The 230686-nt window shown below is 44.8% G+C and carries 204 protein-coding genes, 2 tRNA genes, 1 rRNA gene, 3 pseudogenes and 1 other annotated feature (2 of these 211 cut by a window edge); of the genes and pseudogenes, 36 read left to right on the top strand and 174 right to left on the bottom strand.

Annotated features, from left to right (window positions below; genetic code table 11):
• Positions 1-106 carry the 3' portion of a hypothetical protein gene (locus CCC17_RS08515; protein WP_021652824.1) on the top strand. 95 nt of this gene lie to the left of the window's left edge, so the window shows 106 of its 201 coding nt (coding positions 96-201); its start codon lies off the left edge, out of view; the stop codon is at positions 104-106.
• A 26-nt stretch (positions 107-132) separates the two neighbouring features.
• Positions 133-1296 carry a hypothetical protein gene (locus CCC17_RS08510; protein ID WP_129975090.1) on the top strand — a complete coding sequence of 388 codons (1164 nt, stop codon included), beginning with the start codon at positions 133-135 and terminating at the stop codon, positions 1294-1296.
• Here CCC17_RS08510 and CCC17_RS08505 read toward each other — a convergent pair.
• A complete protein-coding gene (locus CCC17_RS08505) occupies positions 1266-2156 on the bottom strand; it encodes an amidohydrolase family protein (RefSeq protein WP_287082930.1) in 891 nt (296 codons plus the stop codon). The two genes, CCC17_RS08510 and CCC17_RS08505, sit on opposite strands and share 31 nt — an antisense overlap.
• A 5-nt stretch (positions 2157-2161) precedes the next feature.
• Entirely contained in the window at positions 2162-3322 is a 1161-nt protein-coding gene (locus CCC17_RS08500) for an alanyl-tRNA editing protein (protein WP_129975095.1), read from the bottom strand.
• A gap of 141 nt (positions 3323-3463) precedes the next feature.
• Between CCC17_RS08500 and CCC17_RS08495 the strand changes: the two genes are divergently transcribed.
• From CCC17_RS08495 to CCC17_RS08485, 3 genes are read left to right on the top strand one after another with little or no spacing between them, the layout of a single operon-like run.
• Positions 3464-3997, top strand: a complete 534-nt coding sequence (locus CCC17_RS08495; protein WP_287082928.1) for an RNA polymerase sigma factor — start codon at positions 3464-3466, stop codon at positions 3995-3997.
• Positions 3998-4492, top strand: coding sequence for a hypothetical protein (locus tag CCC17_RS08490; RefSeq protein WP_022427141.1), 495 nt, complete (start codon positions 3998-4000; stop codon positions 4490-4492).
• Between the two features lie 4 nt (positions 4493-4496).
• Positions 4497-5177, top strand: a complete 681-nt coding sequence (locus CCC17_RS08485) for a hypothetical protein (RefSeq protein ID WP_161209136.1) — start codon at positions 4497-4499, stop codon at positions 5175-5177.
• 60 nt (positions 5178-5237) lie between these two features.
• On the opposite strand, the gene atpC is transcribed toward CCC17_RS08485, so the two are convergent.
• The 28 genes and pseudogenes from atpC to CCC17_RS08345 all read right to left on the bottom strand — a co-directional run bounded on the left by atpC (position 5238) and on the right by CCC17_RS08345 (position 34312).
• Entirely contained in the window at positions 5238-5645 is a 408-nt protein-coding gene (atpC, locus tag CCC17_RS08480) for an ATP synthase F1 subunit epsilon (RefSeq protein WP_015525582.1), read from the bottom strand.
• A gap of 9 nt (positions 5646-5654) precedes the next feature.
• A complete protein-coding gene (gene atpD / locus CCC17_RS08475) occupies positions 5655-7052 on the bottom strand; it encodes a F0F1 ATP synthase subunit beta (protein ID WP_015525581.1) in 1398 nt (465 codons plus the stop codon).
• A gap of 5 nt (positions 7053-7057) precedes the next feature.
• A complete protein-coding gene (gene atpG, locus CCC17_RS08470) occupies positions 7058-7948 on the bottom strand; it encodes an ATP synthase F1 subunit gamma (RefSeq protein ID WP_161209138.1) in 891 nt (296 codons plus the stop codon).
• A gap of 8 nt (positions 7949-7956) precedes the next feature.
• Positions 7957-9465 carry a F0F1 ATP synthase subunit alpha gene (gene atpA, locus CCC17_RS08465; protein ID WP_021652816.1) on the bottom strand — a complete coding sequence of 503 codons (1509 nt, stop codon included), beginning with the start codon at positions 9463-9465 and terminating at the stop codon, positions 7957-7959.
• A 7-nt stretch (positions 9466-9472) separates the two neighbouring features.
• The gene (gene atpH, locus CCC17_RS08460; RefSeq protein ID WP_015525579.1) at positions 9473-9976 is read right to left on the bottom strand and encodes an ATP synthase F1 subunit delta; all 504 of its coding nucleotides are present in this window, start codon (positions 9974-9976) and stop codon (positions 9473-9475) included.
• Positions 9957-10457 (bottom strand): F0F1 ATP synthase subunit B, encoded by a 501-nt coding sequence (gene atpF, locus CCC17_RS08455; RefSeq protein ID WP_022427145.1) that lies wholly within the window; start codon positions 10455-10457, stop codon positions 9957-9959. The genes atpH and atpF overlap by 20 nt, the downstream gene beginning before the upstream one ends.
• Before the next feature lie 50 nt (positions 10458-10507).
• A complete protein-coding gene (atpE, locus tag CCC17_RS08450) occupies positions 10508-10726 on the bottom strand; it encodes an ATP synthase F0 subunit C (protein ID WP_021652814.1) in 219 nt (72 codons plus the stop codon).
• Positions 10727-10788: 62 nt separating this feature from the next.
• Positions 10789-11454: a F0F1 ATP synthase subunit A gene (locus CCC17_RS08445; RefSeq protein WP_084449196.1), complete on the bottom strand. Its 666-nt coding sequence runs from the start codon at positions 11452-11454 to the stop codon at positions 10789-10791.
• Between the two features lie 203 nt (positions 11455-11657).
• A complete protein-coding gene (locus tag CCC17_RS08440) occupies positions 11658-12626 on the bottom strand; it encodes a biotin--[acetyl-CoA-carboxylase] ligase (protein ID WP_287082927.1) in 969 nt (322 codons plus the stop codon).
• Between the two features lie 276 nt (positions 12627-12902).
• Positions 12903-13889: a helix-turn-helix transcriptional regulator gene (locus CCC17_RS08435; protein WP_015525576.1), complete on the bottom strand. Its 987-nt coding sequence runs from the start codon at positions 13887-13889 to the stop codon at positions 12903-12905.
• An 18-nt stretch (positions 13890-13907) separates the two neighbouring features.
• A complete protein-coding gene (locus CCC17_RS08430) occupies positions 13908-14162 on the bottom strand; it encodes a hypothetical protein (RefSeq protein ID WP_059086214.1) in 255 nt (84 codons plus the stop codon).
• A 254-nt stretch (positions 14163-14416) separates the two neighbouring features.
• Complete coding sequence (locus CCC17_RS08425; RefSeq protein WP_110102746.1) at positions 14417-15109, bottom strand: LrgB family protein; 693 nt, start codon at positions 15107-15109, stop codon at positions 14417-14419.
• A complete protein-coding gene (locus CCC17_RS08420) occupies positions 15106-15468 on the bottom strand; it encodes a CidA/LrgA family protein (protein WP_015525571.1) in 363 nt (120 codons plus the stop codon). Before CCC17_RS08420 ends, CCC17_RS08425 begins: the two co-directional genes overlap by 4 nt.
• A gap of 272 nt (positions 15469-15740) precedes the next feature.
• Entirely contained in the window at positions 15741-16208 is a 468-nt protein-coding gene (locus tag CCC17_RS08415) for a metallophosphoesterase family protein (RefSeq protein WP_022427149.1), read from the bottom strand.
• A gap of 189 nt (positions 16209-16397) precedes the next feature.
• A pseudogene (locus CCC17_RS08410) lies at positions 16398-17585 on the bottom strand (endonuclease Q family protein); the annotation flags it as partial.
• A 188-nt stretch (positions 17586-17773) separates the two neighbouring features.
• On the bottom strand, positions 17774-19114 hold the full coding sequence (locus CCC17_RS08405; RefSeq protein WP_243164923.1) for an MBL fold metallo-hydrolase: 1341 nt from the start codon (positions 19112-19114) through the stop codon (positions 17774-17776).
• Positions 19115-19198: 84 nt separating this feature from the next.
• Positions 19199-19693: a GNAT family N-acetyltransferase gene (locus CCC17_RS08400; RefSeq protein ID WP_118368486.1), complete on the bottom strand. Its 495-nt coding sequence runs from the start codon at positions 19691-19693 to the stop codon at positions 19199-19201.
• 158 nt (positions 19694-19851) lie between these two features.
• Complete coding sequence (locus CCC17_RS08395; RefSeq protein WP_118368487.1) at positions 19852-20616, bottom strand: ABC transporter ATP-binding protein; 765 nt, start codon at positions 20614-20616, stop codon at positions 19852-19854.
• Complete coding sequence (locus tag CCC17_RS08390) at positions 20616-21419, bottom strand: ABC transporter ATP-binding protein (RefSeq protein ID WP_287082925.1); 804 nt, start codon at positions 21417-21419, stop codon at positions 20616-20618. Before CCC17_RS08390 ends, CCC17_RS08395 begins: the two co-directional genes overlap by 1 nt.
• A gap of 10 nt (positions 21420-21429) precedes the next feature.
• The gene (locus CCC17_RS08385) at positions 21430-22986 is read right to left on the bottom strand and encodes an ABC transporter substrate-binding protein (protein ID WP_287082924.1); all 1557 of its coding nucleotides are present in this window, start codon (positions 22984-22986) and stop codon (positions 21430-21432) included.
• 46 nt (positions 22987-23032) lie between these two features.
• Entirely contained in the window at positions 23033-23902 is an 870-nt protein-coding gene (gene nikC, locus CCC17_RS08380) for a nickel transporter permease (RefSeq protein WP_287082923.1), read from the bottom strand.
• Positions 23899-24843 (bottom strand): nickel ABC transporter permease, encoded by a 945-nt coding sequence (nikB, locus tag CCC17_RS08375; RefSeq protein ID WP_118062337.1) that lies wholly within the window; start codon positions 24841-24843, stop codon positions 23899-23901. The genes nikC and nikB overlap by 4 nt, the downstream gene beginning before the upstream one ends.
• 132 nt (positions 24844-24975) lie before the next feature.
• Positions 24976-26925 carry a dipeptide ABC transporter ATP-binding protein gene (locus CCC17_RS08370; RefSeq protein WP_287082921.1) on the bottom strand — a complete coding sequence of 650 codons (1950 nt, stop codon included), beginning with the start codon at positions 26923-26925 and terminating at the stop codon, positions 24976-24978.
• A 25-nt stretch (positions 26926-26950) separates the two neighbouring features.
• On the bottom strand, positions 26951-28537 hold the full coding sequence (locus CCC17_RS08365) for an ABC transporter substrate-binding protein (protein WP_173758419.1): 1587 nt from the start codon (positions 28535-28537) through the stop codon (positions 26951-26953).
• 91 nt (positions 28538-28628) lie between these two features.
• Positions 28629-29546 (bottom strand): ABC transporter permease, encoded by a 918-nt coding sequence (locus CCC17_RS08360; protein WP_147603207.1) that lies wholly within the window; start codon positions 29544-29546, stop codon positions 28629-28631.
• Positions 29540-30532, bottom strand: a complete 993-nt coding sequence (locus CCC17_RS08355; RefSeq protein ID WP_178016227.1) for an ABC transporter permease — start codon at positions 30530-30532, stop codon at positions 29540-29542. Before CCC17_RS08355 ends, CCC17_RS08360 begins: the two co-directional genes overlap by 7 nt.
• A gap of 416 nt (positions 30533-30948) precedes the next feature.
• Positions 30949-31866 (bottom strand): LysR family transcriptional regulator, encoded by a 918-nt coding sequence (locus CCC17_RS08350; protein WP_129975116.1) that lies wholly within the window; start codon positions 31864-31866, stop codon positions 30949-30951.
• Between the two features lie 4 nt (positions 31867-31870).
• Complete coding sequence (locus CCC17_RS08345) at positions 31871-34312, bottom strand: methyltransferase domain-containing protein (protein WP_173761414.1); 2442 nt, start codon at positions 34310-34312, stop codon at positions 31871-31873.
• Between the two features lie 256 nt (positions 34313-34568).
• Here CCC17_RS08345 and CCC17_RS08340 point away from each other — a divergent pair, with 256 nt between their 5' ends.
• Together CCC17_RS08340 and CCC17_RS08335 are read left to right on the top strand one after the other, a co-directional pair.
• Positions 34569-35204, top strand: coding sequence for an endonuclease III domain-containing protein (locus CCC17_RS08340; RefSeq protein WP_022427162.1), 636 nt, complete (start codon positions 34569-34571; stop codon positions 35202-35204).
• 47 nt (positions 35205-35251) lie between these two features.
• A complete protein-coding gene (locus tag CCC17_RS08335) occupies positions 35252-35785 on the top strand; it encodes a DUF3877 family protein (protein ID WP_161209162.1) in 534 nt (177 codons plus the stop codon).
• Between the two features lie 142 nt (positions 35786-35927).
• Here CCC17_RS08335 and CCC17_RS08330 read toward each other — a convergent pair whose 3' ends face one another.
• From CCC17_RS08330 to CCC17_RS08310, 5 genes are all read right to left on the bottom strand, one after another.
• Entirely contained in the window at positions 35928-37739 is a 1812-nt protein-coding gene (locus CCC17_RS08330) for a DUF6320 domain-containing protein (RefSeq protein ID WP_059086220.1), read from the bottom strand.
• Positions 37705-38994: an alpha/beta hydrolase gene (locus CCC17_RS08325; protein ID WP_330383264.1), complete on the bottom strand. Its 1290-nt coding sequence runs from the start codon at positions 38992-38994 to the stop codon at positions 37705-37707. Before CCC17_RS08325 ends, CCC17_RS08330 begins: the two co-directional genes overlap by 35 nt.
• A 19-nt stretch (positions 38995-39013) precedes the next feature.
• Entirely contained in the window at positions 39014-39820 is an 807-nt protein-coding gene (locus CCC17_RS08320) for a DNA-3-methyladenine glycosylase family protein (protein WP_021652785.1), read from the bottom strand.
• Positions 39817-40353, bottom strand: a complete 537-nt coding sequence (locus tag CCC17_RS08315) for an AraC family transcriptional regulator (protein WP_287082919.1) — start codon at positions 40351-40353, stop codon at positions 39817-39819. The genes CCC17_RS08320 and CCC17_RS08315 overlap by 4 nt, the downstream gene beginning before the upstream one ends.
• Before the next feature lie 294 nt (positions 40354-40647).
• Complete coding sequence (locus CCC17_RS08310) at positions 40648-41091, bottom strand: HD domain-containing protein (RefSeq protein WP_015525548.1); 444 nt, start codon at positions 41089-41091, stop codon at positions 40648-40650.
• A 465-nt stretch (positions 41092-41556) separates the two neighbouring features.
• Between CCC17_RS08310 and CCC17_RS08305 the strand changes: the two genes are divergently transcribed.
• Complete coding sequence (locus tag CCC17_RS08305; protein WP_015525547.1) at positions 41557-41835, top strand: type II toxin-antitoxin system HicB family antitoxin; 279 nt, start codon at positions 41557-41559, stop codon at positions 41833-41835.
• Between the two features lie 141 nt (positions 41836-41976).
• Here the strand turns inward: CCC17_RS08305 and CCC17_RS08300 are convergent, their stop codons facing one another.
• From CCC17_RS08300 to CCC17_RS08235, 14 genes are all read right to left on the bottom strand, one after another.
• A complete protein-coding gene (locus tag CCC17_RS08300) occupies positions 41977-42417 on the bottom strand; it encodes a MarR family winged helix-turn-helix transcriptional regulator (RefSeq protein ID WP_022427168.1) in 441 nt (146 codons plus the stop codon).
• Between the two features lie 135 nt (positions 42418-42552).
• A complete protein-coding gene (locus CCC17_RS08295) occupies positions 42553-44307 on the bottom strand; it encodes an acetyl-CoA carboxylase carboxyl transferase subunit (RefSeq protein WP_059086224.1) in 1755 nt (584 codons plus the stop codon).
• Positions 44297-45661 (bottom strand): acetyl-CoA carboxylase biotin carboxylase subunit, encoded by a 1365-nt coding sequence (locus CCC17_RS08290; protein ID WP_015525545.1) that lies wholly within the window; start codon positions 45659-45661, stop codon positions 44297-44299. Before CCC17_RS08290 ends, CCC17_RS08295 begins: the two co-directional genes overlap by 11 nt.
• A gap of 9 nt (positions 45662-45670) precedes the next feature.
• Entirely contained in the window at positions 45671-46099 is a 429-nt protein-coding gene (fabZ, locus tag CCC17_RS08285) for a 3-hydroxyacyl-ACP dehydratase FabZ (protein ID WP_015525544.1), read from the bottom strand.
• A gap of 57 nt (positions 46100-46156) precedes the next feature.
• A complete protein-coding gene (gene accB / locus CCC17_RS08280; RefSeq protein ID WP_287082917.1) occupies positions 46157-46732 on the bottom strand; it encodes an acetyl-CoA carboxylase biotin carboxyl carrier protein in 576 nt (191 codons plus the stop codon).
• Positions 46733-46736: 4 nt separating this feature from the next.
• Entirely contained in the window at positions 46737-47978 is a 1242-nt protein-coding gene (gene fabF, locus CCC17_RS08275) for a beta-ketoacyl-ACP synthase II (protein ID WP_173754027.1), read from the bottom strand.
• Positions 47979-48010: 32 nt separating this feature from the next.
• Positions 48011-48751 carry a 3-oxoacyl-[acyl-carrier-protein] reductase gene (gene fabG, locus CCC17_RS08270; RefSeq protein WP_118514116.1) on the bottom strand — a complete coding sequence of 247 codons (741 nt, stop codon included), beginning with the start codon at positions 48749-48751 and terminating at the stop codon, positions 48011-48013.
• A gap of 116 nt (positions 48752-48867) precedes the next feature.
• Entirely contained in the window at positions 48868-49788 is a 921-nt protein-coding gene (fabD, locus tag CCC17_RS08265) for an ACP S-malonyltransferase (RefSeq protein WP_287082915.1), read from the bottom strand.
• Positions 49789-49791: 3 nt separating this feature from the next.
• Complete coding sequence (gene fabK, locus CCC17_RS08260) at positions 49792-50736, bottom strand: enoyl-[acyl-carrier-protein] reductase FabK (RefSeq protein WP_287082913.1); 945 nt, start codon at positions 50734-50736, stop codon at positions 49792-49794.
• A 121-nt stretch (positions 50737-50857) separates the two neighbouring features.
• Positions 50858-51823 (bottom strand): beta-ketoacyl-ACP synthase III, encoded by a 966-nt coding sequence (locus CCC17_RS08255; protein ID WP_287082911.1) that lies wholly within the window; start codon positions 51821-51823, stop codon positions 50858-50860.
• 277 nt (positions 51824-52100) lie between these two features.
• On the bottom strand, positions 52101-52373 hold the full coding sequence (locus tag CCC17_RS08250; protein WP_287082909.1) for a DUF1294 domain-containing protein: 273 nt from the start codon (positions 52371-52373) through the stop codon (positions 52101-52103).
• A gap of 56 nt (positions 52374-52429) precedes the next feature.
• Entirely contained in the window at positions 52430-52996 is a 567-nt protein-coding gene (locus CCC17_RS08245) for a class I SAM-dependent methyltransferase (RefSeq protein ID WP_287082907.1), read from the bottom strand.
• Positions 52997-53019: 23 nt separating this feature from the next.
• Positions 53020-53511: a GNAT family N-acetyltransferase gene (locus CCC17_RS08240; protein ID WP_173758492.1), complete on the bottom strand. Its 492-nt coding sequence runs from the start codon at positions 53509-53511 to the stop codon at positions 53020-53022.
• Positions 53512-53525: 14 nt separating this feature from the next.
• Positions 53526-54164: a Crp/Fnr family transcriptional regulator gene (locus CCC17_RS08235; protein WP_182434015.1), complete on the bottom strand. Its 639-nt coding sequence runs from the start codon at positions 54162-54164 to the stop codon at positions 53526-53528.
• A gap of 290 nt (positions 54165-54454) precedes the next feature.
• Between CCC17_RS08235 and CCC17_RS08230 the strand changes: the two genes are divergently transcribed.
• The gene (locus CCC17_RS08230; RefSeq protein WP_118607873.1) at positions 54455-56248 is read left to right on the top strand and encodes a flavin reductase; all 1794 of its coding nucleotides are present in this window, start codon (positions 54455-54457) and stop codon (positions 56246-56248) included.
• 222 nt (positions 56249-56470) lie between these two features.
• Here CCC17_RS08230 and CCC17_RS08225 read toward each other — a convergent pair whose 3' ends face one another.
• Positions 56471-57601 carry a glycerate kinase family protein gene (locus CCC17_RS08225; RefSeq protein WP_287082906.1) on the bottom strand — a complete coding sequence of 377 codons (1131 nt, stop codon included), beginning with the start codon at positions 57599-57601 and terminating at the stop codon, positions 56471-56473.
• 201 nt (positions 57602-57802) lie between these two features.
• Here CCC17_RS08225 and CCC17_RS15060 point away from each other — a divergent pair, with 201 nt between their 5' ends.
• On the top strand, positions 57803-57955 hold the full coding sequence (locus CCC17_RS15060; RefSeq protein ID WP_255363779.1) for a helix-turn-helix domain-containing protein: 153 nt from the start codon (positions 57803-57805) through the stop codon (positions 57953-57955).
• A 13-nt stretch (positions 57956-57968) separates the two neighbouring features.
• Here CCC17_RS15060 and CCC17_RS08215 read toward each other — a convergent pair whose 3' ends face one another.
• Positions 57969-58241, bottom strand: a complete 273-nt coding sequence (locus CCC17_RS08215) for an acylphosphatase (protein WP_015525529.1) — start codon at positions 58239-58241, stop codon at positions 57969-57971.
• Positions 58242-58490: 249 nt separating this feature from the next.
• On the opposite strand from CCC17_RS08215, the gene CCC17_RS08210 reads away from it, so the two are divergent.
• Complete coding sequence (locus tag CCC17_RS08210) at positions 58491-59009, top strand: nitroreductase family protein (protein ID WP_015525528.1); 519 nt, start codon at positions 58491-58493, stop codon at positions 59007-59009.
• A gap of 184 nt (positions 59010-59193) precedes the next feature.
• Here CCC17_RS08210 and CCC17_RS08205 read toward each other — a convergent pair whose 3' ends face one another.
• A complete protein-coding gene (locus tag CCC17_RS08205; RefSeq protein WP_015525527.1) occupies positions 59194-60105 on the bottom strand; it encodes a LysR family transcriptional regulator in 912 nt (303 codons plus the stop codon).
• Positions 60106-60182: 77 nt separating this feature from the next.
• Positions 60183-61136, bottom strand: coding sequence for an SH3 domain-containing protein (locus CCC17_RS08200; protein WP_059086225.1), 954 nt, complete (start codon positions 61134-61136; stop codon positions 60183-60185).
• A 365-nt stretch (positions 61137-61501) separates the two neighbouring features.
• Between CCC17_RS08200 and CCC17_RS08195 the strand changes: the two genes are divergently transcribed.
• On the top strand, positions 61502-62593 hold the full coding sequence (locus CCC17_RS08195; RefSeq protein WP_059086226.1) for a DnaJ C-terminal domain-containing protein: 1092 nt from the start codon (positions 61502-61504) through the stop codon (positions 62591-62593).
• A 91-nt stretch (positions 62594-62684) separates the two neighbouring features.
• Here CCC17_RS08195 and CCC17_RS08190 read toward each other — a convergent pair whose 3' ends face one another.
• Positions 62685-63776: a PTS transporter subunit IIC gene (locus CCC17_RS08190; protein WP_015525523.1), complete on the bottom strand. Its 1092-nt coding sequence runs from the start codon at positions 63774-63776 to the stop codon at positions 62685-62687.
• Positions 63777-63825: 49 nt separating this feature from the next.
• Entirely contained in the window at positions 63826-64950 is a 1125-nt protein-coding gene (locus CCC17_RS08185; RefSeq protein ID WP_161209174.1) for an aldo/keto reductase, read from the bottom strand.
• Positions 64951-65284: 334 nt separating this feature from the next.
• On the opposite strand from CCC17_RS08185, the gene CCC17_RS08180 reads away from it, so the two are divergent.
• Positions 65285-66154 carry an AraC family transcriptional regulator gene (locus CCC17_RS08180; RefSeq protein ID WP_015525520.1) on the top strand — a complete coding sequence of 290 codons (870 nt, stop codon included), beginning with the start codon at positions 65285-65287 and terminating at the stop codon, positions 66152-66154.
• 15 nt (positions 66155-66169) lie between these two features.
• Here the strand turns inward: CCC17_RS08180 and CCC17_RS08175 are convergent, their stop codons facing one another.
• Complete coding sequence (locus tag CCC17_RS08175; protein WP_161209176.1) at positions 66170-67804, bottom strand: glycoside hydrolase family 36 protein; 1635 nt, start codon at positions 67802-67804, stop codon at positions 66170-66172.
• A gap of 513 nt (positions 67805-68317) precedes the next feature.
• Between CCC17_RS08175 and CCC17_RS08170 the strand changes: the two genes are divergently transcribed.
• Positions 68318-68770: an Hsp20/alpha crystallin family protein gene (locus CCC17_RS08170; RefSeq protein ID WP_015525518.1), complete on the top strand. Its 453-nt coding sequence runs from the start codon at positions 68318-68320 to the stop codon at positions 68768-68770.
• A gap of 368 nt (positions 68771-69138) precedes the next feature.
• Entirely contained in the window at positions 69139-69783 is a 645-nt protein-coding gene (locus CCC17_RS08165) for an orotate phosphoribosyltransferase (protein ID WP_015525517.1), read from the top strand.
• 69 nt (positions 69784-69852) lie between these two features.
• Here the strand turns inward: CCC17_RS08165 and CCC17_RS08160 are convergent, their stop codons facing one another.
• Positions 69853-70854 (bottom strand): hypothetical protein, encoded by a 1002-nt coding sequence (locus CCC17_RS08160; protein ID WP_092073574.1) that lies wholly within the window; start codon positions 70852-70854, stop codon positions 69853-69855.
• Positions 70855-71674: 820 nt separating this feature from the next.
• Between CCC17_RS08160 and CCC17_RS08155 the strand changes: the two genes are divergently transcribed.
• A complete protein-coding gene (locus CCC17_RS08155; RefSeq protein ID WP_059086232.1) occupies positions 71675-72889 on the top strand; it encodes a DUF4317 domain-containing protein in 1215 nt (404 codons plus the stop codon).
• A 10-nt stretch (positions 72890-72899) separates the two neighbouring features.
• On the top strand, positions 72900-73697 hold the full coding sequence (locus CCC17_RS08150) for a Cof-type HAD-IIB family hydrolase (protein ID WP_015525514.1): 798 nt from the start codon (positions 72900-72902) through the stop codon (positions 73695-73697).
• 106 nt (positions 73698-73803) lie between these two features.
• Here the strand turns inward: CCC17_RS08150 and CCC17_RS08145 are convergent, their stop codons facing one another.
• The 53 genes from CCC17_RS08145 to CCC17_RS07885 all read right to left on the bottom strand — a co-directional run bounded on the left by CCC17_RS08145 (position 73804) and on the right by CCC17_RS07885 (position 134413).
• Positions 73804-75063 (bottom strand): hypothetical protein, encoded by a 1260-nt coding sequence (locus CCC17_RS08145; protein ID WP_015525513.1) that lies wholly within the window; start codon positions 75061-75063, stop codon positions 73804-73806.
• A 213-nt stretch (positions 75064-75276) separates the two neighbouring features.
• Positions 75277-78603 (bottom strand): transcription-repair coupling factor, encoded by a 3327-nt coding sequence (gene mfd / locus CCC17_RS08140; protein WP_287082904.1) that lies wholly within the window; start codon positions 78601-78603, stop codon positions 75277-75279.
• 7 nt (positions 78604-78610) lie between these two features.
• Entirely contained in the window at positions 78611-79189 is a 579-nt protein-coding gene (gene pth, locus CCC17_RS08135; RefSeq protein ID WP_015525511.1) for an aminoacyl-tRNA hydrolase, read from the bottom strand.
• A gap of 78 nt (positions 79190-79267) precedes the next feature.
• Positions 79268-80218, bottom strand: a complete 951-nt coding sequence (locus CCC17_RS08130) for a TIGR03943 family putative permease subunit (RefSeq protein ID WP_021651300.1) — start codon at positions 80216-80218, stop codon at positions 79268-79270.
• Positions 80219-80340: 122 nt separating this feature from the next.
• Positions 80341-81483: a CobW family GTP-binding protein gene (locus tag CCC17_RS08125; protein ID WP_015525509.1), complete on the bottom strand. Its 1143-nt coding sequence runs from the start codon at positions 81481-81483 to the stop codon at positions 80341-80343.
• A 212-nt stretch (positions 81484-81695) separates the two neighbouring features.
• The gene (locus CCC17_RS08120) at positions 81696-81929 is read right to left on the bottom strand and encodes a hypothetical protein (protein ID WP_015525508.1); all 234 of its coding nucleotides are present in this window, start codon (positions 81927-81929) and stop codon (positions 81696-81698) included.
• A 136-nt stretch (positions 81930-82065) separates the two neighbouring features.
• Positions 82066-83178: a DUF3878 family protein gene (locus CCC17_RS08115; protein ID WP_287082902.1), complete on the bottom strand. Its 1113-nt coding sequence runs from the start codon at positions 83176-83178 to the stop codon at positions 82066-82068.
• Entirely contained in the window at positions 83162-84094 is a 933-nt protein-coding gene (locus tag CCC17_RS08110; RefSeq protein WP_278635690.1) for a GTP-binding protein, read from the bottom strand. Before CCC17_RS08110 ends, CCC17_RS08115 begins: the two co-directional genes overlap by 17 nt.
• A 225-nt stretch (positions 84095-84319) precedes the next feature.
• On the bottom strand, positions 84320-87652 hold the full coding sequence (locus CCC17_RS08105; RefSeq protein WP_287082901.1) for a TRAP transporter large permease subunit: 3333 nt from the start codon (positions 87650-87652) through the stop codon (positions 84320-84322).
• Entirely contained in the window at positions 87653-88156 is a 504-nt protein-coding gene (locus CCC17_RS08100; protein ID WP_015525504.1) for a TRAP transporter small permease, read from the bottom strand.
• 84 nt (positions 88157-88240) lie between these two features.
• Positions 88241-88487, bottom strand: a binding site (T-box leader).
• Positions 88488-88573: 86 nt separating this feature from the next.
• Positions 88574-89971, bottom strand: coding sequence for an alanine/glycine:cation symporter family protein (locus tag CCC17_RS08095; RefSeq protein WP_110102704.1), 1398 nt, complete (start codon positions 89969-89971; stop codon positions 88574-88576).
• A gap of 201 nt (positions 89972-90172) precedes the next feature.
• Complete coding sequence (locus tag CCC17_RS08090) at positions 90173-91201, bottom strand: alpha/beta fold hydrolase (protein WP_015525502.1); 1029 nt, start codon at positions 91199-91201, stop codon at positions 90173-90175.
• Positions 91202-91413: 212 nt separating this feature from the next.
• Positions 91414-91950, bottom strand: a complete 537-nt coding sequence (locus CCC17_RS08085; protein WP_186582219.1) for a nitroreductase family protein — start codon at positions 91948-91950, stop codon at positions 91414-91416.
• Between the two features lie 231 nt (positions 91951-92181).
• Entirely contained in the window at positions 92182-93114 is a 933-nt protein-coding gene (locus tag CCC17_RS08080; RefSeq protein WP_173723020.1) for a DMT family transporter, read from the bottom strand.
• A gap of 4 nt (positions 93115-93118) precedes the next feature.
• Entirely contained in the window at positions 93119-94210 is a 1092-nt protein-coding gene (locus CCC17_RS08075; protein WP_287082900.1) for a hypothetical protein, read from the bottom strand.
• A complete protein-coding gene (locus CCC17_RS08070; protein WP_044962204.1) occupies positions 94191-94925 on the bottom strand; it encodes a class I SAM-dependent methyltransferase in 735 nt (244 codons plus the stop codon). The genes CCC17_RS08075 and CCC17_RS08070 overlap by 20 nt, the downstream gene beginning before the upstream one ends.
• Positions 94926-95093: 168 nt before the next feature.
• On the bottom strand, positions 95094-95771 hold the full coding sequence (locus tag CCC17_RS08065) for a hypothetical protein (RefSeq protein WP_015525498.1): 678 nt from the start codon (positions 95769-95771) through the stop codon (positions 95094-95096).
• Complete coding sequence (locus tag CCC17_RS08060; RefSeq protein ID WP_330577303.1) at positions 95768-96214, bottom strand: hypothetical protein; 447 nt, start codon at positions 96212-96214, stop codon at positions 95768-95770. Before CCC17_RS08060 ends, CCC17_RS08065 begins: the two co-directional genes overlap by 4 nt.
• Before the next feature lies 1 nt (position 96215).
• Positions 96216-96638 (bottom strand): MarR family winged helix-turn-helix transcriptional regulator, encoded by a 423-nt coding sequence (locus tag CCC17_RS08055; protein WP_015525496.1) that lies wholly within the window; start codon positions 96636-96638, stop codon positions 96216-96218.
• 170 nt (positions 96639-96808) lie between these two features.
• A complete protein-coding gene (locus tag CCC17_RS08050; RefSeq protein ID WP_015525495.1) occupies positions 96809-98782 on the bottom strand; it encodes a bifunctional metallophosphatase/5'-nucleotidase in 1974 nt (657 codons plus the stop codon).
• Positions 98783-98819: 37 nt separating this feature from the next.
• Positions 98820-99233 (bottom strand): EamA family transporter, encoded by a 414-nt coding sequence (locus CCC17_RS08045; RefSeq protein WP_015525494.1) that lies wholly within the window; start codon positions 99231-99233, stop codon positions 98820-98822.
• 60 nt (positions 99234-99293) lie between these two features.
• Positions 99294-100508: an AI-2E family transporter gene (locus tag CCC17_RS08040; protein WP_287082899.1), complete on the bottom strand. Its 1215-nt coding sequence runs from the start codon at positions 100506-100508 to the stop codon at positions 99294-99296.
• A gap of 2 nt (positions 100509-100510) precedes the next feature.
• Entirely contained in the window at positions 100511-103129 is a 2619-nt protein-coding gene (locus tag CCC17_RS08035) for a cation-translocating P-type ATPase (protein ID WP_287082898.1), read from the bottom strand.
• 373 nt (positions 103130-103502) lie between these two features.
• Entirely contained in the window at positions 103503-105038 is a 1536-nt protein-coding gene (locus tag CCC17_RS08030) for an APC family permease (protein ID WP_118368510.1), read from the bottom strand.
• Positions 105039-105065: 27 nt separating this feature from the next.
• On the bottom strand, positions 105066-105401 hold the full coding sequence (locus tag CCC17_RS08025) for a P-II family nitrogen regulator (protein WP_015525489.1): 336 nt from the start codon (positions 105399-105401) through the stop codon (positions 105066-105068).
• Between the two features lie 113 nt (positions 105402-105514).
• Positions 105515-106642: an iron-containing alcohol dehydrogenase family protein gene (locus CCC17_RS08020; RefSeq protein WP_287082896.1), complete on the bottom strand. Its 1128-nt coding sequence runs from the start codon at positions 106640-106642 to the stop codon at positions 105515-105517.
• 18 nt (positions 106643-106660) lie between these two features.
• Positions 106661-107998, bottom strand: a complete 1338-nt coding sequence (locus tag CCC17_RS08015) for an aminotransferase class III-fold pyridoxal phosphate-dependent enzyme (RefSeq protein WP_015525486.1) — start codon at positions 107996-107998, stop codon at positions 106661-106663.
• A gap of 241 nt (positions 107999-108239) precedes the next feature.
• Positions 108240-109433, bottom strand: coding sequence for a PucR family transcriptional regulator (locus CCC17_RS08010; protein WP_287082894.1), 1194 nt, complete (start codon positions 109431-109433; stop codon positions 108240-108242).
• A gap of 44 nt (positions 109434-109477) precedes the next feature.
• Positions 109478-110188 (bottom strand): sulfite exporter TauE/SafE family protein, encoded by a 711-nt coding sequence (locus tag CCC17_RS08005; protein ID WP_287082893.1) that lies wholly within the window; start codon positions 110186-110188, stop codon positions 109478-109480.
• 208 nt (positions 110189-110396) lie between these two features.
• Positions 110397-111170: a NifB/NifX family molybdenum-iron cluster-binding protein gene (locus CCC17_RS08000; RefSeq protein ID WP_287082892.1), complete on the bottom strand. Its 774-nt coding sequence runs from the start codon at positions 111168-111170 to the stop codon at positions 110397-110399.
• 243 nt (positions 111171-111413) lie between these two features.
• Positions 111414-111641 carry a glycoside hydrolase family 113 gene (locus tag CCC17_RS07995; protein ID WP_287082890.1) on the bottom strand — a complete coding sequence of 76 codons (228 nt, stop codon included), beginning with the start codon at positions 111639-111641 and terminating at the stop codon, positions 111414-111416.
• Positions 111642-111869: 228 nt separating this feature from the next.
• On the bottom strand, positions 111870-112877 hold the full coding sequence (locus CCC17_RS07990) for a hypothetical protein (protein ID WP_178834025.1): 1008 nt from the start codon (positions 112875-112877) through the stop codon (positions 111870-111872).
• 30 nt (positions 112878-112907) lie between these two features.
• Positions 112908-114248, bottom strand: coding sequence for a UvrD-helicase domain-containing protein (locus CCC17_RS07985; protein ID WP_178834028.1), 1341 nt, complete (start codon positions 114246-114248; stop codon positions 112908-112910).
• A gap of 1 nt (position 114249) precedes the next feature.
• Positions 114250-116016: an ATP-dependent nuclease gene (locus CCC17_RS07980; protein WP_178834031.1), complete on the bottom strand. Its 1767-nt coding sequence runs from the start codon at positions 116014-116016 to the stop codon at positions 114250-114252.
• Positions 116017-116067: 51 nt separating this feature from the next.
• Positions 116068-116745 carry a hypothetical protein gene (locus tag CCC17_RS07975; protein ID WP_287082889.1) on the bottom strand — a complete coding sequence of 226 codons (678 nt, stop codon included), beginning with the start codon at positions 116743-116745 and terminating at the stop codon, positions 116068-116070.
• Position 116746: 1 nt separating this feature from the next.
• The gene (locus tag CCC17_RS07970) at positions 116747-117148 is read right to left on the bottom strand and encodes an ATPase (protein WP_173761263.1); all 402 of its coding nucleotides are present in this window, start codon (positions 117146-117148) and stop codon (positions 116747-116749) included.
• Positions 117138-117590, bottom strand: coding sequence for a DUF4869 domain-containing protein (locus tag CCC17_RS07965; protein WP_287082887.1), 453 nt, complete (start codon positions 117588-117590; stop codon positions 117138-117140). Before CCC17_RS07965 ends, CCC17_RS07970 begins: the two co-directional genes overlap by 11 nt.
• A gap of 53 nt (positions 117591-117643) precedes the next feature.
• On the bottom strand, positions 117644-120394 hold the full coding sequence (locus CCC17_RS07960; protein WP_178836486.1) for an ATP-dependent DNA helicase: 2751 nt from the start codon (positions 120392-120394) through the stop codon (positions 117644-117646).
• Between the two features lie 30 nt (positions 120395-120424).
• Positions 120425-123859 carry a type I restriction endonuclease subunit R gene (locus tag CCC17_RS07955; RefSeq protein WP_287082886.1) on the bottom strand — a complete coding sequence of 1145 codons (3435 nt, stop codon included), beginning with the start codon at positions 123857-123859 and terminating at the stop codon, positions 120425-120427.
• 3 nt (positions 123860-123862) lie between these two features.
• Positions 123863-124993: a restriction endonuclease subunit S gene (locus CCC17_RS07950; protein WP_287082884.1), complete on the bottom strand. Its 1131-nt coding sequence runs from the start codon at positions 124991-124993 to the stop codon at positions 123863-123865.
• Complete coding sequence (locus tag CCC17_RS07945; RefSeq protein ID WP_287082883.1) at positions 124980-126557, bottom strand: class I SAM-dependent DNA methyltransferase; 1578 nt, start codon at positions 126555-126557, stop codon at positions 124980-124982. The genes CCC17_RS07950 and CCC17_RS07945 overlap by 14 nt, the downstream gene beginning before the upstream one ends.
• A gap of 35 nt (positions 126558-126592) precedes the next feature.
• Entirely contained in the window at positions 126593-126814 is a 222-nt protein-coding gene (locus CCC17_RS07940) for a helix-turn-helix domain-containing protein (RefSeq protein WP_015525478.1), read from the bottom strand.
• Positions 126815-126987: 173 nt separating this feature from the next.
• A complete protein-coding gene (locus tag CCC17_RS07935) occupies positions 126988-127116 on the bottom strand; it encodes a hypothetical protein (protein WP_287082881.1) in 129 nt (42 codons plus the stop codon).
• A gap of 733 nt (positions 127117-127849) precedes the next feature.
• Entirely contained in the window at positions 127850-128413 is a 564-nt protein-coding gene (locus CCC17_RS07930; RefSeq protein WP_173864182.1) for an HD domain-containing protein, read from the bottom strand.
• A gap of 14 nt (positions 128414-128427) precedes the next feature.
• Positions 128428-128862 carry an NUDIX hydrolase gene (locus CCC17_RS07925; protein WP_287082879.1) on the bottom strand — a complete coding sequence of 145 codons (435 nt, stop codon included), beginning with the start codon at positions 128860-128862 and terminating at the stop codon, positions 128428-128430.
• A gap of 133 nt (positions 128863-128995) precedes the next feature.
• Entirely contained in the window at positions 128996-129373 is a 378-nt protein-coding gene (locus CCC17_RS07920) for a TnpV protein (protein ID WP_287082877.1), read from the bottom strand.
• A 17-nt stretch (positions 129374-129390) separates the two neighbouring features.
• Positions 129391-130821, bottom strand: coding sequence for a MobA/MobL family protein (locus CCC17_RS07915; protein ID WP_287082875.1), 1431 nt, complete (start codon positions 130819-130821; stop codon positions 129391-129393).
• Positions 130822-131008: 187 nt separating this feature from the next.
• Positions 131009-131269 carry a hypothetical protein gene (locus CCC17_RS07910; protein WP_287082873.1) on the bottom strand — a complete coding sequence of 87 codons (261 nt, stop codon included), beginning with the start codon at positions 131267-131269 and terminating at the stop codon, positions 131009-131011.
• Between the two features lie 76 nt (positions 131270-131345).
• A complete protein-coding gene (locus CCC17_RS07905) occupies positions 131346-131579 on the bottom strand; it encodes a complexin-2 (RefSeq protein ID WP_287082871.1) in 234 nt (77 codons plus the stop codon).
• A 97-nt stretch (positions 131580-131676) separates the two neighbouring features.
• Positions 131677-132819, bottom strand: coding sequence for a helicase RepA family protein (locus CCC17_RS07900; RefSeq protein WP_287082870.1), 1143 nt, complete (start codon positions 132817-132819; stop codon positions 131677-131679).
• The gene (locus tag CCC17_RS07895; protein WP_287082868.1) at positions 132809-133144 is read right to left on the bottom strand and encodes a plasmid mobilization protein; all 336 of its coding nucleotides are present in this window, start codon (positions 133142-133144) and stop codon (positions 132809-132811) included. The genes CCC17_RS07900 and CCC17_RS07895 overlap by 11 nt, the downstream gene beginning before the upstream one ends.
• Entirely contained in the window at positions 133134-134225 is a 1092-nt protein-coding gene (locus tag CCC17_RS07890; RefSeq protein WP_287082867.1) for a site-specific integrase, read from the bottom strand. The genes CCC17_RS07895 and CCC17_RS07890 overlap by 11 nt, the downstream gene beginning before the upstream one ends.
• Complete coding sequence (locus tag CCC17_RS07885; protein ID WP_024739120.1) at positions 134225-134413, bottom strand: transcriptional regulator; 189 nt, start codon at positions 134411-134413, stop codon at positions 134225-134227. The genes CCC17_RS07890 and CCC17_RS07885 overlap by 1 nt, the downstream gene beginning before the upstream one ends.
• Positions 134414-134593: 180 nt before the next feature.
• On the opposite strand from CCC17_RS07885, the gene CCC17_RS07880 reads away from it, so the two are divergent.
• The gene (locus tag CCC17_RS07880; RefSeq protein WP_287082866.1) at positions 134594-135127 is read left to right on the top strand and encodes a helix-turn-helix domain-containing protein; all 534 of its coding nucleotides are present in this window, start codon (positions 134594-134596) and stop codon (positions 135125-135127) included.
• Between the two features lie 221 nt (positions 135128-135348).
• Here CCC17_RS07880 and guaA read toward each other — a convergent pair whose 3' ends face one another.
• The 5 genes from guaA to trmB form a co-directional block, all read right to left on the bottom strand.
• Positions 135349-136926 carry a glutamine-hydrolyzing GMP synthase gene (gene guaA, locus CCC17_RS07875; protein ID WP_021652384.1) on the bottom strand — a complete coding sequence of 526 codons (1578 nt, stop codon included), beginning with the start codon at positions 136924-136926 and terminating at the stop codon, positions 135349-135351.
• A 100-nt stretch (positions 136927-137026) separates the two neighbouring features.
• Complete coding sequence (locus CCC17_RS07870; RefSeq protein ID WP_015525397.1) at positions 137027-138589, bottom strand: alanine/glycine:cation symporter family protein; 1563 nt, start codon at positions 138587-138589, stop codon at positions 137027-137029.
• Positions 138590-139403: 814 nt separating this feature from the next.
• Positions 139404-139476: transfer RNA gene (locus CCC17_RS07865), tRNA-Lys, on the bottom strand.
• A gap of 483 nt (positions 139477-139959) precedes the next feature.
• Entirely contained in the window at positions 139960-141288 is a 1329-nt protein-coding gene (locus tag CCC17_RS07860; protein WP_287082865.1) for an MATE family efflux transporter, read from the bottom strand.
• A 10-nt stretch (positions 141289-141298) separates the two neighbouring features.
• Positions 141299-141955 carry a tRNA (guanosine(46)-N7)-methyltransferase TrmB gene (gene trmB, locus CCC17_RS07855; RefSeq protein WP_287082864.1) on the bottom strand — a complete coding sequence of 219 codons (657 nt, stop codon included), beginning with the start codon at positions 141953-141955 and terminating at the stop codon, positions 141299-141301.
• A gap of 668 nt (positions 141956-142623) precedes the next feature.
• Between trmB and CCC17_RS07850 the strand changes: the two genes are divergently transcribed.
• From CCC17_RS07850 to CCC17_RS07805, 10 genes are all read left to right on the top strand, one after another.
• Positions 142624-142944: a hypothetical protein gene (locus CCC17_RS07850; protein ID WP_118752348.1), complete on the top strand. Its 321-nt coding sequence runs from the start codon at positions 142624-142626 to the stop codon at positions 142942-142944.
• Between the two features lie 19 nt (positions 142945-142963).
• Entirely contained in the window at positions 142964-144007 is a 1044-nt protein-coding gene (locus CCC17_RS07845; RefSeq protein ID WP_021653135.1) for a V0D/AC39 family V-type ATPase subunit, read from the top strand.
• A gap of 18 nt (positions 144008-144025) precedes the next feature.
• A complete protein-coding gene (locus CCC17_RS07840) occupies positions 144026-145966 on the top strand; it encodes a V-type ATP synthase subunit I (protein ID WP_287082863.1) in 1941 nt (646 codons plus the stop codon).
• 67 nt (positions 145967-146033) lie between these two features.
• Entirely contained in the window at positions 146034-146465 is a 432-nt protein-coding gene (locus CCC17_RS07835; RefSeq protein ID WP_118515353.1) for an ATP synthase subunit C, read from the top strand.
• Between the two features lies 1 nt (position 146466).
• A complete protein-coding gene (locus CCC17_RS07830; RefSeq protein ID WP_021653137.1) occupies positions 146467-146775 on the top strand; it encodes a V-type ATP synthase subunit F in 309 nt (102 codons plus the stop codon).
• A gap of 12 nt (positions 146776-146787) precedes the next feature.
• Positions 146788-147375 carry a V-type ATP synthase subunit E gene (locus CCC17_RS07825; RefSeq protein ID WP_118515355.1) on the top strand — a complete coding sequence of 196 codons (588 nt, stop codon included), beginning with the start codon at positions 146788-146790 and terminating at the stop codon, positions 147373-147375.
• Positions 147368-149137: a V-type ATP synthase subunit A gene (locus tag CCC17_RS07820; RefSeq protein WP_287082861.1), complete on the top strand. Its 1770-nt coding sequence runs from the start codon at positions 147368-147370 to the stop codon at positions 149135-149137. The genes CCC17_RS07825 and CCC17_RS07820 overlap by 8 nt, the downstream gene beginning before the upstream one ends.
• Before the next feature lie 15 nt (positions 149138-149152).
• Positions 149153-150535, top strand: coding sequence for a V-type ATP synthase subunit B (locus tag CCC17_RS07815; RefSeq protein ID WP_173754092.1), 1383 nt, complete (start codon positions 149153-149155; stop codon positions 150533-150535).
• Positions 150536-150547: 12 nt separating this feature from the next.
• Positions 150548-151171, top strand: a complete 624-nt coding sequence (locus tag CCC17_RS07810) for a V-type ATP synthase subunit D (protein ID WP_287082859.1) — start codon at positions 150548-150550, stop codon at positions 151169-151171.
• 830 nt (positions 151172-152001) lie between these two features.
• Complete coding sequence (locus CCC17_RS07805) at positions 152002-153333, top strand: MATE family efflux transporter (protein ID WP_287082858.1); 1332 nt, start codon at positions 152002-152004, stop codon at positions 153331-153333.
• 237 nt (positions 153334-153570) lie between these two features.
• Here the strand turns inward: CCC17_RS07805 and nagB are convergent, their stop codons facing one another.
• Complete coding sequence (gene nagB, locus CCC17_RS07800) at positions 153571-154314, bottom strand: glucosamine-6-phosphate deaminase (RefSeq protein WP_015525385.1); 744 nt, start codon at positions 154312-154314, stop codon at positions 153571-153573.
• Between the two features lie 347 nt (positions 154315-154661).
• Here nagB and CCC17_RS07795 point away from each other — a divergent pair, with 347 nt between their 5' ends.
• Both CCC17_RS07795 and CCC17_RS07790 read left to right on the top strand, forming a co-directional pair.
• A complete protein-coding gene (locus CCC17_RS07795; RefSeq protein ID WP_278655189.1) occupies positions 154662-155726 on the top strand; it encodes a LacI family DNA-binding transcriptional regulator in 1065 nt (354 codons plus the stop codon).
• Positions 155727-155729: 3 nt separating this feature from the next.
• Complete coding sequence (locus CCC17_RS07790; protein ID WP_092072607.1) at positions 155730-156746, top strand: LacI family DNA-binding transcriptional regulator; 1017 nt, start codon at positions 155730-155732, stop codon at positions 156744-156746.
• 185 nt (positions 156747-156931) lie between these two features.
• Here the strand turns inward: CCC17_RS07790 and CCC17_RS07785 are convergent, their stop codons facing one another.
• From CCC17_RS07785 to trxB, 11 genes and pseudogenes are all read right to left on the bottom strand, one after another.
• On the bottom strand, positions 156932-159415 hold the full coding sequence (locus CCC17_RS07785; RefSeq protein ID WP_092072605.1) for a transglutaminase domain-containing protein: 2484 nt from the start codon (positions 159413-159415) through the stop codon (positions 156932-156934).
• Positions 159415-160161 (bottom strand): copper homeostasis protein CutC, encoded by a 747-nt coding sequence (locus tag CCC17_RS07780; protein WP_015525380.1) that lies wholly within the window; start codon positions 160159-160161, stop codon positions 159415-159417. Before CCC17_RS07780 ends, CCC17_RS07785 begins: the two co-directional genes overlap by 1 nt.
• 28 nt (positions 160162-160189) lie before the next feature.
• Entirely contained in the window at positions 160190-160951 is a 762-nt protein-coding gene (locus tag CCC17_RS07775) for a DeoR/GlpR family DNA-binding transcription regulator (RefSeq protein WP_015525379.1), read from the bottom strand.
• A gap of 890 nt (positions 160952-161841) precedes the next feature.
• Positions 161842-162699, bottom strand: coding sequence for a YitT family protein (locus CCC17_RS07770; RefSeq protein WP_147603140.1), 858 nt, complete (start codon positions 162697-162699; stop codon positions 161842-161844).
• 177 nt (positions 162700-162876) lie between these two features.
• Positions 162877-163719, bottom strand: coding sequence for a Cof-type HAD-IIB family hydrolase (locus CCC17_RS07765; protein ID WP_195273769.1), 843 nt, complete (start codon positions 163717-163719; stop codon positions 162877-162879).
• A gap of 157 nt (positions 163720-163876) precedes the next feature.
• On the bottom strand, positions 163877-165556 hold the full coding sequence (locus CCC17_RS07760) for a glycoside hydrolase family 13 protein (protein WP_059086276.1): 1680 nt from the start codon (positions 165554-165556) through the stop codon (positions 163877-163879).
• 191 nt (positions 165557-165747) lie between these two features.
• A complete protein-coding gene (locus tag CCC17_RS07755; RefSeq protein ID WP_287082857.1) occupies positions 165748-166578 on the bottom strand; it encodes a PTS system mannose/fructose/sorbose family transporter subunit IID in 831 nt (276 codons plus the stop codon).
• A complete protein-coding gene (locus tag CCC17_RS07750; RefSeq protein ID WP_287082856.1) occupies positions 166575-167390 on the bottom strand; it encodes a PTS mannose/fructose/sorbose/N-acetylgalactosamine transporter subunit IIC in 816 nt (271 codons plus the stop codon). The genes CCC17_RS07755 and CCC17_RS07750 overlap by 4 nt, the downstream gene beginning before the upstream one ends.
• A 104-nt stretch (positions 167391-167494) precedes the next feature.
• Complete coding sequence (locus CCC17_RS07745; RefSeq protein ID WP_287082854.1) at positions 167495-168526, bottom strand: PTS mannose/fructose/sorbose transporter subunit IIAB; 1032 nt, start codon at positions 168524-168526, stop codon at positions 167495-167497.
• A gap of 434 nt (positions 168527-168960) precedes the next feature.
• Positions 168961-169998 (bottom strand): LacI family DNA-binding transcriptional regulator, encoded by a 1038-nt coding sequence (locus tag CCC17_RS07740; RefSeq protein ID WP_270427410.1) that lies wholly within the window; start codon positions 169996-169998, stop codon positions 168961-168963.
• Positions 169985-170922 (bottom strand): annotated as a pseudogene (gene trxB, locus CCC17_RS07735) (thioredoxin-disulfide reductase). The gene CCC17_RS07740 and the pseudogene trxB overlap by 14 nt, the downstream one beginning before the upstream one ends.
• A gap of 168 nt (positions 170923-171090) precedes the next feature.
• On the opposite strand from trxB, the gene CCC17_RS07730 reads away from it, so the two are divergent.
• Positions 171091-172863, top strand: a complete 1773-nt coding sequence (locus CCC17_RS07730) for a DUF885 domain-containing protein (protein ID WP_287082852.1) — start codon at positions 171091-171093, stop codon at positions 172861-172863.
• A 10-nt stretch (positions 172864-172873) separates the two neighbouring features.
• On the opposite strand, the gene CCC17_RS07725 is transcribed toward CCC17_RS07730, so the two are convergent.
• Positions 172874-173155 carry a hypothetical protein gene (locus tag CCC17_RS07725; protein WP_015525365.1) on the bottom strand — a complete coding sequence of 94 codons (282 nt, stop codon included), beginning with the start codon at positions 173153-173155 and terminating at the stop codon, positions 172874-172876.
• A gap of 5 nt (positions 173156-173160) precedes the next feature.
• Complete coding sequence (locus CCC17_RS07720; protein ID WP_227945569.1) at positions 173161-173574, bottom strand: acyl-CoA thioesterase; 414 nt, start codon at positions 173572-173574, stop codon at positions 173161-173163.
• Positions 173575-174689: 1115 nt separating this feature from the next.
• On the opposite strand from CCC17_RS07720, the gene CCC17_RS07715 reads away from it, so the two are divergent.
• Positions 174690-176246, top strand: coding sequence for a CapA family protein (locus CCC17_RS07715; protein WP_287082851.1), 1557 nt, complete (start codon positions 174690-174692; stop codon positions 176244-176246).
• A gap of 149 nt (positions 176247-176395) precedes the next feature.
• Here the strand turns inward: CCC17_RS07715 and glgB are convergent, their stop codons facing one another.
• The 6 genes from glgB to CCC17_RS07685 form a co-directional block, all read right to left on the bottom strand.
• On the bottom strand, positions 176396-178282 hold the full coding sequence (gene glgB, locus CCC17_RS07710) for a 1,4-alpha-glucan branching protein GlgB (protein ID WP_287082850.1): 1887 nt from the start codon (positions 178280-178282) through the stop codon (positions 176396-176398).
• 211 nt (positions 178283-178493) lie between these two features.
• A complete protein-coding gene (locus tag CCC17_RS07705; RefSeq protein ID WP_287082849.1) occupies positions 178494-179900 on the bottom strand; it encodes a polysaccharide deacetylase family protein in 1407 nt (468 codons plus the stop codon).
• Between the two features lie 227 nt (positions 179901-180127).
• Positions 180128-181483, bottom strand: a complete 1356-nt coding sequence (gene tig, locus CCC17_RS07700) for a trigger factor (protein WP_278655177.1) — start codon at positions 181481-181483, stop codon at positions 180128-180130.
• A 78-nt stretch (positions 181484-181561) separates the two neighbouring features.
• The gene (locus CCC17_RS07695; RefSeq protein WP_287082848.1) at positions 181562-183061 is read right to left on the bottom strand and encodes a polysaccharide deacetylase family protein; all 1500 of its coding nucleotides are present in this window, start codon (positions 183059-183061) and stop codon (positions 181562-181564) included.
• Positions 183062-183114: 53 nt separating this feature from the next.
• A complete protein-coding gene (locus tag CCC17_RS07690) occupies positions 183115-184599 on the bottom strand; it encodes a polysaccharide deacetylase family protein (protein WP_330383021.1) in 1485 nt (494 codons plus the stop codon).
• Positions 184550-184753 carry a hypothetical protein gene (locus tag CCC17_RS07685; protein WP_021653069.1) on the bottom strand — a complete coding sequence of 68 codons (204 nt, stop codon included), beginning with the start codon at positions 184751-184753 and terminating at the stop codon, positions 184550-184552. Before CCC17_RS07685 ends, CCC17_RS07690 begins: the two co-directional genes overlap by 50 nt.
• A 94-nt stretch (positions 184754-184847) precedes the next feature.
• On the opposite strand from CCC17_RS07685, the gene CCC17_RS07680 reads away from it, so the two are divergent.
• Positions 184848-185288 carry a type IV pilin gene (locus CCC17_RS07680; RefSeq protein WP_059086292.1) on the top strand — a complete coding sequence of 147 codons (441 nt, stop codon included), beginning with the start codon at positions 184848-184850 and terminating at the stop codon, positions 185286-185288.
• Between the two features lie 86 nt (positions 185289-185374).
• Here CCC17_RS07680 and CCC17_RS07675 read toward each other — a convergent pair whose 3' ends face one another.
• From CCC17_RS07675 to CCC17_RS07625, 12 genes and pseudogenes are all read right to left on the bottom strand, one after another.
• Positions 185375-186340, bottom strand: a complete 966-nt coding sequence (locus CCC17_RS07675; RefSeq protein WP_173717587.1) for an IS3 family transposase — start codon at positions 186338-186340, stop codon at positions 185375-185377.
• Complete coding sequence (locus tag CCC17_RS14835) at positions 186337-186654, bottom strand: helix-turn-helix domain-containing protein (protein WP_330577302.1); 318 nt, start codon at positions 186652-186654, stop codon at positions 186337-186339. The genes CCC17_RS07675 and CCC17_RS14835 overlap by 4 nt, the downstream gene beginning before the upstream one ends.
• Positions 186655-186699: 45 nt before the next feature.
• A pseudogene (locus CCC17_RS15055) lies at positions 186700-186843 on the bottom strand (transposase); the annotation flags it as partial.
• Positions 186844-186915: 72 nt separating this feature from the next.
• A complete protein-coding gene (locus tag CCC17_RS07665) occupies positions 186916-187362 on the bottom strand; it encodes a DUF1934 domain-containing protein (protein ID WP_021653071.1) in 447 nt (148 codons plus the stop codon).
• Positions 187363-187394: 32 nt separating this feature from the next.
• The gene (gene murI / locus CCC17_RS07660) at positions 187395-188216 is read right to left on the bottom strand and encodes a glutamate racemase (protein WP_021653072.1); all 822 of its coding nucleotides are present in this window, start codon (positions 188214-188216) and stop codon (positions 187395-187397) included.
• Positions 188217-188272: 56 nt separating this feature from the next.
• The gene (locus CCC17_RS07655) at positions 188273-188512 is read right to left on the bottom strand and encodes a hypothetical protein (protein ID WP_118515840.1); all 240 of its coding nucleotides are present in this window, start codon (positions 188510-188512) and stop codon (positions 188273-188275) included.
• 105 nt (positions 188513-188617) lie between these two features.
• On the bottom strand, positions 188618-190303 hold the full coding sequence (locus tag CCC17_RS07650; protein WP_287082847.1) for a GerAB/ArcD/ProY family transporter: 1686 nt from the start codon (positions 190301-190303) through the stop codon (positions 188618-188620).
• Positions 190304-190308: 5 nt separating this feature from the next.
• Positions 190309-191805, bottom strand: a complete 1497-nt coding sequence (locus tag CCC17_RS07645; protein WP_287082846.1) for a spore germination protein — start codon at positions 191803-191805, stop codon at positions 190309-190311.
• A 135-nt stretch (positions 191806-191940) separates the two neighbouring features.
• Positions 191941-192642: a GntR family transcriptional regulator gene (locus tag CCC17_RS07640; RefSeq protein ID WP_022427303.1), complete on the bottom strand. Its 702-nt coding sequence runs from the start codon at positions 192640-192642 to the stop codon at positions 191941-191943.
• The gene (gene ispE / locus CCC17_RS07635; RefSeq protein ID WP_110104074.1) at positions 192632-193513 is read right to left on the bottom strand and encodes a 4-(cytidine 5'-diphospho)-2-C-methyl-D-erythritol kinase; all 882 of its coding nucleotides are present in this window, start codon (positions 193511-193513) and stop codon (positions 192632-192634) included. The genes CCC17_RS07640 and ispE overlap by 11 nt, the downstream gene beginning before the upstream one ends.
• A 90-nt stretch (positions 193514-193603) precedes the next feature.
• Entirely contained in the window at positions 193604-195172 is a 1569-nt protein-coding gene (locus tag CCC17_RS07630) for a DUF3794 and LysM peptidoglycan-binding domain-containing protein (protein ID WP_173723148.1), read from the bottom strand.
• 3 nt (positions 195173-195175) lie between these two features.
• Entirely contained in the window at positions 195176-195631 is a 456-nt protein-coding gene (locus CCC17_RS07625) for a protease complex subunit PrcB family protein (RefSeq protein ID WP_227574310.1), read from the bottom strand.
• 215 nt (positions 195632-195846) lie between these two features.
• Here CCC17_RS07625 and CCC17_RS07620 point away from each other — a divergent pair, with 215 nt between their 5' ends.
• Positions 195847-196587, top strand: coding sequence for a lysophospholipid acyltransferase family protein (locus tag CCC17_RS07620; RefSeq protein WP_015525341.1), 741 nt, complete (start codon positions 195847-195849; stop codon positions 196585-196587).
• A gap of 55 nt (positions 196588-196642) precedes the next feature.
• On the opposite strand, the gene pflA is transcribed toward CCC17_RS07620, so the two are convergent.
• The 6 genes from pflA to CCC17_RS07590 form a co-directional block, all read right to left on the bottom strand.
• Positions 196643-197392 carry a pyruvate formate-lyase-activating protein gene (gene pflA, locus CCC17_RS07615; protein ID WP_015525340.1) on the bottom strand — a complete coding sequence of 250 codons (750 nt, stop codon included), beginning with the start codon at positions 197390-197392 and terminating at the stop codon, positions 196643-196645.
• A gap of 8 nt (positions 197393-197400) precedes the next feature.
• Positions 197401-199674: a formate C-acetyltransferase gene (pflB, locus tag CCC17_RS07610; protein ID WP_092073058.1), complete on the bottom strand. Its 2274-nt coding sequence runs from the start codon at positions 199672-199674 to the stop codon at positions 197401-197403.
• 1063 nt (positions 199675-200737) lie between these two features.
• Positions 200738-201460, bottom strand: coding sequence for an amino acid ABC transporter ATP-binding protein (locus tag CCC17_RS07605; RefSeq protein WP_021651269.1), 723 nt, complete (start codon positions 201458-201460; stop codon positions 200738-200740).
• Entirely contained in the window at positions 201453-202955 is a 1503-nt protein-coding gene (locus CCC17_RS07600) for an ABC transporter permease subunit (RefSeq protein ID WP_092073601.1), read from the bottom strand. Before CCC17_RS07600 ends, CCC17_RS07605 begins: the two co-directional genes overlap by 8 nt.
• Before the next feature lie 15 nt (positions 202956-202970).
• Positions 202971-203828, bottom strand: coding sequence for a PfkB family carbohydrate kinase (locus CCC17_RS07595; RefSeq protein WP_114001933.1), 858 nt, complete (start codon positions 203826-203828; stop codon positions 202971-202973).
• 37 nt (positions 203829-203865) lie between these two features.
• A complete protein-coding gene (locus CCC17_RS07590) occupies positions 203866-204834 on the bottom strand; it encodes an SIS domain-containing protein (RefSeq protein ID WP_015525336.1) in 969 nt (322 codons plus the stop codon).
• A gap of 291 nt (positions 204835-205125) precedes the next feature.
• On the opposite strand from CCC17_RS07590, the gene CCC17_RS07585 reads away from it, so the two are divergent.
• Entirely contained in the window at positions 205126-205848 is a 723-nt protein-coding gene (locus CCC17_RS07585; RefSeq protein WP_287082845.1) for a GntR family transcriptional regulator, read from the top strand.
• Between the two features lie 146 nt (positions 205849-205994).
• Here the strand turns inward: CCC17_RS07585 and CCC17_RS07580 are convergent, their stop codons facing one another.
• The 18 genes from CCC17_RS07580 to CCC17_RS07495 all read right to left on the bottom strand — a co-directional run bounded on the left by CCC17_RS07580 (position 205995) and on the right by CCC17_RS07495 (position 225467).
• On the bottom strand, positions 205995-206990 hold the full coding sequence (locus CCC17_RS07580) for a D-alanyl-D-alanine carboxypeptidase family protein (RefSeq protein ID WP_330389498.1): 996 nt from the start codon (positions 206988-206990) through the stop codon (positions 205995-205997).
• Between the two features lie 244 nt (positions 206991-207234).
• A complete protein-coding gene (gene rplA, locus CCC17_RS07575) occupies positions 207235-207930 on the bottom strand; it encodes a 50S ribosomal protein L1 (RefSeq protein WP_015525334.1) in 696 nt (231 codons plus the stop codon).
• A 95-nt stretch (positions 207931-208025) separates the two neighbouring features.
• A complete protein-coding gene (rplK, locus tag CCC17_RS07570; protein ID WP_015525333.1) occupies positions 208026-208451 on the bottom strand; it encodes a 50S ribosomal protein L11 in 426 nt (141 codons plus the stop codon).
• 68 nt (positions 208452-208519) lie between these two features.
• A complete protein-coding gene (nusG, locus tag CCC17_RS07565; RefSeq protein ID WP_015525332.1) occupies positions 208520-209041 on the bottom strand; it encodes a transcription termination/antitermination protein NusG in 522 nt (173 codons plus the stop codon).
• A 15-nt stretch (positions 209042-209056) separates the two neighbouring features.
• Positions 209057-209263 carry a preprotein translocase subunit SecE gene (secE, locus tag CCC17_RS07560; RefSeq protein ID WP_021651261.1) on the bottom strand — a complete coding sequence of 69 codons (207 nt, stop codon included), beginning with the start codon at positions 209261-209263 and terminating at the stop codon, positions 209057-209059.
• Positions 209264-209288: 25 nt separating this feature from the next.
• A complete protein-coding gene (rpmG, locus tag CCC17_RS07555; protein WP_044961412.1) occupies positions 209289-209438 on the bottom strand; it encodes a 50S ribosomal protein L33 in 150 nt (49 codons plus the stop codon).
• Positions 209439-209764: 326 nt separating this feature from the next.
• Complete coding sequence (locus CCC17_RS07550; RefSeq protein WP_015525329.1) at positions 209765-210502, bottom strand: SDR family NAD(P)-dependent oxidoreductase; 738 nt, start codon at positions 210500-210502, stop codon at positions 209765-209767.
• Between the two features lies 1 nt (position 210503).
• The gene (locus CCC17_RS07545; RefSeq protein WP_287082844.1) at positions 210504-212321 is read right to left on the bottom strand and encodes a thiamine pyrophosphate-binding protein; all 1818 of its coding nucleotides are present in this window, start codon (positions 212319-212321) and stop codon (positions 210504-210506) included.
• Entirely contained in the window at positions 212314-213468 is a 1155-nt protein-coding gene (locus CCC17_RS07540; RefSeq protein ID WP_021651257.1) for a LicD family protein, read from the bottom strand. The genes CCC17_RS07545 and CCC17_RS07540 overlap by 8 nt, the downstream gene beginning before the upstream one ends.
• Before the next feature lie 31 nt (positions 213469-213499).
• On the bottom strand, positions 213500-215779 hold the full coding sequence (locus CCC17_RS07535; RefSeq protein ID WP_015525327.1) for a LicD family protein: 2280 nt from the start codon (positions 215777-215779) through the stop codon (positions 213500-213502).
• Between the two features lie 3 nt (positions 215780-215782).
• Positions 215783-217084 carry an adenylyltransferase/cytidyltransferase family protein gene (locus tag CCC17_RS07530; RefSeq protein ID WP_015525326.1) on the bottom strand — a complete coding sequence of 434 codons (1302 nt, stop codon included), beginning with the start codon at positions 217082-217084 and terminating at the stop codon, positions 215783-215785.
• 7 nt (positions 217085-217091) lie between these two features.
• Entirely contained in the window at positions 217092-218456 is a 1365-nt protein-coding gene (locus CCC17_RS07525; RefSeq protein WP_015525325.1) for an acyltransferase family protein, read from the bottom strand.
• A 114-nt stretch (positions 218457-218570) separates the two neighbouring features.
• Positions 218571-219314 carry a glycosyltransferase family 2 protein gene (locus CCC17_RS07520; protein WP_173759068.1) on the bottom strand — a complete coding sequence of 248 codons (744 nt, stop codon included), beginning with the start codon at positions 219312-219314 and terminating at the stop codon, positions 218571-218573.
• Positions 219315-219396: 82 nt separating this feature from the next.
• Positions 219397-220773 carry a sugar transferase gene (locus CCC17_RS07515; protein ID WP_022427091.1) on the bottom strand — a complete coding sequence of 459 codons (1377 nt, stop codon included), beginning with the start codon at positions 220771-220773 and terminating at the stop codon, positions 219397-219399.
• 212 nt (positions 220774-220985) lie between these two features.
• Complete coding sequence (locus CCC17_RS07510; protein ID WP_287082842.1) at positions 220986-222347, bottom strand: ABC transporter substrate-binding protein; 1362 nt, start codon at positions 222345-222347, stop codon at positions 220986-220988.
• 141 nt (positions 222348-222488) lie between these two features.
• A complete protein-coding gene (locus CCC17_RS07505) occupies positions 222489-223406 on the bottom strand; it encodes a carbohydrate ABC transporter permease (RefSeq protein ID WP_287082841.1) in 918 nt (305 codons plus the stop codon).
• On the bottom strand, positions 223406-224269 hold the full coding sequence (locus CCC17_RS07500) for a carbohydrate ABC transporter permease (protein ID WP_287082839.1): 864 nt from the start codon (positions 224267-224269) through the stop codon (positions 223406-223408). Before CCC17_RS07500 ends, CCC17_RS07505 begins: the two co-directional genes overlap by 1 nt.
• A gap of 79 nt (positions 224270-224348) precedes the next feature.
• Positions 224349-225467 carry an ABC transporter ATP-binding protein gene (locus CCC17_RS07495; protein ID WP_287082838.1) on the bottom strand — a complete coding sequence of 373 codons (1119 nt, stop codon included), beginning with the start codon at positions 225465-225467 and terminating at the stop codon, positions 224349-224351.
• A gap of 648 nt (positions 225468-226115) precedes the next feature.
• Here CCC17_RS07495 and CCC17_RS07490 point away from each other — a divergent pair.
• On the top strand, positions 226116-226709 hold the full coding sequence (locus CCC17_RS07490; RefSeq protein ID WP_161209943.1) for a 50S ribosomal protein L25: 594 nt from the start codon (positions 226116-226118) through the stop codon (positions 226707-226709).
• Between the two features lie 379 nt (positions 226710-227088).
• Here CCC17_RS07490 and CCC17_RS07485 read toward each other — a convergent pair whose 3' ends face one another.
• The 3 genes from CCC17_RS07485 to CCC17_RS07475 form a co-directional block, all read right to left on the bottom strand.
• A complete protein-coding gene (locus tag CCC17_RS07485; RefSeq protein ID WP_287082836.1) occupies positions 227089-227883 on the bottom strand; it encodes a hypothetical protein in 795 nt (264 codons plus the stop codon).
• Positions 227884-228204: 321 nt separating this feature from the next.
• Positions 228205-228275: transfer RNA gene (locus tag CCC17_RS07480), tRNA-Trp, on the bottom strand.
• Between the two features lie 117 nt (positions 228276-228392).
• Positions 228393-230686 (bottom strand): 23S ribosomal RNA (locus tag CCC17_RS07475); it runs 594 nt beyond the window's last position.

Below are 230686 nucleotides of genomic sequence, written 5' to 3'. Positions count from 1 at the left end.
GATCAACCATGGAATCGACAGCCGTGAGCAATGGGATTCTTTCCGCCAGATCTTTGACTTTATACCGGCGTCGGAAACCCATGATCTTACAGATAAACAGGACTGACCGTTATCCCGGGTCGGAGGACACAAATGAAAAAACTGTCTGCTGCATGTATGATTCTCGGCCTTTCCCTTTTTGCGGGAGGCTGCAGCAATGATCAGATCGATGATCATATTATTTCTCTTCAGGATAAAATTTCAGACGTTACTGCTTCAGATTCCACAGAACAGGAAGATCAGGAGCCTTCCACGGAAGAACGTGTTTATATAGATGAGCTTACCGGCACACTGCTGGATTTTGACGGTACACATCTGACGATTTCCAGCAATGGAGAAACCTATGTATTTGATGTTTCCCAGACAAGGCTTGAATGCAAATACGGCGTTGTATCCAGTGATCAGGTCAGTGTGATCTACCAGGGACAGCTTTCCGGAACGGATATCAGCACCATTTCCCCCATCAAAATAACCGACAAATATCATAATGAAACTCCTCTGGAGGACCGCACTTTAAAGGGCAAAGTGAAATCACTCACCTCCAATGCCCTTGTGATAGTTACAGAAAAGGGAAATACCGTAACCTTCCCTGTCACCGGTGTCAGACAATACTACAAAAAAGGCATCAAGGCCGGCAAGTGGGTCTATGTCCATTTTCGCGGTAAATTCATCAACGAAACACTCGTGGATGACAAACAGTATGACGGCAGTTTCACAAAAGTGATCAGTGTCTCCGATACGGATCCACTGAAAGTACCTGCAGCAACTCCTACGCCTTCCCCTGAACCAAAGAAAAAAGAACAGCATCTCCGTGCAAAGATCGTAAGTGTCAGCACCAGCACAATGACTGTCATCCCGCAGGCCACAGGATCGGAACTGACAGTTTCACTTTCCTCCGCCCCTGTATATTTCAAAGGAGGAATGGCTCCGGGATCTTATGTAAACATTATCTATACCGGTAAATTTAATGGTGAATCCACCAGCGGCATGAAGATCCGTGGAATCACCGGGGAGGATCCGGACATACTTTCAGTACGCAACATTACTTCTACTGTAACCGGCACGATCCTGGGCACAACCGCCAATACCGTGCTGCTCCAGACATACGACGGCGTAAAGATCCTCTGCAGCCGTGAAAACGTTCCGGACCTTTCCTCAAGCGGAATGGAAGAAGGTGCCGATCTCCGGGTTACTTTCAACCCTGCGAAATCACGCACCTCCAATATTTATACCTGTATTAAATTCGAAGACCCGTGACGGAAGATGGTACGGATCCTTTTTTCTCCATCTTCCATCCAGCTTCGTACTGCCTGCGTATCACCCAGTATATCAAAAAAAGCTCTGCTTTCATCCTGTACACCCTGGCCGTGAAGAACCTGATATGCACCGGCATCGCTTCCTACTGCCACATGAACCTTCTTTTCAAAAGCTTTCTTCAGATTCTGCTCGCCTGTCTTTATAATAGATGCAAGGATCGTATCTTCAAATCTGCCGCAGCCTTTAAGATTCCGCACAGTTACAAGTGTCGGAACCCACACGCTTTCGCTGTCTGCCAGCATGGAAATCGTCTCATCATCCATATAGTTCCCATGCTCAATACTGTCAACACCAGCCTCCACTGCTGCCTGTACGCCATAGCATCCATTTGTATGGCTCATCACGGCAAATCCCTCTTCATGAGCAATATGTACCATTTCTTTCACATCCGTTGCTGAAAGCGGCGTTCCCGTAATTTTCCCGTGATCTGCAAAATCCAGAAGCCCTGTAGTCATGATCTTGATAAAATCCGCACCTTCAGCGGCAGCTTCCAGAACTCTTCTGTGATATTCCTTCATGTCTGAAAAGCTTTTTCCAACGATCTTCCCGTAATGACCCTCTTTATAAATGGCAAAAACCGGTGTGCGATAGTCAATTTCATATTCCGGGGCCAGTCTGGCAGCCCGTTTTGACACACCGTAATGATCTCCTCCGTCTCTCACAAAACGGATTCCTCTTTTCCGGTATTCCTCAAAATGAGCACGGATCAGTGTATCCCGGGGCCCGTTTTTCTGTGTCTCAACGGCTTTCCGGTAATCATAGCCATTGAGAAATATATGTGCATGACATTCCCCAAACATTTTCATCACTGTTCAAAAAAGTTTCGGATCTCTTTCTCAGATGCCTGCACCGATCCCTGTACAAAGAACGGCTTTCCGCCTCCGCGTCCGTTTAATTTCGCATTCATCTCTTTTGTAAACTGACGGAGATCGCCATCTTTTTCACCTATTGCATACTTGTAGCTTCCGTCTGCATTTCCGGAAAAAACCGCACAGCAGCCCTGGCAGGTCTGTGTCACGGCGTCTGCAAGCTTCCGCACACTGTCTGCATCCATTCCATCCATAAAGATGAGAACGCTTCCGCTTCCTGCATAACGCTCTGCCTCTTTCCGGCACATGTCGTCTACCAGCTGCCCAACCTGTCCTTTCAGTCGGAAATTCTCTTCCTGAAGGCGTTCCACTGCCTGCGCAGTCTTATCCATTTTTGCGGAAAGCTTTACAGAAATCTGGTGGTTCTGGTCATTGACCATGTTCAGATAATCCAGCACACGTTTTCCGCAGATCATCTCAATACGGACACCTTCACGAAATTTTTCCACGGAAAGAAGTTTCACCATTCCGATCTCTCCGGTATGTGTCACATGAGTTCCGCAGCATGCACAGATATCCACCCCTGGAAATTCTACGATCCGCACCTGACCGGTGAGCTCTTTTTTGCTTCGATAATCGATCTTTTCCAGTTCCTCAGCTGTAGGATATATGATCTTTATCTGCGTATCTTCCCATATCTTTTGGTTTGTTTTCCGCTCGATCTCAGCAAGCTGCGCCTCATCCAACGGGCCATTCAGATCTATGGTAATGGTATCGCTTCCCATATGAAAGCCTACATTATCATATCCGTAAGCCTCATGGATCAGTCCGCTCACCATATGCTCACCGGAATGCTGCTGCATCAGATCAAATCTTCTTGCCCAATCGATGCGTCCCTGTACTTCTGTTCCGGCTTCCATCGGCTGATCTGTATAATGAAGAAGTTCTCCCTCCTTTTCATGCACTTCCTTTACTTTCACATCGTTGAGATATCCGGTATCGCTTGGCTGTCCACCGCCCTCCGGGTAAAAAGCGCTCTCATCCAGAATGATATGAAAACCTTTTTTTGCTTCTCTGCACTCCAGGACTTTGGCTGTAAATTCTTTTTTATATACATCTTCATAATATAAACGTTTCGTCTCTGTCATTTGTCTCATCCTTTCTGCATCTCTGCTTTGACGACTTATAGTATAGACCAAATTTTCTCTCCCCGCTATATAAAAACGGCATTTATCCAATGATTTACATATTTTTCTATAAAAGCTGAAGGCTTTCCTTCAGGTTCCGCGTTATAATAAATGAAGCGGGAAGAGAAGGGAGCTGATTGCATTACACGGGAAGAATATCTGGAATATCTGATACATACATACCAAAACTTAATATTTTCCATTTGTCTGAAATCGGTGGGCAATCCCTTTGACGCCGAGGATCTGACACAGGATGTTTTTCTTTCCGCCTACAAAAATCTCTCCCGTTTTGATGGCACCTACGAAAAAGCCTGGCTCAGCAAGATCGCAGTCAGAAAATGTCTGGATCATCTGAAAGCAGCCGGCAGACGTACCATTCCCACAGAGGACACCTATTTTGAACAGCTCCATGATAAAGAGTTTTCCCCGGAGGAGGCATTTCTGGACAAAGATTTCAAGGATCGGATCCGGCATTTATGTACAGCGCTGAAAAGCCCCTACAGGGAGGTTGCCCTTGAGCATTTCTGCGAAGAAAAAACCGCCGCAGAAATTGCAAAAGCGCAGAATAAAAATATCAAAACAGTCCAGACGCAGATCTACCGGTCCAGATCTATGCTGAAAGCACTGCTGGAAAGGAGTGATTAGATGCACATACCACAAGATGAATTACAGAAATTCCAGGACGGAACCATGAATACGGATGAAATGATCCATTTTCTGGAGCATATGGAGCAATGTGACTTCTGTCTGGATGAACTTCTTCAGAATGAGGATGCCGCTTCTGAGTATGCTCCATCCTATCTGCAGGATGAAATTCTGAAAAAAGCAGCTTCTCCGGAAGTTCAGGCTTCCAGAAAAATACATGAAACTGCTTATTGGATGAAGCTTCTCTGTGCAGGCTTACGGACTGCCGTAGGCATGGGTGTTGCGCTGATCATGCTTTTTTCTGTATCTCAGACAGATTTTACGGCTCTTCATCCTTCACCGGAAACAAAAGTTAAGATTTCTTCATCCCTTGACATTGGTTCCGGCCTAAACCAGCTTTCCATGCAGGTAGGTTCCCAGCTCAGTGAACATTCTCAGAAGATCAGTAATAATCTGAACGATCTTACGAATAAAATTATAAACGGAGGCAAGTAAATTTATGAAAAAACAAAAACATGGTTTCTGGGTATTTATCTTTTCCCTGATCCCCGGTGCCGGGGAAATGTACATGGGATTTAAAAAACAGGGACTTAGCATTATGCTGCTATTCTGGGGATCGATCGCACTGGCATCCATAACCGGTCTTGGATGGCTGGCCATGTTTCTCCCGGTGATATGGTTCTATAGTTTTTTTAATGTCCATAATCTGAAATCCCTGTCAGAAGAAGAATTCTACTCTGTAGAGGATAATTACATTCTTCACATGGATCAGTTTTCCGGTGATATGGGAAAATTCTTACAAAAGCATCAGAGTGCAGTTGCATGGGTTCTGATCCTGTTTGGTATCTGCATCCTGTGGAGTCGTTTCACAAGTCTTCTGTACTTCATTGTACCGAATAATATGGCCGACTATGTATACAATATCTGCAACAGCCTTCCGCAGATCGTCATTGCTACAGGTATCATTGCTGCAGGTATTTATCTTCTTACTCAGCAGAAAAAGAAACTGAAACAGGAAACCGAAACAAAAGATGAACATTACTGGGAACCCTATCGTCCATATCAGCAGCTGACAGAAAAGCCTGTTCATACTTCTGATAACTCAGACAAAGATACAGCTTCTGAAGCTTCTTCCATTGCTGATCCGGAAAATACCGATTCTAATTCATCCACAAAATAACAGAGAAAAAAAGATCCACTGTCAGTTTCCTGACAATGGATCTTTTTATATGATTTAAATTTACTGCTTATGTGTTACCTTAAGACGTGTCATCGCTCTCGCAAGTGCCATCTGGTTCATATGATACTCCTGGATGCTCTGTTTCTGACGAAGCTGCTCTTCTGCACGTTCCTTTGCTTCCTGAGCACGGCGGATATCAATCTCGTCCGGACTCTCTACGCTGAGGCAGAACAGCTTGGCACGGTTATTGATCATCTCAACAAATCCGCTGCTCACAGCAAACACATACTCATTACCGTCAGCATCCTCAAAACGCATCTCACCGGGAATGATGGCAGCTACAACATTCGCATGATGGGCAAGAAATCCCTGCTCACCATCCACTGCCGGGATAATAAGCTTCTGAGCACGTCCTGCATAAGCCAGTTTATTGCTGGCATATATTTCCAGGCCAAATGTCTCACTCATAGCTGCTCCTTACTGCCGGTTCTCCTCGGCTTTTGCTTTTGCAATTACATCATCAATGGTTCCAACATTAAAGAATGCGTTCTCCGGATAATCATCCATCTCGCCGTCAATGATCGCCTTAAATCCGCGGATCGTCTCTTTCAGAGGTACATATTTACCTTTGATACCGGTGAAGTTCTCAGCTACATGGAACGGCTGGGAAAGGAACTTCTGGATCTTTCTTGCACGGAATACTGTCTGCTTGTCTTCCTCTGAGAGCTCCTCCATACCAAGAATAGCAATGATGTCCTGAAGTTCTTTATATTTCTGAAGGATTTCCTGTACTCTACGTGCAACCTCGTAATGTTCCTCACCGACAATATCTGCCTCCAGGATACGGGAAGTAGACTCAAGCGGATCTACGGCCGGATAAATACCCTGCTCAACGATCTTACGGGAAAGAACGGTTGTTGCATCCAGATGGGCAAATGTTGTTGCCGGAGCCGGGTCAGTTAAGTCATCGGCCGGTACATATACTGCCTGTACAGATGTAACAGAACCTTCCTTGGTAGATGCGATCCTCTCCTGAAGCTCACCCATCTCAGTTGCCAGTGTAGGCTGATATCCTACTGCGGACGGCATACGTCCAAGCAGAGCGGAAACCTCAGATCCTGCCTGTACAAAACGGAAGATATTATCAATGAAAAGAAGTACATCTCTGTGCTCCTGATCACGGAAATACTCTGCCATGGTAAGTCCTGTCTCAGCAACACGCATACGTGCTCCAGGCGGCTCGTTCATCTGTCCGAACACTAAGGCTGTCTTTTCAAGAACACCGGATTCCTTCATCTCTGTCCAAAGGTCATTACCCTCACGGGAACGCTCACCGACACCGGTGAAAATAGAATATCCACCATGCTCGGTAGCGATATTCTGGATCAGCTCCTGGATAAGGACTGTCTTACCAACACCGGCACCACCGAACAGACCGATCTTACCACCTTTTGCATATGGAGCAAGAAGGTCGATAACCTTGATACCTGTTTCCAGGATCTCAACTGCCGGTTTCTGCTCTTCAAATGAAGGCGGATCACGATGGATGACCCAATGCTCTTCACCGTCCAGGGAATCACCGCCATCTACGGTATCTCCAAGAACGTTGAACAGACGACCAAGTGTTTTATCTCCAACCGGAACCTTGATACCGCTTCCGGTAGCTGTTACTTCTCTGTCTCGCTGCAGGCCCTCGCTGGCTCCCAGCATGATGCAGCGTACGATATTATTTCCAAGGTGCTGGGACACCTCCATAACGCATCTCTTACCGTTGTTCTCGACTTCAAGGGCATCCTTGATATCCGGAAGCTGTCCGTCTTCAAAAACAACGTCTACAACAGGTCCCATAACCTGTACGATCTTACCTTTATTCATAGTCATCACTTCCTTTTTTGTGCTTTAGCACCGCTGATAACCTCAGTGATCTCCTGGGTGATCGCAGCCTGACGTGCACGATTATACTGAATGGAAAGATCCTTCAGCATCGCCTTTGCACTATCTGTAGAGGACTGCATTGCTGTCATTCTCGCACTGTTCTCACTGGCATATGCCTCTACAAGACATCCATAGATCACACCTGTAAGGTAGTTGGGGATCATAGTATCCAGAAGCACATCTGCAGACGGAGATAACACGATCTCCTCCTGATAAATATCTGCCGGGATCTGACCCAACTTAAAATCAGCCTTTTTCAGCGGTAAAAGCTGCATATTCACATTTTCCATTGCCATCGCATTCAGCATCTGTGTATAGACAATGTGAATTTCATCCAGCTCTCTTTCAAGAAATGCCCGTACGATCTCTTCCGTGATAAGGCGTGCTCTGTGCATAGTCGGCTTCTGCACGGTATAATGAAAACCGCCGTCCATATCCACATCTCTCTTGCCGAAATACTGACGCCCTACCATACCAAGGACATACAGCTTGTGATGTCCCGGTACCTCTTCCATGAAATCTTCTGTCATTTTCTGTACATTATGATTGTATGCACCAGCCATACCTTTATCACCTGTAATGACAATGGTACCTACCTTTCTTTCATCCTTCGGAACAAGATGACGCTCACTGAAGAAAGGATGCTGGATGTCCGGCATATGACGGAGGATCCTGGCAATGGCAGCCTGCATATTATAGAAATATGGTTCCGTGTCCTGCAGGATCTTCTTGGCCTTCTGCATCTTGGAAGAAGAAATCATGTACATCGCATTGGTGATCTTCATGGTGTCCTGAATGCTTTTCATACGAGTCTGTATTTCTTTTGCATTTGCCATATCAACACCTACCTGCTCTTATCTCTGAATTCTTCTGCCGCCTTTACGATTTTCTCTACAAGCTCATCAGAGAGCTGCTTTGTAGTCTCGATCTCTTTGCCGATCTCAGGATATACATTATCAAAGTACTCCAGAAGATCCTTCTGATATTTCTTGATCTCTTTCTTTTCTACATCTACCATCAGCTTGTGAGTCGCAACGCAGAGAGTAATTACCTGCTGATGAAGACTTAACGGGCTGCAGAGCGGCTGTTTCAGAAGCTCCATCAGACAGCTTCCGTATTTCAGCTGTGCAGTTGTAGCCTCATCCAGATCTGAACTGAACTGGGTGAACACTTCCATCTCTCTGTACTGTGCCAGGTCGATACGTACACTACCGGAAGCTTTCTTCATAGCCTTGGTCTGTGCAGCACCACCAACACGGGATACGGAAAGACCAACATTGACTGCCGGACGCATACCTGAGAAGAACAGATCACTTTCCAGGAAGATCTGACCATCTGTGATAGAAATTACGTTTGTAGGAATGTATGCAGATACATCACCGGCCTGTGTCTCGATGATCGGAAGTGCCGTAATGGATCCGCCGCCTGCCTCTTCACTCAGACGGCTGGAACGCTCCAGAAGTCTGGAATGAAGATAGAATACGTCACCAGGATATGCCTCACGTCCCGGAGAACGCTCAAGCAGAAGTGACAATGCACGATATGCCACTGCATGCTTGGAAAGATCATCATATACGATCAGTACGTCTTTACCCTGATACATGAAATACTCTGCAAGAGCAGTACCAGCATAAGGAGCAATATACTGAAGCGGTGCACAGTCGCTGGCTGTTGCGGAGAATACGGTTGTATACTCCATTGCACCGTATTTTTCAAGATTGGAAACTACCTTTGCAACGGTAGAAGCTTTCTGTCCGATGGCAACATAGATACAGATCACATCCTTACCTTTCTGGTTGATGATCGTATCGGTTGCGATGGATGTTTTACCTGTCTGTCTGTCGCCGATGATCAGCTCTCGCTGTCCACGGCCGATCGGGAACATGGAATCAATGGAAAGGATTCCTGTTTCCAGAGGTACAGTTACAGACTTACGGTCGATGATTCCAGGAGCCGGGTTCTCGATCGGGCGGTATTCCTCTGCCTGGATCTCTCCCTTTCCATCAATAGGCTCACCAAGTGCGTTCACGATTCTTCCGATAAATTTATCCCCTACCGGAATACCTGCCTGCTTGCCAGTTCTGGCAACTTTGGTGCCTTCCTTGATTCCTGTATCCTTTCCGAAAAGAATACATCCCATGCTGTTGGCACGGACATCCTGTACCATACCTTTCAGACCATTCTCGAAGGTCACGACCTCACCGTACATGGCATGATCGATGCCATAAACAGTTGCGATACCATCTCCCACGGAGATGACAGTGCCTACTTCCTGGTCCTTGCTGATTTCGTCATAGTTCTTTATTTCTTCCTTGAGAATCGAAATGATTTCATCTGGATTTATTGCACCCAATTCAATTTCACCTCCGGGTTAATTTCTGTTTCAGTTTCTTATAACGTCCGATGAGGCTCCAGTCGTACTCACGATCTCCTGCCCTGAGAACAAATCCACCTACAAGGCTTTTATCCTCTGTAAGGGTAAGTTCCACTTCTCTGGCAGAAAACTGGCTACGGAGAAACTCCTTCATCTTATTTTCCTGCTCTTCGGCAGGACGTGTTACATAAAGAAGCTCTGCCTTGAGAATTCCTTTCTGTTCCCGGCTGTAAGCATCATAAGCTTCAAGGATCTCTCCGATTCTGTCAATCTTCTGATACTTACACGTTACTTTAAGAAAACTCTTCATTTCCTGCGGAAAAACCCGCTCTATTACCTGTTCTTTTTCTTTGAGGGAAACAAGTGGATTTTCAAGCATCTTACCTATCTCAGGTGTATTCTTAAAAATCCTTCCTGTTTCGCAGATTGCCTCCCCCGGGACAGAAAGACCGTATAATGCTTTTGCATAATTAATGGACGTCTCTGTCATGAGGATCACCTGCTCCTTCTAAAAACTGGTCATATAGGGACATATCCTGTGCTTCGTCGTTCTTTTTTCCCATGATTCTGGATGCTGCATCCATTGCCAGCTCAGCCACTTTGCCTTCCATCGCTTTCATAGCAGCTTCCTGCTCAGTGCTGATATCTCTTCTTGCTTTCTCAAGAATCTGACCAGCCTGATCATTAGCTCTCTTCACGATGCTGTCTGCCTGTACTTTTGCCTCGTCCTTAGCCTGCTCTACAATACTGAAGGATTCCTCCTTCGCAGATTTCAGTGCATCCTCATACTGTCCTTTCAGCTGGTTTGCTTCAGTGGTTGTCTTCTCTGCTGAAGCAAACTGCTCATCGATCATAGCTTTTCTCTTCTCCATAACACCAATGATCGGGCCGAAAAGGAACTTCTTCATTAAAAGATAAAGAACGATCAGGTTTATAATAGTAAAGACAAGGTTGATATCAATTTTAATCACCTGGTCCACCTGCCTCTCTTAATCCTGAATTAGTATCTCGTCTTTACCTATTAGCCAAGCATGATGATGATCAGAAGACCGATTACGAAACCGTAAATAGCTGTTGCCTCTGCAAGAGCACATCCAAGAAGAAGTGCTTTACTGATCTTGCTCTCTGCCTCTGGCTGTCTTGCGATAGCTTCTACTGCTTTAGATGTTGCAAGACCGATACCAATACCTGCTCCAATACCTGTAAGAACTGCGATAGCTGCACCAATTGCGATTAACATAGTTTTTTCCTCCTGTAAAATACAATTTTTTCATTTTTAGATCAAGCGGATCTTCCGCTTCACTACTCAATTGCTTCCTTAATGAACAAGGATGTTAAGAATACAAATACATACGCCTGTATGAATCCGTCGAAGAAATCAAAATACAGGCTGAATGGTATGGGAAGAATGGCCGGACAAACAAACTCCAGCAGCTTCATAACTACGAAGCTTCCCAGAACATTACCGAACAACCGCATGCAGAGAGATGTAGGTCTGATCGCTATTTCCAGAATGTTGATCGGAAGCATGATCGGAACCGGCTCCGCAAAGCTTTTCAGGAAACCCTTCAGTCCCCTTTTATGAAAGCCTGCATACTCGATCAGAATAATGCTCATCAGCGCCAGCGCAATGGTAACATTCATGTCCTTCGTTGGTGGTGTAAAACCAAATACGCCTGCGATATTGGCTATTCCGATGTAAATTACGGTTGACATCAAATAAGGCACATACTGTTTGCCTTCTTCTCCAAGGATACCCATGAAGAAATCCTGAAGAAAACTTACCCCGGTCTCCAGAAGCAGCTGCTTCTTACCCGGATTTTCCACACTGAGATTCCGAACTAAGATCAGAGACAGAATCACAAGAACCGCCATGATGACCCATGTGACTACCACGCATTCTGCAATTGGTATTCCACCAAACGCCGGAATGGTAAAGGCTGTCTTACTGTTTAGTTCTTCTGCCAGTGTACTTGATAAATCTCCCGTTTTTCTCCCTCCTTTTCTCTTGGCGCTGATCGTATCTTTTTATAATTGGTATGACCACGCCTTGTAGTTGACTTTATTTTACTCCGCATTTCCAGAATGTCAATATTATTTTTGCCTGTTTTGTACAAAAAAGAATCTGTTTTTTATACAAAATATACAATTCATTTCAATTAACCTTGATCCTACTTCCTGCGTACAGATACTTCTCCATAAGAAAGCAGGGTTTCTGAACCATCCTGTTCTCTCACAAGAAGCCTTCCATCTGGTGCTATGGATTCTGCATAAGCTTCCCTTGTACACTGTCCGTCTGTGATCACGATCATGTTTCCAGGAATGATATTATTTTCTGTATATTCTCTGGAAAGTCCCGGAGTCTCCACTTCCATGAGAAGCTGATTGACGATCTCCGCCACAAGAATACTGCAGTTTATATGCTCTGCGTCATTCCTGTTTTCAAATAATGCTCCAGCCGTTTCCTGTATATCTTCAGGAAACCCATCTTCCGGCATATACAGATTCAAACCAATTCCTACAACTGCAAACTCAATGTTCCCGCTTTCAAAGTCTGTAACAGCCTCTGTCAGTATCCCACACACTTTCTTATTATGAAAATACAGATCATTGACCCATTTGATCCCAAGGTCGATCCCGCAGATTTTCTTCACTGCACGGCACACTGCAGTTGCCGCCGCTGTAGTGATCAGGAGTCCTTCCTTCAGAGTTCGGTCAGGTCTTAGAACGATACTCATATAAAGTCCTGCATTTTCAGGAGAATAAAAACTTCGGCCTCTTCGGCCTCTTCCGCTTTTCTGTCTGCGCGCCAGTATCAGTGCACCATGACCTGCTTCTCCTGAAAATGCAGCCTCCTTGGCTGCCCGGTTTGTAGAATCCAGTTCTCTGTATATTTTTACAGGGACATCCGGATGATCGAGGTAAAGCCGTATTCCTTCTTCCGATAAACGGCTGCCTCCTCGAAGCACATAGCCTTTGTTTGGTCCAGCTTCTATGGTATATCCCTCTTCACGAAGGGATTTCACAGCTTTCCAGATGGCTGCCCGTGTGCAGTTTAGTTCTGCTGCTGCCGCCTCTCCGGATATCAGTTCGTTCTCGTGCTGCTCCAGAAGCTTCAGCATTCTTGCTTTTACAGTCATATCTTCACCGTCCGTATTCTGCCTGAAATGGCAAAATTTATTCCCTCCTAAGAGTCGAAAGCATTATAGCACTTAAACATCGCGATGTCTATTATCTTTTTTACATATGCTATCTATATTATTTTTATATTTCAGATACAGCTATTATATGATTTTTCTCATTTTTGTCTGTTTTCATTTATTTTTTTATATATTATTTCTGTTGAAAACCTGCAGACTCAGGAGTGAATTTTCCTGAATCTTTATTATATACAGATTTTCTTTATCATATATTTATCATTTGTAATTAGAAAGACTTTTCTCAAGAAATTCCCGGTACTTATCGCGAACCTCATCCGGTGACGCGATCACCGCATCCGGGCCAAGACTGGCTATCCAGCCAAAGAACTGGTCACTGATATTTACACGAACCAGTGTTTTGAAATGTTCAGGATCCTTCCTGTGTATCATAATATCTCTGCCAAACCGATCCAGCACCACCCCGACCAAGCGGTTATGTGCTTCCAGACATATGGTTACTTCTCTGCCGCCAAACATCCCGAAGGTCCTGGATGTCAGCTCCCCTATATCATAATTCTCAAAAAATTCTCTGCCGCGTCGCACCTCCTTCTCTATACGGATCTGCTGGAGCTTATCTACCTGATACTGCTTAACCCTTCCACACTTCTCGTCGTAAGTGATCAGATAATATTCCTCATTCTGCCATACAAGTCCCCAGGGACTGACCGAATATCGTTCTCCCTCATTCTCCGGACGCAGCTTCTTCTCCACAGTCCATTCACAATATTGAAAAGAAATCTGCCTGTCCTCAGTTAATGCACGCTGGATCATATCAATACTGTAATACACATTCTCGTTTATAGTCCGGATACGGTTCTCTGCAAATCCCTGTCGCCGCAGCTGTCTGGACTCATAAACACTGGCAAGGCTCTCCAGCTTCCTGATCAGCTGTCGGGATTTCCCATTGGTGATACATCTGGAGGACTGTACTGCATCCACCAGAAGTCTCAGCTCCGGAAGCTCAAATTCCCGACTGGCAAGATAAAAACCGGCCGGGTGCTCCCGCCGGTTCAGGATATCCATTCCAAAATTCCGCAGGGTTTCAATATCATCATAGACAGTCTTACGCTCTGCACTGATCCCCAGACTATTCAGATAGGCGATCAGCTCCTTCACAGACATCGGATGCTCTTCGTCCGTCTGCTCCAGAAAAATGCGCATCAGATATAAAATTTTAATCTTCTGGTTAAAGACCCTTGGCATCCTTTCTCCTCCGTTCTGCTACTTGTCTGTCAGTGATGCTACCACTGCAAAATATAATACCATGAATGACAATACAACAGCAACGATATCTGCTCCGCGGAAATCAAAATTAAACAGCATCGCCCCGCCAAGCATGATCTCCATTGTAAGAAGTGCGCCCAGTACCATTGCCATTCCTGAGGAAAGCTTCTGTCTGCCGCAATGTCCGTTCTCAGCTTCCACATATCTTCCTTCTGCCAATACTGCCTTCCTGCTGCTCTCTGTATTCCACATAAGATCCATCCTCCCTGTCCTATGTTCGTCTCACGATTTATCGAACATATTTTCCAAACATATTTTCTGTATGTTTGCATTATAGCTCATTTTTAGTCCAATAAAACGGTACAAATATGGTTTTTCCGAACATTTGTTTATTTTATACAAAAATATGTTCGTCTTTAAGATCCACAAAAAAAGCCTGCCGTAAACGACAGACTTGTAAAATGTAACACTTTGAAAGGGCATTTGAAATCCTATGATATCTGCTTTTACATCATTCCCGCAAACACAGACGCACCTATAACCGTAAGCAATCCGGCTACGGCAATGGCAAGGCTGCTCATGGCTCCTTCTACCGGGCCAAGCTCCATGGCTTTGGCTGTTCCGATAGCATGGGCAGATGTTCCAAGTCCAAGACCTCTTGCAATCGGCTCCTCGATCTTTGCGATCTTGTAGACAACCTCTGCGATCATATTTCCCAGAACTCCTGTGATGATGATCACAGCAACGGTGATGGTCACGATACCGCCAAGCTCCTCGGAAACACCCATTCCGATAGCAGTTGTGATAGACTTCGGAAGCATGGTGACATATTCCTGATGATCAAAGCCAAACAATTTCGCCATAAGCAGAATGCTGCAAAGCCCGGCCAGCGTTCCGGAAAAGATCCCGGCAGCCACTGCCTTGAGATTTTTTTTCAGCAGATGGATCTGCTCATAAAGGGGCACTGCCAGACAGACTGTTGCCGGGGTCAGCAGATAGCTGATATATTTTCCACCTTCATTATAATCATCATAATCAATATGGAAGATCAAAAGAACACCAATAACACAGATGATCGAGATCAAAAGCGGATTAAAGATCGCCATTTTAAACTTCTTTTTCAGGATCAGACCGATCTCATAGGCGATCAGACTTATCATTGCTCCGAAAAATGCGGAGTTTTTTATGAATTCCATCATTTTTCAGTTCCTCTCTTTCCCATACGGATCACTCCCTGTGTTACTTTTCCTGTTACGACCATTACGATCACCGTGCTGATAAACGTCATGATGAGAACCGGTACACAGATCGGTTTCAGAGTACTCCAGGCTGTGATCAGTCCCGCACCAGCCGGCACAAACATCACCGGCATGATCTCAACCAGAAAATCTGCCGCACCTTTGACCTGATCCAGCTTCAGAATACCTGTGAGCAAAGCCACCAGCATAATGATCAATCCATAGACACTGGCCGGTACCGGAAGTGGAAGAAAGGTTTTCAGTAATTCTCCAATGACGGAAATCAACAGGATGATGCTGAACTGTTGCACATGCTTCATGTTGCATCCCTCCTGATTCATGTAAAGCGCATATTCACATTTTGCTTTACTGCATACTCATGAACGCAGCTGCGTTCAAAGTCTGCGCTCAAACGAATTTTTCAAAAGTGGTAAGACCACTTTTGTTTTAAACGTTTTTTTATTATACGCTACAAATCCAAAATTACAAGGATTGTATCCAATAAAATACAAAAAATCCTTTTATGCATCAGCGTATTCCAGTAATCTACAGAAACAGCTCTGCATAAAAGGATCTATAAACAGGGTTATGATCATTTCCTGGAATTTTCCGCCAAAATGATTTTTTCCACCTGATATTTGCCATCCTCCACAGTCATCACCGCCATGGTAACCTCTCCGCCAAAGCGGCTTCTTCCACAGCTTCCCGGATTCAGCCACAGTCTGCCATCGATCATCTTCTCAAAATATTTGTGAGTATGCCCGAAGATGACCACCTGTGTGTCCCCCAGCTCCCACGCAACGTCTTTTTTGTTATGAACCATAAAAAATTTTACGCCGCCAATGGTAAAGCTTAGACTGGTGCGGAGATTTTCCGCCCAGTCTTTATCATTATTTCCACGGACCACATAGAGATTCCCCATGGAACGCAGTACATCCAGGATCTCATCTTTATTGACATCTCCGGCATGAAGAATGTATTTGCAGTCTTTTAAGATTTCCAGTACCTCCGGCCGCAAAAGACCGTGAGTGTCTGATATAATGCCGATTTTTTCTTTCATGATCTCTATCCTGCTCCAATCCTTTATCATTATCGCCTTTTACCTTTTGCAGCTCACGCTATGACCGGCAATACTCTTCACAATACATAAATATTTAACAGCTGCTTCTTTTCACACCATTTCAGAAATTTTCTTAATTGGATCAAGCCGATATTCGCAATCCCGCAGAGGACTTACCTGCTTCGCTTAAAACAATTCTATTTTTCCATATTCTCCGTCAGATCCCGGTTTCCGCAACACTTCTCCTGCACGGAGCCGCCGGATGCCTTCCGCCAGAACTTCTCCGCCGGCTTTTCGGATATCTTCCGGCGGAACCTCTCTCAATATGGTAAATTCTGCACCTAGTTTCTCAAGCAGAGCCTCGTACTGTCCCTGAACTTTTTTGCTTGCCGTGGAAAATCCCACGCAGGCGGAGATCACCTCTGGCAGCGGCATCAGGCTTTCATATGGGCGGCCGCTTTCCGGCATGGCCGCTGAACTCTCGTCACGGTCAGATAACTGCAGGATCCGGTGATCCACACCCATGGTCAGTTTCTTTCCGCACACCGGACAGATACCATTATACTTTTCTGCCTCTCTCGGGCTCAGGCAGACGCCGCATTTCCGGTGTCCGTCATAATGATACTTTCCCTCTTCCGGAAAAAATTCGATGGTGCCCGTAAGTCCTTCTCCCTTCTGCACCGCATTCCACAAGCCCCGGTAGGAAAGCTCAATATCCAGAAGATCTGCTTCCCGTCCAAGTTTTGACGGGGAATGTGCATCAGAGTGTGATACCAGCTGATATCCATCCAGCGCCGAAATCTGCCAGTTCATCACTGGATCTGAGGACAGTCCGGTTTCCAGTGCATGAATGTACGGAGTCAGATCCTCAAAGCACTCTTCTATGGTATCAAAACCGGACTTTGCCCCAAACAGGGAAAAATGTGGCGTCCAGATATGCGCCGGAATATACATGCCTTCCTCACTGACTTCCAGCATGATCTCCAGAAGATCATGACAGGGCAGGCCAAGGATAGGACGTCCGTCTGAATGGATATTTCCGATCTTTTCCAGCCTTGCGGCAAAAGCATCTGCCTCATTGAATCCCGGAAGCAGGATCAAGCTGTGCACCTTCCTGGTTTTTCCGCCTTTTTTATAGATGGAACTGATCTCACCGGACAATACAAATCTGGGTGCTTTTTCAGGATAGCGTGACGCCTCCGGCAAAACATATTCATCTTTCAGCCGGAACAGTCCCTGTTCTGCAGGGATCAGCTTCGCCTTCAACTCCTGCCGCCAGATGGGATGTGTCATATCTCCGGTTCCAAGGAGTGTAATCCCTTTTTTCCGCGCCCAGAGATCCAGCATCTCCGGCGTGCCATCTTTGCTGGTTGCCATGGAATATCTGGAATGTATGTGCAGGTCTGCGATCTGTTTCAAAACTTTTCCTCCTGTATCTCTTTTCCTCTGTCCACATGTACATCCTGTCTTTTTAACAAAAACGCAGACAAAGAAATTACCGTCTTCTTTGTCTGCATGAATGACCGGATCGTATATAACTCAACAGAAATCCATCTGTAACATGATCAGATATCTTTATAATACGATGGTGATATCACATCATACTCCCTGCAGGAGCATCCGTTCTCATAGCTGTCACAGCAGTCACAGTTGGAACAATACATATGCGCGTCATTAATATAAAATAAACCGCCATACTGCATGGAAGTGCGCTGATTCTTGGATTTCTTCTTGCTGTTGTCGTAGTAGGCTCCGTTGGGGATCATCATATTCTCCGGGGAGAAGCTGCTGAAATCAAAGAAATGGGATTCCGTACCATGATGTGGTACCTTGATACACCAGTAATGCTCATGAAGCGGAATCCTCCCATCATAGTTTTCTGCGATCATCCTCATGTACTGTGGCTGTACATCTCCGGTAAACAGAAGATTCAGCTCTCCGTCGCCAGTATTCTGAAATGCCAGACTGATCTTGTGGCGGAACTGACGCAGAAAATGCCCCTGTTTTTCCGCACTTTCCAGAAGTGCCTGAAATTCTTCGGTTGCCTGTAATTCACGGAATTTCTTTTCCAGCTTTTCCGGTTTAAGGCGACGTGCTCTCTCTTTTTCGGCTTCTTCCGGAACCTCTGCTGTATCCTCAGCTGCTGCGCCTGTATCTTCCATTATAAGCTCCAGCTTCTCCTGCGTATATCCTTCGTTTTCCCCACCAGGCTCTGTCTGTCCTGTCAAAGAGCGCTCGGATTCCTCTGTATCCTCTTCCACCAAAGATGCCTCAGACAGTGGAGCAGATTTCTGCTCTGCTTCCGGCATCTCCTCTGTCATGGACAGGAACAGCTGACGTACCTCCTCCGCAATGTTCACAAGCTCGGTCATTGCATTTTCATGATTCTCGATCAGGGAATTAAATACGCCCTCCGTTTCCCGGCTGACTTCCCTGAGATCCGGCCAGAGCGCTGTATATTTTCCCTCAAACTCTGAGCCTCTGGATAAAAGGTCGATCTTTACCCTTCTGGCGCAAAGAGCTTCTGCAAGGGCAAAAAGGCTGACACGTCTTCCGGGAAGGCTGGCCTTTTTTGTCACATCCGCAAGGAGCAGAAGCGCCAGTGTGTATTTCATTTCCGGACTGGAAAATACATCCGGAAGATAGATCTTTTCAAATTCGTAGGCATCTCTTCGGTAACGCATCATATAAAGCAATCCGGAAACATGGTCCGGATGAAAATGTGTCAGAAGCAGATTTTTTTTGCGGATAGTGGTAAGATCTGAGATGATCACATCAAAAACCTCTCTCCGTGGCCGCCCTTCGATCTTGCTGTTGGCTGCCCCGAAATCCACAAGCAGGCTGCTTTTTCTGTCACGGATACAGAAACAGTCTCCGAACCCCACATTGTACATTCGTATTCTCATTTATTTTTCCTCTGGTTTCTTATTCAGCTGACCTTCGTTTTTGCAGCTGACTCTTCTTTTTTCTTCTGTTACTGTCTTCATTTCTCAGAACCAGATCTGCATATCATACCAGGTTGCTCCGCCATGACAGGAATCTGCCACACCCAGCTTCTTCAGTCCGTGGCTCTCATAGAATGGGATCATATGCTCCTTGCAGGTAAGGATCAGAGCTTTTTTTCCGCGCTCTTTCGCAAGCTCCTTGAAATATTCCACAAGCTCTCCGGCGATCCCCTGATGACGGTATTCCGGGATCACATTCAGTCCGAATACCGTCTGGATGTCCCCGTCCTTTCTGTGAAGCGTGATATCATGATAAAATTCATCCGGGAGTACTGGTTTATCTGTGGTTCCTCCGTTGATAAAGCCTACGATCTGCTCATCCTTTACTGCTACAACGAAATTCTCCGGGAATGCTCCCATACGCTTCACAACTTCCTCATGACTTGCTGCCTCCGCAGGTGGAAAACAGATTGCCTCGATCTCTGCCAGACGATCCGCCTCACCGGGATCTGCCAGTCTGATCTGTAAATTTTCTGCCATTTTTCGTGGTCTCCTCTATATTTATTCCGTTTTCATCCGGTTTCGATTCTTTTTTAATTATATCGGGTGAGGGAAAATGCGTCAACGTGTAACCTGCAAAAAAGCCCTCAGTCTTCACACTACTGAGGGCTTCGTTCTTTTGTTTTTATCTGTCATTATCACAGCACTGACCGGATCAGCTGCTCCGTATACTCTGTCTTCGGATGCTCAATGATCTCTTCCGGTGTCCCTTCCTCTTCCACATGTCCGTCATGCATCACGATCACCCGGTCGCAGAACAGCTGGACAAGGGCCAGGTCATGGCAGATAAAAAGAAAGGACAGCTGGTTTTCTTTTTTTAACTTCTGAAGCAGCTCCATGATCTGTTTCTGCACAGTCACATCCAGGGCGCTGGTTGCTTCATCACAGATCAGCACTCTGGGTTCCACAGCCAAAGCTCTGGCAATAGCCGCTCTCTGGCACTCTCCTCCGCTGACCTGATGGGGATACCGATCTGCATATTCCGGAGTCAGTCCGCAGGTAAGCAGAAGCTTTTCCACACGGTTCCTGGTTTCCTTCTTACTTATCCCCATATTCCGGAGACTTTCCCCGATTCCGTCCCCAAGAGTGCATCTGGGGTCAAAGGATTCTGCCGGTGTCTGAAAAATCATCTGCATTTCCCGGTAGATTTCCCGGAGATTTTTTCCCCTTGCATGTGTGATATCCTTTTCCATGAGAAAAATCTCTCCGGCGGTGGGTTCTGTCAGATGTGTGATCATCTTCGCCACAGTGCTTTTTCCTGAGCCGGATTCCCCTACGATTCCTAATACTTCCCCCGTTTTCAGAGAAAAGCTTATGTCTTCTACAGCCGTGAAGGATTTTTTACCGGTGGTGAAGCTTTTTTTCAAATGATGTACTTCCAGAATGTTTTTATTTTCTGTCATCATCTGCCTCCATTTCCGGTACCTGTACGTTTCAGACGAGGTACCGAACTCATAAGCTCTTTTGTATAGGGATCCTCCGGATCTGTCAGAACCTGAGCTGTTTTTCCGTATTCCCTCACCTTTCCGTTTTTCAGTACCAGAACCTTATCTGCCATTTTTTCCACCACACCGATGTTGTGTGTGACAACGATCATGGCTGTTCCGTATTCCTTACGCATCAGCAGCATTTCCTCAACTACCTGTTTCTGTATGGTTACATCCAGGGCACTGGTAGGCTCATCTGCCAGAAGAAGTGACGGATTCTGCAGCATGGAAATACAGATTCCCACACGCTGATTCATACCGCCGGACAATTCAAATGGGTAGCTTTGCAAAACACGTTCCTCATCCTTGAGGCCAATCTTAGCCATCATCCGGACGGCGCGCTCCGCACACTCTTTACGACTGATCCTTTCATGCTCCCGCATACTCTCATAAATCTGATCGCCCACGGTGCGGATGGGACAAAGGGCTGCCCCTGAATCCTGAAAGATCATGGCAATCTCCGGTCCCAGAAGTGTGCGGAGTTCTTTTTCCTGCATGTCCACTATATTTTTTCCTTTGTACCAGATATCGCCTTCTGTCACCATGCCTTCGTTTCCCAGAAGTCCCATAACTGCCTTGATGATGGTACTTTTTCCGCTTCCGGATTCGCCTACCACTCCCAGGATCTCTCCTTTATTCAGTTCCAGATTTATATCCTGTACAACTATTTCTCCATTATAGCAGATCGTTACATGTTCCATTTTTAATAATGGTGTCATTTCAAATCTCCTACTTCACTTCCAGATCCGCCGTGATCTCATAATAATCACATGGATGAGCAGTCAGCCCTGATACATTTGACTTTGACACAAGTCCCATATTCAGATGAGAAACAAAGAAATACGCATCATCATCCAGAATGGTCTGCTGTGCTTCCACAGCAAGCTTACCTCTCTCATCTGTATCAAAGGTCTCATGCAGCTTCGCTACGATATCATCAACATCCGAATTGCTGTATTTGCCATAATTTTTGGCAGCGTCAGATACAACTGTACTTGTGAAGAAATATTCCGGATCACCGGTAGGTGCAGTTGTAAGTGAGCTTACATATACATCAAATTCTCCGTTCTTCGCATACGTCGCATGATCTGCTGTATTGTTAACATTGACCTCAATTCCGATGTCCTTTAAAGTGGACTGTGCATATTCTGCAAGCTTAGGCTGTTCCAGACGGGTTGGATAGGTCAGCCATGTGATGGACAGCTTCTTTCCGTCCTTATCTGCATAGCCATCTCCATCCGTATCTGTCCATCCGGATTCTTCCAGAAGCTTTTTCGCCTCTTCCGGATCATAGGACGGTGCCTTTACTGCATCGTTTCCATAGGAAAAGCTGCTTGGGAAGGCTCCCACTGCCGGAACACCTCGTCCCTCCATGATCACACTGCAGAAGCCGTCCTTATCGATTCCCATCTCAATGGCTTTTCTCACATTCTGATCCTGCATCAGCTCGGATTCCATATTAAATTGTCCGAAGAAACAACGGCTTGTTGCTACAGAGCTGATCTGATAGTCCGGATTTCCGTCAAAAAGTGCATAGTTATCATACTGAAGTCCATAGGTTCCCTGTATATCGCCTGTCTGCAATGCCGCTGTCAGAGCACTTCCGTCTGAGAAGGATTTTACGATAACGTTGTCTACCTTTACATCTCCGCCCCAGTAATCCTCATTTTTTACCAGCTTAATCTCTGTTGGAGATACCTCTGTTGCAACATAAGGGCCTGTTCCTGCCACATTTGCAGAGCCGCCCTCTCCCTGTACGCCATAATCCATATCAATGATGGCACCATACGGGTCACCGAGATAATTGATCAGTGCCGGACATGGTTCGGAAGTATGGATCGTTACTGTCATTCCATCTGCTTCGATCTTATCGATCTTCATATCGTAAGGTGCACGGTCATGGTTTGCGATCAGATCTTCCAGACATTCCTTTACCGCTTCTCCGTCCATGGTTCTTCCGCTGGAAAATTTCACACCATCACGAAGGGTGATCTTTACTGTATTATCGTCTGTAAATTCATAGTCTGTAGCAAGCCATGGCTCTACCTCCATGTTGTCATTGTACTTAAACAGTGTTTCTCCTACGCCATAACGAAGACAGCTCCATCCGGAATAATTGTCGTGAGGGTTTAATCCTGCATCTCCCATTTCTTCACTATATCCGGTAGTTCCGTAAACAAATGTAGTTCCTTCTCTCTTTTCTTTGCTTTTTGCCGCTGCCGGAACTCCTGTCATGCTCATGACCATTGCCGCTGCAAGCACTGCTGCCAGAATCTTTTTCTTCATAATCTCCGCTCTCACTTTCTCTATTATGTTTATTTATAAGTGCCTGTTATCCTCTTCTCCTGTTTCGTTCCTTCGGATCCATATAATCCCGGATCGTATCTCCCAGAAGATTAAAGATCATTACTGTAATAAAAATCGCCATTCCCGGCGCAAGTACCATCCACGGTGAAATCTGCAGCATACTTCTTCCATCGTTGATCATACTTCCCCATTCTGCCATTGGAGGCTTTACCCCAAGCCCGAGAAAGGAAAGTCCTGCCAGCTCCATCATCATGGTTCCGATATCAAGAACTGACGTAACAAGGATGGGGCCTGCGATATTGGGAAGGATATGTTTGAGCAGAAGCTTTCCTGTACTGCTTCCGGAAAGCTTCGCCGCCATAAGATATGCAGAGTCCTTCTGAGTCAGAGTAAGCCCTCTGGCAAGTCTCGCAAACTTCGGCCAGCTGATCACTGTCAGGGCAATGATCGCATTCTGGATACCGCCTCCCAGAACACCTGCTACTGCCAGGGCAAATACCAGTCCCGGAAAAGCCAGGAACAGATCGGAGATACGCATCAGAACAGTATCGGCTTTGCCGCCCTTCCAGCCACAGAAAACACCAATAGCCGTTCCTGCCACAGTGATCACCGCAACCAGGAGCAGCGTTGCATAAATACTGGTCGTACTTCCTATGATCACACGGGAAAGCATATCTCTTCCATAACGGTCTGTCCCGAGCAGATGCTCCGGTCCCGGCGGTTTCTGGGCAAGTGCCAGATCCTGGGCATAAGGATCATAAGGGCAGAGATATTTTGCAAATGCCGCTACAAACAGAAGCAATACTGTGAGCACAAGAAAAAAGACAAGCTTTGCTTTTGTATGATTTTTCCGGATCTTCTGCTTCCGGACTGTGATATTATTTTTTCCACTCATGCTCTGTCACCTCCAAGTCGTACTCTCGGATCCAGATAGTGGTAAATAATATCTGTCACCAGATTTACCAGAACATAAATAACCGCCATCCAGGCCACATAAGCCTGGATGATCGGATAGTCACGCATGGTGATCGCATCTACCGCCAGTTTTCCGACACCATCCCACATAAAGATATTTTCTACAATGGCAGTTCCTCCCAGAAGATTGCCGATGGACAGAGCCAGCAGTGTGATGATCGTCAGCATGGAAGCCTTCATTACACTCTTCCAGATGATCACACGACTGCGGATCCCTCTTGCACGGGCTCCGGTCACATAATCCTTATTCAGTTCTTCCAAAACCGTGGCACGCACCTGTCTGGTATATTTTGCAGCCATGGAGATCGCCAGTGTCAGTGTCGGCAGAATGATACTCTGTCCGAGATCTGTATTTGTGACTACCGGTAAAACGCCCAGCCTGATGGACAGAAAATACATCAGGACCATGGCAGCAAAAAAATTCGGCATGGAATTGCCGATAAAGCTTAAAAATCTTATCAGATAATCTACCCATTTGTTGTGCTTTACTGCTGACAGGATTCCCAACGGGATCGCAAGAACAATTGTAAGAAGGATCGATGACAGAGTCAGCATCATCGTTGCCGGAAGCTTTGAAATAAAGGTTTCATAGACATCTCTGTGAGACACATAGCTCTCTCCCATATCTCCGGTTACCATTCCCGCAAACCAGGCAGCATATTGTACAAGGAATGGTTTATCAAGGCCATATTCTGCCTTCGCCTTATCAATGACCTCCTGAGATACTGCAGAGCCTGCATTTTCATACATATAAGTTACTGCATCTCCGCCAGCAAGCCGCATCATGGCAAAAGAAAGAAATGTGATCCCGATCAGGACCGGGATCAGCTGCAGCAACCGTTTTATTATATATTTTCCCATATTTTCCTCTCCGCACTTTGTTTCTCAGTATTTCGAATAACAAAAGTTTAACAACACGGCTGTTCTGCCACAACCCCGGCGGGGGGATTTTACATATTCCATTTTGTCATGCATATGTATTCCATTATGCTCTTATATTCTCACACAGTGACATGCGGATAATTCTTTCCAGCCCTCTCCAAGAGACTGTGGCTCTTCATACTCGATCAGCCTCCGTTTTCTCTCTTCCAGCGGATCCGGGATATGGATCGCAGAAAGCAGGGACTGTGTATAAGGATGCTGCGGATTTTCAAAAAGCTCTTTTGTAGGTGCCATTTCTACCAGCTTTCCGTTTTTCATCACACCGGTTGTATCACTTAAAAAACGTACCATGGACAGATCATGGGCAATAAAAAGAAAAGAAAATCTTTTTTCCTGCTGAAGCTTTTTAAAAAGCATGACAATCTGTGCCTGGATAGAAATGTCCAACGATGCGATCGGTTCATCTGCAATGATAAGACGTGGTTCCATGAGAAGGCTTCTTCCTATGGCAACTCTCTGTCTCTGTCCGCCGGAAAGCTCTCCCGGCTTTTTCGCCAGAATGCTTTCATCCAGTCCTGTCTCCTTCAGAATTTCCCGAAGCCTGTTCTCCAACATTTCTCTGTCACGGATCCTACGGCTGATCTTTACAGGCTCCAGCATGATCTGCCGTATGCTCATTCGGGGATTCAGTGCTGCGCCCGAATCCTGAAAGATCATCTGGATCTCCGTCTGCATTTTCTTCCGCATTCCGAAAGGATCCTTTTTATCCGGCACTCTTGCTCCCTGATAAAAGATCTCCCCGCCAGTAGGCCGGTAGATTCCTGCAAGCGTTCTGGCTGTCGTGGATTTTCCGCAGCCGGTCTCTCCCACCAGTGCCATGATCTCACCTTCCCGGATACGGAAGGAAACATCATCCACTGCATGGATCGTATAATCGGAACGGATACGGAAATGCTGCTTCAGATTTCTGGCTTCGATCAGTACAGGCGCCTGTTTCTGTTCTGTTTTCTGTAAAAATGACATTTCCTTTTTATCCGGTTTCTGTTTACGGCCGCTGTTTTCCTGTAATCTTTCCTTCAAAATGGAAGGCTTTTCTATTTTCGGAGCTCTTTCATCCAGAAGCCATGTGGCTGCATAATGCGTATCACTGACCTTAAACATCGGAGGAGTCTGTTCATAATCGATTGCTAGTGCCTGGGGATTCCGAACGGCAAACGCATCTCCCGGCGGAGGATCCAAAAGAGAGGGCGGCATTCCGGGGATCGGATTCAGCTCCCCTTTTTCACCTGCAAATACAGGCAGAGAAGACAGAAGTCCCCAGGTATAAGGATGCCGGGGATCATAATAAACATCTTCCGCTGTCCCGATCTCAATGATCTTTCCTGCATACATAACTGCAACTCTGTCTGCGATCCTTGCAACAGCTCCCAGATCATGAGATATGAACACAATACTGATCCCTGTTTTTTCTCTCAGCTCAAGAAGCAGATCCAGAATCCTTGCTTCCACGGTTGCATCCAATGCTGTAGTCGCCTCATCGGCAAATAATATTTCCGGATCACAGGCCAGTGCAATAGCCAGCACACAACGCTGACGCATTCCTCCGGAAAAAAAATGAGGCTGCAGGCCATAGCGCTGTTCTGCATCCGGAATCCCTACCAGCTTCAGCATTTCCACAGCTCTTTTTTTCGCCTCATCCCTGGATACTTTCTGATTTTTGATAATAGCCTCTGTGATCTGTTTGCCAACCGGGATCGTCGGATTCAGCGTCAGCATAGGGTCCTGGAACACCATGCTTACCTTGCTTCCGCACAGCTTTTCCATTTTTTTTCTTTTATAGGCTGTGATATTCTCTCCGCAGAGACTGATCTCTCCGCTTTTTACATGTGCATTCGGTGGCAGAAGCTTCATCACACTACGGCACATAACGGTTTTTCCACATCCGGACTCACCTACGATACAAAGTATCTCTCCTTTTTTTACCGTGAGATCAACATTCCGAACGGCCTGTACCTCGCCGTCCGGTGTGTCAAAGCTTACCGAATAGTTTTTTAATTCCAAAACGGTTTCCTGCATGATCTTTTCCTTATTTTGTAATGGTCCAGTCTTCAATATTCCACATAACACCTACGGAATGATGTCCCAGAACACGTGTGGTATCCAGTCCGTCAAGTCCGGAAACGCCTACATAATCTCCCTGAAGATAAGCAACCAGAAGGATTCCAGGTGCCTTGGCATATGCCTTTTCGAATTCACTATATGCTTCTTTTCTGGCTTCCTCAGTCTCACCGTGACGGCCTTCCTCAAGATATTTATCCACATCTGCATTGGAATAATGCATGTTGTTTCCACTTGCGTCGGTTACAAAGTTTACATATGCCATATCCGGGTCAAACTGTGTTGAATAGCCGGCAAGAAATCCATTGTATCCTGCATCCCAGTCAAATTTGGTAACAAGCTTTACTTCCATTTCCACACCAGCCTGCTTCAGCATATCAGACATGACATTGGCAATATCCACACGCTCTTCTTCGTAATCACGTACCTGGATGGTAAAGTGGAATTTCTGTCCGTTTCTCTCATAGATCCCATCATCACCTTTTTTCCATCCCAGCTCTTCCATCTTCTTTGCAAAGGTATCCAGATCATAGGAGTAGATATTGGCTTCCTTATCTGTTCCGAGAGGGTTTCTCTGGATCGGGCTGTATGCCGGCTCTCCCTGTCCTGCAAGAACACCTGCAATAATGGAATCCTTATCCAGCGCATAATTCAGAACGCCGATGGAATCTCCGTTTTCCTTCCAGAAATCTGTGCTCATATCCATGGCCGCTCCACGGTAATCTGCTGTGGTGAACTCCCAGTAATTATATCCGTCCTTATCCTTGAACTGAGAAGCATAGTTGGAATTCAGCCATGCAAGATCCGCCTCGCCGGACTGGAGCATGGTTGCCTTTGTAGTCTCATCCGATACTGTACGGTATACAACGGTTTCAATATTCGGAACCTTTCCGTAATAATCTTCATTTCGTTTCAGTGTGATCATTCCGCCGGTAGCATCCCAGTCTTCAAATTTATAACGGCCTGTTCCCACCGGATTCTGGTTAAAGGATGTGGTATTCACGTCCTCTCCTTCCAGAAGATGCTCAGGAAGGATTCCCATGGTAAAGTAATCCAGCATGGCAGCATCATATTGATCCAGTGTAAAGATCACAGTCTGATCATCCGGTGCCTCAATGCTTGTAATGTCCTGATAGTTGCTGGTGATGCTGGCTCCCAGGGTTTCATCCTCTGTAAGCTCCTTATAGGTGTATACAACATCCTCTGCATTGAAATCTTCTCCATCATGCCACTTAACACCATCTCGAAGTTTAAAAGTATAGGTATTGGTATCCTTGTCAAAGGTATAACTCTCTGCAAGATCCTCTACCGGCTTTCCATTGGCATCATATTTCATCAGTCCTGAAAAAATAAGATCCGGAAGTTCATCATGGTTATTCAGAAGGGGATTAATTGTACTTTCTGACTCACCTGCATATACCAGAGTTTTGTTTTCTTCTGCCGCAGCTACGGTTACCGCACTGCCTGCAGCTGCTCCTGTACATGCTGCGGTCACTGCTGCCAGTGTTATCGCCGCATATTTTCTTCCATAGTTGATTCCTGTTCTCTTTTTCATTCTGTTTTCCTCATCTTTCCTTATTTTCAAACCGGTTATCTACACTTCGGAATGCTTCATCACGGTTTGTATTCAAATATTTTTGACTGCATCAGAGATTGCTGTAATGGTTATTTACCTCACTTCTCACAAAGCTACCCATACTGGTAATGCACATTAAAGTAATGACCAGAAAAACTCCCGGGATCACGATCACCCACCAGGTATTCATGATCAGTGCTTTATTTGCCAGTGAGAGCATACTTCCCCAGGAGACTACATCTGCCGGAAGCCCGAGGCCAAGGAAGCTTAATGTAGATTCCATGGTAATACAGCTGCTTATCGAAGAGATCACCACAAACATGATCGCCGAAACAAAATTCGGGATCAGATGGTGATACATCACATATCCAAAACTTCCTCCGCAAAGTCTTGCATACATCACATAATCACTGTTCCTTATCTGCCGCACTTCACTTCTTACAATACGTGCCAGTGCAAACCACCCGGTAATACCGATGATCACAGATATGCTGATCACATCATCGGCCTGAAGGACCGCAGACAGGATCAGGATCAGCAGAAGGGTCGGAATACTTCCGCACATTTCCGTAAACCGCATCAGAACCGAATCCACCTTTGGACCTGCTGTTCCACTGATGCATCCGTAGGTAACACCGATCACAGTAATAATCGCAGCACCCAGAAGTCCGATCACCAGAGAAACCCTTCCGCCATACCAGATCAGTGAATAAATATCTCTTCCAAGCGAATCCGTTCCAAAGATAAACTCCTTTCCTGGCGGTGTATTCAGATTCTGGAGATAAAAACCTGAGGGATCATGATTTGCAACAACATTTGCAAATACACAGCCCAAAACGATCAGAAAAAGCAGGAACATGGAAAATACCGGTTTCCCCTTCAGCTTTTCCTGAAATGTTTTTTTTCGTTTTTCAGATTCATGCTGCTTCCACCCGGCGCCAACTACCTGAAAAAGCTCAGCTTCTGAAAGCTTCCGGTCAGCTACCATACCCTCACCTCCGAATCCTTCATTCTTGGATCGATCTCTTCATTGACAGTCTGTGCAACAAAGCTGCTTAAAAATACGATAAATCCCGTGATCAGCACATCGATCATCAGCAGGTTATAATCATGATATTTTGCAGATTCCACTGCAAGATTTCCAATTCCCGCATAATTGAAAACAGCTTCCACAGTTACAGTCCCACCGGTTACATGGGGTACCGAAACTGCCATGATACTCACGATCGTCGGCATTACATTTCGAAGACAATGCTTCCACAGGATCTTTCTTTTGGAAAGTCCCTTGGATCTGGCAAGAAGTACATAATCCTTCCGCACCTCATCCAGGAATTTGTTACGTATCATATATGCGTAATACCAGAGATGGCTGAAGATCATTACTACCAGCGGAAGGATCATATGCTTCATACGATTGCCGATACTATCTGCCATTCCTACATCATAGGCACCGCTGCTTGGGAACCATCCAAGATTTACACTGAAGATCAGGATCAGTACCACACCAAGCCAGAAAGCCGGCACATAATAGGTTGCTGTTCCGATCTTGCAAATCAGCCGGTCGATCCACTGATCCTCATGGAGCGTACAGAATATGGCGATCAGAACTGCCAGTATAAAGATCACAATATAAGCAATTCCTCCCAGCACCAGAGTATTTCCGATCAGCGGTTTGATCACATTCATAACCGGCTGCCTGTATTTCAGCGACAATCCGAAATCACCATGGACTACATTGGTAAACCACCTTACATACTGTACCCCGATCCCCTGATCCAGTCCTAGTCTCGTTCTGGCCGCAGCCACTTCCTCGCTGGTCATCATTTCCAGGGAATCTCCGTAAAAGGACTGCAGGGGATCTCCCGGTGCCAGTCTCGCCAGCCAGAACACCACCACAGACAGCAGAAACATAACCACAGCAAGCAGAAGGATCCGCTTCAGGATCCGGATGACGAGTTTATTTTCTTTGTTCATAATTTTCCTTTCCCACTGCCCTTTACAGTTCAGACAGACATTCGCATTCCGCTCTGCTGCATGCTCATGAACACAAATCGTGGAACGATTTGTGTTCATATTTCAAAAGCAGTTATGGCATCCAAAACCATAACTGCTTTTGAAAGGGTCGTGTTATTATTCGACAAAACATTTGTATGCACAAATAGGAGTGCGCGGAGGTTATGTGCATCACAGTGTTTTTATATTCAGCACGCGGAGTGTGCTGCTGATATTATTTTATCATTTAACAGTTTTCGGACAACCCCGGTACGGGGATATTGGACAGTCGGGTTTGGCATGGATGTGTATTCCATATAAAAAACGGGACTTTTCTGTATCAGGAACCTGTGTCCCGTGCAGAAAAATCCCGTCTGGTCTTTTGCTTTATTCTTTTATCACTTCCCGGAAATCTGAAGTCTTTCCTTCACGAATCCCAGAAAATCCTTTCCCTGTTCACTGAGCTCTTCACCTCTCCGGCAAATGCACCCGTAAACAAGTTTCTGGCCTTCTCCCGGAAATGTATATTTCACGGAGGAATATCCCGGATCACGGCCGGAAAGATCCGCACCACTGATATTACACAACTCTCCGGACCCAAGAAGACGTTCCACGATATAATCACTGTTTGTTACGACTACGGTCTCTGCCTCCACTGCGGAATGACCGTTTTCCTCTACAAGGTTCCGGTAATTATCCGGGGAAAATTCATCGGGAAATCTCTGGATCAGCCTGAGCTGGGACATATTAAAATCTCCCTCATCTGCTGTATCTGCTTTCCCTTTCCCGGTATAAATATTTACCTCGGTTTCCGTCAGCAGCTCAAATTCCAGGTAATTTCGGGAAAGAAAATACTGGAATGCTGCCAGCTGATTCTGCATCACATAGGCGAATCCCATATCATCCTGTCTGCCTTTCACACGTTTTATGATCTCATGGGTATCTGCTGCGTAAACCTGATAATGAAGATCATCGCACTTATGTGCTTCATAATACGTTACGAAGATATCCGCAAACCAGGAGCTGGGATGAAAGCATACACACAGGCTGCTTTTTGCAAGTGGCTGTGCCTGCATTTCCAGCTCATCTATATTTTCCAGAATCCTCTGCACATGGATATATGCACGCTCTCCTTCCAGTGTCAGCTCTATGCCCTTTGCATGACGGACAAACAGCTGGGTACGCATATCATCTTCCATGGAACGGATTACCTTGCTTACATTTGACTGCGTGGTAAAAAGCAGCTCTGCAGCCTGGCTGAAGGAGCCTGTTTTGGCACAGGCTGCAAAATATTGTATCTGTTTTATATTGAGCATGATCCTACCTCTGTTTCTTTGCAAAGATCAAAAACATCGGGGTCGGATTGTAAAACTCGTCTTTTTCTGTATAAATACGTTTGCTGATACCAAGGTCAAAGGAAAATTCTTCCACACCTATACGGCTCAGCGTTTCCAGATCCCATGCCGGACGCAGAAAAGAACTGATGGGCAGCTGCCGCTTGATATCCTCGCATTCCTGCATCAGCTCATCCTGGATCTGATGATGGGCATGATTCTCCGGAAGATCCGCAGTGTCCGCAAAGTCTGCTGCTCCGTAGTTTGCATCCAGATTGATCATCACTCCGCCTGGTTTCAGCACGCGGAACCATTCCTGATAAGCGTGTTCTGCATCCGGCAGTGTCCAGGTAAGGTTTCGGGATACGATTACGTCAAATTCCTCATCCGGGAAATCCGGGTTTTCCGCATCCATGACTGCAAACTGACAGTCTGCTTTTTCTTCCTCCGCCAGCTCCTTTGCATGAGTGATCATATCCGGTGTCAGATCGATCCCGGTTACCTGATGGCCTTCCTTTGCAAGAAGAATGGTAAAAAATCCGGTTCCGCAACCTACATCCAGGATTCGGAGATTCTTTTTCTCAGGCAGATACTTCTTAAGCTCAGTCATCCAGCGGCCTGCAAGTGCACTGTGAAGCTCTGCTCTTCTCTGTTCCAGAAAGCTGTCGCTGCGCCTGGTCCAGTACTGGGCGATCCTTGTTTTCCGCTCGTCTTTTTCTCTTACGATATTTCCGTAGGTGATCACAGGGCCGCCTTCCACAACCTGAAGACTGGATACCTGATAAAGGATCACACCATCCATGTCTGCACGACAGATTTCCTGTACATTTCCCTCATAATCACGGATCTCGCCAAGATACTCATCCTGATGAACAATATCGCCTGGTTTCTTCACCGGGTACCAGAGACCGTTGACACTGGCGCACTGATAACGCACATCATCCATTTTCAGCGGATAGTACGTACTGTGGGAACGGATTCCGTTATAGGCTCCGATGCTGCAGAGGATATTTCTTACATCTCTTCGCATGGAATCCACTTCCTCCCGTTCCCAGGTTCCCATACAGCCGCGTTCCAGAAGGACCGCCGGAATATGGAAGGTACTTGCCGCATAATTGTAGGCGCCGCCTGTACTCACATTTGACTGTACCATATATGGGACATCAACCTGCTCTGCCATTTTTCGGGAAGCTTCCACGATCTCTGGCTTTGCCACGCCTGCAAAATATACATACGGAGTCAGCTCCTCATAATCATCACCGCCGTGAAGATCGATATAATAATCTGCCTTCCGGATCAGGGATTCTGTGATGGCCGCTGCCAGTCGTTCCATTTTTGTGCCATCTTTTCTGCCAGGGAAAACACGGTTCAGATTTTTTCCGTCTTCCCAGCTGATGCTGCCTGCACGCTTCTCAAAGTCTTCCCGGTTCAGTACCTTTACCAGAACCAGCTGGCCCTTTACCTTTTCCGGTTTCAGCCGCTTCGACAGCTCGATCAGAGTCTGGATCCCTACATACTCTCCTGCATGAAGACCTGCTGTGACGAGAACGGTTTTTCCAGGATCTTTTCCACGGATGATGGTTGCAGGAAGGACAAATTCTCCATCTCCGAGCTCAAGAAAGCCTTCTGTTTTTTCTCCTGCCGCAACCGGAAGATTCAGGAAATGATCCGGCTTTACACCAGTTACCATAAACATTGGTGTGGACTGATAATTTAATCTCTCCTCCTCACTCCAGACCGTTTTCCATATTTCTGTGTCTGTGCGAATCCCAAGAAGTCCTGCTTCTCTGAGAGTTTTTACATCCCACTGGGGACGACTGATCTTTGACAGCGGTACCTGGAGGGCAATCCGCTCCATGCGCTCAATATCCGTACAGAGATAGTGATCATCCAGGCTGTTGTTTTCCACATTTTTCCGGTCGTTTTCGTAGGCCTTACGCTGCTCTTCCTCATAAAGATAACCGTACCAGTTGGCATCAAAATTCAGAAGTCTTCCTCCTACCTTCAGTACACGGACCCACTCTCTGTAAGCAACATCAGGATGCTCCAGATTCCAGGTAAGATTTCGGGAAATGACCACGTCAAAGGTATTATCCTCAAAATCCAGCTTCTGTGCATCCATCCTCAAAAAGCGGATATTCCGGCAAAGGTCTCCTGCATTTTCCTTTGCCTTTTCCAGCATTCCTTCCGTATAATCCACTGCATCTACATGATATCCGGCTTCTGCCAGGATCACAGGAAAAAATCCGGGGCCTGTTCCGATATCCAGGATACGGATCTCTTCCTTGGGTTTGTCCGGAAACTGACTGGTCAGCACCTTAAGCCATGCGTTTTTCTGCGTTCCTGCAAGCTCTTTATGATTCACTTCGGAGTACCCTTCTGTACGGGTGCTCCAGTAAGATTCGATTTCATCGAGAAGTTTTTCCACGTTGATTCCTCCGCACTTTTCTATTCACGTGAGGGAGATCAGGTCCCTCACAGGTCACGTTTAATGTACCAAATTGTCAGGGTATTAACAAGCCCCTGGGGGGGATTCCCAAAATTGCTCTGCTGATAAAATTCCCAAATGCCACACACTGCTTCTGTACTCCTGTCCACCTTGTAATTCTCCGAATGCTGTGGTATCATCCTGGCTGTAGTAATTCAGTAATATAACCGAAATTGAAAGGATGGTTCATATACAAATGACAACACAGGAACTGGCCTATGAAGTTATCAGCCGTTTAAAAAAGGAATATCCGGATGCAGACTGTACACTGGATTATGATGATGCCTGGAAGCTTCTTGTAAGTGTCCGTCTGGCAGCTCAGTGCACCGATGCCCGGGTCAATGTAGTTGTTCAGGATCTCTATGCAAAATACCCAGATGTGGCAGCCCTGGCAGCAGCAGAGCCGGAAGCGATCGAAGCCATTGTACGTCCCTGCGGCCTTGGAAAAAGCAAAGCCCGGGACATCAGCGCCTGTATGCGCATTCTCCACGAACAGTATCACGACAAGGTGCCGGAAGACTTTAACGCGCTTCTGAAACTTCCCGGTGTGGGCCGAAAAAGCGCAAACCTAATCATGGGTGACGTATTCGGCAAGCCCGCCATTGTAACAGATACTCACTGTATCCGCCTTTCCAACCGCATCGGCCTTGTCCATGACATGAAGGATCCAAAAAAGGTGGAAATGGCTCTCTGGAAGATCATCCCTCCGGAAGAAGGCAATGATCTCTGCCACCGTCTTGTCAATCATGGAAGAGAAGTCTGTACAGCGCGGACAAAGCCTTACTGTGACCGCTGCTGTCTCAATGATATCTGCGAAAAAAATGGGATCTGAATGTATGCAGTTCAATAAACCTTCAGACCCCGGAAAGGAAAAACATAATGAATTTCAAAAAACTGGAAAATAATCTCCTGGATATGATCCAGGAACAACAGGTAAAGATCGGATACATGAGCGGAGTTACCCGTTTTTATTATCCGCTGCAGTCTCTGAACCGCCTTCTTGGCACAGAGCTTACGGAAGAAGAAATGCAGCATGCAATGGAAGAATTCTCAGATCATGCCTGTGACCGTCTTGGAAAAGTAACGGCTTCTTCCAAAAACGGGCGTTTCTGCATCACCCTGCCGCCTCAGGCCTCGGACTACGTTCACGAAAACCGGAAGCCGAGTGAATTTCTGGTACGCTTTATAGGCACGGTTGCCCGTCATGGCTGTACTCTGGATGAAGTGATGGACGTTTTTCATGCTTATTCCGACCATGTACACATGGAAAAAACAACCGGAACCGGATTTGATTATCTTGTATATTTCGAAGACGGGATTCCGGATGACTACCGGTATTGTCTGTCCCTGGAGGGTGAGCATATGATCTATCATAAGTTCACACCTGAGGACTATGAGGACTTCGGATTCTGATCTCCGAACACCGGGCAAGTTTTCCCCTCTGCTTATTGCTTTTCGCAGCTCTGCAGGGAACTTCCTTTATTTGCTAAACAACCGCCGGTCTGCAGACAGATCTTCAAAAAGTCCTCTGCAGATCGACGGTTGTTTTTATTTTCTATGCACGGAATTTCTTCTGCATCTCCCGCACCATATCTTTCCTCTTAAACAGGAACAGCCATACCAGCATCAGAAAGCTGACGCATATACAGATCAGCGACGGATACAGCACCGTTACCACACCGGCAGCCAGCAGGATCACAGGGATCACTCCTCCGAAAGCTCCTGCTTCCAGAAGATAGATCATATATTCCGCCACCTCCAGCTTCTGTACCGCAGTGATCACCCACATGGAGCAGATCACAGCAAGCGAAGCCAGAGGAAGCAGATAATCCACAGACCAGCCACGCCAACCGGTAAACACATCCCAAAGCACTCCTGCAACAGCTGCGATCACCAGCTGCCACATCTCATTCTTCAGAAGATTCCGCCGCTTCACATAAGCCACTGAAACCATCAGCCAGGTGCAGAACGCCCCTGCAGTCACAAACCAGGCCCAGCCTATATGACTATCCAGCAGATAATCGATCAGATTACATACCACAGCCAGCACAATACACAGAAATGTAAAGCTCTCAAAAAGCTTCATCTGCTGTTTCTGCTCCTCTTTTTGTCCCGGAAGATCATTCTCCCGAATTTTACAGGATACCTGCTCATTTTTCAGTCTCTCCACAAAATTCCGCTCAATATTTCCATTGGGGATCTTGGACGTAAAGCTTAAAACCATCTCATCTCCAAAAGAACAGGAACACAGCTGCAGACTGTCCGTGCTTGCAAAAAGTCCGAATCTCTGAATATATTTCCGATATTCCTCCGGCATCCGGATGATCCCCACATTGGAATAGATCGCCGTGATAGACCTCCCTCCGAGAGTTGTCCCGGCAAGAAGGAACGGGGTTTTGATCTCCAGTGGTACCAGACGCAGGATCGGATTTTTCTCCAGGCTTACCAAATCATTCAGCTTTGCTTCGATCACGTCCTTACTCAGTTCCTTTGCAAACTGCTCCTTTACGGAGCTCAGAATATCCTCAAAGGCTGTATCAGGCTGAAAATAACAGCTGATCTCGATCCATCCGAAAAAATTTGCCATAGACCGGGACGGAAAATAATTTCTCAAATTTACCGGGATCATCAGACCAATGGGCTTTTTCGCCTGATTCTGAGGTACTTCTTCATGGATCGCCCAGATAAGTGCTGCCGTAAGGAAAACCGTGATCGATACACCGGCCGCTTTTGCACGGGCGTGGATCTCTTTTACCGGAACACAGACTTCCGTGATATTCATATCCTCCTGCCTGAGCTTCTCGCCTTTTAACTGGAAAGCAGGCTTCTTGGACTCTCTCTTTCTTGGCGCATCGGAGGAATAATACTGGGAAAAGCTGTCCTCCTCCATATCCCTGCCCGTAATGTTTTCATCCGAAAAAAGCTCCGGAAGCTCTGCGGATGGGTGCGTCTCCTGAAGATAATTTTTCACCAGCTCCATCAGAAAATGCATGGCTCCCGTTCCATCCGTCAGCGCATGAAATACCTCGAAATTAATCCTGTTCTTATAATAGCTCACCCGAAAAAGAAGCGTTTTTTTGTCCGGAATATAAAGTCCGCTGCAGGGTGCACCTGCTTCTTTCTTTACCACTGCCGGAATATCACGTCTCTCCAGATAAAACCAGAACAGTCCCTTTCTTAAAACTGCACGGAAAAGAGGATATTTTTCCAGTGTCCTCTCCAGGGCTTCCTGCAGGTTTTCTTCTTTTATCTCTTCTTTAAGTTCACAGTAAAAACGAAATACCCTGGTGTCATTCTTTCCTGTCACCGCCGGGAACGCCAGCGCCGCATTGTCAAGTTTTCTCCACTGTGCATATTCGTTCTTCATGATGCTTTCCTTCTTCCTGTTCCTCTGTTTCCAGAAAACGATTTACATATGCAAAGCTCTCCTGCACATGCAGAAATTTGATCCCCAGTGCAAAATACCCGTGAAACGCACCTGCGATCCTGTGCACTTCCACACGATTTCCCGCTTCCTTCAGTTTTTCACCAAATGCCTCACCTTCATCCCGAAGAGGATCGAACTCAGCGGTAAGTATCAGTGTATCCGGCATATTTCGAAAATTCTTCTCCAGGATCGGCGCAAAATAGGGATTCCTCCTGTCTTCCGGACAACTCTCATAGAATTTCAGATAATCTTCCATCTTCTCCGCTGTGAGAAGATAACCGGTTCCATTTGTTTTTACGGATTCAAAAGGAGAGTCTTCCGTATAACAGTTGTTCAGTGCCGGATAAATAAGGATCTGTTTTTTGGGAAAAAAATCTCCGCGGTCTCTGGCCATCATACATACAGCCGCTGCCAGATTTCCGCCTGCACTATCTCCCATAATGGTGATACGATCCGGATCCGTATTCAGAAGAAAACGATTGGTGTAAAAAGTCTTCGCAGCTGCATAACAATCCATCAGTCCCACCGGGAAACGGTATTCCGGTGCCAGCCTGTATTCAACAGACGCCACGATCTGACCGGTAGACTGTGCCATTCTGGCACAAACCCGCTGATAATTCTCTACACTTTCCGTAACCCAGCCACCGCCATGGAAAAACAGGATCACCGGTGGTTTTTTTCCGGAGGCGGCACCGTTTTCCATGTCCTCTTCTGTTGGAAAAAACAGACGGATCGGCACTTTATAGTCTCCGTTATAAACTTCCGCATCCAGTGTCCTGTAAAAGATCCTCATAGGATCCATCTTCTTAAGATCTGCCAGCTTTCTGGAAGCCTCCACTTCGATCCCGCCATAGGAAAGAGCATGGAGCACTGTCCGCACGGCACGTGGCATAGCCGCTTCTCTCCCGGTCGGAATGCCCGGAACTATGACTGGGCGGCTTCTTCTGTTTTCTTTTCTTGTATAGATATATTTTGTTTCTGTTTCGTATCTTCCAGGAATGCAGACTTGTTTCACGCAGGTACGCCTGTAGGCAATCCTCTTCAGGATCTCATGATCTGTACGGATGATCACTTCCGTTCCCTTATAGCCCCGGATATAATATCTGTTTTCTTTCTTTTTTATACGTGGTTGTCTCAATCGCAGTAAATATTTTTTGATTACTTTTTCCTCCGTGGATTTTTCCTTTATTTTCACCTATGATAGCATCCGCAGTCTATGAGTACAAGTCATAGTAAAAAATATACTGCTGCATGATCCCACGCATTCCTCTGTATCTGCGGTTGGGAAATCCTCTTTTGTAATGCACGTCCATGACCTGACGGATGTGGGTATCTATGGGAAAAGCATCCATATGATGCAGTGCAAACAGGCAGATACATTCAGCTACCTTTTCTCCCACACCACAGAGCTTCATCAGCTCCTTCTTTGCCTGAGGGTAACGCATATCATAGATTTTTTCCAGGGAGATCTGACCGGATGCAATGGTCCTGGCCGTTACTGCGATATATTTTGCCCGGTATCCCAGGCCGCATCCTCTTAACTCCTCTTCCGTTGCCTGACTCAGCGCCTCTACAGTCGGAAAAGCGTAGTATTCCACACCTGCAGATGAATTTTTTCGCTCTCCGTACTTCCGGCAGATGGTTTCGATACATTTGCGGATACGCTTGATATTGTTCTGCTGAGATATCAGAAACGTAACGATCATTTCCCAGAGATCCTGTCTTAATATCCGTATCCCGTCTCCTGCCTTTATTGCGGCACCCAGATATTTATCCCGTGGATTAGCAGCATTCATGTAAGCTTCATAATCCGTATCCAGATCAAAATAAAGCACCCAGTAACAGATAAATTCCTCCTGAGAGCAGCAGAAATCCACCACTCCGTCTTTCTGATACATTTCCAGATACTGGTCTCCCGCCACCATGGAAAAATGTCCGTCTCCAAGCTTTCTCATCCGGAAGCACTGTCCGGAATCGCATATTTTATCAAGGCTGAAATGTTCCAGCTCTACTGTGATCATGTCTGTTCCTCTCGTAAATATTTTTCCTTATATAATATTCTGTATTCTCTTGGTGTCATCCGGTACCGTTCCCGGAATACCCGGTTAAAAGTCCTCTGACTTTCAAATCCCGGGATCTGCACATACGCCTGTTCCACTGCAAGATTATCATCCTTCTCCTTGCGGTTTGCCCTGAGACACCGTACCGCATTTACAATATCCGGATGCACCTGCTCCTTTTTTATAACCGGGTCTTCCGGACAGCTGTTCTGAATGATATCCGCAAACTGACCAGTCAATACCGGCTTTGCCCAGAGATAGACTGCTTTGTTTTCTCCCGTAGAGAACACCTGATAGTGATGGATCACATCCGGAAAGATCACTGCAAAATCTCCCTCTTCCATATGATAAAGCTCCTGTCCCATACCAAGCTCCAGAGTTCCCTCTGTGATATAGATAAACTCTATGGAGTTATGAAGATGGGGTGAAGCATGGGCTGAGGTCCGCAGATGAATATGGCGATTCTTCTTTTTTTCTTCGTATACTGGAAACATGGATTTTTCTCTCCGCAATATTTGACTACTTTTTCTGTGTTTTTGGCACGTAATATTTCCGAGAGTTTATTATAATGCATTTGTAAGTTAAAGAAAAGAGGAGGAAAATAAAATGAAAAAAATCATAGAATTTATCAAATATGCGATCAAATGCTACGTGGAGATCAATGCAAGAAATCCATATTTCCGCTAAGAAGATCCTCAATAATATCTGAGGTCACGGATATTTTGTGTGGATCATGCGCATGAAAAAAACTGAATAAAAGTCAATAAATGACTTGTGCGAAAATAATATCACCTGGCATCATGAAGTATCTCCAAAGCCCGTTTATATCTTCCATGCAGCCGTGATATCTGTTCAGCAGACATATTTTCGCAGTCAGAAAGACGTGTTACATCAGAATTGTGGAGCAGATCAGCCTGCTTCACTTTTTTTGCGATCGGATTCTTCCGGAGCTTCCGGATATAATCGAAATAATTCATATTCTTATCTCTTGTAAGACAACGTAAGGCCTCCACAACCTCTTCCGGAAATTCTCCGGTAAGATCCTCAAATGTGATCTCTGTATCTTCTATCACATCGTGCAGAAGTGCCGTACATACACTGAGTTCATCATCCATCTGCTCCGCTACATAAAATGGATGAAAGATATAAGGTGTCCCGCTTCGATCTGTCTGTCCATGATGTGCCTCGTATGCCACCTTCATAGCTTTTTTCGTCAAAGCTGTATAAATCATAGCTGTACCTCCCGTCAGGTCTTTCGACCCCCCGTTCATACTCTGTATTACACAGTATAGCATCTATATTTCCTATATACAAGGACAAAAAGGGTTATATATCTATCATTTTTACTTATATACGACAATTTTCTGATTATAACATTCCCAAAACTCTGCTGTTCTTATTTAGATCTTTCATTGGATCATGAACTCGCTTGCCCTCATTCTGAAATTGGTATATACTTACTAGTACAGCGAAAATTAAGTTTCTGCTATATTGACGCAGGATGATTTCTTCATCTGCAAGGCGGAGGAATGAGGCGTAGCGGTGGCTACGACGATTGACGACAACGCAGCAGATGAAAAATCAGACAAGTCAATATGGCGGTTACTTAATATTCGCTGTACTAGGTCAGGTAAAACTATCCATATTCATGGTATTACACGAATCACTTCATTTTAAAAAAGAAAGGAATCTTACCTATGAAATTTATATATCCCGCAGTTTTCCGTCCCACAGAGGACAAAAAATACAATGCTTTTTTTCCGGATCTTGCCTGCTGTGAAGCCAACGGTGACACGCTGGATGATGCCATCGAAAATGCCAATGCAGCTGCATACGACTGGATCTACACAGAGCTTATGGAATTTGAGGGAAAGCTTCCTCCGGTTTCCGATGAGAGCGATCTGGAGCTTCAGGAGGGAGACGTTGTCCGCAATATCTCTGTAAATATCCGCTTCCAGGATGGCTGGGACGAATAAACTCTCGTACCACAAAAACAAAGGCGACATTTAATATCATTTTCAATAAATGTCCGTGTCGAAAATACCTGTTATGCAAAAAGCATCCGGATCGGTAATTGTCCTTTATTACCGATCCGGATGCTTTTATTATACGTTTCTTTATTGTTCATGATACTGTCTGAAAAATTTACGCAGTCCGTCCAGTGCTTTTACCAGCACTTCTGTCTCATTCTCATTCAGCTCTGCGATCACCGCTTCTGTCATCTGCCTGTGAAACTCCGCATGATGATGATATGCCATACGTCCCTTATTTGTAAGCTGAATAAATACCACACGCCGGTCCTTCTCACTTCGTTCTCTCTTCACATAGCCTTTTTTTACAAGACTGTTCATAGATGTTGTGAGGGAGCCTACGGTGATCTTAAGCTTGGCTGCAATGGAGGACATGTTCCCCCCTCCAAGACCTACAGCCTCGATAATGTGCATATCATTGTTGGAAATATCTTTATATTTATCTGTGATGATGGCTTCCTCCTCCAGTCGGAGGATCTCATTGAACAGATTCACCAGCACGTCATTTATAACTTCCCGATTGTCCACTCTACCCGCTCCTGTTTCTCCGGAGCAAAAAGGCTTCTCCGGTTCTCTGTTTATGAAGCCATCGTAACATAAATATGGCATTTTTTCCACTGGATTTTTACTTTGCGGGCTACAAAATCACTGCACTTATTGCTTCTACATTTTCCGGAAACGTTCATAGCGATGTTCCAGAAGCTTCTCCGGCTCTTCTTCGCCATATTTCTCAAGAAAATCCGCAATTCCGTTTTCCAGATAACCTGCGATATCATTTATGTTCTCACGGCTTACAGGCTCTGCTTCCGGAATCACATGCTCGATCATCCCCATCTGGTAAAGGTCTGCAGCTGTGAGCTTCATCACTGCTGCTGCTTCCTTTGCCTTTTTGCTGTCTTTCCAGAGAATGGAGGCAAAGCCCTCCGGGGACAGGATGGAATAAACGGAATGCTCCAGCATCCATACCTCATCTGCCACCGCCAAGGCAAGGGCACCTCCGCTTCCGCCTTCACCGATCACAACGGAAAGCACCGGCACTGTGAGACCTGCCAGTGTATAGAGATTTTTTGCAATGGCTTCACCCTGTCCACGTTCCTCTGCTTCCAGCCCGCAGAATGCGCCTGGTGTATCTACAAGGCAGATCACCGGACGGTGAAATTTCTCTGCCTGCTGCATCAGGCGCAGGGATTTCCAGTACCCCTCCGGAGATACCATTCCGAAATTCCGGGTAATGTTTTCCTTTGTACCCTCTCCTTTTTCCTGTGCAAGGACAGTTACCGGCTGTCCGTGGAAAAATGCCACACCACCGATCACTGCCGGATCATCCCCGCAGTGACGGTCTCCGTGAAATTCCATGAAATCGTCAAAAAGCGCTTCGATGTAGTCCTTTCCTGTAGGACGTGTTTTGGCTCTGGCAAGCTGAACATGTTCCCAGGGAGTGAAATCTCCGGATGGAACGAAGTCCGGCCAGATCCTATTATCTTCCTCAACAGTTTTCATCGATTCCTGATTGTCAGACTTGAACCCATTTTTAATGTCCGTATTATTGGACTGTACATTATTCAGGACTTTATCCTGATGTAATCTCAGAATATCCGCCAATACGATCCTCTGCTCCTCACGCTTTACGATCTTGTCCACAAAGCCGTGTTCCAGAAGAAATTCCGCTCTCTGGAAGCCTTTGGGAAGCTTTTGCCCGATGGTCTGTTCGATCACTCTGGGACCTGCAAAACCGATCAGCGCTTTCGGCTCTGCCAGGATAATATCTCCCAGCATAGCAAAGCTTGCCGTCACGCCGCCTGTTGTCGGGTCTGTGAGGACCGGCACATAAAGAAGTCCAGCATCGCTGTGCTTCCGGATGGCCATACTGGTTTTTGCCATCTGCATCAGGGAAACCAGGCCCTCCTGCATTCTGGCACCGCCGGAACAGATATAGAGGATTACCGGCAGCTTCTCCTCTGTGGCACGTTCAAAAGCCCGCGTGATCTTTTCCCCCACGACTTCTCCCATACTGGACATCATGAAACGACAGTCACAGACACCAAGTGCCACAGGTGTCCCTTTTATAGTACACTTTCCGGTAACTACAGCCTCATCAAGCCCTGTCTTTTCACGAAGCCCCTGGAGCTTTTCTTCGTAGCCTCTGTACTGAAGGGGATTCTGTTCTTCCATGTGAGCATCCCACTCTACAAAACTCTTTCTATCTGCGATCAGTTTGATCCGACGGTAAGCGGGTACATGGAAATAATTTCCGCAGTGGGGACAGATGTATTGATTCTGCTTTACCTCGTCTACAAAAACCGCCGCTTTGCAGGCGTTGCATTTACGCATCAGGTTATCCGGCACCTCCGGAATGTTTTCCTGTTCTTCACCCCGGATATCCCTGACTGTTTTTTTGAACATGTGCTTAATTCTCATTGATCTTCACTCCCGCAATGATATGGCTGGCAAGAAAGCCAGTGTCAAAATTTCCGGACTGATAATCCTCATCTTTCAGGATTTCGTACTGATAGTCAATATTTGTATCGATTCCGTCAATGATCACCTCACCAAGAGCACTCTGCATTTTTGCAATGGCTTCTTTCCGGTTACCTGCATGAACGATCAGCTTCGCAAGCATGGAATCATAATATGGCGGGATCTTACAGCCGTTATACACACAGGTATCCACACGGATCCCGTTTCCTCCCGGAAAATGCGCTCCCTGGATAGTTCCCGGCGAAGGGCGGAAATTTTTCTGGGGATTTTCAGCATTGATCCTGCACTCAATGGCGTGTCCCTGGATCCGGACATCCTCCTGAGCGATCTCAAGAGGCATTCCGGAAGCGATCTTCAGCTGCTCCTTTACAAGATCGATACCTGTTACCCACTCTGTCACCGGATGCTCCACCTGGATCCTTGTATTCATTTCCATAAACCAGAATTTTCCATCCGGTTCCAGAAGAAATTCGATCGTTCCCGCATTTACATAACCGGCTGCTTTCGCCGCCGTCACCGCCGCATGCCCCATTTTTTCTCTTAATTCCGGAGAAACTGCAGCACTTGGAGATTCCTCGATCATCTTCTGATGATTTCTCTGGATGGAGCAGTCACGCTCTCCCAGATGGATCACATTTCCGAAGCTGTCTGCAAGGATCTGAAACTCAATATGTCTCGGATTTACCACGAAATGTTCAATATACATGGTACCGTCGCCAAAAGCGATCTCAGACTCTTTTCTGGCGGTTGCATAGGCTTCCGGAAATTCCTCCGGTGTGTTTGCCACACGCATGCCTTTTCCGCCACCGCCAAGAGCTGCCTTGATGATCACCGGATAACCGATTCTCTCAGCTTCCTTAAGACCGGTTTCAATATCCTCCACATCCCCTTCGCTGCCCGGAACTACCGGAACACCAGCTGCGATCATGGTGCTTCTTGCAATTTTTTTATTGCCCAGCATACGGATGACCTTTGATGGAGGACCCACAAATGTGATCCCGCATTTTTCACAGAGCTCCGCAAATCTGGCATTTTCAGAAAGAAAGCCAAATCCCGGATGAATGGCATCCGCACCGGAAACCATGGTTGCACTGATGATCTGTTCCATATTCAGATAGCTCTGTGCAGATGGCCCCGGTCCGATACAGATTGCTTCGTCCGCCAGCTGTGTGTGAAGGCTTTCCTCATCTGCCTCAGAATAAACCGCCACTGTGGCAATTCCCATTTCTCTGCAGGCACGGATAATACGCACCGCGATCTCGCCTCTGTTGGCGATCAGTAACTTTCGAATCATACAATCACCTTACCCGATCATAAATGTAAGCTCAGCCTCTACGGCAACCTCGCCATCCACAGATGCCACTGCAGAACCAATGCCTACAGGACCCTTTCTGCGGATGATCTTTGTTTCAAGACGGAGCTTGTCTCCCGGAGCTACCTTTCTGCGGAATTTACACTTGTTGATGCCTCCGAAATAAGCGGTTTTTCCCTTCATGTCCTCCAGGGAAAGAATGGCTACCGCACCCACCTGTGCCAGCGCTTCTACCATCAGAACACCCGGCATTACCGGCTCCTGGGGAAAATGTCCCCGAAAAAAATCCTCGCGGAAGGTCACACATTTATATCCGACAGCAAATTCACCCGGCTCATAATCTTCAATATAGTCCACAAGCAGAAACGGATGTCTGTGTGGAATGATCTCCTCGATCTGTTTTACATCAAGATGCTTCATTCTCTATCCTCCTGAAACAATAATTTTTCTTATTCTCTGATTCTGATCTGAAGGTACTTATCGGATACGGAAAAGCTTCTGACCGTATTCTACCGGCTGTCCGTTCTCCACATAGATCTCTGCGATCTCGCCGTCAAAATCACTTTCGATCTCATTCATCAGCTTCATAGCTTCCACGATTGCAAGAACCTGTCCTTTTTTTACCTTGTCTCCCACCTGAACGTAAGGCGGAAGATCCTGGGACGGTGCAGCATAGAAGGTTCCTACCAGCGGAGATGTTACCAGGCTGCCTGTCTGATCTTCCCCGCTCTGTGGTGCGGTTTCCAACTGCTCAGTACCTTTCACTCCCTGTGCTTCTGCCACAGTTTTTCCTGTCACTGCCATTTCATCTGTTGAAGCCGGCACCACAGGATCTTTGCCTGCCGCTGGTGCTGTATTCACTGCCCTGCGGACTTTTCCACCGGTCATTCCTGCTGCCGGAATGTTTTCCACAGTTTCTCCCATAACACCCTGGATGATCTGTGGCTTTCCATGTTCCATGCTTAAGGTCAGATCTGCTGTCTCATATGTAAAGGCAGTAAGCTCTGATGCAGATACGTGATCGATCAGTTCAAGGATCTGGTTAAATTCCATAGGTTCAGTCCTCCTCATACTTCTTTACAAGCAATGTTCCGTTGTGTCCTCCAAAACCAAGGGAATTGCTCATTGCATAACGAACTTCCTGTTTTGCCGGAGCGCCGATCATATAGTTCAGATCAAGCTCCTCCTCTGTTTCTGTTGTTCCCACCGTCTGATGGATAAATCCGTCCAGAATGGATTTTACGCATACGATAAACTCAACAGCTCCTGCTGCGCCAAGAAGATGGCCCACCATGGATTTTGTGGAATTGATCTTTACATCCTTGGCAGCGTCCTTAAACGCAAGCTTGATAGCTCTTGTTTCAAACAGGTCATTGTGATGTGTTCCGGTTCCGTGTGCATTGATATAATCTACCTGCGCCGGTGCAACACCTGCTTCCTTCATGGCATTTTCCATAGCACGTGCGGCGCCGCTTCCGTCCTCGGCCGGAGATGTGATATGGAAAGCATCTGCAGTTGCACCGTATCCCACAACCTCTGCCAGGATATTGGCATTTCTCTTTTTGGCATGCTCAAGCTCTTCCAGAACAACCACACCTGCACCCTCGCCCATAACAAAACCGCCTCTGTCTTTATCAAACGGAATGGATGCACGCAGCGGATCCTCACTTGTGCTCAATGCAGTAAGGCTTGCAAAGCCTGCGATACCGATAGGGCAGACAGCTCCCTCTGTACCACCGGCAAGCATTACATCTGCATCACCATACTGAATGGCACGGAAAGCATCTCCGATACAATGTGTTCCTGTCGCACATGCCGTTACCACGTTGGTGCATTTTCCTTTTGCGCCGGTAGCGATAGAAACATTTCCGGCTGCCATATTTGTGATCATCTTCGGAACAAGAAGCGGATCCACTCTTGAAGGACCTTTTTCCATAAGCTTCTTCTCATTGGTCTCGGTAGCCTGAAGACTTCCCACACCGGAGCCGATGATAACGCCTACCATGTACGGATCTTCCTCTTCCATCTTAAGCCCGGAATTTTCCATGGCTTCCAGTGCAGCTGCTACAGCATACTGGGAAAAAGGCTCCATTCTTCTTGCAGTTCTCGGGTCCATGCGATCCTTTGCCACAAAATCTTTAAGCTCTGCTGCCAACGTTGCCTTATATCCTGTCGAATCAAAACGGGTGATCGGTCCGATCCCCACCTTTCCTTCTTTTACTCCGTTCCAGAAGCTTTCCACATCATTTCCAATCGGTGTTACTGCTCCAAGTCCTGTTACTACTACTCGTCTTTTCATCAATCTATCCTCCTGACTCCGGGGAGCCTCCTTTACATTGCCATTCCGCCGTCTACGCGAAGTACCTGTCCTGTGATGTAACGTGCACCGTCTGATGCCAGAAATGCGGCTGCCTTTGCCACGTCTTCTGCTGTTCCCATGCTTCCCATGGGGATAGATGCCGCAATATTTTCTTTTACTTTGTCAGAAAGCACGTCTGTCATGTCTGTTTTGATAAATCCCGGTGCAATGGCGTTGACCGTGATTCCTCTGGATGCCAGCTCCTTTGCAGCGGATTTTGTAAGACCGATGATCCCGGCTTTGGATGCCGCATAATTGGCCTGTCCTGCATTTCCACGAAGGCCTACCACCGATGAAAGGCTGATGATCCGTCCGCTTCTCTGCTTCAGCATCATTCTGGACACATGACGGATGCAGTTGAAGGTTCCTTTCAGATTGATGTCAACAACTCTGGAAAAATCTTCCTCACTCATTTTCATGAGAAGTCCGTCCTTCGTAACTCCGGCATTATTTACCAGAATATCAACACGTCCGTATTTCTCTGCAACGGCTTTAAAAAAAGCTTCACATGCATCAAAATCTGCCACATTGCACTGCAGGATATCTGCCTGGCCACCGGCTGTCTCGATCTCTGCTTTTGTTTCCCGGGCTTTTTCTTCTGAGCCGTTATAATTGATCACTACAAGGTTTCCTGCTTTTGCAAGCTCCAGGGCGATGGCTTTCCCGATCCCACGTGCACCGCCTGTTACAACTGCGATTTTTTTCTCTGACATATGAATTCCTTTCTGATGTTATGCGGTCATCCGTGATCCGCATTTGTTACCTGGCATTTCTGTCTGCTGCCCTATGCCTACTCTACTTTTGATTCTTTATCTGTTTTTTCCAATATTTATACCAGTTCCCGGCAGACCTTCTCTGCATCTTCTACGGTCTGGATGTTATATACTTTTACATTTCTGTCGATCTTTCTCATAAATCCGGCAAGGGTTCTTCCCGGTCCGATCTCAATAAATGTATCTACTCCCTGACGGATCATATTTTCCACACTCTGTTGCCAGCGCACGGAAGAAGAAATCTGTTTTTCCAGAAGTGCTTTTGTTTCCGCCGGATCTTCCACATACTCTGCGGTCACGTTTGTCACATACGGGATTTTAAGTTCATGAAGTGTGACACCCTCCAGAACCTTTCCCAGTTCTTTTCCTGCAGTGGCAAGCATTGCGGAGTGGAACGGTCCGCTGACATTTAACGGGATCACTCTTCTTCCTCCGGCTGCCTTCAGCTTTTCAGAGGCTTCCGCAACTGCCTCCGCAAGGCCTGTGATCACGATCTGGCCGGGACAGTTGTAGTTTGCAATGCTTACATCTGCAATGTCTGCAAGCACTTCCTCGATCTTCTCTGTCTCCATTCCCATAACTGCTGCCATGCTTCCCTTACCTGCCGGAACTGCCTGCTCCATAAGGATTCCCCTTTTTCTCACGGTAGTAACAGCATCCTTCAGCTCCATGCCGCCGGCAGCTTCAATAGCGCAGTACTCGCCAAGGCTTAATCCTGCAGTTACATCCGGATGAAGTCCCATCTCCTCTACCACCTTCTCCATGGCAAGACAGGTAGTGACCAGTGCAGCCTGTGTATATTCAGTCAGGTCAAGCCTGTCATTTTCTTCAAAGCAAAGTGCTTTCATATCCAGATCCAGCCACTCACCGGCAAAGTCGAAAACATCCTTTGCTGTATCGTATTTCTCATAAAAATCTTTTCCCATTCCGGCCTTCTGTGCACCCTGGCCCGGAAAGATGAATGCTGTTTTTCCCATTTATTATTCCTCCACAAGAAAACTGTTTTTCTTTACAGTCTCTTTTGTCTCTCTGATCAGTCTTGCCATCAGCTCCTTACAGGTCGGTACATCCTTTACCATACCTGCGATCTGTCCGGACATAACGCTTCCGGTTTTTACATCGCCGTCAACAACAGCCTTCCTGAGGCCACCAAGTGTCAGCATTTCCAGTTCTTCAAAGGATGCACCTGCAGCTTCTTTCTCCAGATATTCCTTTGTCATAGGGTTTCTTAAGGTACGGACCGGATGACCTGTGGTACGGCCGGTTACTCTTGTGTCGATATCCCTGGCTTTCAGAAGGAATTGTTTGTAATTCTCATGTACGTGACATTCCTCTGTTGCCACAAATCGGGTTCCCATCTGTACGGCTTCTGCACCCAGCATAAAGGCTGCCGCGATCCCACGACCGTCTGCAATTCCACCTGCTGCAATTACCGGGATCTTTACTGCATCCACGACCTGCGGTACCAGCGCCATAGTGGTTGTCTCACCGATATGTCCGCCAGACTCGCTTCCCTCTGCTACCACTGCATCTGCGCCACAGCGCTCCATTCTTCTTGCAAGAGCTACAGATGCAACAACCGGGATCACCTTTACTCCGGCAGCTTTCCATGCTTCCATGTATTTTTCCGGGCTTCCGGCACCGGTTGTTACTACCTTGATTCCTTCTTCTACTACGATCTTCGCAACCTCATCGGCACTTGGACTCATCAGCATGATGTTTACACCAAAAGTCTTATCTGTCAGTTTTTTCGCCTCACGGATCTGCTCACGCACCCACTCTGCCGGTGCGTTTGCCGCTGCGATCAGTCCCAGGCCGCCTGACTCGGATACTGCTGCCGCAATGTGATGATCTGCCACCCAGGCCATACCGCCCTGGATGATGGGATATTCAATACCAAGTAATTCTGTAACTCTTGTTTTCATCTTTTACCTCCGGAAAATTAAATCAAGCGGATAAAAGCATCCGCGGTTTATTTGGATCAAGCGGATAAAAACATCCGCATTCACTACGTAGCCTTATTTTAACAATTCATTAACAGGGGCTTTAATACTCGATCAGGCTTGCTCCGTACGTCAGTCCGCCGCCGAAGCCTGCAAGGACCATTCTGTCACCCCGCTGCAGGTTTCCGCTTTTTTTCATCTCATCCAGGAGGATAAGAAGACTTGCGGAAGAAGTATTGCCGTATCTGTCCATATTCATAGGGAACTTGGAAATGTCTTCGCCCAGCCGCCTTGCTGCGGAACGGATGATCCGCTCATTTGCCTGGTGGAGAAGATAATAACTGATATCTTCACAGGAAACCTGCTCTCGGGAAAGAAGCTCCTTCACAGCCTCCGGTACCTTGCTCACGGCAAAGCTGAACACTTCCTTTCCGTTCATCTGTATGTAGGTTTCCTTTGCCTTCGGATCATTTTCATAGCGGATCTGATTTCTGCTCTGTAAGGTAAGTGCACCGCCTTTTTTTCCGATGGAATGGGTCACCTGCGCATAGCTTCCACCCTCTTCTGCTCTCAGTACGACTGCTCCTGCACCATCTCCGAAAAGAATGCAGGTGCCGCGATCTGTCCAGTCCGTTAAACCGGACAGCTTTTCCGCACCGATTACAAGGACATTCCTGTATATCCCCTGGGCCAGATATGCCTGCGCAGTGTTCAGTGCCAGAAGAGATCCTGTGCAGGCGCCGTTCAGATCAAAGCAGGTAGCATTTTCCGCTCCGAGCCGCTCCTGCACCCCACATGCCACACAGGGCATGATCTCTGTTGGAGAAATGGTTGCCACAAGGATCAGATCGATCTCTTCTGCCTTCATTTCTGCGTCTTCCAGAGCTCTTAATGCTGCCCCCGCTGCCATCGTCACAGTATCTTCGTCCTCTTTTGCAATATGTCTCTGTACCACACCGGTTCTTTCCCGGATCCACTGATCACTGGTTTCCACCATCTTTGCCAGATCGTTGTTATCCCACACTCTGTCCGGTGCCCAGGAACCGGTTCCGCATATTTTACCTGTCATATTTTTCTCCATGATATCTGTCTTAAATCAGTCTGTATAAATCTGTACTGCTGTTCTCTGAATTATCTTTTATCTTAAAATATTTTGATTATCAAATTATATCATCATAAAAGTATTTGTCAAGAAGGAATTTTGAGCATCCTTTTATGAAAAAAAATAACAGCTGCCCCAGGCGTGGAGTATTGGTCTCTCCTCTGTCCTGCAACAGCTGTCTTGTTTTTTTCAGACAGGTATTGTATTTATGGTTATTACATTTATAGTTATTGCCTTCATAGTTTTACTTCATCGCCCACTGTACCAGGCACACCACACCAATCTGCACCAGCAGTATCACCGGTACACCAATTGCAAATCTGGCTTTTCGGGTTTTGTGGTGAAAAAATCTCATGCCAAGGATCGCCCCGACGCTGCCACCGATGACAGCACTTAAGATCAAGGTCTTCTCCGGGATCCGCCATTTATTACGACGGGCTTTCTGCTTGTCAACTCCGAAAAACACAAAGGCCAGGATATTGACTGCAAGCAGATAATAATATATGTAATCATTCATGATAGCTCCCTCCGGGCTCTGTGTCCTGTATTTCGGACAGTAACCGATTTATGTCTTCATTGCAGTTTGATGATCAGCACCGGTATGGGCGGATCATTGGGCCGGTTTGCATATTCCGACAGGATCACCAGATATTTATGAGGATCCAGCTGACGGATAAACGCAAGCATCTCATTCCGTTCCTGATATCCCGTATCCCCGCCACTGTAAATGCAAAGTGTCATAAGTCCGCCTTTTTTCAGAAGCTTAAGTCCGCTTTCTACCGCTCTTATGCTACTGTCTGCTCTGGTCGCCACCGAATGGTCTCCGCCGGGAAGATATCCCAGATTAAAGGTGATGCAGGACACGGTTTCTTCTCCTGCATAAACATCCATATTTTCATGAGACTCCAGAAGAAGCTGATAATTTTCCGGACAGTTATCTCTTTTCAGTCGCTCCTTCGTATGTTCCAGTGCCTGCTTCTGAATGTCAAAAGCCAGAACCCGTCCCCTTTTTCCTGCAAGCTGGCTTAACAGAGCCGTGTCATTGCCATTTCCCATTGTTGCATCGATACAGATGTCTCCCGGCATGACCTGCTGCCGTATAAAATGCTGCATGTATGCAGTGATCTGAAGATTTTTCATTTAAAAATCCTTTCAAAATTCTCTTACAGTTCATGATAATACGGACAGATATCCTCATAATGTCCATCCTTCATACGGAACCCCTTCGGGATCACGCCAAGCTGGGTAAATCCAAGTCTCTCATAAAGATGTCTTGCAGGAACATTGCAGGCCACAACCGCATTAAACTGCAGGACACCAAAACCATGCTCTTTTCCCCGGGTCAGACAGTCGGATACCAGCTTTTCTCCAATGTGAAGTCCTCTGGAATCTCTGCTTACCGCATAGCTGGCGTTACAGATATGACCGCATCTTCCGATATTATTCGGATGAAGGATGTAAAGTCCGTAAACTTTTCCGCTTTCCGCATCTACTGCTGCAGCTGTATAGGTCTGTTCTGCAAAAAAAGCTTTTCCTGTCTCTTCGTTAAGGCATTCTTCCTGTGGAAAAGCCACACCGTCTTCTACAACCTCATTCCATATCCGGATCAGATCCGGAAGATCTTTTTCTTCGTATTTTCTTACGGTAACATTCATGATGATCTTCTCCTCTATTTAAGCAGCTCCACATTCCGTCCGTCTCTTCGGATCACACCCTCATCCGAAAGATTTTTGATCTCCCGCATCATGGCACTACGGTCCACACTTAAGTACTGGGCCAGTGCGGTATAGGACATGGGCAGCTTGAATTTCCCGGCATTTTTTTCCGCAGCCAGAGAATGCAGATAGGCTATCAGCTTCTTCCTGGTGGAGGATCGTGAAAGCATGTATATCCGATCTGTCTGCTGCCTGGAACGAAGGGCCGTCATCTGCAGCAGATTACTGACCATCTGGCTGTGATGATGACAGGCATTTTCACAGCGCTTGATCACATGCTCATAATCAATAAACAGCACTTTCGTCACGGTAGTGGCACATACATAATAATGCTGGGAATCTGACGAAAGCAGAAACGGTTCGCCAAATACACTGTCCTTATTCAATTCATCGATGACATACTCATTTCCATCCTCGTCACAGCAGTAGAGAACTGCTCTTCCCTCCTGGATCAGACCGATCTTTTTCATGGAGCTGGAATATTCCATTATGGTTTCTCCATTCTGAAAAACTTTCTCCCGGACTTTGAAGCAGACACGCATCCTTTCCTGTTCTTCGGGCAAAATATCCGTAAATAAAGTGATATGCTCCATAAATTTTCCTCCCACCGGCAAAATAATCTTCCGCATATCTGTACTTTTCTCTCTGCATCCAGGACTATGTAAGAGGACTCTCAAAGCAGATATCCGTATTTTATTTTGCTGCATGTTTCTGATTTTATACCAGCACGAAAAAAATGTAAAGTCTGGAATTTTTTTCTGTTTTGTTGTATTTGCAACAGTTTTTGTTGTCGATTTCTGTTATATTTTTATCAAAGTTAAGAAACAAACAAAACCTGAAGCATATAAATAAATCCACCATAGAAAGAAAAGAGGAATCGCTCATGAAAATCACAGATACCATCAAATATGTAGGCGTTAATGATCATCAGGTTGACCTTTTTGAAGGCCAGTACAAAGTGCCGAACGGCATGTCCTACAACTCCTATGTGATCCTGGACGAAAAAATTGCGGTTATGGATACGGTAGATGCAAATTTTACTCACGAATGGCTTGATAATATCCAGAAAGTTCTGGGTGACCGGAAACCGGATTATCTGATCGTACAGCATATGGAACCGGATCATGCAGCCAACATCGCAAACTTCCTGAAGGCTTATCCGGACACCATCGTTGTTTCCAACAAAAAAGCCTTCGCCATGATGCAGAATTTCTTTGACCTGGATCTGGAAGGTCATCAGATCATCGTAGATAACGGCGGAACCCTTTCCCTTGGAAAACACAATCTGACTTTTGTATTTGCACCGATGGTTCACTGGCCGGAAGTTATGGTCACTTATGACAGCACAGAAAAGGTTCTTTTTTCCGCAGACGGCTTCGGAAAATTCGGTGCCCTGGATGCAGATGAACCATGGGACGATGAGGCAAGAAGATACTATATCGGCATCGTTGGAAAATATGGTGTGCAGGTTCAGAATCTTCTGAAAGTAGCCGCAACTCTGGATATCCAGACCATCTGCCCGCTCCACGGACCGGTTCTTACTGAAGATCTTGGACATTATATCAGTCTCTATGATACCTGGTCTTCCTATACACCGGAGGATGACGGAATCGTGATCGCCTACACTTCCGTTTACGGCCACACAAGAACAGCAGTCGCACAGCTTGCCGATAAATTCCGTGCCAAAGGATGTCCGCGTGTTCTGATCTATGACCTTGCAAGAGATGATATGTCCCAGGCACTGAGCGATGCTTTCCGTTACTCCAAGCTGGTTCTCGCAACCACCACATATAATGCAGGTATCTATCCGTTTATGAACGACTTTATTACCCGTCTGGCAGAGCACAACTTCCAGAACCGCACTGTAGGACTGATTGAAAACGGAAGCTGGGCACCGCTGGCAGCAAAGGTCATGAAAGAAATGCTTTCCAAATGCAAAAAGATCAACTGGCTGAATACCACAGTTAAGATCATGTCTGCAGTAAACGAAGAAAACCGCAGACAGATGGAAGCTATGGCTGATGAGCTCTGCCAGGAATACATTGCCAAAAGCGATGATCTTGCCAACAAAAATGATATGACTGCTCTGTTCCGCATCGGTTACGGCCTCTATGTGGTAACCTCCAACGATGGCAAAAAGGACAACGGTCTGATCGTCAATACCGTTACACAGCTTACCGACAACCCATATCGCGTGGCTGTCAACATCAACAAGGCAAACTACTCTCACCACGTGATTCAGCAGACCGGTATCATGAACGTAAACTGCCTGTCCACAGATGCTCCGTTCTCTGTTTTTGAGCAGTTCGGCTTCCAGTCCGGCAGAAGCACCGATAAATTTGCCGGCCAGAAAGTAAACCACTCCGACAACGGCCTGGTATTCCTGGACAAATATATCAATGCTTTCATGTCCCTGAAGGTAGAAAACTATGTGGATCTCGGCACTCACGGAATGTTCATCTGCAGCGTCACAGAGGCCCGCGTCATGAGCGATCAGGATACCATGACTTACACCTACTACCAGAAGCATGTAAAGCCAAAGCCACAGACCGAGGGCAAAAAAGGCTGGGTATGCAAAGTCTGCGGATACATCTATGAAGGCGATGAACTTCCGGAAGATATCATCTGCCCGCTGTGCAAGCATGGCGCTGTGGATTTTGAACCGATCGAAGGATAAGTCTGAAATCCCCATAAATTGATTTAATCCGGTTACAGCTCCCTTATTTTTACAAATTATAAACCACAAAAAAGACAGGCTTCTGAGGTGGCCTGTCTTTTTTGTATTATCATCCAATGTCTTCTCAGCGTCTTTCACCAAATTTATTCTTCCAGCAGATCAGACACTCACGCTCTATATTTCTGCAGGAATCCTGAAATTTACGGATTATATGCCTTTTATTTATTTCATTAATCTGACAACCTGCTCTGCAGTATCTGCCAGATTCTGCTTTGCATTCTCATTTTTCATGGCCTCCTCCAGAGTTACCACTCCGCGGAGGATCGGGAAAAAGGCATCGATCCCTGCATCGTTGCAGGCTCTTGCGTCACGCTGTACGGCACCTGCAAAGGCGATCACTTTTTTGCCATATTTCTTTGCAAGCTTTGCAACACCTACCGGCGCTTTTCCCATGGCTGTCTGTCCATCCATACGTCCCTCACCTGTGATCACAAGATCCGCGTCTTTGATGTAGTCCTCAAGTTTTGTCTCATCCAGCACGATGTTGATCCCGGATTCCAGAACTGCATCGGTAAAGGTCAGGAATGCAAATCCCATTCCGCCGGCAGCACCTGTTCCCGGATACTTTGCATCTGCTTTCGGAAAACGCTCCTTTGCAAGCTCTGCGTAAGCACCCAGCCACTGATCCATGTCCTGGATCATCTCCGGTGTAGCACCCTTCTGCGGTCCGTAGATGGCACTGCATCCAAGCTCTCCGCAAAGAGGATTTGTGACATCGCAGGCAACACGAAATTTACATTCTGCAAGCTCCGGGATCACATAGGCATCTGTGATCTCTGTGATGTCTTTCAGGCCTCTTGCTCCCGGAAGGACCTGCTTTCCGTCTTTATCCAGAAATGCATAGCCAAGTGCCTGAAGCATTCCCACACCACCGTCATTGGTGGCGCTTCCGCCGATACCCACAATAAATCTGCGGCAGCCTTTTTCGATGGCGTCCTTGATCACCTCACCGACACCGTAGGTTGTGGTATAAAGAGGATTTCTTTTTTCGTCCGGCACCTGCGTGATCCCTGCTGCACCAGCCATTTCGATCACTGCGGTCTTTGTGCTTTCGATGATGCCATACTCACAGATCACCGGCTCGCCAAGAGGCCCCGTAACCTTTACGTGCTCTGTTTTTCCGTTCATTCCTGCGACAAGGGCTTCCACGGTTCCCTCTCCACCGTCTGCCAGTGGTCTTACCTGAACTTCTGCGTCCGCATCCACACGATGGATACCTTCAGCAGCTGCAAAACCTGCCTCCATGGATGTCATACTGCCCTTAAAAGAATCGATCGCTGTTACTACCTTCATTTTATTTTCCTCCTGTATGATTTTTATGTAAAGCTGATATCCGTACTCTCCGTTCTATCATTCCGTGTACCGGAAACGTGAAATGTTCATTTACGTGTCAGGCGGATATTTTCTGCGCAGCTCTGCAGCCAAATAACTGTTCTGCTGTTTGGTTATCAGCTGTCCCCGGATGAAAAGAACCTTCTGTGAACTTATTTTTCCCTGGAAATGTCTCTGGCTGATGCCGCAGAGAAGCTTTTTCTCCACAAAAATACTCTTCAATATAAATTAAACCACATTTATAAAAAATGTGGTCTCAATCCCCGAAAATTCCGGGACGCTGTTCTGTTGTATCTGGCACTGGAGCTGGAATGAACCGGCTATTTCACTATTCTCTCACATGAAAGCCAAACTCCTCCTCCAGTGGGATTTCCCTTGCTTCAATCCCCTCGATCTCCACAAAGCTCTGCTGAGAAAGGCGTTCTACCATCTCCCGGATTTCTTCTCTGGTTCCCTGTACTTCCATTTCCACACGATCATCCCAGAGATTCCGTACCCAGCCGGTCAGTCCCATGGACTGTGCAATATAATAGGAGCGGTAACGAAAGCCTACTCCCTGTACTCTTCCTGAAAAATAAAAATGTTTCCGAATCTTTTCCATCTGGCACCTCATATTTTCTGTCTTAACTATTCTGTCTCTGTATCTCCACCCGAAATTCTCCCGCATCCGCCGCAGGAATATCATAACCAGATTATATAATATTTCTTTATAAATTGTAAAGTTATATCCTTCTATCTATTGGAAACTATAATCATCTGCGTTATAATGGTTTTTATCAGAATAAAAAGAAATTTACTTTCTTTTGCAGAAAATATTTTCAACAAAATTTAACATCAGGAGGTAATGATCATGAATGAAAGCATCAAAAACCTGTTAGAACGCAGAAGCATCCGCGCCTACAAAAAAGAGCTTGTTCCGAAAGAAACTCTGGATACGATCCTGGAGGCGGGAGAATATTCCCCCAGCGGCATGGGACAGCAGAGCACTCTTATGGTAGTGACACAGGATCCGGAGCTGGTTGCAAGGCTTTCCAAAATGAACGCAGCTGTTATGGGCAGCACCTCAGATCCGTTCTACGGCGCCCCAACTGTGATCATTGTCTTTTCCGACAGCAAAATGGGCACCTGTGTGGAAAACGGAAGTCTTGTGATGGGAAATCTCATGAATGCCGCACATGCTCTCGGCGTGGACTCCTGCTGGATTCACCGTGCAAGAGAAGTTTTTGACTCCGAGGAAGGAAAAGAGCTGAAGAAGCAGTGGGGTGTTCCGGAGGAATATATCGGCGTGGGCCACTGTGTTCTTGGATACCGTGACTGTGAGTATCCAACAGCCAAACCGCGTAAAGATGGTTTTGTGATCCGTGTGTGATCGGCTTGCAGAATAAAATTTCCACTGCCAAAAACTTTTAATGTAAATAAAGATCTGACAGATTCCTGCATGATACGCATCGCTACGTATCTGAGAATACACAGGGAAACAACCCTCCGGTATCATAAATACCAGAAGCTTTTCCCGTCTTCTCCGGCAGTGATCTGTCAGATTTTATTTTCTCTTATTTCAGTGCTTTATCCTTATATCTAGAAATCTCCTCCAGATATTTTTTCCCAAGGGCACTGATGTTAACACCCTTTCTGGCAACATAACCGATTGTCATGATCTCATCGGAATCCAGCTTCACAGCACAGTAATCGGAACCATTAAGATCCTCACAGATAATACCGGAGCATAAGGTATATCCATTCAGTCCTACCATCAGGTTCAGCATAGTAGCCCTGTCATCGGCTTTGATCAGCCGTTTGTATTCATAGGTGCTCAAAACCTCCTCAGCAAAATAAAAAGAGTTATTTCCTCCCTGTTCAAAGGACAGACACGGATATTCCTTCAGTTCTTCCAGCGTGATCTTCTCACGCTTCGCCAGAGGATGCCCCTTCCACATATAAACGTAGATCCGACAGTTGAGAAGTTCGTGAAACTCCAGACCATACTCGTGAAACATTTTTGTAAGTACCTTACGGTTAAAATCATTTACGTAGAGGATCCCGATCTCACTCTTGAAATTACGGACATCCTCGATGACCTGATGCGTCTTGGTCTCGTGGACCGCAAATTCGTACTCATCCATGCCGAATTGCTTTACCAGCTCCACAAAGGCATTAACTGCAAAGGTATAATGCTGCATGGAAACACTGAATTTTTTGCGTGACTGTTCCTTGGAAATATATTTGGCTTCCATCAGTTCGTACTGTTCCACCACCTGCCTTGCATACCCCAGAAATTCTTCGCCTGCAGGCGTTACGGCGATTCCTCGGTTCGTTCTTCGGAAGATCTCAACACCGGTTTCTGCTTCCAGCTCCCGGATTGCCGTGGAAAGACTGGGCTGAGAAATATAAAGGCTTTTTGCTGCCTCGTTCATAGATCCGGCTTTTGCAATTGCTATGGTATATCTGAGCTGTGCCAGAGTCATCTTTCTGCCTCCCCGTTTCTTGTTCCGGCTTTCTGTTCCTCTTCAGGCAGATCCGGCAACAAGCATCCTTTATCTTTTTATTTAAGGTAGTTCTTATCTACATATCCTTCTTTTCCAAGCTTCGGAACATATACATACCAGTAAGTACTGTCTTTCTTCTCAATGACTTCTACCGTATCTCCGTTATTCAGCTGGGCGATCTCATTGTCCTTGTCATACGCCTTTGTACTGCGCAGAGCCAGATAGCCGCTTTCCACTTTAACAGTCATGGATGGAGTTGTCGTACCTGAGCCTCCGGTAAGATAGTTCCTGTCAACATAACCGGTCTTATCCAGCTGCGGAACATATACATACCAGTACTGATCGTTGCTGGTGTCCTTCACCTGAACCGTGTCACCGGTATTCAGCTGTCCGATCTCATTGCTTTCATTATAGGCTGCCTTATTGCGAAGGGCAAGATAACCAGTTTCTACTTTAACTGTCCACAGACCACTGTTGTAAATATACCGGTTATCCACATATCCGGATTTATCAAGCCCCGGAGCATATACGTACCAGTAAGTAGAATCACTGCTGTCCTTTACAAGAACGACATCTCCGGTATTCAGACGTCCGATCTCGTTACTGTCATTGTAAGCTGCGGTACTTCGAAGAGCCAGATAGCCTTTTTTTACCTTTACTGTCCAGGAATCGTTGGAAGCTGTGGCGTTCTCTACTATCTGGATATAGTTTTTGTCCAGATATCCGGATTTATCCAGTCTTGGCACGTATGCATACCAGTAGGTAGCGTCCTTCCGATTTGTAACTTCCACAAGATCTCCTGTATTCAGCTGTCCGATCTCATTGCCTTTGTCAAAAGCCTTCTCACTCCGGAGAGCCAGGTATCCATCTGTGACTTTGACTTTAAAAGTGGTTCCTGCTGCTGCCTTTGCCTCCCGGATCGTCGCCGGAAAAGCTGCTGCCAGTATAAGTGTCAGAAGTACCAGCCTTTTTACTGCCTTTATATGGGACAGAAGAGTTCTTTTTCTCATATTATACGCCTCCTTTTCTTTTTTGGATCTTTCTCTGATCTGCGGCTCTCTCTGTTTTTTATTTACTGAGCAGACCGCACCGGAATTTATGGTAGTATTATATCATATTTTCAGCTGATAGCTGTAAGAATCACATCTCTTATTGCAGTCCAAAATGTTCTTTTCCACAATGCAGGTATTGACACTTTTAATTAGTAGTGTTATATTACATGTAGAACAAGATAAAAGTAATGCCCCCGGGATTTTTCCCGGGGAATTTTATACGCATACGTTCAATATATGACAGTCCGGGAGATCTGTCCTCTGAGAGGACAGATCAATCATCCGGGACGCTGCAGACTATAATATAAGGGAAGGTGAATACCATGGCAGTAAAAAGAGATTATTACGATGTTCTGGGCATTGACCGGAACGCAGATGAAAAAACAATAAAAAAAGCCTATCGTAAACTGGCCAAAAAATATCATCCGGATACAAACGCCGGTAATGCAGATGCCGCAGATAAATTTAAAGAAGTAAACGAAGCCTACGATGTCTTAAGTGATCCAAAGAAGAAAAAAATGTATGATCAGTTTGGTCATGCCGCATTTGAAGCAGGAGCTGATCCTGGAGCCGGCGCAGGTGCCGGTGGATTCGGCGGATTCCAGGGTGGCGGCAATGGCAGCTATCAGGAATTTCATTTTAACGGTGAAAATATGGACGATATTTTTGGTGATATCTTCGGAAATATGTTCCACGGCAGTCACGGCGAAAGCCGCGGTTTCGGCAGCAATGGCACATATGAGCATTTCACCGGTAACGGTGGCGGCTTTCACAGTGGATTTGGCGGAAGTGGCTTTCACAGTGGCAACGGCTTCGGCGGATTCCATCAACAGGATTTTCCGCAAAAAGGCTCTGATGTGAAGGCCAGCATCAACGTTACCTTTGATGAGGCAGCTTTTGGTGCAGATAAAAGGATCTCTCTGTCCGGTCCGGACGGAAGCTCCGGTGCACCGCAGACACTTCAGATTCATATTCCGGCAGGTATTGATACCGGCAAGAGTATCCGTCTGAAAGGAAAAGGCATGCCCGGAACCGGCGGCGGTGAGCCTGGTGACCTTCTTCTGAAGGTTACCGTAGGAACACGTCCTGGCTATGAACGAAAGGGATCGGATGTTTATACCACCATTTCTATTCCTTACACAACCGCTGTTTTCGGCGGTGAAGCCACCGTTCCCACCCTTTACGGAAATGTTATCTGTAAGATCAGGGAAGGTATGCAGTCCGGTTCCAAGATCCGCCTGAGAGGAAAAGGCATTGTTTCCATGAAGAACCCTTCCGTCCGCGGTGATCAGTATGTAACCATTCAGATCCAAGTTCCTCAGAATCTGAATTATTCCGCAAAAGAGAAACTCCATGAATATGCAAAGGCCTGTGGACTGGAACGGAGTAATGCCACCGGATCACATGTAGCATAAAAGTTAAAATAAAAGAGTATCACAAAGCTCATCACTATCAATGAGTTCCTGTGATACTCTTTTTTGATTTTAAAGTAAGATCTGATATAGCTTATGACAGCGTCATATCTCCATCTTTCACCCATCCGAGCTTACGTACAAACATATTGATCAACGGGCAGAGAACTGCCGGGAGAATAAAAGAGATCAGGAAAAGTCCTGCCCAGTCCATAGCTGTAACAGCTGTCTTGGTTCCTTCTGCAATATCATTCATCCATCCTGTATACACACCGATCTGACCTACAAAACCGCAAGTACCCATTCCTGAGGATACAGCAGTTCCGTTCATCTGAAGCCTGAACAAGCAGGTTGCAATAGGTCCTGTGATAGCAGATGTTACGATCGGAGCGATCCAGATCCTTGGATTTCTGACAATATTCCCCATCTGGAGCATGGAAGTTCCAATTCCCTGAGAGACAAGACCACCCCATTTGTTTTCCCTGAAGGACATGACCGCAAAACCTACCATCTGCGCACAGCAGCCCGCTACTGCAGCGCCGCCTGCCAGTCCGGTAAGTCCCAGAGCCGCGCAGATCGCAGCAGAAGAGATCGGCAGCGTTAGTGCGATTCCAACAAATACAGAAACCAAGATTCCCATAAAGAATGGCTGCAGATCTGTTGCCCACATGATCACGCTTCCTACCTTCATGGCAGCTTTTCCAAGAGCCGGTGCCCACCATGCGGAAAGACCTACGCCCACACCGATGGTTACAAGAGGCGTTACAAGGATATCGATCTTTGTTTCCTTTGAAACTGCCTTACCGATCTCAGCTGCAACAATGGCAACAAACAGTACAGCCAGAGGACCGCCTGCTCCGCCAAGTGCGTTGGAGGCAAATCCAACGGTGATCAGCGAAAACAATACCAGCGGCGGGCAATGCAAGGCGTAACCGATGGCTACTGCCATGGCAGGGCCGCTCATGGCAGATGCCAGAGAACCTACTGTATACTGGGTATCATTGACTGTGGCAACTGCCATAGTCAGAAACGGAATGTGAAACTGTGTGCCAATGGTGTTGATGATCGTACCGATCAGCAGGGAACAGAAAAGTCCCTGTGCCATAGCTCCCAGTGCATCGATACCATATCTCTTCAGAGAGATCTCGATATCCTTCCGTTTTAGAAATGCTTTGAATTTTTCCATTTTTAAACTCTCTCCTTACCCTGATCCGCTTCCTGCCGGATCAGTTCCTTTATTTGCAAAAAGCCTCGCTTACTTTCTCAAGTTCCTCGCGGATGGAAATATGCTGCGGACATACTTCCTCACACTGTCCGCATTTTATACATTCATCTGCACGCTTTCTGCCATGACTGGCTACCAGCCAGTCTTCCTGATGCGCTGCGGCGGCTTTATTTCCGTACAATGTCAGATAATTCATTGCTGTAAAAGAACCGGAAATTCCAATTTCCATCGGACAGACCTTTGCACAGTAGTTACAGGTTGTACATGGGATCAGAGGAATTTTGCTCATAGCCTCTCTTGCCTTATCAAGAGTCTCCTTCTCACTGTCAGTAAGGCCATTGAAATCCTTCATAAAGGAAAGGTTATCCTCCATCTGTGCAACATTGCTCATTCCGGAAAGTACGGTGATCACGCCTTCCAGATTTGCCGCAAAACGGATCGCCCAGGATGCTGTGGATGCTTCCGGCTCTGCTTCCTTCAGAAGCTTTTCCACTGCTTCCGGCGGAGTTGCAAGCATGCCGCCTTTTACAGGTTCCATGATAATGACCGGTTTTCCATGTTTTCTGGCTACCTCGTAGCAGGCTCTTGACTGGATCACCGGATTTTCCCAGTCTGCGTAATTGATCTGCAGCTGTACAAATTCCATTTCCGGATGTGCAGTGAGAAGTGCATCCAGCTCCTCCGGTGTGGAGTGGAACGAAAATCCTGCATGTCTGATCAGACCGGCTTCCTTCTGTTCATGGATCCAGTCCCATAAACCGTACTCATCAAAATATTTTGTTCTGTGCTCTCCAAGATTGTGGAGAAGATAAAAGTCGAAATATCCTGCCTTTGTTCTCTCCAGAGATGTTTTAAACTGTGCAAGAGCTTCATCTCTTGTCTTGCAGTTGATCCAGGCTGCCATCTTGGTGGCTAACTGATATTTTTCTCTCGGATAACGCTCTACCAGCGCTTCGCGGATAGCATCTTCGCTTCCTGCATAAGCCCATGCTGTATCAAAATATGTAAATCCGGCTTCCATAAATTTGTCCACCATGACTTTGGTCTGCTCCACATCGATCACACCTTCTGATTTCTGCGGAAGTCTCATAAGGCCAAAACCAAGTTTTTTGATCTCTTCACCTAAATATGCCATATCTTTCTCCCTTCTTATTACATACCGGAAAATTCCTCATATCATCTGATATATCACCGGATAAGCAATATTTCTGACACAGATATCTCCCGGACCGTTATATTTTTGCCGCAGAGAAACTGCGTTTCTCCTATTATAACGATATTTTTCCTGGTGGTAAACCTTTTTCTTTTACAAGTGTCAAGACAATGCCTGCATTACGTCTGAATTTTTGCAGAAAACAGAAAAACAGCTGCCACACGTTTATCGCACGGCAACTGTCTTTTGTCCTATCAGTTCATCTTTGTTCTTTACACCTCAGATCAAATATTTTAAACTGATATTATCTATAATCATGCATCGAAAGGAGGAAACTCCCATAGAAAACAAACAGGTTCTGAACCGCCAGACCTCATCAAAAGAACTTCATCTTATTTCCTGCGGCTGGGAAAAATGTACACCGGAACAGTCCTACGGCCCTGGTGTCCGGCGATATTACACCATCCATTTTGTGCTGAGCGGACAGGGATATTTCTATATGAACAACCGGAAATATACCTTGAAAGCCGGACAGTGCTTTTTCATTCCTCCTGTGACCAGCTCTCTCTACAAAGCAGAGCCTTCTGATCCCTGGACTTATATCTGGATCTGTTTCAATGGAGAAAATGCTCCCATACTTTGTGAACACTGTCATCTTACTGAAGAAACTCCGGTCCAGCAGCTAAATTCGGTTCTTCCCTATCAGGAAACCATTCTTGAAATGATGGCTCACCCGCAGCTGACGCCCTCCAGTGAAGCCTATATCCAGAGTGGTCTTTACCGGATCATCGCCATGCTGGAGGAAGAATTTCATGCTTCCTACACGACCATGGAATCCAATGAGAATTTTTACATCACACAGGCTGTTGATTACATCAAAAAAAGTCCGCTGCAGAATATCACTGTGACAGATGTTGCTGACTATCTCCATATCAGCCGCAGCCACCTTTACGGACTTTTTAAAAAACATCTTGGAACCACACCCCAAGCATTCCTGACTTCAGCCAAGATCATCAACGCCCGGGAGCTTCTGACCATCACGGATATCCCTGTCTCCAGCGTGGCGTTCTCCTGCGGATATCAAAATCCATTTGCCTTTTCCCGTGCCTTCAAAAAAGAAACCGGCATGACGCCACGGGAATACCGGGAAAAATATCATCATGCCGAGGATCTTCTGGATTGCTGAACCACTTTTCCTGATTTACGGAACAACTACCTTGGCATTATAGTATTCCACCGTAGCATCCATGGTCGGACCTTCGTTGTCAAACCAGTCATAAGTGATAGTTTCGCCGTTTTCTCCCCATACCTCCGGGCAGTCGATTTCTTCCCAGTCAAGCGGAACAAAATGCTCTTCCTGTTCTGATGCACGCAGCATGATCTGATGCAGCTCCTCAAATTCCTCCGGATTCAAAACTCCAGGTTTTGCGGATACAAACAGTGGTGTACCGCTCTTTGCAAGAACGTCTGCCCACTGACGATTTTTCTCCCATGGGATCATTCCGAAAATACCGACACAGTCTGCATCAATATGGTAAAACGTATTGTGCTGCGGAAGACGGAATGCCAGCGTATTTACGCCCATTCGTCTGGTACGCTCCCAGATACGTCCGCTGGTATCGTCACCGGTCCGATTCAGATGCATCAGGCCTGCGCCGAGATGTCCGATGGTATTGCAGCCGATGATCACTGCGTTGTTGCTCCGGGAAGCATCATAAATCTCCTGATAAAGCATTTTTACGATTTCTGCGCTGGTTTTGGTCTGATCATAAAAATGCCATTTCTCCATGGAATTGTCTCTTAAATTCGCCTCAAATCCCCATTTTCCAAAGAGATCAAAGGTAGAAAAATCATGCTTGATCAGCGTGTATCCCCAATCACAGATTCTCTCGATATCTTTACGGATATATTCCAGTGCATCCGGGTGGGACGGATCGAGACAGTCATTATAGGAAATTCTCCACTCATCCGGGATATTCTCATCTTCATTAAGAAGCAGACGGACCCAGATACCCGGGCGGACACCTTTTTTCTCCAGCTTGTCTGCAAGACCTTTCATATCCGGAAATCTGGCATTGCCTTTTGTCCAGGGTCCACCGTTGTATTCATCCAGGCGGTGATGCTCCTGCCAGCAGTCATCAATGACCATGAACGGAGGATTTTTTACACCTTCGGTCAGTTTCAGGATATAATCGGTATCACTTAAGATCTCCTCTTCGGAGCTGTCACCGTAAGCATAATACCAGTTATTGCTTCCATATACCGGAAACTCTGGGAAGATCGGATCTGTACACATTTTTTCACAGAATTTCTGTGCAGTTTCAAAAGTATCTGCTCCTTCTGCTTCCATGCAGACGATCTGTGCGGCACACAGCTTTCTTCCTTTCAGCTGTACTCCTGTATTTCCGCAGCGAACATCCAGAAACAAAGTAATTCCTTTGGTATCCACCTGCCAGCAGCACATAGCAGAAGGACGGACCTTTACGCCAAAGCAGAGAACCTTCTCAGAAAGCTTCGCCAGAAAATACCATGGCAGATAACGGTTTCCGCTCATTCCATGCCATTCCGCATCACCATAGGTACGTTCCCAGGCATCTCCCAGAAATCTGGCTGATTTCGGGATCTTATAGTTCCATCTCAGCTTCACACATCTCACTGCATCCTCGGATGTGACAAATATATCCTCATGTTCACCTGCGTCCTGAAATTCCACAGTAGTTGCACCGGCAGCTACTGTCGTCTGCCCTCCCTGGCACACAAGTCTCTCCTCTTCTGTTTCCACTGTTACATAATCCGGTACCCCAAGCTTAAAATCTGCATATTTTTTCTGCATCATTCTCTCCTCCTGTACTTTTTCATTTACATTTTGCTTTACCTGCATACTCATGAATACTGTCTTTCTATCGTCTGTTCAACTCAGAAGAATGTACGAAAAATTTTTTTTAATATATTTTGTCTATATGCCTTATTATATTGATTTTTTTGGTTTTTTCTATGCTTTAAAGTTATTATAACATTGCAGAATGTTCAATCTGCATAAGCTTTTCAGTCCTTGTCCGATTCGCTTTTTAACGTAAGAACATAAAGGGCTAAAGATGGAAATTAGTTTTTCATTTTACGGGACACAAATTCTTCACAATTTTTTAGCACTCGCCTCTTGACTTTGCTAACAACAAGTGTTATATTACATATAGAACAAAGGAGAAGATAAAAAAGAACTTCCAGATGTTCAGAATAAAACCAAACGATCACCACTGCGGAATAACCCGAAGTGGTAACTATATACCGGCAACAGTTGGATTTCTTGATCCACCGGAACGGCTTTTCAATTTGAAAGGAGAAATGACTTATGATGTTCCCGAGTGTATTTGGAGAAAACTTATTTGATGACTGGATGGATGATTTTGGATTCAGAGATAATTTCTTTAGCGGAAAGAACCCTCTTTATGGCAAACATGCAAAAAATATCATGAAAACTGATGTACGTGAAACAGATAAAGGCTATGAGCTGGATGTAGATCTTCCAGGATTTAAGAAAGATGAAGTACAGGTACAGCTGAAGGATGGTTATCTTACCATCTCTGCTGCCAAGGGTCTTGACAAAGACGAGGAAGACAAGAAAGGCAATTATATCCGCCGTGAACGTTATGCCGGCAGCACAAGCAGAAGCTTCTATGTTGGTAATGGTGTAAAAAACGAAGATGTCCATGCAAAATTTGAGAACGGTGTTCTGAGACTTTCTATTCCGAAAAAAGCAGCTGAAGAGATTGAAGCTGATAAATATGTATCTATTGAAGGCTGACATCGACTCACTCTCACAGGAGGAGAATCCATAAGGATTCTCCTCCTCTTTTTTATACGCAATAATACATATGACACTCTCTTTCCAATTTACTACGTACTCACAAGTACTTTCACTCTATAGTAATGATCCTATTGTCAAAGTTTTCATGATATTGGATATTTTTTAACAAATACGCTTGATTTTTTGAATATTTTTTATATATTTTGCATTATATTATTTCATTTTTTTGAAATTAATGGTATAATATGCACAGCTAATCGGATATTTGCAATCCGCATTCGGTTAAATAAATCTGTTTCGTAATCCTTCAGGATAATTCTCCTGAACAACCACGTAAAACACGATCACGACAGGAGGTTTTTATTATGGATCAGGACAACATCATAAAAATTTATGCACGCACTGACAACCGCATACAGCTTAAAATGATTCCGGGACACTTCGTAACATCCCAATCCCATATCACACACTACCTGGATCTCACTACTATGAAATCCAGATGCGCTGAAGCACAGCGTATTGCATCCGCTCTCGCAGCAAATTACGAAGCATCCATTCCGGTAGACACCATCGTCTGCATGGACGGACTTGAAGTGATCGGTGCTTATCTCGCCGAAGAACTGACCAAAGCCGGCGTCCTTTCCATGAACGCACACCAGACCATCTACGTCATCACCCCTGAGTTCAACAGCACCGGGCAGATGATCTTCCGCGACAACTATGAACCAATGATCAATGGAAAAAACATCCTCATCCTAAATGGCTCCATCACCACCGGATCCACATTGAACCGAGCTATCGAAAGCGTTCTGTACTATGGCGGTAAGATCCGCGGCGTGGCAGCCATCTACAGCAGTGTAGACAGTGTAGCCACACTCCCTGTCCACTCTATCTTTCAGGCCAGAGACATCCCGGACTATCACTCCTACCGCTCTGACAACTGCCCACTGTGCAAAAACCGCCAGAAGATCGATGCTATTGTCAGCAGTTACGGATATTCTGTATTATAAGATTCAGATCAATCAACGAATCCCCCATGGATAGCAAAACCAGTGGGGGATTCTCTTTATCTTTTCTTATTATAATTGATATTCTCTATACATGGCTTCACGCATTTCTTTATCTGTAACAACCTTCTGAATCTCATTACCACGATTATCAAGTATAAGCCTGTTGATCAGAACACTAAGTCGTTCTTCCCCCTGGGCCATTCCCTGAGCTATTCCCTGAGCCATTCCCTGGGCCATTCCCTGAGCCATTCCCTGAGCCATTCCCTGTTCTCGCCCCAGTGCTTCAGCCTGTTCCTTAGCTTCCGCCATCAGTCTTGCCCTTTTCTCAGATTCCAGTTCCAGAACATGTCCACCCATAATCTCACCTATTCCTTTCCGGACTTTCTCCTCATTTCTGAAAATATGATCAGATATCCGAGTTATCAGTCCAATCAGATCACTGAACAGTTCAGACCTTCCAGATTCAGTGATCTCTACCTCCAGTTTACTCCGGATCACTTCATATTCATTCAGTAATTCCTGAAAAAGTTGTGGATTCTCACTCATCTCATGCCCTCTTTTTTCATATCGCATGATATAAAAAGGAAGCAGCATAAGAAGACTCTTTTCAAATATCTTATCTTTTGTATAATTCTCTACTTTAATGGCAGGCACTCTGTACAAATGACATCCCCCATCCGGAAAAACCACATCCACTTCCAGAAAATCCGGCGTATTCCTACTATTTCTCAGATACAACACACAAGAACGTGGAAACTCCATCCGATACCTCCGTCCCTGCTTTCTGGCAAACTCAACAGCAGTTGCAAAATCATACTCTATCATCCGTACAGCCATTGTCGTGTCATCCGTACTCTGACATTCTATATGATAAATCCTGTTTCCGATCAACAGCCGCGAATCCGTAATAATCTCACCATCCACCCGCTGATACTCATTACGCAGTTGCACAATCTCCACATCAGCCGGGTATGATGTATGAAAAACATCATTGATCAAAGGCACGACCAGAAACGTCATTTTCTCCATCATAGTACGAAAAACATCATCAAAAATCGTATTATCTCTCAAACAATACTCCTTCTGGTATATACAATTATACCATCAACCAAACACTTCAGAAACCCTGTATACAGTTTTTATAAATATTTTTGAAAAAACGCTTCAGACATTGAAGCAAAAAAGAAATCAAATAAATGGATAGATCTTATAAGATATACAAATCATACCACACATCCCACCACAACACCACAAAAACCCATCTCCAAATTTCGACACCACCTTCCAGCGTCCAGCAACGCGCCGACATTCACAACCTCCCTCCAAACCACATGGAATCTCAACCTTCCAAACTACAGGCGTCCAGCAACGCGCCGACGCTCACAACCTCCCTCCAAACCACATGGAATCTCAACCTTCCAAACTACAAGCGTCCAGCAACGCGCCGACGCTCACAACCTCCCTCCAAACCACATGGAAACTCAGCCTTTCCTCCCAGCCATCCAGCGCAGCGCTGATGGCTCATCCAACTCCCGTCAGACCACTCTACCCCTCCCACCATGACCGCACAGTGTGAGGTTTGCAGCAGAAGTCCGGGTGCTTTGGAGTGAGCCTTGGTCCATACTTAGCGTCTGAGGTGGTTCACGGAGAGGTACCCGGCGGCCACAAGCCGCAGGGTAAGGTCCATCTGTCTGAGCCAGGTACGCATCAGCGTACATGGCGAGTTATGGGCCGGCCGCTCCGTGAGGCACCTCAGACGCTTAGTATGACCAGGCGAAACGACGGCACCCGGACTTCTGCTGCAAATCTCACACGTCCGTCCGTGTCATCTTGCCCACACCAAACACCTGTGCTATAATCAAACTAATTAAAAAACCGAGGTAAACCACACATGAACAAAAAAGAAATCGCAGAAATAAAAAAACAATTCACCCCTGACCGCTGCTCCATCACCCGCATCTGCGGCTGCTACGTAGACGGTGAAAAAAACAAAAAAACCGAACTCAAAGAAGCCTTCTTATCCTTATCAGAGGAAGAAACCTTCAAATACTTCGACATCTTCCGAAAAACCCTCACCGGCACCATCGGAAAAAACCTCATCAACATGGAATTTCCTCTGGATCAGGAAACCGAAGGCGGAACCCAAAACTTCCTCATGAAACTCCGCAAAAGCAAACTCACCGACGACACCCTCACCGAAGCCTTCTACGACAGAATCATAGAAAACTACGACTACGGTGAAAACTACTACATCATCCTCATCCACGCAGTCTACGACATCCCCGGCAAATCCTCCGACGGTGCCGAAATGTTCGACGCTTCCGATGAGATCTACGATCACATCCTCTGCAGTATCTGCCCGGTCAAGCTCTCCAAAGCAGGCCTGCATTACAATGCAGAGACAAACAATATTGAAGACCGTATCCGGGACTGGCTGGTAGAAATGCCTGACTGGGGCTTCCTTTTCCCACAGTTCAACGACCGCAGTACCGATATCCACGGACTTCTCTACTACACCAAAAACGCCGAAAATCTCCGCTCCACCATGATGGAAGAAGTCTTCGGCTGCACCACACCACTATCTGCCGGAACCCAGCGTGACTCCTTCAATGCTCTGGTGGAAGAAACCCTTGGTGATGACTGTGCCTACGACACAGTCCTTGAGATCCACGAAAAGCTCAACGATCTCATCGAATCCCAGAAGGACGAACCGGAACCTGTTGTCCTCACCAAATCCGAAGTCAAACGTCTCTTCGAAGAATGCGGCGTAGAAGACGAAAAGCTCCAGAACTTCGATGAACAGTATGAGCTTGCCGCAGGAGAAAAATCAGCTCTGGTAGCATCCAACATCACCAACACCCGGAAATTCGAGATCAAAACCCCTGACGTGGTGATCCATGTAGCACCGGACCGGGCAGAACTGGTAGAAACCCGCATCATCGATGGTCGAAAATGCCTTGTGATCCCCATGGAAAGTGAAATAGAACTCAACGGCATCCGTGTCAGCACACTGAACTCTGTTGAAGATACATCCGCAGAACCGCTTCCTGTTAATGATATTACTGACATTGATAACAGTAACACCGAAGAAGAAATCCCATTTTAAAGGAGACCTTATGAACGATAAAAAAATCCTGTTCTTCGACATAGACGGCACACTGCTTACGCCTCACCCCTTCAAGGTTCCGGAGAGCACCAGCCGCGCCCTCACAAAAGCCCATGAAAACGGTCATCTTCTTTTCATCAACACCGGCCGCACCAAAGTAATGATGCCCTCTGCACTCTCAGAGCTTCATTTCGATGGCTATATATACGGCTGTGGAACCCACATTTACATGGACAACAAATTGCTTTTTTTCCGCACAGTCCCAAATCTTCTGTGCAAGGAAACCGTAGACCTTCTCCGCAAATGCAAGATCGAGGCAATTTTTGAATCCAACACTGAGATCCTGTATGATGGCATATCTCCGGCCCAGTCCGAATTCGGAGTCAAAATGCGAAAAGAAATTCCAATGGTCGACATCACAAAATTCAATCGGGAGGATGCCTGCACTTACTCCTATGACAAATTCCTGGTACATATGCTGCCGGATTCCGATGTCGAAAAATTCCGCAGCTTCTGTAATGATCATTACACCTATTTTGATCACGGAGACGGAATCTGGGAAGTCACACAAAAGGGTACCAGCAAAGCCACAGGCATGGAATTTCTCCTGGACCGCCTTTCCATCCCCAAGGAAAACTGCTATGCATTCGGAGACAGTCCCAACGACCTTCCCATGCTGAAAGCTGCCGGAGTCAGCGTTGCTATGGGAAATGCTTACGGAGGCATCGAAAAACACTGCACATACCAGACAGACTCAGTGGACAAGGACGGGATCCTTCACGCACTAGAGCATCTCGATCTGATCTGATGATCCGTAAAGCAGGCATGAGCATTACAAAAAACGAGCCGTGTACGATAAATCCGTACACGGCTCGTTGTCTTTTCTCTTATCATTCCATTGTAAACATGGTATCTTATTTCTCAGCTTCCAGTGTAGCAGCTGCCTCAGATTCTGTACTATCTGCAGTCTCCTCATCAGCCTTTGCAGAATCTCCCTCTGTCTCCGGTGTCTCGGTCACATCGGTCTGCTCCTCAGCTGCCGGTGTCTCGGTTGCCTCAGCCTCTGCAGAATCTGCTATCGGTGTCTCAGTTACATCCGGGTCCGGTGTCGGAGTTGGAGTCTGGATCGTAAAGCTGTGATTATCTGTGATCTTGATCTTCTTGATCAATTTTTTCTCTTCTTTGATATCAGCTTTCTTCTTCCAGCCATCTGTTGTATCATTATAGAAATCATCCTTCTTGGTGTTTGTCAGAGACTCTTTCTTACTCTCCGTTGCAGTTTTATCATTCTTGGAATCCAGTCTCACAACATACCATACGGAATCTGTCTTTATGATCTCCTCGTTCAGTGCACCCTCGTCCAGCTTTCTTAAAGCGGTACGAACCTCATCCGGATAAGTAGTTCCGTTGGCAGCACTGTCATCACCTTCCTCATAGGTAGGGCATGTTCCGGTTGTTGCGGTCATATCCTCGGAGATCTTATCTCCAAGAGTATTGAAATCTGCAGCCGGATCCTCTTTAACCTTGTCATAGAACTTCTGAAGATTCTCTTTATTCTTCTTGATATCATCATCGGAAAGATCATCTCCGCTGACCTTTGCACTTGCATAGCTGAAGGACATCTGCTGATATTCTTTCTCATCCAGTTTCACGTCCGCTTTGGCTTCAATGGCATCCTTCATCTTCACATCGTATGTTTCAAGCTCGAGGAAAGTCTTCACCATATCTTCATCAACCGCAAGCTCTGCAATTGTCTCATCGGAATTGGCAGCCATAAAGTTCTTGGCAGCTTCCTCAAGAGCCTTCTGCTCATCATCTGTGATTTCAACATCATACTCGGAAGCGTGTTCTTTCTCCAGACACATCTTTTCAACAGTTTCAACAGAAGTTGTTACCGCATTTTCACCGTAAGTCTCATCGGAATCATCATCCATTTTGGTACTCCAGATAGACATATCGCTTCCACCGCCAAGATACATCTTGTACATTGCCTCAGCCTGTGCCTGCTGCATACGTGCTGCCAAACTTACAACGCCAAACGGGATTTCCTGCTTATTGACTGTCACTGCGATCTTTGTACCATCGAGTTTTTTATTTCCGCAGCCTGCCATCATTCCTGCCGCTGTAACGCAGACAAGAGCAGTAACTGCCGCTTTCTTTACTGAATTTCTCATTTCATCCTCCATCTATCCGTCCATAAGAATCACGGTCCGGCTCTTATTCCATAATACTTGATTATAAACGTTTTCACCTTTAAGAGCAAGGAATTTCACGAACTTACACGACATTTCACAAATTATCCACAAGTCTTTCCGGGAAAATATCCGGTATCCACAAACCGGATGTTTTTTCCCGTGGATAACCCTAAGCTTAGCTGATTCTTCCCTTTACTCCAGCGGCTCTGCCAGTTTTGCCAGCTCCCCCGCAAACTTCATCAGCTCTTCGATCAGCCTTCCCTGTGGTGTCAGGATAAATTTCGGCTCATGATCAGCCTTAAACTGCAAACCTCTCCGGTACTGCGCCATAATAGCCGGGATACCTGCGGGATCCAGCTTGGCCTTTTCATAGAGCGTGATCCGGACATCTTTTCCAAGCTGCTTGATCTCCGTCACATATCCCTGATGGGCAAGAGCCTTCAGTCTTGCAATGGCAAGAAGATTCAGCACAGCTTTTGTCGGCTCGCCAAAACGGTCGATCAGCTCCTCCAGCATATCGTCATATTCCTGCTGGCTTTCAATACCGGCAATACGCTTATAAATATCCAGCTTCTGGAACTCGTTGCCGATATAGGAATCCGGGATAAATGCATCAATATTGAGATCAATGGTCGTCTCAAAATCATCCATAGTCCGGATTCCCTTTGCCTCCTTGACAGCCTCACTGAGCATCTTGCAGTAAAGGTCATAACCAACTGCGTTCATATGCCCGTGCTGCTGAGCACCGAGAAGATTTCCTGCTCCACGAAGCTCCAGATCCTTCATAGCTATCTTAAAACCGCTTCCAAGGTCTGAATACTCCCGCATGGCGCTGAGCCGTTTCTCCGCGGTCTCCTGGAGCATCTTGTTTTTGGTATACATCAGGAATGCATAAGCAGTCCTGTTGGAACGTCCTACACGCCCACGGAGCTGATAAAGCTGGGAAAGGCCATATCTGTCCGAATCATGGATGATCATAGTGTTTACGTTGGAAATATCCAGTCCTGTCTCAATAATAGTGGTGGAAACCAGTACATCCACATCTCCATTGATAAAATCATACATTACCTGCTCCAGTTCCCTCTGACTCATCTGTCCATGTGCAAAATCCACTCTGGCCTCCGGCACAAGTCTGGATATCCGAAGGGCTACTTCGGCAATGTCATTGACTCGATTATATACGTAATACACCTGTCCCCCCCGGCGAAGCTCCCTGCGGATGGCTTCCCGAACAGTCTCCTCATCGTACTCCATAACGTATGTCTGGATCGGCACACGATCCATCGGCGGCTCTTCCAGAACGCTCATATCACGGATACCGATGAGACTCATATGAAGAGTTCTCGGAATCGGCGTTGCCGTCAGCGTCAGTACATCCACATCTTTTTTCATCTGCTTGATCTTCTCCTTGTGAGTAACACCAAAGCGCTGCTCCTCATCAATGATCAGAAGTCCAAGATTTTTAAATTCCACATCTTTTGAAAGAACTCTGTGGGTGCCGATCACAATATCTACCTGCCCCTTTTTGATCCCTTCGATGGTCTTTTTCTGCTGGGCAGATGTCCGGAAACGGCAGAGAAGCTCCACCTTCACCGGAAATTCTTTCATACGCTGTACAAAGGTATTGTAATGCTGCTGGGCAAGAATGGTAGTAGGGACCAGATAAAACACCTGCCGGCTTTCCTGTACTGCCTTAAACGCAGCTCTTAAAGCCACCTCCGTCTTTCCGTAACCAACGTCACCACACACAAGACGGTCCATGATCCTAGTGCTTTCCATATCTCTCTTGGTATCCTCAATGGCTGCCAGCTGATCCTCTGTCTCCTCATAGGGAAACATCTCCTCAAATTCCTTCTGCCATACGGTATCCGGTCCGCAGACATACCCCTCTTTCTCCTGGCGGACTGCATAAAGCTCTACCAGCTCTTTTGCGATATTTTTTACCGCACCCTTAACACGGCTCTTGGTCTTATTCCACTCCTGACCGCCAAGCTTGTTCAGCTTAGGCGTTTTTGCATTTTCGGAGGATCCTGAATATTTCTGCAAAGCATCCAGCTGGGTTGCCAGGATATAGAGATTACTGCCGCCCCGGTATTCGATCTTGATGTAATCCTTCACAACACGGTCAACCTCTACCTTTTCGATTCCACGGTAAATACCCAGTCCGTGCTTTTCATGAACAACAAGATCACCAATGGAAAGCTCTGCAAAATCCTGGATCCTGTTTCCGCTGTACTTTTTCTTTTTTTTACGCTTTTTCTGCTCTTTGCCGAAAATATCGGTTTCCGTCATCACTGCAAATTTGATTAGCGGATACTGGAAGCCACGTCTTGCGTGACCATAGACAACCATGATCTCCCCGGGACTGATGATACGATCCATGTCCTGGCTGTAAAAAGCATTCAGTCCTTCCTCTGAAAGATCCTTTGCCAGACGCTCCGCCCTGGTCCTGGAACCGGAGAGCAATGCGATCCGGTATCCCTGACTCTTATACTGAAGGAGATCCTTTACCAGAAGTTCAAAGCTGCTGTTATAAGAATCTACAGACTTCACCGTAAGATCAAATTCCTCATTGATCTTCCATCCGGAACGTCTGGGAGAAAGTGCGGATACAGCCACACAATTCCGTCTGTTCAGCTTCTTCTGCAGTTCCTGAAAGCCACATAGCCACTGCTCCGGAAGATTTGCCTCGCCTTTTTCCTCTCTGTGCATACGACTCTGACGGTACTCTTCCTCCACACCCTCGCCGTTTTCTGCCAGGTGGTTCAGTTCATCCAGAAACACCAGTGTTTTTTCTTCCGGAAAATAATCCAGAAAGGATACCATATCTTCTCCGTCCATCTTTTCTGCGGCCGGATAAATCGTAATTTCATCTACATTTTCCAGAGATCTCTGACTTTCCGCATCAAAGCTCCGGATAGAATCCACCTCATCATCCCACAGTTCGATACGCCAAGGATTATCCTCTGTCAGCGGATAGATATCAATGATTCCTCCACGCACAGAAAACTGCCCCGGAAGCTCTACCTGACCGGTGCGTTCATACCCCAGCTCTACCAGCTCTTCCTTCAACTGATCCAGATCGATCACACTGTCACTTTTAAAATGAAGAAGTCTGCTTCTAATCTTTTCCAGCGGCATCAGGAAATCCATACATCCGTCAATGCTGGTAACAACGGTCACTTCTTCCTGTTCCAGAAGTGCCCGAATCACACGCATCCGCTGCCGGATCAGAAGATTTCCGTGTATATCTGCCTGAAAAAACAGAAGATCCTTTGCCGGATAAAAATATACATTTTTGTCATAGAATCGGTAATCCTCATAGATTTCCTTTGCGTTGCGCTCATCATCCGCAAGGATCAGATGATATGGAAAAAGCCCGGAAAGTCCATACATCAGATGGACCTTCTGGGACTCCATGCATCCGGAAACATTAAGAATTCCGCAGTTTGCGCCACAGCGCTTTTTTATTTCCTCAAACTCTGCAAGACCCTGCAGAGGATGCAAAAATGCTTCCATACAAACCTCAATTCTTAGGCTTTTTCCTGTTATATTTATTCATCGCCGCATCTACGCCCTCGGACAGGATCATCTCCACAGCCTCTGCCGCATCATTGATCCCTTCATCCACAAGCTTGCGGTCACTGTCCGAAAAATGACCCAGCACAAAATCTGCCAGATCCCAGTCTTTCGGTTTCGCACCGACACCAACACGGATACGGATAAATTTTTCAGTTCCAAGGCGGCGGATGATATCCTTGATCCCGTTATGTCCGCCCGCACTGCCCTTTTTGCGGATACGAAGCTGCCCAGGCTCCAGATCGATATCATCGTAGATCACGATCAGCTCTGTCTCCGGATCGATCTTGAAATAGCCGGACATCTCCTGGATCGGACCGCCGCTTAAATTCATATAGGAAAGCGGTTTCATCAGAATAGCTTTTTCACCGCCGATGATACCTTTTCCATACATGGCATTAAATTTTACGCCGCCCTGCGGGATATTATGCTTCTCCACAAGACAGTCAACGGTGTCAAAGCCCATATTGTGGCGTGTAGCCTCATACTGCTTTCCCGGATTTCCCAAACCTGCAATTAAATACATAAAAACTCCTCAGCTGTAATTCACCTGTTTCAATGTCAGCCTTCTTATGCCTTAAGGCATACAAATGCTCTGATCGTATCAGTTGAAATATACCATCTCATCAGCAAGTGGCTCACAAACTTCTACATGCTCTGCGTAAAGTACGATTCCCTCTCCCTGATATTCCATTCTCTTCTCAAACGCAACCTTCGCAGTAACATCCACCCACTGGCCTTCTGCGATCTTCGGAGCAAAAGCGCTCTTGCAGATGTAACCAAGGAATGTGGTATCATCTGCACAGCATGTCATGGCTGTTCTTCCGGGAACAAAGAATTTGCTTCCCATTCCACGCGGCTTCAGGGCACGTGCTTTAAAGTGAACGGTTTTTCCGACATAACGGTCCGGATGATCCATGGAATCCACAAACCAGATACCATAATCCTCCGGAAGGATATCGATCACCGGCGCATCAATATCAAATGGCATCTCATCCTCAAAAAGATCACCAAGCTCGCCCTCTTCATCCTCAAAGATAATCTCCGCACGCTGGTTCACCACCTTGATGCTTCTTCTGTAAGAAGGAAGCGGGTCGTTCTCCTGGCAGCGGTTAAAGATAACCATATCCGCATTGCGGACCATGTCCATAAAAAGGGACTTCATATTCGCCATATAGACTTGGAATGTGCTTGCATCCACACAGGTGATATGTTGCTCCACGCCCCAGCCTTCCGGTTTTTCCATTTCTTCGAATTTACTTACCAGCCACATGCCATTATACTCAATGATCACCCGCTCCGGCTGATGCAAGATCTCCATTGCCGCAAGTCGTTCCGGTGTAAGCTCTTCCTCGCTGTCAATGCTCTCCACAACGGTATTGCACTGTTTCAGTGCTTCCTCATCATATTCTTCCTCACCCTCTTCGCAAAGGATCAGCAGTGTTTTTCCATCGATCTGAAAGTAATCCTGCTGCAGGGTAAAGCTCAGGAAAGAGGTCTTGCCGCTTTCCAGAAAACCTGTGATCAGATAAACGGGTACTCTGGTCTCTTCCATAAATCCATCCTATCAGATACTGTACAATTTAATGTACAGTATCTGTTTCCTTTCTGTAACAATCTATATCTGTATTCCGCTTTGGCTTTGCGTCAAAACGAACATTTATTTTATCATATGCTTTATGCGATCCCGAAAAGCTCCTCCAGTGCATGCTCGTCAAGCTTAGAACCGATCACGCACAGACGGCCTGTATATTCCGGTGCACCCTCACGGATCTCAGTTTCTTCCGGAACCATATCAAAATAGATCCATGTTCCGTCTTCTGCTGGAAGCATTCCCTTTGCACGGAGGATGATACCGTATTTATCAGACTCGGAAAGTGCCTCAAGGATCTTCTCAAGTCCCTCACGTGTATATTTTTTAATAGTCTCACGGCCCCAGCTTGTGAAGACCTCATCTGCATGATGATGGTGGTGGTCATGTCCACAGCCACACTCTCCGTCGTGGTGATGGTGATGCTCATGCTCTTCATGATCATGGCCGCAGCCGCACTCTCCGTCATGGTGATGGTGATGCTCATGCTCTTCATGATCATGGCCACAGCCGCACTCTCCGTCGTGGTGATGGTGATGCTCATGCTCTTCATGATCATGGCCGCAGCCACACTCTCCGTCGTGGTGATGATGATGCTCATGCTCCTCCTCAAGCATCTCCTGCTCCAGGGATACCGGATGCTCCATAACCTCTACCAGCTTCTTACCGTCAAGATTCTCGATCGGAGTTGTAATGATAGCAGCATCCTTATTCAGGCTGCGGAGAAGCTCCAGGGACTCCTGAACCTTTTTCTCACTTGCAATATCAGTACGGCTCATGATGATAGCACCTGCATACTGGATCTGATTATCAAAGAACTCACCGAAGTTCTTCATATACATTTTGCATTTTTTTGCATCAACAACAGTTGTATAGCTGTTCAGTTTAATGTCAACCTCGTCCTGAACACCCTGTACAGCCTTGATAACGTCAGAAAGCTTACCAACTCCTGATGGCTCGATCAGGATCCTGTCCGGATCATATTTGGTAACAACCTCTTTCAGAGAGGTTCCGAAATCTCCTACCAGAGAGCAGCAGATACATCCGGAGTTCATCTCACGGATCTGGATCCCTGCCTCTTTCAGGAAGCCGCCGTCAATACCGATCTCACCGAACTCGTTCTCGATCAGCACTACCTGCTCACCCTGAAATCCATCCTTCAGAAGCTTTTTGATCAGAGTTGTTTTTCCGGCGCCAAGGAAACCGGAGATAATATCAATTTTAACCATTTTGTATACACTCCTTTTAACGTAGTTTGACCAGGAAGTATTATACCCCCTGGTTGTATCCTGTTATGCTCATGATGACAGAGAAAAAAATACCTGTTTCTGTATCTGCTGTCATTATATCCATTTTACAAAACAGACATTCCTATTCTGCTTTATATTCAGATTAATAGAGGGATGTGAAAAGCTCACATCCCTGAAAATCGTTCTTCCTATCAGCCGTTGATCATAAAGTTCATAAGCTTGTCGATATCCTCTTTCTCTGCTGCAACGATCTCAAGCTCCGGGATCTCACCAGCGGAAAAGATGTTTGCAAGAGATACATACTGGGAAAGTTTGGATTTCAGGTTCAATCTGTCTCCCTCTCCTGTTACAAGCTCTACTCTACCCTTGCAGCTGTCAATTACCTCAAAAAATTTATCAATATCTGTAATATGTGTTACTTTCATTTTAAAAATCTCCTTTCTTATTAAAGGGCTGTTCTTAACTCTTTCCGTTAGATTATACCCCAGTGTTTTTAAAAAAGCAATCCCTGCCGGGCAAAAACACTTCACAGATATTCTCTACGGATCTATATATATTTCGTCATATTTCTTCAATTTCAACGGTACAGTCTTTTCTTCCTTTGTTCCATTTCATGAGATAAACCTTAAATCCCAGAGAATCTCTGGCAATGGTAAACGGTTCTTCCCTGAGTACTTCGGATCCCATACCCTGCTCGTTCAGCTCTGCCTGCTTTGTCCTGGCTTTTTCTGTAAGAACTCTAAGTTCTTCATCGGCTTCTTTTCCAAAAGAACGATTCCCATATCCGGATGAAGCTTCCCGCAGCTTTTCAGAAAGGCACATCGTTACCTGGATGTGTTTTGTACGGTGAAGCATTCCTGCCAGTTTCCGTGCTACCCATTTAAACCGAAGTTTCCGGTAAATTTCAAGCCACCTGACAAAGGTACGGTCTCCTGCCTGCCTTGCGATCTCTCCCATTACCTCAAATGCCTTTTCCGAGGGAATCCACGGATTTTCCCTGGGAACAATATACTTTTCCGGAACAGCCGGATAACAGCAGTAATTCAATGGCGGAAATTCCACCAGTGCAGAAAGCTTCTCCTCCAGAGCGTTGCAGCTGTCCCCGCCTATATAATCATATTTGTCGCGGAGGATCGCCAGCCGATATTCCAGCTGCCGTAAGTATTCATACCCTTCTACCCAGAAATGACCGATCCGGCTGTAATCGTAGAGATGTTTTTCCAGAGACAGGGTTTCAAAAAACAAAGTCACCACCGAATCATCCTGGTGAACCACAAGGATGTATTCTCTGCCCTGCCGGCTTAAATCTGCCAGGATCTCGCCCTCGTAATCCGATTTGTATACACCTGTCATACGGGCATTTTCAAAAACAAGAAAGCTTTCTACCGCATCATTCATAAGATACACAAGACGGATTTCGCCGTTTTTTACATAAGAATCCACTCTGTACATATTGTCATCGGACTTTTCCGCAATTGCTTCCGAAAAAGCACTTTCTGAAGCTGCTTTCTGATCCTGCGGATCTTTCTCATCATTCACTGCCACCAGTTCAAACTGATCTTCTCCAAGCAGCTCTGCTAGCTTCTGAAAGGTATCTGGAAGCTCTTCAAAGGCCTTCTCTGAGACATATCTCTCCGGTGCTGTTTTTCCTGCAGTATTATTTCCAGTATCCATCAATTACCTCTTTATTCAGTTTCTCCCCAATAACGATCATGATCTCCTGTCCCAGCTTCGTTGGCCGGATGCAGATCTCATGGCGGGTAGCATTCAGCTCCAGCCATTGTCCATCTTCTTTTCTGAGAAAACCTTTTACGCGAAAAACATCTCCGCAGGATGGATCATTCAGGATCCTTTCTGCAGTTTCATGAAGTTCCTCCTCGCTTTTATGAACGTTCATAAAAAACAGAGAATCAAATCCGCCGCCTTCCGCATAGGATTCCTTCACGTAATCCTCTGCCACATACCCGCAATCCAGGATTTTTTCCAGGTCTGTGTCTGTGAGATCATCCCAGTTTCCGGTGAGAATCTCACTGTCCAGACGGCGCCTGCACTGGATCTGGCCAAGTGCACGGTTGAGATGCTCTTTTGTGCTACTGATCTCTTCCACCGTGGCTTCCTGGCTCCTGCTCAATAATACACAGCCTGCATCTGCCACCTCGGAAGCCAGCAGATAATCCGCTTCCGCTGAAAGATCCTCTGCCAGCTTCGCATCCACAATGGCGATCACATTTCCGATCTCATACCATTTATCCAACGGTTCCTCATGGAGGGCGTCAAAGAACTCATCCACATCAAAGATTCCGGATGGTTCTACGATGACACGGTCGTAACCGCACATTCCCATGGCGATCAGCTTTGTCTTAAATCGCCGTCTGTGACAGTCCGCATCACAGCCCCCGGAAACCATCTCCAGCTCACAGTTGTCACCCATCAGATCCTGAAGCAGCATCATATCCACATTCACTGCCCCGAAATCATTTTCCAGGATCCCGATGTTCATGCCTTTTTTCAAAAGATAGGAGGCATATTTTTTTATAAATGTTGTCTTTCCGGATCCGAGAAATCCGGTTATCAGATCGATCTTTATCATATTTCTTCCTTTACTTTATCAACTCTCCGGAGCATACAGTAAAATAAATGCGAATATATGCTTTACTTATGTTCCGGTCATATTTCAATAATCTCCTGCCCGACAAATGCCGGACTGCTATCAGTATATAATCTTTTTTCCACAAAGAAAAGAGGCGGTCCTGAAAAATCCTCTCAGAACTGCCTCTTTCCGGCTATTTTATCTTTTTATAAACATATATGAAGATTACTTTGTAAACAGATCTACCAGATCCTGGCCATCGTCATAGCCCTGATCTTTCAGCTCCTGAACAAACCACTCATCTACGCCGTCTACCGCTTCTTTGAAGGAATCGATATCCATGTCAGCTTTCTCTGTGAAAGTCACACCGTTTTTGTCTGCCCAGCGTGCTTTGATCTCATCATCGCTGGAACGGTTGATATAACGCTCATACTCTACGGCTTTCTGGCCGCACTCATCAACAACAGCCTGCTGCTCCGGTGTCAGTGCATCGTAAACATCCTGGTTGATACAGAAGAACAGACAGTCATAGATGGCATCCCACATGGAGCAGTATGGCTGTACCTCCTGTACACTGGCTGCATCGATGGCAGGCAACGGATTCTCCTCGCCCTCTACCGTATTCTGCTGAAGTGCTGTGTAAGTCTCGGACCAGTTCATATTTGTGGCATCTGCGCCCCATCTCTTATAGCACTCCATAAGAAGATTAGAGCCGGCTACACGAACCTTCAGATTCTTCATATCATCTACAGATTTTACCTCATGCTTGCTGTTTGTCAGCTCACGGAAACCGTTCTCTGCAATACCCATGCAGTGGAGTCCGTAGCCGTTAAGGATCTCCTTCAGCTTATCTCCGGCCTCGCCGTCAAACTTCGCATCTGCATCATCATAGGAATCATAAATGAACGGCAGGGATACCACATTAAATCTCGGGTCAAATGCAGAGTAGATCAGATTGGAATGCATGGAGATCTGTACCGGATCTCCGTTCATCAGTGCCTGGATTCCCTCGGACTGGTTTCCGTTTGTCAGCTGATCCGCTGCGTAAATGTTAACCTTGACCTTTCCTCCTGTAGCTTTTTCCATGAGCTCACCGAACTTACGTCCTCCGTCAGCCCAGGTGCTTGTCTCTGTTGTGGAGCATGCAAAGTTCCAGGTTGTCTCAGGCCAGTTCAGATCACTGTAATCCTCCACGGTATCTACAGAATCCTCTGTAAAAAGATCTACCAGATCCTGTGCATCGTCATAGCCTGCACTCTTAAGCTCGTTTACAAACCAGTCGTCGATTCCGTCTACTGCTTTCTTGAAGGAATCGATATCCATATCCTCTTTCTTTGTAAAGGTCACACCGTTGCTCTTCTCCCAGCGGCTCATGATCTCTTCGTCGCCGGAACGGTTGATATAACGCTCATACTCAACAGCCTTCTGGCCTGCCTCATCAACAACCTGCTGCTGTTCCGGTGTCAGGCTTTCATAAATATCCTGGTTGATGCAGAAGAACAGACAGTCATAGATTGCATCCCACATGGAGCAGTACGGCTGTACCTCCTGTACGCTGGCTGCGTCGATAGCCGGCAACGGGTTCTCCTCGCCCTCTACCGTATTCTGCTGAAGTGCTGTGTAGGTCTCGGACCAGTTCATATTTGTGGCATCTGCGCCCCATCTCTTATAGCATTCCATGAGAAGATTGGAACCGGCCACACGAACCTTCAGGTTCTTCATGTCGTCTACTGTTTTTACTTCATGCTTGCTGTTTGTCAGCTCACGGAAACCGTTCTCTGCGATTCCCATACAGTGAAGTCCGTACTCACCAAGGATTTCTTTCAGCTTTTCTCCGGCCTCACCATCAAATTTTGCATCCGCGTCATCGTAGGAATCATAGATAAACGGCAGGGATACTACATTGAATCTCGGGTCAAATGCAGAATAGATCAGATTGGAATGCATGGAGATCTGTACCGGATCTCCGTTCATCAGTGCCTGGATTCCCTCGGACTGATTTCCGTTTGTCAGCTGATCTGCTGCGTAAATATTAACCTTGACTTTTCCGCCGGTTGCTTTTTCCATAAGCTCACCAAACTTACGTCCTCCGTCAGCCCAGGTACTTGTTTCAGTTGTAGAGCATGCAAAGTTCCATGTCATCTCCGGCCAGTCAAGATCACTGTAATCCGCGATGGTATTAAAGGAATCACTTCCGTCTCCGGAATCCTTGGAACTCTGGCTTTCTGTGTCAGAAGACTGGTCTCCTGTATAGGAACCCTCTTTTGCAAGAGCCTTCGGAAGAGCTGTGGAAACAGCCGGAATATAAGTGATGATCAGAAGAACTGCAACGGATGCAGCGATCATCGGCATAACTGCTCTGGAGATCTGCTGAAGAGTAACCTCCAGACCTTTTTTGATCTTGATACTGATGGCAACGAAAAGATTTACACCTACCGGAGGTGTTACCTGTCCGATCGCAAGGTTAACTGTTGCCATAACACCGAATGCTACCACATCATAGCCCAGAGCCTTACATACCGGAAGCATGATCGGTATAAAAATGTACATCGCAGAGTTTGCATCAATGAAGCATCCTGCGATCAGGAAAATGATGTTTACGATCAGAAGGAAGGTAAACTGATTATGTGCAATGCCGGCAAGAAGCTCAGATGCCGCATTTGCAATACCAAACTTGGTACATACAAAAGAGAACAGGGAAGCACTCGCTACGATCAGCATGATTCCACCGGTTGTCTTTGCAGAATCCACAAGAATGTCAAACAGATCTTTGAGCTTAACCTCACGGTAGATCACCATACCAACAAACAGACCGTAAACAACAGATACGGCTGCAGCCTCAGTTGGTGTAAAGATACCACCGTAAATTCCCCCGAGGATGATAACCGGCATCAGGAATCCCCAGAATGCATCTTTAAATGTATCCCAGCGCTCTTTTGCGGAAGCTTTTTCACGGGATGGCTGAATGTTATGTTTCTTTGCCTCGATCATAACGATGATCACAAGAGCAACACCCATCAGAAGTCCCGGAACGATACCAGCCATAAACATATCTGCAATAGATACCCCTGTGATAGAAGCGTATACAACGAATGCGATACTCGGCGGTATGACAATGGCGATGGAACTGGAGGTTGCCATCAATGCCGTGGAAAACGGTGCGGAGAAACCGCCCTGCTCAACCATAGCCGGGATCAGAACTGCTCCAAGTGCCGCAACCGTTGCAGGGCCGGAACCGGAGATCGCTCCGAAGAAGCAGGCTACGATAACACATACAATGGCGATGCCGCCCTTTTTATGTCCTACGCAGGTATCTACGAAGTTGATCAGTCGTTTGGAAATACCGGCTTTTGCCATAATGTTTCCGGACAGAACAAAGAACGGGATAGCAAGAAGCAGGAATTTACTGATTCCGGAGTACATATTTGTAGCTACGATCGTCAGAGATGTACCGGAATAAAGGATGGCACATACAGATGACAGACCTAAGCAGATCGCAATGGGAAGTCCCAGGATCAGGAAAACAAAGAAGGAGATAAATAAGATTGCACTGATCATTTATTTGTCCTCCTTTTCATCATCTTTTTTCAGGCAGAAGTCGAGGCAGTACTCAATAAAATGAAGGATCATACAGCCTGCTCCGATCGGCACGAAGGACCAGAAGATCCACTCCGGCCAGTTCAATACGAAAGTTCTCTTGCCGTTTGCCAGCTGTGTAAGAACTTTGTCCATTCCATATTTAAATAAAATTGCGGAAAAAACAATACTCAGGACCGTGATCAGGATCACAGATGGTTTTTCCAGTTTTTTCGGAAGACGGTCCGTAACCAGTGTCAGACTTACCAGTCCTCCTTTTTCACGGCAGGCAAGTGCTGCTGCCAGAAGTGTGATGAGAACAAACACCGCTACAACAAGCTCTTCTGTAAAAGACCATGAGCGATGGATGACCTTACGGGAAAATACATTTCCCACAGTCAGCACAAGGATAAGCAGTGTGGAAATGACCAGTACAATTTTTTCTACTGCTGCAAGTGCGTTCATGAGTTTTTTGTACACTTTCATACTCTTTCCCCTTTTGTATATTTTTCCGGTTTCAGATCCTTACCCCGTGGTTTAAAATGTTTTGGATAAAAAAATCCGTCCCCTTTCAGGGACGGATATAAAATTCCGCAACCACCCTGTTTCTCCATTGAAACAAGCACGATTCTGCAACGTACCGGCATACGCGACTTCTGTAACGGGAAGCACCCGTGAAAACCTACTTACTTGTCTGAAACTTTCGGCTTTCCTTCTCAGGGATGATATTCAAGGCAGTTCCGACGCTGCATCACACCAGTCACAGCTCTCTGAAGACGGTTCCTCTGTCTTTACTGATTCCCTTCATGGAATTTACTTCTGTTATGTGTTAACTCTTTAATGAGCTAAACCAATTCTAACTCTGTTTGTTTTGATAGTCAAGTTTTTTTTTCAAAAACTCCCTCAGGCGTTCTTTCCTTCTCCGGCGAAGTACTCCTTCACAAGCTTTACAACCACACCGGAAAGCAGGAATACTGCGATCAGGTTAGGGATCGCCATCAGACCGTTGAAGGTCTCTGCGATACTCCAGAGAAGTCCGAGATCAACAGTTGCGCCGATGATCGCTACCAGAGAGTACAGTACCATAAAAGGCCTGATAGCTTTTTCCTTAAAAAGGAACTCCGCACATCTGGCTCCGTAAAGTCCCCATCCAATGATAGTGGAAAATGCGAAGCAGCACATGGCAACTGCTGTAAAGATGGAAACCCAGTTTCCGTATGTACTGGTAAAACCGCTGATGGTAAGCTCCGCTCCTGCTGCTGCGCCATAACCAACCGGCACCCCGCTGCAGAGGATGACAAGCGCTGTCAGCGTACAGATCACGATCGTGTCCGTGAATACCTCAAAGATCCCGAAAAATCCCTGTTTTACAGGTTTTCTGGTGTCTGCACAGGCATGTGCGATGGAACCGGTACCAAGACCTGCCTCATTGGAAAAAATACCTCTGGAAACACCTTTTTTCATACTCATGAAAAAGCTTCCTACTACGCCGCCTGTCACAGATGCCGGATTAAATGCGCCTCTGATGATAGCGCTGAAAACACCCGGAACATTTTTCCAGTTGATGATAATTACACCGACGGCAAGAATAATATAAAACAATGCCATAAACGGTACCAGCTTTTCTGTAACCTGGCCGATCCTTTTGATTCCGCCAAGCAGGATCATTGCCACAAGAATCGCAAGGATGATCCCCATAACAAGGTTTACCGTAGAAGTATTGTCTGCAGCGATCACATTGTAATTGATCAGTGCAGAATCAATAGCTGTTGTAATGGTATTAACCTGGGTTGCATTTCCGGTTCCGAAAACAGTAAGCACACCAAAAGCGGAAAACAGATATGCCAGCCAGTGCCAGTGTTTTTTTAGACCATTCTTAATGTAATACATTGGTCCTCCAACCAGATCTCCATTGGCATTGGTTTCGCGGAAATGTACCGCAAGTGTTACTTCTGAAAACTTTGTACACATTCCAAGAAGTGCGGAAATCCACATCCAGAATACGGCTCCCGGTCCTCCGATGGCAATAGCACCTGCCACACCTGCAATATTTCCCGTTCCCACGGTAGCAGCTAACGCCGTACAAACAGCCTGAAACGGTGTCAGACTTCCATCGGAAGCTTCTCTTTTCCGAAGCATACGTCCGATAGTGACCCTGATGGCATAGGGAAATTTCCGAATCTGGAGAAAATTCGTGCGGATACTTAAATAAAGACCTACACCAATAATACAGATCATCGCAGGAACGCCCCAGATAAAATTGTTTACGGCAGCATTCACTGATTCAATAACAGATAACATTCTATAATCCTTCCCTTATTTAATTTTGTCTTTTTGGATTGTACGTTTGTCTGTACAAAAAGACGATTCGTTAGATTATATCACATTTTTTGTCGAATGTATAAGAGAAAAGCTTTATAATTTTACTATGATAAAGAAAGGAAGTGAATAAAAGCTGCCAATCCTGTTGTTAAATATGTGATACACCTGTAGTAAAAATACTTATCTGTGATCAATATCATTTTCCGTATCGTCCAGGAATGTAAATATATATCCCCAGTATTTCTCCAGGATCTTACCTCTGCTTCCATAGATCTCATGCTTTGTTCCGATCATATGGATATAATCACAGCTTGTTTTTCCCTGGCGATTGATCTTTCCGGCAAAATTTTTCAGGGCACGGACAGACACCAGATCTTCCGTCTGGGCCTGAATGAGCAGCATTGGTGCCGTATATTTTTTCCATCCGTAGAGACGCAGATACCAGCTCATTTCCGCAGAAGCCCAGAGCCAGCCGTAGGATGGAGACCAGGTCTGGAGCTCCTTATGTTCTGCACGGAGATTTTTGTATCGCTCGTATCTTGGTTTTGATGTTGCGGAGCTTGTCTCAAAAGAACCGCTGCCATCGTAAGGCTTTCGGCCAGCTACATATTCCTCATCTTTTCCGAAAATGCATTTCTCCAGAGCTATGCCGGTGGCTGCCGGCCACGGAACATTATCTGTAAGAGGACGGATCATCGGAGAAGAAAGGATCACCTTGTGAAACCAGTCCGGCTCCCAGGCTGCAGCAATACCACCGATGGCACCACCCATGGAATGTGCATACAAGTTAAGTGACAGATCCGGATGTGCTTTCTTTATGTAGCGGCATGCTTTCAGAAAATCGCGGATATATCTTCTCCATGTATCGATGTGGACCAGAGACGGGTCTGCGGTAAGACGATAGCTGCGGCCATGGCCGCAATGCTCCGGAATATATACATGATAGCCTTCCTTAAGAAAATAATAGGCCACTTCATCATATTTTACTGCTGATTCTGTGAATCCGTGGCTGATGACTACCACACCTTTAGGCATATCAATATCAGACAGATACTGCAGCATATGGATCTTACCTGTGATTCGTTTGCTTTCGTTACGAAACGGATAATCCGCACCCGGTACATAAAGCTCTCTTCTGTGAGACAGAAGATATGGCGTTACGATATTTTTCATGGTTTCTTCGTATTCATTTTCATGTATGATCTGCATATTGGTTAAAAACCTCCCTTGCTTTTACTGTATTGCTTTTTTGCTTCTCCCAAACTCTGCTTTTCAAAACCCTTCCATGTTGTCACAGCTGTTTTCTTACAGGATAACAGAATTCACTCCTCCAGGCAATCCTTTTTAGACCATTTTGCTCTTTAATTTCCATTAAAAAATGCCCGAACACTTTGATATGTACCGGGCATTTCTTCTATTATTTAATAGAATCTCACAATATCTTCCACATCTTTACGTTTCGGTCTTGCAGGCTCTTCGGCTGCTTTTCCGATGGCGATCACTGCCACTACCGTTTCTGTTTCCGGAATGGAAAGGAGCTCACGGAGTTTGTCTCCGTCACGAAGTCCCATGATCAGGGTTCCATATCCAAGCTCCTTTGCCTTCAGGATCAGATTCTCGTTCTGAAGTCCCAGATCATAGCAGCCCCAGCCGTTTCCGAGTTCATTATCTGGTGTTCCGTCTTTCTGAAATCCGGCATGGTTATGTACAAAGGTTGTAACGATCAGGGAGGCATTCTCTGCTTTTGCCTGGTTCATTTCCGGCAGACATTCTCTGCTGACCTTCTCCACCATCTCTTCGGACATTACACAATAATATCTTCCGGTCTGGGAGTTTTTCCAGCTGGGTGCTTCCTGAGCGGCCCGGATCACTGCAAGAAGATCTTCTTTTGTGATCCTGCTCTCCGGGCTGTATTTACGGATGGTCCTTCTCTCTTCGATCAGTTTCTGAAATTCCATATTTTTCCTCCTTACTGTCCGGTGCCGGATCTGCTTCCGGATCCTGCAGTTATTCCGGCATGGATTTTTATGTTCACACTTTTTATGGAGCTATTTTAACACAATGCCGTATTGAAATCAATTTCAAAACTCCGGCATCGTTACTGTTCATTCTGCGACCATTACTGTTCACTCCGTTCTCAGCAACACGCTTCAAAAAATATTGCCTTGGAACAATAACTGCAATACCACTTATGAAGATTTTTTTTGATTTACCACATAAATTCCCACACAGACAAGAAACAGTGCGATGAGACTTCCCATATTAAATGCCTGACGTACCTCTCCCAGAACCAGTGCAGACAGTATCACACTGAACAAAGGATTTACAAAGCCAAAGATCGCTACCCTAGATACATCATTCCAGGCAAGCAGCACTGACCACAGTGTATAGGCCACTGCAGACACCATTGCCAGATAAAAGATGATCCCGATACCGGCGGCATTTACCACTCCGAAATGTCCTCCCATCCCTTTTCCGATCAGGAACAGAATGATCCCGCCCATGGTAAACTGCGTTCCGCTGAGTACCACCGGAGATACCTTTCTGGAAAAAATATTGATCAGCACCGTGGACATTCCGTAAGAAAACTGCGCGATCAGAATAAATCCTTCTCCTGTAAGCCTAAAACCTGCATCCAGAGAATTTCCCATGAGATTGATCACGACCACGCCGGCAAAACCGAGGACACAGCCGAGCATCTTTCGCCCGGTCATTTTTTCCTTGTGAAAAACAAGGCAGGACAGCAGGATCGCAATAAAATTCCCAAGACCTGTGATAATAGCGCCTTTTACACCGGAGGTATGTGCCACACCTATATAAAAGAAGAAATACTGACATACCGTCTGAGCCATACATACCGGCACCGCATATTTCAGAACAGTTCGATCCGGAAGCAGAACCTTGCGCTCACGCAAAGATGCAAAGATCAGTACAAGGATTCCTGCCAGTGCAAAACGCACACCTGCAAAAACGATCTGACTTGCCGTATCTGCAGAATCCATCTGCATCAGACGGTATCCTGTCTTGATCAGCGGGATCGCACTCCCCCAGAGAAGACAGCAGACGCAGGCAAGCGCTGCTACCACCCAGGTTTTTTTTAATATTGTTTTTGTTTGTTCCATTTGTTTATTCTCTCTTTCTCAAAACTTCTTCCATCTGACTGATCACAGCTTTTATTTCATTTATTGCACTGATACTTACGTCCTGGAAATCAAGCTTTTTCACCTTTCCGTATAATTCCGCCTCATAAGCGCTGGCTTTCTCTTCATCTTTATCCTTGTATCGGGCTTTTCCGATCAGCCAGGCACTGGAATCCGCACAGTCCGGATATTCCGTATTTCCCCGGATCAGAAAATCCTCTGAAGCTTCCGTCAATGCTGTTTTCAGTTTTTCTGCTTTATCCAGAAATTCTTCCGTTGTCTGCGGATAATGTTCTTTTATATAGAGGAGATTTTTATGAATACAGGTGGCACTTTTTTCCATTAGTTTCCGTTCTTCCGGATCTTTGAAATTATCATATTCCCCAGGCCGGACTTCCCATCCGCGGATGGATTTGCTTAATTCCATCAGCCAGTATACATGACGGGAAATATCGTCCGGAAACATAAAATACGTAGAAAATTCATGATCGATCATAGGTGCAAGACTTATGATCCCGCCATCTTTATCACAGAGAAATGCTACATTTTCATAATGATAATTCTGGTCTCCCTTCAGGACAGAGATCAGTACCTGCATGGCAAGCTGTTCCGCCATTTCCTGATGCTCCTGCAAAAAATCAGCTTCAAAAATATCTCTATAATCATAAAACATCTGGCAATAGTTTACATAATTATCTATATCTACCTTTTCATCCGGATATTTCCTGAAAAACTCCAGAAGATTCAAAAGGGATTCCCCTTCTTTATAGGCCATGGGTACTGCCGTTCCGTAGTCAAGATATTTTTCATTTACTGCCTCATACCCTTCACAGATGGCCAGTTCATACCTGGGCGCAGGCATAAAATATTCATTAATGATCGTTGACCAGAACACCTCTGCATAAGCATATAGTGGCGTGGAAAATGGTTTGGATTTCGTCAGTGGCTTGAAAATCATATTTCCAGGAAATATGGGGAAATGTTTTTCCCCGCTTACCACGCCTACAGCTTCAGACTTAAGATTTCCGATTCGATTTTTGTATTGATAGTGTCTGACTTTATAATACATAGCAGTCATATCGTATTGCCTTCCCCTTCAATGTATAAGACGGCTCCCGGCCGGCAAGACATTCACTTTTCAGCGGACGCTTGACGATGATCTTATCCGGATTTGCTCTGATAGCTGCATCAAAAAGATCCTTTTCCCCGGAACACGGTGGTTCCAGCTTCTGGATCAATTGAAGTTTCTTGTTGATCAGGCTGGATTTCTGTCTTGCCGGAAACATAGGATCCAGATAGATCACGTCTACAGGATCAAGAAGCTTTGACATACCTTCTACACTGTTTCCCTCGATCACCTTCATACGACCGGCAATATCTTTCAGATCCATATTTTTCTTGGCACGGCGAATGGCATCTTTAAGAAGGGCTGCGATCACCGGATTCTGCTCGTACAGCGTCACCTCATAGCCCTGGGCTGCCAGAAGAAAGGCATCCTCACCCATTCCTGCCGTAGCATCGATGGCCTTCCTTCCCTCCTTATCTGACTTCACCGCCTTCACCAGCATCTCATGCTGAAGTCTGCCTCTGGTAACTCTGTGAAGCATCGTCTCCACAAAATCCCCCTGATAGGTCAGCCCGAAACCGGACAGCGAAACGCCCCTGGAATCAAACCGCACCGTCAGAAAATCTCCCGGCTTATCCTGAAGCTGCGCTCCGGTCCTCCTGCAAAAGGCTTCCGCCATATCTCTCTGTCCGCCCTTTCCAAGACAGACTGCGATTTTATCATTCATTTCCCGATTCTCTCTTTCATGACTCTTTTTCATAAGCTCTTTCATTCTACAATTTTACAAAAAAAATTGCAATTCATCTCAAAAAAAGATGTCCGCAGACGTACCAAAATACGCTGCGGACATCCAATGTCTGATCCATAGTCAGGCGGTTACTTAATGCTTGCTGTCCTAAAACAGAAGATGAAGTCCCATTGCAATGATCCACATATATGCACAGGTCTTTGGGATCATCAGTAATCCGACCTTGGGCTTTGTTTTGCTGAATAAGGTTACCGGAAGATAGCATCCAAAGGAAATGATGATCGCAGCAACCATTCTTGTCATGTGATACCCATTCGCATTTCCGGAGATCGCATACAGAATGATCACACCGATACCGGTAACTGCAAAAACTGCATTTCTCAGGATGGATAATTTCATATTTCCATCATCTGTACACCAGTTATTCTGAGGAAGGAAGCATACCACGATCCTGATGATCGCAGAGATCCAGATCATTGCTTCCACTGCTGCCGGTGCATTCAGCTCCGGGAAGGTAAGCTTCCATACATACAGTAAAATAATATAAAATACAGTCATCGTGATCGAGGATACCTGTAATCCGATTCCCAGCTGTTTCCTGATCCTCTCGCTGCTTCCATGGACAGCTCTGATGATCCTTGGCACCAGATGGAAAGCATCTCCGCCACAAAGTGTCAATGTCAGTACTCCGTAAAGGATAAACAAAGGATTACCCTTCGAAAATACAAAGAAAAGAATTCCTGCGATCAGATCGAATATCAAATATCCTGCGTCAAATATTGCCTCCATTATGTCCGGCATGTTTTTCTTACTATTTTCTCTCATGCTTCCTGCTCCTTTACGATCAATTGTTTATAACAAAAATAATTTCTGGTAAATACCACCCCCGCCAGGGCCAGTGCACAGCCGAGACCGGAATAGAAAAAAGCAACGAAGATATCAGGGAATATTCCCGCTGCCCTGAAACCAATTCCTCCGCTCATCATACATGTCATGATCAGATATGCTTTCAGATCAAAAAAATGCCAGAACGGACGGTGGCTCTCATATCCCAGGATCCTTTTTGTATGCTTTTTGCTCATCTTATAAAACATCATGCCAAACATAAAAAATACAACGACCGAAAACAGATACAGATACCACTTCCGATCGATCACCCGGTATGATAATATCCCAAGTCTGGCAACATTAAATCCGGCAATCAGCCATACAATACCCGCGATCAGCAAAAGAGTCCTTTTCTTTACATGAAATCTCTTTTTCATCATCTCACCTCATATATTTATCCGCATTTTCGCAGATCTTATGAAACACCTCTTTACAAATACGCTTCTCTTCCACTGTCAGGCCGTCCAAAGCGATTTTTGCAAATTCCTTCTGTGCTTTTATTCCATCTTCAATAATCCGGTCTGCCTTATTTAATAAAACGATCTCGATATGCTTCTTATTGTCCGCACTCTGGATCCTTTCGATCAGACCTCTGCTCTCCAGATTTTTCAGAGAAGAGGACACGTGGGATTTCGTCGACTTACGGACTTTAACGATCTCAGCCGCAGTATTATGCTGTGGATTGTTGTGTAAAAACATAAGGATATCATATTCCATATGCGTCAGCTGATATTTCTCACATACACTCCCTGTGACTTTTTCATAACAGCTTGTTATCGTTTTATGCTGATCCCAGAAAAACATAGCCTTCCTCCATATCTTTTCGTTCTATTTAGAACGATTGTATGGCATTGTTCTCTATTTGTCAACTATAAAATATCTTCTTTCACCATTTATATATCTGCCACAAATAAAAGCTGCCGCTTTGCGATCTATCAACCGCTAAAGCGACAGCTTTCTTCTCAGCCGTATATTTATTTTGAATTTCTCTTTCCTTTTCTGACTTTGATCCTGCGGATCATCCTTCGGATCAGAAATACCACAAGCACAATGATCACGATAAAGATCAGACAAATACCTGCGATCATTGCCGAAAACTTATTCGGCTGCTTCACCAGATCAATGATATTTCTGCTGTTCTCCACAACCTTACGTCCATGTGTCGTCTCATAATATTCCGGCACATTGGCAATTCCGTCGCCGTCTGTATCCTCAAAGGACTGCATATATCTTGCGATCGCATCCCAGGCCTTTAATTCCCTGTCATCCTCCATGATCGCCTGATCTTCCAGATTTTCAATAGGATTCCCATCCCTGTCCTTCGGTTCAAGAGACAGCAGTCCATAGGACATTTTCATCACAGAACCAAGCATCTGGCCGGTATACAGATCTGTCACAACATGATACAGCTTGTCATCCTGGATCTCGATCCGCTCTCCGTCTGCCCTGGTGAGATAACAATCTGTCACCTTATTCAGGATCATCCGATGTGGATTGTATGCAAAATTCAATCCACTGCAATATAACCTTGCCGTTGTCATAAAATCCGATACAGAAGCGTCCACCTCCGCTGCCAGCTTCAGCTCTTTTCCGGTCAGGTATGCACTGATCAGCGGATATCCGGCAACACCGTCCTTTCCGATTCCCAGTGAAAAGGAATTAAAAACATCCTCTACTGTGATATCGCCCTTTGTGTATGTATCCCGCACGGTTCCGCTTGGAACAACGGCTACATCAACCGGATCACCATCATAATACTCGGAATTCTCCACTGCATATATGTATGCATCGGACATGATATCACCAAGATTCAACTCTTCGTGCTTCGTGCCCATTTCTTCCAGACTGTTGAATTCAACATCATTTTCAGCAAGAACCTCTTCCCTTGTATAGCCGAAATCGGCAAGATAATTCTTATCCACCGTATCCATCAGGGCATCGATCTGTTCCTGTGTCGCCTGGTCCGGTTTTACATCCTCAGAAACAGGGATCAGCTCATAGGATGTCAGCTCCCACCGTCCGTCCTGTTTCTGTGTCATGGAAAGTGATCCCAGATTTCTTCCGTATTCGCCGCAGGATACGATATATGTGTTCCCATGCTGAATTGCCTCTTTCAGCTCTGTGTGCGTATGTCCGCTGATGATCAAGTCGATATCCGGCACCTCTTTTGCAAGGATCTCATCCTCCGATTTGTTCTCATCCTCCCAGGTTCCTCCATGGGACACACAAGCGATCATATCCACTTTTTCATTTTTTCGGATCTCTTCTACCGTCTGTTTTACGGCCTCAACCGGATCCTTGAACTTTAATTCACAGGTCGGTGCACATTCCAGGGCATCCTTACCGAACACACCGACTACTGCAGCCTTTACATCTCCTTTTTGAACTACTACATAATCCTTCACACCGTAGGCTTCAAATGCCGACCGGATCTGCTTCTGACCATCGCTTAATCCATCCTGCTCCATGTTGTCCCAGTCCACGTTGCACACTACCAGTGCCGGCACTGTCTCACCGGAAGCCTTCGCAGCCTCCAGCATATTTGCCAGTCCCTTTGAACGATAATCATATTCATGATTCCCCAGAGTCGTCACATCATACCCCAGATATCCCAGCATCCGAAGCTCTGCCGCCTCCGTTTCGTATACGGTCTGAATCAGGGTTCCCATGGAAAAATCGCCGCCATCCAGCACCAGGGTGTCCGGATCTTCCTGCTTCTTTTCATCGATCAGAGTTTTGATCCTTGCAAATCCGCCAACTTCTTTTTGCTCTCCATCTACGATGGTTGAAAAGCTGTTCAAATGCGAATGTGTATCATGGCTGAACAAAACATCGATCTGTTTTGCCTCGGCTGCTTCCACCGGGACATTCCATGCAAGAGGAAGCAGCAATGCAGCAATAAGCATGATCGCCAGCAGCTTTGCTGAAATTTTCTTTCGTGTTTTCATAACACTCTCCTTTTGTATATAGTTTTCTTATGCCTTTTTACAAAACCATCAATAATGTTCCCACACCGATCAAAATACATCCCATCATCGATTTTGCTGTGAATTTCTCATGCAAAAAAACAAATGCCAGTACCAGTGTGATCACAACACTCAGCTTGTCTATCGGCACAACCTTGGATGCATCGCCTATCTGCAGAGCACGATAATAGCATAACCACGAAGCACCCGTTGCCAGACCTGAAAGGATCAGAAACAGCCAGCTTTTTTTGCTGATCGCTGCGATCCCGCCCTGGGTATTTGTGAGGAAAACCATTCCCCACGCCATAACCAGCACCACCATCGTTCGAATCGCTGTTGCAAGATTCGAATTAACACCGACAATACCTATCTTGGCCAGTATGGAGGTCAGCGCCGCAAATACAGCAGACAGCAAGGCAAACACAAACCACATAGTAACTCCCCCACTTAAATATAAGATTTTTCTTAACTATCCCAATACAAGTCCATCATATCATTTCCCCTCTGATATGTCACTATTTACAATTTCCTCCGCCGTATATTCCTCTATTTCTGTCTTTGTCACCTGTTTGATATGCTTTTTCTTCAGGCGCAGATATACGAATTCCCGAAAGATAGTATAGAACACGGAAAGCAGCGGAATGAAAACAAGCATACCTACAATTCCCATAAGGTTTCCGCCGATCGTAACTGCTGCAAGAACCCAGATCGACGGGAGTCCTACGGATTCACCCACAACATGAGGATAGATCAGATTTCCCTCGATCTGCTGCAGCACCAGAAATACTATAATAAATAAAATTGCCTGTTTCGGATTTACCATAAAGATCAAAAAGCTTCCCACCGCACACCCGATGAAGGCCCCGAAAATCGGAATCAATGCGGTAAACGCAATCAAAACTCCGATCAAAAGTGCATATGGAATCCTCAAAATACTCAGTATCACAACAAACATACAGCCGAGGATCACAGCTTCCAGACACTGACCTGCAAGAAAATTTGCAAATGTCCGATAAGTCAGAGAACAGACTTTAAGAAAAGCATCTGCCTTTTTCTTTGGGAGAAAGGCAAAAAATACTTTTCGGATCTGCACATGCAGCTTCTCCTTCTGAAAAAGGACATAGCAGGCAAATGAAAAAGCAATAAAAAAGGTTGCCAATCCACTGACTATGGAACCCACTGCTGACATTGTGGTATTCATCATATTTCCTGCACCGTTTCCAAGAAGGCTTATCCCCCACTTGATCGCCTGATCCGGATTAAACTGTACCTGATCTACCAGCTTCATGATTTCCTGGTTATTATGGGAGAATTCCCGGATCCAGCTTTGCATCTGCGGAATAAAATCAGCGATACTCATCATCAGAGTTCCCATTGTCCGCGTAAGCTGCGGGATCACACCAAACATCACCAGTACGATCACGCCAACCGCAAATACGATCGTAAGGAACAGACTTATCGGTCTTGCCAGTTTTGCACCTATCTTATTTTCTTTTTTTACCCTTCCAAAAATTTTCTTTTCCAAAAAGCTCATTGGCACGTTGGTCACAAATGCGATCGCTCCGCCAAGTACAAAAGGAAATGCGATCCCCCATATTGCTTTCAGCACATCGAGCACCACATCAAACTTCCACAGGGCGACCACAAGAAATGCTGTAAACACAATAAGCTCTCGGATTTTTTTTACAGATATTTTACTTATATCCACTATCATTCTCCTCTTTTTCTTAATTTCATGCGTATCCATTTAAGCAGCTGAATGATCGGAAGACTTGCAAACGCATACAGATATACACAGCCAAGCTGCATCAGATCCAACGTCTCTACTTTAAACAGGAGATGAAATCCTGGAACCGTCAGTACAGCGGTAATGAGTACTGCCCCAAGTACAAATGCTCCCTGAAGCCATTTATTATTAAAGAAACGTTTTGTAAAGATAACCGGATGATCCGATTTGCAGTTGAATCCATGGAACAGACGTGCCAGACAAAGTGTTCCGAAGGCATAAGTACTGCCAAGCAGTGCACCATTCTGATGATATCCTGTCAAAAATCCTATCATCGTCATCATACCGATCACCAGTCCTTCCAGACCGATTTTACCAAGAAAATCCTTTGTCAGTATTGACTCGTCTGCTGATCTTGGTTTCTCATTCATCACCTCACTGCTGTGCGGCTCCACGCCTAACGCGATCGCCGGAAGACTGTCTGTCAAAAGATTGATAAACAGCAGATGTACCGGTGCAAAAGGAACCGGAAGTCCTGCAAGGGATGCACAAAGAACTGCCAGGATCGCACCAAAGTTTCCGGACAGAAGAAACTGGATCGCATACTTGATATTCTGATATAAATTTCGTCCGTTTTCCACTGCTTTTACAATTGTTGCAAAATTATCATCTGTAAGCACCATTGCTGCGGCATCCTTTGCGACCTCGGTTCCGGTCACTCCCATTGCAACACCAATATCTGCCTGCTTCAATGCCGGAGCATCATTCACACCGTCTCCGGTCATTGCCACGATCATCCCCTTCTCCTGCCATGCACGGACAATACGGATCTTGTGCTCCGGTGACACTCTTGCATACACAGAAATATTCGGGACAAACTCCTTCAGCTGCTCATCACTCATATTTTCAATATCAGCACCTTCGCAGGCCTCTGACAGATCATGTAGGATCCCGATCCTTTTTGCGATTGCCGCTGCTGTGATCTTATGATCTCCCGTGATCATGACCGGCCGAATCCCCGCTTTTATACATTCTGCAACTGCAGCCTTTGATTCTTCCCTCGGCGGATCCATCATAGCGATCAGGCCAAGAAATACCAGATGGTTCTCATCTTCTGTCGTCAATACATGCTTCTCCGGAATTTCACGATAGGTAAATGCCAGTACCCGTAACCCTTCCATTGAAAATTCCTGATTCTGGCGCCGGATCTTTTCTTTATCTGCTTCTGTGATTTCCCGAACTCCGTCCTTTGTCCAGATCCTGTCTGTCAGCTCCAGAAGCCGGTCAACCGCACCTTTTACGATCATCCGGTTTTCATCATCAATTCTGTGAAGTGTTGACATCATCTTACGGTCACTGTCAAAGGGAAGTTCTCCTTCCCTTGGATAAAGCTTTCTTACACCAGCAGCCTCGATTCCGTACCGGCTGCCCAGATTGATCAATGCCGTTTCCGTCGGATCTCCGATCTCCACTCCATTTTCATTTGTTGAATCATTACATAAAATGCTGTAGTCCAAAAGACATCTCTGCGCCGGATCTGCTACATCAATTGCATCTGCTGTGATTCTTTTTCCATCAATATAATAATCTTCTACTGTCATTTTATTCTGTGTGAGTGTTCCGGTCTTATCCGAACAGATAACAGATACGCTTCCAAGACCTTCCACAGCCTGAAGCTTACGAATGATCGCGTGCTCCTTTGCCATCTTCTGTGTTCCGAAAGAAAGGACGATCGTCACGATGGAGCTTAAAGCTTCCGGAATCGCTGCGACTGCAAGTGCTACTGCAAACATAAATGCACTGCTGATCTTCTCACCGCGGAATACACTGATCGCAAACAGAATTCCGCAAAATATCAGGATCAGAATGGAAAGCTTCTTTCCAAAATCATCCAGATTCGCCTGAAGTGGCGTCTGTTTTTCCGAAGTCGATTTCAGAAGTCCCGCAATCTTTCCAACCTCTGTCTGCATTCCTACATTCGTTACAACCGCTCTGCCACGCCCATATGTGACAAAGCTTCCGGAAAACAGCATATTTGTCCGATCACCAAGCGGTGCTTCCTCCAAAATAATGTCCATACTCTTTTCAACCGCAAGACTTTCTCCGGTAAGGGCACTTTCATCGACCTTAAGGCTTGCATTTTCAATCAATCTTCCATCGGCCGGGATCATATCACCTGCTTCAAGAAGGATCACATCTCCTACAACCAGTTCTCTTGCCGGGAGCTGTACCGCCACACCATCACGTAATACCTTTGCCTCCGGTCCGGAAAGCTTCTTTAAGCTCTGCAGGGACTGCTCAGCCTTTACTGTCTGCACAGTTCCCAAAATCGCATTGATCGTAATAACGATCACGATAACTGCTGCACTTTCCACATCTCCAAGCATACCGGATATCACTGCCGATGCGATCAGGATCAGCACCAGAAAATCCTTATACTGTTCAAAGAAGATCTGCAAAATACTTTTTTTCTTTCCTTCTGCAAGCTCATTCCATCCGCACTTCTCTCTGGACCGTCTGACCTGTTCATCGGTAAGCCCTGATTCCCTGCTTTCCACACGCTCGAGAACTTCTTCTGCTGTCTGCTGATAAATTTCTTTCATTCCCTTTGCCTCCTTTTTTGCAAATATTCACCAACTGTAATTTTTTTATGCAATAAAGGATTTTTTTGATAAAAGGATATAAAAAAAGAAACCCTTATTGCACAACAAAAAATGCAATAAAAGTCTCACCATTTCCCTGCAGCGCCGGATGTTTCCACCGTACTGACGACACTGCAAACGCAGATTTCCAAACGTAGGTTACTCCCCTTTATCAGTTTTAATAGTATAACAGGATCGGTACCTCTGTCAAGATACTTTATAAATCACACCTTGCAAATATGATACTCCGGTAACAGAAAAACTCCCATTTTTTGAATGGAAGTTTTTCTGTTACCCTGAAAGTATTATAGGCCTGCAGCCGTTTTATTACCTTTTAAGATTTATTACTCTGATCAGCCACAATATTTCCCTGTACAACTCTTCCCTGGTCTTTTCCTTTTCTCAGTCCTCGAACTACCTGCACATTTCCAAGAATCAGATAATCCATTTCCCTCTTAGTGACTTTCGCAAAATTTTTCTTTGAAACAAAATAGAAGGTAACTCCCATCAACACCCACACGATCAGTGCTGCAAAGGACTGTGGAGCCATGAATGCTGGAGAACCGGGAACGATCAGGAGCAGCAATATTACAACAGAGATCACGCAGCCGCCCATTGCTACTGCCGGATGGATTTTATTTGTATCTGTATCATCGCCATATTTTTTCAGAAGAATATAAGCACCTGCACAGGTAAAGAAATATCCGAACGCAGTACCTACGGAACACATATCTACAACCCAGCCGATCACTTCTCTACCGAAAAATGGGCAGATACAGCAGATGATCATGGTAAACCCAACACATATGGACGGAGTTTTATGCTCCGGATGAACCTTTTCAAAAGCTGACGGAAGCATTTTTGCTCTTGCCATACCAAATAAAAGACGGCTGGATGTCATAAAAAATCCATTCATACCGGTAAAAATTCCCATGCACACTGCCAGTGCCACAAAGCACACACCAACTTTTCCCATTGCAAGATCAAGAACTGCACCTGTATGCCATTTTACAAGAGTTCCATTCGCATCTGTCATAGTCAGAACCTGCTGCCAGGGAACAACACAATCTGTCACCAGTGCCATTGCACCATAGATCAAAGCACCTACGATCAATGCTGAAATAATCAGCATTTTGCACTTCTGTGGTGGAAAATCATATTCTTCTGCCGCCTGTGGAATACAGTCAAATCCTACATAAAGGAACGGAGCCAATGCCAGGATAGATACAAAACCGCTTCCAAGAGACTTGCCTTCGGCTCCGTATGCCGGCTGCAAGTTTGAAGCATCAAAATGTCCTGTTGCGATCACACCAATGACTGATACAACAACCGCTGCACACATGATAAGGACCATCGCAAGCTGAAGATTTCCTACAGATTTCGCACCTTTGTAATTCATGATCCCGAAAAGTATGATAAAGAACAGGGATAATCCGACTTCACCCATATATACATCATATCCTGCAATTGTATACAGGTAACCTCTGTTAAAGACTCCAGGAAAAATATAGGATGCCAATACCGGAAGTGCCGTTGCATTCAAAGCTACAATAGACAGATATCCAAGCGACAGCATCCATCCGCATATGTACGAAGCAGTTCTTCCAAAGCCTTTATATGCATAGGCAAATTCACCACCCGCTACCGGGAATTTTGCGATCATATAAGAATAGCTGTATCCTACCACGATCATTAAAAGACCGCCTGCCAGAAATCCCAGAAACAGTGGGAGCGGTCCACCTGCACGTTCTGTCCAGAGACCACCCTGTATAAAACATCCCCATCCAATGATGGAACCGACTGCAACTGCCCAGATCGAACCAGGTCCCATGGATTTTTTTAATTTTGTTCTTTTATTTCTTTCACCCATATATATCCTCCTGCTTCATCAATCATATCATTCATCATCATCTTCTCTGGTTTCTTCACTGATCGTATATGCCTCACTGATATCGGAAACAAAAATTTTTCCATCACCATAATGACCATACTGCCCACTCTTTGCACTGTTAATGATAATATCTACAACCTCATCTTTTTCTTTGTCCCCAACAGTAATATACAGCATGTTTTTTGCCATTTCCTGATAAAGGACATCCCCTACCTGAATTCCTTTTTCCTTACCTCTTCCTGAAATTGCCCATTTTGAAAAAGCAAAATATCCTTCCTGCTCCAGTGCTTTGATAACGTCCATCACTTTCTCAGGTCTTACGATTGCTGTGATCAGTTTCATAATCCTTCATCTCCCATCCATAAATACAAAAAGAGCCCAGATACAAAAGTATCCGGACTCCATCGTCTCTTTCTATATTATCATTATTTTTTTCAATATTCAATCAAAATCTTTCACTTTCCGGCCAGATATCGATACATCTCACCCAGCATCTCATCTGTGATCTCCACCGGATTGTTATAAAGGTTCGGATGTCTGCTGATACGAACCAGCTCCGCAATCTGATCATCATCAAGCTCCAGATCCTTCAGATCACACCGCAATCCCATTTTTTTCTTTAATTCAAGAACTGCATCCGCCATCTCTTCTGCATCTTTGAATCCAATCCTTCTGGCAAATTCCTCTACACGTTCACCACCTTCGCCTTTTGCATTGATTCTTATAAAATAATCCAGGGTCAGGCCACACGCCTCGCCATGCGGGATGTGATAAATATTGGTCAATGGAAATGAACACGCATGGGACGAAGTGGTTTTCGGTAAAGTAAACGCCAATCCTGCGATCAAAGATGCTTCGCACATTTTCTCCCTTGCTTCCTCATCATCGGGCTTCCTGTATGCTCTGTAAACATATTTAAATACCAGTTCTGCTGCATGCATCGCAAGTACATCACAGATCGGCTGATGACCTTTGCTCCAATAGCCTTCGATCGCATGGGAAAGAACATCAATTCCTGTTCCTGCCGTAACCTGCGGTGGCATTGTATAAGTAAGTTCCGGATCAATGATAGCTGCTGCCGGATAAAATCCCTCTGATACGATCGGCGCTTTTTTTCCATTTGCATGATCCGAAAGAACTGATACACAGGTCACTTCACTTCCTGTTCCTGCAGTCGTAGGAACTGCGATCAGTGGAAGATGTTTCTCCGGCATTGCTACTCCGGTTCCATGATACTTACGGATGGAATCCGAAGTCAGAGCTACACTGGCAGCTGCTTTAGCACAATCCATGGGACTGCCTCCCCCCAGTGCTACCACAAATCCGATATTTTTCTGCCGGATCACTTCCGCACAGGCATCTACCTCTGCAACGTCCGGGTTTGGAGAAACATCTCCAAAAGAAGCAACGATCATTCCTTCTGACTCTTTTATGACCTTTTCGGCAAGACCGCTTTTAAAGAAAAACGGTCCTGCCACCAGAAGGCCTCTTTCGTAGCCAAGCTCTCTGGCTATTTCTTTGATTTCTTTTACTCTGCCTTTGCCGAAATGAATTTTTACCGGCTGTAGATAATCCCAGTTCATAGGCTACCTCCTGCTTTATCAGTCACAAAATTTTTCATCGACCATTGTAAGCACTTCATCAAGGATCGGGAGATACTCTTCCAGCTCCTCTTTCGTGATGATCAGTGGCGGACAGATTTCAATAAAGTTCTCACGTCCGAAGGTTGCAAAGCCACGTTTCTTTAATTCTGCAAATATCCACGGCATTACCGGTCCGGGTACGCCGTATTCCTGCATCGGTTCTCTGGTTTCTTTATTCTTGACTACTTCAAGTGCACCGAACAAACCGATACATCTTGCTTCACCAATACATTTATGCTTCTTTACCATCTCATCCATAAACGGAGCAACGATCTCATGCATCTCAGCTACATGGCCCTCGATATCGTGTTCTTTATAATATTTCATTGCTGCTACACCAGCCGCACATGCAAGTGTATGTCCACTGTAAGTAAGTCCGCACTGAAGAACATTTTCCTCAAAATACTCCGCAACCTTTTTACTTACAATACATCCGCCCAGCTGTACATAACCACAGGTAACACCTTTTGCAAATGTAATGATATCCGGTTTCATGTCGAAATTCATAAATGCAAACATTTTTCCTGTACGGTAAAATCCTGCCATAACCTCATCACAGATCAGAAGGATTCCATATTTGTCACAAAGTGCACGAACACCTTCCATATATCCGTCTGGAGGAAGAATGACACCGTTTGCACCTACTATAGACTCCATCAGGATCGCTGCCACATTTCCGGGGCCTTCATATCTGAGCTGCAGATCCAGCGCATCCAGATATTTTTTCGTTACCTCTGCATCATCAACTCCTTTTGTATATCCGTCACGATACATCTGAGGGTTCATAAAGTGTACGAACCCATTTGCACCACCGATCTCTGCTGCATATCTTCTCCAGTCACCGGAAGCATTGGATGCTCCAAGTGTAGCTCCATGATAGCTTCTGTAACAGGAAAAGATCTTGGTTCTTCCGGTTACCATACGTGCCATTTTTATAGCATTCTCATTGGATTCTGCTCCACCATTTGTGAAGAAAACTCTCTTGTATGTATCTGCTCCTGCTGCTTCTACAAGCATTTTTGCCAGCATGCTCTTAGGCTCGGATGCATATGCCGGTGCCATGAAGCACATCTTATCAGCCTGTTCCTTGATCGCTTCAACGATCTCCGGAAGCTCATGTCCGAGGTTGGAACACACCAGAAGTGAAGCCATATCTGCATATTTTTTTCCATCATAATCGTAAAAATAAATTCCCTCGGCTCTTTCTACCGGTAAAGTATCTGCTCCTGATCTTGCCCATGACTGCATCACATAATCTTTGTGCATCTGTGCTACTTCTTTTCCTGTTAAACTCATAATAACTTCCTCCTCTTTATCTGTAATTCAGTTTTAAATATTGTTCATTTTTGCGGTAAACAAACTTATTATTTGTTGTAGAATAAGAAAAGCGCCCGGCCCACATTCATTTGTGAACCAGACGCCTTTGTCTTATCTGAGTCATATATTACTCTCGACACTGGCTGTCTGCAATAGACATCTATCCAATTATTTTTGTGCTGCAGCACAATTGTTATTATTCTGCTGCCGCATTTTCCTTTTACATTTCATTCATCTGATATAACAAGAAACCCAGCCTCAGCTGAAAACGCACATCAAAATCAGAAAGATTTTTTCCAAGTATCTCAGCGGCCTTTCCAAGCTTATAATTAATTGTATTTCGATGTACGATCAATTCCTGTGACGCACTTTTGACACTGCAGTCGTTAGCCAGGTAGCACTGAAGTACTCTGACCAGATCTGAGTGGTTCATCTCATCATATTCATACAATGGAGCTACTGTATCTGCCAGATATTCTTTTATTGCTTCCTTATCTGTAAGTGTGAGCAGTACCCTGTAAATCCCAAGATCTTTGTAAAAAATAATCTTTCCGCCATCTGTGCTTTGCTCACCCGGAACCTGACAGACACATAATAGATCAGACATTTTTTCCGCAAACTGATAGCTCTTATAAATCTGCCTGATCCCGGAAATCTGCTTACTTACACTTACAAAAATCTGTTCCTTCTGACATACCATCCTGCATAGTATCTGAAAAATCCTCTCTGTAGTTTTTCTGCATGCTTCATCAGAATAATCACACAGAACCAGAAGGATCTGCTTTTCCTGGGCACAACACAAAATCCCATTATAATTACAGCGGATATGACTGCTCAGTTTAGATAAAATCTGCTCTAGCCTTGTTCCTGTTACACGATCATTGTCTTCCAGAACACACACATTCACAACCGTATATGCACTGTCTGTAAAATACCCTTTTCTCATCAGTGCCGAAACATACAGTTCTTCCTGGGACGGACATAAAAAGGCATTGTTCAGTGCCGTCGCAACCTCAATTGCGTTCTGCTGCTCTTTTGTTATTGCAAAACATATGATCCGCATGATTTCAGCCATTCGAACCCTCCACGGTACTTCAAATACCGGGAATCCCTTTTCATTTGCAAAATCAATAACATCCTGTCCGATCTCACTGATATAAGGCCCTATATTGATCACGATTCCACTGGCTTTGTTTCGCCATACTTCCTTTACCAGACGAAGAAGAGTCAGATTTTCATTCAGTCCCAACCCTGTTGTAAAGGTAAGTTCCTGTCCCTGCAGAAATGCAGAAATCGTGTCGCTGTCTACCATATGAGTCCATGACACTTCATGATCCAGTCCTGTCTCACCTGCTACCAGCTTCATCTCCAGATGCTGTACCTGTTTTATGATCTCACGCAATGTTACTGCCATATTTATACACCTTTCTCCACCGCAGCTTCCTGTGATCAACTGCATCAGACGATCAAAGATACTCCAGATATCAGAAGCAGTATATAAGTCAGATTCAGAAATACCTTCTGAGATACTTTACATACCAGCTTTTTACCTAACCATGTAGCTATAAGTAATGGCAGGATACTGATACAGATCAGTCGAATATCTGCCGTTCCAACCAGGCCGCTCCTGAACTGGGTAACCATCAGAAAAAAATTCAGCACCACCCATACAGGGGCCACTGTCGCACGAAATTCTTCTTTTTCTTTCAGTACCTGTGTTGCATAGATCACAAGTAAAGCCCCTCCTGATACAAACATACCATGAATTATCCCTGCCAGGATCAGAACTATCCACAAAATGAGATCCGGAAGTTTTTTCTCTGTATGGATGCACAGATTCTTTAATGCAACTACGACGATTATGATTCCATATATTGTCAGAAGAATATTTTCAGATTTCACGATCCGGCAGATCTGTATCCCTGCAAACATTCCAACCAACATGACCGCAGACATCTTAAGCAATTCTTTCCATTTTATATGTCGATATCCGGTCACTGCGATCATCAGTCCGGACAGCCAGGCCATAACATTCAGGACCACCTTTGCATGATCCAGCCCAAGCAAATAAACGGAAGGCGGCATCGCCAATACCGTACCGGCAAACCCTGTGATAGCCTGAATAACATTAGAAACAAACAATACAAGCAAAAATAACAATTCTTTCATAGAGCATTCTTCCTTTTCTGTATTATCTGTTTACCGCACACTCTTTATCACTGCTGATAAAATAAAAAGACGCTTTGCAATAATGACTGCAAAACGTCTTTGTTTTTCTACACTCTCGATTTTAGCACGCTAAAAAGCAAAAGTCAACAGTTGCCTTTCTCCATTACCTTGACACATTCTTTTGTATTATTATTTTTTGCTATTTTTCTTAATGACAGCTATGGCTTCCACATCCATGCTCGCCACATGTATGTCCTTCCCCGTGGCTGTGCTCGTGATGAGAACATTTCACATCCGGATTATACTCCAGTGTTTCATTGATAAAAGCTTCTACTGCTTCATCCGCATCTCCGGAAACTCCTCCGAAAAGCTTAATGCCGGCTGCCGCTAACGCTGTCTGTGCGCCGCCTCCGATTCCGCCACAGATCAAAACATCTGCATTCAATGCTTTAAGAACTCCTGCCAATGCACCATGTCCGCTTCCATTCGTATCTACTACTTCTGAATGTACTACTTTTCCTTCCTCTACATCGTAAATCTTAAATGTCTCTGTGTGTCCAAAGTGCTGGAAAATCTGTCCATTTTCATACGTTACTGCTATTCTCATGATACCTTCTCCTTTTTCCGCTGCATATTTTTGATGAAGCTCCTGCTTGTAACATCCTCCAAGCCCACAGTTACTGCTCTGACCATCACAGATTTTGAAATCTCCACCTTCAATTTTAAGCGGATATCCATCAATGAGTGCATCTGCTATTTTCTTCCTGGCAATCTCATAAATTCGTTGAACAGTTGTTCTTGCGACTTGCATAGATTCTGCACACTGCTCCTGACTATAACCTTTCTTGTCCAAAAGACGGATGGTTTCATACTCATCTACCGTCAGAACAATAGGTGTTTTTTTCTCAGTATCATCTGCCGGAAAGAATTCTAAAACATTGGGGAAATGGCAAACTTTTCTGCATTTTACTGGTCTCGGCATAAACTGCTCCTTTCTCGCTTTTCTTATATAATAGTTCTATAAAAGGCATATGTCAATAATATTTTTGACATATGTCCATATAGCTCAGCTAATAGTATTATATACAGCATAAACTTCTCCTCACGACACATATATTTCGATGTTTTTCCGCAAATCAACTATTGATAATGGAATAGAAAAAACAGTCTGTCATAACAGAAATTAATCCCATCAAAACAGACTGTTCTTTTTCCTTTACAAATATTACATTAATGAGGTTCCTGCCTCATGCTCATAGAATCTCTTTATTATCTCCTGCACCGGTTTCTCACATATTTCATAGCTGTCGTCCTTCCATGCCTCGGAAGCAGAAGGCAGCTTCGGTGCCCACTCCCATAAAGCAAAGCCACAAAGCCATGGTCGTTTCTTATAGGCCTCAAACATTGCACGATACCATTCACACTGTTCTTCCAGGCGAAGTTCTCCCTGCAATTAAATGTCAAAAGGCAGTGCGAAAAAATAATTGCAATTATTCAAACTCTTTATGACCCAAACATCACTTAACTTATTTTATTTAAGTTTCGGTCGAGTATGGGGCATATTTATATATCAATTACACTATTTATTTTGACCTACTGAATGGTTGTTGCCAAACTGTTGCCATGGGAATATTATAACTTGATGATACCTGAATGACAAGTTAATTTTCATTTTTTGCAACTACAAATTCTCTCCTCCCTCAATATCGTCGCTTTCAAACATATTCCTGTGGTATGATTCATTTTCATCATCTTCAAAATCATCAAAATCAAACAAAACCGATCTATTTCCAATCAATGCCAATAATTCCTTACGCTCTTTTCTTTTCTTTATGTCTTCCATTTCTTCATACAGCTCGTCTACATAATCTATCAACCAATTATTGACTTTTCCCTCACATAAATCAGCTAAATAATCATTTACTAGTGCATCATCCATTTCCAAAGATTCCATATCATTCAGTAATCTAAAAGCACCAGACTCTCGCTTATTCTTATACATATAGAGCAGTAGCTCTTTTATTGAATTTTGTTCAATAACCATCTGCTCATAAAAAGATCTTCTTTGAGTTGATAAAAAGACTCTTGCAGCATTTGAATACGAGTCAATCTCATATGTATACGTATTAATATCTCTTGCCTTATGTTCTATTAATTCAAAATAATATCTAGCCAATTTTCCCAATTCATTTATGTAAAAACGTTTGAATGCATCAAACTGGATCAAAGCACATGGCTCATCAAAATTAAATTTTCCATTTTGTTTTTTCAAAAAACTAATAAATAACTTTCTCAACTCACTACTATTTTTTCCCGGTATATAATTTGCATATCGGTAATTATTATAATAATTAGAAAAAACTCCCAAAAGACTTCTTCCATTTTTTGAAAGTTGTTCTGTAGTATATTTCTCAATTTCTTTTTCTAATTCATGATGGTTATGTTCTACAAGGCACTTTGGAACAGATTCCTTATCAGTTGGATTTTGTAGAACAAGACACAAATAAATTTTTTGTAACCGTTCTATACCAACTGCTCCGGTATACAATATGATATTAATCTCATATTGATTATTTAATCCAGTTATCGACATTGTTTTCTTTGCTGATTCATATATAAATTCTCCAGAAATCTCTAACTCGCGTCCCATGTTAATACTTTTGAAATCCCATATTTCATCTACCAACATCTCATCACCACCTTTATTATCATCTTATATTCAAAGATATCTTTCAAAAAAATCCTGTATTCTCTTCTTTGTGTATTTATCCTCAACCTCTTTTAATATGTATATCGACAATTCATTTAGCGAACGTGTAAGTGCTACATAAAGTTTATTCTTTGTTTTATTCGTCTCTGTATTATTGTTAAATAAATGTGCTGCCAAGTCATTTGTGAGAATGAATAAACACTTCTCACCCTCCATTCCCTTTATGTAGTCTATAGATTTTACAAAAATCTTATCTTCTTGTTTTATTGGGCTTTCATCTTCAAAAAGATTTATGATGATGCCATATCTTCTTGAATCTATTTTTTCCCAATTGCTCAGTAATGTCATTGCATCTTTTTTCTCTCTAGTACTCCTGTACTTTTCAATCATCTTCCCTGCATAATAATACGCTACTTTTTTAACTGTCTGAGCATCTTTGGTTGGATGATTCTCAAACAGCAATGGTTCAAGCTCTTCCGCTAAATTCTCTCTTATGTTATTCTTCTTGTAGTCGTGTGTTTCATACACCCCTTGCTTCTGGGATATATACATCAAATCATATTTTTGTCTTTCAATTAATGTGTGGCAATCAATTTCACTTTCATAATATACTGATAATTGACCGGAGTCCTTTTCAGATTTCTGCTTTTCATTTTTATCTACCAAACGATTTGACAGTTCTAAATGTAATTGCGGACATCTATGACATTCTGATATATATCTAACATTTTGTTCGTATATAGACATAAGATTTCTTAAGCATTTAAATCCTTTTAAATCCTGCTTCGGATCTCCCATCAGTATCATTGGGATTTCCATTCCACTTAATTCTTCTATAATTTCTTGCATATGCTTATCTATGTCCTGTACTTCATCTATACAGATTGCACCACAATATTTTACAATTGCATTTTTAATTATTTGTCTCCCATCTTTTATATTTTTTGTATCCTTTGATTTTTTACACAATACCCATTTAGCATGTTCAGGAATTACTGTTTGATGAAGTACATTCATATCATCAAGTCTTTTAATCTTTGCATTTTTATACTTTGCGTCTTGTGGTAATTCTGCAATAGAAATTTTTTCATATTTCTTTCCATAAAGTAAATGATAATATGGCTTTATTATTTCCCTATACAAAAACGAATGAATCGTACTCACTATTATGTTTTCCGGAATTTGTACATAATGTTCGCACAGCTTTCTACGAATACAATCTACGGCACTATTAGTAAATGCAACGCAAAATATTTTCTTTTCCGCATCAATTTGATTACGAAGAAGTATTATTTTATCAGACATCTTTGTAGTCTTTCCTGCTCCTGCACCTGCTATATTTATTTCCACTTTATAACACCTCTTCTGACTCTTGTGAAAGAAAATCTATAACATCTTGGATATGTTTTGGCATTTGAAAACCTTCTAATTCTCCACTAGCTAAATCTTTACAAATCGTAAACATATCAGTTGCTTTTGCATTTTTCCACGCTTCTGTAAGCTGCTCAGCTGTCATATCATTCCAACCAAAAACATCTCCATATTTGTTCTTCAATATCTTATAGTTGTCACCCGTATTTACAATTTCCGGTTCTAAAGTATAATACTCGGTTGTTCTAACACATATTTCCTTATCATCATTATATTTATCATGTTGCTTCTTAGCGTTAGGTTGATTATCATAATCACGAACAATGCCCAATTTATTGCCAGAACCTTCATTGACTTTTTTCCAAATATTCATTATTTTTTTAAACCCTTTATGAAATGACAGCACTTCAATGTCACTTAATGTTTCTTTTGAGTCAATATAAGAACGAATTAATAATTCTTCCGATATTCCCTCAAACAAAATACATTTCTTAGAGAAAAATAGTTTAAAAAGATCCAAATTAGGGTTCTTTGCTAAATATGCAAAATCTTCATCCTCTAATTCATCTGCAAATGAGTAAGCTTTTCCATTATGTAAAACCACCACATTTTTTAAATTCATCTTGTTAATGAATTCAGTACTATGTGTGGAATAAAACAACTGCACAGTTTTATTCTTATCCGTAAATGCTTTTAAAAAACTTACCATCAATCTTGTATTATTAATACACAAATGAGCTTCCGGTTCTTCTATCGTTAAAACATCCAGAGCAATATCTGTTTCCTTTCCAAGCAGTGAATTAATCAGCACAAACAGCAATACTAAGTTACGATATCCCAATCCTTGCATTGACAATTCTTCTTCTGAATATCCCAACCTTACACTACTTAAAATAGATTGCATTGGTGGCATATTAGGCAGAATGTTAATGTGCGAAAAAAACTTCTTTGCACCCTTTAGCTCAGATGTTTCTTGCCAGTTAATTATATCATTAATATCACTAATTTCTTTTAGTGCCTCAAAGAAATGACTATATTCTTTTTCTATTTTCAATTTATCCTGATCAGAAAGTCTATCTTTCAATAAATCAACCAAAAATTTTGAGCCCAACTGATTCTTAGTTTTTGAAAAATCATCTCTTTCTGCCTCAAGAGCCTCGTACTTGAACATTCTCAATGTATCATATGGCACATTGCTACCATCCGAAACTTTTATTGAATAATTATAATATTCTACTGGTAAGAGATTCATTTTAACCTCTTTTAAATTTGCATCGTTAATTTCAGTCTGAGATACAACTTCTTTTACCACTCTGAATATGTCTGCGCAATTCTTAGGAGCGAACTCATATTTTATTCCATATTGAATTTCTCCATCTTCGATTGCATACGACATATCCTTAACATAATATTCCTCTGCACCACTTGCCTGAATATTCACTTCAACACTTACTGTCGGTAAAAATTCTGCAAATTGCTCAACAGTAATCTCATCATTCCTAATTTTATTTTGATTCAGAATAATTTTCTTATAATAGCATTTCTTAGTTTCATTGTTTATATCAATCCATGATAATTTCTTACTGATATGTGTATTATCATCAGTCAAAAAAGGAAGCGTGATTGCTTTTAAAAAGTTGCTTTTACCACTATTATTTTCCCCTATAATTGCTACTGTTTCTGCTAAACCTATATCTATATCCCTTAAATTTCTATAATTGCGTATTTTAACATGTGTAATCTTCAAATCTTCACTTCCTTTTTTACAATACAGCTGTCAATTGTTAGTAGATATAATTTAAATAATGACTTCTCCAATTATTTTCTGCACTTTTTCCGACTGTATCAACATCCTCATCTTCTCATTCCCATCCTCAATCTTCGGCTTACCACACCTCCGATTATCTGGATGTTCCGACACACAGCAATCCTTATACCAACACTCGCCCATAAGCGCCCCCTTAACGGACCACTTCTCGTTTTGTGTAAATTCACCCACCAATGATTTCATCACACGCTCTGTAGAGTATCTCTTAAAACCTGCCAAGTACTGTAATGTCTTCACATCATCAATCTTTGACAAGTTGATTCTATGATCCTCAATTGCTGATAAAACCTCTTCACGGATCTTGATTTTATCTGTCTTTCCAGTGCCTGTCCATGCCACCAGCTTATCAAAAGCAAGAATCAGGTATTCAAAACAAATCATATTCAGAATGATAATCTTCCCTTCTGCCTTATCTGCTATTGATTTCAATATACGATACTTGTTACGAATATCCTGATTATCAACCACATAATCAAATGCAATATAATACTTATCGTCCTCTTTCATGTCAATATCTGACAACGCATCCAATAAGCCTTGATTGCTTCCCTTGCTTTCGATTACAAATGCATCATCAAAGAAAAGTTGATTAACCAATTCCCAGAAGTGAAGTCCTGCGCCGGTATCTTCCGTCCATAAATATTTCATATCACAACTCCTCTTCCAGTGTTATTCTATTATTGTCAAACTTCAACACCTTAAAACTCTTATCAGATACATTTAGTCCGTCGCAATTTCGTAGGAAAAGCATATATTGATTCGACGGTTCAAAATTAATAAAACGTCTGACTTCATCATTAATCAAATTATCTGCATTATCGACTACAATAAAACTATCTCTGCACTGTTCAATCGATTCTGAGAAATTATCTGATTTGTAATTAAACAATTTTATAGCTTTGTATTCATTAGTTAATCGTAGATCTTCTAACATTTCATAAAGCACTGTTTTACCGGTACCGCTATCTCCGCCAACAAGAGTTATTCTATCGTCAAATTCCAGGTTGTATGAAAATGGATCTGCTTTAAATGTAATATTCTTATAAATCATCTGCTTCTCTCCTTTCATACTCCTTGCCCCACCAGGCATTATATCCTCTCCCTCCGGTCACTATATCAGAATCATTGAATCTGATTTGCACATCATCCGGGATATCAAAAAGTGATGGTCTAGACATATAAATCTTTATATTATCCATAGTAAAAATTATTTTAAGCACATTCGGACCACATTCTTCTACATTCACAACCTTATCAGGATGCTTTACAATATTAAGTAATGTCTTGCAACCAGATGACAAATTACGGATTGTACCTAAACCATATTTTGTTTCAATATGCTTATCTGGTGTCAACTTCGCCTCATCTACTTGCTGAATGAGATTTATTTCATTTGAGGACATTTCTTCATTACTTGTATTTAAATTGAAATACAAATCGTTTTGAAGTATCCAATCTTTTGAATCTTTTTTATCTGTATATATATCTATCATTCAGAGTCACTCCTTTAAACCGATTTCATTATTGATTATTTACATATTCTCAACTACGAGGACAATTTATTTTTCAACTTCAATCCAGCCTGTCCTGCAAATAATTGTGCCTGTTTTAATCCTACATTACTCTTCACAAATTTTTCCGCAAGTTTCTTCTGCGTTTCCTTACTCATGTAAATTTTAAGTTTATCTGTTGTTCTAGTGATCGCTGTATAAAAAATATTGTGGGATATTTTTTCATCAATATCCTCTGTGATTACCACCTTTACAGATTTATATTCTAAACCCTGAGCTTTATGTATAGATACTGCATAAGCAATCTGAAATGGTACAATCTGTTCAGAATAATCTGAGTCCGAATCTCGTTCTACTCGTCTTTTTACACTAAATTCAACAATAGACTTTCCTTCACAATCGCAATCAATGAGTTTGATATCCGAAAAAAGAACATCTCTTTCAGAAATAATCTTATCAACCAATATTTGAAATACGATTTCATCCGTTTTTTTATCAATTGATAGTATGCTACCTTTTAAATTATTATATAGAACATTTCCAAATCTTCTACTTTCATTGAACAGAACTTTATCTCCAACCTTATATGTCCAGTTTCCCCACTCAATCGGCTTAGATGGATTGATTTTCTGCATATATCTATTTATATTATTAACTCCATATAGTCCATCATATCCTAAACATAAAACAATTTCATCATCATCTCTTTCAAAAATCGACTCATTCAAAGTTGATATAAATCCATTTGCTAACAGTCTTTCAAACATATTTTCATCAAAATTTCTCACGCAAGTCCACATATCAAGTAGAATCGATTTATCTTTTGCTCTATATGGAGTTACTAACTCATAAACAGATTTTTTATCAACAAAATATCTCGCAAAGTTAAACCAGTTTCCAAACTTTATCGCTTCAATCTGATATATGTCGCCAATTAGCAAATATGCCTCCGCATTACACTTCTCAAACAAATTCAAAACATCTTCATTACACACTGTACTGCACTCGTCTAAAATAACCAAATCATACTTTTTCCAACTATATCCATTCTTTAAATAATCATACACTGTATAACAATCACAAGAGGATTTTATTCTTCTTTCCAAATTATTTTTCGCAGCATTTGTATTAGCAAGCAAAAGAATATTTTTATCTTCGAATATTTTTGCAATATATTCTGCAACTCTTGTTTTGCCAGTTCCAGCAGCACCATAAATCATTCCTAATTTAGAATTCATATATATATTAGCTACTATTTTTCGTTTATTATCATCATCTATTTCTTGCATAAAGTCTGCTTGTTTATCAATCATATCAGAATATACATCGATTCTTTCCAATGTATATTTCTGCAACTTTTCTATAACAGATTTAGTTGTTTCATAATAATTTTTAACATACAAATGATTTGCAAAAGTATCTATTTTCCTAAGTTGTTGCTTCTTACTATTATATAAGTTATTGTTAAAAATACCCACTTCATACTGATAATAATCTAACTTATCATGATCCACAATTACATATAATATATTACTGTCATAAGCCTCTTTATTCACCATTGAAGAAACATATTGGCATTCACAATCATATATTTCTAAACATTTATGCAACCTTAATTTTGATAAATTATGTCCGCATAAACTTGATGCATAAGGCATTTCATCAAACGGAATTGCCTCATTCTTCAAATACAAATACGATAGAAGATTATTGGTACGATCTGCCAACTGGTCTCTAATAACATCATTTTTCAAATAAGCTGTGATGTACCTTAAAATATTACTGCCTGGTTTTTCTTTAATGATAACCTCTCTTATTTTATCAAAAGTATCCTTCAATTCAGTTTTCTTACTAAGCTCAATTTGCTGAATGTATATTTCATATTCCTCATTATCTGCCAAAAGAATATCCAATAAATTCATTCCTGTTCTACTTAAAAATTTCATTAATGCCTTATAATATAGATTATCCGATTTTACAACAATATCATATCCACATATTCTAGCTAACTTCTCCAATTCACATGGACGTATAGCTACATTCCATGCTATTAAACACTTTATATCTATCCCAACTCCATTAAAATCTATATTTGATTGGTAAAAATCACATTGGATAGAATAATTATCTGGAATATCATTGAATGAATATGCAACAAACCTATCAAATTTAGTTATCTCTTCCTGTGCATATGACAATGTGTATTCAAAAAAACCTTTTCCATTTACCGTACGATATTTTTTTCGTGTAATGTAATATCTATCATTGGTATGTTCCTTGCTATCTTCTAAATCTATAGCCTTTAATGCAATATATATTTTTTCATAGTATGAATCTAATTCACAACTTTTTTCCTGCGGATAATCTTCAAAATTACTCAGCAACAACAACCCAAACTTATCTCTCATCTGATCTCTTAGATGATATAATTGTGGTAAATATCCATCCATTAATCGAATAGCTCCATCCTCCGCAGGTACATAATGAGATGTCGAAATCTGAAGTGAATGATGCATTCTCCATATGTACCCGTATTCATTACTTTCTTTAAGTTGTTTCATATATTGGGTATACCATTTATCTTTTCCCCTAATTGGTACTTGTTCATTAGGATTTTCATAAGCATATATACGAGCTGCAATATGTTCTAAATAAGTGCGAAGAAATTGAATTACATAGTCTGCAACCTTTTGGGGTTCTTGCAATACTCTATAATCATCAATTATTCCACAGATTTTTGAATCAATATTATATATACTCTTTTCGATAATATCTATGTAATCCAATCTAACTCCTCCCTAGAAATAATACTTCATCTATTCTTTTCCGTACTCAACCGGATCTTCCGCAACCATCATCACTTTATGCTCTGGCTCATACTCATAAATCTTTCCAGAAGTAGTTGCTTCACTTCCTATACCTTCTGTTACAGAATACTCCTCAAAATTTTCCACCTGTTCCATAACTTTGTTAAATACTTCCGGACTATACTGTGGCGGATAACCATTCTTCACCAAGCATATTTTGATTTCCAATTTCAATCCATTTCTTACATTTTGGTTATTGAGCCAATCAGCAAATGAAGATTTTGTATCAATAATATCTTTTATTTTCTTTGCTAAAGCTTTGCATTTATCATTGACTATAACACCATCCACTTCTTTATCTGTTCCATACTCAAAGTTATATTGGTCACGCAGAGAAATCAAAATATCATAAAATGCTTTTTCCTCAAATGTTAAGCCAATTTTTCGAAAACTCTCCCTATTTTCGTTCATCTGACGAAGAATAGCTAAAGCCTGTTCCGTTGCAATCTTAATGATATCCTCTGATGCCTGTTCCTGTGCTTCACCAGCTTCTTCAGCAGTAAGATGTTTACGTCTTTCATGATATTCTGCAATCGTCTTTTCCAACATTTCCTGAAATGATTTTGCAGCTAACTGATTAACTTTTCCATATTCCTTAATTTGTTTACGGAGCATCTTAACAAGCAATTCCAATTTAGTTGCCGGCATTTTGACATCAGATAATTTTTCAAAATATTCCGGAGAAAAAATATCTTCTTCCTCTCCGCTTTCAAGAACACTTTCCACCTGATTATATTTTAATGCTTCTTCAACCATCTTTGAAACTGCACGATTCATCGTATCAGTGTCTACTTCACTTGTTCCGCTCATCTTACGAACAAAACCTGCTATAGCCATAAAGCATTGTGCAAGTGCAGATTCTTCTTCCCCAAGATAACCGGAAGGCTGACAAATATCAAAAGCTGTCCTCATTCGTTTTACTGTCTTTAAAAAATAGGTTTTGAAAGAAACTTTCTGAACACCTTTATTTCCTTCCGACTGTAATTCTTCTGTTGATACAAATACATATTCCGCTGCTTTTGCAAGGAGTCTGTATCGTTCTATAGGATCACATTCCGGATTTAAAAATGGTGATAAATCATAACCTGTGAACATGTTTTTCAACACTTCTAGTTCTTCTCTAAACACTGATGTAGCCTGCTCAACATCATCGGATGTCGGTGCAACAGATGTATCTCCTCCATATACCTTCATAGCTTCACGCATATTGTCGCGAATACCAATATAGTCGATAACCATACCATATTCTTTCCCCGGATATTTTCTGTTTACACGGCTTATTGTCTGTATCAGCAAATGCTTTTTGAGAGGTTTGTCATTATATAAATATGTAAGGCAAGGAACATCAAAGCCTGTAATCCACATATCTACAACAATGACAATACTGAAATTAGATTTTTCCTGTTTAAAAGCAGCATCCAATTCTTCTGAACGCTTATCATTTTTAACTCCGCCAAGATAATCATACATATCTTTTTCATCATTACTACCAACACTAGATACCATTGCCATAAATGGCATCAGTTTCAATTCTTTCAGTTCCTCTTCTGTTACAGAAACCCCATCCGGTGATTTCTTTTCCTCAAACCATTCCGGGTATTTATCCTTAAACTTCTGTAATAATGCATAAGCAATCTTTCTATTAGAACATACAACCATTGCTTTTTGTATTCTATCCGGATCACCTGCACAAGACGCAACATAATGGTTGTGGATATCTGTAGCAAGACGCTCAAGTCTGGAAGGCTCACCAAGAATTATTTCCATGGAGCTCATTGCTTTCTTACTTGCTTCGATATCCTCATATGTTGCACCATCATCTGCACATTTTTTATAATAATTCTCAATTTCTTTTACTTTTTTATTATCAAGCAATACCTTTGCAATACGCGGATGATACTTAATGGAAACAGTAAGTCCATCTGCAACTGCCTGATCCATTGTATATCGGTCAATTTCATCACCAAAGGTTTGATAAGTTTCCGCAATAGGCGTTCCAGTAAAACCAACGAAAGTAGCATGTGGAAATGCTTCCTTCAATACTTTTGCATATGGTTTTGAAACCATAGCTTTCATATTTTCATCGGCATCTTTACTAAACTGAATTTTCTTAGAATGTTCAAGCTGAGTTCTGTGAGCCTCGTCTGAAAAACATATAATATTCTGCCTATCATTGATAAGTCCTATTTTGTCATCTTCCCTATCGCAGAATTTCTGAATGGTACAAATATAAAAACCGCCACTTTGTCTTGCACCAAGTTCCTGCCTTAATTGTGTTCTGTTTTTTACAACAGATACTTCTCCCAGATTAAGAAACTCTTTACTCTTTGTAAAAAGCTTTGAACCTTGTTTTTGCAGTTCATCTCTGTCAACAATTAATATAATTGTTGGTGAACCGATTTCCGGAATATTAGTACAACGAAGTGCAAGCTGACGTGCAAGAAAAGCCATCGTATATGTTTTTCCACATCCGGTTGCTCCAAAATATGTACCACCTTTACCACTCCTCGTAACAACAGAATTTACAATACTTTGTTTTAAAAGTTTTGCTGCAAAGAACTGAGGATATCGGCATACGATTTCTACTTCATCACTGTCGTAAATACTATCTTGGAAATAGATATAGTCCCTAAAAATCTCCACGAACCGCTCTGGTGTATAAACACCCTTTATCATAGTTTCTGTTTCTGCAAAAGGAAGAGTGGATACAACATCTCCTTCGTTTACTCTACGCCAAGCATAAAAATGCTCGTAAGGTGTACGTACTGTACCTAATCTTGTTTTCACACCATCTGAAATGCAAGCCAAAGGGCAATAGTGTAAAAGGTGTGGAATATCTCTCCAGTATCGAATATTAATTTGTTCCCAAGCATCATAAATAGTCGCATTGGCATCAGCGGGATTTTTCAACTCGATGACACACAGTGGCATACCATTTACAAACAAAAGCACATCCGGTCTACGATTTTCTTTTTGACCATTGTTTGTATATTCCACTGTAAACTGATTCACTACACGGAAGATATTCTTATCCCAATTATCAAACTCAATAAGTGGTATCATTCTTGGCAATCCATCCTGCGGCGTAAACTGAACACCATTTACCATCCAACCATATACTTTGTGCAAAGTAGCAAAATCACTTTCCGCACCTACAAGACGGACATTATCGTAAACCTGTGTCACTTCGTCTTCTGTCAAATCCGGGTTAGTGTCTGCAATAAATTTCTTGAAATCATCAACAATTAGTACATCTCTTTTTGTAACACGACGGATATTATTACCAGAAGAATACTTCCAACCTTCCGCTTCTAAAAATCCAATGAAGGCATATTCATATTCTGATTCACAATAATGACCATTGTATTCTTTTAATCTTGCCATAAACTATGCCCCCTTTGCTTGTCTAGCCTCTTCTATTGAGCCTTTAATAAGAATTGGACAGATGTCTTTTATCTGTTCTTTGAGTTTTTCATTAATATCTCTTCGCACATTGTAAGCATTATATATTTCAACAATTGATTTCTGACCATTTATATCCGGAACGGGGATTTCTATTTCATAAAAGCAATCCATATCTAAATTTGTTCTTATACTTCCATCACTCATAAACCAACCAAGACGATCAACTTCTTTACGCAAAAACCACATCATCACATACTCTGCAAGAACATCAGCATCAATTATTTCTAATACTGCGTATGCTGGTGAGATAATTATCGGTTCAACCTTATCAAAAAGAGCTATACGAATGCATTTATCTCTACCTGTCTGCATTCCCGAAAAAACAAATTGTCCTTTATTTACCACTTTGTATTTTGAAAGATCTACACCATTTGTATTTGCAACAGACGGCATAAATTGCTTAGTAATGTTTATTCCTTGAACATTTTTTATTGAACCATTCATATTTCTGTTGTCTACCTCTTTAAGAAGAGAACCTATAGGCATCTTTTCTACTTTATGTTTATATTCATCCAACAGTGCTTCGAATGATAGTTTTAAATCATCCAAGCCACGCTCATAACTTTTCTGATTTTCAAGCATAGCATTATAAATATCTACATATTTTTTCTGTATTTCAATATCCGGTAGTGGAATAACTATGTCACTCATATCATTAAAATTGAATTCTGGTCTTTGACTTCCAAAATTTCTAAATTTCACTTCTCTGCAAAATTCTGATCGCCTAAAATAAATATATAACCACATTGGATCAATGATTTTCTTTCCCTCATCCGTCAGATAAAAAACCATATATAGATGAGATACTATACATAATCCCTCAGTACGGTAGGCAATTGAACCTAATTCAAGTCGAGTTGGGTTATACACAAAAGCTCCATTTTCGACAATTTTATAAGGTTTTAAATCTACTCCATCTGTATTCCCTTTAGGAGTTGCAAAAACACCTTGACTATTTACACCAACTATCAAATCAACCCCATACTTTAAGTCTTTGTTGTTTATCGTGGAGCGTTCAATGTAATCTCCCAATCTAATATTAGTCAATCCCATATCCAATACCCCTAAATGCTTCCTCCAGCATCTGCTGGGATTTCTTTTCTTGTTTCATAACCTCTTGCATTTCAGATTGAATACGAACCATTTCCTTTTCATAATCAATATCTAAATCATGGTCAATAAACTCAATATATTTGCTTGGTGTAAGTGCCCAACCTTTACTTTCAATTTCATTAATGCACACACTACGGTAAAGTTCTGGCATCTCATAGGCTGCTCCATCAGTTCCCTCACATTGCCATGTGTGATAAATATCTGCTGCCTTCTCAATTTGTTCTGTATCCAACCGAACTTTCTTTTTGCTCTCACCCTTAACAGCATTTTCTGTCCATTGGCGTAAATCCATAAAGAGTATCTCATGCTCGCGGTTTCGGAGATTTCTTCCATGGTATTTTCCGCCTTTTTTATTCTGATTCAGAATCCACAGAGTAACACTGATATCTGTAGTAATAAACAATTCTCTTGGCAGAACAACGATAGCCTCAATTTTATCATTCTGAATCAGTTCCTTACGTATTTCCAATGTATCGCTATCATTCAATGCACCATTCGCAAGAAGGAATCCCGCTACTCCATCAGTTTTCTTCAAATGTGAAAGTATATGCAAAATCCAGGCATAATTTGCGTTACTTTCAGGTGGTGTTTGATAGTCAGACCAACGACCGTCATTTTTCAAATTGTCATTATACCAGCCTTTCAGATTAAAAGGTGGATTTGCCATAATATAGTTAAAGTGCAATCCCTTGTGTAAATCATGTGTAAATGATGAATCTGCTTCTTCTCCTAGATTATGGCTTATTCCACGCAAAGCCAAATTCATTTTCGCAAGGCGATATGTAGCCGGTTCTTTTTCCTGACCATATACATTGATACCATTTAAGTTTCCCTGCTTTGACTTTACAAGTTCAGCACTCTGAATAAACATTCCTCCTGAACCACAGCAAGGATCATATAAGGTGCCATCATAAGGCTCAATCATCGTTGCAATAAGTTGAACTACGTCATGAGGTGTATAAAATTCTCCTTCCTCCTTTGTAGCATTTACTGCGAACTCCTTAAGAAAGTATTCGTATACACGACCAATAAGGTCTTTTTCCTCTCCAAATGTCTTATGACTGATTTTGTTCACTTCATCAACAATTTTCTTTATATCATTAGCTGCTAAATTGCGTGCTGTAAATGTTCCTTTAACAAAACAGCCTTTCAACTGTGGATCTTCTTCCTCAAGCCTTTGCAAAGCTGTATCTAGTGCAACATTAAGCTGTGGTGCCGGTGTACTGATAATAGTCGACCATCTTGCTTCTGGTGGTAAATTATATGTACCATCTGCAAAAGTAGCATCATCAAAGAATGCTGCTCTAATGTTCTCATCTTCCGGATCTAATCCCTGCTCTTTAAGTGTCTGTTTTAGATTTTCAATTCCATCCTCATACTTTTCGCCGATAAACCTCAAGAACACTAGCGTAAGCATCATATCTCTTTTTTCAAAGAATGAGCCGGAATTACGTGCCGCACGCAAATAATCTCTACAATTAAATAAAATATTATCTATGTTCAATGCCTTTTCAGTTGTTTTCTTTCTTCTTAGCCATATTACTTTTCTTCCCTTTCCTCGTCTGGAACAAATTCCATGATATCCTGTATCTCACAATGCAATACTTTACATACTTTTTCCAAAACTTGTGTACTTACATGTTCATTCTTCCCTAGTTTCGCCAGTGCATTTGTTGTAATTCCTGCCTGATCTCTAAGGTCAACTTTCATCATATTTTCATCTATTAATTTCTTCCATAATTTGTTGTATCTGATTGCCATTATTATCCCTTTCGTATCATTACAACTATTTATCATTTCTTTTTCATTATATCATCAAATCTAGTTTACTTCAATTTGAAATTGATTTTTTCAATTTATCAAATATATGTAAAGCGTAAAGGACAGATATTATTAGTCAATAAAATACCTGTCCATCTTTTCAATAATTCTTCTTACCCACTCCTATTCCAATGTTTTTCATTGTTGTAATAATTCACATTCTGTTCCTCAACAAGCTTCTTATCCGTCGCATCCACAACGTTCATATAATTATCATACAATTCCGAACTATACATTTTCACATTAAGCTCTTTTAACACCATGTATAACTCTAGACGAGGATCATCAGGCTTATGACCAGATAACACCTATGCTCTTCGCCTAGCTTACCCAATATTCCAAGTTAAAACAGGGTGAACTCTCACAGGATGAGTATGACAATTGGAGATATAACTACCCTAATATTGAACCGACAACCGGCTTTGTAAGAAATGCCATTTCTACTGATTTGGATGCAGAACTCCAGGATGCACTATCAGAAGAAATGAAAAAAAGTGGTCTGCTTTAATTCCTTTTCCAATGGCAACAGACCATACAAGTGACGGATAGATAAAAAGAAGACCTCACCGAAATTCCTCTCCAGTTTGGAAAAGAAAATCAGTTAGGTCTTCTTTCATATTGTAATATACATTATTTTTTGCTTAACACTTTTGCGTTAGATTGTGCTGCCAAATTGTTGCCAAAACTTAACTTTTTTTGTTTGGAACGGTTGTAAATAATGGCTTATTTTTCACAAAAGGTTATTCAAACTCGACAATTACTAATCAATTTTGTTTAGAGATTATTCTCTGTCGTGTTTACAGTTCTTTTGATTATTTGATTTATCCATATTATCCTGCCTATACGGGCTAATGTTATCATTTTGTTATCGGCATTGATAACACTCGCTCAGTAACTGTGGATAATAGCAATATGTTACGACTCAAATTATAAGCGGTTTTGCTTAGAAAATCAACTTTATTTTCCAAGAATGTATCAAGCTAAAACTTCCATAACGTTTTCAAATTTAGTTTTATAGTATTTTTTGCTTTCTGGAGATAATTTTTGAAAACTTCTTTTTAATTTTTCCTTCACAAATTCCTTCCCATCTTCGATTCCTAACCCTCTTTGAACATAAGCCAAGTACAATAAACTGGGTACACTATCAAAATGAGAAATTGCATCAGCATCAGCAACACACAACTCTTCAAGACTATTTTTTCTCAAATTCACACTCCCTCTGTGATTTTTAATACACTCTTGTACCATAAGAATCTTTTTATCATCATAATTATATTCTTTCAAAATATCGTATGCCATTTTTGCACCATATACATGATGAAGTTCATATAAACTATAATCAGTAATAGAAGCAATGTCATGTAACCATCCTGCAATCATAACAACTTCTTTATCTGCTTTATATTTATCAGCCAAAATCTCTGCATTTTTTACCACTGCTGCAATATGATAATAGCATCCCATACCAAACTTATTTGTTTCTTTTTGACATCTTTCATAAATTTCTTTTTGTAAACTCTTCAAAATATCTTCTCTCATGATTGTCCCTACCTTTATAAAAATCCTCTTTTTTTCGCTTCTTCAATCAATTTAGGTTGAATAGATGGATATGTCCAATTATCAATTAAATTATCCACAATTACAATTTGCTCTATCTCACTATGAATTTCCTCAAATCTAAATATATTTGCCATAAATAGCATTCCAAAAGTTTCTGTATGAATATCTTCATTCACTCTGGTTTTACCCTTAACAGAATATATACAAATTGGTTCAATTATAAAATCTATTGCTCCGGTTTCTTCCCTTAATTCACGTCTTGCAGTTTCTAAAATTGTTTCCCCTTTTTCTCTATGCCCACCGGGAACTTCCAGTGTATCTCTTTCTTTATGCTTGCAAAATACCCATTTTCCATTTGTTTTAGAAATAATAACGGCAAATTTCAACATTTTGTCATCTATATTATCATAAAAATTAACTTCTACCATAAAATCCTCCATACTAATAAAATCTATACTTTGTTTCAGAACGTTTTTTCTTTTTTTAATTATACAACTTCCAAATTTCATCGTAAAGTGAAAAGCAAGCCATTTCAGACTTGCTTTCCACCTTGCCACTTCCCTATTGATAAATCATCTCACTATCCACAATCTCCCTTGCACACGCTTGTATATTGTTCATTCTCACTACCCATTCCATCGGATTTTCTGCTTTTAACTGTTCCGTGATCCCATGTGCCTGTTTCATCAGCTCTACAATCCTTTCAAAGCGTTCCTGTGCCTGTTCTTCTATATCTGCAAGATAACTATTCAGCCTTCCACTTGTAAGCAGATTCAAATATACCCTTCTGCGATGTTCTTTCAAATAACGTAAATGTCTTTGTCCCCATACGCCTATAAATCTCTGTTCTTCTTCCTCCGGCAAGGTAAGACAAGGAATAAGATAATCCCCATGTCTGATATAAGTGCCGCCCATTTCTTCGAATATTGTTTTCTTCATAATCGTTTCCACCTTTCTTATCGTTCTCTATCCATAGATTTCTTCTTGACTGACTGTTTCGGCTGCTGTCTGCCTTCCTGCTGATAGCGGTGCAGCTTTTCAAGTACGCTCGCTTTTTTCGGCTGTTCTAACGGTTTCTCTTTTTTCTGTTCCGTCTGCTTTTTCCATATCCTTAGTTCTTCGTTGTATTCTATAATCAATTCTTCTGCCTTGTTATAAACCTTCTGAAAGGCTTGCACATTGGGATAGCCTTCCCGCTTTACGATCTGTTCCAAACTCTTGTGCAGACGTTTTTCCAAATCCTCTAACAGTTCAATTTTCCCCTCCAAAGATTTTCGCTCTTTGCCTTTAAATAGTCCTCGTAACTGTGACAGTTGCTTTTTCAAAGAAGAAATATCCTGCTGTGTGCGTTTTATCTCCATGGACTGTCTCTGCAATTCATACATGAGCTTCTGCATATCTTTCCACTCCTGCAAGTCAATCTTGGGTACAGGTTTCGGCGGTAGTTTAAATTTGAAAATTACTTCGTGTAAAAACTCTTTCGCACCTCGGATAATCTGACGAAACATATCCGGTAGCCAACCGTATGTCCTGATAGATTGCAGCGTTTTGTCTGTGATTTTTTCCTGCTTGATTTTCAAAATATCTTCTTCGGGAACGCCCTCGACTAATGCCACATCAACTGTCCGATTCCATTCCTGCCTTGCCGCATTGTCCGCCTTTATCTCCTCTGCTTTCGGATTGTTCTTTCCGATTTTCTTGGTTGCCAAATATACGCCGCCCTGTTGGAATACGGATAGTTTTTCTGATTCCTCTTTTACATATCGGTTGATCGTATCGGTAAACAGTTCCTTGACTTCTTTGGTAAAAGCTTTGTTCTTAAACCATTCATCCTTTTTCGTAAAGATATGGCTTTCATAAACTTCTCCTTTGGAGATAATACTGCATCCTGCCCGAAGGTTGCCCTGCTCGTCCAAAACCTCTTTCTTTGTGCGTCTATGCTTTCCCTGCTCATCATAAAACATATTCCGGGTAGCAATCTTTACTTCAGGCTGTTCCAACATTTTCCGTTCACTGAATACCAGATGAATATGATAATTCGTCTTTGCCTTGTTGTGATGAAGGGCAGCACTGCACTCCACACCATATCTTTTATGGAAAGTTTCCGTAAAAAGTCTTACCACATCATCTGCCCTGTACTGAACAAAACTTTCGGGAAGTGCTATGATAAACTCACGCCCTTCAATACATTTTCCTGCTGAACCACTCGCCTTAAAGTCCAACTGATTTTCTCTTTCAAGATTTTTCCAAAACTCCAGTGTTGCCCCTTCTGTCTGATAGGTCGCATAGAGATATTCCTGTCGTTTCGGATTGGAGATATAATCAATCCTTCCTGCCACATCGGACAGTTTGCTTTGTCTGATAAATGAATGTCTGCCTATAAGCATCCCCCTTCCCCGGCTCCCGCCGACTTTATTGTGAGTAGGTGCGTAGGCACCTGTTTACGAGCTTATCTGCCTATCGGCAGCATAGCTCCCGGCAGGGCGAAATACACAGAGCATAAACGTAGTTTGTGCGATGGGTGTATTTCGCTCTCAAACGCCGAGGGCTTGTTTTATGTTTAATACAATCCGATTACTTTTCGGATTCACATTTAGATTTATGGGCGTATCCACCCTTTTTATCTGCCCGTATCCGGGCTGTTTTTTCTATAACTGACAGCAGATGATCTACGGTACTTTCTTCCCATCCGGCAAGCCATATCAGAGTTTTTTCCTCTGCTTTTGTCAGCTCCACGTCTGCCAGTACCTTGTTCATTTTTTGTATCTGTCTGCCCTCCATCTCATAAAATAAATCATTCACATTTCTGCATTCTCTTTCCGGCTGCTTTAACATCTGCAATACTCCTTTCCTGCCTTATCTGTTATTTACAGGGGTGTGCCACACCCCTGTCCTTATCATCAAAGAAGAATTACCAACGGAAACTCTCCAACACGCCCCGTCTGTCCAGATATTCTTTTCTTGCCTGTTCCCGTTCTTCCTTTGTCGGTGCAGTTTTTGATTTTCCAAACAGGTCACGCATGACCATTTTGTCCAGTTTCTTCTCCAACTCCTTCTTGATTTCTCTCTCGCAGCTTTCATCTTCCATCAAATGAAAACGGAGCAGCTGCATAAATAATTCCTGTGGTATTTGCACATTTCTCATCGTATCCCCTCCTCTCCGTGACGGTATGTGACAGTTGTGACGCTTATTTTAATACCGCCCCTACTGTCAAAAATACCGTCACAACCGTCACCAACTGTCACGCTGTTTCCGTTTCGTCTTTCCAAAACCGTATTTTTCTTCCATCATGGGTACGGTTGCTCTTATAACAAATGCCATGTTCTGCATACAATCTTCCTGAAAGAACGTTTAGTTTCCTTGTGATAACGTGGGGCTGAATTTCTACCTTTATCAGCGAAACCAGTTCCGTTGCTGAACCTTCCCAAAAGGATTTATCCTTCATAACAAGTTCGGCAATCTCATCCAGTAAAGGTTCAGGCGGCTCTTTCCATAATTCGGTTTCTGCCCTTTGCAGTTCCCACAATAACGTTTCTGTGTTGCGGATAAGATATAGCTTTTGGTCTTGCTGATCTCTGCCCGATACTTCCAAAGTTGCTGCATTGCCAGTCCGTTTTTCTTTCTGAAGAAGGAACGCTCCGTCTGCCGCACCAAGCAATCCGCTTGTTCCTGAAATCATATCAAACTTATCATCCGCAGTCTGTTTCCTTGTGTGGTGTACGAGCAGGATACAAAGCCCGTGGGCGTCTGCAAAACTTTTCAGCCTTGCCATAATCTGATAATCGTTTGCGTAACTGTAATTATCTCCACTAACCTCACGCACCTTTTGGAGCGTATCAATAATAATCAGTTTCGTGTCCGTATGCTCCGCCACAAACCTTGCAAGCTGTTCATCCAGTCCTTTCCCCAACTGACCGGCTGAAACAGAGAAGAAAAGGTTGTCTGCACTCTCTGTTCCAAACATCCGGTACAAACGTTCCTGTAAGCGGCGGTAATCATCCTCCAGGGCAAGATACAATACCGTTCCTTTTCGGGTGCTGTAATTCCAAAGCGGTGTGCCTGTGCTGACATGATAGGCAAGCTGTGCCATCAGAAAACTCTTTCCCAGTTTGGGAGAACCTGCAAAAATATAAGTGCCGGGATAGAGCAGACCGTCGATCAACGGCGGCTTGCTCTGATACTGGGTGTCAAACAGTTCATTCATGGAAACTGCTTTGAGATAGGTTGGGTCTAAACTCAGCTGCATTTCTCTCTGCATTTCCTCAAAACTCTTGATATTTTCCTCATACTCGGATATACTACTTTTAGTGTTTTTGAAAATCGGCTGCTCCGTATCTGCGCCAACAGATACATTCGGGGCAGTCTTTTCTTTTTTATTCTCCATTCTCATCCTCTCCTTTCAGACCGCCAAGAATAATGGCAATCAGCTCAATTACATTCATCAGTTCCTCATCCACGCTGTTTCCTGCTTCAATCCTTCTTAACTCTGTAAGAACATCAGCAAGTTCCAGTTTGAGTGCCTTATACACTCTCGGATTGCCCTGTACCACCACATCCTGATTCAGACAGCGGCGGTAACAGTATTCCTGTTTTGGCAATCCTGATAAGGCAACCGCCTTGTTGATGCGTTCATTTTCTTCGGGAGATACCCGAAATCCTACCGTGATGTTCCTCCAACGGTTTTTGTTATCCCTGTTCTTAGCTGACATTTGCAATCTCTCCTTTCTCTAAATCATCTAATCTATCTGCCATTTCCGCCTGTTTTGACGGGAACAGATGAGCGTATTGGTAAGTGATATCAATACTTTCATGCCCCACACGGTCTGCAATCGCCACCGCAGAAAAGCCCATATCAATCAGTAAACTGATATGGCTGTGACGGAGATCGTGAATACGGATACGCTTTACTCCTGCGGCATTTGCCCCTCTATCCATCTCGTGATGGAGATAACTTTTTGTGACTGTAAAGATACGGTCTTTCTTCTTCAATCCGTAAAGCATACTCAGATATTCCTGCATTTCCTCACAAAGAAACTTCGGCATTTTGATAATGCGGTTGCTTTTCTTTGTTTTCGGTGTGGTAATCACATCTTCCCCGTGTAGCCGCTGATAAGATTTATTGATTCTGACGGTTTCTTTCTCAAAATCGAAATCGGCTGCGGTCAATGCAAGCAGTTCTCCTTCTCGAATACCGCACCAGTAGAGCATTTCAAAAGCGTAAAAGGAAACTGGCTTATCCATCATCTCAAAAGAGAATTTCTTATATTCTTCTTTTGTCCAGAACAGCATTTCCTTGTGTTCCTCACTTCCCATATTTCCTACTTTTGCGGCAGGATTGGAACGCAGCTCATAGTAGCGTACCGCATGATTAAATATGGCTGACAGCTGATTGTGCAGCGTTTTTAGATACGTCTGTGAGTAAGGCTTTTTCTTCTCATCCCGATAGGCAAGCAGTTCATTCTGCCATGTGATAATCTCTTTTGTGGAAATCTCACTAATCCTTAACTTCCCGAAATACGGAAGTATCTTCGTGCGGATGATATGCTCCTTTGTCAGCCATGTGTTTTCCTTCAGACGTGTTTTCACATCTCGGATATACAGTTCGGTAAACGCTTCAAAGCTCATATCAAGGTCAGACGCATTCTGTAACTGGAACATCCGCTCCCATTCCTGTGCTTCTTTCTTGGTAGCAAAACCACGTTTGCATTTCTGCTTACGCTCGCCTTTCCAGTTCACATACCTCGCCATCACATACCATGTTCCATTGGCTTCATTCTTAAATACCGGCATTACTTTTCCTCCTTTCCTGCTCCGTAGAGCCTTTCATAAAAATACTGGCGGTTCACACGCCCTGTAATCGTAATAAAACCTTTGGCTTTCAGTTCCTCATTCAGCTGTCGGATTAACTTATAGGCATAAGGCTTTGATACGCTTAGTTCCTGTGCCACTTCTTCGGCACGAATAAATTTGTTCTCCATAGATTGCCCTCCTCTTTCTCTAAACTTATTTGTTTAATTTTGAACCTATTATACTAAGCATATTTGCTTGTGTCAAGCAGTTTTCGGGAAAATATTAAACTTTTTTGTTTTGTATTATCTTGACTTCTCCTAAACATATCTGCTATACTGATTACACTACATATACAAGGAGCGATGATGATGGCTATTGGAGAAAGAATACATTTTTTCCGCATTCTGCGTGGAATGACACAAAAATATCTTGGCACGATTGTCGGATTTCCTGAGCGAAGTGCCGATGTACGGTTAGCACAATATGAAACAGGAACAAGAAAACCGAAAGCGGAACTTACTGCTGCATTGGCACAGGCACTTGATGTTTCCCCTCATGCCCTCGATGTACCTGATATTGACAGCTATATCGGGCTGATGCACACCTTATTTACCCTTGAAGATTTATACGGTCTGACTGTCAGCGAAGCAGACGGAGAAATCTGTCTGAAAGTCAACAAGAACAAAGGGAAAGACGCTCACGAACTACTGAAAATGCTCTATGCATGGAAAGAACAGGCGGACAAGTTATCTTCCGAAGAAATCAGCAAGGAAGATTACGATAACTGGCGTTACCACTATCCGAAGTTCGATACCACACAGAGATGGGCGAAAGTGCCATCACAGGAACTTAGTGACGCTTTAGTTGAAATGTTCAAAGATCAACTCAAACCAGATAAATAAAGACGACAAAAAGCCCTTAGCCATGAGTTTCATACCCACAGCTAAGGGCTTTCTAATATGGATTTATTTGTTGCACAACCGCCTGTCAATCATTCTCTAACCATAAAACCACTGGATTAGAAGAATAATGGCTCTTATGCAACTGTTATCAATTTGTTATCAAAAGACTACTCGAAGTGCCTCAAACCCGCATAAACACTGGCTTTTTTAAGCAACTCGATTTATTCAAACTCAATCGTTCCAGGCGGCTTACTTGTAAGATCATAGAATACGCGGTTTACGCCCTTAACTTCATTAATAATACGGTTCATCACCTTATTAAGTACTGCATAAGGAATCTCAGCAGACTCCGCAGTCATGAAGTCAATGGTCTTAACGGCGCGAAGCGCCACTGCATAATCGTATGTTCTGAAGTCTCCCATTACACCTACGCTTCGCATATTTGTAAGGGCTGCAAAGTACTGGTTCGGCATCCAGGACGGATCTTCTCCGTGTTCTTTTTTGTAGTCGGCGGCTGCATTGTCGACTTCTTCACGGTAGATGTAGTCTGCATCCTGTACGATGCGTACTTTTTCCTCGGTGACTTCACCGATGATACGGATTCCAAGTCCCGGGCCCGGGAATGGCTGACGGAATACCAGTCTTTCCGGAATTCCAAGCTCAAGGCCAGCTTTACGGACCTCATCTTTGAACAGGTCACGAAGCGGCTCAATGATTTCTTTGAAATCAACGAAATCCGGAAGACCTCCTACGTTGTGATGGGATTTGATCACTGCGGATTCTCCGCCGAGACCGCTCTCTACAACGTCCGGATAAATGGTTCCCTGTGCAAGGAAATCTACAGCACCGATCTTCTTGGCTTCCTCCTCGAAGATACGGATAAATTCCTCACCGATGATCTTACGCTTCGCTTCAGGCTCTGTAACACCGGCAAGCTTGTCGTAATATCTCTGCTGTGCGTTCACGCGAATAAAGTTCAGATCAAACTGACCATTCGGTCCGAATACACCTTCAACCTCATCACCTTCATCCTTACGAAGAAGGCCATGATCTACAAATACGCAGGTAAGCTGCTTACCGATCGCTCTGGAAAGAAGTCCTGCTGCCACGGAGGAATCTACACCACCTGACAGGGCAAGGAGAACTTTTCCATCACCGACTTTCTCGCGGATCTCTTTGATCGTATGTTCAACAAAGGCATCCATCTTCCAGTCTCCGGCACATTCGCAGACACCAAGTACGAAGTTGGACAGCATTGTCTTTCCTTCTACTGTGTGCAGTACTTCCGGATGGAACTGGATCGCATACAGTTTCTTCTCTTCATTCTGTGCAGTTGCTACCGGACAGTCTGCAGTATGTGCAGCGATCTCAAATCCCGGTGCAGTCTGGGAAATATAGTCTGTATGGCTCATCCAGCAGATTGTTTTGTCGGATACATTTTTGAAGATCCTGGAATCTTTCTTATCGATGAGAAGCTCTGTCTTACCGTATTCGCTGACATCTGCCTTCTCAACTTTTCCGCCAAGGACATGCATCATAAGCTGTGCTCCATAGCAAAGTCCAAGTACCGGAATACCAAGCTCAAATAATTCCTTCTGGTAAGTCGGTGAATCTGCCTCATAGCAGCTGTTTGGTCCGCCGGTAAGGATGATTCCCTTAGGATTCATCGCTTTAATCTTCTCAAGATCTGTCTTGTAAGAATAAATTTCGCAATATACATTGCATTCTCTGACACGTCTTGCAACCAGCTGATTGTACTGACCGCCAAAATCAATGACAATAACTAATTCTCTTTTCAAGGCTTTCCTCCTGTTATTTATAACATCTTTAGAATCTGTTACTCATTATAAATGAGTACATGCACTTTTACAATGCTAATTTTATCTCCCGCCGGAATTTTTATTTTCCGGAAAAATTTTTCACTACTTTTTTTGCCTGCTCATCCCAGTAAGCGCAGTCATTTCTTCCAATTACCTCCGATGTAAACGGAGTACCGTCATTCTTCTTATAATGTCTGGTCGCCCGGAAAACATATTTCGCACCGACATAAACGATCGGTACGTTGAAAAATACGATCAGAATATTTCCAAGATCAGAAAATGCCCAGAGATTTCCAAGCTCCAGTCCTGCGATATTACAGAGGATACCAAATGCGGCAACAAAAAGACCGATACAGCGTACAAAATTAATACAGATCTTATCCTTGCGGATACGGTTGGCTGCGATTTCCGAAAAGCTGATCATTCCAAGCAGACAGGTAAATGCAAACAGGCAGAAACATAAGGTTACAAGAAATGTAACGATCCCGTTCATTGCAGTTCCCGGAGTCAGCACAGCAATGGACTCCGTATATTTGGGAAGTTTATCAAGAGCCTGCCAGCTTTCCGCATCTGCTCCCGTCCAGCAATGTGCCATAACTACCACAAATCCGGTAAGTGTGCAGATCACAATGGTATCAAGAAAAACTCCCAGAGAAGCGATCACACCCTGCTCACATGGATGCTTTGCGTCAGCTGCTGCCGCTGACATGGTGATCGTTCCCTGACCAGCCTCATTGGACATCAGGCCTCGTTTTACGCCCTGTGCAAGAACTGTTCCAAAAACACCTCCAAAAAATGCATCCGGCTTAAAGGCTCCTGCAAACACACTTCCGAAGAAATACGGAATACGGGTAAAATTCAATATGATAAGAAGTAACACTACTACCATATAGAGCACTGCCATCACCGGCACCATCATATCTGTCCATCTGGATACTTTTTTGATTCCGCCAAATGCGATAGCTGCTGTGAGGATTACGATCAGCGTACCTACTATATAATAGAAGGCTGATCCGCTTGGAATGGTTTTTCCGGTTACGATCTCTGCCATGCGTCCTACTGATGAAACAACGTTAAAGCCCTGTGCCGGCAGACAGCAAAGCGCATACAAAATATACAATACCGAAAGAAAAACGCCGATCCATACCTTATTTCCAAGAAGCTTTCTCCCATAAAAAGGAAGACCTCCTACGAACTCATCGTCCTTCTTCTCCTTGAAAATCTGAGCAAGGACACCCTCCATGTATGCAACTGCCATCCCAAAAAACGCAGATATCCACATCCAGAACAGGGCCCCCGGTCCACCCACTGCAATAGCACCTGTTACGCCCAGGATATTTCCCGGTCCTACACGCATAGCTGAACTCAGGAAAAACGATGCAAGCGGCGAAATTCCTGTTTCCACAACACGTTTCTCCGTCATGGTCCTGATTCCTTTTTTAAAGTAAGTCACCTGCATAAAACCGATCCTGAAACTAAAAAAAATCCCGGACCCAAGAAGTAATATGATCGCAAAGGATATATTTCCCAGAATCGGAATATTGCTGTACCAGTCAAAATTCGTGGGGAACTCCCACAGAAAATCAGACAGTGGACCGATAAAGCTGAACACTCCATTGATCGCCTCAAACACTTTCTCCATAGCCATCTCCTCCCTTTTCATCTGAATACCTCAGAATTGAACCATCTTTCCGGATATTACATTTTCCGCTGAATATAAAATATAGATATATTCATTTATACCCCTCAGAAAAATTTCCGCACCTGTTCATATAACATGTGTACCACATCCATCCTCGTTCATTTCCCCTCCGGATTTTTATGCTATGGTTTATTATACCGTATCGGCTTAAAAAAGTCTTATTTATTTTCACTATTTTTGTACAAATTTCAGAATTTTCTATTCTTACAAGCCCCACCGACTGCTATTGCTTTTCGCACCCCCCGCAGGGGACTTACTTGATTCGAGTCAAGCGGATATTCGCAATCCGCTTCGCTACGCGGCTCTACACCGAATAACTGCTTCGCAGTTTATCAGACTTTATAAGATATTTAGACTTTCCTCACAAATTTTTAAAACGCTTCTCACAGTTCTATCACATTTTGACGGTATATTAGTAAACAAATAAAGCACAAAGCTTTTTCATCTTATAGATCATTACTTATTTTTCTTTTCATACTCTGCCGGGTCCCTTCCAAGACCCGGCCCTCCTTTTTATCTTCTTACAAACTCCCATAGTATACCATCCTTTCTTTATTCAAAAGGATCTATACCTATAATCATGGTGTCTATATTAGACATTCTGATTCTATCTGATGATCGACATTTTCATCTCGGTCCATTTACTCCGCATCACTTCACGCCCAGATATCCTTATCCCCTCTTAAAACCCACATAAACACAACAAAAAAACACCGTCCCCGCAGCTCTATATCTGCAAAAACAGTGCCTTTAGTGCGTCTTCAGGGGTTCGAACCCTGGACACCCTGATTAAGAGTCAGGTGCTCTACCAACTGAGCTAAAGACGCTTATTTAATTATTTGTCTTTCGTTTTTTGTTTCGTTCGTTCCTCAAGACATGTTGTATTATACGTTATGATTTGAAGAAAGTCAACACCTTTTTTTAATTTTTTTTATTTTTTTCTTTTTTATTTTTTATATCTTCATTTGATGCAATTTTGTTCAGTGATTTTTCTATTTCTGACAGCGAATTTCTGATCTGGGCAGCCTGATTGTTGATGCTGCGGTTTACACTGTTGAGATTTCGTCGAAATGAACTGGATTTCCTTTTTTTCAAGCTTTCTTCCCCCCTATCCTTATTTATTATATGAAAACAGGCCGGTCAGTTTCCCGATCAGCCTGAAAAAAATCTTATTCACAATAAATGTCAAGCGGATATTCGCAATCCGCTTCGCTACTTGCTCATAACCAAATAACTCCTCCTGATACAAGCAAGTCCCCACCAACTGCTTATTGCTTTTCGCAACCCCGCAGGGGACTTACTTGATTTGGTTAAAACTCCACCGACTTCCACCACCGCACAACCAGCACCACTGCAAGCACCGCGGTCAGCAGATCCGAAATCGCCTGGGATGCCAGCACACCATGGTATCCGGCAACTTGAAGTGCCACATTCAGCACAATGGCAAAGATCACACCCTGTCTGCTGACGGACAGGAGAAACGCTCCCACTGCCTGTCCTGCTGACTGGAAGGTACAGGCACTGATCAGCACAATTCCCATAAATACCATACCTGCCAGCTGCAGGCGAAGCATCAGTGCGCCATTTTCCACAACGGACGGGGCACTCATAAAGATCCTCACCAGCTGCGGGGCAAAAACTCCCAGTACAACCATCAGGACAAGTGCCAGCCCGCTTTCAAACAGATAGGCAAATTTCAACGTTCCCTTCAGTCTCTCACGGTTTTTCGCACCATAATTGTACCCGATCAGCGGCTGCCCGCCAAAAGCAAAGCCAACAAGCACCAGCGCCGCGATCATATTGATTTTCATAACAATCCCCATAGCCGCAACTTTATCATCACCAAATCCCAGCAGCGCACGGTTTGTAAGGGCAATCCCGATACTTTGCATCAGATTTGTCACGGACGCCGGAATCCCAATTGCAAAAACCGCCCCGATCTCCGCCCCTGAAATATGAAATCCCTTAGGGTTCACAGAGAGATTTCTGCTCTTCTTAATAAGAAACCACACAAAGAAAATATCCGTGCACACATTTCCGATCACTGTAGCTGTGGCAGCACCTGCCGCACCCCAGCCAAGCCCGAAGATCATCACCGGATCCAGGATGATATTCACAACCGCACCAAGCACAGAACCGATCATAGATGCTGTGGCAAAACCCTCTGTACGCAGCTGATTGGATGGCGTCAGCGCCACAATGATAAACGGAGCGCCCAGTGCGATACAGGTATAATACTGAGAAGCATACTCCCAGGTTGCCTCACTTGCACCCAGCAACCCCAGAACGGGGCTTCGCAAAAGCATCAGAACGACGGCAACCACTACACCACAGACAATGGCCCCATAAAAACTAAACACACTGATCCTCTTCGCATCTTCGAATTTCTTTTCCCCGAAAAGCCTGGAAATAAAAGAACTTCCGCCCAGGCCAAAAATATCTCCAAGAGCGATCATCAGCGTAAAGATCGGTGTACCCAGAGCAACACCCGCCACCAGATCCGTATTCCCGGTTCCCGCAATAAAATAAGTATCTACCATATTATAGATCAGCGAGATCACCATGCTGAACACAACCGGAAGCGCCAGTTTAAAATACGCCTTCGGGATCGGATACTTCTCAAAAATCTCTTCCTGCATTTTATTCCCTCTATTTCTGTCTGATTACCATCTTGCAGATCGGATTACCCATGGAAGAAAATTTCTCCTCATACTCCGTCATCACGTTCCCTTTCACCAGTTCCTCATCATGATGAAGATCAAAGGTACAAACCTCCAGATTCCAGTCAGACTCTTTCACCTCTTCCAGAGAAAACTCAAACAATTCACGGTTATCCGTCTTAAATTCCACAGCACCATCTTTCTTCAGAACCTGCTCATATCTCTTCAGAAACTCTCTGGAAGTCAGCCTCCTCTTGGCATGACGCGCCTTCGGCCACGGATCCGAAAAATTCAGATAAATCCCGTCAACCTCATCCTTCTCAAAAATCTCCGGCAAAAACCTTGCATCCACACGGATAAACACAAGATTGGAAAAATTCTCCCCGGCCTCTTCAAGCTCCTCCCTCTTCTGCAGCGCCCGAAGCAGCACACTGTCATACATCTCAATTCCAATAAAATTCTTCTCAGGATGCAACCGCGCCATATCCATCAAAAAACGCCCTTTTCCCATACCAACCTCAAGAAAAAGCGGCCTCTTCTCCCCAAAAACACTATCCCACTTCCCCTTAAACCTCTCCGGCTCATCAATCACCCAGTCACACTCCAAAATAGCATCCTTAGCCCCAGGAATATTACGTAATCTCATAAACAACCTCCAATTAATCTTCTTATAATATACAATTCAACACATTACATCTCGCAGCCAGCAAGCTCAATCAGACACACTCATCTCCGCCCTCACCAGCCCCTCCAACAAAAACGCCCTCGCGAATTTGGTTCTCGTTCGATAAATAATAAAATTTCTCATTCACTATCATTCCTGAAAAACCCGCATTCACACGACGTCCCAATACCCAACTATACATGTAATTCCCCCACCGTTGCAAGCAAAAAATAAAAAATCTTCCCATCCCCAGGCGACAGCAAAGCGCCTCGCCGTCCCCACACATCGGCTCAACCTTCCACTCTCCAACACCGCAGAATCCAGAAACCCACATCGGCTCAGCCTCCCGCATTCCAATACCCAAGCATACAACCACAAGTTAACAACCTCCCGTCACCACAACCAAGCACTCCTTCAAAAAAAGCCCGAGGGGTGTGCAGAGGGGCCGTGGCTTTACGGCCCCTTTGCGGTTTTCATTTTCCCCAAAAAGAATATATCGTCTAATAAACACATATTCTTTTTCCGTCTTTTTTTGAACACATTTATTCAAAGTTTGCAAAAAAATTAACACAATTTTAGTTGTTTTTACCATAAAAAAGGTGTATCATATAAAAATCAATTATAAACTATAAACAAACAAGGAGGGCGCTATGGAACAAATCCTAAATAAGCTTTCGGAAATCGAAGCTACAGCCAATGCCATCATGCAGGACGCTGCGCGACAGAAACAGGCTCTCTCGGAAGAAGCAGAAAAACAGACGAAGGAATTCGACGCTTCACTTGAAAAAGAAACCAGCGACGAGATCCGGAAGATCCGTGAAGATCTGGCCTGCGAGAAAGACGCCCGGATCAATGAGCTTCGTGCAGAAACCGAAGACCAGCTATCCAGGCTGGATGCCTATTACGAAGCCCATCACGAAAGTCTTTGCAGTGAGCTGTTTCAGAAAATAACAGGCATCACCGAAACCTGAAGGGAAAGGAAGTGATTCAATGGGCTCTGTCCTCTCATACAGCGGACTCTCCACCAAGATCCGCGCCATGCAGAGCAGGCTTGTGACAGATGAGCAGCTGGAAGAAATCGTTCAGCTTCCCAATGTCCCCCAGGTAACAGCCTACCTGAAACGGACTCCCGAATATCAGAATATCTGGTCCGGTCTCGATGAAAATGATCTTCACCGCGGACAGATAGAAAAACTCCTGAAGAAATCCATCTTCCTGAATTTTTCAAGGCTTTACCACTTTGCAAATCAGGAACAGCGAACGTTCCTGTCGCTTTACTCGAAGCGTTATGAGATCCGCGTCCTGAAAGAAATCATGACGAATCTCTTTGACCACCGGGACACCGATCCCGTAGATATTTCTCCCTACCGCGATTTTTTCAGACATCATTCCAAGCTGGACATTGACAGGCTTACCGCCTGCACCAATATGGATGAATTCATTGCGGCACTGAAGGGAAATGATTTTTTTATTCCGCTGTCTCAGGTCAACGAACGTGGAAATGCCACGCTTTTTGACTTCGGCATGGCACTTGACCTTTCGTATTTTTCACAGATCTGGAATGTGCGGAAGAAGCTTTTCAAAGGTAACGATCTGAAACAGATCACCAAGGCTTACGGTGAAAAATTCGATATGCTGAACCTGCAGTTCATCCAGCGCTCCAAACGCTGCTTTCAGATGGAACCGGCTGCTATTTACGCATTGCTGGTCCCCATGAACTACAAGCTCCGCAAAGAGGAGATCACCACCCTTGTGGAGGCCCCTACACCAGAAGAGTTCCGTCGTATCTTCAATGGAACTTATTATGGTAAGAAATACGAACAGCTGACCGTCGCCAGTCTGGAAGAATTTTATAACTATATTCTTCGCAGCATACTGGAACAGGAAGCACGCAAGGATCCCTATTCCGTAGCAGTCATCTATTCCTATTTATATCACAAAGAACATGAAGTCAACCGTCTGACCATTGCCCTTGAATGCGTGCGCTATGGCGTGGACCCAGAACAATCCCTGCGTTATATACGCAACGGTTAATAACCAGGAGGTAGCAACGTGATTGAAAAAATGAATTTTCTGAGCATCACCGGTCCCAAGGCAGATATCGACCGGGTTGTAAACACCTACCTGTGCAAGTACGAGATCCATCTGGAAAACGCTCTCTCAGAGCTGACCACAGTAGAAAGTCTGACGCCTTTCCTGGATGTCAACCCCTACAGAGATGCCTTAAATTCCATCAATACCATTTATGAGGAGCTGAAAACTCCTCCGTCCACTTCCAACAAAAGCCCGGGTATTGAAACAGCACTTTCCACAGTAAAGGAGATCCGCTCCCAGGCGGATCAGCTCCAGAAGGAACAGTCCGAACTGGAAAAAAAATGTTCCTCTCTGGAAGAGTCACTGCGGATCATACGTCCCTTCCGAAATATTGATTATGATATTTCATCCATACTTCATCTGAAGTATATCCATTTTCATTTCGGACGTATCGAGAAACAGTATTATGAGAAATTCAAGAAATATATTTACGACAATCTGAACACGATCTTCCTTAAATGCGATGAAGATGACCAATACGTCTGGGGCGTTTACTTCGTACCGAAGCATGATGCGCACAAAATTGATGCCGCCTACTCTTCTATGCACTTTGAAAAGATCTTTGTGCCGGATAATTATACCGGAACTGCCCAGCAGGCATTTTCAAGCGTAAGCAAACAATACGAGGATGCCCTGAAGCATCTGGAAGCACAGAAACAGAAATACCAGAGATTTCTTGCGGATCAGGCAGAAACCATCGTTACCGCCAGAAACACACTTCTTCAGTTTTCCAGAAATTTCGATGTTCGGAAAGCGGCAGCCTGCACCGGAAAGCATGAAAATTTCTATATTCTCTGCGGATGGATGACAGAAGCCGACACCAGAGCTTTTCAAGCCGATATCTCATCCGACGAAAAAATCTTCTGCCTGGTAGACGGAGAAGATACCAATACGCCGGAGCACGACCAGAACCATCAGCCGCCGACCAAGCTGAAAAACCCGAAGCTTTTCAAGCCCTTTGAAATGTATGTAAAAATGTACGGACTTCCCGCCTATGGCGAGATGGACCCCACCTGGTTTGTTGCCATCACCTACTCCTTTATTTTCGGAGCCATGTTCGGTGATGCAGGACAGGGACTCCTGCTCTTTATCGGAGGATTGCTCCTGTACAAGCTGAAGCATATCGATCTTGCCGGAATCATCAGCTGCGCCGGAGTCTTTTCCACATTTTTCGGTCTGATGTTCGGAAGTATCTTTGGATTTGAGGATGTCATACCTGCTCTGTGGCTGCGGCCTGTGGACAGTATGACGACCATACCTTTTATCGGAAAACTGAATACCGTATTTATCGTTGCCATCGGCTTCGGCATGGGAATCATCCTCCTGTGTATGGTTTTCAACATCATCAATTCCTTTAAAACGCATGATGTTGAAAAAACCTGGTTTGACACCAACGCTGTGGCAGGACTTGTATTTTATGGCTCCGCAGTTCTCTGCATCGGACTCTTTGTATCCGGGCATGCAGTTCCGGGTGGTGCAGTCCTTGCCATTATGTTTGGTTTACCGCTGCTTCTTATTTTCTTCAAGGAGCCTCTTACAAACCTGGTAGAAAAAAAGGCCGAAGTTATGCCAAAAGAAAAAGGCATGTTTATCGTACAGGGTATTTTTGAACTGTTCGAGGTTATCCTGAGCTACTTTTCCAATACACTCTCCTTCGTGCGTATCGGTGCTTTTGCAGTCAGCCACGCAGCTATGATGGAGGTTGTACTTATGCTTGCAGGCGCAGAAAACGGCAGTCCGAACTGGATCGTCATCATTCTCGGAAACCTGTTCGTATGCGCTATGGAGGGCCTGATCGTAGGTATCCAGGTACTCCGTCTGGAATATTACGAGATGTTCAGCCGTTTTTACAAGGGCAGCGGACGGAAATTCGAGCCGTTCTGCTCTAAAAACAAATAAAATGCCAGAGTCGGAACGCATTCTGATCCGGGCATTCAATTAAACGAATATTAAGGAGGTCATCATCATGACAGTCATTACACAGATCACAATCGCAGTTGCACTTGTACTCAGCATCATTCTTCCATTTGGTTACTATCTTCTCGGCGAAAAAAACCGTGGCCGCTACAAAACAGCTCTTGGTGTCAACGCCTTTTTCTTCTTCGGGATCATGCTTGTTGCCATTGCAGTAACATTTGCAGGCGGAGCTTCCGTACAGGCTGCTACAGGCGCTGACGCAGGCCTTGCAACAGGTATGGGTTACATCGCAGCAGCACTTGTTACCGGACTTTCCTGTATCGGTGGTGGTATTGCCGTTGCCAGTGCGGCAAGCGCAGCACTTGGAGCGATCAGTGAGGATCAGAGCATCCTTGGTAAATCTCTTATCTTCGTAGGTCTTGCCGAAGGTGTTGCTCTTTATGGACTGATCATCTCCTTCATGATCCTTGGTAAACTTTGATATGAAAATGTATCTGATCAGTGACAATATTGATACTCTGACAGGAATGAGACTGGCCGGTGTAGAGGGTGTGATCGTTCATGAGCACGACGAGCTGAAGGAAGCTCTGGAGCGCACCATCGCAGACAAAGAGATCGGAATCATACTCCTGACCGAAAAATTCGGCCGGGAGTTTCCTGAGATCATCGATGATGTCAAGCTTCATCACAAAACACCTCTCATCATTGAAATTCCTGACAGACATGGTACCGGCCGCAGGCCTGATTTCATTACATCTTATGTAAACGAGGCTATCGGATTAAAATTATAGGCAGGTGATATTATGACAATTGAAGAGAAGCTTAAACACTTCTATGACACCTCCGTGGACGAAGCACGCCGTCAGGCGGAAAAAGATGTCCGGGAACACAAGGAAGCCCTGGATGCCGCACTGGAGGAACATAAAAAAATGTCTCTGGGAAATGCTGCCAGTTCCCGCAAAGCCGAGATCGCAAACGCAAAGCGCGAGATCAACAAGGCACTTTCCGCAGAGCAGCTTCACATCCGGCGAAACTGGACTGCCAGGCAGAGTCGCTTAAAAGAAAAACTTTTTGCAGATGTTCGGGTACAGATCCTGAAATTCATGGAATCTCCCCGCTATGAAGAATATCTTTGTACAAAGATCGAGGAAGCTGTCTGCTTCGCGGAACACGATGAGATCCAGATCTATCTTTCAAAAGAAGATGAACCCCGTCTGAAGTCTCTCACTGTAAAGACCGGTTTCCCGCTGAAGCTTTCCGATGAATCCTTTATCGGCGGGATCAAGGCGATAATCCCTGAAAAAAATATCCTCATCGACAATTCCTTTGAGGAAGGCTATCAGGCAGCTTACAGAGAATTCAAATTTGACGGAGGTCCAGCACATGAGTAAAACAGGTATTATCTACGGTGTTAACGGTCCTGTTATCTACCTCAAGGGCGACACCGGCTTCAAGATCTCCGAGATGGTCTATGTAGGCCCCGAAAAACTGGTTGGAGAAGTTATCGGTCTCAAGAAACATATGACGACCATACAGGTTTTTGAGGAAACTACAGGACTGAAACCCGGAGAAACTGTTATCGGAACAGGAGACGCCATTTCCGTTCTCCTTGGTCCGGGAATCATCCACAATATTTTTGATGGTATCCAGAGACCTCTGGCAGAGATTGCCCAGGCCTCTGGAAAATATATTTCCCGTGGTGTCAGCGTTGACTCTCTTGACACAGAAAAAAAATGGGAAACCCACATTACCGTAAAGGAAGGTGACGTCATCGGTGCAGGCACGGTTATCGCTGAAACACAGGAAACCGCCTCCATCCTTCACAAATCCATGGTTCCGCCCACGATCACACACGGAACCGTTATCCATGCGGTTCCTGACGGTGCTTATACCGTTCTGGAGCCCATCGTTACCGTCCGTCTTGATGACGGAACCGAAAAAGAACTGGCACTTGCCCAGAAATGGCCGATCCGTGTTCCACGTCCGACCTACAAGCGTTTCCCGGCCAGCGTTCCGCTCCTTACCGGACAGCGAATCCTGGATACTCTTTTCCCTATTGCCAAGGGAGGCACTGCTGCAGTTCCAGGCGGATTCGGAACAGGAAAAACCATGACACAGCACCAGATCGCCAAGTGGTCTGACGCAGATATCATCATCTACATCGGCTGTGGCGAGCGCGGAAACGAAATGACACAGGTTCTTGAGGACTTCAGCAAGCTGATCGACCCGAAATCCGGAAACCTGATGATGGACCGTACCACACTGATCGCCAACACTTCCAACATGCCGGTTGCAGCCCGTGAGGCTTCCATCTACACAGGTGTTACACTTGCGGAATATTACCGTGATATGGGTTACGACGTAGCGATCATGGCAGACTCCACATCCCGATGGGCTGAGGCTCTCCGTGAGCTTTCTGGACGTCTGGAGGAAATGCCTGCAGAGGAAGGTTTCCCTGCATATCTGGCAAGCAAACTTTCCGCCTTCTATGAGCGTGCGGGAATGATGCAGAACCTGAACGGAACAGAAGGTTCCGTCTCCATTATCGGTGCGGTTTCCCCTCAGGGCGGTGACTTCTCCGAACCTGTCACTCAGAATACCAAGCGTTTTGTCCGCTGCTTCTGGGGACTGGACAAGGCCCTCGCCTATGCCCGTCACTTCCCTGCGATCCAGTGGCTGACCAGTTACAGCGAATATCTGGAGGATCTGACTCCCTGGTACAGAGAGCATGTTTCCCCGAAATTTGTCTACGACAGAAACCAGATCATGGCGATTCTCAATCAGGAAAGTTCTCTTATGGAAATCGTAAAACTGATCGGAAGCGACGTTCTTCCGGATGACCAGAAACTGACACTGGAGATTGCCAGAGTCATCCGTCTGGGCTTCCTGCAGCAGAACGCTTTCCACCAGGAGGACACCAGTGTCCCAATGGAAAAACAGTTCCTGATGATGGAAACCATCCTTTATCTCTACGAGAAATGCCGTGCCCTTGTAAACCGTGGCATGCCGGTTTCCGTACTGAAAGAGGATAATATCTTCGAACGTATCATCGCCATCAAATACGAAGTTCCAAACAAAGAACTGGAACGTTTTGATGAGTATCATAAAGATATCGACCGCTTCTACGACAACGTACTGGAAAGAAACGGTTAAAGGAGGGATCAGTTTATGGCAATCGAATATCTTGGCCTGAGTGAAATAAACGGCCCTCTTGTTGTCCTTGAGGGTGTCAAAAACGCATCTTACGAGGAGATCGTGGAATTCCACATGGAAGACGGCACACAGAAGATCGGCCGTATCGTGGAAATCTATGAAGACAAGGCTGTTATCCAGGTTTTTGAGGGAACTGATAATATGTCCCTCGGCAATACACACACACGTCTTACCGGACATCCTATGGAGATCGGGCTTTCCCCGGAGATCCTGGGACGTACCTTTAACGGTATCGGCCAGCCCATTGACGGACTTGGCGAGATCACACCGGAAGTCAGCCTGAATATCAACGGACTTCCGCTGAACCCGGTAACCCGTGAATATCCGCGAAACTATATCAACACCGGCATCTCCGCCATCGACGGACTGACCACCCTGATCCGCGGCCAGAAGCTGCCGATCTTTTCCGGAAACGGTCTTCCTCATGACAAGCTGGCTGCACAGATCGTTCAGCAAGCTTCCCTTGGCGCAGACTCCGATGAGAAATTCGCTATTGTTTTTGCAGCAATGGGCGTTAAATACGACGTAGCCGAATTCTTCCGCAGGACCTTCGAGGAAAGCGGTGCTTCCGACCACGTTGTAATGTTTCTGAACCTTGCCAACGACCCGGTTGTAGAGCGTCTTCTGACACCGAAGATTGCCCTCACTGCTGCTGAATATCTTGCTTTTGAAAAAGGCATGCACATCCTGGTTATCCTGACTGACATCACCTCCTTCTGCGAGGCTATGCGAGAGGTTTCCTCCTCCAAAGGTGAGATTCCTTCCCGAAAAGGTTATCCGGGATATCTGTACAGTGAACTGGCAACTCTTTACGAGCGTGCGGGAATCGTCCGTGGAGGCACCGGTTCTGTAACCCAGATCCCGATCCTGACCATGCCAAACGACGACATCACCCACCCGATTCCTGACCTTACCGGATATATCACCGAGGGCCAGATCGTACTGGACCGTCAGCTTCATGGACAGGCGATCTACCCGCCGATCAACGTTCTGCCGTCCCTGTCCCGTCTGATGAAGGACGGTATCGGTGAAGGCTTCACACGTGCCGACCATCAGGATGTTGCCAACCAGCTCTTCTCCTGCTACGCAAAAGTAGGCGATGCAAGAGCCCTGGCATCGGTTATCGGCGAAGACGAGCTTTCTCCGCTGGATAAGCAGTACCTTGTATTTGGAAAAGCTTTTGAGGCAGAGTTTGTGGGACAGTCTGAGACAGAAAACCGAAGCATCATTGAAACTCTGGATAAGGGCTGGGAGCTTCTTGGCCTTCTTCCAAAAGAAGAGCTCGACCGTATCGATACCAAAGTTCTGGATCAGTATTACAGAGAAACCGTCCGTTAGTGAGGTGATTTTATGGATCCGAATACCTTTCCTACCAAGGGAAATCTTATACTTGCAAAAAACTCTCTGGCTCTTTCTAGACAGGGCTATGAGCTTATGGACAAAAAGCGCAATATCCTGATCCGTGAAATGATGGAGCTGATCGATCAGGCAAAAGACATCCAGTCCCAGATTGATGAGACCTTCCGTACCGCTTACGCGGCTCTTCAGAAGGCAAATATGGAAATTGGAATCGCTTTCGTAGACCAAATCTCTCATACCGTTCCTGTGGAAGATTCCATCCGGATCAAAACCAGAAGCGTTATGGGAACCGAGATCCCTCTTGTGGAATATGACAAAAAAGCAGGCAACACGCCGACTTACGCCTACTACAGCACCAAGCTGTCCCTGGACGAGGCCAAGGCAGCCTTCGAGCGTGTAAAGGAGCTGTCCATCCAGCTCTCCATGATCGAAAACGCCGCCATCCGTCTTGCTACCAACATCAAGAAAACCCAGAAGCGTGCCAATGCGCTGAAAAACATCACCATCCCCAGATATGAAACCCTCACCAGAGATATCACTAATGCTCTGGAGGAAAAAGAGCGCGAAGAGTTTACACGTCTGAAGGTGATCAAGCGTATGAAACAAAACAGTTAAAAAAATCCTCCGCAGATCTTTCCGGTTCTGCGGAGGATTTTTGGGTTATCCACACTTATCCACATCTGAAAATAACTTTTCAACACCTTGCAGTGACCGTTTTAACTGGGCACTGTTCTTTTTTATCCTCATTTCCATACATCCGATAATCCCCTTTTTAAATAGATTAGTTTTTCAAGAATTTACTCACTATTATCTGATTATTTGTTTTTATTCTTTTATATTATGTCTTTTTTACAATAAATTTTATGATATTTAGAATTTAAAAATGTCAATAGTTTTAAAAACTTTTTTCCCATTTTTTACAATTTTATCATTTTACACAAAACATATGTTTAAATTTATTTATGTAAATCAGGTCATCCACATGGTTATCCTTGTGGATAATGTGGATAAATTTGTGCATAACTTGATTATTGGCGGATTTGCGGATTTTTGTCATGTGGAAAACTTTTTGGAAAGTTTTTCACTTATCCACCATGGTTCGACAAGTTTTGTGCATATTGCCAGAACGACCTTTTCAGGGCTGATATTGCCCGTATCCGCACGCACCTGTCTAATGTTGCCAATCCTCTCCGATTTTATATCAAGCCTTTCTTTTTGCAGCTTTTTATGGTGTTTCTCCTGCGTGCGGTCTTGACATCAGCACTGTTTTTTGTTAATGTGAAAACACTAAAACAACGTGTGGATTTTTCAGTTTTGAACTTTTTTCGCCACACAATCTGTCCGATTCGAGAAGACAGATTGTGTGGCTTTTATTATGCACAAAAAACACGCTCTGTTTTCCGCACCTGATATTCTTACGATTCTGATATAAAGGGGGATTTTTCATGAACAGCACATTTATGAAGGAAAAGCCTGTCGGCCCGCTGCTGGCGTCCATGGCGCTGCCTATGGTCTTTTCCATGCTTGTAAACTCACTATACAACATTGTGGACAGCTTCTTCGTGGCACAGATCAGCGAGCAGGCCATGACCGCCCTGTCCCTTGTCTATCCGGTCCAGAACATGATCAACGCCGTTGCCATCGGCTTCGGGATCGGAATCAACGCCAGAGTTTCCTATCACCTTGGCGCAGGGGACAAAAAAATGGCAGACACCGCCGCAACCCACGGATTTTTTCTGTCTGTGATCCATGGAATCCTGATGACTGTGATCAGCATCGCTGTTATGCCCGTATTCCTTCAGATGTATACCCAGGATGAAACCGTGATCCGGATGGGGCTGGAGTATTCTACCATCGTTTTCCTGTTTTCCACAGTAATTTCCATCAGCCTTTTCTTCGAAAAACTTTTCCAGGCTGTAGGACGGATGAAAGTATCTATGATCGCCCTGCTGGTGGGATGTACCAGCAACATCATCCTGGACCCGTTCCTAATCTGGGGAATCGGTTTTTTTCCGAAGTTGGGTATCCGGGGCGCAGCTCTGGCTACTGGCATCGGCCAGATGCTCACCATTGCGGTCTATATGGTCTTTTATATCCTGAAAACTATTCCTGTACATGTAACGCCCAAAGCCCTGAAAACAAGCAAAGAAACGGATCTGAGCCTGTATGCCATCGGTGTTCCAGCGATCCTGAACCTGGCACTGCCATCGTTCCTGATCTCTTTTCTGAACTCCGTGCTGGCCGCTTACTCAGACAGCTATGTGGTGATCCTTGGCATTTATTATAAATTGCAGACCTTCCTGTATCTCCCGGCCAACGGAATCATCCAGGGAATGCGCCCGCTGATCGGTTATAACTTCGGTGCCCGTGAAATGAAGCGTGTGAAAAAAATCTTCCGGCTGACCCTGGAGTCCAGCTGTGTGATCATGCTCTTTGGAACCGTTATCTGTCTCCTGGCATCCGGACAGCTTATGGGACTTTTCACAACTACCCCGGAAACCATTGCCGCAGGTTCCAGAGCACTGAAGAGCATCAGCGCCGGCTTCCTGATTTCCGCAGTATCCGTCACCACCTCCGGTGCCATGGAAGGCCTTGGAAAAGGTACCCAGTCCCTTGTTATTTCTCTTTTCCGCTACGTGGTCGTTATCATGCCCACCGCATATCTTCTGTCCCGTTTTATGGGTCCTGATGGCGTGTGGAACGCATTCTGGATCACAGAGGTGTTTACAGCCATCGTTTCTGTCATGATTTATCACAAAACGTTGAAAAAAGCCTGAGACTGCAAATGTCCGGCCCACCGGCCTGTTTGCAGCCACCTGCAAGTTTACGTCCCGAAAGCACAAAAAGCTTCGATCCACTCTCTGAGCGCATCGCTCATCGACGAGAGTTAGATCGAAGCTTTCTTTATTAACCAAATCAGGAAAATCCCATGAGTGATTGCTGATATCCTCTTGACTCAAACGGATATCCGTGATCTGCGTTCATTTAATTCGCGGAAATTTCCTCTGTATCTCTTACAGCAGTCCCTTCTCACGGATCAGCTTTAAAGCGCCTTCATCGGCCACTACCGTCACATCCGGGTGAAGCTGCAGGATAGATGCCGGCACGTTGGGCGTGATCGGTCCGTAGAGAGATTTGTAAAGGGCATCTGCCTTTGCCTCTCCGGTAGCGACCAGAAGGATTTTCTTTGCAGTCATGATGTTTTTGATACCCATGGTATATGCCTGCTTCGGCACATCATCCATAGTCTCAAAGAATCTTGCATTTGCCTTGATGGTGCTCTCCGTAAGGTCTACGCAGTGAGTCTCCTTCTCAAATGCTGCACCCGGCTCGTTGAAGCCGATGTGGCCATTTCCGCCGATTCCAAGCAGCTGCATATCGATACCACCCACGCTGCGGATGATTTCATTGTAATCCGCACAGGCTTTCTCACTGTCCTCTTCCAGTCCGTTTGGCACATAGGTTCTTGCCTTATCGATATTTACATGGTCAAACAGATTTGTGTTCATAAAATAACGATAGCTCTGATCGTTATCTCCGGAAAGTCCTTTGTATTCATCAAGATTTACGGATGTGATCTGCGAAAAGTCCAGATCTCCTTTTTTGTACCACTCGATCAGCTGCTTGTACATTCCCACCGGTGTGGAGCCTGTAGCAAGTCCGAGAACAGCATTTGGCTTCATGATGATCTGTGCAGACATGATGTTTGCCGCTTTTCTGCTTACGTCATAGTAATCTTTTCCTGTATAAATAATCATAATCTTTTTCCTTCTCCTTGTTTCGTATAGCTGATTTTCTTGTTGCGTAAAACGTTTCGTTTTTTTGCCAAGACTATCTTACCGCATCCGAAGCAGCTTTTCAAGTAAAATCATAGGGCAAAAATCATTTTTCCTATTTTTTACAATTATTCCGTCTTGTTTTTGTGTACTTTTTCGTATTAGGTTTTGTTAAACGTTTCATTTTTATCAATTTTCTGTACAATACGCTCGTTTTTTCTGATACTTTATGTGTAAAAAATGTCATGTGTATTGAGGCGTTTTCTTTTTCATGATATAATATGAAAATACTATATTATCTGTAAATGCATCAGAACCGGAGGCTTTACATGAACGTTACGATCAATGATATCGCCCGTGCGACAGGCCTGTCCACCGCAACGATCTCCAAATATATAAACCACAAAAAAATACGGGAAGAAAATCGTATCCTTATAGAAAGGGCAATTCAGGAGCTTGGATATACCCCAAACCGGAATGCCCAGCTTCTCCGTGCCAAAAACACACATACCATCGGTATCCTGATCTCAGATCTTGGTAATTATTTCTGGGGCGAGCTTGTCAACTCCATTATCAAGCATTTCACGGATCATGGCTATACAGTTATTGTCTGTTCTTTCTTTTTTGAACATCAGAAGGAGATCGATACGATACAGGATATTATCTCCCAGCACTTTGACGGAGTTATCATGCTCCCATCCTGCTGGCATGATGACCTGTACCAGCTTTTACAGAATGCCGGCATACCTGTTGTAATGCTCGATCAGATTCCTGCTTCCATGAGACATTTTCCTGTAGACTGTGTTATTTCTGATAATTACAGAGGCGGTGCACTGCTGGCAGAGCACCTTTTGGAAAAAGACCACACAAAGGTCTGGATCATGGAACAGTATCTGGACTCCTACACCATCGAGCAGCGGATCCAGGGCTTTGTGGATGTATATCAGAAAAATGGCATTGACCTTCTGAAACAGCAGGATTCTTTTCCCCCTGTTTCTTTTGGTTCCACTGCAGAAACGATCATCCAGAGCAACCTGCATTTCCAGAAGCTTATTGATTCTTCCGATCCCCCTACTGCTGTTTTTTTTGACTGCTATCTCTCCGCAATGGGCGGTTTAAGCGCTGCCAGCCAGGCACGGATTTCCGTTCCTCAGGATATTTCCTTTGTGTGCTTTGATGATGATCCGCTTTTCAAGACCATGAGCGCGACTATGACCTGCGTCTCACAGGATCTGACAAGCATGGGGAAACATGCTGTGGAATTACTTTTAAAAAGGATCCATGGAGACTATACGGATTTTCCCAAAATAGACATGCTGGATGTTGTATTCCACCCGCGGCGCTCCGTAAAAGACCTGTCCGAACACAACAGTACAGCATCCGGAAAGGATTGATTTATGAGTGCAACCATCAAGGACATTGCCAGAGAAACCGGTCTGGCATTGGCCACCATTTCAAAATATATCAACGGCGGAACTGTACGGCCGCAAAACAAAAAGCAGATCGACGAAGCGATCCGGAAACTGAATTACGTTCCACGAAACACGGCCCGGGGACTTCGTTCCTCCAAGACTTACCGTATCGGTCTGGTATCCGGTCCTCCCAATACTCCGCATAATGCTTTTCTTCTGAGCAAAATAGAAAACACCATGCGCGCTCACGGTTATTCTCTCACATTTATGAGCGGCGACAAGTATAAGGATCATGTCAATAAATTCGTCCCTCACATGCTCCGCTCTGGGATCGACGGCCTTATCATTACCTCTTTCAGTCTGAACCAGGACATCTGTTCTGCTGTGGAACACGCCAAAATCCCTGTTGTGGAGCTGGAAGAACACAGCCATTTCCACCGTACAGACTGTGTACAGACCAGCTGTACCTCCGGAGCCTACGAGATCGTGGAGCATCTGATAAAAATGGGGCATCAGAAGATCGCCCTTGTCACCGGTTCTCCTGCATCCTATACTGCATGTGAACGAAAAAAAGGCTATCTCCGGGCACTGGAAGACTACGATATTCCGGTTAATCCCGATTATATCATCGCTGAAAATTACACAAACGACTTTGGATATCAGGCAATGCAGAAATTATGGAATCTTCCGGAACGTCCGACTGCCGTATTTTCTGCGAACTATACACTATGCCTCGGTATTTATGAAGCGATCTACAGCCTTGGCATCCGGATCCCGGAAGACCTGTCTGTTGTCTCCTTTGATGATTTTGAACTGTCCATGCTGCTTTCTCCTCAGCTGACCGCTGTCCGTCAGCCGCTGACCGGTCTGGCAGAGCAGGCCTGTGATCTGCTGCTTCGCAGAATGAACGGAGACTACAGTGATTTTCCAAGGACGATACGCCTGAAGCCAGAATGTATCTACCGGGATTCCGTGCGTGATCTCTTTTCTGATGGTAAGTAATGCAAAGCAACTTTTATTACGGCAATTTCGGGAAGCACAACAGGCATTTTCATTCCGATCTGCCCGCATATTCTGAGCATCTGAACCACTGCAATAATTTCACAGCTTTTACAAAGGGCACAGACCGTCACCGACACAGTCGATGATACGGCCTGTGTTCCTTCTGTATATATCCGTTATATCTGTCACAGCAGTCTCAGCAGCATATCTCCGGTTCCCACATTGTATCCGCTGGTTGCATAGATCCCATTCAGGCTTTTGTTTGTCACAATGATCAGCGGAAGCTTATCCGGATCTACGTACATTCTTCTTCCCAGTGTATTGATGATCTCTGAAAAATCATCATATAAGATCTGAACATCTCCAAGCTTGCCCAGTGCTCTTGAAAGGGTAGGTGTCTCCAGCGCTTTTTTGCTTTTTACTACAAAAATGATCCTATTCGCATATCGGGAAAAAGCTTCTTCCTGCTCCATCATCTCATTTAAGATATGTTCCGTCGGTTCTTTCTCCTCTTCCAGAAACGCCAGGATATGCTTCCCATCTGCCGTCAGTTCTGACGCCTTCACGGTGCTTCCATCTTCTTTTCTGAGAGTAAATTCCGGTATGGAGATATTCTCCAGCATATCTTCCAGGTTTGCATTCCGAAATGCCAGCTCCACCCTCTTCATTTCTCCGATCTGAACCTCAAAATAATACTCCGCTGCAAATATATTTCCATTTGGCAATCTGTTTGAGGTAAGGATCCTGTAATTTCCCGCTTCCAGCGGCAGCTTCATCACCTGATCTCTGAAATTTTCGGCTTCCAGCTTCCGTGTGATATATTTTCCGGCTTCCAGTTTTGCGATGCTCCAGTTCTGGAAATATTTCCACTGTGTATCCGCACTTGCCTTCAGAAGGATCGATGCCTTTTTCTCCGTTTCCGCAGATACCGGGATGAATTTTCCGTTTTTCATATACTCCATGGAACGGTCATGAGGGTTCAGGCGTGCCGGAATTCCCAGCGTTCTCGCCATTGCCACAAAAAGGATCTTCTTTGACAGAAGACTTCCTGTTCCCGTTTTCAGACATCCGGACGGCGTGGTGATCACACTGCTGCGTTCTTTCTCCGGGCTGGAAACGATCTTATCCTCAATCCACTTCCAGATCTTCGCCGGTTCCTTTTGCAGCATATTTTTTTCTTCTTCCGACAGTTGCTCAAGAATCGTTTTTCTGTATTTCTGCAAAACTTCATCGTCAACTCTCGGGTTCAGTACATATGGTACAAAAATATCTGCATCCATGTTTTTTTCATACGGTAATGCAGATTTCAGGTGCTCCTCCAGAACCTGGCTGATACAGTCTGTTCTGTCTTTCTCTGTGAGGACTTCAAGGAGTTTTTTTCTCATTGAAGAATCTCCAGTTTCTTTTTCCAGGAATTTCCGACACTCCAGATTGCTCAGGTTTCTTACCTTCTGTTCCCTGTAAGCGTTTGCCTCTGCCAGACGTCTGCTGCCTCTTTCCTTCTGCTCCGATGTTGGCATATCTTTATTTACAGGTGCATCATGAGGTGCGATCATATCGATCTCCGTCCACTCCTCATAAAAAATACCCTTTTCCTTTCCTACGGGCATCAGACAGATCTCACAACAATCCTCTGTTTTTGTATCCATGCTGTTTTCTGCATGCAGCCATTCTCCATCTGCATACATCCTTGCAGAAATATGGATACTTCCAAGCCCTGTTGTCAGGCTGACTTTTCCCAGACTGTCGGTTTTCAGTTCTGCGATCGGGGCATATTCCGAATAATTCAGCACCTCAAAAGAAACTTCTGCACCTTCTGCCGGTTTTCCATGTGAATCCTTTACGGACACAGTGATCTCTTTTGTCAGTGCATATCGTTTCAGCTCGTTGAGCATAGTCACCATACCATCTTTGCCGATCACTTCTCCCTCCGGGATCATGGTATCAAAAACTCTTGAATGGACCATCATGGCCCTTGAGGAAGCGTTGGTAAACCATCCCTTATTCAGGATCTCCTCCGGCTCACAGGCTCCCAGAAAATACCAGCTTCCATCGCACCAGATTTCCACCCACGCATGATTGTCATCACAATGAGACCACTTTGGTGCATATACCTGACGGGCAGGTACACCAACACTTCTCAGTGCATTAACGGTAAATACAGATTCCTCTCCGCATCTTCCGTTTCCTCTGCGGTATACGGCAAGTGCAGACAGGGTACGATCATCTGTACAATGATAGGTAGCCTCCTGTGCACACCAGTAGTTCACCTCCAGGGCAGCTTCCCGGAAGCTCATTCCCTCAGTTCTCTCTCCGATCTCCCTGCGGAAAAATGTACGGCAGGGTGCGATCTCCTCCTCATTTACTCTATGAAACAGCACATAATTCAAAAAGATTTCCTCCGGCAGCTCTGCCACCCCGGAGTTTTCCTTCCATAAATATACGCCATTCTCCGCATAATCCAGGAATACTTCAAACGCGTAATTTCCGATATCACTGTACGGCATGAACGCATATAAATATTTGCACGCCAGAGCCACTTCGTCTGTGCATTCCGCAAGCTTTTTATCAATCTCCGCAAAAACCTGCGGTAACCCCATCATCTGCTCCCGATATTTTTTTTCGATCCGATCACGGTTTTCTTTCAGAAAAATCTTCCCCTCAGCCATTATAATTCCTCCAGAACTTTCTTTGCAGCACGAACATTTTCAATATCTGTACGCCATATCTCATATTCACTGAATGTCGGAAGTCCCATATTGACACCTTCCTTGCGAAATTGCATCGCACTGTCCGTTACAACCTTGCCGCTCATATGATAAGCCTTGATCCCGGTAAGAGGATAAAGCTGGCGGATCACTTCCGCACCGACGCCACTCCCCGCCTGGATGGTGATACGTCCCTGACTCCTGGTTTCCAGTTCCTTCAAAAGCTCCGCACCCTGAAGGCAGGTATTCTTCTGTCCGGAGGTAAGGATTGTATCGATTCCCAGAGAGATTGCCTGTTCCATAGCCTCGATCGGATCTGCGCACACATCAAAAGCCCTGTGCAGCGTAACAGACATATCTCCCGCCGCATCCATCAGCTCTTTCATCTGTTCCATATTCAAGGTGCCATCCGGTTTCAGGATACCTACCACGACACCCTCCGCTCCCATTTTGCGGAAATCCTTTACGGCATTCCTTATCATGGAAAATTCCGCATCTGTATAACAGAAATCTCCAAACCGCGGACGGATCAGCGCATGGATCCGGATATCTGAACGCTTCCTTATTTCCTCAAAAAGCCATGGGCCGGGAGTTGTCCCCCCGATGATCAGATTGCTGCAAAGCTCCAATCTGTCCGCACCACCCTCGGCTGCTGCCATGGCGGATTCCACAGAATCCACACAGGTTTCCAGAATATAGTCTTTCATGTAAAAATCCCCCTTTGTTACTGTCTGCTCAGAGTAATTTCACTCCGGTATTCCTCAGTATGTTCACAATGGTATCATCCGGAAATTCATCGGTAATGATCCCGCTGATATCATCAAAATGTGTATATTTATAAGATTCGTTAAAATAAAACTTCTCTCTCTCCATAACCACATATTTATGTCTGCTGCTCTGCACTGCCGCCTTCTTGGTCAATCCATCCTCCACTCCGGATGTAGTAACTGCAAAATCTGTCATATCCACGCCACAGCTTCCCAAAAATGCCCGGTCAAAGCTGTACTGCTTGATCACCTCAATGGCCGCAGCTCCCATAAATCCATTCACTGAACGGTACATAGTTCCCCCTGTGCCTATGGCCGTGATGGACGGATTCGCAGCAAGGATCTGCAGGATATCGATCATATTGCTGACAACCACAACATGCATACCCGACGAAGCGATAAGCCTTGCCAGCTCTATATTTGTAGTGGAAACATCCAGAAAGATCGTTTCGTTATTTTTGATCAGCTTGAAGGCTTTCGCAGCAATCACTTTCTTCTTATCAAGATTGTACATACGCCTGTCTACTACGTTTCTCTCCAGAGGATACTCCTGTGACAGGATCGCTCCTCCGTAAGTCCTCTTTAATCTGCCTGCATTTTCAAGGATCTTGAGATCCTTGCGGATACAGTCCTCCGTAACCTGAAACATCTCGCTTAATTCTTTGACTCTGACTTTTCCTTTTTCGCGGAGACATTTCTCTATTGCATTCTGTCGTTCTTCTGTAAACATGGTCCTATCTCCTCATTCCTGATTTTTCTGTGATAAAAGTTCCAGAAATCAACGCTCCGCAAAACAATATCCGGCGCATTGATCCCTGGAAAGCCTGTGATTTCAGTATAACAGTTCGATATCTTACTATCAATTATTTTGTATTGTTTTTTATTGTTTTATCGTATTTCGATCAAATCAAGTAATTCCACTGGTTCAATTGCGAACCTCCGCTTGCCCCCTGTTCCGGGAATCCCTTACAAAGCTGCAAATATCCCCCTGACTCAAAGCCACATGTTCCCTTGCGGAATTATAAAGGTCAATAACCATTGAAAATATTGAATAACTTATGAGGACTTGTCTGTACTCTTCCCGAAACAGACAAGTCCCCACAGTTCCATATCAGCCCTTCCTCCCAGCCATCCAGCGCAGCGCTGATGGCTCATCCAACTCCCGGGAATACACTCAATCCTCCAGCCCTCATCAATCCCCACTTCCGCCAGTCGCCCCACACACCCACCACTACCTCCCGCCCGGAACCGAACAGCCGGGGAGACGGGTGCCGGTTTGCTACGACTCTGCAGGAGGGGAGCTGATTCTTGGCTGGCGGAAATCTGCGTTGTTTTTAAAAAGTCCGCTGTCTGAGCGGCAGCAAGCCGCGAGTTCGGACTTTTTAAAAACGGTTTTAGCAGAATTCCGGCAGCCTAGAAGCCAGCCCCCGACGAAGCCCGGAGCAAACCGGCACCCGTCTCCCCGGCGTCCGGCATCCGCCATCCGCCATCCACCATCCACCACAAAAAAGAGCGCCCCGCAGCCCATCCAGCCCGCAAAGAACGCTCTCCTAATTTCCATCAGCTTACAATCATACACAATCACCTACGATCAGCATACAATAATCCCATACGATCGCATCAAATATAACTCATAAACCCCTTCCCAACAACCTCACTACTCTTAGTAACCATCAAAAACGCCTGCGGATCCACCTCATCAATAAACCTCTGCAGAAGCACCGCCTGTCTCACATCAACAACCGTCAGAATAATCTTCTTATCCTTATGCGAATAACCCCCCTCCCCATGATAAACCGTAGCACTCCGATCCAGCCCATTCATAATAAACTCACAGATCTCATCCGGCTTACTGGAAATGATCGTAAAATACTTATTCAGCTTCATCCTCTCAATAGACTTATCGATCAGCAACGTCTTAGCCATAAGCCCCAGTACAGAACAAAGCCCCGTAGTAAGATCAAACACCATAAACGAAACAACAACGATCACACAATCCACCGCAAACAATGCACCTGAAATATTCATCGTAGAATACTTCTTAATGATCATCGCCACAATATCCGTGCCACCACCCGAAGCATTCTCAAAAAACAGCAGCGCCGCAGCCAGCGCCGGCAAAATGATCGCAAAGCAAAGCTCCAGCATAATATTCCCCGTCAGCGCCCTGTCCATAGGAAAAACCTTCTCAAACACATTCAGAAGCAAAGAAGAAACAACCGTAACATAAGCCGTCTTCACTCCAAAATCCCGGCCAAGAACAATAAACCCGATCACCAGCAAAATCAGATTGATCACCAGGTTGATCTGCGCAGACGTCATCGGAATAAAATGCGAAAACACAACCGCCATACCCGAAACACCACCAAAGGAAAAATTATTCGGAAACTTAAATACATAAATCCCCACATCCATCAGAACAACAGCAAATGTGATAATGATATACTCCATCACACGCTTTGGTATCAGATTTTTCATTAAAAAATATCCTCCTGATCTCCTCAAATAATTTTCACCGGTAACTACCGGTCAAAACCAGCAATCCCCGCATCCTCTTCGTTTATCATACCTTATATCACCAAAAATGCAAATAAAAAAGACAGAGAAAAATACATTTCCCTGTCCCTTATATCAACGATCACGATCAACCACAGCTTACAGCCCGAAAAACCTCTCCAGAAATTCCGCCACACCATCATGATCGTTATCTCCGGTCACCTCATTCGCTGCATCCTTTACATACTGTTTGGAATTGCCCATAGCAACACCGATACCTGCACCCTCCAGCATTTCCAGATCATTCTCATTATCTCCGAAAGCGATCACATGCATCCGGTCAATACCAAGCTTTGTGCGAAGCATGGCAAGACCCACACCCTTGTCCACGCCTGCTGCATTAAACTCCGCATTGCCGCTGATGGAAGTAGTCACTGCCACATCATCCAGATCCTTCCATTTCTCACGAAGTGCCCTGCTGGTCTCCATATCATCAAAATAAATATTGATCTTCTCTGCCTGATCCAGAATATCTTTCTGATGATAAAAATCCTTAACATATACATGTCTGCTGAGAAAATAATCTACAAAAGTTTTTTCCAGCAGATCTTTATCCGCTACAGATGCCACATAATCTCTGGCATTCGCATCAGAATAGGCGATTCCGTTTGCATAAGCCTCTGCGATCCAGCCTTTTGCGCCGCTGTTTTCCACATCCTTCAGGATCTTACTTACCATTCCTTTTGGCATGGTTTTTCGCCAGATCATCTCATTTTTATCGTAATCCCAGACAACACAGCCGTTTTCCACGATTCCCCATTTCACACCCCGAAGCACAGAAAACTCCCGGGGGATCAGCTCTCTGGTCCTTCCGGTTGCCGGTACCACATAATGTCCGTCATCGATCAGACGCTGCAGAACATTTCTGTTCCTTTCAGAAATCTTATTCTCACTGTTCAGAAGAGTTCCGTCCATATCCACTGCAATGATATATTTTTCCATAAATTCCTCCTGTTTGTCTTCTCCTCACAGGCAAAAAGCGCATCTGCACTGCACCCGGATATCCTTTGGCAGTACAGATACGCACAAATACTCATACCTGCTCTCTGTAAAGCAGAGACTTTTCTTCCACTTTACTACATATACAACAGCTCAGGAATTACCGGATCCTCATCATAAACGCCTCGTACGGTCTTAAGTCCGCTTTGATTCCTGTTCTGTCCTTATAGTTTGCAATCTTAATATCCTCTTTATCGGACACATATTTCGCAAGACCTTCTGTACTTACCGTATCCTCAGAAAGGTTTGCCACCACGATCCACTGCTCTTTGTCGGAAGTTCTTAAATATGCAAAGATCTTCTCGTCTTCTGGAAGAAGGAGCTGATAGTCACCTTCTGTGAGAAGCTCTTCCTCATGACGAAGACAGATCAGATCCTTATAATAATAAAACACGGAATCATTTTTTTCCAGAGCTTTTTTTACATTGATCTCCTGGTAACGATCAGAAAGGCGGAACCATGGCTTACCGGTCGTAAATCCTGCATTTTCGCTGTCATCCCACTGCATCGGAACCCTGGCATTGTCACGACTCTTGTTCCATACTGCCTTGCGGAAATCATCCTCAGAGATAGTTTTGTTCTTAACGACAAGATCCTGATATGCATTACGAACCTCGATATCCTCGTACTCCTCCAGCGGGAACTGCACGTTTGTCATACCGATCTCCTCTCCCTGATATACATAAGGAGTTCCCTGCATACCATGGAGAACGGTAGCATAAGCCTTTGCACATTCCTCGCGGTAAGTAGTGTCATTTCCCCATCTGGAGATCACACGTGGCTGGTCATGATTTTCAAAATACAGAGCATTCCAGCCCTTGTTATAAAGCTTGTTCTGCCACTCACTCATAACACGTTTCAGATCACGGAGATCAAAAGGCTTTAATTCCCACTTTCGGTTTACAGAGCCCGGAATACGGTCGATGTTCATATGCTCAAATGTGAAGATCATATTCAGCTCCTCACGCTCCGGATCTGTAAACAGTCTTGCAACCTCCGGTGTGGAGCCCGGCGCCTCACCTACCGTCATACAGTCATATTTTGAAAGCACCTCCCGGTTCATCTCATGGATAAACTCATGAAGTCTTGGCCCGTTGCTGTGATATTTTCCTGTATAATACTTGCGGCCATCCGTTTTCGGGTAATCCGGGAAGGACTGATCCTTGGAAATAGATGCGATCACATCCATGCGCCATCCGTCAGCACCTTTGTCCATCCAGAATTTCATCAGATCATAGATTTCCTTACGGACGGTTTCATTTTCCCAATTGAGATCCGGCTGTTTTCTGCTGTAAAAATGAAGGTAATACTGGCCGCGCTCTTCATCATATTCCCAGGCACTTCCACAGAAGCTGGAGCCCCAGTTGTTTGGCTCACTGCCGTCTGCTTTCGGATCCTTCCAGATATAATAATCACTGTATTTGCTGTCTTTTGATTTCCGGCTTTCCACAAACCATGCATGCTCATCGGAAGTATGGTTGACAACAAGATCCAGAATGATCTTGATACCATGCTCATGAGCTTTTCCGATCAGCTCATCCATGTCCTCGTTACTTCCGAAGCCCGCGTAGATCTTCCGGTAATCACTGATATCGTAACCGTTGTCGTCCTGTGGGGAGTCAAAAACAGGGCTGAGCCAGATCACATCGATCCCAAGGTTCTGAAGGTAGGGGAGCTTTTCAATAATACCCTTGAGATCGCCGAAGCCGTCTCCGTTGGAGTCCTTAAAGCTTCTTGGATAAATCTGATATACAACGGAATTCTTCCACCAATCTTTCATTTCTTATGTCTCCTTTATTTTGCATTGAGCAGATATTTATAATCCGTATTTGCCGCTTATTTATATCCCGTCAGATACTCTTCAACTGCCCTTTTGCAGTCAGTTATTTCAATATAACTTTTTTTCAGGTTTTTTATAGGCGGACCACCTGAGGTCCGCCTTTTCATAGTTCTGATCTTTATCCTTAAGGTTTATGCAATTCCAAGAAGAGAGAGAAGGATGCTCAGGATGATAACACCGATGATCAGAACTGTGATGCTGATATTTTTCTTTTTCAGCAGATAGTAGCACAGAAGAGTCAGTCCAAGAGGAACAATACCGATAAAAATCTGGTCCAGCATGTTCTGGAGATTCAGAACAGATTCACCCTTCATGGTGAGCTCATAAGTGGAATTAAAGGTTACCATGCTGGCAGTCATGCCGCCGACCATGATCAGACCTACAATGCTGGCAGCTTTTGTCAGGATGTTCATAAGACCGCTTGCATAAACCTTCTGAATATATTCAGAACCAAGCTTGTAGCCCAGGAATGTTCCATAATATTTCACAAGAATAGACGGAATGTTGAAAAGAAGCAGGAACACGATCGGTGCCAGAACATTTCCGGATGCACCAAGACCTACTGCGATCCCGGCTGCGATCACACGAAGAACGCCCCAGAAAATGGAATCACCGATACCGGACAGAGGTCCCATCAGAGAGGATTTAACTGCATTGATAGAGCTCGCGTCAAAATCCTTCTGCTCGCTGTTTTTCTTCTCCATGGAAGCTACAAGACCCATGATGAAAGTGGAACAGGTGATGGTTGTATTGAAGTAGGACATACTTCTTGTGAGGGCAGCTTTTTTGCCTTTCTCATCGTTTTTGTAAAATTTGTTGATAAATGGCATCAGGGAATAGCAGAAACCGGAAGCTCCCTGTTTTGCCGGGCTTACTGCCGCATACAGAGTGAAGGAACGCCAGAACGCTTTTCTCAGCATTTTTCTTTCATCTGCAGGAATGGATTTCGTTAAATTACTCATGAGAAAAATTCCTCCTCTTCTTCATCAAGATATTCGTCAGAACCACCGGCCGGTGAAGCTGCCACTCTCTGCGCCGCAAGCTGGTTCAGCTTGTAATCATTCATACCAATGGAAATGGCAATGATCACACCGATCACGGCAAGAGCGATCAGCGGAAGTTTTAAGTATGCTACAAGGACAAAGCCCAGGAAATAAAACATACAGATCTTGTTATCCCAGAGCATCTTCATCAACATTGCCATACCTACTGCCGGAAGAAGTCCGCCGCAAACTGTCAGACCATTCATAACAACATCCGGGATGGCATCCAGAAGTGCACTGACTGCATCAGATCCGAACAGGATCCCGAAAAATGCGAACAAGGAATATAAAAACCAGTTTACAGCCCAGAGTCCGTAATGAAGGGCGATAATCTGTTTCTCCTTGCCCTCTGCTGCCAGGCGGTCGAAGGTTTTTGCAAACATACCTACGATAAAGATATAGAGAACGGTCTTGATCTGAAGGCCAAGGATACCGATAGGAAGTGCAAGTGTCAGGGCAACCTCAGAGCCTTTGCCAAGCATGATGGCAAAAGCAGTTCCTACAGCTGTGGCGATTCCGGGCTCTGCCGCAGAAGCACCGCCGATATTTACAACTCCCATGAAAACCGCTTCCAAGGAAGCTCCGATGATAACTCCTGTATGAAGATCTCCAAGCAACAGACCTACCAGCGGTCCGATGACGATCGGACGGTTCAGCATGGTAAATCCGATCAGCTCTGCACCGCCGACACAGATAAATACGGCAAGTGCTACAAGAAATGCGTTTAACATTTTTTCTTTCCTCCCTTTTTTGTGTTACGTTTTATTCATTCCGTGGACATTCATATTCCACGGTTTACATTCAGCACTGTTGCGCTCATTCTATTTGACAGGTATCAGTTTAATTTGTCCAGCACATCCTTCACAAGCTTCTGCTCATCATTGGGTACCTGCTGCATACAGGCCTTCGGATCAAGAGCCACCAGCTCTTTCAGTGCCTGCTGTTCTGCTTTTGTCAGCATGATAGTCGGGGTCAGGACAAGCTTCTCGGAAACATCGACCCCATCAAAACGTCCCGTATTTCCTACATTGAGAAATCCGATCTCACCAACACTTTGTCTTATCTTCAGAGCATCCTTTACCGTTCTTGTCAGAACCAGAATACGCATCCTGGATGCCTTCGGATTGTTTAAGATACGAATGGCTTCATCCACCGGTTTGATCAGCGATTTGATTCCGCCCGGTACGGCCATTTTCAATGCCATCTTCTGGGTATTGTCGTTGGCTGCCTCATCGTTGGCTACCACGATTCCCTGTACTGCCAGCTGTTTGGTCCAGGTCATGGCAACCTGTCCGTGGATCAGACGGTCATCTACACGAAGTGCGGTGATCTTTGCTGTGGAATTGTCATAGGACTGGGGAGCCAGAGCTTTTTTCGGTGCGGATTTTTTTGCATACGATGCAGCACCTTCTGAAATCTGCGCAGTATTTTCGATACCCTGTGCAGTATCTTCTTCAGCATTTTTTTCAGATGTGGATTTCTTTCCACCGCCAAGGTCTACCATCTGAAGCTCTTCTCTGGCATCATCGATGAACTCCTGGATCTCCTCCTCTGTCACATCGTCATCTGCCATCATGACCTGCATCAGGACCGGAAGGTTGGTTCCTGTAATCAGTGTGACATTTTCTTTCTGGCTGTATCTCAGAAGCTTCTGATTTACGCTTCCTCCCATCAGATCTGTGAAAACGAAAATCCTGTCGTTTTCATGCTGTGCGAAATATTCTTCAAACTTTTTCTCCACATTGTCTTCCGGTGTCACATAAGCATCAATGGTTGTGATCTCAGCCATTTTTCCAACAATCAGCTCTGCTGTATAACGAATGCCGGAGGCCATTTTTCCATGTGTGGCGATCAGAATCTGTTTCATCTGGTATTCACTCCTTCTGTACTCTTTCCCTTTGGTTATGTACCTAACCTTTATGTTCACACTATAGCATCAAAGTTAGGCTGTGTAAATAGGTTATGTACATAACCCATCATTGCAACAAGTTCAAAATCATGGTTTTGTGCAGGTTTCACATAGAACAGCAAATGTTTATTATCCACATCTTCAGCACGAACCTACACAGGATAACTCTTTTACGATTTCAGGTAAATTTACAAAAAGCCGAAAATACTCTGACTGTCAGACACTGACAGTTCCCGTATATTTCGGCTTTTGATATCTTTATATCTCAGATTTTCTGTACTCTTTCTCTGTACTCTTACTATATTGAAAGTCCCGATTTTCTATTTTTCACAGTTCTGCAGTGACTTCTCGTATCTACCCCCCTGATCAGATCAGGTACATTCTCTGCAGACTTACTTTTCCTCATGCTGCGGCTGTACAGATCTCCTGGGGATCAGCGTGACCGGAAGCATGATCTCATTTTCACGCTCTTTTTCCACTCCATTGATCCGTTCCATCAGAATTTCCACTGCAAGAGACGCCTTCTGCTCCACATTCTGACTGATAGTAGTCAGACGAGGCACGGAAAATTCCGCATAGCTGATGTTATCGTATCCTGCAATTCCGATTTCCTCCGGAATCTTTACTCCACGACTGCTGAAAAAGCTGATAGCCTCCAATGCATAGAGGTCCGACAGGAAAAACAGTGCGGCCTTTGGTTTTTTCCGCTGGAGCAGCCACGCATAGCTTTCTTTTCGTTTGGCGTAGTTCATTCCAAGAGCAGTAAACTGCACCTTCTGCTTTTTCTTTGCAAGATCCTTCGCCGCCCGCTGAGCGCCCATGTAACGAAGATGATCCACACCATTATCACGGCCTGCACAAACCTGGATATGCTCATAGCCGCATTCCAGAAGATATTTTGTCATAAGATAGCCGCCACTTTCGTCGTCCAGTCCGATATTCAGGACATGGTTTTCCTGGCCTGCATCAAGCTCACCATATGCATCAATAGAAACGATCGGTTTGTTGATCAGCTGATAGATTTTTTCGCAGTTGCTTTTGCTGAAGGAAATGGCAATAACACCATCTACATCCCAACCCATGACCATCTGGAATATCTTATCTGTATCCTTTGCGGAATACAGCATCAGATAATATCCCAGTTCCTGCACGTATTTCTCGATAAAACCGATGATCTTTCCATAAAAAGGATCTCCGATGATAGAATCCTTGAAGTCTTTATGATAATTGATCACAACTGCGATCAGCTGGGATTTTTCTTTATTCAGAACTCTCAGTCCCATTTTCTGGACATACCCCATCTCCCGGATAAGATTCTCGATCTTCTGAATATTGGCAGGAGATACTTTTTTTGTTTTTCCATGTATGACGTTGGAAACAGTTGTTGTACTCACGCCTGCTCTTTGCGCGATTTCCTTAATCGTTGCCATTATCTTTCCTCCAGAGATATTTCTGTGCGGAAGCCACTGCATTGGCTCCGTCTGAAACAGCAGTTACTATCTGGCGAAGTGCCTTGGTACGAATATCCCCCGCTGCAAAAACCCCAGGTGCGCTGGTAACACCCTCCTCTCCTGCACAGATATATCCATTTTCATCCAGCTTGAGCTGGTCCTTTACAAGTGTCGTATTAGGAACGATCCCCACAGCAATGAAAACACCTTCTGCGGTCAATTCCCTCTCTTCATTTGTTTTTATATTACGGATCTTAAGACCGGTCACTTCATCCTGTCCCAGAATCTCAAGGGGAACACTGTCCCACACCATTTCTATATTCTCACAGGCAAAGACTTTCTCCTGAAGTGCCTGATCTGCTCGAAGCGCATCACGGCGATGAACAAGATATACCCTTTCACAGAGGCCGGAAAGAAAAACTGCATCCTCTGCTGCCACGTTTCCTCCCCCACTACCACTGCGGTCCGATCCTTATAAAAAGCTCCGTCACAGGTAGCGCAGTAGGAAACACCAAGGCCGCTCAGATCATCCTCTCCCGGGATATCCAGCTTCCGGTGCTCTGCCCCAAATGCAAGGATCAGGGCTTTCGCCTGATATTCATGCTTTTTTGTACGAATCGTCTTGATCTCTCCGGAAATATTTTCCAGGGAAAGAATCTTCTCTCGCTGCGGTTCCAATCCCAGCTTCCGGGCATGTGCCCCAAAGGCTTCTCCGAGATCCATGCCCGATATCCCCGGCATTCCCGGATAATTATCCACCGCATAGGTAGCTGTGACCTGACCGCCCGGTGCAAAGTTTTTATCGATCCATATGGTATTTAACCTGGCCCTGGACGCATAGATCGCTGCCGTGATCCCTGCCGGACCTCCGCCTAAAATTGCAAGATCATAAATATCACTCATGTTATTTCTCCATTTTTGTATATTTCCGCTCACATAATATCATAGATTCCGTAATTTTCCAATATGATAGAACAAAGCGCCACTCTGAAAGGACGTTACTGTTTGCTTCGAGACCATCAGCACTCTCCACATGGTATATGTCTGTAAACAGTAATGAAAGACTGTCTTATGTCTCTTAAAATCAGGAAAAATAAATCTCCTATTATCATCACTCTGCTTCTTATCCTGGCACTTCTCACCGGCCTCACTGCTGGTTATTTTTCCACTCACGGGATCACAGAAAACGGAAAATTCGAAGCCTTTTCCGGAAAAGTTTTTCAAAATGAAGTTTCCGGCAGCACCCTTACCCTCCATTATACCCTGGCACATCCGGAAAAACAGGGTATCCGGCGAAAAAAAGCTTCTCTTGGCACTGTCCCCACAGATATGAAAAATACATACCAGATCTGCAGCCAGTACGAAAAAAAGCTGAAATCCTTCCGCTACAGCCGCCTTTCCACGGAAAATCAGCTGACGCTGGACTCCATGCTCCTCTATTACCACACGGAAAAATCACTGGGCGACAATTATCTGCTTCAGGAGCCTCTTGGCCCAAGTCTTGGTATTCAGGCTCAGCTTCCGGTTCTTCTGGCGGAATATGCCTTTTATGAAGATCGTGATATCACCGACTACCTCAATCTTCTCACCACCATCCGCCCATACTTTCAGAGCATCCTGAAATTTGAAAAAAAGAAATCCGAAGCTGGCTTCTTTATGAGCGATACTACCCTGGACCGGGTCCTTGCACAATGCAGTGCTTTTATCCAGAATCCCGACAACAATTATATGCTGGAAATTTTCCAGAAAAAGCTATCCGAATATGGAAAACTTCCTTCCTCAGAGCAGAACGCTCTGGTCCTGACCCACCAAAATCTTATGAAAACAGAAGTCATCCCAGCCTATCAGGAACTTATGACCGGTCTGGAGGCTTTGCGTGGCACAGGAAAAAATGATCGTGGCCTGACTTATTTCAAGGGAGGAAAAGCCTACTATCTCTATCTTCTTCAGAGTCAGACCGGCTCTTACGTTCCTGTAAAGCAAATGGAAAAACGACTCTCCGGACAGCTTTCCGACGAGATCGGCATCGCAGGAACCATACTTCGACAAAACCCGGAACTTCTGACTACTCTCAGCCGGGGAATCACTTTCAGAGAAATAAAGCCTGCCCAGATGCTGAATGCCTTGCAGCAGAAGATCCAAACAGACTTCCCACCTCTCACAGATGTCACCTTTGAGCTCCGCACAGTCCACGATTCCATGAAAGAATATCTAAGCCCCGCCTTTTATCTCACCCCACCTATGGATACCGGAACCCCCAATGTGATCTACATAAATCCGGCTGCCGGCTACCAGGGTCTGGAGCTTTTTACCACACTGGCACATGAAGGATTCCCGGGGCATCTTTACCAGACTGTCACCTTCCAACGCCAAAAATCCTCCAACATCCGAAATCTTCTCTGCACCTCCGGCTTTGCAGAAGGATGGGCCACCTACATCGAACCCTATGCCTACCAGTACGCCGCCGATTATATTCAGGATCCTTCTGCCACAGAGCTTGCCAGGATCTCCTGGCTGAACCGAAGCATCAATTTATGCATGTACTCCCTTCTGGACATTGAGATCCATTACAACGGCTGGACTCAGGCCGAAGCCGCCAGCTTTCTGAAAGCCTTTGGTATCGAAGACAGCGCCGTTGTCTCCGAGATCTACCAGTATATCCTGGAAACCCCGGGAAATTATCTGAAATACTACTGGGGCTACTTAAGCCTTCTGGACTTACGCACTTCCGAACAGAACCGCCTTGGCCAGGACTTTGATCTGAAAGCTTTCCACAGCCAGGTACTGAAGATCGGTGGTGTACAGTTCCCGGTGCTGGAGAAGTATATTGATGCGGAATTTTGAAACTGTTTTTTCACTCCAACCCAGCAAAAAACAGTTCATAAAAATCATCCTCACCCTCAAGCATCGGAGAATTCTCTCCGCCGCCATTGGTACTCCTCTTCATCGCTGCATAAAATTCCTCACCAGCTGCGATCAGATCCATCTCATAAACCGGAACCCCAAGCTCCCGGCACTTCTTACAGAAAGCAGCCAGCGGCTCTTTCTCCCTGCGGGTAGCAAGCAACATCTCCCGAAGCGCCGGGTCCCTGCGGGCCTTTTCCTTCAGATTATCAAGCATCTCCACAACTTCCATCAGACTCAATCCCCCTTCACACAGCTTCTGAACAGCACATCCAGTTCCGGAATCTCTTTTTTCAGAGAAACCAGCTCCCCATTCCTGGTAAAACAATGCTTCGAGGAAGCCTCTGTACAAACCTCACTTCTGGTCACATTAAAAAACTCATAAGCCAGCTCCAGAACCACACCACTGTACTTCTTCACCGAAACCGAAATCCCAACTACATCATCAAAAAGCACCGGCTTCTTATAAGAAACTGAAACCCCTGCAACCGGAGAAACAATCCCCCGCTTCTCCACCTCACCATAACCAAAGCCCAACTCCTTCATGAAATCGATCCGGGCCTCTTCCATCCATTTCACATAATTGGAATGATGGATGATCCCCATCTGATCCGTCTCATGATACTGTGCCTTACGCCTGTAAACACCCATGTTTATATCCTCTCTTCTGTAAAAATCTGACATTTGTCACCAGTAACAAAATATCCTCTTTATTTCTCACAAACCATACTCTTTATACAACTCCCTGCAAGCCTCCGCACTGTCTATTATTCTCCCAGCTCAAGCAAGCGTTCCGATTCCAACTGTAAAACCTTTCCACCCATAACTTCATCTACTCCATCATCGTCCGAAAAACATCATCAAATATAGTATTATTGGTCATTAACACTCCTACTGATATATAAATTATACCACACAAAGAAAACATAAAAACCACATAAAACGTATTTTCATAACCTTCACAGTAACAAAAAACGGAAAACGCTTCAGAACCCGAAGCTCCAAGAATGTCCATACAGACAAAAGATCTTATAAGATATACCAACCATACCATGCACCAGAGAAAAAATCACACAAAACCCATCCAAAAATTCCACCACAATTCGACACACTCCCAGCCGACAGCGAAGCGCCTCGGCCCACCCCCTTCCCATCAAACCACAAGGAAACTCAGCCTTTCCTCCACGCCGTCCAGCGCAGCGCTGACGGCTCATCCAACTCCCGCCCAGCCACCCTAGCCCTACCGCCTTGAACCTCACAGCCCGAGCCGGGGATGCTGTCTGGTCTGCCTCTGCAGGAGGGGAGCTGATTCTTGGCTGGCGGAAATCTGCGTTGTTTTTCAAAAGTCCGCTGTCTGAGCGGCTGCAAGACGCGAGTTCGGACTTTTGGAAAACGCTTTTAGCAGATTCCCGGCAGCCTAGAAGCCAGCCCCCGACGAAGCCGCAGACCAGACAGCATCCCCGACTCGGGCGTACGTTCACCCCCACCACCCTCTTCCCACCAAAATAAAAATCTGCTATAATACAACCACACAACAAAAATCAAAAATAACAAAGCGAACAATCACCAATCAATCGCATTCAAAATCCAAAGAAAGACAAGGTAAAACATAAATGAAATTTCCACCCAACATCAAAATCCCCGACTCACTCAAAGGAGTCTTCAAAAAAAGCTCCACCCCGGATCCCCTCAGAGAAACCCGGCGCAACCCCAAGGACAACATCCCCCTGAACTTCCGCGAACGCAGCAATGCCCGCGTAAGTCTTATGGCATCCGTCATCGTCCTTGCGATCCTGGTCCTCTTCTTCAATCAGCTGGACTACCGCCTCATCCGCAAACCAGCTATAGACGCCCAGAAAAAAGCCGCGGCAGTCAAAGCCAAGGCCGATCAGGAAGCAGCCAACACCACTGCCGAAACTACCACTGCCTCCGTCATCGCAGTAGGCGACAACCTCTATCACCAGAGTCTCATCGACGCAGGCGCATCCTCTGACGGCAACTGGAACTACGACAAGATCTACACCCACATCCAGGACGCCATCAAGGACGCAGACATCAAAATGATTGATCAGGAAACCGTCTTCACAACCGACCATGACAGCGTAAGCTCCTACCCATCCTTTGCAACACCCACAGAAGTAGGAGACGCCATTATAAAAGCAGGATTCAATGTAGTAGAATCCGCCAACAACCACATCGATGACTTCGGAGAAGGCTTCCTCACAGACACACTGAACTTCTGGAAAACCAAATATCCGGATGTCACACTTCTGGGGATCCATGACTCCCAGGAAGATGCCGACACCGTCAAGATCCGTGAAGTAAACGGTATCAAGATCGCATTTCTGGATTACACCTACGGCACAAACGTAGGCGGCATTGAAGGAAAAGACTACATGATCGACATGATCCGCAAAGACAAGATCACAGCCATGATCCAGAAAGCAAAACAGCAGGCCGACTGCATCATCTTTGTAGCACACTGGGGTACCGAAGACGAAACCATGCCAAACGAATACGAAAAACAGTGGGCAGCCTACCTTATGGAGCAGGGCGTAAATGTCATCATCGGCGGACATCCACATGTACTTCAGCCATATGGCCGCCTTACTGATGACAAAGGCAATGAAACTGTAGTCTTCTACTCTCTGGGAAATTTCGTATCCACCCAGCAGAAGCTGGAAGAACTTCTCGGCGGAATGGCAAAATTCACCATTCAGAAAACCGTACAGGACGGCAAGACCTCAATTGAGATCCTGACCCCTACAGTGGAACCTCTGGTCATGCATTACAACAGCGATGCCGGTGAATTCGGACCATATATGCTTTCCGATTACACAGAAGAACTTGCATCTCAGAACGGTGTACAGTCATACATTGGTTCCGGTGTATTCACTCTTGACAACCTGAAAAAGAAGTTCAACGAGATCATGTCCATGAATGTCACTCCATCCACAGGAACCAACCTCCTGGATGTGACCATTGACACAGACCTGAACATGATCGATGCATCCGGAAATGTCGTAGAAGATACCGACTCTATCACAGCAGAAAAATATTACGCAGATAAAGGCATTGACATCACTTCCGAAGACTTTAACTCTGCTGATAATAACTCAGGCAGCACAGACGACTCCTCGGATGACGGTTCCTACGACGACAGTTACTCTGACGATGGTTCCTACGACGACGGTTCCTACGATGATGGTTCCTACGACGACGGTTCCTACGACGACGGTTCCTACGATGATGGTTCCTACGATGATGGTTCCTACGATGATGGTTCCTACGATGATGGTTCCTACGATGATAGCGAAGAATAGCGATAACTTTTCGTAACCAGTTTATACCCAGATCCATAAAATACCGGAGATCCGGCACCTCTGAAGCCAACACTTCAAAGGTACACAGATCTCCGGTATTTTTATTTTATCTTTTATATTTTCTTTCAAAGATTTCGCTATACAGAATATCAGTATGTAAATATACCAACTCCATAAGCTTCCAACGGATATGCAAAAGAAAATTCCCGGTTGTCACAATTTTTCTTTTCGGCTTTAAATACCTTGCCCTTCGGAAGAAGCCCCTGCTCATCCATGATCAGCTTGTACTGTTTTTTCTTCGGAACGCCTACACGGTAATCCGGACGTGCTACCGGTGTAAAGTTGCATACTATCAGGATATTATTACGTCTTGTAGGAGATTTTCTCACAAAGCTGAAGATACTTCTGTCGCCATCGTTGGCATTGATCCACTCAAATGCAGATGGATCATTATCTGCACCGTAAAGTGCCGGATATTTGCGGTAGATATGCAGAAGATCACTGACATACTGCTGCAGCTTCTGATGATTTTCCTCGCCAAGAAGATACCAGTCAAGCTCTCTGGCCTCACTCCACTCACGCAGCTGTCCGAAATCCTGTCCCATAAACAGAAGCTTCTTACCCGGATGCCCGAACATAAAAGTATATCCGGCCTTCAGGTTCTTGAATTTATCATCCAGCTCTCCTGGCATCTTCTCCAGCATAGAACACTTCAGATGTACTACTTCATCATGAGACAGAACCAGAACATATTTCTCACTGTATGCATAAGTCATAGAAAATGTCATCTTATTATGATTAAATTTACGGAAATATGGATCCAGCTTCATGTATTCCAGGAAGTCGTTCATCCAGCCCATATTCCACTTCAGAGAGAATCCAAGCCCGTCGTCTTCTGCCTTACCTGTTACCATCGGCCATGCGGTAGATTCCTCTGCGATCATGACAGTTCCATGATTTCTTCCGAGAACAACGGTATTCAGATGCTTAAAAAATTCAATAGCCTCCAGATTCTTGTTTCCGCCGTATTTATTGGCGATCCACTCACCGTCTTTCTTACCGTAATCCAGGTAAAGCATGGATGCAACCGCATCTACACGAAGACCATCAACGTGGCATTCCTCTACCCAGTAAAGAGCGTTTGCGATCAGGAAATTCTTCACCTCCGGACGTCCGTAATTGTAGATCTTGGTTCCCCAATCCGGATGCTCACCCTGTCTCGGATCTGCATGCTCATATACAGCAGTTCCGTCAAAGTTAACCAGTCCGTGTGCATCCTTCGGAAAATGTGCCGGTACCCAGTCAAGAATGATACCGATTTTCTGACGGTGAAGATAATCCACCAGATATTTGAAATCCTGCGGTGTTCCGTAGCGGGAAGTCGGTGCGTAATAGCCGGTTACCTGATAGCCCCAGGAACCGTCAAAAGGATGCTCTGCGATACCCATAAGCTCCACATGGGTGTATCCCATTTTTTTGACATACTGTGCAAGCTTCGGCGCCAGTTCTCTGTAGGAATAGAAACCATCCTCATCCTCTGCTGTCTGCGGATGCTTCATCCAGGAACCCGGATGCACCTCATAGATAGACATGGCACTTGTGTCCGGATCAAAGTTCTCGCGATTTTTCATCCAGGTATCATCTTTCCATTTATAGTTGGTGATATCTGTAATACGAGAGGCTGTTCCGGGACGCATTTCAGCGGCATTGGCATATGGATCTGCCTTGTAAAGCTCCTCACCATGTGCACCTGTAATGTAAAATTTATACAGCTGTCCGATCTTCGCTCCCGGTACAAATGTCTCATAAACGCCAATGGGTCCAACTTTTTTCATGGGATTCTTCTTCGTATCCCATTCGTTGAATTCACCTATAACAGAAACCGCCTGTGCATTAGGTGCCCACACTGCAAAATAAACCCCTTTTTTCCGGTTCTGCGTATCTGGATGTGCTCCCAGCTTCCTGTAAATATCATAATTCGTGCCCTGACCAAACAGATACTGGTCAAGCTCCGTAAATTGTAATTTCTTTCCCATTTTCAGGTACCTCCCTTTATAGTTCTGCCACCGTCCATTCCCCAATTTTAAGTGGAATTTTTTATTCTATAATTATACCAATCCCCATATTTTCAGTCAAGGAAAAACCCTCTCCGGCTAATATGTGTCTATTATCCGACAGTGTCAGATAAAGTCAAAAAAGAGACCTGAATGACGCACATTTTGTCATTCAGGTCTCTCCTGTCATTTTTTAATATTCTTCGCTTCCATCGTCATAAGATTCGTCGTAGGAACCATCATCATAGCTTCCATCATCGGAAGATCCATCCGAATAATCACTTTCGTCAGAACCATCGGAATAGTCCCCTTCATCGGAAGATCCGTCACTGACATCAGATCCGTCAGAAGAATCGCTTCCATCGGAGCCATCCTCAGAGGAATCCTCTGAATCGCTGGAATTTCCTGCATATCCTGCAACACGACCAGCCTGAAGAGAGCTGTCCCAGAAGTCAGAATAGGAAGCACTCTGTAACGTAACATCCTTCGCTTCTGCAAGCTCGCTGACTGTTACAAGCTTATATCCCTGGTCGATCAGTGCCGGGATCAGCTTCTCTGTGGCACACTTCACAGATGGTTCATGAATATCATGCATCAGGATGATAGAACCGTCTCCCAGTGAGGAATCATTCATAATCTGGTTATAATCTGCATCCGCATCCATCAGCTTCCAGTCCAGAGAATCCGTAGACCACATGAAGAAAGGCTTGCCAACTGCACTCATCTGCTCATCTGTGATCGCGCCATACGGTGCACGACATACCGTTGATGCCTGCCCACAGGCTTTTACCAGTGCATCATCCGTCTTCTGGAACTCCTGCATAACAGAATCCAGATCCATATTCGGCAGTGTCTGTTCCGGATGATCCCAGGTATGGTTACCGATCTCGCAGCCAAGCTTTACCATTCGCTGTATGGTAGATTCACGGCCCTCCACATTCTGTCCCAGCATAAAGAACGTAACATGGATATTGTATTTCTCAACAGTATCAAGAAGTGTCTCTGTATACTCTCCAGGACCATCATCAAAGGTCAGAGCGATCATCGGGCGCTTCTTGGAAGGATCATAAGAGCCATCCTCATTAAAATAATAGTCCTTCACACCTTTCTCCACCCATCCGGTCTGCATGTATCCCTTTTTATCAAAGCTGTATGTTGTTCCGTCAATATCCGCAAAACCATTTACATAATATGTACCATCTGGATTCTGATACCACTTTCCTGTAGAATCCTCATGCCATCCCGGAGTCATAACAGAAAGCCTTTCGCCTGCTGCACTGCCCTTTACCGGCATCACCGTTGCATCCGTACCGGAATCCGCGCTGTCTGTATCCGAAACAGCCGTATCCGTCGATGCCGTACCGTCCTTCGTACTGCTGTCTGTGGAAGCTCCGGCGGTATTTGCCTGGACATTTACTGTCTCCGCATCCTTATTGCTTCCGCCGCCTACATGGTTGACGATGGGAAGAATTACCCCTCGAACAACAAAAACCAGCAGAAGAATCGCCGCAACTACACAGGTTATCCGCTTCATCATCCGCCGCCGTCTTAACTGCTGCTGTTTTCTGCGCATCCTCTCACGCAAAACTCTTTTGTCCATTTTTTACATCCCCGTTTATATACTCATATCTTTCTTTGATATTTAATGTCTGTCTTTAATCATACCGCATTTAACGCTTAAATACAATGGAAATTCCCGAAAGAATCTCTTAATTTGTTACTGTTCACTCCGTTCTCAGTAACACACTTCGCGATGCACATGTAAAAAAAATGGCACCCGGAACACATTCCGGGCACCACACTTTTTTAGCTGCTGATACTGTCAGATCACTCCTGACCCGCTGCATCCGATGTGCTGCTGTCTGCATCCTGATCCGCCTCGCCGTCTTCCGGCACCATATCTGTAGCCTCTGCCGCTTCCAGCTCTTCATCCACGGTACCTTCCGCACTGCTTCCGTCCGAGGAAGGATCATCTCCGTTTACTCCCTGGGTATCACCGGCAGAAACCTTCTCCTCAACCGTTGCATTGTCCAGGATAAAATCTTCCACTCTGAGAAGTCCGATGGATTCATCCACGGCTGCCTGTCCGTATTTATCTACCAGCGCAGCCAGATCCTTCACACTGTATGCTTTGATCAGTTCATCCTGGATACTGAGAGATTTTTTATCTTCAAGTGTCATATTCTCCTTATCCATGATCCCCTGTACGATCAGGTTCTGCTTTACTTTAAACTCCGCATACTGACCGCTCTGCTCCTCAAAATCATCCATGGAGATTCCCTGAGCTTTTACAAAATCCTCCAGCGTCATATCACCCTGTTTTGCATAATTCTCATACAGACTGCGAAACTCTGTCTTGGCTGTATCCAGATCCTCCTGTGGATATTCCTTCACTTCAGATGCTGAAAGCACTGTGTTCCATGCAGTTTCACGCAATGTGTTCTGTGCACTTGTCTTCGCTTCATCCTCCAGTGTAGTACGGATTTCCTTCTTGTAATCATCCACACTCTTGCAGTCTGTATTCTTGGCTACCCAGGTATCGGTAAGCTCAGGTGCACGCTTAAAGCTCTGCAGAGTGACCTTAAATACCACTTCCTGTCCGGCCAGCTCTTCCGAAGAGTATTCCTTCGGGAAAGTCAGATCGAGATCCTTAGTCTCACCTTTTTTCATTCCGATGATCCCGTCCTCAAATCCGTCGATAAACGTTCCGGAGCCTATGGTCAGCTCATAATTATTTGCAGTACCGCCGTCAAAAGCCACTCCGTCCTTGGTTCCCACATAATTAATGGTAACCACATCTCCGTTCTGAACACTGCCTTCCGTTACTTCCTCAGCCTTGTTCTGAAGTTCTTCCTTGATCCTTCCGTCAACCATATCATCGGTTACGGCTTCTACTGTGTTATCAAGAGTCAGCCCCTTATATTCTCCGATGGTCACATATTTGCTCACATCATCCACGGAAACAAGCCTTGTGTCTCCGGAGGCTGCCTCTTCGCTGTCTTTATTGGAATCCGTTTCTTCTGACTCTTTGGAATCTGCAGATCCGGAATCTTCTTTATCTGTTGTATCCTGCGCTTCTGCTGCAGGTTTTTTGTCATCTTTCTGGTCTGTTGATGTGCCACATGCAGTGATCGCCAGTGCCGCACACAGTGCAAGAACCATGAGATATGCTTTTTTCTTCATAACCTACTCCCTTCATCAAGTACTGTCGGTTCGATTATAATCTTTTTTTATACAGATTTGTAAAGTGTGTTTGCTGTCTTACATTTCCGGTACCGGTGTCGGTCTGGAAGAATCCCACACCTCCGATACATCAAACAGGTCACTGAGCATATCCGGATTGTAATACATTCTGTATCCATCCAGATTCCGTCTTCCCTGACGGAAATATTCACTTGTGATCTGCACAAAATACTGACTGGAATCTACATTGCAGAAATAGCGGTAGCCACGGCTTTTGTAATACTCATACTTCTCATTATCCGAGGTGTATCCTTCCCAGTCGCCGATATCCGCACCAAAGGCAAAAATGATCATATCGGTTTTTCCGAGGATGGGTGCCACATATTTTTCCCATTTTTTATTATCGGTCTTCAACTCCGCTGCTGTGGAGCTTGTAGCGTTTCTGTGACCCCAGGTATGGCTTGCAAATTCCCACCCGTCCTTTTTCATGGCCTTCGCCACTTTTTTGGCTGCTTTTACTTCTTTATCATAGTCAAAATCCGGATTGGCCTTGAGAAAAGCCTTCTGGTCATCCTGAAGATTCTTCTTGGTCTTATATGCCCCATCTGTACGGTAGCCCAGAACACCATTATAACCGGTCATTGCCAGAATACCCTTTCTTCCATGATAGGAAAAATCCGGATGTTCTTTGACAAAGGAATCCAGGATCGGCACCACATCGTAATCTCCGGTCACAACTGTACCGTCTGCCTTCTTATACTCGCATTTGATATCTCCGTTGTCGTCGATCACCAGCTTTGTGGCAAATCCGTCTCCGTCCATATAATGATAGTAGCTGACGTCATCCTCTGAAAGAACAAAAGGGATCTTGCCTTCCGGCAGCATGATCTTTCCCCTGCTCATGGTTCCGTCATCATTGATCACAGCCATATCATGAGGACTCACCAGTACGTAACCCTTATCATACATGATCTGGAGCATTTTTTTGAACTCGCTGACTGTGGTCATCATCTGATTATATCCGGCCTCATCGGAATCTCCGTCAAAGGCCAGTGAGGTATTCACGATCAGGGAATGAAAAAATACATGGGTGATATTCTCAAGTGGATATTCCACACAGGCATCTCTTTTTTTCATGTAGGCTGCTGCTGCTTCCTGCATCTTGTCACTGGTAGCAAATTTCCAGTTGTTTTTCAGCACGGAGATCGCGCCGGTGTAATCATATTGCTGTGCCAGTTTTTTGGCTTTTTTGAGAAGTGTTTTTTCGTCTGAGGAAGTACTGTCGGAGCTGTTCTCGACAGCTTCCCTTTTCTGTGTTTCTTTTTCTGCCTTTTTTTCTTCCTTCGGTGTCTCGGTAGCTGCCGGCTGGTCCTCCGGATCCGCTGCTACTTTGGCTTCTTCGGACTGTTCTTCTTCGGCTTCTGCAGCTTCTGCTTCCGCTTCATCAGACTGTGTATCCTCGTCATCCTGTGTCCCGGAGATCATATTGTCCACCTGAACAGTGACCGGATGGTTTCCGCCCACAAGAAGTGACGCCGCAAGCACTGTTGTCAGTACACCTGCAATTTTTTTCTTCATAATAATATATATGCCCCTTTCTAAAAGTCCCCTCGTATCTCCGGATATGACCGTTACATCGGCGGTACCGGTGTCGGTCTTGCCGGATCAAAAACATCTTTTACGTCAAAAAGATCGGATAACAGTTCCGGGTTATAATACATACGGTATCCATCCAGATTCCGTCTTCCCTGACGGAAGTACCGATCCCGGATCTGTACATAATACTGGCTGGAATCCACGTTGCAGTAATAATTATATCCCTGCCCCTTCAGATATTCGAATTTATCCCCGGAATACTCCTGGTCATTGGTAATGTCGGTTCCAAAAGCAAAAATGATAACATCCGTTCCCCCAATCAGCGGATCTACATTTTTCTTGAAACGTTCGGTGTCTGCCTGAAGCTTCTCCAGTGTGACCTGTCCCACATTCTGATGTCCCCAGGTATGGCTCGCAAATTCCCAGCCTTCTGCCTTCATGGCATCGGCAACCTTTTTTGCGGCTGCCCGTTCTTTTTCCAGGCTGAAATCCGGATGTGCATCCAGCCACTGTACTTTATTTTCATCCAGATCTGCCGGACGGGTCTCATAGCTTTCGTCGGTCCGGTATCCCAGGATCCCGTTGTATCCGGTAAGTGCCAGGATTCCTTTTGCACCGCGGTATGAGAAATCCGGATGCTTTTCCACAAAACGGTCGATCAGCGGAACCATGTCGTAATCTCCCACGGAGACACTTCCGTCATCTTCCACATATTCATTGCGGATCTTTCCTTTATCATCCACGATCAGCTTCGTGGCATAGCCGTCACCGTCCATGTAATGATAATAGCATACATCATCCTGTGAGAGGACAAACGGCGTTTTCCCAGGCGGAAGAAGGATCTCTCCCTCTGTGATGTTCCCGTTGTCGTCTGCCTTTGCCATGTCCTTGATGCTTACCATCACATAGCCCTTGTCATACATGGTCTGCGTGATCTTGTTAAACTCATCAATGGTTGTCATGACCTGATTATAATCTGCTTCTTTGTAGTCTCCGTCAAACGCTTTGGATGGATCCTTGATCAGAATATGATAAAAGACATGTGTCACCTTTTCAAGGGGCCATGCCGTACAGGTTGCTTTTATGTCTTCGTATTTTTTTGCAGCTGCCTGCATCTTCTTATCCGAATCATAGGACGGAGCCTTTTTCAGAAGATCGATAGCTTTGTCATAGTTATACTGACTGGCCAGAAGCTCTGCCTCTGCGAGAGTATCTTTGGAAGCGGTCTCTGTATTTTTAGTACCTGCTTCTAAAGCTTTTTCTCCAGAAACAGTCTGTTCTTTCTGTTTGTCAGAAGAAACCATCTTCTCTTTTGAAGCCTTCTCACTTCTGCCCTTCAGTGCACCGACTCCTACTGATGCCCCGACTGCGACGATCATTGCCGCTGTTATGATGGCCAGACGTTTTCTGCGTTCCTTCAGCTGGCGCTTTCTGCGGCGTTTCAATACCTCTTTCCGCCATTCTTCGTACTCAGGAGTCCCCATTTCCGGTCGGGTTCCCCCGGGCTTTTTCTCTTTCATATAATATTTCCTCCATCTCTGGTTTATCCATTACATATGTTAGCTCAAAGATAGTTATGTCCTGTATTCTCTGCAGCATACACAGATGAACTGCATCGTAATCATTATAACTGGTAACTGCTGAAATTTCCACCGTTCCACCTGTCTTTTTCACTTTTTTAATTGCCTTTTTGACGAAACAATGCTAAAATGTTGTTTGCGTAATGTAACCGATTGCGAAACAAATATATATACAGGGGGATTCTCAAATGAGTACAGTTACCATCGTTCTTCTGGTCATCCTCGTTATTCTGATCGCAGCAGTGATCGCACTCTATTTCTTCGGAAAAAAAGCTCAGAAAAAACAGGACGAACAGCAGGCTCAAATCCAGGCTAACAAGCAGACAGTTTCCATGCTGGTCATCGATAAAAAACGGATGCCGCTGAAAGATTCCGGACTTCCACAGATGGTCATCGACCAGACACCTAAGCTTATGCGCCGGTCCAAGCTTCCGATCGTAAAAGCCAAAGTCGGTCCGAAGATCAGTATCCTTATTGCAGATGAAAAAGTTTTTGATCTGATCCCGGTCAAAAAAGAGATCAAAGCTGAAGTCAGCGGTCTTTACATCGTTGGCGTAAAAGGAATCCGTGGTTCTCTCGAAGCACCACAGAAGAAGAAAAAAGGCTTCCTCGCAAGATTCCGTAAATGATCAGAATCCAAAACAGCCCAGCCAGTGGCTTTCCAGTAGATTCTAGTCGACAAATACCTACATTTCATTTTGGAGTGTAGGTATTTTTATGCACACCATTTCTCTTTATATTTTTTAATTCGTTTGTTTTCTGGAATAGGATATTCTACTGGTATGTCAGATTTCAGTGCTTCTTGACGTACTTCTAGGGGTGTTTTGCAGCAATACCTATCCTGTGGACGTTCTTCACTATAAAATCTTATATAATCCTTTATTGCAAATCTTAATGAGGATTCATCAGTTATTTCGTACATCTGATACATTTCTGCTTTGATAATTCCCCAGAAACCTTCTGTTGGTCCATTATCAATACAATGTCCAACCCGAGACATGGATTGTCTCATTTCTTGTTTTACAAGTTTCTTTTTAAACATTTTGCTGGTATACTGGAATCCCCGATCTGAATGAAAAATCGGCTTTGCACAGGGGTTCAACGCAATTGCCTTATCAAAAGTTTTAAATACTAATTTATTATCATTTCTGGCACTAACAGCATATGACACAGGATATCTATCATACAGATCTATAATGGCACTTAAATACAACTTCTTTTTTTTACCTGGCACTTTAAATTCAGTCACATCAGTAGCCCATTTTTGATTGGGTGCAGTTGCGTAAAAATCTCTTTGTAATATATTTTGTGTTGTTTCATCTGCATTGGCATTCCTATATTTTTTCTTCTTTTTTCGTATAACGGAATGGATTCCCAGTTTTTTCATAATTCTGTGAACTCTATTTTTGCTGTACTTTGTTTGATTAAAATGATTGATCCAAGAAGTCATTCTCCGATACCCTAAGATATGACTAAAGCGTTCATCATACTCCTTAATGAGCTCTGCAAGTTTGATGTTTTCCATTTCATCCTCAGGTGTTTCACGGTGTAGCCATTTATAATAAGCAGCTCTTGCGACCTCCAAATGTTTACACATCCATCCAATACTCCAGTTTTTCTCTGTATGAAAATATTCTATCGCAAGATATTTTGATTCATGACGAACCTTACCCAGCCTCACATCCTTTCGAAGTCTTTCACTTTTTTTAACAATTCAACAACCATATCCTTTTCTTCCAGCTGACGCTTTAGTCGTAAGTTTTCACGTCTCAAACGTTCTAATTCATCTACTTCATCATCTGTTTTACGTTGACCGCGTCTGTCAGTTAATCCGGATTCCCCATCACTATCATATTTCTTTACCCAAGAATAGACCTGACCGTAAGAAACATTGAATTTTGTAGCTGTATTCTTATAGTCACGATTATGGTTGATGCAATAATTAACGATTTCTTTTCGTTCCTCAAGTGTTGTTTTTCTTCGTGCCTCTGCCATATAGACCTCCCGTTTTGGATTATAATCCTTGAACTCTCTATTGGCATTATACACCTTAATCCAACTTCGCAAAACAGAACGACTAGATATTGCATATTTAGCGATGATATCGTCAACAGTCCCTTCTCCATTTAGAACTGCTTCTACGCATCGGAGTTTAAACTCCTTTGAATAAGTTCTATTTCTCAGGGAATTCCCCCTGATTGCACCGGCGGCTTTTCTTATGTAGTGTAATTATATATCTTTTATTTTCTGCAGGATCTATAAAACAAAATCCTTGCAGTCTCTTGGCTGTACCTGGATCGCCAGATAGCAGTCTGCCACATGTTCTTCATTCATATCCAGCGCATAATCTGCTTTGATCTGAAGGTTCTCTTCGCTTTCCGTCAGCTCCAGATTCGTAGCTGAGATTCCCATCTGAAGTGTTCCGTAAGGGGTAGTATAATAGGTCATGTTTTTTTTGCCCTGTTCAAATACCATGTGCACATTAACCAGTCCCTTCTTGCTGACCTCCAGACCCTTTCCGGATACTTTTATGTAATTGATGGTGGGTTCTGCTGTTTCATCCAGCAGTTCCTCATATCTGAGATAATGAGAACCATTGCGGAAATAATACTGTCCCGGAACAATGATCTCTATAGGTTCCTGATCCCCCTGTGCATCCATCATCTGAAGCCCTCTTACATGGATCAAAACTTCTTTCTGCATTCTTTTCTCCTATCATTTATGTACAGATCTGTTTAATATTTTTCAATATCGATCTTCTGTGTTTTTTCTACGTTATACGGCAGGATGGAATTGGCAAAATCCTTAAACTTCTCTGCAAGATCACTTACATAAAAGCGATACGGGAATTCCTCCTGTGCTACCTCATTGCTGGCAAGATCCAGTCTGGAGAGCAGCTTTTTAAGCTCCAGCGCCGTCTCATATGCAGGATTCACAAGGCAGACCTCCTCACCCATGATCTTGCGGATGGTAGATCTTAAAAGAGGATAGTGCGTACATCCGAGGATCAGTGTATCGATCTCCTGCTCCTGCAGCTCCTTCAGATATCTTCTGGCAACTTCCTCGGTGACCGGATCATGATACCAGCCCTCTTCTACCAGCGGAACAAACAGCGGGCACGCTTTTCCGATCACGGTGATCTCCGGATCCAGTTCCTTCAGATAAGAGGCATGGATACCGCTTCCTACCGTGCCCACCGTTCCGATAATGCCCACCCGTTTATTTCTGGTTTCCTGGGCAGCAACTTTGGCACCAGCCTCGATCACTCCAAGGATCGGGATATCCAGTTCATCCTTCACCGCATCCAGAGCAAATGCACTGGCTGTATTACAGGCCACCACAATGGCCTTCACCTTCTGTTCCTGCAGAAAATGAATGATCTGGCGGGAATAACGGATCACCGTTTCTCTGGATTTGCTTCCATAGGGAACTCTGGCTGTGTCTCCGAAATATACGATTTTTTCCGATGGGAGATTGCGCATGATCTCCCGGGCTACTGTCAGTCCTCCGATACCGGAATCAAACACACCCACCGGTGCGTTTCTGTCTATATTCATTGATCTTATCTCCTGAAATAATTAATCGAACGTGATTGGTCCGTTGAAATATTGTATCACCAATCTAGGGCTTGCGCAAGCCAGAAGGATATCTTCACCGGCTTATTTTCCCCGTTATCCTCTGCTTTTTCAAAACAGAATTCCGGGTAGATCGTTCCCCACCAGGCATAAAACTGTGGCTGCCGATCACCGGCAGTTCTTCTCTCCCAGGTACTCCCTGCAAGGATCACTGCCATGAGCAGAAGGATTCCTCCTGCTTTTTTTAATACATGCTTCTTCGTTTTTATATGCTCCATGAGCAAGCCCTCCTGTCAAAAATCTTCTGATGATCTTATCCGGGGATATACTGTACGATTTATCGTACTGATCATCATCTGTATTATTAACAGTCCAGCCCCTATCTATTCATTACTGCCGTAATCCACTTCCAGAAGCTCACCTTCCACCCATACCTCCGGAAGCCAGGGCAGCGTTCCATCCTGACAAAACTGATGATATACCTCCCGCAGAGTCACACCCTTCTTCTGCTGCCCGGATGTGCGGTTCTCCTGGATTCCCTGAAGGTATTCCCCTATGGAGCTTTCCCGGGCTCCTTTCCAGTGAAAAACATCTCCCAGCATATCCGTCCGGAACACGTAAACATCCTCTCCGATATGCTCTTCCTGCTTCAGATATCCGATCAGTGCTTCCCGGGATCCCTCTTCCAAGATCTGTTCATCCAGGATCAGCACTTCAAGATGACCCAGATCCAGAAATTTTTCCTGAGACCGGTTGTAGACTGCCTCGATCTCCTGAAAGTCCCGGCCGGAAAGAGTCAGCACAGAAATCGGATCTTCGTCCGGTTTTTCCTGTCCGGTAGCTGTACTCATATCCGGCATTGCATATTTCAGCACAAAGCCATTCTCTGAAACACCGGCCCCCAGTGCCAGCGGATAAGCTCTTTTTTCCGGTTCTACTGCCGCACAGCCTGATGCCGTCAAAGTGATGACCAGGACAAGTCCTGCCACAGTTACTTTTTTCTTCCGTCTTCCCCGGTTTTCCGTACTGAGAAAAAGCTGTATCACAAGCAGAAACGGCACAAAGATGTACCCCAGATACCAGCCATAATACTCCCGGATCCCCATCCCGTTTCTCTCATACAGGGAAAGCAGCCAGCCTGCTGCCGGGATCCAGTACCGACCGGTCCCAAATCCGGTTTTTTCCGCGATCTGATTTCCGTAATGAAACAAACTTCCCAGAGAAAACAAAAGTCCGAATACCAGAAACCCCATCCATATCACATCAAATCTCGCCAGTACGTTTCCCGGAAGATCTGCACCCTCCAGAAGAGGCAGTACCGGACAGATCTCGTTTTTAAGGCGTGCACTACCAAAGACTGCCGGAAGAAGGAGCTGCATTCCAAAAATGATCCCGCAAACTGTAAGAAAAGCCAGGATCACAGGTTTTCTGGCACTTCCCTGTTTTTTTGCATACTCCAGCCCGAAGGGAAGAAGTCCTGCTCCTGAAAAAGCACACAAAAGTGTATACAAATCATGGAGCCATCGCTCTCCTGTAAATCCTGTTTCCGGATCTTTCATCACTTCCATAAAGTACTCTGTTTTTCCCTGCCCTGCACATAAAAGCATCAGAAGAAGGATCCCTGCCAGAAAAATCCTTCCGGACACCTCAGCGATCCGCCCTCTTCTCTGCATTCCGCGATGCGTTCCCAGACTACAGGCTGCAACTGCAAGAAGAGACAGCCATTTTCCGGAAATCCCGCTGATCAGACTTTCCGGGATCACCTCCCCCAGAAGGCCCGAAAGAAATGCCGAACTTGCGATCACATATACCAAAAAGAACAGGCCAATAAATCGTACAGTAAAACTTCCTGGCCTTTTGGAAAGCTCCCCATATGCAGGTGTCAGACGTATCAGCCAGATTACATAAAAAGAGAGCACTACGGCCGCAGCAGCTGTCCCTGCCATGGCACTGATGCCCAACATCGCTCCATTCTTAAACAGGCACAGCAGAAACGGCGCCGGAAACACCAGTATGATCTGCCGAAAAAGCTGTCTGTGGGAAATCCTGTTATTCTCCGCAAATCTCATAACCTTTATCCTTTCCGGCTCCATGGCCTTGTCCGAAGCCTGCGTTTCTGGGCATTTCTGGCATACAGCGGCCGGAATTTCCGCTTCCGGAAGGGCTGTCGCAAAATCCTTCCACCGGTTTCCGCCTCACTGTTCTTCTCTACAAAAGGTACCAGATATGGGATACCGAAGCTTAAAAGTCCTGCCAGATGCGCCATGGTGAGATACAGTCCCAACACGATTCCGAAGATACCTAGAAATCCTCCCAGAAACAGAAAAACGTACTTCAGAAGCCGGAATGCAGAAGCAAATTCCTCATTAGGTATAGCCAGTGATCCCAGTGCTGTCAGTGCCACGATGATCACTACCACCGGGCTGACAAGATTGGCTTCCACCGCAGCCTGTCCGATGATCAGTCCTCCTACGATCCCAATGGCATTTCCAAGAGCTCCCGGGATCCGCACACCAGCCTCCCGTATCAACTCAAAAGACAGTTCCAGGAACACCAGCTCCACTACACTGGAAAATGGAACGCCCTCTCTTGCCTGTGCAAAGGAAAGGATCAGATTCGCCGGAAGGATCTGTGTATGAAACCGGATCACAGCCAGATAAAGTCCGGGGAGCAGCGTTGCCACAGCCATGGCCAGATACCGGAGCACCCGCAGGAAGGATGCCATCTCAAAACGGTTGTACCAGTCTTCACTGCTTTCCATAAAACTGTTGAATGCTCCGGGAACCACCAGTGCCACCGGCGAATTGTCGCAGAGCAGAACTGCTTTTCCATTCAGCAGCTCCTGGGCAGCCCGATCCGGCCGCTCCGTTGTCTGAAACTGAGGAAAGGGAGAATACCAGGCTTCTTCTGTCAGCTGTTCCAGCATCCCGCTGTCCAGGATCCCGTCCACTGCAAAAGATTCCAGGCGCTCTTTCACAGCAGTCAGAAGCTCCTCATGGACCAGATCCTCCACATAAAGAAGCTGTACCACCGTATTGGAGCGTACACCGATGCTGCTCTGCTCCACCTTCAGCCTGGTATCCCGGATCCGCTTTCTCACAAGGGCCGCATTGGTTTTTACACTGTCACAGAACCCCTCCTTGGAGCCTCTGAGGACCTTTTCCGTTTTCACCTCTGATACAGCCAGCCCCGGATATCCTTTACTGGAAATTTTCATTGCTTTGTCGTATCCATCCAGAAAGAAAACTGCATTTCCCGAAAGAATGGCACCAAATACCTCCTCCATGGAAGACAGCTCCTTCACATCTGCAATTCCAAGACTGTTTCGACGGATAAATTCCCGGATCTTTTCCTCCGGGATCTCCCAGAAATGATTGATCATTTTTCCGATAGCAGAATCATCCAGCATCATGTTTGAAACCGCAACCTCAATATAGACCATCAGACAGTCCGCCTTATGTCCCTCACCAAGGCGCATGGGCCTGATCAGGATATCATCGCAGTTTTCACACCGTTTCCGGATATATGATTCATTTTCATGAAGAGATATCGATATCTTCCTTGTTTCCATAAAGCCACCATCCTTTACAGCAAGTTCCCCCACTGCTTATTGCTTTTCGCAATTGAAACAGGGGACTTACTTGATTCGGTTAAAAAAAGAGATGCCCCAATGACATCTCTCTTAATATTCCCGCATATCCGGTTCTTATTCTTTTTTCTCGGCCTCTTTGGCCTCATTCTCCGCGCGGATAGTACGGATGATCGCTTTTCGTTGATTCTCCAGATGATGGAAAGAAATATCCTGCGCCTTTTGCACATCTCCTTCACGGATGGCTTTTACCAGCTCTTCATGCTCACTAACCAGAAGATTTCTTGTCTGCTCCTCCTTCAGATACTCTACACGATAACGATACATCTGCTCACGGAGATTATTCAGGACCTGATTCAGACGCTTATTATCAGAAGCCTGATATATGATCTCGTGGAAAGCCACATCGGTTTCCGCCAGACGGACCAGATTTCCCTCTGCTTTTGTTTTTTCAAATTCCTTGGCTGCCACCCAGAGCCTTCCCAGCTCATCCTCTGTGATCAGCTTGCACGCTTTTTCTATGGCAACATTTTCGAGGGCGATACGCACCTCCAGAACATCGTTCAGATCCTTTTCTGTGATGCTGGCTACCTGTGCACCTCTGCGTGGGATCATCACTACAAGACCTTCCTGCTCCAGCTTGCGCATAGCCTCACGCACCGGTGTTCTGCTCACGCCAAGACGCTCTGCAAGGGCGATCTCCAGAAGTCTTTCGCCCGGCTTCAGCTCTCCCTTCAGGATTGCCTGCCGCAAGGTGTTAAAAACAACATCCCGAAGCGGCAGATATTCATTCATATCCACAGAAAAATCACTTGTCATTTGTAACTCCTCCATCTCTATTGTAAATATCCGTGGCAAATACAGTCTTTGCAAGCCCGCTCTTTCTGAGGCTTCTGGCTGCCGCGGCCATCTTATCCCTGTTATTAAAGATTCCAAACACAGTAGGACCGCTTCCGCTCATCACGGCTTTCAGCGCACCTTTTTCTTCCATAAGGTTCTTGATATTGCCGATCACAGGATACTGTCGGATGATCCCCGGTTCAAATACATTCTCCATTCTGGATGCCATGGCATACAGATCATTATTTCTGATAGCTCCAATGAGTCCATCGATGTCCGGATGTTTTCCGATCCCTTCCAGATTCAGATTCTCATAGGCTGTTTTTGTGGAAACATTGATCCCCGGTTTTCCTATCAGAACATAACATTTCGGAACTTCCGGAAGTCTGGTCAGCTTCTCTCCGATTCCCTCCGCAAGAGCTGTTCCCCGCATGATACAATACGGAACATCTGCTCCGACCTTTACTGCACGTTCCATCAGCTGTTCTTCGGTAAGCCCTAAATGGAACATCCGGTTCACACCCACAAATGCGGCCGCTGCATCGGAGCTGCCTCCTGCCATGCCTGCTGCCACCGGGATAAATTTACGAAGCTTGATGGAAAGTCCCTCTTCAACATCGAACTCCTCCATCAGCATCTGTGCTGCCTTATATACAAGATTTCTCTGATCTGTAGGAATAAACGGAAGATTGGTCGTCAGTACGATCCCCGGCCGTCTGGTCTTTCTGATATCCAGGATATCATACATACGGATGGTCTGCATGATCATGCGTACCTCATGATAACCGTCCTCTCTCTTTCCCAGAACATCAAGTCCGAGATTGATCTTTGCCATTGCTTTTAAACGCATAAGCCCCTCCATTTGTACTTTGTATACAGTATTTATACATGTATTTTATATGATTTTTACATTCTTTTCAACAGCAAAATATTCCACTTTTTATTTGATCTGACCTTCCACTTTTTTCACAACAAGAAGCGGAGTTCCCGGAGAGGGTTCCTGATTTTCCTTGAGAGCATTGATCGTCCGGATCTCCTGGATAGATGTGTGATATTTCCTTGCGATATCCCACAATTCATCTCCCGGTTTTACCATATAAACCAGGATTCCCGGCATAGCCTGGAGTTTTTTCATATCCAGTGGTTTTTCCTCTACTTTCTCAATGATAAATACCGGTTCTCTGGCAACTGCCAGAAGCTCCAGTCCTACAGTTGCCCGGATCTCGATCTCATTTCCATCTGCCATGGCTGCGGAAAGCTGCTCCAGCTTTGCTTTTAACTGATAACAGCTGTCCTGTCGGATCCCTCTTGCTTCCACCATATGGGAAAACGGTATCATTGCCTCCATGGAATAAAACGGCATATCATCATTTCCAATAATGTACAGGATCTTCAGCATGACCACGCCATCTGCCTGCACACCGTTCTCTACGATCCTGGTCTTATCGATCTTCACTTTTCCCTGACTGTGACACAGCTGGAGGACTTTTCCCTGAGTCTCCTTTACCTGGATCCTGTCACTGATCCTGCATCTGGAAAAATTACGTACCAGAAGCCGTTCCAGTACCTCATTCTTCCCTTCCGGAACACATTCACGGATCGGTGTATACACATCGGTAATGAGATCATATTCCTCTTCCCTGAAAAATTTCATATCCAGCTCCAGCACAACATCCGAAACAAGGATCCGTTCTTCCCCATCGACATCCGGTTTGGCCTCCAGACTCTGATGCATCACCGAAGCTTCGATCAGCGGGATCAGTTCCTCCGTGCAGTCCGGACATTCCACTTCTCCGGAAAAAGGCAGCGAATATTCCAGCCACTGCACCGGGGCTTCTGTATCTTCAGCTCCGTACAGCACAAAAACGGACAGCTCTCCCCTTGCCTTTACCACATTTTCCTCCGGCTTCAGATCCAGCCCCCGTACATCCATAGTATACCAGATCAGGCTGGCGATATCCGGACGATTGGAGGCAATGGTATACTCATCCTTGATCCGGAGTGTATCTTTTTTATGTACGGTAAGTCCCAGAAAACGGACTGTTTTTTTTCTGACGGATACCTCTTCTGCATCCAGCGCCACCGGCAGGCGGATCTGTTCTGTTTCATCCACAGTCGCACAAAAAGTTACCAAAGCTTTGATATTAAGCTTTCTGGAATGGATCAGGCGGATCGTAAGATCTTCAATTTCCCACTTCAGACACATTTTATCCCCGTTTATGATATCCTTCAGGTTCAAGGTTTCCTCAAATGGAAGTTTTGCAGTAAGACTGCTGACGATCCCTCTTTCTTCCCCCACATAAAGGATATCTACCTGCAGATTTCCCGTAAGAATACCTTTCCCGTCAGTAAGACGGACATCATCCATAATGATCCTGCCCTTATTCTGGATCAGTCTTCCTGCATCCGGTTTTGCATCCGGTACATTAAAATCCTCATCAAAAGTGATCTGACTTTTTGCCCTGCTTTTTTCCTTTAATATCTGCATGCTTTCTTTTTTTAATTCCACAGTCTATTCCCCTTTCTCCGACTCTTTTTTCACCGGACTGCTGCTTTCCCGGAACGTTACCGGCTTTTCCTGTTTCCGGGTTTTTATCACAATGCAGGGATAGGACGGAACTCCTGCCTCCTTAAGATCCTCCGGTCCAAGAAGTTTTGTAACAAAAAAGATCCCATTCGAGGATTCTCCAAGCTCCTCTACCTGGATGCTGTATCCGCCACTCATCTGCCGCCCGTACCCTTTGGCCAGGTAAAGATCCTCTCCGGTTTCATAACTCAGCTGAAATTCCTTTTCCTTTTTTTCTTCCATAAGCCTGGAAAGCTCCTCCGGGATATCCCGGCGCTCCACAACGATGTAATCTACCGGTTTTCGTTCTTCTTCCTCCACCCGGACAAATTGACACCCGGAAAGCAGCAGTGCCAGCACGGCAGCTGTCAGCACGATCCGCAGAAATACTGCTTTTTTCATAATATAAGCCACCTGCATGATTCGTTACTGTTCACTCCGTTCTCAGTAACACGCTTTGCGGAAGATCACCAGTAAACAGTAACCATTATTCAGTATTTATTCTATGTGAGCAGGGAAAGATTTATTGCAACTATCGGATTTTCTTCGTATAATATAAAAATACCATCTTACTGCGGAACTCTCCGCAAGTATCTATAACAGAAAGGACAAAAGACATGATTCGATTCATACTTGTTTGTATCGTGGTGATCGCCTATCTGGTGCTGACCATTCCGGTTCTCCTTGTAGAATGGATCATCGGGAAATTTTCTCCCATGACTAAGGATATCAGCTCTCTGCGCATGGTACAGGCCATATTCAAATTCATCCTGTGGATCACAGGCGCCAAAGTCACCGTCATCGGCGAAGAAAACGTTCCAAAGGATCAGGCTGTTCTCTATGTAGCAAACCACCGGAGCTATTTCGACATCCTGCTCACCTACAGCCGCTGTCCGATCCGCACCGGCTATGTTGCCAAGAAGGAAATGGAGCATTATCCGCTGCTCTCCAACTGGATGCGCAATCTCTACTGTCTCTTTCTCGACAGAGAGGATATCAAGCAGGGTCTGAAAACGATCCTTCAGGCCGCAGACTATGTGAAATCCGGCATTTCCGTATGTATCTTCCCGGAAGGAACCAGAAATAAGAATGCTGATGAAACAGAAATGCTACCTTTCCATGACGGCAGCTTCAAGATCGCAGCCAGAGCCAAAAGCCCGATCATTCCTATTGCGATCAGCAACTCTGCCAATATCTGGGAGGCCAATTTCCCGAAGATGACACCTACACACGTAGTGATCGAATATGGCAAGCCTATCATTCCTTCAGAGCTTGACCGGGATACTCAGCGCCGCTTAGGTTCCTATACACAGGATATCATCAAAGAAATGCTGATCAAAAACAAAGAACTGGTGTGAACATCAAAAAAACCATATCTATGTCTGTTTTTCGACATAAGATATGGTTTTTTTATTACTGTGTACCTGCTCCCAGGATTTTTTCCGCATTTTCGATACGTTCTTTCGTTGGCGGATTGATTCCCTTCAGCGGATAATCAATATGCAGATTTTCCCATTTAAAGGTTCCGAGTGTGTGATATGGAAGAACCTCCACTCTCTCAACTGTCTTCAGTGTTGCAATAAAGTCAGCCAGCCGGTGGAGATAGTCATCCCGGTCATTGCGTTCTGGAACCAGTACGTGACGGATCCACATGGATACGCCCATATCGGAAAGCTTCCGGGCCATGGCAAGGATATTTTTATTGGTACATCCTGTGAGGATCTTATGCTGTTCCTCATCAATGTGCTTGATATCCAGCATGACAAGATCTGTGTACTTCATCAGCTCTTCCCATTTTTCATACCACGGACCCTCTTCTGTGTAAGGGTTGCCGCTGGTATCAAGTGTTGTGTGGATCCCAAGTTTTTTTGCTTTTCTGAACAGCTCAGTGAGGAAATCGATCTGTAACAGTGGCTCGCCTCCACTCACAGTAATACCGCCCTTACTTCCCCAGTAAGAGCGGTATCGACAGGCTTTTTCAAGCAGCTCATCTGCTGTGTACTCCGTCCCTGTTTTCATTTGCCAGGTGTCCGGATTGTGGCAGAACTGACAGCGCATGGCGCAGCCGCTCAAAAAGATCACATACCGGACTCCTGGTCCGTCAACAGAGCCGAAGCTCTCCAGTGAGTGGACGTAGCCAGTGATTTTTTTCTGGTCGTCCATATTTTTTATTACATCCTTTCGTGGCAGGTTCTTGCGATAACGTCAAGCTGCTGCTCTCTTGTAAGGTCGATGAACTTAACAGCGTATCCGGAAACACGGATCGTGAAGTTTGCATACTCCTCTTTTTCCGGATGCTCCATAGCATCGATAAGTTTCTCTTTACCGAATACGTTTACATTGAGGTGATGTGCACCACGGTCAAAGTATCCGTCAAGTACATTTACAAGATTCTCTGTACGCTCTTCCTCAGAATGGCCAAGTGCATCCGGGTTGATCGTCTGAGTATTGGAGATTCCGTCAAGGGCATCCTCATAGTCAAGCTTTGCAACAGAGTTCAGGGAAGCAAGAAGTCCGTTCTGCTCTGCGCCGTAAGACGGGTTTGCTCCCGGTGCCAGAGGCTCGCCGGCTTTTCTTCCGTCCGGAAGAGATCCTGTAGCTTTACCATAAACAACGTTGGATGTGATGGTAAGGATGGATGTGGTTGGCTTGGAATCACGATAGGTATGGATGTGTTTCAGCTTCTCAAGGAATGTGGAAAGCAGAGTTGTTGCGATCTCGTCTGCTCTGTCATCATCGTTACCATAACGTGGGAAGTCACCCTCAACCTGGAAGTCTGTTGTGATTCCGTCCTCGTCACGGATTGCTTTTACTTTTGCATATTTGATAGCGGAAAGGGAATCTACTACGTGTGAGAATCCGGCGATACCTGTTGCGAAGGAACGGTCAACCTTTGTATCGATAAGTGCCATCTCAGCTGCCTCATAGTAGTATTTATCATGCATGTAGTGGATCATGTTCAGTGTTCCAACATACAGATGTGCAAGCCAGTCCATCATCTGATCATATTTTGCGATTACTTCGTCATAATCAAGGTACTCGGAAGTGATCGGCTGATACTGCGGTCCTACCTGCTGTTTTGTCTTCTCATCAACACCACCGTTGATCGCGTAAAGAAGGCATTTTGCAAGGTTTGCACGAGCACCGAAGAACTGCATCTCTTTACCTGTCTCTGTAGCAGATACACAGCAGCAGATGCTGTAGTCATCGCCCCATACCGGACGCATAACATCATCGTTCTCATACTGGATGGAACTTGTTGTAACAGAGATGTCTGCTGCATATTTCTTGAAGTTCTCAGGCAGTCTTGAAGAGTAGAGAACTGTAAGGTTCGGCTCCGGAGCCGGTCCCATATCCTCAAGTGTATGAAGGAAACGATAGTCGTTCTTTGTTACCATGGAACGTCCGTCCTGTCCCATACCTGCTACTTCCAGAGTTGCCCATACCGGGTCACCGGAGAAGAGCTGGTTGTAAGACGGGATACGAGCGAATTTAACCATACGGAATTTCATTACGATATGGTCAACAAGCTCCTGTGCCTCTTTCTCTGTAAGAGTTCCGTTCTCAAGGTCTCTCTCAATATAGATATCAAGGAATGTGGAGATACGTCCAACACTCATTGCAGCTCCGTTCTGAGTTTTGATCGCTGCAAGATATCCGAAGTACAGCCACTGGAATGCTTCCTTTGCATTCTTAGCCGGCTGGGAAATATCAAAGCCATAGATCTGAGCCATTTCTTTCATCTTCTTCAGAGCACGGATCTGATCTGCGATCTCCTCACGAAGCTGGAAGTCATAACGTCTCATACCCTGACGGTCGCATGCTGCGAAATCTTTCTCTTTACCTGCGATCAGATGATCGATTCCGTAAAGAGCAACTCGTCTGTAATCACCTACGATACGTCCACGTCCGTAAGTATCCGGAAGTCCTGTAAGGATCTTGTTGTGACGTGCTCTCTTCATCTCCGGTGTGTAGATATCGAATACACCCTGGTTGTGTGTTTTGAACTCATAGTTGTTGAAAACATCTTTGATTTTGTCGCTTACATGGTATCCATAAGTCTCACATGCCTGCTCTGCCATTTTGATTCCGCCGTATGGCATGAAAGCACGTTTCAGAGGTTTGTCTGTCTGAAGACCTACAACCTGCTCCAGGTCTTTGAGTTCCTCATCGATATATCCAGGACCGTATGCTGTAATTCCTGTTACTACCTCTGTCTCCATATCAAGAACGCCGCCTTTAGCACGCTCCTCTTTCTGAAGCTCCTGAAGCTTGCCCCAGAGTTTATCTGTTGCCTCTGTTGGTGCTTCCAGGAAGGAAGCATCTCCATCATATGGTGTATAGTTCATACTGATGAAATTACGAACATCGATCTTCTCTTTCCAACGATCACCCTTAAAACCATTCCACTGTTCAAAATCAACTTTTGCCAATTTGTTACACATCCTTTCCTGTTGTCTCAATATTTCGTTCACTGCCCGCGCAGTTAGTAATATATAACATTTCTCATGACGACCATAAGATAACAGATTCCGAATTTAAAGTCAACAGCTTGGAAGTATGTTCTTTATAATATACATGTAATTGTATTATTGATAAAAATAATGAGAAAATTGTACCAGATATTGTACAATGTCGGGCGTCTGACGGACGCTCCTGGCGGAGGGCGTTTCCTTTCCAGGGGGGACACTTTGGCGTGGGCAGGTTTCCCTTTCTGGGGGACACTTTGGCGTGGGCAAGTTTGCGAGGGGGAAAGGCGCTCGGAGTTACGAAGCCCGCTTTTCCCCCTCGCGCTCCCCCTTTCCGGGCACGTCGCTGTTCTGCGCTGTGGTATGGGGTAGTGTATTGGCAAATGCCTGTATGCTGCTGTATTGGTGGCGTCAGGCTGAGCCGATTTTTTTTCCGCCGGACGGAAGGCGGTCTGCGCAGCAGACCTGTTCCTGGTGGTTGTTGTATTGCTGGCGCTAATCTGCTCCTGCCTGTTGTATTGCTGGTGCTGACCTGCTCCTGCCTGTCGCTGTATTGCTGGTGCTGACCTGCTCCTGCCTGTCGCTGTATTGCCGGCGCTCACTTGCTCCCGTCTGTTGTCGCATCACTGGCATAGACCTACTTCTGTCTGTCGCTGTATTGCCGGCGCTGACCTGCTCCTGCCTGTTGTCGCATCACTGGCATAGACCTACTTCTGTCTGTTGTTGTATTGCCGACGCTCACCTGCTTCCGTCTATTGTCGCATCACTGGCATAAACCCGCTCCCATTAACAACAGGGAACAGGCCCGCTGCGCGGGCCGCTTTCCCGTCCGGCGAAACAAAAATCGGCTCAGCCTGACACTGCCAATACAGCAGCATACAGGACTAAGCCGATAAATTAACACACTCCAAGGCGTAGCACAGCTGCGTGCCCGGAGGGGTGGGGTGTGGGGAGGGGAAACGGGCTTCGCAACTCCGAGTGCCTCCCCTCCCCACGAATTTCCCCGTTTTTTCAAAGCAAAACTTTTTTACCAAAAAAACTACAACACTTTGGAAAGAAACTCCTTCGTCCTTTCCTCTCGAGGATCCCCAAACAGTTCTTTCGGATTTCTATCCTCAAGAATCACCCCATCATCCATAAAGAGCACTCTGTCGCTGACCTCCCTTGCAAATCCCATCTCATGGGTAACCACCAGCATGGTCATGCCTTCTTTTGCAAGCTCCTTCATAACCTCAAGAACCTCTCCGACCATCTCCGGATCAAGAGCTGATGTCGGCTCGTCGAACAGAAGCACCTGGGGATTCATTGCAAGGGCTCTGGCAATGGCAACCCTCTGCTTCTGTCCGCCTGAAAGCTTTCCTGGATAGACATCGGCTTTTTCTTCAAGGCCGACTCTTTTCAAAAGAGCCCTCGCCTTCTGATCAGCTTCCGCTACATTCCATTTGCCAAGGCGCACCGGCGCAAGGGTGATATTTTTCAATACTGTCATATTTGGAAACAGATTAAAATGCTGAAAAACCATTCCCACATTTTCCCTGAATTTATCTACATCCAGCTTCGGATCCAGAAGCTGCTGTCCGTTTACGGTGATCTCGCCTTCCTCCGGTTTTTCCAGAAGGTTCAGACAGCGCAGAAATGTAGATTTTCCGGAGCCGGACGGACCGATGATGCAGATACACTCACCCTTGTTTACGTGAGTTGTGATTCCCTTTAATACGTGTACGTCCCCGAAGGACTTTTTCAGATTTTTTACATCAATCACTTTCTCTCAGTCTCCTTTCAAATCTCTTCAGTAGAAGGCTCAGGCACTTCACGATCAGATAGTACATGATACCTGCAACGATCAGCGGTATGAACATCTGATAAGTACGGGAAGAAACATAGCTTGCCGCTTTTGTCAGATCCATGATACCTACATAACCTAAAATAGATGTTTCTTTGATCAGCTGGATAAACTCATTACCCATTGCCGGAAGGATGGTTTTTACAGCCTGCGGAATGATAATGAAACGCATGGTATCTTTATACCCAAGACCCAGAGAACGACCAGCCTCGCTCTGGCCCTTGTCTACAGATAAAATACCTCCGCGGATAACCTCGGAAACATATGCACCGCTGTTGATACCGAAGCTGACCACTGCTGCCACATATCCCAGCCTGCTGTGGAACACTGCAAAATAGATGATCATCAGCTGAAGGACTGACGGTGTTCCACGGATCACATCAACATAAATATCCGCGATCGTGGAAAGAATGGTTCTTCTGCCTTTTTTCGCAGCTCCAAGACGTACCAGAGCCACTACAAGACCGATCAGGATACCTACGATCACTGACAAAAGGGAAACGATCAGCGTAATCCCAAGACCGTTAATATAAAACTTCCAACGATTATCCTGAAGGAAAATAAAGCTTAAAAGTCCCAGAAAACCATCGGTTGCTGCTACATCTGTCACATCCTCGCTGTTTTCAAGTGTGTCCACAAAATACTTCTGATAAAGATCATCATATTCCCCGGATTTTTTTACTTTTGCAAGCCCGTCATTGATGATCTGGACAAGCTCTGTGTTTCCTTTTTCAATACAGAAAACCGTATCCTCTGCTGTACTTGGCACGGACTCATACTGCAGGTCTGAGTTCTGTTTGCAGTAGATCTCCGCCATGATATTGTCGATCAGAACTGCATCTGCTCCACCGTTTTTCAGCTCCATGACTGCACTGGAAGCGTTTTTAAATCTTTTTACTTTGGCATCCTTAACTTCACCGTAATCGGTAGTCTCGCCGGATGCGATCATATCACTCTGTGCACCCTCCAGAACTGCAACGGTTTTTCCGGACATCTCCTCAAAATCCTTGATCGGATTATCCTTACGACTGATGATGCACTGTGTACCGGTATAATAAACATCGGAAAAATCAACGCTTTTTTTACGGTCCTCCGTAGGTCCGATCCCGGCTGCGATCACCTGTACATCACCAGCCTCCATGGAACCCATCAGGGAATCAAAGGGCATATCCTTCCATACCAGCTTTACGTTTTCTTCCTTGGCGATCGCCTCCAGAAGATCGTAATCAAAACCTGTAATATTTCCATTATCATCCAGGTATTCAAACGGTGAATACTCTGCGTTCGTTCCTATGACGATGGTCTGCTGTTCTGCCGCTTTTACTGCCACTGCACTGCTGAAATATACCGGCAAAGCCATGATCATGCACAGTACAAAACAGATAAGAGCTCTGCTTTTTCCATTGCGTCCCATTATTTTCCCCTCCTGCTATTCATATTTTTTTCCGTAGCCAAAAGCACCTTCCATGCCACAAATGCCCGCTGCAAAAGCAGCTGCCTCTTCAAGACTTTCACAGATCGCGGTTTCCTCCGCCATGCCGTTTTTCATTCTTCCGATATACCCGGTAAGGAAAGATGCGATCAGTGAATCCCCGGCGCCAAGAGTATCTTTTACTTCCGTAAGCGGCGCTGCCGGCTGTCGGTAAAAATTCCTTCCGTCATAAAGAATGCAGCCCCTGGCTCCTCTGGAGGCCATGGCAAGCTTCGGCCCCATGGAGATGATCTTTTTCAGATGCTCTTCTGCCTCCTGGTCGGTTCCGTCAAAGGAGCAAAATGCGTAAGTAACCTCCGGTGCTGTTTTTTCATAATATTCCTCTGTGGAATCATCAGAAAAGTCAAAAGAAACCGGAATTCCCGCCTCTTTGATCTTATGCAGCTCTTCCTCCGTAAAAGAGTAATTTCCGCTATGTACCACATCAAAGCCTTTCATATATTCCAGATCAAAACGATCAAGGATATACGGTGTTTTTCCACGGATACCACCATCATTAAAATCCAGGAACTCACGGTCTCCGTCTTTTAATGTGATCCTGGAATAACCGTTCTCGCCGTGCAGCTGTCTGCACTTTACGGTTTCCACGCCGATTTTTTCCAGTGTATCCATGATCAGTTCTGCTCTGTCGTCATCTCCGAAATATCCCATATACGCTGTTTTTTCACATCCGGCCATCTTTCCGTAAACACTGACGTTTACGCAGTTTCCGCCTGGATACATGGTTTTCAGATGATCATAGATATCCACTACATTGTCTCCGAAGCCAAGAAGCTTTGTACTGTATTTACTCATATTTTCCCTTTCTCTGTGCACAGGCACAGTAGCACCTTTAGTACTCTACAACGCCCATATATCTTCTCATATCCAGCGGATGACGGCGTTTATCCTGAAGAGCGGTACGGTAAACGGTCGTCATGGTGTAGAACAACATCGGAGTAAAATATTCCACACAACTGTCATCAATTGCTTCCATACCAAGCTTATCTGCATCGATCACTTCGTATTTCTTTCCGTATTTTTCAAGGAAAGTCAGCACACGCTCATCCATCATACGGTTTCTGCCCCGGCTCATCATAAGGATATAAAGATGATCCTCATCCGTTACCTCAAACGGTCCATGGAAATATTCCGCACTGTTCAGATAACCGCAGTCCATCCACTGCATTTCCTGAAGTGAGCAGATCGCAAAGCCATATGCCTGAGAATAGGAGGCTCCCGATGCCATGATATAGAGGTTCGGTTCCTCTGAATATTTTTCTGCAAAAAGCCATGCTGCATTCTGCTGATCCTTCACTGCAGCTGCAATAACATCATCGATCTTTTCAAAGCCTTCCACGATCTTATCGTAAAGCTTATATCCCGGCTCCTGTACCTTCATCAGCTCATTAAGAATACGAAGTACGATTCCCTGAGGCTTCTCTGCTTCCTTTACCCCCGGTGCCCAGTCGTATACAACGGAGATCCATTTATCGGTATCACATGGGGAACCTGGCGCATGTGTCATTGTAACAACAGCCGCACCTGCATCCATTCCTGTTTTTGCTGCCTCCAGACACTCCTTTGTCTTGCCACTGTGGGAGCAGATGATCAGAAGACTGTCTTTTCCCAGCTTCTTCGGCGGTGTCAGTGCAAACTCTCTTGCAGGGATCCACTGTGCATCCATCACTGCGGATTCTGCACGGACAAAATAATATCCCGGATACAGATCCACAAGAGATCCTCCGCATGCAAGAAAATACACATTTTTGATTGTTCCATGCTCTTTGTTGATCTTATTTACGATTTTTACTGCGTCCATTTTCATCCTCCGGTTTTCGTGGAAATTCGTCTGGTAATCCTCTGAATCCATTGAAAATACAGGTTTTTTCGGATTTTCAGATAAATTTCTTCTTCTTGTACTTTTGCATTTTACCTTTTTGAAGAATATAACATATTATAACGTTATAGTAAAGAGTATATTCATGATTTATGATTAATTATTCATCCAATATACCTTCTGACGCACTGCAGAGGTTTGTCCCTTACTGGACAAATACATCCGCACTATAGTAAAATATCTTTTATGAACAACCTCAGAAAGGATATTTTCATGTTAAATAAAAATTCAATCCAGCCGCTTTACAAGCAGCTTATGGATATCATCACCCAGCAGATCAAAAACGGTACTTATAAGCCCGGAGAAAAAATCCCCACTGAGCCGGAGCTTGCCGATCTTTACCATGTCAGCCGGATCACTGTCCGACGTACCGTGGAGGAGCTTTGCACACAGGGCTATCTTATCAAGCATCAGGGAAAAGGAACCTTTGTAAAATCCCCCATGATCTTCCGGAAATTTGAATCCCAAAAAAATATGAGCTTTTCCGAATCCTGCCGTCAGAATGACCGGATTCCGGAATCTCACGTACTGTCCTTCTGCAAAAAACCTGCGAACAGCGTAACCTCTGATTTTCTGCAGCTTACTTCGGATGAGGAAGTTTTTTTTCTGGAACGTCTTCTTCTGGCTGACAGTATTCCGGTTATTGATGTTCACACCTGGCTCCCCACACGGCTTTTCCCGGATTTTGATCCGAACGCTGTAGAAAACGGTTCTTTTTTTGAATATATCAAAAACACCTACCGCTGTACGATCGCAGAATCCAGCCGCAGCACCATTTCTGTTACTGCAGCCTCCCCGGATATGGCAAAAACTTTGCGTCTGTCTTCCGGTGATCCCGTGCTGATCCTGGATTCCTATATGGAAGCTCCTGATGGAAATCCGCTTTACATCAGCCGTGAATACATTGCAGGTTCCCGCTATACGATTTCATTTTGAAGAATCAAAAAAACGGCACAGAAGTGTTATGCTGCCAATACAGCAGCATACACCTCTGTGCCAGTGTTTATTTATCCAAAAATATTACTGTTCACTCCGTTCTCTGCAACACGCTTCGCGATACACAAAATTTATCCTTTATCTTTTCAAGACTCCGATCCATCACTGCCTGTCATCTGTGCCTCAATGGCCTTTCCAAGGCGGTTATAGATCGTCACCGCATCCTCCACATGGAGTGGGCTTCCGGTATTTCCCGATGCGCCTGCCGTTACCAGTATGTATTCCCTGTCGTAGACCTCTGCAAAGCTTGCAAGACACAGACCCGCCTCACTGGTATATCCTGTCTTGCCGCCCAGGATCTTGCCGCCGGTAACGGAAGGGTCAGAAAGATTTTTGAACATGGTACTGTAATATGTGATCCCGCTGGGATGGATATTTGTCACTCCTGTGGAATGCCGCGGGCTCTCAATGATCTCTCTGAACGTATCGTTCCGAAGCGCATACCTGAGCAGCACCGCAATATCTCTCACTGTACTGTAATGATCCGGATCATGAAGCCCTGTCGTATCACAGAAATGTGTACCATTCATTCCAATCCTCTGTGCCTTCTTATTCATCAGCTCCACAAATCCATCCCTGGAACCGCCTACGGTATCCGCCAGTGCGATACAACACTCCGCACCGGATGGCAGCATGGCACCATAAAGAAGGTCGATGGCCCGCACGGTCTCACCGGGCTGAAAGCCTGCCTGGGTGGCATCCTGCTCATAAAGCCCCTGGAACATTTCCTGGGTCAGAGTGATCTCCTGATCCAGATCATCCAGGTTCTCAATAGCCACGATCACCGTCATGATCTTCGTCATGGAAGCCGGATAGATCTTCTCATCGCCCTTCATATTTCCGATGATCTTTCCGCCTTTTACCTGCATCAGCACTGCATAGGGACTGTTGATACCGCTCATCTCAAGCTTACGGACAACCGGTCTCTGCAGAGACTCCATCCAGTCACCTACCCCTTTATTCCAGCCGATGATCACTACAAGTGTCAGGATCACGATAGCCTCTACCACCAGGCAGAGTATCATTTTTATTTTGTTTACCTGTTTTTTTATTTTCTTCGCTTTACGCTTTTTTGATCTCAATTTATACTCCCTGTTCCGACAAATTCATCTGTAAGTTTTACTTACAGAAACGTTTTCCCCATCTTTTTTATATTAACATGATTATTATTGTCTTCTGTAAAATCTATATGAAAAAGCTCTGATGAGCTTTCGGTCTGTTACAACTCTGTTTGTGCCTTATTGTAGGATTTTTGCCCCAAAAAATCAAGGTGTATAAAAAAATACCCCATACAAAGTTTCCTCTGTACAGGGTATTTAAAATTTATTACTGAGCTAATTTAATCGGGTTAAGCTTAACACCAGGTCCCATTGTCGGAGCGATTGTAACGCTCTTCAGATACTGACCTTTCAGTGTGCTAGGTCTAGCCTTTGTGATAGCTCCCATAAGCGTCTGGAAGTTGTCGCTTAACTGCTCCTCGGTAAAGGAAGCCTTTCCGATCGGAACATGGATGATGTTGGATTTGTCAAGACGATACTCGATCTTACCTGCTTTAATGTCGTTAACAGCTTTTGTTACGTCCATTGTTACAGTACCAGCTTTCGGGTTTGGCATTAAACCTTTCGGTCCAAGTACACGACCAAGACGACCTACAACGCCCATCATATCCGGTGTTGCAACTACAACGTCAAAGTCAAGCCATCCCTCGTTCTGGATCTTCGGAATGAGGTCCTCAGCTCCTACGAAGTCTGCTCCTGCTGCCTTTGCCTCTTCTGCCTTAGCATCTTTAGCAAATACAAGTACACGAACTTTTTTACCTGTTCCGTGTGGCAGAACAACTGCTCCACGGATCTGCTGATCTGCGTGACGTCCATCGCAGCCTGTACGGATGTGAACTTCGATGGTCTCGTCGAACTTAGCTACAGCTGCTTTTTTAACAAGGCTGATAGCCTCTGGTGCATCATATAATGTTGCGCGGTCTACTGCTTTCGCAGCTTCCACATATTTCTTTCCTCGTTTCATTTCTATAACCTCCTGTGGTATTTGCGGGGAAAAGCCCTCCCACTTGAAAATTTCACTTTTTCTACGGGAACCCCGAACTTAAGCTTCGGTATTTATTAGTCTACGACTTCGATTCCCATACTTCTTGCTGTACCGGCGATCATGCTCATAGCAGCCTCGATGGATGCTGCATTGAGGTCTTTCATCTTCAGCTCAGCGATCTCCTGAACCTGTGCCTTAGTAACTTTAGCTACTTTGGTCTTGTTCGGTGTACCGGAACCAGATTTGATGTTTGCAGCTTTCTTAAGAAGAACTGCTGCCGGCGGAGTCTTGGTTATGAAGCTGAAACTTCTGTCAGCGTAAACAGTGATGACAACCGGGATGATAAGATCTCCCTGATCAGCTGTTCTTGCGTTGAACTCCTTAGTAAACTGTACGATGTTTACACCATGCTGTCCAAGAGCCGGACCTACAGGTGGTGCTGGAGTTGCTTTACCAGCCGGAATCTGTAATTTGATATATCCTGTTACTTTCTTTGCCATTTTCGGCACCTCCTATGTGGTATTGGCGGGGGTGTGTCCCTCCCACTTGCTGTTACCTTGTTTTTGAATTACTCAGCTTTTTTGATTTCTGTGAAACTTATTTCTACCGGTGTTTCACGACCGAAAAGCTCAACATTGATCGTTACCGTCTGTTTCTGCATGTTGATACCTGTGATCACACCTGCGGTATCTTTCCATGCACCACCGGTAACGACTACCATGTCGCCCTCTGCGAAGTCCACTTCGATATCCGGTTTCTGGATACCAAGCGGCATCATTTCCTCTTCTGTAAGAGGCACAGGCTTTGATCCCGGTCCTACGAATCCTGTAACACCGCGGGTATTACGGACAACGTACCAGGTATCGTCATTCATCACCATATTGAGAAGCACATAGCCTGGAAACATCTTTTTCTGAACCTGTCTTGAGGTTCCGTTCTTCATCTCCACTACATCCTGCAGCGGAACACGTACCTCCAGGATCTGGTCTTCCAGGTGTCTGTTCTCGATCGTCTTTTCAATGTTGGCTTTTACCTTGTTCTCATACCCGGAATAGGTATGGACAACGTACCATTTTGCTGCTTCTGACATATAATCACCTTGTCCTTACTTCATTAAGAAATTAATGCATTCCAGAATTCCGGAATCCATTACACTGATAACCACTGCCAGGATGATCGTGATGATCACGACCACAACAGTCTGCTTTGCCAGTGTGGGACGGTCTGTCCAGACAATCTTCTCAAATTCTGACTGAAGTCCCTGAAACCAACTTTTCTTCTGCGGCTTATCCTCAGATTTCTGTTTTTCCATAGCATAACCTCACAAATCTCTGTGATTACTTTGTTTCCTTGTGCAGAGTGTGTGTATGACAGAACTTACAATATTTCTTGGTCTCCATTCTCTCAGGATGGTTCTTTTTCTCCTTCGTCATATTGTAGTTACGCTGCTTGCACTCGGTGCATGCTAATGTAATCTTAACGCGCACAACTTCCACCTCCAGTGTTTTCATTTGCATGGTCTTCTATGCCGCCCGGAACGTATATCCGTCGTCATTTTCGGGCATAAAAAAAAGACCTAACTTCCATGTCGCTCGTCAATTTTATCACAGAGCAGGTGTACAAGTCAAGCCTTTTTCGCTTAAATATAAAGAATTTCACAGGTTCCGTACGGACGTCTCAAGTGCGCAAACCCGATTCTGCTTCGCTGCATTTCGTTTTCGGGACGTCGCCCCTGTACAGAAAGTCATAAGAAGCCCCTTATGTGCAGGCACAACATGTCTTCTTCTGTCTTCCTGCACACTTTCAACTTCTATTAAAAGTAGTCATAACCACCGTGGATATCCACCACACTGCCGTTCATATATCCGTTAGACAGCACTGCATAAGCCATATCCGCCACTTCCTCCACAGTTCCAAACCTGTGGAGTGCGATCTTCCGGTTGATACGGTCATAGCTCTCCTGGGTGCGGGCGCTGTGCCACGGAGTTTCGATGAAGCCAGGTGCAATAGCGTTGACTGTGATGCCCTTTGGCTCAAATTCCTTTACCAGGGATCTTGTCAGGAAATGGATGGCTGCCTTGGTGACTCCATATACAAGGGAGGAAGAATACGCCTGCTGTCCTGCATAGGAACCGGTAAAGAGCACACTGCCGCCCTCTACCATCATGGATCTCAGCTCTTTTACCATAAATACAGGTACGGAAAGATTGGTGTTTACGATCCGTGTCCACTCCTCAAAGCTGTAGTCTTCATATTTTGCGTAGGTACTGATGCCGGCATTGCTTACAAGCCAGTCAATATGGTCTGTCTGCTTTTTCAGCTCCTCCACAAAAACCATCATCTCTTCATAGGAAGACATATCTGCCTTTATCAAAGTCACCTGAGATCTTTTTTCCTCAGGAAGGCTCTCCTGAAACGACAGTGCCTTCTTCTCATCATGTCCATATGTTACGAAGATCCTGTCAGTTTTTGCCGACTCTGCCAGGATCTTTTCGGCGATTCCTCTTCCGATTCCGGAGGTACCGCCTGTGATCACAGTTATTTTTCCCATTTTACAGCTCCATCAGTTCATCAAATATCGGTTTCGGTATATAAGGCTGCTGATTGTGGATCGGCTCACCCAGACAGGTCTTCGGGTATGCGTAGGTTCCATGCTCCAGCATGATCTCCAAAAGCTCCGGTCCGTTCTGCTCCAGGAATCCACCGGCATATTTTTCCACGTCTTCTCCCTGGATGCGCTTTGCAGGAATTCCGTAAGCCTGCGCCACATCTGTAAAATCGCAGGACGAGAATCCGCTGCCATCGGAGGTATCCGCATATACACAGTCAAAATAATCTCTCTGAAGATGACGGATCATTCCCAGCGCCTCATTATTCATTACGATCATCTTCACCGGGATATTCTCACGCTTCACCCACTGCAGCTCCTGGATATTCATCTGGAAGGCTCCGTCTCCGCAGATACATGCCACCGGCTTGCCGGTAGCATAATAAGCTCCGATAGCCGCCGGAAGTGCATATCCCATAGCACCATGTCCGCCGGAAAAAAGTGTCTTCTGCCCCTGCTGATTGTGGAAGGACTGATAGCTCCATACCATATGCTGTCCCACATCCACAGCAACCGCTCCGGTATCAGAAAGCTGATCACTCAAATATGCGATCATGCGGTTCGGATAACGCTGCGGTGTCTCATCGTCCACTTTCCAGAGTTCCTTACGGATCTTCTGGCAGACAGCAAGCCATTCCTCATAGGAACCGATCTGTGCCTGCTGCTCTGTCAGCTTACGCACCACAGTCTCTGCGCTGACGCAAAAGCATTTCTCACCTTCTCTTCCCTCATGGATCTCTCTTTGAAGATTATAAGGATCAATATCCACACGGATGATTTCGGCATTCTTCGCAAACTCATGAACCTTAGTACCAATCTGACGGGTACACAGGGAAATTCCAAAGCAGAGCAGAAGGTCGCTTTTTGCATTGGCGATCATATTTGCATACCGGTGTCCGTAGGCACCTCCGATGCACCCGAAGTTCAGAGGATCATCAAAGCTCAGTGCGGACCGGGCAAGTACACTTGTGATCACCGGAATGTGATGGGCACGCGCCAGATCTGTGAGCATTTTTTCTGCTTCTCCGGAAGCTCCGTGACCGATCATAAATACCGGCCGTTTTGCAGTCCTGATCTTATTCAGAATATATTCTGCCGCCTCTGCTCCATCAGAAGAATCCACCTTTGCAACTGCATCCCTGTAAAAGGCTGCCCCGTTTTCCGGATCATTTTTTCCATATACAGCTGTCTCGATCTCTTCCTCGGAAAATTCCATATCATAAACCGGATCTTCCACCTCGCCTCTCTGCACGTTCATGGGAAGATCGATAAGAACCGGTCCCTTTCGATCTGTATTGGCGATCTGCCATGCAAGATTCAGTTCACGAACGATATTTTTCGGATCACGGACCTGCACCGCGTACTTGGTTACCGGCTTTGCCATGGAAACCATATCGATCTCCTGAAAGCCCTGCTGACGAAGGCCTGTAATACCGGAATATTCATAGGTATTCAGCTGTCCGGTGATAAAGATCACCGGAAGAGAATCGAAATACGCATCTGCCACACCGGAAAGCAGATTGGCAGCTCCCGGACCACTGGTGGCATAGGCACAGCCGCAGGCATTCTTTGCCTGAGCATAACCACAGGCGGCAAAAGCAGCTCCCTGCTCATGATAGCTGGAATGACTTCTTGCATGGGGATTCTTTTCAATGGAATCTACCAGATGTGCGATCATGGTTCCCTGGTATCCAAAAAAATCATGGATCCCTTTTTTCTGCAAAAATTCCACAACATAATCTGTAAGCTTGACCTTAGACATATTTTTTTACCTTCTCCATATACGAGATCCTTCCTGTTTTTTCCAGATACTTAAGATACAGGTCAAAAACCTCCGGATCTGTTTCAAATGCTTCTTCATATTTCAGACAGCGATCATTCATCCTGGTATATCCTGCAAATGCTTTTTCCAGTTCCACATAATCTTCATTTTTGAAGAGATTCCGGATATAGCTGAGCTTTTTGCGATAAGCCAGTGCACAGGTATATTTTTCCCCGCAGAATTTTGCATAATCCCAGCACTGTGCAAGATATTCCCGGTAATTCATTCCAAACTGCCTGCGCTTTTCCCTTTTCTTCCTGACAGAAGCAAATTTCTTCAGTTCCTTTGACTGCTGCAGAAATTCCTCGCATGGGATCAGTGTGCTGCACACCACCAGCGAGCCGGGAACATAGTTTTCCATTGACTTATTTCGATAATTTTTGCCGTAGGCCCGGGTGAGATAGCTGTCTGTGTTTCCCGGGACCATAAAGGATTCTCCTCCAAGCATTGCCTCCCCGGGATTTTCAAAAATATGCGCAGGAAAATAAAGATTCTGGTCAAAATATCGGAGTACATATGTTTTTGCGCCATCCTGCGGCTGCCGGAGCAGATCCCGGAATATGCTCTTTGCCAGCCAGCCTCGTCCGCAAAGGGAAAGGACTCGCACCATCCAGATACATCCCAGCTCACGCCGGTTTCGCCACTTGCCTTTTTTTCCGTAGATCCTCTTCCATCCCTCTTCGCGCATACGGTTCCAGAGATATTTTCCCTTTGGACCATATTCACACTGCAGCGGAAGGATATTGATCCCCAGTCCCGGATGTTTGTATTTTCCATACTCGTCCAGCTTATAAAACAATGTATCTTTATCTGTATAACGCAGAAAAAATCCGGGGAAACGGCTGTTATTCTCCATAGATTCCAGAGCTCTGCGCAGCTCCGGTTCTTCGTCAAAGATGTTTTTAAACCGGGCCATATCACCGGTCTTCATATAAATATCATTGCTTGCCGGATTCATGGGAAAAGGGCGCTCCGTTACCGCACAGAGGGTAAGATACGGAGAAAGATAATATGTGATCTTATTTTTTCTGCATATGGTATCTATTTCTTTTAGAAGTTCCAGTACTTTCTGCTGTTCTCTGTTCAATACACTCTGCCTCGTTTCTGTTGATCTGTCATTACAGGATCCGCTTCAGAAGCTCCTGAAGCTCCTCCTGACTTTTATACTTATCCAGCCAGCTGTTCAGAAATTCTGTCACGTCTGCCTTCTTTGCGAAAAATCCGGTACGCCGGCTTCCATCGTAAAGATCCTCCAGGAAGATCCTGGAAAGCTCATTTTTTATATAGGGATGCGGCTCATGATCCAATGCCAGGAAATAATTTTCGAAGGCTTCCCGGGTACGCCCCTGTTTCTTCCGGATATCTCCCAGAAGCTTGTATACCTCTCCCTGCCATTCCTTATGGACCAGAAAGCTGCGGATCTCCTCTGCCAGATATTCCATCTCGCCCTCTTCCTCACTGCACAGGATCCTGGTACGGCCCTCTGCCAGTGCTTTGGGATAGCCGAATCTCTGCCATGCACAGGTAAGTGCCTCTTTGTACACCGGCTCCTCAAGAGTTCCCTCCCTTGGAGAATTACCGATGATCCCCAGTTCTTTGCAAAGCTCTCTCACCAGCTCTTCCAGCTCCCCTTTTGTACGGACGGAAGATACCTTCGCAAGATAAAGAGCGCCTCTGATCTCCTCATCCTCCGGCATCAGTCTGCTCCAGAACTCCATCAGAGAGAGTGCTTCTGATCTTCTCTGGCTTCCAAGCAGATCCCGACAGTCCCGGATCGCCTGGGACTTCTGTTTTTTCAGGAATTTATCCAGTTCCAGCTGCACAATGCCGTTATTGGTGCATTCTCTGGCTTTCAGATACTCTGCCATTGCTTCGTTCCGGAGGCCCTTTTTCCAGAGAAGATCCCCCTTATATTTCATAAAATATCCATCCTGGGGAAATACTCTCAGGCAGTAAGACAGAAATTTCTCCGCTTCTGAAGCATTCTGCGGTCCTTCCAGGCGCTCCATCACAAACCGGCATTTAAATTTCAGGAATCCCGGAGCATCCGGATATTTTCTGAGAAGATCATCCACAATCGCCTCTGCTTCCTGCATTTCTTTAAATTCATAGTGGCTGGCTGCTTTTCGGAAACGTCGGATATCCTCCACTGTCTGCTCCATTTCCGGAGTAAGATGATCCATTTTCTTGCGTACCTCGTACATACGGTATGCCTTGGAAACACGCTCCTGATAGATCAGTGTCAGCATGGCCGCCTGAAAAGCCTCATCCTCCAGCGGGATCAGGACCGGATGATAGAACGGACGGATCCCCTTAAAATCCTCACGTCCGATAAACTCCATGCTGAGCTGTACACGGTAATACTCCTCAAAGATCTCACCAAGCACATCATATCTTCTCTCTTTCAGCAGGGTCTCCGCTGTTTTTTCGGATCTCATCAGTCGGGCAGACACATCCCGGGCTACAACACCGGCTTTGATCCTTCTTCGTCTGTCATCCTGTTTATGGTCTCCCTTTGCCATAAGAAGGCAGTAGAATTTGCGGAAAAGCATCTGTCTGCGGATACGTTTTTTGTCGATCCTTGGCATATATTCATCCCGCACCTCCTGATAGCTGGCGCCCGGAACATCAACAGACTCATGAGATTCTCTTTCCCCATGAGGCGGTATATAGGACCATTCGTCCCCGTAATGCCAGATCAGATAATCGCTGGTCCTGTGAGGAATCATAACCTTTTCGCCCTCGAAGTCCATATATTTTACAGGGAACATCATATCCTTGTCAAAAAGAAACGGGCAGCCTCCCCATCGCATGGCATAGCGGCTGCACTCCTCTTCTTTATAAGAAAACATGATCTTCTCCAATTTCTTTAAGGTTCTGTCCTTTCCGCAGAAGGTATAGCGGAAAAGCCAGTACAGATACCGCCAGGGAGAAATTTCCCATCTGACTCCCACGACCATGCTGATATTCAGAAGTTCCGTATAGATCATCATATGGTCCCGGTATTTCTCATACTCACGGTCATCATCCGGAATGGGATCCAGAGTCAGTACGTCAATGATCTCACCAGCCTTGTCGTCTCCTATGATCTGATGCTTGTGGATCGCACAGGTATCCGTACTTCCGTAGCGCGGAAAACCGTTGGTATAATTACGATCCACTTCTGCACAATAAACCGCCCGGTTCGGCGGCATCTCGTTCTGACATATTTCTACAAATTTATCCCAGTCACTTTTGGGCATGTAAATGTCCACATCATCGTCCCATGGGATAAAGCCTTCATTTCGAAGAACACCGATCAGAGTACCTCCGGCCATTACATATCTAAGATCATGCTTTTTGCAGATCGCGTCAACCTCCCGGAAGAGCTGCAAAAGAAGCTTCTGTTTTTCTGTCATCTGTCAACCTCTTTGATTAATTATTTTCAAAAGCTCAGCCAGAGTTTCTGATTCTTCATAAAAAAATCTCGTACATTCTGTCCGTCTGTCACGAATCATGATGACCAGCTCCTGAAGCAGATAGCGAAGACCATTTCCCTCAAAATTAAAGCTGTAGCGTTTCAGGAATTCCTGACCTTCTATTTTGGCTTCAAAATATCCGGTATTCCACCAGTCACCGGGTACGGTGATACGCCCCCTGGTTCCGATGATCGCAAGCTCGTTTTCCACATCCACCGTTGTTCCAATCTCAATGGTCGCCAGTGCCCGGAGATACTTCATCGTGATCATATCATAAATAAAGCAGCCGTCACTGCTTTTCACCGCATTGCTCTTCACCTCCAGGTAATCCTTACCGAGAAGCTTGATGCATGCACACAGCGCCTGGCTGACTGTTTCGCTGAAATTTTTTCCGCCCTCAAAATCATCCTGTGAAATCGCGCATTTTACAGCTACCACATCTCCCACAAGCGCTCCATGTGTCAGCCAGACGAGCTGCGTAAAAGCGCGCAGATAGACCATGGTAAGCTTCTCTACCAGAACAACCTGATGTGCCTTTGCCAGTGCAAACAGCTCTCTTATCTCTTCCGGTTCCAGAGCCATAGGCGTGTCACTGATCACATATTTATCACATTCCAGTGCCTTTCGGATATAATCTGCCCTGTTTTTCAGACCGGATCGGATATAAATGATATCCAATCCTTCCAGAAACTGCCCGTAATCTGTACCATAAGAGTCAAGTTCGTATCTGTCACAGAATTCTCTCGCAACAAAAACGTCCTCGGAATACACACTTTCCACATGCAGTCCGCTGACATACTTGGACTCCATCACCATTTCGTTGTCCTCTGTATCATCCGTAACAATGCCCATGCTGTAGATCATACCCTCACTTCTGAGCTTGGTACTGGAAATATTTTTGGTACGTTCCAGATAAACGACCTCACAGTAATTCTTCAGATAATCAAATTTGCCACGCCAGTCCGAACCGACTACCAGAAGGTCGATATTGTATTTTGTAATGTCATTTAGCTTCTGCCCCTGATATTCCTCTACAATGATCTCATCCGCAAAACCAGTCTTGCGGACATTTTCGATACGCTTCAGAAGGCTGTCCTGTACATTCAGCTTGCCGCGTTCGATATCATAGCTTTCACTGGTGACACCCACAACAAGATAATCCCCCAGCTCCCTGGCTCTTTTCAGAATATTGTAATGTCCCTGGTGGAACAGATCAAAGGTACCGTAAGTAATGACTTTTTTCATTATTAATTTAATCCTGCGCTTTCTCTTCTTTATTTTTCAAAAGCACTTCCATTTCCCCCTGCGGTTCTGTGATCTTTAATATATCATCCAGGTCCTGGAGCTGCTCAAATTCCTGTGGAGCTCCGGCATCATCCATGCCTTCCTCCATCTCAAGATCCTCATCTACAAAGAAATCCTCGCCACGGATTTCTTCCGTCTCTTCTGTCTCATGTTCCAGTACAGCCGCCACATCGTCCTTCACCTTACGTGCATCCTCCTCGTCCAGAGTTGCCGCAAGCTCCTCAATGGCTTTCTTTCTTTTCAGTATGATCTCATAACGGTCATCTTCATCATATTCATCCTCAAGTCCTTCATCCTGCACCTGCCTCTCACGTTTGAACAGAATAAATGTAAGCAGGTTTAGTACCCCTCCGTAGAGGAAAGATACCGGCTTGCTTCCAAGGATCAGCACAAGCACCCAGGATACTCCGAAAAGCACCCAGACATTCAGCATCTGCGGGATGCTGAGAAGAAGCAGGCCGTTGAGTACGATCATGATCGGATAATGGAAAAAATAAATCCCCATGGTATTTCTTCCAACAAAGGTAACCGGCAGCTTCACATCCGGGATCAATGCCAGAAACGTCAGCACCAGCACAAAAGATACCAGATACATCAGAAGGCGAATCAGCATTCCTGTGATATCATCCATTCCCGATAACTGATACGTATGATTCCCACGGAAAATATCTACCGGGATCTCATTGGCGATCATAAAATTCGGAACTGCATACAAAAGCAGGGCTGAAACCAGGAGCAGGATCCATTTACCCTTGAATTTACGGACCACGTCTGTGTAATCACTCTTCCACAGATAGCCTGCCACAAAAAACGGAAAAAATACAACAATCCTGGAGCTTGAAAGATAAGTCGTAAATTCCGGTCTTGTTCCTGCCCACAATGCAAAAATAATGCTCAGAGGCACGATAAAACGTATCTTGCCAAGTGCTTCGATAGTCAGCCTGTAGATAAACAGTGCCAACACATACCACATAACTGTTCCGGACGGACGGAGCAGCTCATAATCCATGCTTCTGCCGGTCCAGATATAAGCATACCAGGTCAGACTGTATCCAAGAATATAAGGGATCAGCAGATTCTTCACATTCTTCAGTACATCCTGTGGCTTCTTGGAAAGATATCCAGATATAAAAATAAAAGCAGGCATGTGAAAAATGGTGATCCCATACCATACATAACGCACCACCATGTCCACCTTGACCAGCTGAAATGCGATCAGATGATTAAATACGACAAGAAAGATCAGTACTACTTTAATGTTATCGACCAGGTAAGAATACGGAACTCCCTGGCTATCCGTTCTCTGTTTCATTTGTTTCCACCTTGTAATATTTGATAAAAGTATGAATAAATAATAACATATATTTATGAATTTGGAAATAAAGAATTAATATATGTCAGAATTATTCACCTCTTCCAGAATTTTTCAACGGTATTTCCATATCCCGTGGAGCGCATAGGAAACAAAGAAAAACAGACTCTTCAGCGGACCATATCCCACATACCGATACACCTGATAAGTCATTGCCGCAGACTTCAGCTTATTTCTGGATTTTCCCCCTTCACTGAGCCGGTATTTCAGGTAAGGTCTGTTGATCCCTGCTGCAAATCCTCCCTTTCTCAGGATCCGGAGCCAGGTAATGTAATCTTCATGGCTGTCATCATGCTCCATTGGAAACGCAAGTGCATCTTCTCTGCGCAGCAATACGGAAGAACAGTTGATGCTGTTATGCTTCAGAAGCTCCCTGTATGTGATCCGTTCCTTTACCGGAATATATTTGCCGGTAGTGCGCCCATCCGGCGTCATCAGCTCTCTTCCGGTGGAGCAGATCGCACAGCCGGTCTGTTCCATAACCTCTGTCTGGGATTTCAGCTTGCCCTTTTCCCACCAGTCATCCGCATCCAGAAATGCGATATATTTTCCCCGGGCTTCCTTTACGCCCCGGTTTCTGGAACGGGCAGCCCCCATATTCTGTTCATTTTGGATATAACGGATCTTTCCGCTGTCCATATATTTCATTACAGCAAGTTCTGTGCCGTCTGCAGAACAGTCATCAATGACCAGCACTTCTACCGGAACCTCCTGTCCCAGTGCTGATTCGATCGCTTTTCCAATATATCTTTCCCCGTTATATACGGGCATCACTACGGAAACCAACGGCTTTTCCATAAAAACAACCTCCGTCCTCTCTATCCACAAAATGCGCGTCAGGATGATCTGCCGCAGCCTGACACGCATTTCGTTTCGTTACTTATTTTTTGTCTTCGGAATCCTTAAGAGCGTTCTTCTGATTATCATCCACGCCCTCGGAAACTTCTTTCTGGAAAAAGATCTTTACAGTCATAAACAGAAGCTTGATATCCAGAAGGAATGAATAATTTTCAATATAAAACAGATCCAGCTTCAGCTTATCATACGGTGTGGTGTTATATTTGCCATATACCTGAGCATAACCGGTCAGTCCGGCTTTTACCTTAAGACGATAGTGGAATTCCGGGATTTCCTGCTCATATTCCTGCATGATCACATCTCGTTCCGGACGTGGACCTACAAGAGACATATCACCCATAAACACGTTAAACAGCTGGGGAAGCTCATCCAGATGCAGGTTACGCAGAACATGTCCTACCGGTGTGATACGGGAATCGTGCTTAGACGCAAGACGCGCTCCGTTCTTCTCGGAATCCACACACATGCTTCGGAATTTCCGGATGCGGAATTCCTTTCCCTGATAGGTAAGACGATCCTGGAGATAAAATACCGGACCGCCGTCATAAGCCTTCACCGCAATGGCAATGATCAGCATGATGGGTGAGGATACGATGATCCCAAGTCCGGAAACAATGATATCCAGAACTCTCTTGGCTGCACGCTGCTCCATGGAAAGTCCCTGATTCCTGCACATCAGAAGCGGCGTATCAAACAGATGGATCCTGTCTGTTCCAAGCAGGATGATATCGGAAATCTTCGGGCTCATATAGCAGCGGATGGAATGAGAAAAACAGTATTTCAGATACCTGTTTCGGATCTGGGACGGAAGATCCCAGATGATCACGCCTTCATAATCTTCCATCATGGCATGGATCTTCTCTTCGCCCTCACGGATATGAACCTTACCGCTGATATCGTATTTATCCTTTCGGGTGTTCATCTTGTGGATCACATCACCGGGATCACGGTCTCCGTAGATCACCAGCAACCTTCTGGCTCCGTACAGTCTGGAGTAAATATACCTGGAGCCCCAGATCCACAGTACCGTCACAACAAGCTGGACTCCGGTCATTTCGATCACCGGTCTGGCCGACATAAACCATCTGTTGATCAGTGTGATCTGAAAATACGTCACAACATTGGTACAGATCGTTGCCAGCGTCAATGAATAAAATACATCGATACGCTTCAGATAGCCTACCTTCAGACCTCCGTAAAGCTTGGCAAACATCAGATAGATCAGCGCATAGATCAGGATCATTACCCAGTTACCTTTTCTCCAGAATGGCTTCAGGATCAGGTCACTGTAAAAATCATACCATACATAAGCAAAGATCGCTGCCTGTGCGATCACGATCAGACTTGCCAGACAAAATACCACAAATCTCTTATAATCTTCTCTTTTACTTCTATTCACAGATTTTTCTTCCTTCCTGAGGAGTAGATATTAACTTCATCATTATAGCCAATATATACTCTTACGTCCAGAGATTCCTCTGATTTTTCTCCTGATATTTTCCTGTCAGGATGTTTTTTTCCGTGACTATAGCAAAAATCCCCAGGAGCTTACCCGGGGATTTTTGGCTGTATATATTTATTTTTCTTTTTCAGTTTCCACGCCTTTTCGAATTATTCATTCACCAGGTTATACTCTTCGATGGATTTGTTGATGGAATCTGCCATGTTTTTCACAGCTGTATCCACATCCTCTTTTCCGTTGAGCATGCTCTCAATCTCGGATTCCACGGTAGCTCTTGCCTCCGGGAATACACTTAACAGAGCGCCTACATAGTCGGCAGAAGAATCATGGAGCTGGTCGATCGCTGTCTGGAACTGCGGATATTTTGCAACATTAGCCTTAAATACCTGCTCTTCCTGAGCCTTTACAGTTACAGGGAAATATCCGGTCTGTGCGTTCCAGTAAGCCTGAGACTCCGGAGAGATCAGGAATTTTACGAACTCCCATGTTGCACGAAGCTTTTTCGGATCATTGTTGTTCAGTGCCCAAAGAGATGCACCACCGATGGAAACACCGCCCTCGTCACTGGATTTGATTTTCGGGAAGTATGCAGTACCAACCTCAAATTTTCCGTTTACATCCTGAAGGATCTGTTTCAGGGAAGCTGTGGAGCCAAGAGTGATCGCAGATTTTCCTGCAGAAAAATCTGCAAGACCAGCATCACCGCCTTTTCCTACGACCGGTGCGAAGCCCTTGTCGTTAAGATTCTTCCATGCTGTAAGGATATTCTTTGCAGCATCATTCTCGTCAAAAGCAACAGCTGTAGCAGCCTCTTTACGTCCGTTTCCGTTGTTTGCATACTCAAGGCCCTGCTTTCCGATAAACTGCTCGAAAAACCATCCGTAGATTCCAAGAGACATTACCTCGCCTGCGCCGCCTTTGTCCAGAAGATCCTGTCCGATCTCACCGATGCCTTCCAGGCTGTCCGGAATTTCTGTGATGCCTGCTTTATCAAACATATCCTTGTTGTAATACATGATCGGTGTGGAAGAGTTGAACGGCATGGAGTACAGCTCATTGTCGATGGTGTAGTATGCAGCCAGGTTCGGCTCGATCTCAGATACATCGTAGCTGTCTGCGTCGATCATCTGCTGCATAGGCACGATCCATCCGGAATCGATCATGAATCTTGTTCCGATCTCATATACCTGTACAAGATCCGCACCCATGTTTCCGATCTGTGCACTTTTCAGCTTGTTCAGGGAATCATCATATTCCCCCTGATACTGAGCATCTACCGTAATTCCGTATTCATTCTCATCGTTAAATTTTTTTACCAGTGTATCGATCGCCTCACCATTGACACCACCCATGGAATGCCAGAAGGTAATGGTAGTTCCGTCTACATCGGAAGCATCTGCCATTTCCACTTTTTCATCTGTGCCGGCATCTGCGGCGAATACAGTTACTCCGGAAAGAGAACCGATAGTCATTGCTGTGGTAAGGAAAGCTGCGATGATTTTTTTCTTCATAACTTTTTTCTCCTCTTGAAAAATTTTCTCTTTTTTCATTTTTTATATAAGATGAACTGCCCGTCTTACGACTTTGCAGTATCTTTTTGCAATATTTTCCCCTTACAGCAGGATGCTGCAGGGTTGCTGCCTGCTCCGATATCAGCCCTTGACTGCACCCGAGAACATTCCTCTGATCAGCTGCTTCTGTCCAACGATAAAAATGGAAATGGACGGAATGATGATCATAACAACGCCTGCGATCATCAGGGTGATGGACTGTGAATCCACACTATCCAGCATACTGATACCGATCTGAACGGTTCGCATATTGTTGGAGCCCGTTACAAGCAGCGGCCACATGTACATATTCCATGCGTTGATAAAAGTATACACTGCCATAGCGCCAATAGCGGATTTTGTCAGCGGAAGCAGGATCCTTACGATAAATTTCAGATTGCTGCAGCCATCAAGCTTTGCCGATTCATACAGTGAGATCGGGAAAGTCATGTAAAACTGGCGGAACAGGAAAATTCCCATTGCGGATGTAAGGTAAGGCACGATCAGTACCTGATAAGTATCCAGCATTCCCCAGCTTGATACAGTCAGGTAGTTGGAAATGATCGTTGCCTCTCCCGGAACCATCATGGTTGCCATCACAACCATGAAGAAAATACCTTTTCCTTTGAATTCCAGGAAAGAAAACGCAAAAGCAGCAAGAGAACAGGTAATGATCTGTCCGATGGTAATGCATCCCGCCATGATAAAGGAATTCAATATGAATCGGAGAAGTGGAACGGTGCGGAATGCATTGATAAAGTTGGAAAAGGTCGGATTCTTGGGAAAGAGATTTAACTCTGTAGTAAACAGTTCACTGGAAGGCATCAGTGCAATACTGATGGCATAAAGCAATGGAAGCAGGACCAGAACCGCAAACACAACATTTGCCGTAACACGGAGTGCTGTTCTTGTCCTTCTCTTTGCAAGAGCCTTTGCATTCATAGCTTTTTTCAGCTCCAGAAGCTCCTCTTTTGACATATTTCCCACTGCCGGGACTGCCATATTTTCCATCTGGCTCATCAGTAATTCCCTCCCTTCTTCTCAATACGGAACATGATCAGTGTGATGATCATGATGATCACAAACAGGATAACCGACTGGGCTGCCGCACTTCCGAAGCGGTAGTTAAAAAACGCATCCCTGTAAATGGAATAAACAATAACATTGGTAGACTCATTAGGACCACCCTCTGTCAGGATCTTGATCTGTCCAAAAGACTGAAATGCCTGTATGATATTTACCACCAGTGTGTAAAACATGATCGGGGAAAGTCCCGGAAGCGTCAGGCTGAAAAACTGCTGCACACTGCTGGCTCCATCCACAGAAGCTCTCTCATAAATGGTCTCATCAATATTTCCGAGTCCTGCGGAAAAATACAGAAAATTGATCCCGCTGTTCAGCCACGCAGTAAGAATGGCTACGCAGATCAGAGCCGTGTTCGGATCGTTCAGCCAGTTGATATTCAGGCCGGTAAGCTTGTTCACAATGCCCACTGCCGGGTGGAGCATGATCTGGAAGATCATCGCCGCAGAGCTGGATGCAATAGCCATTGGCAGAGCATAGGATGTACTGAACACCCGGATTCCCGGAAACGCCTTGTTACAAAGCACTGCTGCGATCAGACCAAGAAGCATGCCGCCGACCACAACGATCAGCACAAAGATCAGCGTCACCTTCAGACTGTTGATAAAGGATGCTGACTGAAGCAGCTCTTTATAATTGCCCAGACCAACGTACAGCTTTGCCTGTCCCATCTTGTTGGTCTTGTAAAGACTTAAATAAATTGTTTTCACAAACGGATAAAACAGAAAAATTCCAAAAATAAGCATACAAGGCACCAGATATAAGTACGGTGTGATCTTGCTTTTGCTGTTATTTTCCATAACTATTTCTCCTCCTTGCATAATCAGATTCTATCTACAGGCTGATCTGCCTGTACTCAAGCTCTTCCGTGACATAAATTCATGACACAAAAATATTTTCTTCTGTCTCCGGATCAAACACATGGGCCTTCTCCATATCAAAATACAGAGAAACCTTCTCCCCTACCTGTGTCTGATTTTCCGGACTTAAGCGGACTGCCAGGGTTTTGCCCTGCTCATCAAAATAGAGGATCACTTCCGCTCCCAGCATCTCGCGGTTTACTACAGGCTCATCTACATCTACGCTTTCATTTTCAATACCAAGCTTTTTCGCCTCATCAAACTCGTAGATATCCTCCGGACGGATTCCAAGGATCACGTGTCTGCCGTTATATCTGTCTGCAATCTGTTTTCCTCTGGTTCCGTCCAGATAAACCTTTTTCACAGTTTTGGCATCATCCAGAAGAAGGGCCGTGCGATTATTTTCTTCTGCTTTTACCGTACACCGGAAAAAGTTCATGGACGGAGAACCAAGGAAGCCTGCCACGAAAAGATTTACCGGATTGTCATAAATACTCTGCGGCGCTCCCACCTGCTGGATCAGACCATCCTTCATGACCACGATCTTAGTCCCAAGAGTCATGGCCTCTGTCTGGTCGTGCGTTACATAAATAATGGTGGTGTCCAGCTGTTTATGTAATTTCACAAGCTCCACACGCATCTGAGCACGGAGCTTTGCATCCAGGTTGGAAAGGGGCTCATCCATGAGAAAGGCTTTCGGCTTCCGGATAATTGCACTTCCAATGGCAACTCGCTGTTTCTGACCGCCGGAAAGAGCCACCGGCCTCCGGTCAAGAAGCTGGTCGATCTCCAGGATCTTTGCCACCTCATGGACCTTTCTGTCGATCTCATCCTTCGGAAGCTTACGGATCTTCAGGGCGTATGCCATATTTCCATAAACTGTCATGTTCGGATATAAGGCATAGTTCTGGAACACCATGGACATTCCCCTCTCCTTCGGTTCCAGATAATTGGAAAGCTCACCGTCTGTGATCTCCTCCAAGCCTGCGATGATACGCAAAGTGGTGGATTTTCCACATCCGGACGGACCTACAAAGATCACAAACTCTTTATCATGTATATCAAGATTAAAATCCTTCACACCGTAATGCTCCGAATCAAATTGCTTACATACATTTCTAAGTGCAATTTCTGACATTATTTATCTCCTTTCTCTTCTCTCGCTCACATAGTTTGTAGTATAGGATTTTTCCGGCTGTTCAGATATCGTGATTGAGATAAAGCTTTGTGAATTGTATGTTAAATTGTTTCAGAAATTATATGCAATTCCGTTAAATTCTTTCTCCAGAGTAAAATACCCATCGTGTTATGTTGCCACCTTCTTTCGCCGTCATCTCTGTCCTGCATCATATCTTCCAATTTTTATTACATTGATCACAACAGCTCTCTCCAATATGTCAGCAATATGGATATTTCCCGTCTCCTCGCATATCTGAATCAAATAAAAATAGAATATTCATATTTAATACTTGCCTCTCTTCCAGATAAATGCCAACTTTCAGGCTTTTATGATCACTTGATTTGTGCAATTTTTTATGTTGTTTTAATTTTTTCTGTAAAATCTCAAATATATACTTTGTTTTTGTCTAATTTTACCCTTGAAGTTTTGTACATAAGTTAAACAATACAAAATATTATTCTTAAATTTTCTAACTTTTTGTTAGCCACCTCGTCCGAGAAGTGCTATAATAATCCCAGTCAGAAAAGAAATGCAGAATTCGTGTTACTGCGAACAGCGCGAACAGCAACATTACCGGAATCCATGCATCAGGAGGAGGAATTTGACATGATCACATTGAAAGCAGAGAAAAGAAACCCGAATGTAAAAGCTAAAAAATTAAGACGTGAGGGTTACGTCACAGGAATTCTTAGTGGAAAAGAAATGAAAGAGCCTGTAGCACTTCAGTTTAACGGTGCCGAGGCAGCCAAATTCATTAAAGCAAATAAAGAAGGTACACAGGTTTACTTGGACATCGAAGGCGAAAAAGTTGATGCCCTGGTAAAAAATATTGACTATAATCCAATTGAAAAACAGCTGATGGCTCTGGATTTCCAGGCACTGGTAGCCGGTGAGAAGGTTTCCACAACAGTCGCTGTCAAACTGGAGCACACCGACATGGTTCAGGGTATCGTTGAGCAGGAGATGGAAGAGATCCACTACAAAGCAGATCCGTCCAACCTTCTTGACACCATCGTCATCGACTTCAACGGCTATCCTGCAGACGTCCGTGATATCCATGTAAAAGACCTCCCGATCCCGGAAGGCAAACACGTCCACTTCATCACTCCTGAGGATGCAGTTGTTGTTCATATCGGTGAATATGAGGCAGCTCCGGAAGAGGATGAGGACGCTGAAGGCGCTGAAGCTGAAGCGAAATAATTTTATAATTTCATATGAAATATTTCAGGGGATTGCCTGGTGGCAATCCCCTGGTTTTGTTTACATAATTCTAAGAATGTTATTTCATTTGTAATTTCTTTATCTCATCCAGCGGCAACCCGGAAAAATTAGAGATATCTTCCAGTGTAAATCTGCTGTCTTTGAGCATTTTCTATGCTGTAAGCAGCGCCTGTTTCTGAATCCCAATACTTTCACCCTCTGTAAACCCCTGTGTTCTGCCTTCTGTCCTTGCATCATCACACATTTCCTGTACAGCCTGACACATATCAACACTCCTTAATAAATTTTTGTTAGCGATCTATAAACACTCCGTCAAAAACTGCCCTACGGCGTATCGGCTTCGCCTTGTTTCTTAACCTCACTCTACTACTAAACGATTATATACAGATTTTATTATCACATTACTATATGTATCGGAAGCAAGGTTCTCTTTAATGTTCCTTATTTCCTTATGATAATCTCCTTTATCAATCCAATCTCTATAAATGACCTTCTTACAATTTGCAAATTGAATAGTCACTTTCGAAAATATTTCTTCACCATCTATATCAGTAATGATACCTTCTCCCAGCTCTTTGTGGATAAGATGTTGTCCCACCATAATTTCTTTTTGATTTATATTTCCAGAATAATTGTCCACTATATATTGAATAAATGAATTTAATATGTAAATATAATCTTCAAAATTGTTTTCTATTTCTTTAAAACATCTATTTCTCCATTCTACAGAACTTCCATTTTGGTCATACAATAAATTTATTTCTGAACAAATATAAGAAACACCAGGAACAATGAAATAAGAAAATTGCTTAGGTGCAATTAACTTTTGATGTTTAGACCAAAAAGCGTTTTTTCCAATCAATATATGAAGTAATAAATGCTCAATATAATTGCAATAAACTAGACGTTCTGCTTTTTGGTACTCAAACGGTTGTTCTAATGCACATCCTGTACGCGAAAGCATATAGCCTTTATCTTCATCTATATGATGACAAAATAACCCTTCTTTAGTTCTTGAAATTCGCTTACTTTTAGTTTTACAAGTAGCATTTGTAAAATAATCATATTTAGCTGGTCCATATTTCTTTAATAAATATGACACAAATTCATCGTAATTCATTTCCATCTCTTCTAAGATTTCTTTAGATTCCATTTTTATTTCTCCGAATAATATATATCATTTATTATAGCATAAATTATTGGATTATATTTATCAAAAAAATCCTTTACTAATAAATCAATAGAAAAATTTATATTTTGACAACTCTATAATTAATCTTCATAAGACTTTAACGGATGAATTTTTGCTCAAAATGTTCTAATTTACAATCATACCGGGGGAAGAAATCTTTGACGTGCAAACTCCTTTTTGTCTGGATTTTGGCAGGGCCCCAAAGTTGGTACCCTGCCCTTTTTGGACAAAACAAAAGAGCCTGAATGCCTTGATTTTAAAGGCTTTCAGGCTCCTAAGGAGCAGGGGATGAGAGAATCGAACTCCCACCAAAGGTTTTGGAGACCCCTATCATACCATTTGACCAATCCCCTATATATAAGAAAAAGTGGCTGTTGGCCACAAATTCTTTTACATTGTACTCTCAAAACTACATACATGCTTGTTGATCGTTAATCAAACTCTTTGAATCAATTCTTAACCTGCGTTTCTTGGTCAAGCCCTCACCCGATTAGTAACAGTCAGCTCCATGTGTTACCACACTTCCACCTCTGCCCTATCTACCTCGTCGTCTTCAAGGGGGTTTACTTCACTAAGAATGGGATATCTCATCTTGAGGGGGGCTTCACGCTTAGATGCCTTCAGCGTTTATCCCTTCCGGACTTGGCTACCCGGCCATGGCTTTGGCAAGCCAACCGGTCCACCAGCGGTCCGTCCATCCCGGTCCTCTCGTACTAAGGACAGCTCCTCTCAGATATCCTGCGCCCACGCCGGATAGGGACCGAACTGTCTCACGACGTTCTGAACCCAGCTCGCGTACCGCTTTAATGGGCGAACAGCCCAACCCTTGGGACCTACTACAGCCCCAGGATGCGATGAGCCGACATCGAGGTGCCAAACCACTCCGTCGATGTGAACTCTTGGGAGTGATAAGCCTGTTATCCCCAGGGTAGCTTTTATCCGTTGAGCGATGGCATTCCCACTTAATACCACCGGATCACTAAGCCCTACTTTCGTACCTGCTCCACCCGTCGGTGTCGCAGTCAAGCTCCCTTCTGCCTTTGCACTCTTCGAATGGTTTCCGTCCATTCTGAGGGAACCTTTGGGCGCCTCCGATACCCTTTCGGAGGCGACCGCCCCAGTCAAACTCCCCGCCTGGCATTGTCCCACCGCCGGATTACGGCGGCTGGTTAGAAGCCCAATATCACAAGGGTGGTATCCCAACAGCGGCTCCGCGGCAACTGACGTTACCGTTTCTCAGCCTCCCACCTATCCTGTACATGCAACACCGGACCCCAGTGCCAAACTGGAGTAAAGCTCCATGGGGTCTTTCCGTCCTGGCGCGGGTAGCCAGCATCTTCACTGGCACTTCAATTTCACCGGATGTATTGCCGAGACAGCGCTCAAATCATTACGCCTTTCGTGCGGGTCGGAACTTACCCGACAAGGAATTTCGCTACCTTAGGACCGTTATAGTTACGGCCGCCGTTTACTGGGGCTTAAATTCAAAGCTTCGACTTACGTCTGACCTCTCCTCTTAACCTTCCAGCACCGGGCAGGCGTCAGCCCATATACCTCACCTTTCGGTTTCGCATAGACCTGTGTTTTTGCTAAACAGTTGCTTGAGCCTATTCTCTGCGGCCTGCTCTCGCAGGCACCCCTTCTCCCTAAGTTACGGGGCCATTTTGCCGAGTTCCTTGGCAATACTTCTTCCGCCGGCCTTAGGATTCTCTCCTCATCCACCTGTGTCGGTTTACGGTACGGGTACAATATGAACGATAGCGGCTTTTCTTGACGCATGGCTCACGGGCTTCGCTACTAATCTTCGCTCCACATCACGTCTTCCCATTGCATGGCGGATTTTCCTACCATACTGGTACCTCGCTTGTACCGGGCTTTCCATTCCCGGCTCCCGCTCTCCTTACGTGTCCCCACAGTTCTGTCATACTGCAGTACAGGAATATCAACCTGTTGTCCATCGGCTACGGCTCTCGCCCTCACCTTAGGTCCCGACTCACCCAGGGCAGATCAGCTTTACCCTGGAAACCTTGGATATTCGGCCTAGAGGATTCCCACCTCTATCTCGCTACTCATTCCGGCATTCTCTCTTCCATGCAGTCCACAGCTCCTTCCGGTACTGCTTCTTCCCGCATGCAATGCTCCTCTACCAATCTTTTCAGATTCCTTAGTTTCGGTGGCGCGTTTCAGCCCCGGACATTTTCGGCGCAGGACCTCTCGACCAGTGAGCTATTACGCACTCTTTGAATGTATGGCTGCTTCTGAGCCAACATCCTGGTTGTCTTCGAAATCCCACATCCTTTTCCACTTAACGCGCACTTTGGGACCTTAACTGTAGGTCTGGGCTCTTTCCCTTTTGACCGCCCAACTTATCTCGTGCAGTCTGACTCCCGGTGATATCTACACGGCATTCGGAGTTTGATATTCTTCGGTAGGCTTTGACGCCCCCTAGGAAATTCAGTGCTCTACCTCCGCAAGACTCACACCGAGGCTAGCCCTAAAGCTATTTCGAGGAGAACCAGCTATCTCCGGGTTCGATTGGAATTTCTCCCCTATCCACACCTCATCCCCACCCTTTTCAACGGATGTGGGTTCGGTCCTCCACTACCTCTTACGGCAGCTTCAACCTGGACATGGATAGATCACCCGGTTTCGGGTCTACTCCTACTGACTCTGGCCCTATTAAGACTTGGTTTCCCTACGGCTCCACACCTGAAGTGCTTAACCTTGCCAGTAAGCGTAACTCGCCGGACCGTTCTACAAAAAG

Source organism: Blautia sp. LMAG:36, assembly GCF_008680535.1.
GTDB classification, from domain to species: Bacteria; Bacillota; Clostridia; order Lachnospirales; family Lachnospiraceae; genus Blautia_A; species Blautia_A fusiformis.
Note: the sequence above shows the minus strand (reverse complement) of the source record. Positions and strands in the feature narration are given on the sequence as shown.

Excerpts from the sequence above, each read along its gene's own strand:
- CCC17_RS08510 (WP_129975090.1), top strand. The coding sequence starts at position 133 with ATGAAAAAACTGTCTGCTGCATGTATGATTCTCGGCCTTTCCCTTTTT.
- CCC17_RS08505 (WP_287082930.1), bottom strand. The coding sequence starts at position 2,156 with ATGTTTGGGGAATGTCATGCACATATATTTCTCAATGGCTATGATTAC.
- CCC17_RS08500 (WP_129975095.1), bottom strand. The coding sequence starts at position 3,322 with ATGAGACAAATGACAGAGACGAAACGTTTATATTATGAAGATGTATAT.
- CCC17_RS08495 (WP_287082928.1), top strand. The coding sequence starts at position 3,464 with ATGAAGCGGGAAGAGAAGGGAGCTGATTGCATTACACGGGAAGAATAT.
- CCC17_RS08490 (WP_022427141.1), top strand. The coding sequence starts at position 3,998 with ATGCACATACCACAAGATGAATTACAGAAATTCCAGGACGGAACCATG.
- CCC17_RS08485 (WP_161209136.1), top strand. The coding sequence starts at position 4,497 with ATGAAAAAACAAAAACATGGTTTCTGGGTATTTATCTTTTCCCTGATC.
- atpC (WP_015525582.1), bottom strand. The coding sequence starts at position 5,645 with ATGAGTGAGACATTTGGCCTGGAAATATATGCCAGCAATAAACTGGCT.
- atpD (WP_015525581.1), bottom strand. The coding sequence starts at position 7,052 with ATGAATAAAGGTAAGATCGTACAGGTTATGGGACCTGTTGTAGACGTT.
- atpG (WP_161209138.1), bottom strand. The coding sequence starts at position 7,948 with ATGGCAAATGCAAAAGAAATACAGACTCGTATGAAAAGCATTCAGGAC.
- atpH (WP_015525579.1), bottom strand. The coding sequence starts at position 9,976 with ATGACAGAGACGTCCATTAATTATGCAAAAGCATTATACGGTCTTTCT.
- atpE (WP_021652814.1), bottom strand. The coding sequence starts at position 10,726 with ATGTTAATCGCAATTGGTGCAGCTATCGCAGTTCTTACAGGTATTGGA.
- CCC17_RS08440 (WP_287082927.1), bottom strand. The coding sequence starts at position 12,626 with ATGACTGTAAAAGCAAGAATGCTGAAGCTTCTGGAGCAGCACGAGAAC.
- CCC17_RS08435 (WP_015525576.1), bottom strand. The coding sequence starts at position 13,889 with ATGCCAAGGGTCTTTAACCAGAAGATTAAAATTTTATATCTGATGCGC.
- CCC17_RS08430 (WP_059086214.1), bottom strand. The coding sequence starts at position 14,162 with ATGTGGAATACAGAGAGCAGCAGGAAGGCAGTATTGGCAGAAGGAAGA.
- CCC17_RS08425 (WP_110102746.1), bottom strand. The coding sequence starts at position 15,109 with ATGATGGAATTCATAAAAAACTCCGCATTTTTCGGAGCAATGATAAGT.
- CCC17_RS08420 (WP_015525571.1), bottom strand. The coding sequence starts at position 15,468 with ATGAAGCATGTGCAACAGTTCAGCATCATCCTGTTGATTTCCGTCATT.
- CCC17_RS08415 (WP_022427149.1), bottom strand. The coding sequence starts at position 16,208 with ATGAAAGAAAAAATCGGCATTATATCAGACACTCACGGTCTTTTGCGG.
- CCC17_RS08405 (WP_243164923.1), bottom strand. The coding sequence starts at position 19,114 with ATGAGAATACGAATGTACAATGTGGGGTTCGGAGACTGTTTCTGTATC.
- CCC17_RS08400 (WP_118368486.1), bottom strand. The coding sequence starts at position 19,693 with ATGGCAGAAAATTTACAGATCAGACTGGCAGATCCCGGTGAGGCGGAT.
- CCC17_RS08395 (WP_118368487.1), bottom strand. The coding sequence starts at position 20,616 with ATGACAGAAAATAAAAACATTCTGGAAGTACATCATTTGAAAAAAAGC.
- CCC17_RS08390 (WP_287082925.1), bottom strand. The coding sequence starts at position 21,419 with ATGACACCATTATTAAAAATGGAACATGTAACGATCTGCTATAATGGA.
- CCC17_RS08385 (WP_287082924.1), bottom strand. The coding sequence starts at position 22,986 with ATGAAGAAAAAGATTCTGGCAGCAGTGCTTGCAGCGGCAATGGTCATG.
- nikC (WP_287082923.1), bottom strand. The coding sequence starts at position 23,902 with ATGAGTGGAAAAAATAATATCACAGTCCGGAAGCAGAAGATCCGGAAA.
- nikB (WP_118062337.1), bottom strand. The coding sequence starts at position 24,843 with ATGGGAAAATATATAATAAAACGGTTGCTGCAGCTGATCCCGGTCCTG.
- CCC17_RS08365 (WP_173758419.1), bottom strand. The coding sequence starts at position 28,537 with ATGAAAAAGAGAACAGGAATCAACTATGGAAGAAAATATGCGGCGATA.
- CCC17_RS08360 (WP_147603207.1), bottom strand. The coding sequence starts at position 29,546 with ATGGTAGCTGACCGGAAGCTTTCAGAAGCTGAGCTTTTTCAGGTAGTT.
- CCC17_RS08355 (WP_178016227.1), bottom strand. The coding sequence starts at position 30,532 with ATGAACAAAGAAAATAAACTCGTCATCCGGATCCTGAAGCGGATCCTT.
- CCC17_RS08350 (WP_129975116.1), bottom strand. The coding sequence starts at position 31,866 with ATGCTCAATATAAAACAGATACAATATTTTGCAGCCTGTGCCAAAACA.
- CCC17_RS08340 (WP_022427162.1), top strand. The coding sequence starts at position 34,569 with ATGACAACACAGGAACTGGCCTATGAAGTTATCAGCCGTTTAAAAAAG.
- CCC17_RS08335 (WP_161209162.1), top strand. The coding sequence starts at position 35,252 with ATGAATTTCAAAAAACTGGAAAATAATCTCCTGGATATGATCCAGGAA.
- CCC17_RS08330 (WP_059086220.1), bottom strand. The coding sequence starts at position 37,739 with ATGAAGAACGAATATGCACAGTGGAGAAAACTTGACAATGCGGCGCTG.
- CCC17_RS08320 (WP_021652785.1), bottom strand. The coding sequence starts at position 39,820 with ATGATCACAGTAGAGCTGGAACATTTCAGCCTTGATAAAATATGCGAT.
- CCC17_RS08315 (WP_287082919.1), bottom strand. The coding sequence starts at position 40,353 with ATGTTTCCAGTATACGAAGAAAAAAAGAAGAATCGCCATATTCATCTG.
- CCC17_RS08310 (WP_015525548.1), bottom strand. The coding sequence starts at position 41,091 with ATGATTTATACAGCTTTGACGAAAAAAGCTATGAAGGTGGCATACGAG.
- CCC17_RS08305 (WP_015525547.1), top strand. The coding sequence starts at position 41,557 with ATGAAATTTATATATCCCGCAGTTTTCCGTCCCACAGAGGACAAAAAA.
- CCC17_RS08295 (WP_059086224.1), bottom strand. The coding sequence starts at position 44,307 with ATGAGAATTAAGCACATGTTCAAAAAAACAGTCAGGGATATCCGGGGT.
- CCC17_RS08290 (WP_015525545.1), bottom strand. The coding sequence starts at position 45,661 with ATGATTCGAAAGTTACTGATCGCCAACAGAGGCGAGATCGCGGTGCGT.
- fabZ (WP_015525544.1), bottom strand. The coding sequence starts at position 46,099 with ATGAAGCATCTTGATGTAAAACAGATCGAGGAGATCATTCCACACAGA.
- accB (WP_287082917.1), bottom strand. The coding sequence starts at position 46,732 with ATGGAATTTAACCAGATCCTTGAACTGATCGATCACGTATCTGCATCA.
- fabF (WP_173754027.1), bottom strand. The coding sequence starts at position 47,978 with ATGAAAAGACGAGTAGTAGTAACAGGACTTGGAGCAGTAACACCGATT.
- fabG (WP_118514116.1), bottom strand. The coding sequence starts at position 48,751 with ATGTCAGAGAAAAAAATCGCAGTTGTAACAGGCGGTGCACGTGGGATC.
- fabD (WP_287082915.1), bottom strand. The coding sequence starts at position 49,788 with ATGGGAAAAACAGCATTCATCTTTCCGGGCCAGGGTGCACAGAAGGCC.
- fabK (WP_287082913.1), bottom strand. The coding sequence starts at position 50,736 with ATGAAAACAAGAGTTACAGAATTACTTGGTATTGAATATCCCATCATC.
- CCC17_RS08255 (WP_287082911.1), bottom strand. The coding sequence starts at position 51,823 with ATGACAGGTAAAATATGCGGAACCGGTTCCTGGGCACCGGACAGAGTG.
- CCC17_RS08250 (WP_287082909.1), bottom strand. The coding sequence starts at position 52,373 with ATGAATGATTACATATATTATTATCTGCTTGCAGTCAATATCCTGGCC.
- CCC17_RS08245 (WP_287082907.1), bottom strand. The coding sequence starts at position 52,996 with ATGAAAAATCTTCAGATCACTGCATACATGCAGCATTTTATACGGCAG.
- CCC17_RS08240 (WP_173758492.1), bottom strand. The coding sequence starts at position 53,511 with ATGAATGTTACCGTAAGAAAATACGAAGAAAAAGATCTTCCGGATCTG.
- CCC17_RS08235 (WP_182434015.1), bottom strand. The coding sequence starts at position 54,164 with ATGGAGCATATCACTTTATTTACGGATATTTTGCCCGAAGAACAGGAA.
- CCC17_RS08230 (WP_118607873.1), top strand. The coding sequence starts at position 54,455 with ATGAAAATCACAGATACCATCAAATATGTAGGCGTTAATGATCATCAG.
- CCC17_RS08225 (WP_287082906.1), bottom strand. The coding sequence starts at position 57,601 with ATGAAGGTAGTAACAGCGATCGATTCTTTTAAGGGCAGTATGACATCC.
- CCC17_RS08215 (WP_015525529.1), bottom strand. The coding sequence starts at position 58,241 with ATGGAAAAGATTCGGAAACATTTTTATTTTTCAGGAAGAGTACAGGGA.
- CCC17_RS08210 (WP_015525528.1), top strand. The coding sequence starts at position 58,491 with ATGAATGAAAGCATCAAAAACCTGTTAGAACGCAGAAGCATCCGCGCC.
- CCC17_RS08205 (WP_015525527.1), bottom strand. The coding sequence starts at position 60,105 with ATGACTCTGGCACAGCTCAGATATACCATAGCAATTGCAAAAGCCGGA.
- CCC17_RS08200 (WP_059086225.1), bottom strand. The coding sequence starts at position 61,136 with ATGAGAAAAAGAACTCTTCTGTCCCATATAAAGGCAGTAAAAAGGCTG.
- CCC17_RS08195 (WP_059086226.1), top strand. The coding sequence starts at position 61,502 with ATGGCAGTAAAAAGAGATTATTACGATGTTCTGGGCATTGACCGGAAC.
- CCC17_RS08190 (WP_015525523.1), bottom strand. The coding sequence starts at position 63,776 with ATGGAAAAATTCAAAGCATTTCTAAAACGGAAGGATATCGAGATCTCT.
- CCC17_RS08185 (WP_161209174.1), bottom strand. The coding sequence starts at position 64,950 with ATGGCATATTTAGGTGAAGAGATCAAAAAACTTGGTTTTGGCCTTATG.
- CCC17_RS08180 (WP_015525520.1), top strand. The coding sequence starts at position 65,285 with ATGCATCGAAAGGAGGAAACTCCCATAGAAAACAAACAGGTTCTGAAC.
- CCC17_RS08175 (WP_161209176.1), bottom strand. The coding sequence starts at position 67,804 with ATGATGCAGAAAAAATATGCAGATTTTAAGCTTGGGGTACCGGATTAT.
- CCC17_RS08170 (WP_015525518.1), top strand. The coding sequence starts at position 68,318 with ATGATGTTCCCGAGTGTATTTGGAGAAAACTTATTTGATGACTGGATG.
- CCC17_RS08165 (WP_015525517.1), top strand. The coding sequence starts at position 69,139 with ATGGATCAGGACAACATCATAAAAATTTATGCACGCACTGACAACCGC.
- CCC17_RS08155 (WP_059086232.1), top strand. The coding sequence starts at position 71,675 with ATGAACAAAAAAGAAATCGCAGAAATAAAAAAACAATTCACCCCTGAC.
- CCC17_RS08150 (WP_015525514.1), top strand. The coding sequence starts at position 72,900 with ATGAACGATAAAAAAATCCTGTTCTTCGACATAGACGGCACACTGCTT.
- CCC17_RS08145 (WP_015525513.1), bottom strand. The coding sequence starts at position 75,063 with ATGAGAAATTCAGTAAAGAAAGCGGCAGTTACTGCTCTTGTCTGCGTT.
- mfd (WP_287082904.1), bottom strand. The coding sequence starts at position 78,603 with ATGGAAGCATTTTTGCATCCTCTGCAGGGTCTTGCAGAGTTTGAGGAA.
- pth (WP_015525511.1), bottom strand. The coding sequence starts at position 79,189 with ATGTATTTAATTGCAGGTTTGGGAAATCCGGGAAAGCAGTATGAGGCT.
- CCC17_RS08130 (WP_021651300.1), bottom strand. The coding sequence starts at position 80,218 with ATGGAAGAGACCAGAGTACCCGTTTATCTGATCACAGGTTTTCTGGAA.
- CCC17_RS08125 (WP_015525509.1), bottom strand. The coding sequence starts at position 81,483 with ATGGTTAAAATTGATATTATCTCCGGTTTCCTTGGCGCCGGAAAAACA.
- CCC17_RS08120 (WP_015525508.1), bottom strand. The coding sequence starts at position 81,929 with ATGAAAGTAACACATATTACAGATATTGATAAATTTTTTGAGGTAATT.
- CCC17_RS08115 (WP_287082902.1), bottom strand. The coding sequence starts at position 83,178 with ATGGATACTGGAAATAATACTGCAGGAAAAACAGCACCGGAGAGATAT.
- CCC17_RS08110 (WP_278635690.1), bottom strand. The coding sequence starts at position 84,094 with ATGATAAAGATCGATCTGATAACCGGATTTCTCGGATCCGGAAAGACA.
- CCC17_RS08105 (WP_287082901.1), bottom strand. The coding sequence starts at position 87,652 with ATGATCAGTGCAATCTTATTTATCTCCTTCTTTGTTTTCCTGATCCTG.
- CCC17_RS08100 (WP_015525504.1), bottom strand. The coding sequence starts at position 88,156 with ATGAAAGTGTACAAAAAACTCATGAACGCACTTGCAGCAGTAGAAAAA.
- CCC17_RS08095 (WP_110102704.1), bottom strand. The coding sequence starts at position 89,971 with ATGTTATCTGTTATTGAATCAGTGAATGCTGCCGTAAACAATTTTATC.
- CCC17_RS08090 (WP_015525502.1), bottom strand. The coding sequence starts at position 91,201 with ATGCAGATCATACATGAAAATGAATACGAAGAAACCATGAAAAATATC.
- CCC17_RS08085 (WP_186582219.1), bottom strand. The coding sequence starts at position 91,950 with ATGGAATTTCAGAAACTGATCGAAGAGAGAAGGACCATCCGTAAATAC.
- CCC17_RS08080 (WP_173723020.1), bottom strand. The coding sequence starts at position 93,114 with ATGGAACAAACAAAAACAATATTAAAAAAAACCTGGGTGGTAGCAGCG.
- CCC17_RS08075 (WP_287082900.1), bottom strand. The coding sequence starts at position 94,210 with ATGACTGCTATGTATTATAAAGTCAGACACTATCAATACAAAAATCGA.
- CCC17_RS08070 (WP_044962204.1), bottom strand. The coding sequence starts at position 94,925 with ATGAATGATAAAATCGCAGTCTGTCTTGGAAAGGGCGGACAGAGAGAT.
- CCC17_RS08065 (WP_015525498.1), bottom strand. The coding sequence starts at position 95,771 with ATGAGAGAAAATAGTAAGAAAAACATGCCGGACATAATGGAGGCAATA.
- CCC17_RS08060 (WP_330577303.1), bottom strand. The coding sequence starts at position 96,214 with ATGATGAAAAAGAGATTTCATGTAAAGAAAAGGACTCTTTTGCTGATC.
- CCC17_RS08055 (WP_015525496.1), bottom strand. The coding sequence starts at position 96,638 with ATGTTTTTCTGGGATCAGCATAAAACGATAACAAGCTGTTATGAAAAA.
- CCC17_RS08050 (WP_015525495.1), bottom strand. The coding sequence starts at position 98,782 with ATGAAAACACGAAAGAAAATTTCAGCAAAGCTGCTGGCGATCATGCTT.
- CCC17_RS08045 (WP_015525494.1), bottom strand. The coding sequence starts at position 99,233 with ATGTGGTTTGTGTTTGCCTTGCTGTCTGCTGTATTTGCGGCGCTGACC.
- CCC17_RS08035 (WP_287082898.1), bottom strand. The coding sequence starts at position 103,129 with ATGAAAGAAATTTATCAGCAGACAGCAGAAGAAGTTCTCGAGCGTGTG.
- CCC17_RS08030 (WP_118368510.1), bottom strand. The coding sequence starts at position 105,038 with ATGGGTGAAAGAAATAAAAGAACAAAATTAAAAAAATCCATGGGACCT.
- CCC17_RS08025 (WP_015525489.1), bottom strand. The coding sequence starts at position 105,401 with ATGAAACTGATCACAGCAATCGTAAGACCTGAGAAAGTGATGGACGTT.
- CCC17_RS08020 (WP_287082896.1), bottom strand. The coding sequence starts at position 106,642 with ATGAACTGGGATTATCTACAGCCGGTAAAAATTCATTTCGGCAAAGGC.
- CCC17_RS08015 (WP_015525486.1), bottom strand. The coding sequence starts at position 107,998 with ATGAGTTTAACAGGAAAAGAAGTAGCACAGATGCACAAAGATTATGTG.
- CCC17_RS08010 (WP_287082894.1), bottom strand. The coding sequence starts at position 109,433 with ATGGCAGTAACATTGCGTGAGATCATAAAACAGGTACAGCATCTGGAG.
- CCC17_RS08005 (WP_287082893.1), bottom strand. The coding sequence starts at position 110,188 with ATGAAAGAATTGTTATTTTTGCTTGTATTGTTTGTTTCTAATGTTATT.
- CCC17_RS08000 (WP_287082892.1), bottom strand. The coding sequence starts at position 111,170 with ATGCCGAGACCAGTAAAATGCAGAAAAGTTTGCCATTTCCCCAATGTT.
- CCC17_RS07990 (WP_178834025.1), bottom strand. The coding sequence starts at position 112,877 with ATGTTGGTAGATGAAATATGGGATTTCAAAAGTATTAACATGGGACGC.
- CCC17_RS07975 (WP_287082889.1), bottom strand. The coding sequence starts at position 116,745 with ATGAAATATTTATGGACGGAAGATACCGGCGCAGGACTTCACTTCTGG.
- CCC17_RS07970 (WP_173761263.1), bottom strand. The coding sequence starts at position 117,148 with ATGATTTATAAGAATATTACATTTAAAGCAGATCCATTTTCATACAAC.
- CCC17_RS07965 (WP_287082887.1), bottom strand. The coding sequence starts at position 117,590 with ATGATAGATATATATACAGATAAAAAAGATTCAAAAGATTGGATACTT.
- CCC17_RS07955 (WP_287082886.1), bottom strand. The coding sequence starts at position 123,859 with ATGGCAAGATTAAAAGAATACAATGGTCATTATTGTGAATCAGAATAT.
- CCC17_RS07950 (WP_287082884.1), bottom strand. The coding sequence starts at position 124,993 with ATGGGATTGACTAATATTAGATTGGGAGATTACATTGAACGCTCCACG.
- CCC17_RS07940 (WP_015525478.1), bottom strand. The coding sequence starts at position 126,814 with ATGGCAATCAGATACAACAAATTATGGAAGAAATTAATAGATGAAAAT.
- CCC17_RS07930 (WP_173864182.1), bottom strand. The coding sequence starts at position 128,413 with ATGAGAGAAGATATTTTGAAGAGTTTACAAAAAGAAATTTATGAAAGA.
- CCC17_RS07925 (WP_287082879.1), bottom strand. The coding sequence starts at position 128,862 with ATGGTAGAAGTTAATTTTTATGATAATATAGATGACAAAATGTTGAAA.
- CCC17_RS07920 (WP_287082877.1), bottom strand. The coding sequence starts at position 129,373 with ATGAAGAAAACAATATTCGAAGAAATGGGCGGCACTTATATCAGACAT.
- CCC17_RS07915 (WP_287082875.1), bottom strand. The coding sequence starts at position 130,821 with ATGCTTATAGGCAGACATTCATTTATCAGACAAAGCAAACTGTCCGAT.
- CCC17_RS07910 (WP_287082873.1), bottom strand. The coding sequence starts at position 131,269 with ATGTTAAAGCAGCCGGAAAGAGAATGCAGAAATGTGAATGATTTATTT.
- CCC17_RS07905 (WP_287082871.1), bottom strand. The coding sequence starts at position 131,579 with ATGAGAAATGTGCAAATACCACAGGAATTATTTATGCAGCTGCTCCGT.
- CCC17_RS07900 (WP_287082870.1), bottom strand. The coding sequence starts at position 132,819 with ATGGAGAATAAAAAAGAAAAGACTGCCCCGAATGTATCTGTTGGCGCA.
- CCC17_RS07895 (WP_287082868.1), bottom strand. The coding sequence starts at position 133,144 with ATGTCAGCTAAGAACAGGGATAACAAAAACCGTTGGAGGAACATCACG.
- CCC17_RS07890 (WP_287082867.1), bottom strand. The coding sequence starts at position 134,225 with ATGCCGGTATTTAAGAATGAAGCCAATGGAACATGGTATGTGATGGCG.
- CCC17_RS07885 (WP_024739120.1), bottom strand. The coding sequence starts at position 134,413 with ATGGAGAACAAATTTATTCGTGCCGAAGAAGTGGCACAGGAACTAAGC.
- CCC17_RS07880 (WP_287082866.1), top strand. The coding sequence starts at position 134,594 with ATGGCTATTGGAGAAAGAATACATTTTTTCCGCATTCTGCGTGGAATG.
- CCC17_RS07870 (WP_015525397.1), bottom strand. The coding sequence starts at position 138,589 with ATGGAGAAAGTGTTTGAGGCGATCAATGGAGTGTTCAGCTTTATCGGT.
- CCC17_RS07860 (WP_287082865.1), bottom strand. The coding sequence starts at position 141,288 with ATGCAGGAAGAGATTTTTGAGAAGTATCCGATCCCGAAGGCGTATTTT.
- trmB (WP_287082864.1), bottom strand. The coding sequence starts at position 141,955 with ATGAGATTACGTAATATTCCTGGGGCTAAGGATGCTATTTTGGAGTGT.
- CCC17_RS07850 (WP_118752348.1), top strand. The coding sequence starts at position 142,624 with ATGGAACAAATCCTAAATAAGCTTTCGGAAATCGAAGCTACAGCCAAT.
- CCC17_RS07845 (WP_021653135.1), top strand. The coding sequence starts at position 142,964 with ATGGGCTCTGTCCTCTCATACAGCGGACTCTCCACCAAGATCCGCGCC.
- CCC17_RS07835 (WP_118515353.1), top strand. The coding sequence starts at position 146,034 with ATGACAGTCATTACACAGATCACAATCGCAGTTGCACTTGTACTCAGC.
- CCC17_RS07830 (WP_021653137.1), top strand. The coding sequence starts at position 146,467 with ATGAAAATGTATCTGATCAGTGACAATATTGATACTCTGACAGGAATG.
- CCC17_RS07825 (WP_118515355.1), top strand. The coding sequence starts at position 146,788 with ATGACAATTGAAGAGAAGCTTAAACACTTCTATGACACCTCCGTGGAC.
- CCC17_RS07820 (WP_287082861.1), top strand. The coding sequence starts at position 147,368 with ATGAGTAAAACAGGTATTATCTACGGTGTTAACGGTCCTGTTATCTAC.
- CCC17_RS07815 (WP_173754092.1), top strand. The coding sequence starts at position 149,153 with ATGGCAATCGAATATCTTGGCCTGAGTGAAATAAACGGCCCTCTTGTT.
- CCC17_RS07810 (WP_287082859.1), top strand. The coding sequence starts at position 150,548 with ATGGATCCGAATACCTTTCCTACCAAGGGAAATCTTATACTTGCAAAA.
- CCC17_RS07805 (WP_287082858.1), top strand. The coding sequence starts at position 152,002 with ATGAACAGCACATTTATGAAGGAAAAGCCTGTCGGCCCGCTGCTGGCG.
- nagB (WP_015525385.1), bottom strand. The coding sequence starts at position 154,314 with ATGATTATTTATACAGGAAAAGATTACTATGACGTAAGCAGAAAAGCG.
- CCC17_RS07795 (WP_278655189.1), top strand. The coding sequence starts at position 154,662 with ATGAACGTTACGATCAATGATATCGCCCGTGCGACAGGCCTGTCCACC.
- CCC17_RS07790 (WP_092072607.1), top strand. The coding sequence starts at position 155,730 with ATGAGTGCAACCATCAAGGACATTGCCAGAGAAACCGGTCTGGCATTG.
- CCC17_RS07785 (WP_092072605.1), bottom strand. The coding sequence starts at position 159,415 with ATGGCTGAGGGGAAGATTTTTCTGAAAGAAAACCGTGATCGGATCGAA.
- CCC17_RS07780 (WP_015525380.1), bottom strand. The coding sequence starts at position 160,161 with ATGAAAGACTATATTCTGGAAACCTGTGTGGATTCTGTGGAATCCGCC.
- CCC17_RS07775 (WP_015525379.1), bottom strand. The coding sequence starts at position 160,951 with ATGTTTACAGAAGAACGACAGAATGCAATAGAGAAATGTCTCCGCGAA.
- CCC17_RS07770 (WP_147603140.1), bottom strand. The coding sequence starts at position 162,699 with ATGAAAAATCTGATACCAAAGCGTGTGATGGAGTATATCATTATCACA.
- CCC17_RS07765 (WP_195273769.1), bottom strand. The coding sequence starts at position 163,719 with ATGGAAAAATATATCATTGCAGTGGATATGGACGGAACTCTTCTGAAC.
- CCC17_RS07760 (WP_059086276.1), bottom strand. The coding sequence starts at position 165,556 with ATGAAAGATTGGTGGAAGAATTCCGTTGTATATCAGATTTATCCAAGA.
- CCC17_RS07755 (WP_287082857.1), bottom strand. The coding sequence starts at position 166,578 with ATGAGTAATTTAACGAAATCCATTCCTGCAGATGAAAGAAAAATGCTG.
- CCC17_RS07750 (WP_287082856.1), bottom strand. The coding sequence starts at position 167,390 with ATGTTAAACGCATTTCTTGTAGCACTTGCCGTATTTATCTGTGTCGGC.
- CCC17_RS07745 (WP_287082854.1), bottom strand. The coding sequence starts at position 168,526 with ATGAAACAGATTCTGATCGCCACACATGGAAAAATGGCCTCCGGCATT.
- CCC17_RS07740 (WP_270427410.1), bottom strand. The coding sequence starts at position 169,998 with ATGGCAACGATTAAGGAAATCGCGCAAAGAGCAGGCGTGAGTACAACA.
- CCC17_RS07730 (WP_287082852.1), top strand. The coding sequence starts at position 171,091 with ATGTCTCTTAAAATCAGGAAAAATAAATCTCCTATTATCATCACTCTG.
- CCC17_RS07725 (WP_015525365.1), bottom strand. The coding sequence starts at position 173,155 with ATGGAAGTTGTGGAGATGCTTGATAATCTGAAGGAAAAGGCCCGCAGG.
- CCC17_RS07720 (WP_227945569.1), bottom strand. The coding sequence starts at position 173,574 with ATGGGTGTTTACAGGCGTAAGGCACAGTATCATGAGACGGATCAGATG.
- CCC17_RS07715 (WP_287082851.1), top strand. The coding sequence starts at position 174,690 with ATGGCATCCGTCATCGTCCTTGCGATCCTGGTCCTCTTCTTCAATCAG.
- glgB (WP_287082850.1), bottom strand. The coding sequence starts at position 178,282 with ATGGGAAAGAAATTACAATTTACGGAGCTTGACCAGTATCTGTTTGGT.
- CCC17_RS07705 (WP_287082849.1), bottom strand. The coding sequence starts at position 179,900 with ATGGACAAAAGAGTTTTGCGTGAGAGGATGCGCAGAAAACAGCAGCAG.
- tig (WP_278655177.1), bottom strand. The coding sequence starts at position 181,483 with ATGAAGAAAAAAGCATATCTCATGGTTCTTGCACTGTGTGCGGCACTG.
- CCC17_RS07695 (WP_287082848.1), bottom strand. The coding sequence starts at position 183,061 with ATGAAGAAAAAAATTGCAGGTGTACTGACAACAGTGCTTGCGGCGTCA.
- CCC17_RS07690 (WP_330383021.1), bottom strand. The coding sequence starts at position 184,599 with ATGAAAGAGAAAAAGCCCGGGGGAACCCGACCGGAAATGGGGACTCCT.
- CCC17_RS07680 (WP_059086292.1), top strand. The coding sequence starts at position 184,848 with ATGAGTACAGTTACCATCGTTCTTCTGGTCATCCTCGTTATTCTGATC.
- CCC17_RS14835 (WP_330577302.1), bottom strand. The coding sequence starts at position 186,654 with ATGGCAGAGGCACGAAGAAAAACAACACTTGAGGAACGAAAAGAAATC.
- CCC17_RS07665 (WP_021653071.1), bottom strand. The coding sequence starts at position 187,362 with ATGCAGAAAGAAGTTTTGATCCATGTAAGAGGGCTTCAGATGATGGAT.
- murI (WP_021653072.1), bottom strand. The coding sequence starts at position 188,216 with ATGAATATAGACAGAAACGCACCGGTGGGTGTGTTTGATTCCGGTATC.
- CCC17_RS07655 (WP_118515840.1), bottom strand. The coding sequence starts at position 188,512 with ATGGAGCATATAAAAACGAAGAAGCATGTATTAAAAAAAGCAGGAGGA.
- CCC17_RS07650 (WP_287082847.1), bottom strand. The coding sequence starts at position 190,303 with ATGAGATTTGCGGAGAATAACAGGATTTCCCACAGACAGCTTTTTCGG.
- CCC17_RS07645 (WP_287082846.1), bottom strand. The coding sequence starts at position 191,805 with ATGGAAACAAGGAAGATATCGATATCTCTTCATGAAAATGAATCATAT.
- CCC17_RS07640 (WP_022427303.1), bottom strand. The coding sequence starts at position 192,642 with ATGACAAGTGATTTTTCTGTGGATATGAATGAATATCTGCCGCTTCGG.
- ispE (WP_110104074.1), bottom strand. The coding sequence starts at position 193,513 with ATGCGTTTAAAAGCAATGGCAAAGATCAATCTCGGACTTGATGTTCTG.
- CCC17_RS07625 (WP_227574310.1), bottom strand. The coding sequence starts at position 195,631 with ATGAAAAAAGCAGTATTTCTGCGGATCGTGCTGACAGCTGCCGTGCTG.
- CCC17_RS07620 (WP_015525341.1), top strand. The coding sequence starts at position 195,847 with ATGATTCGATTCATACTTGTTTGTATCGTGGTGATCGCCTATCTGGTG.
- pflA (WP_015525340.1), bottom strand. The coding sequence starts at position 197,392 with ATGGACGACCAGAAAAAAATCACTGGCTACGTCCACTCACTGGAGAGC.
- pflB (WP_092073058.1), bottom strand. The coding sequence starts at position 199,674 with ATGTGTAACAAATTGGCAAAAGTTGATTTTGAACAGTGGAATGGTTTT.
- CCC17_RS07600 (WP_092073601.1), bottom strand. The coding sequence starts at position 202,955 with ATGGGACGCAATGGAAAAAGCAGAGCTCTTATCTGTTTTGTACTGTGC.
- CCC17_RS07595 (WP_114001933.1), bottom strand. The coding sequence starts at position 203,828 with ATGAGTAAATACAGTACAAAGCTTCTTGGCTTCGGAGACAATGTAGTG.
- CCC17_RS07590 (WP_015525336.1), bottom strand. The coding sequence starts at position 204,834 with ATGGACGCAGTAAAAATCGTAAATAAGATCAACAAAGAGCATGGAACA.
- CCC17_RS07585 (WP_287082845.1), top strand. The coding sequence starts at position 205,126 with ATGTTAAATAAAAATTCAATCCAGCCGCTTTACAAGCAGCTTATGGAT.
- rplA (WP_015525334.1), bottom strand. The coding sequence starts at position 207,930 with ATGAAACGAGGAAAGAAATATGTGGAAGCTGCGAAAGCAGTAGACCGC.
- rplK (WP_015525333.1), bottom strand. The coding sequence starts at position 208,451 with ATGGCAAAGAAAGTAACAGGATATATCAAATTACAGATTCCGGCTGGT.
- nusG (WP_015525332.1), bottom strand. The coding sequence starts at position 209,041 with ATGTCAGAAGCAGCAAAATGGTACGTTGTCCATACCTATTCCGGGTAT.
- secE (WP_021651261.1), bottom strand. The coding sequence starts at position 209,263 with ATGGAAAAACAGAAATCTGAGGATAAGCCGCAGAAGAAAAGTTGGTTT.
- CCC17_RS07550 (WP_015525329.1), bottom strand. The coding sequence starts at position 210,502 with ATGGGAAAAATAACTGTGATCACAGGCGGTACCTCCGGAATCGGAAGA.
- CCC17_RS07545 (WP_287082844.1), bottom strand. The coding sequence starts at position 212,321 with ATGTCTAAGGTCAAGCTTACAGATTATGTTGTGGAATTTTTGCAGAAA.
- CCC17_RS07535 (WP_015525327.1), bottom strand. The coding sequence starts at position 215,779 with ATGACAGAAAAACAGAAGCTTCTTTTGCAGCTCTTCCGGGAGGTTGAC.
- CCC17_RS07530 (WP_015525326.1), bottom strand. The coding sequence starts at position 217,084 with ATGAAAAAAGTCATTACTTACGGTACCTTTGATCTGTTCCACCAGGGA.
- CCC17_RS07525 (WP_015525325.1), bottom strand. The coding sequence starts at position 218,456 with ATGAAACAGAGAACGGATAGCCAGGGAGTTCCGTATTCTTACCTGGTC.
- CCC17_RS07520 (WP_173759068.1), bottom strand. The coding sequence starts at position 219,314 with ATGGAAAAGCCGTTGGTTTCCGTAGTGATGCCCGTATATAACGGGGAA.
- CCC17_RS07510 (WP_287082842.1), bottom strand. The coding sequence starts at position 222,347 with ATGAAGAAAAAAATCATCGCAGCTTTCCTTACCACAGCAATGACTATC.
- CCC17_RS07505 (WP_287082841.1), bottom strand. The coding sequence starts at position 223,406 with ATGAGCCAGATGGAAAATATGGCAGTCCCGGCAGTGGGAAATATGTCA.
- CCC17_RS07500 (WP_287082839.1), bottom strand. The coding sequence starts at position 224,269 with ATGGAAAATAACAGCAAAAGCAAGATCACACCGTACTTATATCTGGTG.
- CCC17_RS07495 (WP_287082838.1), bottom strand. The coding sequence starts at position 225,467 with ATGTCAGAAATTGCACTTAGAAATGTATGTAAGCAATTTGATTCGGAG.
- CCC17_RS07490 (WP_161209943.1), top strand. The coding sequence starts at position 226,116 with ATGATCACATTGAAAGCAGAGAAAAGAAACCCGAATGTAAAAGCTAAA.
- CCC17_RS07485 (WP_287082836.1), bottom strand. The coding sequence starts at position 227,883 with ATGGAATCTAAAGAAATCTTAGAAGAGATGGAAATGAATTACGATGAA.